Annotated in this window: 191 protein-coding genes, 1 tRNA gene, 2 pseudogenes and 2 riboswitches (1 of these 196 running past the window's edge); of the genes and pseudogenes, 120 read left to right on the forward strand and 74 right to left on the reverse strand. The window is 70.7% G+C overall.

Annotated elements, in window-relative coordinates; genetic code table 11:
• Window positions 1-253, reverse strand: partial view of a hypothetical protein gene (locus ACIQCZ_RS21755; protein WP_351078266.1) — the 5' portion only. Its footprint begins 146 nt before the window's first position; only the first 253 of its 399 coding nucleotides appear in the window; its start codon is at window positions 251-253; its stop codon lies off the left edge, out of view.
• Between the two features lie 187 nt (window positions 254-440).
• On the opposite strand from ACIQCZ_RS21755, the gene ACIQCZ_RS21760 reads away from it, so the two are divergent.
• The 6 genes from ACIQCZ_RS21760 to ACIQCZ_RS21785 all read left to right on the forward strand — a co-directional run bounded on the left by ACIQCZ_RS21760 (window position 441) and on the right by ACIQCZ_RS21785 (window position 7,734).
• Window positions 441-1,061 carry a heme-copper oxidase subunit III gene (locus ACIQCZ_RS21760; RefSeq protein ID WP_114244128.1) on the forward strand — a complete coding sequence of 207 codons (621 nt, stop codon included), beginning with the start codon at window positions 441-443 and terminating at the stop codon, window positions 1,059-1,061.
• 62 nt (window positions 1,062-1,123) lie between these two features.
• On the forward strand, window positions 1,124-1,933 hold the full coding sequence (locus ACIQCZ_RS21765; RefSeq protein ID WP_402284296.1) for a c-type cytochrome: 810 nt from the start codon (window positions 1,124-1,126) through the stop codon (window positions 1,931-1,933).
• A complete protein-coding gene (locus tag ACIQCZ_RS21770) occupies window positions 1,930-2,982 on the forward strand; it encodes a Rieske 2Fe-2S domain-containing protein (RefSeq protein ID WP_402284299.1) in 1,053 nt (350 codons plus the stop codon). Before ACIQCZ_RS21765 ends, ACIQCZ_RS21770 begins: the two co-directional genes overlap by 4 nt.
• Complete coding sequence (locus tag ACIQCZ_RS21775; RefSeq protein WP_402284301.1) at window positions 2,979-4,628, forward strand: cytochrome bc complex cytochrome b subunit; 1,650 nt, start codon at window positions 2,979-2,981, stop codon at window positions 4,626-4,628. The genes ACIQCZ_RS21770 and ACIQCZ_RS21775 overlap by 4 nt, the downstream gene beginning before the upstream one ends.
• 124 nt (window positions 4,629-4,752) lie before the next feature.
• Entirely contained in the window at window positions 4,753-5,817 is a 1,065-nt protein-coding gene (trpD, locus tag ACIQCZ_RS21780; protein ID WP_402284304.1) for an anthranilate phosphoribosyltransferase, read from the forward strand.
• Window positions 5,818-6,064: 247 nt separating this feature from the next.
• A riboswitch (SAM riboswitch) is annotated at window positions 6,065-6,182 on the forward strand.
• Between the two features lie 175 nt (window positions 6,183-6,357).
• Entirely contained in the window at window positions 6,358-7,734 is a 1,377-nt protein-coding gene (locus tag ACIQCZ_RS21785) for an aminotransferase class V-fold PLP-dependent enzyme (RefSeq protein WP_402284306.1), read from the forward strand.
• 82 nt (window positions 7,735-7,816) lie between these two features.
• Here ACIQCZ_RS21785 and ACIQCZ_RS21790 read toward each other — a convergent pair whose 3' ends face one another.
• Window positions 7,817-8,098: an Lrp/AsnC family transcriptional regulator gene (locus ACIQCZ_RS21790; protein WP_093543818.1), complete on the reverse strand. Its 282-nt coding sequence runs from the start codon at window positions 8,096-8,098 to the stop codon at window positions 7,817-7,819.
• Window positions 8,095-8,847 (reverse strand): rhomboid family intramembrane serine protease, encoded by a 753-nt coding sequence (locus ACIQCZ_RS21795; RefSeq protein ID WP_402284307.1) that lies wholly within the window; start codon window positions 8,845-8,847, stop codon window positions 8,095-8,097. Before ACIQCZ_RS21795 ends, ACIQCZ_RS21790 begins: the two co-directional genes overlap by 4 nt.
• 165 nt (window positions 8,848-9,012) lie before the next feature.
• Between ACIQCZ_RS21795 and ACIQCZ_RS21800 the strand changes: the two genes are divergently transcribed.
• From ACIQCZ_RS21800 to ACIQCZ_RS21820, 5 genes are all read left to right on the forward strand, one after another.
• Window positions 9,013-9,255, forward strand: coding sequence for a hypothetical protein (locus tag ACIQCZ_RS21800; protein WP_351078249.1), 243 nt, complete (start codon window positions 9,013-9,015; stop codon window positions 9,253-9,255).
• 37 nt (window positions 9,256-9,292) lie between these two features.
• A complete protein-coding gene (locus ACIQCZ_RS21805) occupies window positions 9,293-10,654 on the forward strand; it encodes an NYN domain-containing protein (RefSeq protein WP_402284310.1) in 1,362 nt (453 codons plus the stop codon).
• A gap of 283 nt (window positions 10,655-10,937) precedes the next feature.
• Window positions 10,938-11,966: an NlpC/P60 family protein gene (locus tag ACIQCZ_RS21810; RefSeq protein WP_402284313.1), complete on the forward strand. Its 1,029-nt coding sequence runs from the start codon at window positions 10,938-10,940 to the stop codon at window positions 11,964-11,966.
• Between the two features lie 237 nt (window positions 11,967-12,203).
• Window positions 12,204-13,235 (forward strand): NlpC/P60 family protein, encoded by a 1,032-nt coding sequence (locus tag ACIQCZ_RS21815; RefSeq protein ID WP_402284316.1) that lies wholly within the window; start codon window positions 12,204-12,206, stop codon window positions 13,233-13,235.
• A gap of 17 nt (window positions 13,236-13,252) precedes the next feature.
• A complete protein-coding gene (locus ACIQCZ_RS21820; RefSeq protein WP_402284317.1) occupies window positions 13,253-14,491 on the forward strand; it encodes a hypothetical protein in 1,239 nt (412 codons plus the stop codon).
• A gap of 242 nt (window positions 14,492-14,733) precedes the next feature.
• Here the strand turns inward: ACIQCZ_RS21820 and ACIQCZ_RS21825 are convergent, their stop codons facing one another.
• Entirely contained in the window at window positions 14,734-15,987 is a 1,254-nt protein-coding gene (locus ACIQCZ_RS21825; RefSeq protein WP_402284318.1) for a glycosyltransferase 87 family protein, read from the reverse strand.
• Between the two features lie 106 nt (window positions 15,988-16,093).
• Between ACIQCZ_RS21825 and ACIQCZ_RS21830 the strand changes: the two genes are divergently transcribed.
• Window positions 16,094-17,236 (forward strand): glycosyltransferase family 4 protein, encoded by a 1,143-nt coding sequence (locus ACIQCZ_RS21830; RefSeq protein WP_402284319.1) that lies wholly within the window; start codon window positions 16,094-16,096, stop codon window positions 17,234-17,236.
• A gap of 120 nt (window positions 17,237-17,356) precedes the next feature.
• Here the strand turns inward: ACIQCZ_RS21830 and ACIQCZ_RS21835 are convergent, their stop codons facing one another.
• Both ACIQCZ_RS21835 and ACIQCZ_RS21840 read right to left on the reverse strand, forming a co-directional pair.
• Window positions 17,357-17,824, reverse strand: coding sequence for a spore-associated protein A (locus tag ACIQCZ_RS21835; RefSeq protein ID WP_402284321.1), 468 nt, complete (start codon window positions 17,822-17,824; stop codon window positions 17,357-17,359).
• A 130-nt stretch (window positions 17,825-17,954) separates the two neighbouring features.
• Window positions 17,955-19,748, reverse strand: a complete 1,794-nt coding sequence (locus ACIQCZ_RS21840; RefSeq protein ID WP_402284322.1) for an AMP-dependent synthetase/ligase — start codon at window positions 19,746-19,748, stop codon at window positions 17,955-17,957.
• Between the two features lie 280 nt (window positions 19,749-20,028).
• On the opposite strand from ACIQCZ_RS21840, the gene ACIQCZ_RS21845 reads away from it, so the two are divergent.
• The 6 genes from ACIQCZ_RS21845 (at window position 20,029) to ACIQCZ_RS21870 (ending at window position 25,114) form a co-directional block, all read left to right on the forward strand.
• Entirely contained in the window at window positions 20,029-20,835 is an 807-nt protein-coding gene (locus ACIQCZ_RS21845) for a metallophosphoesterase (protein WP_402284324.1), read from the forward strand.
• Between the two features lie 107 nt (window positions 20,836-20,942).
• Window positions 20,943-21,392, forward strand: a complete 450-nt coding sequence (locus ACIQCZ_RS21850) for an SRPBCC family protein (RefSeq protein WP_376209775.1) — start codon at window positions 20,943-20,945, stop codon at window positions 21,390-21,392.
• A 4-nt stretch (window positions 21,393-21,396) separates the two neighbouring features.
• The gene (locus tag ACIQCZ_RS21855) at window positions 21,397-22,719 is read left to right on the forward strand and encodes an ArsA family ATPase (protein WP_402284327.1); all 1,323 of its coding nucleotides are present in this window, start codon (window positions 21,397-21,399) and stop codon (window positions 22,717-22,719) included.
• Between the two features lie 83 nt (window positions 22,720-22,802).
• Window positions 22,803-23,261, forward strand: coding sequence for a DUF5304 domain-containing protein (locus ACIQCZ_RS21860; protein ID WP_402284328.1), 459 nt, complete (start codon window positions 22,803-22,805; stop codon window positions 23,259-23,261).
• A gap of 74 nt (window positions 23,262-23,335) precedes the next feature.
• Window positions 23,336-24,277, forward strand: coding sequence for an ROK family glucokinase (locus tag ACIQCZ_RS21865; RefSeq protein ID WP_376209780.1), 942 nt, complete (start codon window positions 23,336-23,338; stop codon window positions 24,275-24,277).
• Between the two features lie 78 nt (window positions 24,278-24,355).
• A complete protein-coding gene (locus ACIQCZ_RS21870) occupies window positions 24,356-25,114 on the forward strand; it encodes an endonuclease/exonuclease/phosphatase family protein (protein ID WP_402284331.1) in 759 nt (252 codons plus the stop codon).
• 222 nt (window positions 25,115-25,336) lie between these two features.
• On the opposite strand, the gene ACIQCZ_RS21875 is transcribed toward ACIQCZ_RS21870, so the two are convergent.
• Both ACIQCZ_RS21875 and ACIQCZ_RS21880 read right to left on the reverse strand, forming a co-directional pair.
• Window positions 25,337-26,041, reverse strand: a complete 705-nt coding sequence (locus ACIQCZ_RS21875) for a hypothetical protein (protein WP_402284333.1) — start codon at window positions 26,039-26,041, stop codon at window positions 25,337-25,339.
• The gene (locus tag ACIQCZ_RS21880; protein WP_402284336.1) at window positions 26,034-26,813 is read right to left on the reverse strand and encodes an alpha/beta hydrolase; all 780 of its coding nucleotides are present in this window, start codon (window positions 26,811-26,813) and stop codon (window positions 26,034-26,036) included. Before ACIQCZ_RS21880 ends, ACIQCZ_RS21875 begins: the two co-directional genes overlap by 8 nt.
• A 194-nt stretch (window positions 26,814-27,007) precedes the next feature.
• On the opposite strand from ACIQCZ_RS21880, the gene ACIQCZ_RS21885 reads away from it, so the two are divergent.
• From ACIQCZ_RS21885 to ACIQCZ_RS21905, 5 genes are all read left to right on the forward strand, one after another.
• Window positions 27,008-27,751 (forward strand): lysophospholipid acyltransferase family protein, encoded by a 744-nt coding sequence (locus ACIQCZ_RS21885; protein WP_351078209.1) that lies wholly within the window; start codon window positions 27,008-27,010, stop codon window positions 27,749-27,751.
• Between the two features lie 51 nt (window positions 27,752-27,802).
• Window positions 27,803-29,026 carry a MacS family sensor histidine kinase gene (gene macS, locus ACIQCZ_RS21890; RefSeq protein WP_402284338.1) on the forward strand — a complete coding sequence of 408 codons (1,224 nt, stop codon included), beginning with the start codon at window positions 27,803-27,805 and terminating at the stop codon, window positions 29,024-29,026.
• Window positions 29,023-29,715, forward strand: a complete 693-nt coding sequence (locus tag ACIQCZ_RS21895) for a response regulator (RefSeq protein ID WP_402284340.1) — start codon at window positions 29,023-29,025, stop codon at window positions 29,713-29,715. Before macS ends, ACIQCZ_RS21895 begins: the two co-directional genes overlap by 4 nt.
• Before the next feature lie 142 nt (window positions 29,716-29,857).
• A complete protein-coding gene (locus tag ACIQCZ_RS21900) occupies window positions 29,858-30,886 on the forward strand; it encodes a 6-phosphofructokinase (RefSeq protein ID WP_402284341.1) in 1,029 nt (342 codons plus the stop codon).
• Between the two features lie 149 nt (window positions 30,887-31,035).
• A complete protein-coding gene (locus ACIQCZ_RS21905) occupies window positions 31,036-32,037 on the forward strand; it encodes a 2-hydroxyacid dehydrogenase (RefSeq protein ID WP_402284342.1) in 1,002 nt (333 codons plus the stop codon).
• A gap of 40 nt (window positions 32,038-32,077) precedes the next feature.
• Here ACIQCZ_RS21905 and ACIQCZ_RS21910 read toward each other — a convergent pair whose 3' ends face one another.
• Window positions 32,078-34,018: an anthranilate synthase family protein gene (locus tag ACIQCZ_RS21910; RefSeq protein WP_402284345.1), complete on the reverse strand. Its 1,941-nt coding sequence runs from the start codon at window positions 34,016-34,018 to the stop codon at window positions 32,078-32,080.
• Window positions 34,019-34,109: 91 nt separating this feature from the next.
• Window positions 34,110-34,196, reverse strand: a complete 87-nt coding sequence (locus ACIQCZ_RS21915; RefSeq protein WP_402284672.1) for a trp operon leader peptide — start codon at window positions 34,194-34,196, stop codon at window positions 34,110-34,112.
• 73 nt (window positions 34,197-34,269) lie between these two features.
• Here ACIQCZ_RS21915 and ACIQCZ_RS21920 point away from each other — a divergent pair, with 73 nt between their 5' ends.
• Window positions 34,270-35,616, forward strand: a complete 1,347-nt coding sequence (locus tag ACIQCZ_RS21920) for a class II 3-deoxy-7-phosphoheptulonate synthase (protein ID WP_376285928.1) — start codon at window positions 34,270-34,272, stop codon at window positions 35,614-35,616.
• 168 nt (window positions 35,617-35,784) lie between these two features.
• Window positions 35,785-36,093: a bacterioferritin-associated ferredoxin gene (locus tag ACIQCZ_RS21925; protein WP_402284347.1), complete on the forward strand. Its 309-nt coding sequence runs from the start codon at window positions 35,785-35,787 to the stop codon at window positions 36,091-36,093.
• Window positions 36,094-36,322: 229 nt separating this feature from the next.
• Here the strand turns inward: ACIQCZ_RS21925 and bfr are convergent, their stop codons facing one another.
• Entirely contained in the window at window positions 36,323-36,802 is a 480-nt protein-coding gene (gene bfr / locus ACIQCZ_RS21930) for a bacterioferritin (protein WP_093543851.1), read from the reverse strand.
• Between the two features lie 154 nt (window positions 36,803-36,956).
• On the opposite strand from bfr, the gene ACIQCZ_RS21935 reads away from it, so the two are divergent.
• Entirely contained in the window at window positions 36,957-37,589 is a 633-nt protein-coding gene (locus ACIQCZ_RS21935; protein WP_402284350.1) for a sulfite oxidase-like oxidoreductase, read from the forward strand.
• A 30-nt stretch (window positions 37,590-37,619) separates the two neighbouring features.
• Here ACIQCZ_RS21935 and ACIQCZ_RS21940 read toward each other — a convergent pair whose 3' ends face one another.
• From ACIQCZ_RS21940 to thiO, 6 genes are all read right to left on the reverse strand, one after another.
• A complete protein-coding gene (locus ACIQCZ_RS21940; protein ID WP_402284673.1) occupies window positions 37,620-38,042 on the reverse strand; it encodes a DUF4396 domain-containing protein in 423 nt (140 codons plus the stop codon).
• A 344-nt stretch (window positions 38,043-38,386) separates the two neighbouring features.
• Window positions 38,387-39,244, reverse strand: a complete 858-nt coding sequence (locus ACIQCZ_RS21945) for a deoxyribonuclease IV (RefSeq protein ID WP_351078181.1) — start codon at window positions 39,242-39,244, stop codon at window positions 38,387-38,389.
• Window positions 39,245-39,250: 6 nt separating this feature from the next.
• The gene (gene pknB / locus ACIQCZ_RS21950; RefSeq protein WP_402284353.1) at window positions 39,251-41,164 is read right to left on the reverse strand and encodes a Stk1 family PASTA domain-containing Ser/Thr kinase; all 1,914 of its coding nucleotides are present in this window, start codon (window positions 41,162-41,164) and stop codon (window positions 39,251-39,253) included.
• A 142-nt stretch (window positions 41,165-41,306) separates the two neighbouring features.
• Window positions 41,307-42,101 carry a thiazole synthase gene (locus ACIQCZ_RS21955; protein WP_376209808.1) on the reverse strand — a complete coding sequence of 265 codons (795 nt, stop codon included), beginning with the start codon at window positions 42,099-42,101 and terminating at the stop codon, window positions 41,307-41,309.
• A 2-nt stretch (window positions 42,102-42,103) separates the two neighbouring features.
• Window positions 42,104-42,364: a sulfur carrier protein ThiS gene (gene thiS / locus ACIQCZ_RS21960; protein WP_402284355.1), complete on the reverse strand. Its 261-nt coding sequence runs from the start codon at window positions 42,362-42,364 to the stop codon at window positions 42,104-42,106.
• Window positions 42,361-43,542: a glycine oxidase ThiO gene (gene thiO, locus ACIQCZ_RS21965; RefSeq protein ID WP_402284357.1), complete on the reverse strand. Its 1,182-nt coding sequence runs from the start codon at window positions 43,540-43,542 to the stop codon at window positions 42,361-42,363. Before thiO ends, thiS begins: the two co-directional genes overlap by 4 nt.
• Window positions 43,540-43,653, reverse strand: a riboswitch (TPP riboswitch). Its footprint overlaps the gene before it by 3 nt.
• 163 nt (window positions 43,654-43,816) lie before the next feature.
• On the opposite strand from thiO, the gene ACIQCZ_RS21970 reads away from it, so the two are divergent.
• The 6 genes from ACIQCZ_RS21970 to ACIQCZ_RS21995 all read left to right on the forward strand — a co-directional run bounded on the left by ACIQCZ_RS21970 (window position 43,817) and on the right by ACIQCZ_RS21995 (window position 48,614).
• Window positions 43,817-44,179: a hypothetical protein gene (locus tag ACIQCZ_RS21970; protein WP_402284358.1), complete on the forward strand. Its 363-nt coding sequence runs from the start codon at window positions 43,817-43,819 to the stop codon at window positions 44,177-44,179.
• Window positions 44,180-44,188: 9 nt separating this feature from the next.
• The gene (locus ACIQCZ_RS21975; protein WP_402284359.1) at window positions 44,189-45,442 is read left to right on the forward strand and encodes an NAD(P)/FAD-dependent oxidoreductase; all 1,254 of its coding nucleotides are present in this window, start codon (window positions 44,189-44,191) and stop codon (window positions 45,440-45,442) included.
• Between the two features lie 71 nt (window positions 45,443-45,513).
• Window positions 45,514-45,879 carry an Rv2175c family DNA-binding protein gene (locus tag ACIQCZ_RS21980; protein ID WP_351078164.1) on the forward strand — a complete coding sequence of 122 codons (366 nt, stop codon included), beginning with the start codon at window positions 45,514-45,516 and terminating at the stop codon, window positions 45,877-45,879.
• A gap of 93 nt (window positions 45,880-45,972) precedes the next feature.
• Window positions 45,973-46,626, forward strand: coding sequence for a thiamine phosphate synthase (gene thiE / locus ACIQCZ_RS21985; RefSeq protein WP_402284362.1), 654 nt, complete (start codon window positions 45,973-45,975; stop codon window positions 46,624-46,626).
• A gap of 99 nt (window positions 46,627-46,725) precedes the next feature.
• Window positions 46,726-47,643, forward strand: coding sequence for a methylenetetrahydrofolate reductase [NAD(P)H] (gene metF, locus ACIQCZ_RS21990; RefSeq protein ID WP_376280304.1), 918 nt, complete (start codon window positions 46,726-46,728; stop codon window positions 47,641-47,643).
• Window positions 47,644-47,693: 50 nt separating this feature from the next.
• Window positions 47,694-48,614 (forward strand): hypothetical protein, encoded by a 921-nt coding sequence (locus ACIQCZ_RS21995; RefSeq protein ID WP_402284365.1) that lies wholly within the window; start codon window positions 47,694-47,696, stop codon window positions 48,612-48,614.
• A 97-nt stretch (window positions 48,615-48,711) separates the two neighbouring features.
• On the opposite strand, the gene ACIQCZ_RS22000 is transcribed toward ACIQCZ_RS21995, so the two are convergent.
• The 5 genes from ACIQCZ_RS22000 to ACIQCZ_RS22020 all read right to left on the reverse strand — a co-directional run bounded on the left by ACIQCZ_RS22000 (window position 48,712) and on the right by ACIQCZ_RS22020 (window position 54,902).
• Window positions 48,712-50,229: a phytoene desaturase family protein gene (locus ACIQCZ_RS22000; protein WP_402284366.1), complete on the reverse strand. Its 1,518-nt coding sequence runs from the start codon at window positions 50,227-50,229 to the stop codon at window positions 48,712-48,714.
• Window positions 50,230-50,394: 165 nt separating this feature from the next.
• Entirely contained in the window at window positions 50,395-51,012 is a 618-nt protein-coding gene (locus ACIQCZ_RS22005; protein WP_402284367.1) for a DUF4126 domain-containing protein, read from the reverse strand.
• 401 nt (window positions 51,013-51,413) lie between these two features.
• The gene (locus ACIQCZ_RS22010; protein WP_376280292.1) at window positions 51,414-52,025 is read right to left on the reverse strand and encodes a TetR/AcrR family transcriptional regulator; all 612 of its coding nucleotides are present in this window, start codon (window positions 52,023-52,025) and stop codon (window positions 51,414-51,416) included.
• A gap of 29 nt (window positions 52,026-52,054) precedes the next feature.
• Window positions 52,055-54,142, reverse strand: a complete 2,088-nt coding sequence (locus ACIQCZ_RS22015; RefSeq protein ID WP_402284369.1) for a YhgE/Pip family protein — start codon at window positions 54,140-54,142, stop codon at window positions 52,055-52,057.
• Window positions 54,114-54,902: an ATP-binding cassette domain-containing protein gene (locus ACIQCZ_RS22020; RefSeq protein ID WP_402284372.1), complete on the reverse strand. Its 789-nt coding sequence runs from the start codon at window positions 54,900-54,902 to the stop codon at window positions 54,114-54,116. Before ACIQCZ_RS22020 ends, ACIQCZ_RS22015 begins: the two co-directional genes overlap by 29 nt.
• A 167-nt stretch (window positions 54,903-55,069) precedes the next feature.
• Here ACIQCZ_RS22020 and ACIQCZ_RS22025 point away from each other — a divergent pair, with 167 nt between their 5' ends.
• The 3 genes from ACIQCZ_RS22025 to ACIQCZ_RS22035 all read left to right on the forward strand — a co-directional run bounded on the left by ACIQCZ_RS22025 (window position 55,070) and on the right by ACIQCZ_RS22035 (window position 57,145).
• Window positions 55,070-55,597 (forward strand): SAV_6107 family HEPN domain-containing protein, encoded by a 528-nt coding sequence (locus ACIQCZ_RS22025; protein WP_402284375.1) that lies wholly within the window; start codon window positions 55,070-55,072, stop codon window positions 55,595-55,597.
• A 102-nt stretch (window positions 55,598-55,699) separates the two neighbouring features.
• Window positions 55,700-56,458, forward strand: coding sequence for a methyltransferase (locus tag ACIQCZ_RS22030; protein ID WP_351078139.1), 759 nt, complete (start codon window positions 55,700-55,702; stop codon window positions 56,456-56,458).
• A 294-nt stretch (window positions 56,459-56,752) separates the two neighbouring features.
• Window positions 56,753-57,145 (forward strand): DUF3040 domain-containing protein, encoded by a 393-nt coding sequence (locus ACIQCZ_RS22035; protein ID WP_351078137.1) that lies wholly within the window; start codon window positions 56,753-56,755, stop codon window positions 57,143-57,145.
• A 353-nt stretch (window positions 57,146-57,498) separates the two neighbouring features.
• Here the strand turns inward: ACIQCZ_RS22035 and ACIQCZ_RS22040 are convergent, their stop codons facing one another.
• The 4 genes from ACIQCZ_RS22040 to ACIQCZ_RS22055 form a co-directional block, all read right to left on the reverse strand.
• Window positions 57,499-59,922: a DUF3488 and DUF4129 domain-containing transglutaminase family protein gene (locus tag ACIQCZ_RS22040; RefSeq protein ID WP_402284379.1), complete on the reverse strand. Its 2,424-nt coding sequence runs from the start codon at window positions 59,920-59,922 to the stop codon at window positions 57,499-57,501.
• Entirely contained in the window at window positions 59,919-61,313 is a 1,395-nt protein-coding gene (locus ACIQCZ_RS22045; protein WP_402284382.1) for a DUF58 domain-containing protein, read from the reverse strand. The genes ACIQCZ_RS22040 and ACIQCZ_RS22045 overlap by 4 nt, the downstream gene beginning before the upstream one ends.
• Entirely contained in the window at window positions 61,313-62,362 is a 1,050-nt protein-coding gene (locus tag ACIQCZ_RS22050) for an AAA family ATPase (RefSeq protein WP_402284383.1), read from the reverse strand. The genes ACIQCZ_RS22045 and ACIQCZ_RS22050 overlap by 1 nt, the downstream gene beginning before the upstream one ends.
• A 265-nt stretch (window positions 62,363-62,627) precedes the next feature.
• Complete coding sequence (locus ACIQCZ_RS22055) at window positions 62,628-63,191, reverse strand: carbonic anhydrase (RefSeq protein ID WP_351078124.1); 564 nt, start codon at window positions 63,189-63,191, stop codon at window positions 62,628-62,630.
• 380 nt (window positions 63,192-63,571) lie between these two features.
• On the opposite strand from ACIQCZ_RS22055, the gene rsmH reads away from it, so the two are divergent.
• The 16 genes from rsmH to ACIQCZ_RS22135 all read left to right on the forward strand — a co-directional run bounded on the left by rsmH (window position 63,572) and on the right by ACIQCZ_RS22135 (window position 81,560).
• A complete protein-coding gene (gene rsmH / locus ACIQCZ_RS22060; RefSeq protein WP_402284386.1) occupies window positions 63,572-64,537 on the forward strand; it encodes a 16S rRNA (cytosine(1402)-N(4))-methyltransferase RsmH in 966 nt (321 codons plus the stop codon).
• Window positions 64,538-64,586: 49 nt separating this feature from the next.
• Window positions 64,587-65,153, forward strand: coding sequence for a septum formation initiator family protein (locus ACIQCZ_RS22065; protein WP_402284388.1), 567 nt, complete (start codon window positions 64,587-64,589; stop codon window positions 65,151-65,153).
• A 4-nt stretch (window positions 65,154-65,157) separates the two neighbouring features.
• A complete protein-coding gene (locus ACIQCZ_RS22070; RefSeq protein WP_402284389.1) occupies window positions 65,158-67,140 on the forward strand; it encodes a peptidoglycan D,D-transpeptidase FtsI family protein in 1,983 nt (660 codons plus the stop codon).
• 18 nt (window positions 67,141-67,158) lie between these two features.
• A complete protein-coding gene (locus ACIQCZ_RS22075; protein ID WP_402284392.1) occupies window positions 67,159-68,886 on the forward strand; it encodes a UDP-N-acetylmuramoyl-L-alanyl-D-glutamate--2,6-diaminopimelate ligase in 1,728 nt (575 codons plus the stop codon).
• A gap of 4 nt (window positions 68,887-68,890) precedes the next feature.
• A complete protein-coding gene (gene murF / locus ACIQCZ_RS22080) occupies window positions 68,891-70,297 on the forward strand; it encodes a UDP-N-acetylmuramoyl-tripeptide--D-alanyl-D-alanine ligase (RefSeq protein WP_402284394.1) in 1,407 nt (468 codons plus the stop codon).
• Window positions 70,294-71,364, forward strand: coding sequence for a phospho-N-acetylmuramoyl-pentapeptide-transferase (gene mraY, locus ACIQCZ_RS22085; protein ID WP_376209844.1), 1,071 nt, complete (start codon window positions 70,294-70,296; stop codon window positions 71,362-71,364). Before murF ends, mraY begins: the two co-directional genes overlap by 4 nt.
• Complete coding sequence (gene murD, locus ACIQCZ_RS22090; protein WP_402284674.1) at window positions 71,361-72,788, forward strand: UDP-N-acetylmuramoyl-L-alanine--D-glutamate ligase; 1,428 nt, start codon at window positions 71,361-71,363, stop codon at window positions 72,786-72,788. The genes mraY and murD overlap by 4 nt, the downstream gene beginning before the upstream one ends.
• 113 nt (window positions 72,789-72,901) lie before the next feature.
• Window positions 72,902-74,347: a putative lipid II flippase FtsW gene (gene ftsW / locus ACIQCZ_RS22095; RefSeq protein ID WP_402284397.1), complete on the forward strand. Its 1,446-nt coding sequence runs from the start codon at window positions 72,902-72,904 to the stop codon at window positions 74,345-74,347.
• Window positions 74,348-74,353: 6 nt separating this feature from the next.
• A complete protein-coding gene (gene murG / locus ACIQCZ_RS22100) occupies window positions 74,354-75,448 on the forward strand; it encodes an undecaprenyldiphospho-muramoylpentapeptide beta-N-acetylglucosaminyltransferase (protein ID WP_376209846.1) in 1,095 nt (364 codons plus the stop codon).
• Between the two features lie 53 nt (window positions 75,449-75,501).
• Window positions 75,502-76,296 (forward strand): cell division protein FtsQ/DivIB, encoded by a 795-nt coding sequence (locus ACIQCZ_RS22105; RefSeq protein ID WP_402284400.1) that lies wholly within the window; start codon window positions 75,502-75,504, stop codon window positions 76,294-76,296.
• A 277-nt stretch (window positions 76,297-76,573) separates the two neighbouring features.
• On the forward strand, window positions 76,574-77,788 hold the full coding sequence (ftsZ, locus tag ACIQCZ_RS22110; RefSeq protein WP_402284401.1) for a cell division protein FtsZ: 1,215 nt from the start codon (window positions 76,574-76,576) through the stop codon (window positions 77,786-77,788).
• A complete protein-coding gene (gene pgeF, locus ACIQCZ_RS22115; protein ID WP_376209851.1) occupies window positions 77,785-78,543 on the forward strand; it encodes a peptidoglycan editing factor PgeF in 759 nt (252 codons plus the stop codon). The genes ftsZ and pgeF overlap by 4 nt, the downstream gene beginning before the upstream one ends.
• Before the next feature lie 6 nt (window positions 78,544-78,549).
• Window positions 78,550-79,269 (forward strand): YggS family pyridoxal phosphate-dependent enzyme, encoded by a 720-nt coding sequence (locus ACIQCZ_RS22120; protein ID WP_402284404.1) that lies wholly within the window; start codon window positions 78,550-78,552, stop codon window positions 79,267-79,269.
• Window positions 79,270-79,395: 126 nt separating this feature from the next.
• On the forward strand, window positions 79,396-80,013 hold the full coding sequence (locus tag ACIQCZ_RS22125) for a cell division protein SepF (RefSeq protein WP_114244064.1): 618 nt from the start codon (window positions 79,396-79,398) through the stop codon (window positions 80,011-80,013).
• Between the two features lie 70 nt (window positions 80,014-80,083).
• Window positions 80,084-80,368: a YggT family protein gene (locus ACIQCZ_RS22130; RefSeq protein ID WP_072483208.1), complete on the forward strand. Its 285-nt coding sequence runs from the start codon at window positions 80,084-80,086 to the stop codon at window positions 80,366-80,368.
• A 49-nt stretch (window positions 80,369-80,417) separates the two neighbouring features.
• Window positions 80,418-81,560: a DivIVA domain-containing protein gene (locus tag ACIQCZ_RS22135; protein ID WP_093894941.1), complete on the forward strand. Its 1,143-nt coding sequence runs from the start codon at window positions 80,418-80,420 to the stop codon at window positions 81,558-81,560.
• Window positions 81,561-81,801: 241 nt separating this feature from the next.
• On the opposite strand, the gene ileS is transcribed toward ACIQCZ_RS22135, so the two are convergent.
• Window positions 81,802-84,951, reverse strand: coding sequence for an isoleucine--tRNA ligase (gene ileS, locus ACIQCZ_RS22140; protein ID WP_402284406.1), 3,150 nt, complete (start codon window positions 84,949-84,951; stop codon window positions 81,802-81,804).
• 539 nt (window positions 84,952-85,490) lie between these two features.
• Between ileS and ACIQCZ_RS22145 the strand changes: the two genes are divergently transcribed.
• From ACIQCZ_RS22145 to ACIQCZ_RS22160, 4 genes are read left to right on the forward strand one after another with little or no spacing between them, the layout of a single operon-like run.
• Window positions 85,491-86,315, forward strand: coding sequence for a TraR/DksA family transcriptional regulator (locus ACIQCZ_RS22145; RefSeq protein WP_402284408.1), 825 nt, complete (start codon window positions 85,491-85,493; stop codon window positions 86,313-86,315).
• Between the two features lie 59 nt (window positions 86,316-86,374).
• Window positions 86,375-86,965: a signal peptidase II gene (gene lspA / locus ACIQCZ_RS22150; protein ID WP_402284410.1), complete on the forward strand. Its 591-nt coding sequence runs from the start codon at window positions 86,375-86,377 to the stop codon at window positions 86,963-86,965.
• Between the two features lie 24 nt (window positions 86,966-86,989).
• Window positions 86,990-87,931, forward strand: coding sequence for an RluA family pseudouridine synthase (locus tag ACIQCZ_RS22155; RefSeq protein ID WP_402284412.1), 942 nt, complete (start codon window positions 86,990-86,992; stop codon window positions 87,929-87,931).
• Window positions 87,928-88,410, forward strand: a complete 483-nt coding sequence (locus tag ACIQCZ_RS22160) for a GNAT family N-acetyltransferase (protein WP_402284415.1) — start codon at window positions 87,928-87,930, stop codon at window positions 88,408-88,410. The genes ACIQCZ_RS22155 and ACIQCZ_RS22160 overlap by 4 nt, the downstream gene beginning before the upstream one ends.
• A gap of 110 nt (window positions 88,411-88,520) precedes the next feature.
• On the opposite strand, the gene ACIQCZ_RS22165 is transcribed toward ACIQCZ_RS22160, so the two are convergent.
• Entirely contained in the window at window positions 88,521-90,842 is a 2,322-nt protein-coding gene (locus ACIQCZ_RS22165) for a glycosyl hydrolase family 95 catalytic domain-containing protein (protein WP_402284417.1), read from the reverse strand.
• A 239-nt stretch (window positions 90,843-91,081) separates the two neighbouring features.
• Between ACIQCZ_RS22165 and ACIQCZ_RS22170 the strand changes: the two genes are divergently transcribed.
• Window positions 91,082-92,668 carry a Na+/H+ antiporter gene (locus tag ACIQCZ_RS22170; RefSeq protein WP_402284419.1) on the forward strand — a complete coding sequence of 529 codons (1,587 nt, stop codon included), beginning with the start codon at window positions 91,082-91,084 and terminating at the stop codon, window positions 92,666-92,668.
• Window positions 92,669-92,716: 48 nt separating this feature from the next.
• Here the strand turns inward: ACIQCZ_RS22170 and ACIQCZ_RS22175 are convergent, their stop codons facing one another.
• Entirely contained in the window at window positions 92,717-93,841 is a 1,125-nt protein-coding gene (locus ACIQCZ_RS22175) for a mechanosensitive ion channel family protein (RefSeq protein ID WP_402284675.1), read from the reverse strand.
• Between the two features lie 37 nt (window positions 93,842-93,878).
• On the opposite strand from ACIQCZ_RS22175, the gene ACIQCZ_RS22180 reads away from it, so the two are divergent.
• On the forward strand, window positions 93,879-94,457 hold the full coding sequence (locus tag ACIQCZ_RS22180; protein WP_402284676.1) for a dienelactone hydrolase family protein: 579 nt from the start codon (window positions 93,879-93,881) through the stop codon (window positions 94,455-94,457).
• A gap of 49 nt (window positions 94,458-94,506) precedes the next feature.
• Here ACIQCZ_RS22180 and ACIQCZ_RS22185 read toward each other — a convergent pair whose 3' ends face one another.
• The 5 genes from ACIQCZ_RS22185 to ACIQCZ_RS22205 form a co-directional block, all read right to left on the reverse strand.
• The gene (locus tag ACIQCZ_RS22185) at window positions 94,507-95,478 is read right to left on the reverse strand and encodes a zinc metalloprotease (RefSeq protein WP_402284420.1); all 972 of its coding nucleotides are present in this window, start codon (window positions 95,476-95,478) and stop codon (window positions 94,507-94,509) included.
• Window positions 95,479-95,793: 315 nt separating this feature from the next.
• Window positions 95,794-97,458 carry an alkaline phosphatase D family protein gene (locus ACIQCZ_RS22190; RefSeq protein WP_402284421.1) on the reverse strand — a complete coding sequence of 555 codons (1,665 nt, stop codon included), beginning with the start codon at window positions 97,456-97,458 and terminating at the stop codon, window positions 95,794-95,796.
• A 130-nt stretch (window positions 97,459-97,588) separates the two neighbouring features.
• Window positions 97,589-98,404, reverse strand: a complete 816-nt coding sequence (locus ACIQCZ_RS22195) for a DsbA family protein (protein ID WP_402284423.1) — start codon at window positions 98,402-98,404, stop codon at window positions 97,589-97,591.
• Window positions 98,405-98,453: 49 nt separating this feature from the next.
• Entirely contained in the window at window positions 98,454-99,176 is a 723-nt protein-coding gene (locus ACIQCZ_RS22200) for a hypothetical protein (protein WP_402284424.1), read from the reverse strand.
• Between the two features lie 70 nt (window positions 99,177-99,246).
• Entirely contained in the window at window positions 99,247-100,572 is a 1,326-nt protein-coding gene (locus ACIQCZ_RS22205) for a DUF2252 domain-containing protein (RefSeq protein ID WP_402284426.1), read from the reverse strand.
• 219 nt (window positions 100,573-100,791) lie between these two features.
• On the opposite strand from ACIQCZ_RS22205, the gene dnaE reads away from it, so the two are divergent.
• On the forward strand, window positions 100,792-104,331 hold the full coding sequence (gene dnaE, locus ACIQCZ_RS22210; RefSeq protein ID WP_391739986.1) for a DNA polymerase III subunit alpha: 3,540 nt from the start codon (window positions 100,792-100,794) through the stop codon (window positions 104,329-104,331).
• A 102-nt stretch (window positions 104,332-104,433) separates the two neighbouring features.
• Here the strand turns inward: dnaE and ACIQCZ_RS22215 are convergent, their stop codons facing one another.
• Window positions 104,434-104,613 carry a hypothetical protein gene (locus ACIQCZ_RS22215; RefSeq protein ID WP_402284428.1) on the reverse strand — a complete coding sequence of 60 codons (180 nt, stop codon included), beginning with the start codon at window positions 104,611-104,613 and terminating at the stop codon, window positions 104,434-104,436.
• A gap of 224 nt (window positions 104,614-104,837) precedes the next feature.
• Here ACIQCZ_RS22215 and ACIQCZ_RS22220 point away from each other — a divergent pair, with 224 nt between their 5' ends.
• The 4 genes from ACIQCZ_RS22220 to ACIQCZ_RS22235 all read left to right on the forward strand — a co-directional run bounded on the left by ACIQCZ_RS22220 (window position 104,838) and on the right by ACIQCZ_RS22235 (window position 108,962).
• Complete coding sequence (locus tag ACIQCZ_RS22220; protein ID WP_402284429.1) at window positions 104,838-106,112, forward strand: NYN domain-containing protein; 1,275 nt, start codon at window positions 104,838-104,840, stop codon at window positions 106,110-106,112.
• 157 nt (window positions 106,113-106,269) lie between these two features.
• Window positions 106,270-107,244, forward strand: a complete 975-nt coding sequence (locus ACIQCZ_RS22225; RefSeq protein ID WP_402284677.1) for an ABC transporter ATP-binding protein — start codon at window positions 106,270-106,272, stop codon at window positions 107,242-107,244.
• A 229-nt stretch (window positions 107,245-107,473) separates the two neighbouring features.
• Window positions 107,474-108,202, forward strand: a complete 729-nt coding sequence (locus ACIQCZ_RS22230; protein ID WP_391740105.1) for an ABC transporter permease — start codon at window positions 107,474-107,476, stop codon at window positions 108,200-108,202.
• 34 nt (window positions 108,203-108,236) lie between these two features.
• The gene (locus tag ACIQCZ_RS22235) at window positions 108,237-108,962 is read left to right on the forward strand and encodes an ABC transporter permease (RefSeq protein ID WP_402284431.1); all 726 of its coding nucleotides are present in this window, start codon (window positions 108,237-108,239) and stop codon (window positions 108,960-108,962) included.
• Between the two features lie 63 nt (window positions 108,963-109,025).
• Here the strand turns inward: ACIQCZ_RS22235 and ybaK are convergent, their stop codons facing one another.
• The 4 genes from ybaK to ACIQCZ_RS22255 form a co-directional block, all read right to left on the reverse strand.
• Complete coding sequence (gene ybaK, locus ACIQCZ_RS22240; RefSeq protein WP_402284433.1) at window positions 109,026-109,529, reverse strand: Cys-tRNA(Pro) deacylase; 504 nt, start codon at window positions 109,527-109,529, stop codon at window positions 109,026-109,028.
• A gap of 28 nt (window positions 109,530-109,557) precedes the next feature.
• Entirely contained in the window at window positions 109,558-110,301 is a 744-nt protein-coding gene (locus tag ACIQCZ_RS22245; RefSeq protein ID WP_402284435.1) for an LON peptidase substrate-binding domain-containing protein, read from the reverse strand.
• A gap of 5 nt (window positions 110,302-110,306) precedes the next feature.
• Complete coding sequence (locus ACIQCZ_RS22250; protein ID WP_402284436.1) at window positions 110,307-111,344, reverse strand: hypothetical protein; 1,038 nt, start codon at window positions 111,342-111,344, stop codon at window positions 110,307-110,309.
• Between the two features lie 331 nt (window positions 111,345-111,675).
• Complete coding sequence (locus ACIQCZ_RS22255; RefSeq protein ID WP_376218523.1) at window positions 111,676-113,277, reverse strand: oxidoreductase; 1,602 nt, start codon at window positions 113,275-113,277, stop codon at window positions 111,676-111,678.
• A 150-nt stretch (window positions 113,278-113,427) separates the two neighbouring features.
• Between ACIQCZ_RS22255 and hisD the strand changes: the two genes are divergently transcribed.
• From hisD to ACIQCZ_RS22305, 10 genes are all read left to right on the forward strand, one after another.
• The gene (gene hisD, locus ACIQCZ_RS22260; RefSeq protein ID WP_402284437.1) at window positions 113,428-114,750 is read left to right on the forward strand and encodes a histidinol dehydrogenase; all 1,323 of its coding nucleotides are present in this window, start codon (window positions 113,428-113,430) and stop codon (window positions 114,748-114,750) included.
• Window positions 114,747-115,895: a histidinol-phosphate transaminase gene (locus tag ACIQCZ_RS22265; protein WP_402284438.1), complete on the forward strand. Its 1,149-nt coding sequence runs from the start codon at window positions 114,747-114,749 to the stop codon at window positions 115,893-115,895. Before hisD ends, ACIQCZ_RS22265 begins: the two co-directional genes overlap by 4 nt.
• Window positions 115,892-116,494 carry an imidazoleglycerol-phosphate dehydratase HisB gene (gene hisB / locus ACIQCZ_RS22270; RefSeq protein WP_351086611.1) on the forward strand — a complete coding sequence of 201 codons (603 nt, stop codon included), beginning with the start codon at window positions 115,892-115,894 and terminating at the stop codon, window positions 116,492-116,494. Before ACIQCZ_RS22265 ends, hisB begins: the two co-directional genes overlap by 4 nt.
• Complete coding sequence (locus ACIQCZ_RS22275; protein ID WP_402284440.1) at window positions 116,491-116,658, forward strand: hypothetical protein; 168 nt, start codon at window positions 116,491-116,493, stop codon at window positions 116,656-116,658. The genes hisB and ACIQCZ_RS22275 overlap by 4 nt, the downstream gene beginning before the upstream one ends.
• A gap of 10 nt (window positions 116,659-116,668) precedes the next feature.
• On the forward strand, window positions 116,669-117,310 hold the full coding sequence (gene hisH / locus ACIQCZ_RS22280) for an imidazole glycerol phosphate synthase subunit HisH (protein ID WP_402284441.1): 642 nt from the start codon (window positions 116,669-116,671) through the stop codon (window positions 117,308-117,310).
• Window positions 117,310-118,035, forward strand: coding sequence for a bifunctional 1-(5-phosphoribosyl)-5-((5-phosphoribosylamino)methylideneamino)imidazole-4-carboxamide isomerase/phosphoribosylanthranilate isomerase PriA (priA, locus tag ACIQCZ_RS22285; RefSeq protein WP_376280845.1), 726 nt, complete (start codon window positions 117,310-117,312; stop codon window positions 118,033-118,035). The genes hisH and priA overlap by 1 nt, the downstream gene beginning before the upstream one ends.
• Entirely contained in the window at window positions 118,032-118,430 is a 399-nt protein-coding gene (locus ACIQCZ_RS22290) for a RidA family protein (protein ID WP_189540907.1), read from the forward strand. Before priA ends, ACIQCZ_RS22290 begins: the two co-directional genes overlap by 4 nt.
• On the forward strand, window positions 118,427-119,182 hold the full coding sequence (hisF, locus tag ACIQCZ_RS22295) for an imidazole glycerol phosphate synthase subunit HisF (protein WP_376280839.1): 756 nt from the start codon (window positions 118,427-118,429) through the stop codon (window positions 119,180-119,182). The genes ACIQCZ_RS22290 and hisF overlap by 4 nt, the downstream gene beginning before the upstream one ends.
• A 168-nt stretch (window positions 119,183-119,350) precedes the next feature.
• Window positions 119,351-119,938 carry an ArsR/SmtB family transcription factor gene (locus tag ACIQCZ_RS22300; protein ID WP_402284443.1) on the forward strand — a complete coding sequence of 196 codons (588 nt, stop codon included), beginning with the start codon at window positions 119,351-119,353 and terminating at the stop codon, window positions 119,936-119,938.
• Window positions 119,939-119,964: 26 nt separating this feature from the next.
• Entirely contained in the window at window positions 119,965-121,209 is a 1,245-nt protein-coding gene (locus ACIQCZ_RS22305) for an MFS transporter (protein ID WP_402284444.1), read from the forward strand.
• Between the two features lie 16 nt (window positions 121,210-121,225).
• Here ACIQCZ_RS22305 and ACIQCZ_RS22310 read toward each other — a convergent pair whose 3' ends face one another.
• Window positions 121,226-121,858: a TIGR03085 family metal-binding protein gene (locus ACIQCZ_RS22310; protein ID WP_402284446.1), complete on the reverse strand. Its 633-nt coding sequence runs from the start codon at window positions 121,856-121,858 to the stop codon at window positions 121,226-121,228.
• An 84-nt stretch (window positions 121,859-121,942) separates the two neighbouring features.
• On the opposite strand from ACIQCZ_RS22310, the gene hisI reads away from it, so the two are divergent.
• The 11 genes from hisI to lgt all read left to right on the forward strand — a co-directional run bounded on the left by hisI (window position 121,943) and on the right by lgt (window position 130,895).
• The gene (gene hisI, locus ACIQCZ_RS22315; protein WP_342286399.1) at window positions 121,943-122,326 is read left to right on the forward strand and encodes a phosphoribosyl-AMP cyclohydrolase; all 384 of its coding nucleotides are present in this window, start codon (window positions 121,943-121,945) and stop codon (window positions 122,324-122,326) included.
• Window positions 122,327-122,337: 11 nt separating this feature from the next.
• Window positions 122,338-123,828: an anthranilate synthase component I gene (locus ACIQCZ_RS22320; RefSeq protein ID WP_402284447.1), complete on the forward strand. Its 1,491-nt coding sequence runs from the start codon at window positions 122,338-122,340 to the stop codon at window positions 123,826-123,828.
• A gap of 17 nt (window positions 123,829-123,845) precedes the next feature.
• Window positions 123,846-124,502 carry a TIGR02234 family membrane protein gene (locus ACIQCZ_RS22325; RefSeq protein ID WP_402284448.1) on the forward strand — a complete coding sequence of 219 codons (657 nt, stop codon included), beginning with the start codon at window positions 123,846-123,848 and terminating at the stop codon, window positions 124,500-124,502.
• A gap of 128 nt (window positions 124,503-124,630) precedes the next feature.
• Window positions 124,631-124,879: an HGxxPAAW family protein gene (locus tag ACIQCZ_RS22330; RefSeq protein ID WP_376222526.1), complete on the forward strand. Its 249-nt coding sequence runs from the start codon at window positions 124,631-124,633 to the stop codon at window positions 124,877-124,879.
• Window positions 124,880-125,030: 151 nt separating this feature from the next.
• Window positions 125,031-125,495 (forward strand): DUF2752 domain-containing protein, encoded by a 465-nt coding sequence (locus tag ACIQCZ_RS22335; protein WP_402284450.1) that lies wholly within the window; start codon window positions 125,031-125,033, stop codon window positions 125,493-125,495.
• 115 nt (window positions 125,496-125,610) lie between these two features.
• Complete coding sequence (trpC, locus tag ACIQCZ_RS22340; protein ID WP_376286126.1) at window positions 125,611-126,420, forward strand: indole-3-glycerol phosphate synthase TrpC; 810 nt, start codon at window positions 125,611-125,613, stop codon at window positions 126,418-126,420.
• Between the two features lie 8 nt (window positions 126,421-126,428).
• The gene (gene trpM, locus ACIQCZ_RS22345; protein ID WP_402284453.1) at window positions 126,429-126,647 is read left to right on the forward strand and encodes a tryptophan biosynthesis modulator TrpM; all 219 of its coding nucleotides are present in this window, start codon (window positions 126,429-126,431) and stop codon (window positions 126,645-126,647) included.
• Window positions 126,648-126,783: 136 nt separating this feature from the next.
• The gene (trpB, locus tag ACIQCZ_RS22350) at window positions 126,784-128,064 is read left to right on the forward strand and encodes a tryptophan synthase subunit beta (RefSeq protein WP_365690212.1); all 1,281 of its coding nucleotides are present in this window, start codon (window positions 126,784-126,786) and stop codon (window positions 128,062-128,064) included.
• Complete coding sequence (trpA, locus tag ACIQCZ_RS22355) at window positions 128,061-128,873, forward strand: tryptophan synthase subunit alpha (RefSeq protein ID WP_402284455.1); 813 nt, start codon at window positions 128,061-128,063, stop codon at window positions 128,871-128,873. The genes trpB and trpA overlap by 4 nt, the downstream gene beginning before the upstream one ends.
• Window positions 128,874-128,947: 74 nt before the next feature.
• Window positions 128,948-129,769, forward strand: a complete 822-nt coding sequence (locus tag ACIQCZ_RS22360; protein ID WP_402284457.1) for a thioredoxin domain-containing protein — start codon at window positions 128,948-128,950, stop codon at window positions 129,767-129,769.
• Between the two features lie 100 nt (window positions 129,770-129,869).
• The gene (gene lgt / locus ACIQCZ_RS22365) at window positions 129,870-130,895 is read left to right on the forward strand and encodes a prolipoprotein diacylglyceryl transferase (RefSeq protein ID WP_402284458.1); all 1,026 of its coding nucleotides are present in this window, start codon (window positions 129,870-129,872) and stop codon (window positions 130,893-130,895) included.
• Between the two features lie 101 nt (window positions 130,896-130,996).
• On the opposite strand, the gene ACIQCZ_RS22370 is transcribed toward lgt, so the two are convergent.
• From ACIQCZ_RS22370 to ACIQCZ_RS22400, 7 genes and pseudogenes are all read right to left on the reverse strand, one after another.
• Window positions 130,997-131,809 (reverse strand): HpcH/HpaI aldolase/citrate lyase family protein, encoded by an 813-nt coding sequence (locus ACIQCZ_RS22370; protein ID WP_402284460.1) that lies wholly within the window; start codon window positions 131,807-131,809, stop codon window positions 130,997-130,999.
• Window positions 131,806-133,005 carry a CaiB/BaiF CoA transferase family protein gene (locus tag ACIQCZ_RS22375; protein ID WP_402284462.1) on the reverse strand — a complete coding sequence of 400 codons (1,200 nt, stop codon included), beginning with the start codon at window positions 133,003-133,005 and terminating at the stop codon, window positions 131,806-131,808. Before ACIQCZ_RS22375 ends, ACIQCZ_RS22370 begins: the two co-directional genes overlap by 4 nt.
• On the reverse strand, window positions 133,002-133,886 hold the full coding sequence (rbsK, locus tag ACIQCZ_RS22380) for a ribokinase (RefSeq protein ID WP_402284463.1): 885 nt from the start codon (window positions 133,884-133,886) through the stop codon (window positions 133,002-133,004). The genes ACIQCZ_RS22375 and rbsK overlap by 4 nt, the downstream gene beginning before the upstream one ends.
• Window positions 133,883-135,256, reverse strand: coding sequence for an ADP-ribosylglycohydrolase family protein (locus ACIQCZ_RS22385; protein ID WP_402284464.1), 1,374 nt, complete (start codon window positions 135,254-135,256; stop codon window positions 133,883-133,885). Before ACIQCZ_RS22385 ends, rbsK begins: the two co-directional genes overlap by 4 nt.
• A complete protein-coding gene (locus ACIQCZ_RS22390) occupies window positions 135,253-136,431 on the reverse strand; it encodes an ADP-ribosylglycohydrolase family protein (RefSeq protein ID WP_402284678.1) in 1,179 nt (392 codons plus the stop codon). The genes ACIQCZ_RS22385 and ACIQCZ_RS22390 overlap by 4 nt, the downstream gene beginning before the upstream one ends.
• The gene (locus ACIQCZ_RS22395; RefSeq protein WP_402284679.1) at window positions 136,382-137,560 is read right to left on the reverse strand and encodes an ADP-ribosylglycohydrolase family protein; all 1,179 of its coding nucleotides are present in this window, start codon (window positions 137,558-137,560) and stop codon (window positions 136,382-136,384) included. The genes ACIQCZ_RS22390 and ACIQCZ_RS22395 overlap by 50 nt, the downstream gene beginning before the upstream one ends.
• Window positions 137,561-138,025: 465 nt before the next feature.
• A pseudogene (locus tag ACIQCZ_RS22400) lies at window positions 138,026-138,916 on the reverse strand (ADP-ribosylglycohydrolase family protein); the annotation flags it as partial.
• Between the two features lie 262 nt (window positions 138,917-139,178).
• Here ACIQCZ_RS22400 and ACIQCZ_RS22405 point away from each other — a divergent pair.
• From ACIQCZ_RS22405 to ACIQCZ_RS22415, 3 genes are all read left to right on the forward strand, one after another.
• Complete coding sequence (locus ACIQCZ_RS22405; RefSeq protein ID WP_402284466.1) at window positions 139,179-139,913, forward strand: VIT1/CCC1 transporter family protein; 735 nt, start codon at window positions 139,179-139,181, stop codon at window positions 139,911-139,913.
• 443 nt (window positions 139,914-140,356) lie between these two features.
• Window positions 140,357-144,934: a glutamate synthase large subunit gene (gene gltB, locus ACIQCZ_RS22410; protein WP_402284467.1), complete on the forward strand. Its 4,578-nt coding sequence runs from the start codon at window positions 140,357-140,359 to the stop codon at window positions 144,932-144,934.
• Window positions 144,927-146,387 (forward strand): glutamate synthase subunit beta, encoded by a 1,461-nt coding sequence (locus ACIQCZ_RS22415; RefSeq protein WP_402284468.1) that lies wholly within the window; start codon window positions 144,927-144,929, stop codon window positions 146,385-146,387. Before gltB ends, ACIQCZ_RS22415 begins: the two co-directional genes overlap by 8 nt.
• A gap of 169 nt (window positions 146,388-146,556) precedes the next feature.
• On the opposite strand, the gene ACIQCZ_RS22420 is transcribed toward ACIQCZ_RS22415, so the two are convergent.
• A complete protein-coding gene (locus ACIQCZ_RS22420) occupies window positions 146,557-147,480 on the reverse strand; it encodes a rhomboid family intramembrane serine protease (protein WP_402284470.1) in 924 nt (307 codons plus the stop codon).
• 290 nt (window positions 147,481-147,770) lie between these two features.
• On the opposite strand from ACIQCZ_RS22420, the gene ACIQCZ_RS22425 reads away from it, so the two are divergent.
• From ACIQCZ_RS22425 to ACIQCZ_RS22435, 3 genes are all read left to right on the forward strand, one after another.
• Window positions 147,771-148,514, forward strand: coding sequence for a vWA domain-containing protein (locus ACIQCZ_RS22425; protein ID WP_402284471.1), 744 nt, complete (start codon window positions 147,771-147,773; stop codon window positions 148,512-148,514).
• Entirely contained in the window at window positions 148,511-149,074 is a 564-nt protein-coding gene (locus ACIQCZ_RS22430) for a HutD family protein (protein WP_402284473.1), read from the forward strand. Before ACIQCZ_RS22425 ends, ACIQCZ_RS22430 begins: the two co-directional genes overlap by 4 nt.
• A 61-nt stretch (window positions 149,075-149,135) precedes the next feature.
• Complete coding sequence (locus tag ACIQCZ_RS22435; RefSeq protein WP_402284474.1) at window positions 149,136-149,636, forward strand: pyridoxamine 5'-phosphate oxidase family protein; 501 nt, start codon at window positions 149,136-149,138, stop codon at window positions 149,634-149,636.
• Between the two features lie 12 nt (window positions 149,637-149,648).
• Here the strand turns inward: ACIQCZ_RS22435 and ACIQCZ_RS22440 are convergent, their stop codons facing one another.
• The 3 genes from ACIQCZ_RS22440 to ACIQCZ_RS22450 are packed head-to-tail and all read right to left on the reverse strand — an operon-like array spanning window position 149,649 to window position 152,670.
• The gene (locus ACIQCZ_RS22440) at window positions 149,649-150,653 is read right to left on the reverse strand and encodes an acyl-CoA dehydrogenase family protein (protein ID WP_402284476.1); all 1,005 of its coding nucleotides are present in this window, start codon (window positions 150,651-150,653) and stop codon (window positions 149,649-149,651) included.
• Window positions 150,653-151,798 (reverse strand): acyl-CoA dehydrogenase family protein, encoded by a 1,146-nt coding sequence (locus ACIQCZ_RS22445; RefSeq protein ID WP_402284477.1) that lies wholly within the window; start codon window positions 151,796-151,798, stop codon window positions 150,653-150,655. Before ACIQCZ_RS22445 ends, ACIQCZ_RS22440 begins: the two co-directional genes overlap by 1 nt.
• Window positions 151,798-152,670, reverse strand: coding sequence for an enoyl-CoA hydratase (locus ACIQCZ_RS22450; protein ID WP_402284478.1), 873 nt, complete (start codon window positions 152,668-152,670; stop codon window positions 151,798-151,800). Before ACIQCZ_RS22450 ends, ACIQCZ_RS22445 begins: the two co-directional genes overlap by 1 nt.
• Window positions 152,671-152,764: 94 nt before the next feature.
• On the opposite strand from ACIQCZ_RS22450, the gene ACIQCZ_RS22455 reads away from it, so the two are divergent.
• The 5 genes from ACIQCZ_RS22455 (at window position 152,765) to ACIQCZ_RS22475 (ending at window position 157,779) form a co-directional block, all read left to right on the forward strand.
• Window positions 152,765-153,547, forward strand: coding sequence for an SDR family oxidoreductase (locus ACIQCZ_RS22455; RefSeq protein WP_376221966.1), 783 nt, complete (start codon window positions 152,765-152,767; stop codon window positions 153,545-153,547).
• Between the two features lie 54 nt (window positions 153,548-153,601).
• A complete protein-coding gene (locus ACIQCZ_RS22460) occupies window positions 153,602-154,213 on the forward strand; it encodes a TetR/AcrR family transcriptional regulator (RefSeq protein ID WP_402284479.1) in 612 nt (203 codons plus the stop codon).
• A gap of 22 nt (window positions 154,214-154,235) precedes the next feature.
• Window positions 154,236-155,393, forward strand: coding sequence for an acetyl-CoA C-acetyltransferase (locus ACIQCZ_RS22465; protein ID WP_402284480.1), 1,158 nt, complete (start codon window positions 154,236-154,238; stop codon window positions 155,391-155,393).
• Between the two features lie 345 nt (window positions 155,394-155,738).
• Entirely contained in the window at window positions 155,739-155,942 is a 204-nt protein-coding gene (locus ACIQCZ_RS22470) for a cold-shock protein (protein WP_003969786.1), read from the forward strand.
• Between the two features lie 199 nt (window positions 155,943-156,141).
• The gene (locus ACIQCZ_RS22475) at window positions 156,142-157,779 is read left to right on the forward strand and encodes a DEAD/DEAH box helicase (protein WP_402284481.1); all 1,638 of its coding nucleotides are present in this window, start codon (window positions 156,142-156,144) and stop codon (window positions 157,777-157,779) included.
• Between the two features lie 264 nt (window positions 157,780-158,043).
• Here ACIQCZ_RS22475 and ACIQCZ_RS22480 read toward each other — a convergent pair whose 3' ends face one another.
• Entirely contained in the window at window positions 158,044-158,895 is an 852-nt protein-coding gene (locus tag ACIQCZ_RS22480) for an NAD(P)H-binding protein (RefSeq protein ID WP_402284482.1), read from the reverse strand.
• 276 nt (window positions 158,896-159,171) lie between these two features.
• Window positions 159,172-160,053, reverse strand: a complete 882-nt coding sequence (locus ACIQCZ_RS22485; protein WP_402284483.1) for an SDR family oxidoreductase — start codon at window positions 160,051-160,053, stop codon at window positions 159,172-159,174.
• An 86-nt stretch (window positions 160,054-160,139) separates the two neighbouring features.
• Between ACIQCZ_RS22485 and ACIQCZ_RS22490 the strand changes: the two genes are divergently transcribed.
• Both ACIQCZ_RS22490 and ACIQCZ_RS22495 read left to right on the forward strand, forming a co-directional pair.
• Window positions 160,140-160,718, forward strand: coding sequence for a TetR/AcrR family transcriptional regulator (locus ACIQCZ_RS22490; RefSeq protein ID WP_402284484.1), 579 nt, complete (start codon window positions 160,140-160,142; stop codon window positions 160,716-160,718).
• Window positions 160,719-161,187: 469 nt separating this feature from the next.
• The gene (locus ACIQCZ_RS22495; RefSeq protein ID WP_402284485.1) at window positions 161,188-162,441 is read left to right on the forward strand and encodes an NADH:flavin oxidoreductase; all 1,254 of its coding nucleotides are present in this window, start codon (window positions 161,188-161,190) and stop codon (window positions 162,439-162,441) included.
• Window positions 162,442-162,493: 52 nt separating this feature from the next.
• Here ACIQCZ_RS22495 and ACIQCZ_RS22500 read toward each other — a convergent pair whose 3' ends face one another.
• Window positions 162,494-163,375 carry a hypothetical protein gene (locus ACIQCZ_RS22500; protein WP_402284486.1) on the reverse strand — a complete coding sequence of 294 codons (882 nt, stop codon included), beginning with the start codon at window positions 163,373-163,375 and terminating at the stop codon, window positions 162,494-162,496.
• A gap of 270 nt (window positions 163,376-163,645) precedes the next feature.
• On the opposite strand from ACIQCZ_RS22500, the gene ACIQCZ_RS22505 reads away from it, so the two are divergent.
• Window positions 163,646-164,422 carry a S1 family peptidase gene (locus tag ACIQCZ_RS22505; protein ID WP_402284487.1) on the forward strand — a complete coding sequence of 259 codons (777 nt, stop codon included), beginning with the start codon at window positions 163,646-163,648 and terminating at the stop codon, window positions 164,420-164,422.
• Window positions 164,423-164,464: 42 nt separating this feature from the next.
• Here the strand turns inward: ACIQCZ_RS22505 and ACIQCZ_RS22510 are convergent, their stop codons facing one another.
• Window positions 164,465-166,279, reverse strand: coding sequence for a beta-galactosidase family protein (locus tag ACIQCZ_RS22510; protein WP_402284488.1), 1,815 nt, complete (start codon window positions 166,277-166,279; stop codon window positions 164,465-164,467).
• 208 nt (window positions 166,280-166,487) lie between these two features.
• On the opposite strand from ACIQCZ_RS22510, the gene ACIQCZ_RS22515 reads away from it, so the two are divergent.
• Window positions 166,488-167,384, forward strand: a complete 897-nt coding sequence (locus ACIQCZ_RS22515; protein ID WP_402284489.1) for a helix-turn-helix domain-containing protein — start codon at window positions 166,488-166,490, stop codon at window positions 167,382-167,384.
• 77 nt (window positions 167,385-167,461) lie between these two features.
• On the forward strand, window positions 167,462-167,791 hold the full coding sequence (locus ACIQCZ_RS22520) for a chorismate mutase (RefSeq protein ID WP_402284490.1): 330 nt from the start codon (window positions 167,462-167,464) through the stop codon (window positions 167,789-167,791).
• Between the two features lie 93 nt (window positions 167,792-167,884).
• On the opposite strand, the gene ACIQCZ_RS22525 is transcribed toward ACIQCZ_RS22520, so the two are convergent.
• Window positions 167,885-168,457: a TetR/AcrR family transcriptional regulator gene (locus tag ACIQCZ_RS22525; protein WP_402284491.1), complete on the reverse strand. Its 573-nt coding sequence runs from the start codon at window positions 168,455-168,457 to the stop codon at window positions 167,885-167,887.
• 31 nt (window positions 168,458-168,488) lie between these two features.
• The gene (locus ACIQCZ_RS22530; RefSeq protein ID WP_402284492.1) at window positions 168,489-169,325 is read right to left on the reverse strand and encodes an alpha/beta fold hydrolase; all 837 of its coding nucleotides are present in this window, start codon (window positions 169,323-169,325) and stop codon (window positions 168,489-168,491) included.
• 178 nt (window positions 169,326-169,503) lie between these two features.
• Here ACIQCZ_RS22530 and pepN point away from each other — a divergent pair, with 178 nt between their 5' ends.
• From pepN to ACIQCZ_RS22545, 3 genes are all read left to right on the forward strand, one after another.
• Window positions 169,504-172,008, forward strand: coding sequence for an aminopeptidase N (gene pepN / locus ACIQCZ_RS22535; protein WP_402284493.1), 2,505 nt, complete (start codon window positions 169,504-169,506; stop codon window positions 172,006-172,008).
• 255 nt (window positions 172,009-172,263) lie between these two features.
• Window positions 172,264-173,661, forward strand: a complete 1,398-nt coding sequence (locus ACIQCZ_RS22540) for a pyridoxal phosphate-dependent decarboxylase family protein (RefSeq protein WP_402284494.1) — start codon at window positions 172,264-172,266, stop codon at window positions 173,659-173,661.
• Window positions 173,658-175,079: a lysine N(6)-hydroxylase/L-ornithine N(5)-oxygenase family protein gene (locus ACIQCZ_RS22545; protein WP_402284495.1), complete on the forward strand. Its 1,422-nt coding sequence runs from the start codon at window positions 173,658-173,660 to the stop codon at window positions 175,077-175,079. The genes ACIQCZ_RS22540 and ACIQCZ_RS22545 overlap by 4 nt, the downstream gene beginning before the upstream one ends.
• A gap of 126 nt (window positions 175,080-175,205) precedes the next feature.
• On the opposite strand, the gene ACIQCZ_RS22550 is transcribed toward ACIQCZ_RS22545, so the two are convergent.
• On the reverse strand, window positions 175,206-177,017 hold the full coding sequence (locus tag ACIQCZ_RS22550) for a bifunctional metallophosphatase/5'-nucleotidase (RefSeq protein WP_402284496.1): 1,812 nt from the start codon (window positions 177,015-177,017) through the stop codon (window positions 175,206-175,208).
• A 127-nt stretch (window positions 177,018-177,144) separates the two neighbouring features.
• Here ACIQCZ_RS22550 and ACIQCZ_RS22555 point away from each other — a divergent pair, with 127 nt between their 5' ends.
• Both ACIQCZ_RS22555 and pyk read left to right on the forward strand, forming a co-directional pair.
• Window positions 177,145-177,855 carry an SIMPL domain-containing protein gene (locus ACIQCZ_RS22555; RefSeq protein ID WP_402284497.1) on the forward strand — a complete coding sequence of 237 codons (711 nt, stop codon included), beginning with the start codon at window positions 177,145-177,147 and terminating at the stop codon, window positions 177,853-177,855.
• Between the two features lie 125 nt (window positions 177,856-177,980).
• Window positions 177,981-179,414: a pyruvate kinase gene (gene pyk, locus ACIQCZ_RS22560; RefSeq protein WP_402284498.1), complete on the forward strand. Its 1,434-nt coding sequence runs from the start codon at window positions 177,981-177,983 to the stop codon at window positions 179,412-179,414.
• 16 nt (window positions 179,415-179,430) lie between these two features.
• Here pyk and ACIQCZ_RS22565 read toward each other — a convergent pair whose 3' ends face one another.
• Both ACIQCZ_RS22565 and ACIQCZ_RS22570 read right to left on the reverse strand, forming a co-directional pair.
• Window positions 179,431-180,195: a transcriptional regulator gene (locus tag ACIQCZ_RS22565; protein WP_402284499.1), complete on the reverse strand. Its 765-nt coding sequence runs from the start codon at window positions 180,193-180,195 to the stop codon at window positions 179,431-179,433.
• 109 nt (window positions 180,196-180,304) lie between these two features.
• Window positions 180,305-180,379: transfer RNA gene (locus ACIQCZ_RS22570), tRNA-Leu, on the reverse strand.
• A gap of 99 nt (window positions 180,380-180,478) precedes the next feature.
• Here ACIQCZ_RS22570 and ACIQCZ_RS22575 point away from each other — a divergent pair.
• The gene (locus ACIQCZ_RS22575) at window positions 180,479-181,138 is read left to right on the forward strand and encodes an ANTAR domain-containing response regulator (protein ID WP_376219509.1); all 660 of its coding nucleotides are present in this window, start codon (window positions 180,479-180,481) and stop codon (window positions 181,136-181,138) included.
• A 73-nt stretch (window positions 181,139-181,211) separates the two neighbouring features.
• Here the strand turns inward: ACIQCZ_RS22575 and ACIQCZ_RS22580 are convergent, their stop codons facing one another.
• The 7 genes from ACIQCZ_RS22580 to ACIQCZ_RS22610 all read right to left on the reverse strand — a co-directional run bounded on the left by ACIQCZ_RS22580 (window position 181,212) and on the right by ACIQCZ_RS22610 (window position 190,493).
• Window positions 181,212-181,928 (reverse strand): ABC transporter ATP-binding protein, encoded by a 717-nt coding sequence (locus ACIQCZ_RS22580; protein ID WP_402284500.1) that lies wholly within the window; start codon window positions 181,926-181,928, stop codon window positions 181,212-181,214.
• Window positions 181,925-182,869, reverse strand: a complete 945-nt coding sequence (locus tag ACIQCZ_RS22585) for an ABC transporter ATP-binding protein (protein WP_402284501.1) — start codon at window positions 182,867-182,869, stop codon at window positions 181,925-181,927. The genes ACIQCZ_RS22580 and ACIQCZ_RS22585 overlap by 4 nt, the downstream gene beginning before the upstream one ends.
• Window positions 182,866-184,665: a branched-chain amino acid ABC transporter permease gene (locus ACIQCZ_RS22590; protein WP_402284502.1), complete on the reverse strand. Its 1,800-nt coding sequence runs from the start codon at window positions 184,663-184,665 to the stop codon at window positions 182,866-182,868. Before ACIQCZ_RS22590 ends, ACIQCZ_RS22585 begins: the two co-directional genes overlap by 4 nt.
• 5 nt (window positions 184,666-184,670) lie before the next feature.
• The gene (locus ACIQCZ_RS22595) at window positions 184,671-185,600 is read right to left on the reverse strand and encodes a branched-chain amino acid ABC transporter permease (protein WP_351081541.1); all 930 of its coding nucleotides are present in this window, start codon (window positions 185,598-185,600) and stop codon (window positions 184,671-184,673) included.
• Window positions 185,601-185,702: 102 nt separating this feature from the next.
• Window positions 185,703-186,911, reverse strand: a complete 1,209-nt coding sequence (locus ACIQCZ_RS22600) for a branched-chain amino acid ABC transporter substrate-binding protein (RefSeq protein ID WP_402284680.1) — start codon at window positions 186,909-186,911, stop codon at window positions 185,703-185,705.
• 666 nt (window positions 186,912-187,577) lie between these two features.
• Window positions 187,578-188,048 (reverse strand): PaaI family thioesterase, encoded by a 471-nt coding sequence (locus ACIQCZ_RS22605; RefSeq protein ID WP_402284503.1) that lies wholly within the window; start codon window positions 188,046-188,048, stop codon window positions 187,578-187,580.
• Window positions 188,049-188,171: 123 nt separating this feature from the next.
• Entirely contained in the window at window positions 188,172-190,493 is a 2,322-nt protein-coding gene (locus ACIQCZ_RS22610) for an FdhF/YdeP family oxidoreductase (RefSeq protein ID WP_402284681.1), read from the reverse strand.
• A 158-nt stretch (window positions 190,494-190,651) separates the two neighbouring features.
• Here ACIQCZ_RS22610 and polA point away from each other — a divergent pair, with 158 nt between their 5' ends.
• Window positions 190,652-193,363 (forward strand): DNA polymerase I, encoded by a 2,712-nt coding sequence (gene polA / locus ACIQCZ_RS22615; protein WP_402284504.1) that lies wholly within the window; start codon window positions 190,652-190,654, stop codon window positions 193,361-193,363.
• Between the two features lie 37 nt (window positions 193,364-193,400).
• Here polA and ACIQCZ_RS22620 read toward each other — a convergent pair whose 3' ends face one another.
• Window positions 193,401-194,228 (reverse strand): DUF4184 family protein, encoded by an 828-nt coding sequence (locus tag ACIQCZ_RS22620; RefSeq protein WP_402284505.1) that lies wholly within the window; start codon window positions 194,226-194,228, stop codon window positions 193,401-193,403.
• A gap of 185 nt (window positions 194,229-194,413) precedes the next feature.
• Here ACIQCZ_RS22620 and ACIQCZ_RS22625 point away from each other — a divergent pair, with 185 nt between their 5' ends.
• From ACIQCZ_RS22625 to ACIQCZ_RS22635, 3 genes are all read left to right on the forward strand, one after another.
• The gene (locus ACIQCZ_RS22625; protein ID WP_402284506.1) at window positions 194,414-196,096 is read left to right on the forward strand and encodes a lytic transglycosylase domain-containing protein; all 1,683 of its coding nucleotides are present in this window, start codon (window positions 194,414-194,416) and stop codon (window positions 196,094-196,096) included.
• 141 nt (window positions 196,097-196,237) lie between these two features.
• On the forward strand, window positions 196,238-196,375 hold the full coding sequence (locus tag ACIQCZ_RS22630) for an SPW_0924 family protein (protein ID WP_351081551.1): 138 nt from the start codon (window positions 196,238-196,240) through the stop codon (window positions 196,373-196,375).
• A 40-nt stretch (window positions 196,376-196,415) separates the two neighbouring features.
• Window positions 196,416-197,426, forward strand: a complete 1,011-nt coding sequence (locus tag ACIQCZ_RS22635) for a DUF3068 domain-containing protein (RefSeq protein WP_402284507.1) — start codon at window positions 196,416-196,418, stop codon at window positions 197,424-197,426.
• Between the two features lie 33 nt (window positions 197,427-197,459).
• Here the strand turns inward: ACIQCZ_RS22635 and hrpB are convergent, their stop codons facing one another.
• Window positions 197,460-199,952, reverse strand: coding sequence for an ATP-dependent helicase HrpB (hrpB, locus tag ACIQCZ_RS22640; RefSeq protein ID WP_402284508.1), 2,493 nt, complete (start codon window positions 199,950-199,952; stop codon window positions 197,460-197,462).
• An 80-nt stretch (window positions 199,953-200,032) separates the two neighbouring features.
• Window positions 200,033-200,845, reverse strand: coding sequence for a class I SAM-dependent methyltransferase (locus ACIQCZ_RS22645; RefSeq protein WP_402284509.1), 813 nt, complete (start codon window positions 200,843-200,845; stop codon window positions 200,033-200,035).
• Between the two features lie 398 nt (window positions 200,846-201,243).
• On the opposite strand from ACIQCZ_RS22645, the gene rpsA reads away from it, so the two are divergent.
• Window positions 201,244-202,755, forward strand: coding sequence for a 30S ribosomal protein S1 (gene rpsA, locus ACIQCZ_RS22650; RefSeq protein ID WP_072483117.1), 1,512 nt, complete (start codon window positions 201,244-201,246; stop codon window positions 202,753-202,755).
• 105 nt (window positions 202,756-202,860) lie between these two features.
• Here rpsA and ACIQCZ_RS22655 read toward each other — a convergent pair whose 3' ends face one another.
• Window positions 202,861-203,823: a right-handed parallel beta-helix repeat-containing protein gene (locus ACIQCZ_RS22655; protein WP_402284510.1), complete on the reverse strand. Its 963-nt coding sequence runs from the start codon at window positions 203,821-203,823 to the stop codon at window positions 202,861-202,863.
• An 896-nt stretch (window positions 203,824-204,719) separates the two neighbouring features.
• Between ACIQCZ_RS22655 and ACIQCZ_RS22660 the strand changes: the two genes are divergently transcribed.
• The 3 genes from ACIQCZ_RS22660 to ACIQCZ_RS22670 all read left to right on the forward strand — a co-directional run bounded on the left by ACIQCZ_RS22660 (window position 204,720) and on the right by ACIQCZ_RS22670 (window position 206,809).
• On the forward strand, window positions 204,720-205,658 hold the full coding sequence (locus ACIQCZ_RS22660; protein WP_402284511.1) for a PAC2 family protein: 939 nt from the start codon (window positions 204,720-204,722) through the stop codon (window positions 205,656-205,658).
• Window positions 205,659-205,739: 81 nt separating this feature from the next.
• Entirely contained in the window at window positions 205,740-206,342 is a 603-nt protein-coding gene (coaE, locus tag ACIQCZ_RS22665) for a dephospho-CoA kinase (protein ID WP_402284512.1), read from the forward strand.
• Between the two features lie 98 nt (window positions 206,343-206,440).
• Window positions 206,441-206,809 carry a tetratricopeptide repeat protein gene (locus tag ACIQCZ_RS22670; protein ID WP_402284513.1) on the forward strand — a complete coding sequence of 123 codons (369 nt, stop codon included), beginning with the start codon at window positions 206,441-206,443 and terminating at the stop codon, window positions 206,807-206,809.
• Window positions 206,810-206,865: 56 nt separating this feature from the next.
• Here the strand turns inward: ACIQCZ_RS22670 and ACIQCZ_RS22675 are convergent, their stop codons facing one another.
• Window positions 206,866-207,144 carry a DUF6343 family protein gene (locus tag ACIQCZ_RS22675; protein WP_402284514.1) on the reverse strand — a complete coding sequence of 93 codons (279 nt, stop codon included), beginning with the start codon at window positions 207,142-207,144 and terminating at the stop codon, window positions 206,866-206,868.
• A gap of 84 nt (window positions 207,145-207,228) precedes the next feature.
• Between ACIQCZ_RS22675 and ACIQCZ_RS22680 the strand changes: the two genes are divergently transcribed.
• Both ACIQCZ_RS22680 and ACIQCZ_RS22685 read left to right on the forward strand, forming a co-directional pair.
• Window positions 207,229-208,347 carry an ADP-ribosylglycohydrolase family protein gene (locus ACIQCZ_RS22680; protein ID WP_402284515.1) on the forward strand — a complete coding sequence of 373 codons (1,119 nt, stop codon included), beginning with the start codon at window positions 207,229-207,231 and terminating at the stop codon, window positions 208,345-208,347.
• 304 nt (window positions 208,348-208,651) lie between these two features.
• A complete protein-coding gene (locus tag ACIQCZ_RS22685) occupies window positions 208,652-209,107 on the forward strand; it encodes a DoxX family protein (RefSeq protein WP_402284516.1) in 456 nt (151 codons plus the stop codon).
• 35 nt (window positions 209,108-209,142) lie between these two features.
• Here ACIQCZ_RS22685 and ACIQCZ_RS22690 read toward each other — a convergent pair whose 3' ends face one another.
• The gene (locus ACIQCZ_RS22690; RefSeq protein WP_402284517.1) at window positions 209,143-209,490 is read right to left on the reverse strand and encodes a hypothetical protein; all 348 of its coding nucleotides are present in this window, start codon (window positions 209,488-209,490) and stop codon (window positions 209,143-209,145) included.
• Window positions 209,491-209,750: 260 nt separating this feature from the next.
• Here ACIQCZ_RS22690 and ACIQCZ_RS22695 point away from each other — a divergent pair, with 260 nt between their 5' ends.
• The 3 genes from ACIQCZ_RS22695 to ACIQCZ_RS22705 all read left to right on the forward strand — a co-directional run bounded on the left by ACIQCZ_RS22695 (window position 209,751) and on the right by ACIQCZ_RS22705 (window position 215,231).
• On the forward strand, window positions 209,751-210,728 hold the full coding sequence (locus tag ACIQCZ_RS22695) for a slipin family protein (protein ID WP_402284518.1): 978 nt from the start codon (window positions 209,751-209,753) through the stop codon (window positions 210,726-210,728).
• A gap of 226 nt (window positions 210,729-210,954) precedes the next feature.
• Window positions 210,955-213,918: a DEAD/DEAH box helicase gene (locus tag ACIQCZ_RS22700; protein WP_402284519.1), complete on the forward strand. Its 2,964-nt coding sequence runs from the start codon at window positions 210,955-210,957 to the stop codon at window positions 213,916-213,918.
• Entirely contained in the window at window positions 213,915-215,231 is a 1,317-nt protein-coding gene (locus ACIQCZ_RS22705) for an SWIM zinc finger family protein (protein ID WP_402284520.1), read from the forward strand. The genes ACIQCZ_RS22700 and ACIQCZ_RS22705 overlap by 4 nt, the downstream gene beginning before the upstream one ends.
• Before the next feature lie 341 nt (window positions 215,232-215,572).
• Here the strand turns inward: ACIQCZ_RS22705 and ACIQCZ_RS22710 are convergent, their stop codons facing one another.
• A complete protein-coding gene (locus ACIQCZ_RS22710) occupies window positions 215,573-216,082 on the reverse strand; it encodes a DUF3574 domain-containing protein (protein WP_402284521.1) in 510 nt (169 codons plus the stop codon).
• Window positions 216,083-216,314: 232 nt separating this feature from the next.
• On the opposite strand from ACIQCZ_RS22710, the gene ACIQCZ_RS22715 reads away from it, so the two are divergent.
• Together ACIQCZ_RS22715 and ACIQCZ_RS22720 are read left to right on the forward strand one after the other, a co-directional pair.
• Window positions 216,315-216,764, forward strand: coding sequence for a hypothetical protein (locus ACIQCZ_RS22715; RefSeq protein WP_402284682.1), 450 nt, complete (start codon window positions 216,315-216,317; stop codon window positions 216,762-216,764).
• 290 nt (window positions 216,765-217,054) lie between these two features.
• A pseudogene (locus tag ACIQCZ_RS22720) lies at window positions 217,055-217,397 on the forward strand (hypothetical protein); the annotation flags it as partial.

Genomic DNA, 217,397 nt, shown 5'->3' on the forward strand with positions numbered 1-217,397 from the left:
GCGGGCAGTGGAAGATCTCGTCCTTGATCTGACGGCAGACGCCCATACCGCCCGCGGGCGCCGCCTCGCCGTCCAGCACGCAGACATCGATGCCGCCGTTGTCCAGTGCCTCAAGGACGGCGGGCAGGGTGGCGCACTCGAGGAACTCCACCGGTGGCACGTCGGCAGCCGGCCTGCGCCCGGCTGCCAGCCTCACCTGCTCACGGGTGTTGGCGTCGTCGCTGTAGACCAGGACCGTGGCGGTCGGCTGCATTGTTCCTCCGTGACATCTGTGTCTTCGGGGCTTTCCGGGCATGAACCGATGCGCGGATCGTACTCCGCCCGATGGCCTGTCAGCACCGCCCGGGACGGCGGATTCATGGGCTGTTCGGGGAGGGCACACCCTGTTGACACACCGAACGGCACCCCCCGGAGTGAGGGCGGGATAAGGGACCGACATAATGTCGGTCGTGGCGACAGCAACGACAGTAGAAACCGGGCACGCGCACCCGTCGGTCAATCGACCGAACCTCACCAGCGTCGGAACCATCATCTGGTTGAGTTCCGAGCTGATGTTCTTCGCGGCCCTCTTCGCGATGTACTTCACCCTGCGATCGGTGACGGGACCGGACCACTGGAAGGAAATGGCTTCGGCCCTGAACTTCCCGTTCTCCGCGACGAACACCACGATCCTGGTGCTCTCCTCACTCACCTGCCAGCTCGGCGTCTTCGCCGCGGAGCGGGGCGACGTGAAGAAGCTCCGTACCTGGTTCGTGATCACTTTCGTGATGGGTGCGATCTTCATCGGAGGCCAGGTCTTCGAGTACACCGAGCTGGTGAAGAAGGACGGCCTCTCGCTGTCCTCGGACCCGTACGGCTCGGTGTTCTACCTGACGACCGGCTTCCACGGGCTGCACGTGACAGGCGGGCTCATCGCCTTCCTGCTCGTTCTGGGCAGGACGTACGCAGCCAAGAGGTTCACCCACGAACAGGCGACCGCCGCCATCGTCGTGTCCTATTACTGGCACTTCGTCGATGTCGTGTGGATCGGCCTCTTCGCCACGATCTACATGATCAAGTAACCGGGCTCGAACCCGAACCACATCCAGCATCGACGCAGAAGATCCTGACACCGGGGTAATCCGTGAAAAAGCTCTCCGCACGACGACGCCATCCGTTGGCGGCGGTCGTCGTACTACTCCTCGCGCTGGCGGCCACTGGGGGGCTGTACGCCGCGTTTGCGCCCGCGAGTAAGGCGCAGGCCGACGACACCGCCCAGTCCCTTGCCATCGACGAGGGCAAGAAGCTGTACTCCGTCGGTTGCGCCAGCTGCCACGGAACCGGCGGTCAGGGCACCACCGACGGGCCGAGCCTGGTCGGCGTGGGCTCCGCCGCCGTGGACTTCCAGGTCGGTACGGGACGCATGCCGGCGCAGCAGCCGGGTGCCCAGGTACCGAAGAAGAAGGTCATCTACAGCCAGGCCGAGATCGACCAGCTCGCGGCGTACGTCGCGTCGCTCGGCGCCGGTCCGATCGTTCCGACCAAGAGCCAGGTCAGCCCTGAAGGCGCGGACATCGCCAAGGGTGGCGAACTGTTCCGCACCAACTGCGCGCAGTGCCACAACTTCACCGGCCAGGGTGGTGCGCTGACGAACGGCAAGTACGCGCCCAGCCTCGAAGGCGTGAGCCCGAAGCACCTCTACGAGGCCATGCAGACCGGCCCGCAGAGCATGCCGTCCTTCCCGGACACGACGATGCCCGAGCAGCAGAAGCGGGACATCATCGCGTACGTCCAGACCGTGAACGGCGCCCAGACCGAGAACCCGGGCGGTCTCACGCTGGGCGGCCTGGGGCCGGTCAGCGAGGGCCTGTTCGCCTGGATCTTCGGACTCGGCGCACTGATCGCAGTTGCCATTTGGGTCGCGGCCCACACCGCTAAGGCCAAGAAGTCATGAGTAGCCAAGAGATTCCAGACGAGAACCTGCCCGCTGAGCAGGGCACCGCGCACGTCGCGGTAGAGGTCGCGGACGACCCGTTCGCCGACCCGGGGCTGCCGGCCCACAAGCCGCGCATCCAGGACATCGACGAGCGGGCCGCGAAGCGCTCCGAGCGCGCCGTGGCATTCATGTTCACGCTGTCCATGCTGGCGACGATCGGCTTCATCGCCTCGTACGTCATCTTCCCGGTCGACAAGATCGTGTACATCTGGCCCTTCGGCCATGTGAGCGCGCTCAACTTCTCCCTGGGTCTGACCCTGGGCGTGGCCCTCTTCACGATCGGCGCGGGTGCCGTCCACTGGGCGCGCACCCTGATGTCCGACGTGGAGGTCGCCGACGACCGGCACGCCATCGAGGCCGAGCCGGAGGTCAAGGCGAAGGTTCTCGCCGACTTCGCGGCAGGTGCCGAGGAGTCCGCGTTCGGCCGGCGCAAGCTGATCCGCAACACCATGTTCGGTGCGCTGGCCCTGGTGCCGCTCTCCGGGGTGATGCTGCTGCGCGACCTCGGTCCGCTGCCGGAGAAGAAGCTCCGCAACACCCTGTGGGCCAAGGGCAAGCAGCTCATCAACATGAACACGATGGAGCCGCTGCGTCCCGAGGACGTCGCCGTCGGTTCGCTGACCTTCGCCATGCCCGAGGGCCTGTCGGAGGACGCGGAGGACTTCCAGAATCAGATCGCCAAGGCCGCGCTGATGATCATCCGCATCGAGCCGCAGAACATCAAGGACAAGCGCGAGCGCGAGTGGGCCCACGAGGGAATCGTGGCCTTCTCCAAGATCTGCACGCACGTCGGCTGCCCGATCAGCCTGTACGAGCAGCAGACGCACCACGTGCTCTGCCCGTGCCACCAGTCCACCTTCGACCTCTCCGACGGCGCCCGCGTCATCTTCGGTCCGGCCGGTCACGCCCTTCCGCAGCTGCGGATCGGTGTCAACAGCGAGGGCAACCTCGAGGCGCTCGGTGACTTCGAAGAGCCCGTCGGTCCTGCATTCTGGGAGCGCGGATGAGTACTGCGACCACCAACCCGTCCGGTGCCGCCGCACCGGGCAATCGCAAGGCGCCCGCCGGTGAGCGGGTGGCCGACTGGGCGGACGGCCGGCTCGGGATCTACTCCCTGGCCAAGGCCAACATGCGCAAGATCTTCCCGGACCACTGGTCCTTCATGCTCGGTGAGATCGCCCTCTACAGCTTCATCATCATCATCCTCACGGGTGTGTATCTGACGCTGTTCTTCCACCCGAGCATGAACGAGGTCGTGTACCACGGCTCGTACGAGCCGATGCAGGGCATCCGGATGTCCGAGGCCTACGCCTCGACGCTGGACATCAGCTTCGACGTCCGCGGTGGTCTGCTGGTCCGGCAGATCCACCACTGGGCCGCGCTGATCTTCCTGGCCGGCATGTTCGTGCACATGATGCGCGTCTTCTTCACGGGTGCGTTCCGCAAGCCGCGTGAGATCAACTGGCTGTTCGGCTTCCTGCTGTTCGTGCTGGGTATGTTCACCGGCTTCACCGGCTACTCGCTCCCGGACGACCTGCTGTCCGGTACGGGTGTCCGCTTCACCCAGGGCGCGATCCTGTCGATGCCGATCGTCGGCACGTACATCTCGATGTTCCTGTTCGGCGGAGAGTTCCCCGGTCACGACTTCGTCGCCCGGTTCTACTCGATCCACATCCTGCTGCTGCCGGGCATCATGCTCGGCCTGCTGGTGGCGCACCTGATCCTGGTCTTCTACCACAAGCACACGCAGTTCGCGGGTCCGGGCCGCACCAACAAGAACGTCGTCGGTATGCCGCTGCTGCCGGTGTACATGGCGAAGGCCGGTGGCTTCTTCTTCCTGGTCTTCGGCATCATCGCCGTCATCGCGGCCATCGCGTCGATCAACCCGATCTGGGCCATCGGCCCGTACCGCCCGGACCAGGTGTCCACCGGTGCCCAGCCCGACTGGTACATGGGCTTCGCCGAGGGTCTGATCCGAGTGATGCCCGGCTGGGAGATCAACCTCTGGGGTCACACGCTCGTCCTGGGTGTGTTCATCCCGCTGATGGCCTTCGGACTGGTGCTCGCGATCATCGCGGTCTACCCGTTCGTCGAGTCCTGGGTCACCGGGGACAAGCGCGAGCACCACATCCTGGACCGCCCGCGCAACGCTCCGACCCGGACGGCCTTCGGTGTCGCCTGGATCACCGAGTACGTCATCGTCTTCATCGGCGGTGGCAACGACCTGTGGGCCACGCACTTCCACCTGTCGCTGAACGCCATCTCCTGGTTCGTCCGGATCTTCATCTTCGTGGGCCCGGTCATCGCGTTCGTCGCCACCCGGCGGATCTGCCTCGGCCTCCAGCGCCGCGACAAGGAGAAGGTGCTGCACGGACGCGAGTCCGGCATCATCAAGCGCCTGCCGCACGGTGAGTTCGTCGAGATCCACGAGCCGCTCGGTCCCGAGCAGCTGCACACGCTCACCGCGCACGAGCAGTACAAGCCGGTCGAGATCGGCCCGACGGTCGACGAGAACGGTGTCGAGCGCAAGGTGTCCGCCCTGCAGAAGCTGCGGGCCAGGCTCAGCAAGGGCTACTACGGCGAGAACAACCAGATCGCCAAGCCCACCGTCGAGGAGTACAAGGAGATCACCAGCGGCCACGGTCACCACTGATCGCCTGAACTGATCGCCACAGCAGGAGCCCCGTCCATCCGATGGACGGGGCTCTTCGCTGTCCGCGGCGCTCGATAGGGTGGGCCTTACCCCTTTTTTCGGCTGTGGACCCCAGGAGCGGACCATGAACGTTGTGACCCCGGTCGGCGGCGACAGCGTGGCGGACCGTTCCTGGCCCGGCCTGCTGAGCCCCCTGCTGCGCGGCGAGAACCTGACCGCGGAGGACACCGCGTGGGCGATGGACCGCATCATGAGCGGCGAGGCGAGCGATGTGCAGATCGCCGGTTTCGCGGTGGCCCTGCGTGCCAAGGGCGAGACGGTCGACGAGGTGTCGGGCCTGGTGCGTGCGATGTACGAGCACGCCAACACCATCCACGTGCCCGGTCGCACGGTCGACATCGTCGGCACCGGCGGCGATCTCGCCAAGACGGTCAACATCTCCACGATGTCGGCGATCGTCATCGCGGGCACCGGTGCCAAGGTCGTCAAGCACGGCAACCGCGCCTCCTCCTCGGCGAGCGGTTCCTCCGACGTGCTGGAGAAGCTCGGCGTCAATCTGGAGCTCAGTGCGCAGCGGGTGGTCGAGGTGGCCGAGGAGGCGGGCATCACCTTCTGCTTCGCGGTGAAGTTCCACCCCGCCCTGCGGTACGCGGCCAAGGCCCGCAAGGAGCTCGGTGCCCAGACCACCTTCAACATCCTCGGACCGCTCACCAACCCGGCCAGGGTGCGCTCGCAGGCCATCGGCGTGGCCGATCTGCGGATGGCGCCGATCGTCGCGGGCGTCCTCGCGGAGCGCGGCAACTCCGCGCTGGTCTTCCGCGGTGACGACGGCCTGGACGAGCTGACGACGACCGCTACCTCGCGCGTCTGGGTGGTCCGGGACGGATCGGTGCGCGAGGAGGCGTTCGACCCGCGCGACGTCGGCCTTCAGTTGGTGCCGGCACAGGCGCTGCGCGGCGCCGACGCCTCGTACAACGCGGATGTGGCGCGCCGGGTGCTGGCCGGCGAGCACGGGCCCGTACGGGAGGCCGTGCTGCTCAACTCGGCGGCCGCACTGGTCGCCCTGGACCCGACGGACGGCACGCTGAACGAGCAGATCGCCGCCGGGATCGCGAAGGCCGCCGAGTCCATCGACTCCGGTGCGGCGCGGCGCGCGCTGGAGCGCTGGGTGGCGGTCAGCAACGCCTGAGAGCCTGTCGGGTGGCCTCCGACCGGGCGGCCACGCCCTGGCACGCACGCTTCCCGCGTCGTCGTCGGTCGCCGACGCTCCGCGTCGACTCCCTCCTCCGCCTCGGAATCGCACGCACCAGACCGCGCCCGCCATCCGATCCGAGGCCACCCGACAGGCTCTGAGAGCCTGTCGGGTGACGTGGGGCGCGGTCCGGATCCTGGACCGCGCCTTGCGCGTTCTTGTACGTATGGCAAGATGCTGCGCAGGTCATGAGTGACAGCGACTACGGCCCCGGCCCGCTGTCCGGCAACCCTCCGTCCGTGGCGGGGTGCCCCGGGTGAAGACCAGGCCGTAGGCAGCGAGGTCTGCGGCAAGCGCGGGCCCCTCGGCATCTGTGAATGCCAACCCCCGGGGTCCTGGTCCCTAGGGAGTCTCTTGTGAGCACGCGAATGCGATAGGGCTTCTCAGCCCTCCTCCGCACCCCCTTTTTCACTTTCCGCTGCGCTGCCGCGTATCCGTCGGCGCATGCAATTCGCCTGCCTCTTACGGGAGTTCGCCATGTCTGTCTTCACCGCTGCCGCCGACCAGTCGCTTTGTGCCCCTCTGCCGGTTCTGGGTAAGGATGTAACGGTTCCGCTGGTCACGGGTGGTGAAGTCACCTATGCGGCGCTCGACTACGCCGCCAGTGCCCCGGCTCTCCAGCGCGTCTGGGACGACGTCGCCGCGTACGCCCCGTACTACGGCAGCGTCCACCGTGGCGCCGGGTACCTCTCGCAGCTCTCCACGGACCTCTTCGAGAACAGCCGCGCGACCGTCGCCGAGTTCCTCGGCTGCCGCGCGGACGATCAGGTGATCTTCACCCGGTCGACCACCGACTCCCTCAACCTGCTGGCCGCCGTCGTCCCCGCCGACTGCCAGGTCTTCGTCTACGAGACCGAGCACCACGCCTCCCTGCTGCCGTGGCGCGACGCCCGGGTGACCTATCTGAACGCTCCGCGCACCCCGGCGCAGGCCGTCGAGACGCTGGAGCGCGCGCTCGCCGACCGTGACCCCTACGGCCCCGCGCTGGTCTGCGTGACCGGTGCTTCCAACGTCACCGGTGAGCTGTGGCCGGTCAAGGAACTGGCGGCTGCCGCGCACGCACACGGTGCCCGGATCGTGCTGGACGCCGCGCAGCTCGCCCCGCACCACCCCGTCGACATCGCCGAGCTGGACGTCGACTGGGTGGCCTTCTCCGGGCACAAGCTGTACGCGCCGTTCGGCTCGGGTGTGCTCGCGGGCCGGGCCGACTGGCTGCAGAACGCCGAGCCGTACCTGGCCGGCGGCGGTGCCTCCCGCAAGGTCGCCCGCCGTACCGACGGCGGGGTGGAGGTCGAGTGGCACTCCACCGCGGCCCGCCACGAGGCCGGTTCCCCCAATGTCATCGGCGTGTACTCCATCGCCTCCGCCTGCAAGGCGCTCACCGAGGCGGGCTTCGACCGCCTCGTCGCCCGGGAGCAGCACCTCGTCGCCGCGGTCCGGGCCGGTCTCGCCGACGTCCCCGAGGTCAAGGTGCTCTCGCTGTTCGGCGACGACGCCCCGCGGGTCGGCGTGATCTCGTTCGTGGTGGAGGGATGGAACAGCTCGCACTTCGCCGCCGCACTCTCCGCCGAGTACGGCATCGGGGTCCGCGACGGCCTGTTCTGCGCCCATCCGCTGGTCCGTACCCTGCTCGGCAGTGACCCGCAGGAGGTCGGCGAGTGCGGCGCGCCGGAGGCCGAGCCGGGTGAGCTCCCCCTGAACGCGATCCGGGTGAGCTTCGGCGCCGGTACGCCGGACGAGCACATCGAGCGCTTCGTCCGCGCGGTCGGGGAGCTGGTGAGCAAGGGGGCTCAGTGGAAGTACCGCACCGAGGGCGGCCGCTGCGTCCCGGACCGGGGAGCGGCGCAGCTCTGACGCGTGCGCAACGCTTCGGCGGGGGACGGGCGCTCGAACGGCCCTTCCCCCGCCGGAGCGTTACGCCGTAAGGAGGGTGTGTCTACGCGTCGAGGCCGATGGCGAAGGCGGCCTCCAGGTCATGCTGCGAGTACGTACGGAAGGCCACGTGCGTGTCGGTGGCCTCGACGCCGGGGATCTTGCTGATCCGCCCGGGGATGACGTCCGCCAGATCGTCGTGCTTGGCCACCCGGACCATGGCGATCAGGTCGTACGTACCGGTGACCGAGAAGACCTCGCTGACGCTGTCCAGCGCGGCGATGGCCTCGGCGATCTCGGGAATCCGGTCCACGCTGGTTTTGATGAGCACGATCGCGGTGATCACGGCTGGCTTTCTCCCTCGGTGGCCGTGGCTGGAGTCTTCACTCTATCCGTACGCCGATAACGTCCCCAGGCGTAGAGGAAGCCGAGGGCGAAGCCGACCACATGGGCCAGATAGGCCACCCCGGGCCCTCCGCTGCCCGCGCTCTGGACCGCCAGCCACTGCAGGACGAACCAGAAGATCAGCACGATCCAGGCGGGGAAACGCAGCGGCAGGAAGAAGAGGAACGGGAACAGGCTGGTGACCCGGGCCTTGGGGAACAGGTACAGGAAGGCCCCGAGCACCGCCGAGATCGCCCCCGACGCGCCGACGAGCGTCTGGTCGGACGTGGCGTGCGCGGCGGCGTAGGCGACCAGGGCGAGATAGCCGCACGCGAGGTAGAAGAGGGTGAACTCGATACGGCCCATGCGCTCCTCGGCCATCGCCCCGAACACGTACAGGAAGAGCATGTTGCCCAGCAGGTGCAGCCAGCTGCCGTGCACGAAGAGAGCGGTGAGCGGGGTGAGCAGAGCGTGCGCGGAGCCGTCCCACAGCTCGCTCGGGATCACGCCCCACCGTTCGAAGTACCCGGCCTGGGCGGCGAGCAGGGCGTCGGCGGTGGCGTAGGAGGAGTCGAAGCCGGAGAGCGGGCTGATCAGGAAGATCAGACAGCACAGGGCGATCAGGGCATAGGTCACCGCCGGTCCGCGCGAGGTGACCGTCCGTAGGAGTCCGCTGGTCAATCCGGAGCCCGCAGCCCGCCGATCGATCATGAACAGAGCATGACGCAAGCGGAGGGAACGGGACAGAGCGCCTCGCCGTGTCGGGGGGTCGCGGTGAGGCCGTAGGGTTACGGCAGGACATCCGCAGTTCGACGGCGCACCGCGAGATCCTTGAAGCAGGCGGCACGACGAGGCTCGACGAAAGAGGACGCAACGATGACGACGGTTCCGCAGATGACCGATGGGACCCGCTGGCGCTGCACGCTCTGCGGAAATCTCACGCGCTTCGACGTGACCCGCTCCTCCAAGGTCGTCGAATACGTCCATCTCGACCTGGCCGGGGAGTCCACCGTCGAGGAACGCGAGGTGGTCAGTGAGACCATCGAGTCGGTGCGCTGCCGTTGGTGCAACGCGGTGGACCAGATCGAACTGGTGGACAGGCCGGGTGCCGACTCCTGACGGAGCCGTGCGGACAGACGATTTGGGGTGACGGATGGTGGAGCAGCCCGCTAGCGGCGCAGAGTCGGCCGAGGCGGCCGGCGACGCCGTCGAGGCGCTCGACCGCCCGCTGCCCGAAGGCGTGCGACGACGGGTCGTCGCGCTGGTCTCGGACGCGTTCGGCGGACTGACGATCACCGAGCTCCCGGCTCAGCTGAGACAGTACGCCCGCTTCACCCCGACCCGGCGCGCCAAGTTCGCCGGCAATGCGATGGCGGCCGCCCTGGAGGGCGACGCGCTGTTCCGCCGGCGCATCGGCGAGCGGCTCAGGGAGGAGCAGCCGGAGCTGACCGCCGCGCTGGAGGCCGGTGCGCCGCCCGCCGCCGCCGACCCCGTCGATGTGGCCGCCGCCGCGTATGTGCTGCGCCCGGCCGGCTGGGTGAAGCTGGTCGCCGCCGCCGGCGAGGAGGCCCAGCGCGCCGACGCCGAGCGTGCCGACGAGGAGAGCCGTCGCGAACTGGAGCGGCTGCGCGAGGAACTCGCCCACGCCCGCTCCCAGACGAAGAACGAGACCGAGCGACTGCGTGTCGAGCTGGACGCGGCACGCAAGGAAGCCGAGTCCCTTCAGCGCAAGCTGCGCAGCGCCGTCAACGACGTCAAGCGCGGCGAGGCCGCGTTGCGCCGCAGCCGGGCCGAGACCGAGACCGTACGGTCCGAGGCGGCCGCCCAGGTCTCCGCGGCGGAGAGCGAGACCCGTCGGCTCAAGGCTCGGCTCGGTGAGGCCGAGGCGTCCGTAGAGGCGGGCCGCAGGGCCGCCAGGGAGGGCCGCTCGGTCGAGGACATGCGGCTGCGGCTGCTGCTGGACACCGTGCTGGACGCGGCCGGCGGGCTCCGTCGCGAACTCGCGCTGCCGCCCTCCTCGATCCGCCCCGCGGACAGTGTCGACGCGGTCGAGCCGGGCAGGATGTCACCCAAGGACATTGCCGCCAGGGCCCTTTCGGAGACCGATCCGGCTCTGCTCGACCAGCTGCTCGCGCTGCCGCAGGCCCATCTGATCGTGGACGGCTACAACGTCACCAAGACCGGCTATCCGCAGCTGCCGCTGGAGAAGCAGCGGCTGAGGCTGCTCGGCGGTCTCGCGGTGCTCGCGGCACAGACCGGCGCCGAGATGACCTGTGTCTTCGACGGGGCCGAACTGGCGGCCCCGGTCCTGCTCGCGCCGCCGCGAGGGGTCCGCGTGCTGTTCAGCAAACCCGGTGTCACCGCCGACGAACTCATCCGTCAACTGGCCCGCGCCGAACCGCCGGGCCGGCCCGTCGTGGTGGTCTCCACCGACCGTGAAGTGGCGGACGGAGTGGCGAAGGCGGGGGCCAGGCCCGTTGCGTCCGTCTTGCTCCTGAAGCGCCTTTCGCGCGTCTAGTGGTGCTTGTCGGAACTCGGTGGAAATCAGGGAACGCATCGTCAGGTCGCCGCTACGCCCTGTGTGATGTGAGTAAAGAAGTACTCCTGTGATGAGATTTTTCTTGTGAGGATTTGAACTGATCACAAGTTGGTCACTAGGGTCGGGCCTCGAACCTTCGCACGGTTGATCACCCATCCGGGGTGGCAGCGAAGGCGCCGCCGAGTCCGTGACATGCACGGAGCCGGGGACCGAGTCCCCCCACAGCCCGGTAGGCGGCTCGAGGAAGAAGGAGCTCGCCTTCGTGGGGTCCCACCGCCGTCCCAAGCAGCCGAGCCGCGCCCGTGTGACCGTGCTCACCGCGACCGCCGCCGCAGCCGTCGCCCTGACCTCCCAGGCAGCCCACGCCGACCCCAAGCCCTCCAAGAGCGAGGTCAAGGCGAAGATCGAGAAGCTCAACCACGAGGCCGGCGCGGCCAATGAGCAGTACTACGGCGCCAAGGAGAAGCAGCAGAAGCTGGAGAAGGAAGTCGGCGCGCTGCAGGACAAGGTGGCCCGCGGCCAGCAGGAGATCAACAACCTGCGCAACGGCCTCGGTTCGCTCGCCGCCGCCCAGTACCGCTCCGGTGGCATCGACCCGTCGGTGCAGCTCTTCCTCTCGTCCAACCCGGACACCTTCCTCGACGAGGCCTCGGCCCTCGACCAGTTGACGGCCAAGCAGACCGAGACCCTGGGGAAGATCCAGGAGAAGCAGCGGGTCCTCGCGCAGGAGCGCAAGGAGGCCCAGGACAAGCTCGGTGATCTCGCGGACGTACGCGAGACGCTCGGCGCGAAGAAGAAGAAGCTCCAGGACAAGCTGTCCGAGGCGCAGCGCCTGCTCAACACGCTGACCGAAGCCGAGCGCACGAAGATGCGCCAGGACGAGCAGCGTGCCAGCCGCGCCGCCAGCGACCGGGTCGAGCTGGGCAAGGAGGTCCCCGCCTCCGCCTGGGGTGCCGCCGCCCTGAACGCCGCCGCCACCCAGGAGGGCAAGCCGTACCAACGGGGCGGCGTCGGTCCCGGAGCCTACGACTGCTCCGGGCTGACCCAGTGGGCCTACGCCCAGGCCAACGTCAGTATCTCCCGGGTCACGTACACCCAGGTCAACGACGGTGTCCACATCGGGCGCAGCGCGCTGAAGCCCGGCGACCTGGTCTTCTTCAACAACACCGAGCACGTGGGCCTCTACGCGGGCAACAACACCGTCCTGCACGCCCCGTACCCGGGCACGTTCGTCCGCTACGAGTCGATGAACACCATCGGCAGCTTCCAGTTCGGCGTGCGCGTCGGCTGACGACGCCCGAACGGGCGAATTCCCGCGCCCCGCACAGACAGTGCGCCCCGACGGAGACCACAGGTCACCGCCGGGGCGCAGCTGTTTTCGACGCCCGTCCGCCCGGCGCGGTACCTGGTCGCTCCGTGACCGCCCGACTACTGTCTGCCTGCTGCGCGGCTCCCGGTCGTCGGTCCGCCCGCCCCGGGCGGCAGGGGCTGCGCACATCTGCGCACAGCGGAAGGGAGTACGGCGTCCGTGGTGTCCCATCGCCGTTCCACACAGCCCGGCCTCAGCCGGGGCGCCCGGATCACCGTTCTGTCGGCCGCGGCGGCCACCGCGGCCGCCACGCTCGGGGCGGCCACCGCGAACGCCGACCCGCAGGACGGTCCCGGGGCCGCCAGGGCCAGGGTCGACCGGCTGTACGGCGAGGCCGAGCGGGCCACCGAGCAGTACAACGCGGCCGGTGAGAACGCCGACCGGCTGCGCGGCGAGGTGAACCGGGCCCGGGACCGGGCGGCCCGGGGCCAGGAACGTCTCAACCGGATGCGGACGGCGCTCGGTTCGGTGGTGGGGGCGCAGTACCGCTCGGGCGGCCTGGACCCCTCGCTCGCCCTGCTGTTCTCCTCCGACCCGGACAGCTACCTCGACCGGGCCGCCACGCTGGAACGCCTGACCGAGCGTCAGGCGACCGAGCTGCGGGAACTGCAGCAGACCCGGCGCGGGCTCGTACAGACCCGCGCGGAGGCCGACCGGGCGCTGGCCGAACTGGAGCGCAACCGGGCTGCCGTCACCCGCCACAAACGCACCGTCGAACGCAAACTCGCCCAGGCCAGGCAGTTGTTGGACGCGCTGCCCCGTGCCGACCGGGCGGCCTTCGAACGCGCCTCTCGCTCCGGACGCGGCGACGTGTTCCCGGTGACGGCCGGTCTGCCGGCCGGCTCGGCGCGGGCCGCCGTCGCCGTCATGGCGGTCCGCCGGGCACTGGGCCGTCCGTACGTCTGGGGTGCCGACGGACCCGCCGGATTCGACTGTTCCGGGCTGATGCAGTGGGCGTACGCCCAGGCCGGGGTGAGCCTGCCGCGCACCTCGCAGGCCCAGCGGTACGCGGGACGCATGGTGCCGCTCTCCGAGGCCCGCCCCGGCGACCTGGTGGCCTACCGCGCGGACGCCGGCCACATCGGGATGTACGTCGGGAACGGCCAGGTGATCCACGCGCCGTACCCGGGTGCCCCGGTGCGCTACGACCCCGTCGGAATGATGCCCGTCTCCTCGGTCACCCGCGTCTGACCCGTACCCTCGACCGGGTGACGGACAGGCGGGGACGCATCGCGGGACGGCGCACGGCGGGAGCGCTGCTCGCCGGGCTGCTGCTCGCCTCCGCCTGCGCGGCCCCCGACGACGGGTCCGCCCCGGATTCCACCGCCCGAGGCGTCCGCGCCGTACTGGACCGCCGGGCCGCCGCCGTCCTGCACCACGACCCGGACGCCTATCTGTCCGCAGTGGACCCGAGCGCCACCGGACTGCGCACGGCCCAGCGGCGGGAGCTGGACAACCTCGCGGACGTACCGCTGGCCTCATGGACGTACCGGCTGACCGACGTGAGGGAGCAGAGCACCGACCGGGTCACGGCGGATGTCCGGCTGAGCTACCGGATCGCGGGGTACGACGCCGCCCCGGTCTCCGCGGACCGGGTGCTCGACCTGCGACGGGACGGGGCCGACGGCCGCTGGTACATCGCCGACGACCGGGCGGCGGACGGCGGCGGGCTGCTCTGGCAGCAGGGCGATGTCCAGGTGGTACGCGGAAGACACAGCCTTGTCCTCGGTGTCGGCCGCACGCAGGAGGAGCTGCGCCGTATCGCCCGGACCGCGGACCGTGCGGTGCCCGCCGTCTCCGGCGCGTGGCCGCGGCGATGGGCCGGGCGCGTGCTGGTGCTCGTACCGCACACCGTGGAGGACATGGCGGGTCTGCTGGGGGCACCGGCGGCGAACTACCGGGGCATCGCGGCCGTCACCACCGGGCGGACCGGCGGTCCGGACCGGGCCCCCGCGGACCGGGTGATCGTCAATCCGCAGGCGTACGGCATGCTCGGCACCCTCGGGCAGCGGATCGTCCTCACCCACGAGATCACCCATGTCGCCACCCGCGCCGACACCTCCGCCGCCACCCCGACCTGGCTCTCCGAGGGCTTCGCCGACTGGGTGGCCTACCGCACCGAGCACCGTACGGCCGTACAGGCCGCGCCCGAACTGGCCGCCGCCGTCCGGCGCGGCGATCTTCCCGCCGAGCTCCCCACGGACGAGGACTTCGGCTTCGCGGGCGACTCCGCGCGCCTGGCGCAGGCGTACGAGGGCGGCTGGCTGGCCTGCGAGCTGATCGCCGACCACTGGGGCGAGAAGAAGCTGCTCGCGTTCTACCGCGCCGTCGGAGGGCACCCGGGACGGGACGGGGCGGTGGAGCAGGCCATGCAGGAGGTGCTCGCCACGACCCCGCAGGACTTCACGGCACAGTGGCGGGAGTCCCTGCGCTCCCTGCTCGGCTGAGAGCCTGTCGGGCGACCTCTGCTCGGGAAGCCACGGCGTGGCACGCACTCCCCCAAGGCCTTGAGGGTCAGGGGGACCCCCTCCGGCGTTGCCGAAATGGCCTGGCAGCTCCTTCCCCGAGCTCTCAAGGAGCAGGGGAGACCCCGTCCGAGGCCGTCCCCGCTCCTTGGAATCGCACGCACCGCACCGCGTCCGCTCTGCGATCGAAGGTCACCCGACAGGCTCTGAGCGCGGCGCGGGATTCAGGAGCCGACGGGCTCCGCCTCCCGGCCGGTGTCCGGCCGGGCGGACGGTGCCTCGCGGCCCTCGCGCGCCGTCCCGGACACCACCGTCTGCCGCCACAGCCGCCTGCAGGCGACCAGCGTCGCCGCGACCAGCAGGCCGTTGCGCAGGAACATCAGCGTCAGGCCCGTCGTGTCACCGCCCACCACATGGACGAACCCGAACGGGAACTCCCACTGCGTGAGGCCCGTGGCGAGCAGCACCAGACCGGTCGGCAGCACTATCCGGCTGTCGCGGAAGACCAGGCAGACCGCCGCCAGTCCGACCAGCCACAGCATGTACTGAGGACTGATCACCCGGCTGGTGGTGGTGAACAGCAGCACCGCCGTGAACGCCGCGTCGGCCGGGGTGCTCGCCCGGAAGTCGCGGGCCCGCAGCCGCCACACCAGCAGCCAGCCGAAGGCGACGACGGACAGACCGAGGGCGAGCGCGCTCACCAGCGGCACATACGGCCCCAGGAACTCCAGCGAGCCGTAGTGCAGCTCCACCCGGCCCTGCCAGCCGAACCGCCGCCACACATGGAAGACCAGCGCCCCGAGCGACTCGACCTCGGTGCCCCGGTCGCGCTGGAAGCCGAGGAAGGCCAGCGCACCGGGCATCGCCAGGGTGCAGACCAGGAGCAGCCCGGCCGCCGTCACCGTCGCGGCCGTCCACGCCCGGCGTGTCCGGGGCCCACGTGGGGTACCGGCCAGGATCAGCACCGGCCACACCTTGAGCAGCGCACCGACGGCGGCCAGCGCTCCCAGCACCCTCGGCTGCCGTGCCCCCGCCAGCAGCGCCGCCACCGCCACCGCCGTCACCATCACGTCGTAACGGGCGTACGCGGTCGTGCCGAGCAGTGGAACCCCCGCCACCCACACCCAGGCGCCCACCGCCCGCCGTCCGGTCCGGCGGCCCGCGTACAGCAGCAGCCCCAGTACCAGCCCGTCGCACAGGAATGCGAGGACGAAGAAGGCCGAGGCGTACCCCAGGAAGGGCAGCAGGGCGGGGGAGAGGACGGCGAGCGCGGCGAGGGGCGGGTACTGCCAGGTGACGTCGGACCGGGGATACGTACCGCTCTTCAGGATCTCGGACCAGCCGTGGTAGATCACCGAGACATCGCTGGTCACGTCCGGGCCCGGCAGCGTGATCACCTCGGTGACGCAGAGCAGCAGCGCGACCCTGGTGAGGATCCACACCGCGAGTGCGGGCCGCGCGCCGGCCGATCCCGTCATGACCGCCTCGTCCGTTCGTCGATGGGTGCTCGTACGAGGGGTCATGATGCCCGTCATGTCGGTGCGCGTGCCGTTCCGACCCGAATGCCCGGTACTGTCGGACCGGATGGACAAGACCCTGATCGTGACCAACGATTTCCCGCCCCGCCCCGGTGGCATCCAGGCATTTCTGCACAATATGGCACTGCGCCTGGACCCCGGACAGATCGTCGTATATGCCTCCACCTGGAAGCGTGGCCCCGAAGGCGTCGCCGCCACCGCCGCCTTCGACGCGGAGCAGCCCTTCATCGTCGTCCGCGACCGCGCGACGATGCTGCTGCCGACCCCACGAGTCACCCGGCGCGCGGTGCAGCTGCTGCGCATGCACGGCTGCAGATCCGTCTGGTTCGGTGCCGCGGCCCCGCTCGGGCTGATGGCGCCGGCGCTGCGCAGGGCCGGTGCCCGCCGGCTGGTCGCCACCACACACGGACACGAGGCGGGCTGGGCCCAGTTGCCCGCGGCCCGGCAGCTGCTGGGCCGGATCGGCGAGACCACGGACACGATCACCTATCTGGGTGAGTACACCCGCTCCCGGATCGCCACCGCGCTCAGCCCTGAGGCGGCGGGCCGCATGGTCCAGGTGCCGCCCGGCGTCGACGAGAAGACCTTCCACCCGGATTCCGGCGGGGACCTGGTCAGGGCCCGGCTCGGACTCTCGGACCGGCCCGTCGTCGTCTGCGTGTCACGGCTCGTGCCGCGCAAGGGCCAGGACACGCTGATTCTCGCGATGCCCGCGATCCTGGCGCAGGTACCGGACGCGGTGCTCCTGATCGTCGGCGGCGGACCGTACGCCAAGGAGCTCGAGCGGCTGGCCGTCCGAACGGAGGTCGCCGACTCGGTGCGCTTCACCGGGCCGGTTCCGTGGGAGGAGCTGCCCGCCCACTGCGGTGCGGGCGATGTCTTCGCCATGCCGTGCCGCACCCGTCGCGGCGGCCTCGACGTGGAGGGCCTCGGCATCGTCTTCCTGGAGGCGTCCGCGACCGGTCTGCCGGTGGTGGCGGGCGATTCGGGCGGCGCGCCGGACGCCGTGCTCGACGGCGAGACGGGGTGGGTGGTGCGCGGCGGTTCCGTGGAGGAGTCGGCCGACCGGATCGTCACCCTGCTCCGCGATCCGGAACTGCGGCGGCGGATGGGGGAGCGGGGGCGGGCCTGGGTCGAGGAGAAGTGGCGCTGGGATTTGCTGGCCGAGCGGCTCAAGGCGCTGCTCTGAGACAGCCCCGGCCGGTTCCGTCCGGGGCCGCCCGAACCGGCCCCGTCCTGCGAGCGGCGGTGTGCCCGTACCGCGGCCGGACAGCGGTGTCGCTGTCCGGCCGGTGGAGGTGACGGTGGTTCAGCCGCAGTTGCCCCAGCTCATGCGCCCGCCGCTGGCGTTGGCGCCGGCCTGTCCGTCCGGACCGGTGTTGATCGAGCCCCAGTACTTCACGCACTTGCCCGCGGCGCTGCCCCGGATCGGGCCGGCGTAGCTGGTGTAGTTGCCCTGATCCACGTACGAGTTGCCGTTCTGGATGATGAGCTGGGCCGTCGTGAAGGTGGCCGAACCGGTGTACGAGGTCTTGACGGTCACGACGCAGTTCTTGCCGTTCCCGCTGCTGTACATCAGATAGACGGTGCCGGCGACCTCGCCGCTGCTGAACTTCACGGGAGCGGAGGCGACGACGGAGTAGCTGTGGCCGTCGGCACCGCAGACCGCGGTCGGGCTGGCCGCGGTGGCCGCGGCCTGGGCCGTGGCGGGCACCGCCACGAAGGCCGAGGCGGCCATGGCCATGACGAGGCCGGCCCGCTTGAAGGCGACGCGCATGAAAGTCCCCCCTGGACGGTGGATCAGTGGTGTGATCCAGACCCTCGCATTGGCTGATTAGCGACACAAGGTCGCGATTCAGCCATGGATATCGGCCTCGGTGGACGGCTCACGCTCGGGCGGTCGGCCGTCAGCCCCGGTAGATCGCCTCGATCTCGTCCGCGAAATCCTTCGCCACCACATTCCGCTTCAGCTTCAGCGACGGCGTGATGTGGCCCGCCTCCTCGGTGAACTGAGAGGCCAGGACACGGAACTTGCGCACCGACTCCGCCTTCGACACCGCCGCGTTCCCGTCGTCCACCGCCCGCTGCACCTCGGCCAGCAGCTCCGGATCCTCGCGCAGCGCCGCCGTCGAACCGGTCGGCTTGCCGTGCTCGGCGGCCCAGCGGGCCAGGAACTCCTCGTCCAGGGTGACCAGCGCGCCCACGAACGGCCGGCCGTCGCCGACCACCATGCACTCGGCGACCAGGGCGTGCCCGCGGATGCGGTCCTCGATCACCGCCGGAGCCACGTTCTTGCCGCCCGCCGTGACGATGATCTCCTTCTTGCGGCCGGTGATCGCGAGATAGCCGTCCTCGTCGAGCGTGCCGATGTCGCCCGTGTGGAACCAGCCGTCGGCCAGTGCCTCGGCCGTCGCCGTCTCGTTGTTCCAGTAGCCGGTGAACAGATGCTCGCCGTGCAGCAGCACCTCGCCGTCGTCGGCGATCCGGACGACCGAGCCGGGCAGCGGCTGACCGACCGTACCGATCTTCTGCCGGTCCCACGGGTTGAAGGCGGTGGCCGCGCAGGTCTCGGTGAGGCCGTAGCCCTCCAGGACGGTGAAGCCGATGCCGCGGTAGAAGTGGCCGAGCCGCTCGCCCAGCGGAGCGCCGCCGGAGATCGCGTACTCGCCGCGCCCGCCGAGCACGGCCCGCAGCTTGCCGTAGACCAGCCGGTCGAAGAGCTTGTGCTTGAACTTCAGGCCCAGGGAAGGACCCTGGGGGGTGCTCAGCGCGCGGCTGTAGGCGATCGCCGTGCTCGCCGCCCGGTCGAAGATCCTGCCCTTTCCGTCGGCCTGCGCCTTGGCACGTGCCGCGTTGTAGACCTTCTCGAAGACACGCGGCACACCGAGGATCAGCGTCGGGCGGAAGGAGGCCAGTTCATCGGTGAGGTTCTTGATGTCCGGTACGCAGCCGAGCTTGATCGGGGCCATCACCGAGGCCACCTCGACCAGCCGTCCGAAGACATGCGCGGCAGGCAGGAAGAGCAGCACCGAGCACTCGCCGGTACGGAAGAGGGGCTTCAGCCGCTCCACCACATTGCCGCACTCCGCGAAGAAGCTGCGGTGCGTGAGCACGCAGCCCTTCGGGCGGCCGGTGGTGCCCGAGGTGTAGACGATGGTGGCCGGGTCGTCCGCCTTGGCGCTCGCCATCCGCAGGTCCAGATCCGCGTCCGAGACGTCCTCGCCGATCGCCGACAGGCCGCGGACCGCGTCGTCGTCGATCCGCCAGATGCCCTTCAGGGCCGGCAGATCGGCCTGGACCGAGACCACGGAGGCCTGGTGCGCCTCGGACTCCACGATGCACAGGGCGGCACCGGAGTCACCGAGGATCCACTGGATCTGCTCGGGCGAACTCGTCTCGTACACCGGCACGGTGACCGCGCCGGCACTCCAGATCGCGAAGTCGAGCAGTACCCACTCGTAGCGCGTACGGGAGAGCAGGGCCACCCGGTCGCCCGCTTCGATCCCCGCAGCGATCAGACCCTTGGCGACGCCCCTGACCTCGGCCAGGAACTGTGCGGCGTCGACATCGGCCCACCTGCCCGCCACCTTGCGGCTCATCACCGCGACATCGGGATGCTGAGCGGCATTGCGGCGGATGAGATCCGTCAGGTTGCCGTCCGAAGGGACCTCGTACAGGGCCGGAAGGCTGAACTCGCGCAAGACTGCTGCTCCTCATCGGGCTCCGGTGCCACGGCTCTGTGCGACGCACCGGCTGCGGTCCAAGAATGGCAAGTGCTCAGTGGGGTGAGCACGACTGGACTGCCCGGACGTTACCCACCAGTACTCGGTTCCCGATAGGGGGTTCCGACCAGATGTCTTATGCGTCACATACAACCGTGATCCTTGGGCGCACAGTAGTCCACCGCCGTGACGAGCCGGCGGTCGTCGCAGGTCCGGCGGCCTCTATCCATGTGGACGGCACAGTCCTAGGGTGATCGCCATGCCAGCCGGACCGAACAGCGAAGGAACCGCGACCGCGCGGCGCACCCGCCTCCATGTGGTCAGTGACGTGCACGGCAACACCGAGGCCCTGGCCCGCGCCGGGGACGGCGCCGACGCCCTGATCTGCCTGGGTGACCTGGTGCTCTTCCTCGACTACGCCGACCACTCGCGCGGCATCTTCCCCGATCTCTTCGGCGTGGAGAACGCCGACCGGATCGTCGAGCTGCGTACCGCCCGCCGCTTCGAGGAGGCCCGCGCGTTCGGCCGCGGCCTGTGGGCGGGCAAGGACCGCAACGCCGCGATCGTCTCGGCGGTGCGCAAGCAGTACGCCGAGCTCTTCGCGGCCTTCCCCACCCCGACGTACGCCACCTACGGCAACGTCGACATCCCCGGTCTGTGGCCCGAGTACGCACGGCCGGGCACCACGGTCCTCGACGGCGACCGGATCGAGATCGGCGGCCGGGTGCTCGGCTTCGTCGGCGGCGGCCTGAAGACCCCGATGAACACCCCGTACGAGATCGGTGACGAGGAGTACGCGGCCAAGATCGAGGCGGTCGGCCCGGTCGACGTGCTGTGCACCCACATCCCGCCGGACGTGCCGGAGCTGACGTACGACACGGTGGCGCGCCGCTTCGAACGCGGCAGCCGGGCGCTGCTCGACGCCATCCGCAGGACCCGTCCCCGGTACGCACTGTTCGGCCATGTCCACCAGCCGCTGGTCCGTCGGATGCGCATCGGTGCCACCGAATGCGTGAACGTGGGCCACTTCGCGTCCACCGGCAGGCCGTGGGCCCTGGAGTGGTGACCGCACCGGCACCGGACCCTGGGCCGAGGCGGCGCGCACACGCGATAGCCTTCAGGCGGCAGACCTCTGCCGACGCACCGGTACACCGCACTGGAGGAGCCACGGCGATGGCTGAACACACCAGCTCGACGATCACGATCGAGGCGGCACCGGCCGACGTCATGGGAGTGATCGCCGACTTCGCCCGCTATCCGGAGTGGACCGGTGAGGTCAAGGAGGCCGAGGTCCTCGCCACCGACGACCGGGGCCGCGCCGAGCAGGTCCGTCTCGTCCTGGACGCCGGAGCCATCAAGGACGACCACACCCTCGCGTACACCTGGATCGGCGACTACGAGGTCAGCTGGACCCTCGTCAAGTCCCAGATGCTGCGCGCCATCGACGGCTCCTACGCACTCGCCCCGCTGGGCGACGGCGACCGCACCGAGGTCACCTACCGGCTGACCGTCGACGTCAAGATCCCGATGCTCGGCATGATCAAGCGCAAGGCGGAGAAGGTCATCATCGACCGGGCCCTGGCCGGCCTGAAGAAGCGCGTCGAGTCCGTACCGAAGGCCTGACCCGGTGCGTACGGTTCTCGTCACCGGCCCCGGCGGCGCCGGCCGTACCACCGTCGCGGCGGCGACCGCACTGGCCGCGGCCCGCCGAGGCCGCCGCACCCTGCTGCTCTCCACCGACGCCATACCCGGCTTCCCCGACGGCACGGAACCCACCGAGGTCACCGACGGCCTGTGGTCCGCCCGCATCGACTCCGGCGAGCACTTCCGCGGCGAACTCCTCGCCCTCCAGGACCAGGTGTCCGGGGTGCTCGACCTGCTCGGCGGGAACCGGCTGGACGGCGAGGAACTCACCGAACTCCCCGGCAGCGCCCAGCTCGCCCTCCTGCACACCCTGCGCCGCGCCGCCGAGGGCGACTGGTCGCACGAGGGCTACCAACTCCTCGTCGTCGACCTGCCGCCGCTGCGCGAGGCGCTCGCCGTGCTCGCCCTTCCCGAACAGCTGCGCCGCTATCTGCGCCGACTGCTGCCCCAGGAACGCCAGGCCGCACGCGCCCTGCGCCCGATGCTCGCCCAGCTCGCCGGCGTCCCCATGCCGGCACAGTGGCTGTACGAGGCCGCCGCCCGCAGGGACACCGAGCTGGCCGCCGTCCAGGCACTGATCGAGGACCGCAACACCACGCTCCGGCTGGTCGCCGAACCCGGCCCCGCCGCCGAGGACGCCCTGCGCACCGCCCGCACCGGACTCGCCCTGCACGGACTGCGCGTCGACACCCTCGTGGTGAACCGGGTCCTGCCCAGGCACTCCGGCGACCCCTGGTTCGCGGCACTGGCCGCGCAGCAGGAGAAGACCGTCGACCGCTGGTACGAGGAATGGGTGCCCGCGGCGGCCCTGTGCGAAGTGCCCCACCTCGGCCGCGATCCGCGGGGCCCGGACGACCTCACCCTCCTCGACACCGGGGCCGGCTGCACCGTCTTCGAGGAAGCGGGCACCGGAGGCGGTCTCTTCGAGGGCGACGGACTCGCCGCGGAGCTGGCGGACCGGAGCCCCGGCCGGGCCGACGACCCCTGGTGGATCGAGGACCCGAACGCCCCAGACGGCATCGACGAGCTGCGTACCCTGCTGCCCGGCGACCGGATCGTGGCCGTCCCCCCGGCCGGTGACGAATCCGTCCTGGTCTGGTGCCTGCCCCTGCCCGGCGCCGTGAAGACGGACCTCCAACTGGTGCGCCGCGGCAACGAACTGCTCCTCACCGTGGGCCCGTTCCACCGGATCGTCCCCCTGGAGTCCGGGCTGCGCCGCTGCACCGTCTCCGGCGCCGCCCTCACCGACGGGGTGCTCAGAGTCAGGTTCACGCCGGACCCCGGACTGTGGCCCCGCACGAGCTGAACGGCGCGACACGGTTCGGGTAACGTCGGTAGTACGTGGCCCGTGTGCCGGGCCGCAGCCGAACCACGTCGCAGGAGTCCGCCATGAGCGAAGCCACCGATCGTCCCGTCGACGACGACGCGTGGGCGAAGGCCTGCGCCGAGGACCTCGAAGCGGAGAAGGCCCGCCGCCGCACCCAGTACGGCCCGCCGCCCGGCTCCGCCGCCGAGGAACTGCGCAAGCTGGTCGACGCCGTGACCGACAAGGTCTCGTCCCTCGGGACGCCGCTCTTCGGTGCGACGGCCCAGGGCACCGTGCAGCAGATCATCAAGCAGGCGAAGTCCGCCGTCGAGCCGGTCATCGAACGCAATCCGGACGTCTTCGACCACATCGCCGCGGCCGGCAGCGAACTCCTCGCCGCCTACCGTTCCGCCGTGGAAGGCCAGGAACGCCGCTGGACCCGGGGTGCCGAGGGATCCGCGCCCCACGGCAAGAAGGCCGACAACCCCACCGACCCACGTGACGAGGGTCCCGCGGCGGGCGAACACATCGACCTGGACTGACCGGCACGGATGGGCCGGGTCCTCGGCTCGGGTACCGTTGGCCACAGCGGGGCTCGACCGGAACTGAGGGATTCATGGGACTCACCATCGGCGTCGATATCGGCGGCACGAAGATCGCAGCTGGAGTGGTCGACGAAGAGGGCCGGATCCTCTCGATGTTCAAGGTGCCGACCCCGCCGACGGCTGAAGGCATCGTGGACGCGATCGCGGCGGCCGTGTCCGGCGCGGGCGAGGGGCACCAGATCGACGCGGTCGGCATCGGCGCCGCCGGATACGTCGACGACAAGCGCGCCACCGTGCTGTTCGCTCCGAACATCAACTGGCGGCACGAGCCGCTGAAGGACAAGGTCGAACAGCGCGTCGGCCTGCCGGTCGTCGTCGAGAACGACGCCAACGCCGCCGCCTGGGGCGAATACCGCTTCGGCGCCGGACAGGGCCACGACGACGTCATCTGCATCACGCTCGGCACCGGTCTGGGCGGCGGCATCATCATCGGCAACAAGCTGCGCCGCGGACGCTTCGGTGTGGCCGCCGAGTTCGGCCACATCCGGGTCGTCCCGGACGGTCTGCTCTGCGGCTGCGGCAGCCAGGGCTGCTGGGAGCAGTACGCGTCCGGGCGCGCCCTGGTCCGCTACGCGAAGCAGCGTGCCAACGCCACCCCCGAGAACGCCACGATCCTGTTGTCGCTCGGCGACGGCACGGTGGACGGCATCGAGGGCAAGCACATCAGCACGGCCGCCCGGCAGGGCGACCCGGTGGCGATCGACTCGTTCCGCGAGCTGGCCCGCTGGGCCGGAGCCGGACTCGCCGACCTCGCCTCGCTCTTCGACCCGTCCGCGTTCATCGTCGGCGGCGGGGTGTCGGACGAGGGCGACCTCGTCCTCGACCCGATCCGCAAGTCGTTCCGGCGCTGGCTGATCGGCGGCGAGTGGCGCCCGCACGCCCAGGTGCTCGCGGCCCAACTGGGCGGCAAGGCAGGTCTGGTGGGTGCGGCGGACCTGGCCCGCCAGGGCTGAGCCACCGACAGCCGGACGGAGCCGGACGCCCGTCGCGCCCCATGGGGAGCGACGGGCGTCCGTCGTATCGTGAGACGCATGGTCCCGACGCCACTGCCCGACTCCCGTACCGAGCAGGATGGTTCGGCAGTCATCCGGGTGCTCAGCTACAACATCCGGTCGATGCGCGACGACTGCGAGGCGCTGGCCCGCGTCATCAGCGCCTGCGCCCCTGACCTCGTCCTCATCCAGGAAGCCCCGCGCTTCTTCCGCTGGCGCAAGCGCGCCGCCTGGCTCGCGGCCCGCACCGACCTGGTCGTGCTCAGCGGCGGCGGCACGGCGGCCGGGCCGCTGCTGCTCTGCTCGCTGCGGGCCGCCGTGGAGCGGACGGAGGACGTCCTGCTGCCGCTCACGCCCGGACTGCACCGCAGGGGCTTCGCCACCTCGGTGGTACGGATCGCGGGCACCCGGATCGGACTGCTGAGCTTCCATCTGAGCCTGCAGCGCGAGGAACGCCTGGCCCAGGCGGGGATGGTGCTGGAACGGCTGGACGCGATGGGCGTCGAGCACGCCCTCGCGGCCGGTGACCTCAATGACGCACCCGCCGGGGCCGCGTTCGGGCGGCTGGCCGGGCGGCTCCAGGACTGCTGGGCGGTTCGGCCGTGGGGCGCCGAGAACACCTTCCCGTCGGACCGGCCTCAGCGGCGCATCGACGCGGTCTTCGCGACGCACGGGATCGATGTGCTCGGCTGCGGCGTCCCCGCAGGGCTGCCCGGTGTCACCGAGGCGGATCTGCGGGCGGCCACGGACCATCTGCCGGTACTGGCGGCACTACGAGTGCCCGCGACCAGGCCCTGAGCAGCGCGGCCGGCCGCCGCGCGGCGCCTTCGGGCGGACCGTGGCTGCCCGGTGGGCCGTGCCTGGGGCAAGGCGGCATCCGAGGCTGCCCGGCGCCACCGAGGCGGATCCGCGGGCGGCCACGGACGGACCGTGCCTGTGGCAGGTGGCAGGTGGCAGGCGGCGGGTGGCAAGTCGGCACCCGCGGCTGCGCGAGGGCGTCGCCCCGGGGGCCGTCCGTCCTCAGACCACCGCTCCGCGTCCGGGGTCGTCGTCGTCCTCGTCGCCGTCGTCCATCCGTGCCACCAGGGTGACGAAGCCGCCCAGGAAGCCGCCGACGCAGACCGTCGTGAGCCACCAGGTCATCTCCCACCCCAGCAGCACCGCGACCAGCATCAGCACCGGACCGCCGACGACCGCGAGCCAGGCGAACTTCGCCGTGACATCGGCCTCCGGCAGCGGCGGCGGCTCCGGGGGGACGAAGTGCCCCTCGTCGCTGTCGTCGAGATCGCTGTCCTTCGGCTCCGCGACCTCGTAGTCGCGCGGACCGGCGACGCCGGGCGCGAACACGATCGAGCTGCCGAGCGGCTTCTCCGGCGGCCTCGGCGTCTTCTTGCCGATCCCCTTGTCCGGATCCAGGACACCCAACTGGTCGTCCTCCGGCAGCGCGAGGTCCTCGATCGACCTGAACGGCTTGGCGCCCGGCGGGTCCGGCGGCTCCTCGCCGTACCCCGCGACGATCGCCTGCCACGCGGCGTCCTCGTCGATCGACGGATCGGCGGGCCGGTCCCCGTCGGTGTCCGGCGGCACCGGCTGGGCAGCGGCGTCCTGCGCCCCCGTGCCGTCGCCGGGAACGGTCGTTCCCTCCGCGGGCAGGGCAGCACCCTCCGCGGGAAGGGGCTCGCGCTCCTCCCCGCCGCCCGCGCGCTCCGCGTCGTGCTCAGCCACCTGACGTGCTCCCCTTCATTCCGACGCTCGGAGCGAGGCGGCCGATGAACGAAAAGCTCTCGTCGAAGATCCGCTCCGCATCGTGGTCCAACGTCGCCACGTGGTAGCTCTGTTCCAGCAGGATCTCCTCGACATCCGTCGACGACACCCGGCTGAGGATCCGGGCCGAGTCGGCGGGCGGCACCACGTGGTCCTGCGGGCTGTGCAGCAGGACGATCGGCTGGGTGACCTGGGGCAGCTCGGCGTCGACCAGACGCAAGAAATTCCGCAGCGAATGCGCCGCGTGCAGCGGCACCCGGTCGTACCCCACCTCGTCGGAGCCCTTCAGGGCGATGTCGCTGGCCAGCCCCTTCGTCGTCCGCACCAGGTGGCGGGCGACCGGCAGCGCGTACGCCGACAGACCGTGCACCTTGTTGGCCGGATTGACGAGCACCAGGCCACTGATCGCGTCCCCGTGCTTCGCCGCCAGCCGCAGGGTCAGCGCGCCGCCCATGGACAGACCGAAGACGAAGACCTGGCCGCACCGCTCCAGCAGGGCGCGCAACTCCCGGTCCACCTCCGCGTACCAGTCCTGCCAGCCGGTGAGCTGCATGTCCTCCCAGCGGGTGCCGTGTCCGGGCAGCAGCGGCAGCGAGACGGTCAGCCCGCGCTCCGCCAGATGGTCGGCCCAGGGGCGCAACGACTGCGGGGAACCGGTAAATCCGTGACAGAGAAGGACGCCGACCTCTCCGCCCTCGTGGCGGAACGGCTCGGCTCCAGGCAGGACCGGCACCGGGGTCTCCTGTTCATGAGGCTCGAAGGGGAGCGAAAGGGGGAGTGCAGAAGGATTACTTCACCGTACGCGACCGGACTGACACCGACCAGGGTCGTCGCGGTCCCGGCGGCCGCCCCGGCCCCGTGCCGGGCGGGAACACGGGCGGCCGCACGGGTTAAGGTCAGTCGGACAGCACACAGGAGGCACCCGAGTTGATCTACGGCGCAATGAAGTTCTCCATCGGCGGGTCGCTGAAGCTCGCCTTCAGGCCATGGGTGGAGGGCCTGGAGAACATCCCCGCGCAAGGACCGGCGATCCTCGCGAGCAACCATCTCTCGTTCTCCGACTCGTTCTTCCTGCCGGCCGTCCTGGACCGCAAGGTCACCTTCATCGCCAAGTCCGAGTACTTCACCGCGCCCGGCGTGAAGGGCAAACTGACCGCCGCCTTCTTCAAGGGCGTCGGCCAGCTCCCGGTGGACCGCTCCGGCGCCCGCGGTGCCGGCGAGGCGGCCATCAAGGCGGGCATCGAGGTCATCGAGAGCGGCGGTCTCTTCGGTATCTACCCGGAGGGCACCCGCTCGCCCGACGGCCGTCTCTACCGCGGCAAGCCCGGCGGGCTCGCCCGGGTGGCGCTGGCCACCGGAGCGCCGGTCATCCCCGTCGCGATGATCGACACGGAGAAGATCCAGCCGCCCGGCCAGGTGATGCCCAAGCTGATGCGCCCGGGGATCAGGATCGGCAAACCGCTCGACTTCAGCCGCTACCACGGCATGGAGGGGGACCGCTTCATCCTCCGCTCGGTCACCGACGAGGTGATGTACGAGATCATGAAGCTCTCCGGCCAGGAGTACGTCGACATCTACGCGACGGCCGCCAAGCGGCAGATCGCGGACGAGGCGAAGCGCCGCGCGGAGGAGGCGAAGCGCGCGGGGAAAGAGTCCGGAACGCAGGGGTGAAGGAACGGTTCGGCGCGCCACCGCGTCGATTCCGTCCGGGGGGTGGGGGACGTGGCCAGGCGCGAGCGGGTCGTACGGATGTCGGTCGAGCAGCCGCTGTGGCGTGCGCTGACGGCGTACCGCATTCTGACGATGCTCTACGCGATCCTGCTCGCCGTCTTCGGACGGGACAGGTACGACCGGCCGTGGGTCGCCATCGCCTTCCTGGTGGCGATGGCGGCGTGGACGCTCGGCACCCTCCCGAAGGTCGCGGGCGCCGCCGCCTGCACCAAGCGTTTCCTCGGCGCCGACCTGACGCTCGCGCTCGTCGGCATCCTCGTCACCCCGCTCGCCGACTTCGAGGCCCAGCACGTCGACGGGCCGACACTGCCGTCCATCTGGACCGCGGGTTCCGTGCTGGCCTTCGCGATCAAGGGCGGCTGGCGCTGGGCGGCCGTCGCCTCCTCCTTCGTCGCCGTCGCCAACATCATCGAGCGCGGCGAGCCCAGCCGGGACACCTTCCACAACGTCCTGCTGGTCTGGGTCGCCTCCATCGCCATCGGCTACGTCGTCGAGGTGGCCAGGGCCAGTGAGCGCACCCTGGCCCGCGCCCTGGAGATCGAGGCCGCCACCCGCGAGCGGGAACGGCTGGCCCGGGACATCCACGACAGCGTGCTCCAGGTCCTCGCGATGGTGCAGCGCCGCGGCACCGCGCTGGGCGGCGAGGCCGCCGAACTGGGCCGGATGGCCGGGGAGCAGGAAGTCGCCCTGCGCACCCTGGTCTCCAGCGGTCTCCTGCCCGCCACCAGGGTCTCCGAGGACGCCGCCGAGGGCGCCGTCGTCCGCAGCGTCGAGGTCGACGACGAACCGCCCGGGCAGGCCGACTACGATCTGCGTTCCCTGCTCGCCCCGTACGCCGGCTCCCGGACCAGCTTCGCGGAGCCGGGAGCTCCGGTGCTGCTCGCCCCCGCCGCCGCGCGGGAGCTGGCGGCCGCTGTCGGTGCCGCCCTGGACAATGTCAGGGTCCACGCGGGAGAGAACGCCCAGGCCTGGATCCTGGTGGAGGACTGGCCGGACGAGGTGGTCGTGACGGTCCGGGACGACGGGCCCGGCATTCCGGAGGGCCGGCTCGCCCAGGCCGAGGGGGAGGGACGGATGGGGGTCGCCCTGTCGATCCGGGGAAGGCTGCGTGACCTGGGCGGCACGGCGGAGTTGATTTCGGTGCCCGGCCAGGGCACCGAGGTCGAGTTGAAGGTACCGAAGGTTTCACGGGGGAAGGCGGGATCAGCCGGATGAGCACGGAGAACACCCAGGGCGCCGAGGGGCGGACCATCAGGGTGATGGTGGTCGACGACCATCCGATGTGGCGCGACGCGGTCGCCCGCGATCTTTCCGAGTCGGGTTTCGAGGTGGTGGCGACCGCCGGTGACGGACCGCAGGCCGTACGCAGGGCGAAGGCCGCCATGCCCGATGTCCTCGTGCTCGACCTCAATCTGCCCGGCATGCCCGGCGTGCAGGTGTGCAAGGAGCTCGTCGGCTCCCACCCCGGCCTCCGGGTGCTGGTGCTCTCGGCGAGCGGTGAGCACGCCGACGTACTGGAAGCGGTCAAGTCGGGCGCCACCGGTTATCTGCTCAAGTCGGCCTGTACGCAGGAGCTGACCGACGCCGTGCGGTCCACGGCCGTCGGTGATCCCGTCTTCACGCCGGGCCTGGCCGGACTGGTCCTCGGCGAATACCGCAGGCTCGCCTCCGACCCCGCACCCGTCGCGTCGGACGAGCCCAAGGCCCCGCAGCTCACCGAGCGCGAGACCGAGGTGCTCCGGCTGGTGGCCAAGGGGCTCTCGTACAAGCAGATTGCCGAGCGCCTGGTCATCTCGCACCGCACCGTCCAGAACCACGTCCAGAACACCCTGGGCAAGCTCCAGTTGCACAACCGGGTGGAGCTCGTGCGATACGCGATCGAGCGCGGCCTGGACGACGCCTGAACGCGCCGGAGCGTGCAGTTCCGCACCTGTGAGACCAACCGCCCCTCAACGCAACTGATTTGACCTTCCGCCCCATCCCCGAGTGACCTGGATCACGATTAGCGTGACGGTCGGGGGGTCACTTCGGCGAAGGGATGCTGCCATGCGGGTCGGAGTACTGACCGGAGGCGGGGACTGCCCCGGGCTCAACGCGGTCATCCGCGCCATAGTCCGCAAGGGCGTGCAGGAGTACGGCTACGACTTCATCGGATTCCGGGACGGCTGGCGGGGCCCGCTGGAGGGCGCGACGGTGCCGCTCTCCATCCCCGCGGTGCGGGGCATCCTGCCGCGCGGCGGCACCGTCCTCGGTTCCTCGCGCACCAATCCGCTCGGCGTGGAGCACGGCGTACGCCGGATCAGGGACAACCTCGCCGAGTACGAGGTCGATGCGCTCGTCGCGATCGGCGGCGAGGACACCCTCGGTGTGGCGGCGACCCTGTCGGACGAGCACGGCATCAAATGCGTCGGCGTTCCCAAGACCATCGACAACGATCTCTCCGCCACCGACTACACCTTCGGCTTCGACACGGCGGTCGGCATCGCCACCGAGGCGATCGACCGGCTGCACACCACGGCCGAGTCCCATATGCGGGTTCTCGTAGTGGAGGTGATGGGCCGTCACGCGGGCTGGATCGCGCTGCACTCGGGTCTGGCCGGAGGTGCGAACGTCATCCTCATCCCGGAACAGCGCTTCGACATCGAGCAGGTCTGTGCGTGGGTGGTCTCCCGCTTCGGAGCGAGCTACGCACCGATAGTGGTGGTCGCCGAAGGAGCCGTGCCCCAGCAGGGCGAGATGATCCTCAAGGACGGATCGCATGATTCCTTCGGTCATGTCCGCCTCTCCGGCGTCGGCGAATGGCTGGCCAAGCAGATCGAGAGCCGCACCGGCAAGGAGGCCAGAACGACCGTCCTCGGTCACGTCCAGCGCGGCGGCACGCCGAGTGCCTTCGACCGCTGGCTGGCCACCCGCTTCGGCCTGCACGCCATCGACGCCGTGCGGGACGGCGACTTCGGCACGATGGTGGCCCTGAAGGGCACCGACATCGTGCGGGTGCCGATCGCGGAGGCGACGGCCCGGCTGAAGACGGTCGACCCGGCCCTCTACGCGGAGGCCGGTGTCTTCTTCGGCTGAGCGGCACGGGCCGGGCGGCGTGCCGGAGGAGGAGGGGGCGGCAACAGAGGTGTCCCCGGAGGGGGCCGGGCGGCGCGCCGGGGACATGGGCCGTATATTCGCGATGACCGGCCCATGTCCCCTGATCCATGCGATGTACGGGAGAAGTCGTGGAAATCCTGGCATTCGGTGTGCAGTCCGACGAGAAGCCGCTGATCGAGAAGGCCTTCGCCGGACAGCACGAGGTCCGATGCCTGGACGTCTTCCTCACCGGGGACACCGCACCGATCGCGGCGGGCTACGAGATCATTTCCACCAGCGTCAACGCGGATCTGGGCAGCGCCGTCCTGCAGACCCTCGCGGCGGGTGGCACGCAGATGATCGCCCAGCGCTCCACCGGCTTCAACAACATCGACCTCGATGTGGCCGAACGGCTCGCGCTGCGGGTCGCCCGGGTCTCGTACTACTCGCCGTACTCGGTCGCGGAATTCGCCTGGACCCTCGCGATGGCGGTCAACCGCCGGATCATCCGCGCCGCGAGCCGCACCCGTGACTTCGACTTCCGGCTCGACGGACTCCTCGGCCGGGACATGCACGGCCGCACGGCCGGAGTGATCGGTACGGGCAAGATCGGTGAGGCCTTCACCCGGATCGCCCACGGCTTCGGCATGAAGCTGCTCGGCTGGGACGCAGTCCGGAACCCGGCCTGTGTCGGCCTCGGCATGGAGTATGTCGACAAGGAGCGGCTCCTGGCCGAGTCCGACCTGATCAGCCTGCACGTCCCGTTGATGCCCACGACCCGTCACATCATCGACGAGGACGCCCTGGCGCACATGAGGGACGACGCGATCCTGATCAACTCCAGTCGTGGCGGACTCATCGACACGGCGGCACTGGTCGCCGAGCTCCGCTCGGGCCGCCTGCTGGGCGTAGGACTCGACGTGTACGAGGCGGAGGCCGGGCTCTTCTTCCTCGACAAGTCCCTGGAGGGCATCGACGACGACACCCTCGCCCGGCTCGTCACCTTCCCCAACGTCATCGTGACCTCGCACCAGGCGTACTACACCCAGGAGGCGGTGGCCCAGATCATCGACGCCACCGTCCAGAACGTCGCCGACTATCTGGCCGGCCGCCACAGCGACAACGTCCTCGTCCCCGTGCTCTCCCGGTGAGCCGGGACCCCGGAGCTCCGCCGGGGCCCCGGCCGGCCCTTCAACCGGCCACCGGCAGCCCCGCCAGCAGCCCGGCCACGATCGTCGCCCCGCGCAGCGTCAGCACCGACTCCGGGTGGAACTGCACCGAGGCGAAGCCCGGTCCGCGCAGCGCGTGCAGCTCCCCGGTCGCCGCGTCCAGACTCACTTCGATGCCGTGCGCCGCCAGTTCGGTGACCGCCCCGTCGTCGCAGCGCGCGGTGAAGCTGTTGTAGAAGCCGACCGTCTCCGGCCGTCCGAACAGATCGATCCGGGTCTGCGCACCCTGGTACGGCACGGCCTTGCGGACGATGTCCAGCCCCAGCTCCGCCGCGATCAGCTCATGGCCCAGACAGACCCCCAGCAGACCGTGCCGGTGGTCACGGACCAGCTCCGCGGCGAATCCGCGCAGCAGCCGCATCTTCGGATCGGCCGCGTCGCCCGGGTTGCCGGGGCCGGGGCCCAGCACGACCGGACCCTCGTGCGCCCGTACGCGTTCGCGCAGCCCAGGCTCGTCGTAGCGGTGCACCGACACCTCCAGACCCGAGGAGCGCAGCAGATGGGCCAGCATCGCGGTGAACGTGTCCTCCCCGTCGATCACCAGGGCGTGGCCGGACAGCTCGTGCATCCGCTCCTGCATCCGCAGCCAGAACGGCGCGAGGCCGTCCCGCCGGGCCTCCAGCGCCGCCTGCACCCGCGGGTCGCCGGCCAGCTGCGCACGCGCGGCCCCGTCCAGCGGCCGGCCCGGCCGCACCCCCAGCGCGGCCAGTACCCCGGCCGCCTTCGCGTGGGTCTCGGCGACCTCGCTGTCCGGATCGGAGTGACGCACGAGCGTCGCCCCGACGGGGACCCGCAACCGCCCGTCGGCCGCAATGTCGGCGGTACGGATCAGGATCGGCGAGTCCAGGGTCTGGGCGCCGCCCGGTCCCTCCCGCAGCAGCGCCAGGGCGCCCGCGTAGTAGCCGCGCCCGCCGGGCTCGTACCGTTCGATGACCCGGCAGGCGTTCTGCACGGGTGAGCCGGTGACCGTCGCCGCGAACATGGTCTCCTTCAGCACCTCCCGCACATCGAGCGAGGAGCGCCCGCGCAGCTCGTACTCCGTGTGGGCGAGATGGGCCATCTCCTTGAGCCGCGGCCCGACCACCACGCCGCCCATGTCGCCGACGGTGCACATCATCTTGAGTTCCTCGTCGACCACCATGGAGAGCTCGTCCCGCTCCTTGCGGTCGGAGAGGAAGGCCAGCAGACCACCGACGCTCGGGCCCTCGGCGGGATAGCGGTACGTACCGCTGATCGGGTTCATCACGACCGTCCCGCCGGACATCCGCACATGCACCTCGGGACTCGCGCCGACGAGCGTCCTCCCGCCCGTCGCCCGCCGCTCCGAGGCAAAGGGCCCGTCGGCACCGTCGTCGCCCGTGTGCACGACGAAGGTCCAGTACGCGCCCCGCTCACCGGCCAGCAGCCGCCGGAAGAGGGCCAGCGCGTCCGGCCGTCCGAAGCCGGGGATCTCGCCCCGGAAGGTCCGCCGGATGACGAAGTTCGCGCCCTCGCCCTGTCCGATCTCGTCCTCGACGACCCGCCGGACGATCCCCGCGTACTCCTCGTCGGAGACGTCGAAGGCCCCGCCCTCGACGCGTACGTCATGGGCCGGCAAATGGTCCAGCACCTCCGCGAGCGGCAGCTCGTACGCCTCCTCCGCGACCAGCACGGACAGCGGTGTCCCGTCGTCACGCACGTCGAAACCACGCTCGGCGATCTGCCGGAACGGCACCAGGGCGAGCGAGGGCAGCGGACCGACCGGGAGGTCGGCGAGCCGGTCCACCTCACGCACCCGGCCGATCAGCACCTCGACCGTGTCGTGGTCGTGACCGGGAGTACGCCTGCGCAGCAGCGCGAACGGTGGGGAGCCGGCACGAAGAAGCCTCTCGATGACGAGGTCCGTGCGGTGGGGCTGAGGCATCGTGGTGTTCCTTCCGGATGGAGGAACGGCTCCCGAAACGCAGAGAAGGCCGCCCCTCGGGCAGCCTTCGCGTGGTCTGTCGCGCGATCGATCAGTGGGCCGCCGGATGAGCGGTCCACCACCAGTTCTGGGTCGTCTGCGCGAACATGCTCCGAACCCTAACGGATGCCCGGGTCATCCGAGCGCGCGTCTCAACTATTGAGCGTACGGATGGACGCGTCGCCGGACCCCGTAATGTTGTCGATGTGACCGTGAACGCCAATACCTCCGTCGCCGGTGGCAACACCTGGCGAGACCTTCCCGCGGCGCAGCAGCCCGAGTACCCCGATGCCGAGGCTCTGCGCGATGTACTCGCGGACCTCGCGTCGTATCCGCCGCTCGTCTTCGCGGGCGAGTGCGACCAGCTGCGTGCCCGCATGGGAGCCGTCGCCAAGGGCGAGGCGTTCCTGCTGCAGGGCGGTGACTGCGCCGAGGCCTTCGACGCCGTGTCGGCCGAGCACATCCGGGCCAAGCTGAAGACGCTGCTCCAGATGAGTGCCGTTCTGACCTACGCGGCCTCCGTGCCCGTGGTCAAGGTGGGCCGGATCGCCGGCCAGTACTCCAAGCCGCGCTCCAAGTCGACCGAGACCCGCGACGGCGTCACCCTGCCGACCTACCGCGGCGACTCCGTCAACGGCTTCGCCTTCACCGAGGAAGCCCGCGTTCCGGACCCGGAGCGGCTGAAGCAGATGTACCACGCGTCCGCTTCCACGCTGAACCTGGTCCGCGCCTTCACCACCGGCGGTTACGCCGACCTGCGCCAGGTGCACGCCTGGAACCAGGACTTCGTGAAGTCGTCGCCGTCCGGCCAGCGCTACGAGGCGCTCGCCCGCGAGATCGACAACGCGCTGAACTTCATGAAGGCGTGCGGGACGGACCCGGCCGAGTTCAAGGCGGTCGAGTTCTACGCCTCGCACGAGGGTCTGCTGCTGGACTACGAGTCGGCGCTGACCCGCATCGACTCGCGCACCGGCCGGCTGTACGACACCTCGGGCCACATGGTCTGGATCGGCGAGCGCACCCGTCAGATGGACGGCGCGCACATCGAGTTCGCCTCGAAGATCCGCAACCCCATCGGGATCAAGCTCGGCCCGACGACCACCGTCGACGAGGCGCTCGGCTACATCGAGCGCCTCGACCCCGAGCGCGAGCCCGGCCGGCTGACCTTCATCGTCCGCATGGGCGCCGACAAGGTCCGCGACAAGCTTCCCGACCTGGTCGAGAAGGTCACCGCCTCCGGTGCCACCGTGGCCTGGGTGACCGACCCGATGCACGGCAACACCTTCGAGGCCGCCTCCGGCCACAAGACGCGTCGCTTCGACGACGTCCTGGACGAGGTCAAGGGCTTCTTCGAGGTGCACAAGGGCCTCGGTACGCACCCGGGCGGCATCCATGTCGAGCTCACCGGTGACGACGTCACCGAGTGCGTCGGTGGCGGACACGAGATCTTCGTGGACGATCTGCACCAGCGCTACGAGACGGCCTGCGACCCGCGGCTCAACCGCAGCCAGTCGCTCGACCTGGCGTTCCTGGTCGCCGAGATGTACCGGGACCAGTAGGCATCACCGCAGGTGGTGTGCGTACGACTGTGGGGCACGGATCGATGTGATCCGTGCCCCACAGGGCGTCCGGAGGTTTTCACGGGTTCTCGGCGCCGGGTAAGGTTAGGTTAGCCTCACCGATTACGGGGTGGCAGCAACGACCGATCCCGCCGGGAGGTGAACCGCGTGTACGTCTGCTCGTGCTTCGGCATCACGGAGAAGCAGGTCAAGGAGCATGCGGACGCCGGGGCGTGCACGCCCCGGCAGATAGCCTCCGCCTGCAAGGCGGGCACGGACTGCGGCGGCTGCGTCCGCGCCATCCAGGCGATGCTCGGCCGCGGCGCCTGCCCGCGCCGCGAACTGCTGGAGCGGAAGCGGACGCCCGGCGCGGCCGACGACTCCGCAGCGGACGCCGTCCCCGCGTCCGATCCGGAGACCGCTCCCGGCATCGCCCCGGGCGTGACCCCGGGAATCCGGCTCTTCGAAGCGGCCTGATCCTCGCGGGGCCCGGCCCGGTGAGAGCCCTGGGGCACGCGAGCCCGGCATGAACCGAACGAAAGACCCTAAGGGCTGTCCCGTGATCCCCGGCGGGCACGCGACAGCTACGGCACCTTGCAGCGTTGTCAGAACGTCCACATATATCCGGTATGCGGACGCCCCTCCGCCTTGCGATGCACGGCATCCGGCGCCGCGCGCTGCTCCACCGCGGATCACGGGACAGCCCTCAGCTGTCCGGCTGCTCGATCTGCTGCGCGATGTAGAGCGGTTCGCCGAGCTTCTCGACCAGCTCCAGCTGGGTGTCGAGGTAGTCGATGTGGTGCTCCTCGTCCTCCAGGATCGACTCAAAGATGTTTGCGGACGTGATGTCGCCCTTGCCGCGCATCAGCTCGATCCCGCGCTTGAGGCGGTCGATCGCCTCGACCTCGACCTGGCGGTCGGCCTGGAACATCTCGGTGACGGTCTGCCCCACCCTTACATGGAAAAGTCGCTGGTAGTTGGGCAGTCCATCGAGGAAGAGGATGCGGTCCGTGAGGATCTCGGCGTGCTTCATCTCGTCGAACGACTCGGAGCGGGTGTACTTCGCGAGCTTCGTCCAGCCGAAGTTGTCCTGCATCTTTGCATGCAGGAAGTACTGGTTGATGGCAGTCAATTCGGCGGTCAGCTGCTCGTTCAGGAACTCAAGGACCTCGGGGTCGCCCTGCATCGCAGAGGCTCCTTCCAACCGGTGAACGGGGCAAGTTGGCCGCATCCTCGCATCGCACCCGTTGATCGTCCAGTAAGTACATGCTTAGTACGAGTTGCGCGAATTGCCCCTGCCTTGGTCGGGACCACCCCTGCCTGTCTGTCACCATGGAGGCATGGGTCAGCCGGAAAGCCGGGAAAACCGCGCGTCAGAGCAGTCCGAGCTTCCGCCGGGACAGCGACTCCAGCGTGGTTGGCCGGTTACCCACTACGGGCCGGTTCCCAAGTTCAAGCCCGATCGCTGGGAGTTCCGGGTCTTCGGTGCCACGGCGGACGGCGAGAAGCACTGCTGGAACCATCAGGAGTTCTCGGAGCTGCCGTTCGCCTCGGTGGTCGCCGACCTGCACTGCGTCACCAAATTCAGCATGCTCGGCGCCGAATGGGGTGGGGTTCTCGCCCGTACGATCCTGGAACTCGCGCCCCCCGCGCCGAACGTCACTCATGTGATGGTCTGGGCCGAGTACGGGTTCAGCTCGAATCTGCGGCTCTCCGACTTCACCTCGGACCGAACACTTTTCGCCACCCATAAGGGCGGTGAGCTGCTCACCGCCGAGCACGGCTTTCCGCTCCGGCTCGTGGTGCCGCACCTCTATGCCTGGAAGGGGCCCAAGTGGGTCCGCGGCGTCGAGTACATGACCGCCGACCGCCGGGGCTTCTGGGAGGAGCGCGGCTACCACAACATCGGCGACCCGTGGCGCGAGCAGCGTTACTCGTATCAGGAGGAGCCCGGGGACGGCCCCGAGCTCTGACCCGGCGGTCGCCGGTCCGGTCGTTTGTCCTCAGTGGTGGTATTGGTGCACCACCGCGTGGCCCTTGCCCCGGCCGATCATCCACTTGTTGACCGGTGTGGTGACGACGAAGGCGATGCCGAGCGAGAGCACGAGCGCCCCCCAGAACAGCGCGTCGGCGAGGGTCGCATCCATGGCGCCCGGCCACAGCGCGATCACGCCGTTGTCGATCAGCTCCATCACCGCGATGGAGAGGGTGTCGGCGGCGAGGGCGACCCGGAGGGCCGTACGGAAATCGACGCCTGCCCTCCGGATGGAGCGCAGTGTCAGCGTGTAGCCGAAGAAGAAGGCCAGGACGATCGCGAGCACCATCGTCGCCATGTTGCCCCAGCCGAGCGCGGTGCCGATCACCATGCCGAGGACCTCGCCGATGGCGCATCCGGTGAGGCAGTGCAGGGTGGCGCGGGCGGCCATGGCCCAACCGACCTTGCCCGGGTGATGGCCGGTGTGGTCGGTCTCGGCGGCGTGGCTGATGTGGCCGGTGTGGTCGCTGTCGGTGGCGTGGCTGATGTGGTCGCTGTGACCTGGGTGGGTTGCGTGATTGCTGTGCTGCTCGTGCCCGCTCCGGTTCGCGTGCTCGCTGTGCTGGTCGAGCGCTTCTGGCCGACCGTGGTTCATGTGCGGGCCATGGTTCGTGTGTGATGCCCCGTGCTGCATGGCGACCCCCCGATGCCGAGTAGCGGTTCCTGGCGACAGAAGGAACCGTATACCCCCACGGGGTATTCCTCAATGGTGGGATCAGGAGGTGGGTGAGGCGCTCAGTCCCGGTCGCGGAGCCCCTTCAGCCGGGCCACGTCCGCCGCATGGCCTTCCTTGCCGCCCGGCGTCTCGATGATCAGCGGCACGCCCGCGGTCGCCGGATGCGAGAACAGCTCCCGGAACGGTTCCTCGCCGATGTGCCCGGCGCCGATGTTCTCGTGCCGGTCCTTGTGGGCGCCCACCACGTCCTTGGAGTCATTGGCGTGGATCAGTTTCAGCCGGCCCTCGCCGACCGTCTCCACCAGCAGGTCCAGGGTCTGCCGCATGCCTGCGGGGCCCGCCAGATCGTGGCCCGCCGCGTAGATGTGGCAGGTGTCGAGGCAGACACCGAGCCTGGGGTGGGCGTCGAGTGCGTCGAAGTACGGGCCGAAGTCCCAGGTCCGCGAGCAGAGCGAGAACCCCTGCCCGGCGGTCGACTCCAGCAGGAGGTACGGGTCGTCGTCGTGTGTCAGCTCGTCCAGGAGCGGCCGCAGGTGCGTGCGTACCTGGTCGAGGGCCTGCGCGCGCGGCCGGCCGCCGGTCGCCGAACCGGTGTGCACCACGACGCCCAGGGCGCCGATCTCACGGGCCCGGCGCAGCGAGTGGCGCAGCGATTCCACGGACTTCTCGACGGTGGCCTCGGTGTGCGAACCGAAGTTGATCAGATACGGGGCGTGGACGTAGGCGGGTATGGATCCGGCGGCGCACTCGGCGCGGAACTGCTCGTCCTGGGCCGGGTTGCCGACGGGCGTCGCCCAGCCGCGCGGGTTGGCGACGAAGACCTGGACGGCCTCCGCCCCCATCTCGCGGGCGTAGGAGAGGCCCACCTTGGCGAGGCCGCCGGCCACGGGGACATGGCCGCCGACGGGGTTGCGCATGTGGATCTAGAGTCCCTTGGTCTTGATGGTGATGGTGCTGCCCTCGGGGGCCTGCTTGCCGCCGTCGACGGACTGGCTCGCGATCGTGTCGCTGAAGGAGAGGAACGGACGGTCGACCTTGACCTCGAAGCCCGCGTCCTCCAGCTCGCTCCTGGCGTCGTCGAGATTCTTACCGGTGACGTCCGGGACGTCGATCATCCGCGGCCCCTTGGAGACCGTGAGTGTGATGGTGTCGCCCTCGGCGGCCCGGCTGCCCTCGGCAGGTGACTGATGCGCGATGTCGCCCGCGACCTCGGGGGAATTGACCCGGTCGGGCAGTACCTCGGCCTTCAGTCCCTCCTCGTCCAGCGCGGCGGTGGCGTCCTCGACGGACAACCCGGTGACATCGGGGACATCGACCGGAGCGCCCTTGCTGACCACCAGGGCGACGGCGGAGTCCGGGTGGCGCTCGGTGCCCGCCTCGGGGTCCGTACGGATCACCTCGCCCCGGTCCGTCTCCTCGCTGAACTCCTTGGTGACCATGCCGGGCACCAGACCGGCCTTCTCCAGCGCACGTTTGGCATCGGCCGCCGCGAGGCCCTGGACATCGGGCACCTCCACGATCTCGGGGCCGCGCGAGACGACCAGCGTCACCGCGTCGTTCCCCCGGATGCGGGCGCCGGAACCGGGGTCGCTGCTGATGACCTTGCCGCGCGGCACGGTGTCGCTGTAGTCCCGCTCGACGCCCTTGAGCTCCAGGCCCGCGTCCGAGAGCCGCTTCTGGGCGGCCTTCTCGGTCTGCCCGAGCAGCGAGGGGACCCGGGTGAACTGCCCGGAGTTGATGTACCAGACACCGGTGCCGACCCCCAGCACCAGCAGTACGGCGACGACCGCGGCTATGAGGGAGCGGCGCGGATCGAGTCGGCGCCGGGCCCCCGGTGCGGGCTGCGTCGATATCGGTGGCATTTCCAGCCGGCTGGTGTGGTGGGCGACGCCCTGGTCGGCCGGGAGCAGCCGGGGGATCACGCTCGTGCGGTCCTCGGCGGCGTCGTGCGTCTCGGCGAGGGCCTGCGGCGGTACGGCGTCGAGCTGGGCGTCGGTGAGTCCGGAGCGGGCCTCCCGGGTCTCGGCGAGCAATGCCACCGCGTCGAACGGGCGGACCTCGGGGTTGCGGGCGGTGGCGCTCGCCACCAGGTCGTCGAGCTCGACGGGCAGGCCCGCGACGGCGGCCGACGGGGCCGGGACGTCCGCGTTGAGGTGCTGGTAGATGACCTGGGCGGGGGTGTCACCGGCATGCGGCTTGGAGCCGGTCAGCATTTCGTACAGGACGACACCACAGGCGTACACATCGGTGCGGGTGTCCGCCGTGCCGTGCTCTATCTGCTCCGGGGCGAGGTAGGAGACGGTGCCCAGGACGGACCCGGTGGTGTTGGTGACGGCGCCCACGGCCCGGACGAGCCCGAAGTCGGCGACCTTGACCCGGCCGTCATCCCCTATGAGGACGTTCTCCGGCTTCATGTCGCGGTGCACGAAGCCCGCCCGGTGCGCGGCGCCGAGCGCGGCGAGAACCGGTTCCAGGATGTCCAGTGCGGCTCTCGGCTGAAGGGCGCCGCGATCGCGCAGTACGTCGCGCAGGGTGCAGCCCGCGACGTACTCCATCGCGAGGTAGACGTACTGCCCCTGGGCACCCTGGTCGAAGACCGCGACCACATTGGGGTGCGCCAGCCGGGCCACGGACTTGGCCTCACGGATGAAGCGCTCCACGAACGAGGCGTCGGTGGCGAGCGCCGGGTGCATCACCTTGAGGGCGAGCACCCGGTCGAGCCGGGTGTCCACGGCCCGGTAGACCGTGGCCATGCCGCCCACGGCGATGCGGGCATCGACGCGGTAACGGCCGTCGAGCAATTGCCCGACAAGAGGGTCCTGGAGGGTCGTATCCACGCATGCGAGTCTACGAGCAGCCACGGACACGACCCACGGGCCGGGGCACAGCCGGGGCAGTACTGCAGCCGAGCCGTGACAGGGACACGCACCCCGAGGCGTCCCGGCGGGCCACGGCCGGGCCGCGGTGGGCTCCGGCGGATCAGAACGCCGGACGTTCCGGGTCCAGCACCGCGCGTCCCTCCACCGGTGACGAAGCCTCGGCGAAGTGCCGGCGCGGGATCCGGCCCGCGCGGTACGCCAGCCTCCCGCCCTCCACCGCGTGCCGCATCGCCGCGGCCATCAGCTCGGGTTCCTGGGCCCGGGTCACCGCGGACGCCAGCATCACCGCCGCGCACCCCAGCTCCATCGCGAGCGCCGCGTCCGACGCCGTTCCGGCGCCCGCGTCGAGGATCACCGGCACCCGGGCCTGCTCGACGATCAGCTGGAAGTTGTGCGGGTTGCGGATGCCGAGGCCGGAGCCGATGGGGGAGCCGAGCGGCATGATCGCCGCGCACCCCACGTCCTGGAGCCTGCGGGCCAGCACCGGGTCGTCATTGGTGTAGGGCAGCACGGTGAAGCCGTCGTCCACCAGAGTCTCCGCGGCGTCCAGCAGCTCGATCGGATCGGGCAGCAGGGTCCGCTCGTCGGCCACCACCTCCAGCTTGATCCAGTCGGTGCCGAGCGCCTCGCGGGCCAGCCGGGCGGTCAGCACGGCCTCGCCCGCGGTGAAGCAGCCCGCCGTGTTCGGCAGCACGCGGATGGAGAGCCGCCGGAGCACGGAGAGCACCGAACCCTGCACGGTCGGATCGAGGCGGCGCATCGCGACGGTGGTCAGTTCGGTACCGGAGGCGGTCAGCGAGCGTTCCAGCACGTCGAGGCTGGGTGCCCCGCCGGTTCCCATGATCAGCCGGGAGCCGAAGGCGGTGTCGCCGAGGGTGAAGAGGTCGTCGGACACGGTCAGCCTCCCTGGACCGCGGTCAGGACCTCGACGCGGTCCCCGTCACCGAGTACGGCGGTGGACCATTGGCCGCGCGGGACGACGGTCTCGTTGACGGCGGCCGCGACGCCGGAGTGCGCGGTGGTCAGGGTGGCGACGAGGGCGTCCAGGGTGGTGCCCGCGGCGAGCGGGCGGACCTCGCCGTTCACGGACACGGACAGGGGTGCGAGGCCGGGCCGGGGCGTGGAAGCGGCCATGGAGAGGGGCGTGGGCTCGGTCATGCGGGCTGCTCCTGACGTACGGGGGCGGCGGGCGGGAAACGGGACGGGGTGAAGGGGCGGGCCGGCTCGGGCAGCTCGCCGTCGGCCAGGAGTGCCGCCATGACGTCACCGGTGATGGGCGTGAGCAGCACTCCGTTGCGGTGGTGGCCGGTGGCGAGGTGGAGGCCGGGCAGGGCGGTGGGGCCGAGCAGCGGCGCGTTGTCGGGGGAGGCGGGGCGCAGACCGGCGCGGGTCTCGGTGAGCGGCAGTTCGGTGATGCCCGGCACCAGTTCGTGGGCGTCCCGCAGCAGTTCGTAGACGCCGCCCGCGGTGACGGTGGTGTCCCAGCCCATCTCCTCGCTGGTGGCGCCGACGACCAGTTCGCCGTTCTCGCGCGGTACGAGATAGACATGGCTGCCGCGGACCACGGCCCGGACCGTCCGGGTGAGGAAGGGCGCGTACGCGGCGGGCACCGTCAGCCGCAGCACCTGCCCCTTCACCGGACGGACCGGCGGCACGACCTCGTCGGGCAGTCCCGGGAGCCTGCCGCTCAGGCTGCCCGCGGCGAGCACGACCTGGTCGGCGGTGAGTTCCGCACCCCCGGCGAGGACGGCTCCGGCGGCCCGGTCGCGGACCACCCTCAGGCGCTCCACCCATCCGCGGTGGAAGTCCACCCCGGCCCGCTCGCAGGCGGTCAGCAGAGCGGCGGCCAGCCGGCGGGGGTCGATCTGATGGTCGCCGTCGACCCGCAGACCGCCGCGGACGCCCGGCGCGAGCATCGGCTCCAGGCGGCGGCATTCGCGGCCGGTGAGCCACTCCGACTCCAGGCCGGAACGCTGCTGCAGGGCGTGCAGTTCCCGCAGATGGGCGCGGTCGTCGGAGTCCAGCGCGACGGCCAGCGTGCCGCAGGCGCGAAAGCCCGTCTCCCGCCCGCTCGCCGCCTCCAGTTCGGCCGCGAAGTCGGGATAGCGGGCGGCCGAGGCGACATTGAGGCCCAGCAGCATCTGTTCGCCGTAGTGGAGTTCGGTGACGGCGGCCAGCATGCCGGCCGCCACCCGGGCGGCCCCGCCGCCCGGTTCGGGGTCGACGACCGCGGTGCGCAGTCCGCGTTGCGCGGCCCGCCAGGCGGTCACCAGACCGATGATCCCGCCCCCGATGACGAGGACGTCGGATCCGTCCTTGTTCCGTGTAGAACGCATGGGCGTCCAGCCCCTCCCTTCGCCGGCATGACCCGGATCAGGTTCGTACGGTCGGAGGCCGCCGCAGCCTCCCTCTCAGCCCGGTGCGTCCGGGCTCCCGCGAGTGTTTTACGGTGGCCACCCTAACGGCCTCGCCCACGATCGGCAGCGGCGTCGCGGTGTCCGGGACATCCGCCTCGGATTCGAAGACCCCGGACGCCGCTCCTTCTCCCGCTGCCGATCGTGGGTGAGGCCGTGAACCCCGCCCGCCGGACCCAGTAAGGGAGCAGCCCCCGTGGCCCGTTCGCTCGACGGACTCGTCCTCTCGCCGGTCGCCGACCAGGCCCCGGGGCAGGTCGGTACCCGTACCCGTTTCACGTACCACGAGGAGAACGGCCGGATCTGGGCCGAGTACGCGGGCGGCGACGTGGTCCGCGGCCACCTTGTCGGTACACGCGTCGACGACACCCTCGACTTTCGCTACGTCCAGCTGAAACAGGATGGAACGACCTCCTCCGGCCACTGTGTCTCCACCGTCGTCGACCTCGCGGACGGCAGGGTCCGGCTGGACGAGCGGTGGGAATGGGAGTCCCGGGACGGCAGCGGTACGAGCACGGTGGAGGAACTCCCCTTTCCTGACGATGCGTCAGATGTTTAAGGTGTACGGGTGAGCGAGCAGCAGCAGTCGGAGCGGTGGGACCGGCGGGCGGGGCGACGTGTCGTCATCGTCGGCGCCGGCATGGCCGGAGTACAGACGGCGGTGGCCCTGCGGGAGCAGGGCTTCACCGGCCCCGTCACCCTGATCGGTGCCGAACCGCACCAGCCCTACGACCGGCCCCCGCTGTCCAAGGCGGTACTGCTGGGCGAGGCCGAGGGCTCGGCGTTCGACATCGACTTCGAGGCACTGGACATCGATCTGCGGCTGGGGTGCGAAGTCACCGGCGTGCGGCCCGGGGCGCACGAGCTGGACACACCGTCAGGGCCGGTTCCCTACGACGCCCTGGTGGTCGCGACCGGCGCCGAACCGATCGTCCTGCCCGGTACCGAAGGCGTTCCCGGTGTCCATCTGCTGCGTACCCTCGACGACGCGGCGCGACTGCGGCCCGTCCTCGACGAGCGGCACGGCGTCGTGGTCGTCGGCGCGGGCTGGATCGGCGCGGAGTTCGCCACCGCGGCCCGCGCCGCGGGCTGCGAGGTCACCGTCGTCGAGGCCGCCGACCGGCCGCTCGCCGGCGCGATGCCCGCCGAGGTCGCCGCCCCGATGGCCGCCTGGTACGCCGAGAGCGGCGCCGAACTCCTCACGGGGGCCCGGGTCGAGCGCATCGAACCCGGCCGCGTGATCCTCGCGGACGGCCGTGCGATCCCGGCCGGAGCGGTCGTCGTCGGCATCGGCGCACGGCCCTCCACCGCCTGGCTGGCCGGTTCCGGCATCGCCCTCGGCCCCGACGGATCGGTGACCGCCGACGATGCCCTGCGCACCTCGCTGCCCGATGTGTACGCGGTGGGCGACTGCGCCTCGTTCCCCTCCGCCCGATACGGCGAACGCCTGCTCGTCCACCACTGGGACAACGCCCTCCAGGGGCCGCGCACCGCCGCCGCCAACATCATCGCGGCAGGGGCCGAGGGCGGTCCGGCGCCACAGACGTACGACCCCGTGCCGTACTTCTGGTCCGAGCAGTTCGGCCGGTTCGTGCAGTACGCGGGCCACTGTGCGGCGGCCGACACCCTGCTGTGGCGCGGCGATCCGGCGGACCCCTCCTGGTCGGTGTGCTGGCTGCGCGACGGCGTCCTGGTCGCGGTCCTCGCCGTCGGCCGCCCCCGCGACCTGGCGCAGGGGCGCAGGCTCATCGAGGCGGGGGCGCGGCTCGATCCGGCACGGGTCGCGGACCCCTCCGTACCGCTGAAGTCGGCGACCCCCTGACGGCGTACCCCGCACCCCCGTACGGTCGGCCCGGCTACCGACTGTCGGTCCGGGATGGCACGCTTGTCCCCGTGACCGAGATTGACGCAAAGATCGATGCTCTCGTCCCTGCCTGGCTCCACCTCCCCGACATCGCGGAAATGCTCGATGTCGAGGTGACGCGCGTGCGGCAGCTGGTCAAGGAGGGCCAGCTCATCGCCGTGCGACGTGGTGAGAACCGGGCGCTGCAGGTGCCTGCCGCCTTCATCGCGGGCAACAAGGTCGTCAAGGGCCTCTCCGGCACCCTGACGCTGCTGCGGGACGACGGCTTCACCGACGAAGAGATGCTGGAATGGCTCTTCACCCCCGACCCGACCCTGCCCGGCACCCCCGCCCAGGCACTGAGCGAGAATCGAGGCACGGAGGTGAAGCGTCGCGCCCAGGCGCTCGCCGTCTGACCGCCGGCCGTCAGGTGGGGTGCGGGCCCGCGGGCCCGCACCCCGCACCGTTGTGACAACCGCTCCACGACGCTCTCCAGGGGGAACCGCACCATGTCCACGCCTCGCGCGCTGCTGTCCGACGCCCGGCTGTATCTGTGCACGGACGCCCGCAAGCGGCAGGGCGACCTCCCCGCCTTCCTGGACGCCGTCCTCTCCAGCGGGGTGGACATCGTCCAGCTGCGCGACAAGGGCATGGAAGCGGCCGAGGAGCTCGAACACCTGGCCGTCCTCGCCGAGGCCTGCAGGCGCCACGGCAAGCTCCTCGCGGTGAACGACCGGGCCGATGTCGCCCATGCCATCGGCTCCGACGTGCTGCATCTCGGCCAGGGCGACCTACCGGTGCCCGCCGCCCGCGCCGTCATCGGCGAGGACGTGGTGATCGGCCGCTCCACCCACGCGGAGTCCGAGGTCGACGCGGCCGTCGCCGAGCCCGGTGTGGACTACTTCTGCACCGGCCCCTGCTGGCCCACGCCGACCAAGCCCGGCCGGCCCGCCCCCGGTCTGGACCTGGTGCGCTACGCCGCCTCGCTCGGCACGCGGCGCCCGTGGTTCGCCATCGGCGGGATCGACGCGGGCAATCTCGACGAGGTGCTGGACGCCGGAGCCCGCCGGGTGGTCGTCGTGCGGGCGATCACCGAGGCCGACGACCCCGCCGCCGCGACCGCGGAGCTCGCCGGGCGAATCCGGGCACGCGCTGGGGCCTGATCCGGCCAGATGTCCGAGGAGTGGACAAACAACCAGTCAATTCGGACAATTAACGCTGGTCTGGTCCTGTGGTCGTCGCACGCTGGTTAACCTGCCCGTATGGCCCTTGGCACATCTTCCACCAGGACGGATCACGCGCGTACGGTGCGTGAGCTCCTTGCGACCGGTAAGACCTCGTATTCGTTCGAGTTCTGGGCGCCGAAGACCGAGAAGGGCGAGCGGAATCTCTGGAACGCGCTCCGCCGTGTGGAGGCGGTGGGGCCGAGCTTCGTCTCCGTGACCTATGGTGCCGGCGGCTCCACCCGGGCCGGAACGGTCAAGGCCACCCAGCAGATCGCCGCCGACTCCACCCTCACCCCGGTCGCGCACCTCACGGCGGTCAACCACTCCGTCGCCGAGCTGCGCAACATGATCGGGCAGTACGCCGATGCCGGAATCCGGAACATCCTCGCCGTGCGCGGGGACCCGCCGGGCGACCCGATGGGAGAGTGGGTCGAGCACCCGCAGGGCGTGCGGTACGCGGCCGATCTCGTCCGGCTCATCAAGGAATCCGGCGATTTCTGTGTCGGCGTCGCGGCATTTCCCGAGATGCATCCCCGCTCGACCGACTGGGACACCGACATCAGGCATTTCGTGGACAAGTGCCGCGCCGGTGCCGACTATGCCATCACCCAGATGTTCTTCAATCCGGAGGACTATTTGCGGATGCGTGACCGCGTGGTCGCTGCGGGTTGCGAAACTCCGATCATCCCCGAGGTCATGCCGCTGACCAGCGTCAAGCAACTGGACCGGTTCGCGCAGCTCAGCAATGCGTCTTTCCCTTCCTCTCTGAAAGAACGCATCCTCGCCGCCAAGGACGATCCTGCCGCTGTACGCTCCATTGGTATCGACTTCGCAACGCGGTTCTGCGCGAGGCTGCGCTCCGAGGGTGTGCCCGGACTGCACTTCATCACGCTCAACAACTCGACGGCGACGCTCGAAATCTACGAGAATCTCGGACTGCACAAGCAGTCGTGACCGGCCGTACCCGCCACGACCCGGGGCGGCGGCCGTAGGAGGGGGCGGGCATGGGCTGGACGGTCCTCTACATCGCGTTCGGAATAGTCGCGCTGTGGCTGCTCGGCGAAGTGCTCCTGCAGTACAAGGCACGTCTGCGCTGGCGTCTGCTCGCCTTCGCGGGCTTCGCCTGTGTCGTCGTCGGTGTACTGATGCCGTCCGTGTTCGTCATCGTCATCGGCACCATCGCGTTCGCGACCGGCCAGACCTACGTCACGCTGTCCTTCCGGCGGGGCTTCTCCACCGGCTGGGCGATAGGAGGCAGCCCCGGCGCGAGCCGCCGCCGCCGGGGTGGCGGCTCGCGGGCGCGCCGCGAGCCCACCCTTGAGGTGTCGGACCTGGAGATGGAGTACGACGGTCAGACCCCGGGCGCGGGTGCCGCGGCACCGGCGGCCACGGTCTACGAGCCGGAACCACTGCCGGACGACACCGGACAGTACGGCGTCTACGGCGATCACCGGCAGTCGCAGCAGCCGCACCAGGGCCCGCAGCCCGAGCAGCAGCCGCAGTACGCCGCCTATGAGCCCTATGCCGACCACTCCACGTACGCGGCGCACGGCCAGGACCCGTACGCCGGTCACGACTCCTTCGGCGGGCAGGACTCCCTGGCCGGCCAGTACGACTACGGCACCGACCGGCAGCAGTACGCCGCGTATTCCGATCCGTACATCGGGACCGGTACCACCGGCGGCTCCACGCAGTACGCCCCGTACGACAGCCACGGCAATGGCTTCGACGGCTACGGGGCCCAGCAGCATGCCGCCGACCCGTACGCCCAGGATTACTCCACCGAGACCCCGCCCGGCGGTGTCTGGGTACCGCAGCAGCGCGAGGGCGAGCAGTACCCGGCCGCGCCCGCGCAGCAGCCCGCCCCGTACCCGAACGGCTACGCCAACGGCAACGGCTACGACGAACAGCAGTACCGCTACTGACGACGGCCCGGCCAGGGGCTGCGGGGGAGACCGGGGGCGGGGCCGGACCCGGAGGCGCCCCGAGCCCCCGGCGCGCCGAGGGCGGGCTCTTCCTGCCTCACTGGGAGCCCCGGAAGCCGTCCCCCTCCACGATCAGCCCGGCGACCAGCGCCCCCGACATCCCGGCGTGGGCGAGCCCGCCGCCCGGATGCGACCAGCCGCCCGCGGCGTAGAGCCCCGGCATCCGGGTGCGATTTCCCGGATGCAGATAAGCGCCCTCCGCCCCCGCCAGGGCGGGCGCGGGCACCGAACCGCCCTCGGCACCGGTCTCCGCCGCGGTCTGGGCCGGGGTCCGTACCTCGGCGTGGAGCAACCGCTCCCGTATACCGGGCACGACCGCGCCGGCCGCCTCGATCAGCGCGTCGGCACACCGCTCGCGCAACGCCGCGTCCGTCCAGTCCACCGCCCCGTGCGGAGCGACCGTCGCCATCAGAGTCACCGCCTCGTGTGCGTCGTCGGGGCGGGTCGTCGGGTCGTCGGGGCGCAGCACCGTCACCGTGGGGCTGTCGGCGATCCTGCCGCCGAACACCGCCTCGCGCTCCGCCCCGCCGTCGGCCGGGTGCACCAGCGTCCGGTGCACGGCATCCGCGGGCCGGGCGCCGCGCAGCGACAGCAGGACCAGGAACCGGCCCGGCAGCACCCCCTGCCCCGGCCGCGGCTGCACCGCCACGTCGCCGTCCTGCCACGGCTCCTGACCGGGCACCAGCCCCGGATGCGGACGGGCCCCCAGCACCACATGGGCGGCCTCGGCGACCGTCCCGTCCGTCAGCTCGACACCCGCCGCCCGGCCGTCCTTCTCGACGACCCGGGCCACCTCGCCGCCGAAGACGAACTCCACCTTCCGGGCCAGGCACCGCTCGTACACCGCCTGCGCCAGGGCCCGGATCCCGCCGGAGACGTACCAACTGCCGAAGGTCTCCTCCATGTACGGCAGCAGGGCTGCCGCCGCCGGTGCGCGCAGCGGGTCCAGCCCGTACGACAGGGCGTATCCGTCGAGGAGGGCCGCGAGCCGGGGGTCCGAGAGCTCCCACGCCCCGATCTCCGTCATCGTGCCCGCCTGCCGCGCCGGACGCAGCAGCCTGCGCTGCCGGAGCGCCGGATAGGGGTCACGTCCGAGCACCTGCCAGTCGGCGCGCAACGGCTCTTCGAGCAGCGGGCGCCTCGACCGGTCCCAGGCGTCCCGCGCCCGGTCGAGGAACTCGCCCCAGGTCGTGCCCGCACCGCTCCCGAGCGCGGCGTCCAGGGCGGCGACCACTCCGGCCCGTGAGGCATTCGGCAGGGACACCGCCGTGCCGTCCGCGAAGACGTGACGGCTCGCCGGATCGACCTGGGTCATGCCGACGCACCGCTCCAGCGGCTCCTTGCCCGTCTTCACGAACAAGTCGCGGTAGACCGCGGGCAGATGCAGCAGAGTGGGGCCGGTGTCGAAGGCGAAACCCTCATGGGCATACCGGCCGACGGAGCCGCCGAAGGTCTCCGACCGCTCGTACACCGTCACCCGGTGGCCTGCCACGGCCAGCCGGGCAGCCGCCGCCATTGCGCCCATCCCGGCGCCGATCACCGCAATACGTGCCATGTCAGTGACCTTAACTGCCGCCTGTGACACTTACGGCCCGGTGCACGACGGCGAGCGGGCTCCCGGCGCCGTGCGGCTGCGCCTCCGGCGTCGTCGGTCGACGACGCTCCGCGTCGCCTCCCTCCTCCGCCTCGGATCCGAAGCCGCTTGACGCCGATCAGGCCGTTACTCCAGCGGCCAGTGCGAACCTGCTCCGGCCAGGCGTTTCTCCTCGCGGCGCCGGCTCCTGCGGCGCAGGAAACGGCGGATCCGGGAGGCCAGGAAGAGCAGTGTCACGATGCCGAGCAGCAGCAGCGTCCCGGCGATGGCGGCGGCCACCAGCGGATGGAATATCGCGAAGGTGACGATCCCCGCGACGCCCAGGTCTTCGGCCGTGCTCACCGCGATGTTGCTGAACGGCTCGGGGGAGCTGTTGACCGCCATCCTGGTGCCCGCCTTCACCAGATGACTCATCAGCGCGGTGGAACCGCCGATGGCACCGGCCGCGAGCTCCGGCAGCGAACCGCTCTCCCCGGCCAGCAGGGCGGCCACGACGGCACCGGCGACCGGCCTGACAACGGTGTGCACCGAGTCCCAGACCGAGTCCACGTACGGGATCTTGTCCGCCACCACCTCGCAGAGGAAGAGGACAGCGGCCACCACGAGGACATCGGTGCGCTGCAGCGACGCGGGCACCTCGTCGGAGAGGCCGGTCGCGCCGAAGACACCGAGCAGCAGGACCACCGCATAGGCGTTGATCCCGCTCGCCCAGCCGCTTGTGAACACCAGGGGGAGTACGGACACGGGGGCGATCGTAACCAGATGGCGCGCGGGCGGGGGTGGGGTTCGGCGCGCAGCCCTGAGTATCCGTACCTAGGCGCTGAGATGAGTAGGTACGCGGATGGGCTCCCACCTGCGTTGACGGGAGAGTGGAGCACACGGAGAGGGCACGGCCCGGCACCGCCGGCACGGGGCGGCGGAACGGGCGCGGTACCCCCTCCGGAACGGGGGAGCATGACGGAGGGCCCGGGGACCACGGGGGAGAACAGGGGTCACGGGGGAAGGTTCTCCGACGGCACGGAAGGCGCCGGTCCGGCGCAGGCTCGGGGGATCGAGTCTCGTCGGACCGGCGCCTTCGTGCGTCGGTGCGCCGGGTTGCCGCGGGGACGCCCGGGGTGTGGGGCCGGCCGGCCCCACACCGGGGGTCAGCGCCCGCTGACCCTCCCGTGCAGCAGCAGCGACAGTGCCGAGTGCACATCGTCGATCGACCGCTCCGGCTGGAACGCCTGCCAGTCCAGGGCCGCCACGAGCACCATCCCGACCAGGGCAGCGGCCGTCAGCGGAATGTCGATCTCCTCGCTGAGCTCACCGTTGTCCACGCCCTCGCGCAGCACCCCCTCGACCACGGCGACGGCCTCCTGACGCACCACCAGGAGGGTCGACTGCCAGGCCCGGTTGGTGCGCCACAGCTCCGCGACGTAGAGCTGGGTGAAGGACGGATAGCGGTCGATGAAGGCCAGACCGGCCCTGATCATCGCGTCCAGGGCCTCGACCCGGGTGCCGCCGCGCGCCCCGGTCCCCTCGGCCGCGGAGCGCAGCGATGCCGTGAGCAGCCCGACGCCATGGCGCAGCAGCTCCTCGAAGAGCTCGGTCTTGCTCTTGAAGTTGTAGTAGACCGTGCCCTTGGCGACCCCGGCGCGCTCGGCGATCTCGTCCACCGTGGTCGCCGAGAAGCCCTTTTCGGCGATGAGCGTGACGGCCGCCTCGTAGAGCCTCTGCCGGGTGGCCTGACGGCGTGTGGTGCTACTGCTTTCCATGCCCCCGATTCTCACAGGTCCGGGCGCGCTCACAGGCTCAGCTCCGGGTGAAGCCGGTCCAGGGTCCACACCTGCTTGCGGCGCGCGGAGAGCGCGGTGAGGGCCAGTGCCCCCGCCGTGAAGGCCAGCAGCACCGCACAGCCCTGCCAGACCGGTCCGAGACCGCCGCCCGTGATCAGCCGCCGCAGCCCGTCGACGATGTAACTCATCGGCAGATAGGGGTGGATCGCGTTGAAGAATCCGGGGCTGGTCTGGACGGGATACGTACCCCCGGCCGAGGTCAGCTGGAGCATCAGCACCGCGAGCACGAGGATGCGTCCCGCGGCCCCGAAGCGGGCGTTGAGCCACTGGATGATCGCGGCGAAGCAGCAGGTGACCAGTGCCAGGAAGCCGATCGTCCCGGCGGCCCTGGTCATCTGCAGCCCGAGTCCCCAGTGCAGCACGGACATCAGAGCGGCCACCTGGAGCAGACCGAGCGCGGCCACCGGCAGCCAGCCCGCGAAGGCGATCCGCCAGGCGGAGGCCCCGGCGGCGAGAGCCCGCCGGTTGAGCGGCTGGATGAGCATGTACGCCACCATCGCGCCGACCCAGAGGGAGAGCGGAATGAAGTAGGGGGCGAAGCCGGTGCCGTAGTTGGGCGCCGCGTGCAGCGACTTGGAGGCCAGCTGCACCGGGTCGGCCATGACTTCGGTACGCGCGTCGCGGTCCTTCTTGTCGTAGTCGGGGATCTTGCCGACGCCGTCGTTGAGCCCCTGGGCAAGGCTCGTCGAACCGTCGCCGAGCCGGATCAGCCCGCTGTCCAGGTCGTTCGCGCCCTTCTTGAGGTTGCTCACGCCGGTGTCCAGATCGGCGGAACCCGTCCTGGCCGTGGCCAGGCCGGTGTGCAGTTCGTTCGCCCCCTTGGCGACCTTGTGGGCGCCGGTGTTGAGCGCGTTGACCTTCTCCACGGCGGACTTCAGGTCCTTGTCGAGATGCGGCGCCGCCTTGGCCAGGCCGTCGGCCTGCTGCTGCAGCGTGGTCAGCTGGGTGCGCAGCTTCCTCAGATCGCCGTTCTGGTTGGTGACCAGCGCGTTCACGTCGTCGGCGACCTTCGACACATCGGCCGCCGCGGTCTTCGCGCGCTTCAGCGGTGGGCAGACGGTGGGGTCGGCGGGCGACTGTTCCGTGCAACTGGTGCGGTACACCTCGGCCAGGTCGTCGGAGGCCGTGCGGGCGGTGGTGGCCGCGGTGGGCGCCGCCTCCACCAGCACGTCGAGGTTGTCCCGTACGGTCTGCGCGGAATCGGCGACCAGCCGGGCGGTGTCGCCGATCGACTTGCCGTTGTCCTTCAGGAACGGGCGTACGTCGCCCGCCACCCCGTTGACCTTGTCGGCCAGCAGTTGGGTGCCGTCGGCGACCTGCCGGGAGCCGGTCTCCAGGTCGCCCGCGCCCTTGTTCAGCCTGACGATGCCACCGGCCAGGTTGCTGCTGCCGTCCTTGGCGTTCTTCAGCCCGTCGGCGAGATCCTCCGATCCCTTCTTCGCCTTGCCGATGCCGCCCTTGAGGTCCTCGGCCCCCTTGGCGGCCTCCGCCGTCGCGTCGTGGAGGTCGGAGAAGTTGATGAAGATCCGGTCGAGGAAGCCGCGCGAGGCGTTGGTCGAAGCGGCGGTGCGCACCTCGGAGAACACCGACCGGGAGATCTGCCCGACGATGTAGTTGTTGGCGTCGTTGGTCCGCACCTGGAGTGCGCCGGTCTCGGGGGAGTCGCCCGAACTCGACGCGATCCGCTTGCTGAAGTCCGACGGCATGGTGAGCGAGAGGTAGTACGTGCCGTTCTCGACGCCCTTGTGCGCCTCGGCGGAACTCACCTCGTGCCACTCGAAGGTCTCGGAATCGAGGAGCTTGCCGGTGATCTCGTCGCCGGCCGCGACGTGCTTCCCGTCCGCGGTGACGCCTTTGTCGTTGTTGACCAGCGCGACCGGGATCCTGTCGAGGCGGCCGTACGGGTCCCAGAAGGAGCACAGGTACAGGGCGCCGTAGAGCAGCGGCAGCAGCAGGAGCGCGATCAGCGCGGCGACCGGCAGCTTCCCCCTGCCGAAACGCTTCAGCTCAAGCGCGGCCAGTCTCGGCGAACGCATCGGCCGGTCCCTCCTCGGTCGTGGTGTCCTCGGCCGGGGCGTCCTGGGTGTCCGCCGGCGCGGCCGTGGTGTCGGTACGTACGGTGACGGCGCCCTCGGGCGCCTGGCTGCACACCGCGAGCACGGTGGTCCCGCTGTCGGCGATGGACCGCAACAGCTCCCAGGCCTCCGCGCGTTCGGCGTCGGACAGCTTGAGGTCGGTGTCGTCGACCGCGAGCAGCCCGGGCCCGCCGATCAGCGCGAGGGCGATGGACAGCCGCAGTGCCTCCAGCCGTTCCAGATCCCTTACGGAGGTCCGTTCGGCCTTGGGCAGGGTGGCGGTGTCGAGTCCGGCAGCGGCCAGGGCCGCGTCGATCCGTCCCCGCGCGGCGGCGACGCGCTCGGCGCGCGGGCGCAGCAGAGCGCGCAGCGAACCGTCGAAGCGGTGTTGCAGCAGGGCCCGCTCGCGCAGGTGCTCGGCGACGGTGAAGGCCGGGTCGAGCTCGTTGACCCCGGGCACCTGGCCCAGCGCGGCGAGGCGGCGTACGGCGGCCATCTTGCGGGGCAGGCGCAGCCCGCCGATCTCCGCGTGGCCCTCGGTGGGGCGCATCCGGCCGGTGAGAGCGAGCAGCAGGCAGGTGCGGCCGGAGCCGGACGGGCCTTCGATCGCCACCAATGAGCCGGGGGCGGCCTCGATGTCCACGCCGCGGAAGGCCCAGCCGCGCGGCCCCTCGAGCCCGAAATCCTCCGCGGTGACGGCTGCCCCGTGCGGGCTGTCCACAGACTCCCCCTCGTTTTGAACTGACCGGTCAGTGCAAAAAGGTAGCCCGAACTCTCTGTCGAAGCAAAAGGGCAGGTCAGGGGTGGGTCGAGGTCGATTGTCAGTGGTGCCCCTCACGATGGATACATACGGCCACGAAGCCGTTACACGAGACAGGAGGTTTCGTCATGGCCCATTCGTCCGCAGCAGCGGCACCCCGGCGCCGCGCGGCCGGCCCTGCCCCCTCACTGACCGGTCCGGCACACGACGTCCATCCCGTTCCGCGCCGCGCCGCGGCGCCGCCGGCCGCCCTCGATCTGCTCGCCCAGGCCCGCACCGGTCTCGACGAGGCCGCCGTTCTCGATGTGCCGAACGAGCGGTACGCCACCGCCCACCTCGCCGCGCTGCGCATCGCCGCGGCCGTGCTCGCCGCGCGGGGCCGTCCCGAAACCTCCCGGCGGCGCCGGGAGCGGATCCGCAGCGCCTGGGAAGTCCTCCCGGAAATAGCCCCGGAGCTGACCGAATGGAGCGCGCTGTTCGCCTCCGGGGCCCGCCGCAGGGCCCGAGCGGAAGCCGGTATACCGGGCGCGGCCAGCCGGCGGGACGCCGACGACCTGCTGCGGGACGTGGCGATGTTCCTGCGCCTGGTCGAGCGGTTGCTGGTCCTTCAGCCGGTGCTCCCGCAGGCCCGGAAGGAGCGGCCCGACGCGCGATGACGGTGACGGCGGTGCGAGGCAATAGGGTGGACAGCACCTGTACCACCTGCACTGTTCACGCTCCGCCGTCAGCGGCGGCACCGTGCCGAGGAGTCATCTGCCGTGTCGGACCAGCTGCGCCCCCGCGCCTCCCTCCGTACCGCCGTGGTCTGGGAGGTCCTGAAGGACGCCCTCGACCACCAGGTCAAGGCGACCGGCAGGGACGCCCTGGATGTTCTGGACACCGGCGGCGGCACCGGCAACTTCGCGGTGCCGGTCGCTCGTCTCGGCCACCGGGTCACCGTCGTCGACCCCAGCCCCAATGCGCTCTTCGCCCTGGAGCGCCGCGCCGCCGAGGCCGGGGTCGCCGACCGGGTCCGCGGTGTCCAGGGCGACATTCACGGCCTGTTCGACGTGGTGGAGCGCGGTGGCTACGACGCGGTGCTGTGCCACGGGGTCCTGGAGTACGTGGACGACCCCGCCGAGGGCGTACGCAACGCCGTCGAGGCGCTCCGCCCGTCCGGTGCGCTCAGCCTGCTCGCCGCCGGGCTCGGCGGCGCCGTCCTGGCGCGGGCGCTGGCGGGGCACTTCACCGAGGCCAGGCGTGCGCTCAGCGACCCGGCGGGCCGCTGGGGCGACGGGGACCCGGTACCCCGGCGCTACACCGCGGAGCAGCTCACCGAGCTGGTCTCCGCGGCGGATGTCGAGGTCGGCGCCGTCCACGGCGTACGGGTCTTCGCCGACCTCGTCCCGGGCGTCCTGGTGGACACCGAGCCCGGTGCCATGGAGGCCCTGCTCAAGCTGGAGGCGGCCGCCGCCGAACTGCCCGCCTTCCACTCGGTCGCGACGCAGTTGCACGTTCTGGGCACGAAGCGCGCCTGAGCGCGAGGCCGCCGACCGCGGTGGCTCGGCCTCAGCGTGGCTGATCAGGGACGCAACCGCAGATGGAGTACGTCTCGGGACCCCCGATCGGGGGCTTCGCCACGTATGATCGGGGGACACCATCCGGCATGACGGATCGGAGGTTGGGGAATCAACGCCTCAGCAGCTGAGCCGTTGTGGCGGCCCGGACTGGCTGATTGGAAAAGAGGGCGGGTTTCACGGGGGCGAATCCCTGCCTATCCTGGAAGGGCCGCATACCGGCCGCCCCCCGCGGCCGACGACGAGGAGGACTCCGTGCCGCTCTCGGAGCACGAGCAGCGAATGCTCGAGCAAATGGAGCGAGCGCTGTACGCCGAAGATCCCAAGTTCGCGACAGCGCTCGAGGGAAGCGGGCTGCGTACGTACACCCGGCGACGGGTCTACCAGGCGGTCGCAGGCTTTCTGGTGGGTATCGCGCTCCTCATGGCCGGAATGGTCGCCCAGCAGATCTGGATCAGCGTGGTGGGGTTCCTCGTCATGCTCGGCTGTGCGGTTCTTGCGGTCACCGGTTGGCGCAAAGCCCCGAAGCCGGGCGAGCAGCAGGCCGCCGGAGGCAGCGGCGGACGTCGCCAGCCCAGGCAACGCCGGACCGTCATGAATCGGATCGAGCAGCGGTGGCAGCGTCGCCGTGACGAACAGGGGCAGTAGAGCCTCGGACATTCTCGGATGAGGGGCGGCCGCGACAGCGCGGCCGCCCCTCAGACGTGTCCGCCGCAGCATCCGGCCAGTCTTCGGCCCCCGCCCGGAGCGGTGCCGGCCCGGCGATCGTCGGCGTGCCCTCGCCCGGCCGGGCCCGGCCGGGAAGGCTTCGAGCCGGCCCACCGCTCAGGGACACGGGACCGGGGCCTCTCGTCCGGACAGGGCCGGATCACCGAGCGGGGCGACGAAAGGAATGTGACGAAAGGAACCGGACGGGCCCGGGGACACCTGCTCACCCGTGCTCACGCGGCCGTACGGCGACCGAGGGCCAGGGGGGCGCGGACCGCAGCCCACGCCCCCCGTCACCCCTGTTGGCGGGACGGTCGCCGCAGCCAGTCCGTCCACGGGCCGCGGCGCAAGCGCGCCGCGGCCTTGCCGGTCAACTCCGCCCAGCGTTCCGACGCCGCCCAGATCACTCGAATGGCCGAGCGCGGTGCCGCTACTGCGCGGATTCGGGCGTACCGGCCGGCCGATGCACGCAGACCGGCCCGTACCGCCTCCACATCCGCGGCGAGCCCTGTGCCCGACCGGGGCTCCCGGGCGTAGAGCGCCTGCTCCACCGCCCCCGCCACCCGGTGCACCGCGGCGGCCTCGTCCGGTTCGAGCCGGCCCAGGCGCACCACCCGGGCCGCCGTTCCACGGGGCGTCCGGGAATCTTCCGGCTCGATGCCGTGGTCCCACGCCGTGTCGATGATCTCCCGCCAGGCCGCCAGCGTTCTGGCCGTCGCATCCGCCCGCGTACGCCCGGCGGAGAAGCTCAGCCGACGCCTGCGCACCCGAAGCCGCCAGAGCAGCGGCAGCAACGGCAGCACCACGATCACCAGGGCGACCAGGGACAGACCGAGAACGGTGCCCAGAGGCGTTCCGGAATCAGTCGGTGTCACCGCTCCCGGCGCCGCCGGGCCGCCGCACTCGCCCTGCTTGCGCAGCTGGGCCGGGCAGCTGTCCGAGACGGACGGGGCGGCCGTCGGGGCGGCCGAGGCGCCTCTCTCGGGCCGAACCGGGTCCGCGGCGTCACCGGCCGGGGTATCCGACTGGGTGTAGGCCGGGACGGTGCCCCGCGTCGGGGTCGGCTCGAAACGGGTCCACCCGACGCCCTCGAAGTACAGCTCCGGCCAGGCATGCGCATCGCGCAGTCCGACCGAGACCGAGCCGTCCGGCTGCGCGGTGCCGGGAGTGAAACCCACCGCGACCCGGGCCGGAATGCCCAGCGTCCGCGCCATCGCGGCCATCGTGAACGAGAAGTGGACGCAAAAGCCGCGCTTCTCCTTCAGGAACCGTCCTATCGCCGCGCTCCCGGTGCCCGAGGTCACCGAGGTGTCGTAGCTGAAGCCGCCCTCCGAGGCGAAGTAGTCCTGCAGCTTCACCGCCCGCTCGTAGTCGTTGGCGGCACCCTTCGTCACCTCGTCCGCGGTTTCCCTGACCACCTTCGGCAGGGTGTCGGGAACACGGGTGTACTCGCGTCGCAGATCGGCCGGCGGGGCGTCCGCCGCGGCGAGCTGATCGGAGGTCGGCTGGACCACCAGACTGGTGACCCGGTACTGCGCGCCGCGGGTCGTCTCCCCGCCGTCACCGACAAGCGTCCGCCCCCTCGGCTCGTACCGCCAGCGTCCGTCGACTCGGACCTCGGACGCGGGGTAGGGGAGCGGCAGATAGGTCTGCTGGTAGGAGCGGGACGCGGAGATGGTCGAGTTGATCTCCGTGACCGGGACGTCCGGGCCCAGGCCCTCCGGGGTCGGCAGCCGCTTGGGCACGTCCTCCAGACGGCGTGTGGAGGGCCGCCACTCGTTCCCGTTGAACTGGTCCAGGGCCAGGATCCGCAGATAGAAGCCCTGCGGGTCACCGGAGTCGGTGCGATAGGACATCACCTGCCGGTTCTCCGGCTGGTTCAGATTGTTCTGCAGCGAGACCAGCGGGTTCACCGCGGAGATGGTGCCGCCGCCCCCGCCCTTGCCGTTCCCGCCCCCCGTACCGGCCAGCAGCCCGCCGTCCAGCGCGGGCAGCGCCGCCGGCACGACCAGCGAGACCCCCAGCGCCAACGCGCCGATGCGGCGGCCGGTGCGGACCGGGGCCGTCGGGCGGCCGTCGGAGATCGCCGCACGGACCGCCGAACCCCTCGGGGATCCGGACGCGCCACTGAAGACCCGTCCCCACTGGGAGAGCCGGTCCCGGCCCTCGGCCAGCAGAAGCAGCAGATAGCCACTGGCCGCGAGGAGGAACCAGAGCCAGTCCGCGCCTCCCTCGGACAGTCCCGCCGCGACCGAGTACAGCGCGAGGAGCGGCAGACCCGCCGGGGCGGCGCTGCGGAACGTCACCGCGAGGGCGTCCACGACCAGGCCGACCAGCAGCACACCGCCGATCAGTATCAGCCGGATGCCGTCCGTCACGGGCGCCGGAGCGGCGTACCGTCCGACGTCCTCGGCGCCCGACGTCAACAGGTCCGCGAGCCGCTGGACGGCCTCCGGACCCGGCAGGACACCGACGATCGCCTGTCCCCTGGCGAACACCACCGTCAGCAGGACCAGGGTGATCAGTGTCTGCGCCGCGACGATCAGCATCCGGGGCATGGGCACCCGGCGGGCGAGCACCCCCGCCCCGCTCTGCACCGCCAGCAGGAACGCGGCCTGAAGAATCCACCCGGCCGGCTCGACCAGCGGCAGCATCGAACCCGCCGTCATCAGCGTCGCCGCGAAGGCGCACAGCGTCAGCCGACCACGACCGCTCATGACCATCCCCCGGAGAAACCTGTCGTGCCATCTGTGCCGCCACCGACGGCGGTTGACTGCGCGGTCACGCCCGGCTGCCCCGCTGCCTGCTGCCAGTACCGGGCGAGACCGGTCCCGGGCGCCACCGCCACCGCTGTCCAGCCCGATTCGCGCAGCAGCCGCAGCCGCCGCTCGAACTCCGTGTCCGGCCCCGTGGCCGGGGCGGCGCCCTGCGTCCAGGCCGCGTCGTCCAGTACGAACGCGACGGCGCCACCACTGCGCTGCCGCATCCGGGCGGCCACGGCCGCCTGCTCCTCGTCCAGATCACCGAAGAACGCGATCAGGAGCCCTTCGTTGCCGCCGCGCAGCACGTCGTACGCGCGCGACAGGCCGCCCCCGTCGGAATGATCGACCACCGCCAGGGTGTCCATCATCAGCCCCGCGGAGTCGGCGGATTCCTGCGTTGATCCGGCGAAACCCTCCATGCCCTCGCCCGGAACGGCGTTCCCGTCGTCGGTCAGCAGCCGGACCGCGAAGCCGCGCTCCAGCATGTGCACCAGCGCGGACGCCGCCCCGGAGACCGCCCACTCGAAGGCGGAGTCGGGCCCCGTCCCCCGGTAGGCGATCCGCCGGGTGTCCAGCAGCACCGTGCACCTGGCCCGCTGCGGCTGCTCCTCGCGGCGCACCATCAGCTCGCCGTAGCGCGCGGTGGAGCGCCAGTGGACCCGGCGCAGATCGTCGCCGTGCCGGTAGCCGCGCGGAATCACGTCGTCGTCACCGGCCAGCGCCAGCGAACGCTGCCGCCCCTCGCCGTACCCCGCTGCCTCGCCCGCCAGCCGTACCGGCGGCAGCGGCTCGGTCCGCGGAATGACGACGAGGGTGTCGTACGCACTGAACGAACGGGTCAGCTCGCACATCCCGAACGGGTCGCTCAGCCGCAGCTGCAACGGGCCCAGCGGGTAGCGCCCGCGCAGGTCCGACCGCACCCGGTAGGACACCTCGCGACGGCCGCCCGCCTCGACCCGGTCCAGCACGAACCGGGGACGCGGCCCGAGCACATAGGGCACCCGGTCCTGCAGCATCAGCAGCCCGGTCGGCAGCCGCGACACGTTCTCCATCCGCAGGTGGACCCGCGCCTCCGTGCCCGCCGGCACCCGCGACGGCGAGAGCCGCCGGGTGCCGGCCACCCGGTAGCGGGTGCGGACGAGCACCACCACACAGACCAGCGGCAGCGCGGCGAGCAGCAGCCCGACCCGCAGCAGATCCGCCTGGCCCAGTACATAGGCGCACACCGCCGCGGCGACACCGGCCGCGAGGAAGGACCGCCCACGCGTGGTCAGCCCGCTCAGCGCGGCCCGCAGACCGCCCCTGTCATCGCCGTCGTCCATGGCGGCCGGCCCCCCGGCCGCCATCACGCCCGCCGTGCGCCGGGCTGCTGCCGGCCGTAGGCCGGACGGTCCGGCCGGTGCTGGGGCCGGACCTGCGCGACGCCGCCACCGGCGGTCGGTACCGGTGTCTGCTGGAGGATCTCCAGCACGACCTGCTCGGCGGTACGGCGGTTCAGCTGGGCCTGCGCCGTCGGCAGCAGCCGGTGCGCGAGCACCGCGACCGCCAGGGCCTGCACATCGTCCGGCAGGCAGTAGTCCCGGCCGCTCAGCGCCGCGGAGGCCTTCGCCGCGCGCAGCAGATGCAGGGTGGCTCGCGGCGAGGCGCCGAGCCTGAGATCGGGATGGCCGCGGGTGGCCCCGACGAGCTCCACCGCGTACCGCCGCACGGCGTCGGCCACATGGACCGTCCGTACCGCGTCGATCAGCTTCACCACGTCATGGGCGTGGGCCACCGGCTGCAGATCGTCGAGCGGCGAGAACCCGCCGTGCACATCGAGCATCTGCAGCTCGGCCTCCGCGCTCGGATAGCCGATCGACACCCGCGCCATGAACCGGTCGCGCTGGGCCTCGGGCAGCGGATACGTGCCCTCCATCTCGACCGGGTTCTGGGTGGCGACCACCATGAACGGATCGGGCAGCTCGTACGTGTGCCCGTCGATGGTGACCTGGCGCTCCTCCATCGACTCCAGCAGCGCCGACTGGGTCTTCGGCGAGGCCCGGTTGATCTCGTCACCGATCACGATCTGGGCGAAGATCGCGCCCGGCTTGAACTCGAAGTCGCGCCTCTGCTGGTCGAAGACGGACACACCGGTGATGTCCGAGGGCAGCAGGTCCGGCGTGAACTGAATGCGTCGCACCGAGCAGTCGATGGACCGCGCCAGTGCCTTGGCCAGCATCGTCTTGCCGACGCCGGGGACGTCCTCGATGAGGAGATGTCCCTCCGCCAGCAGTACGGTCAGCGAAAGCCGTACGACCTCGGGCTTGCCCTCGATCACACTCTCCATCGACCTGCGTACCCGCTCCGCGGTCGTGGTCAGATCTGTGAGGCTCGCTCGATCGTCATAGGTCGTCACCCGGCCCTCCTCGGCCCTGCCCCACGCTCACCAGGAGCAGGGGATACCCCATTCACGGACCGGCGCGCGTGCGGCGGCCCGGCCCACCCCGAAACACGGACACCCCTCCGGAAACGTCCGGCGAGATGTCACATGCGCATTCTTGTTGCCGTTACCGCTTCGTGTCACTCGCCTGTGGACAAGTGGGGGCGGTATGTCGGGTTCGGTGGGGTTATCGGTTCCGACGGTGCCGTCCCGGGAGACCGGACGAGCACCGTCCGGGCGGTCAGGGGGTGGGAAGGATCTCGCGCAGCAGGCCGCTGGTCACATCGAAGACGAAGCCGCGGACGTCGTCGGTGTGCAGCAGGAACGGCGAGGTGCGCACGCGCTGCATCGACTGCCGTACGTCCTGATCGGCGTCCTTGTACGCCTCGACCGCCCAGACCGGACGCTGGCCGACTTCCTTCTCCAGATCCTGGCGGAATTCCTCGGTGATCGATTCCAGGCCGCAGTTCGTGTGGTGGATCAGTATGACGCTGCGGGTGCCCAGGGCCCGCTGGCTGATGGTCAGCGAACGGATGACGTCATCGGTGACCACGCCGCCCGCGTTGCGGATGGTGTGGCAGTCGCCGAGCGACAGACCGAGGGCGTCGTGCAGGTCGAGCCGGGCGTCCATGCAGGCGACCACGGCGACGCGCAGCACCGGCTTGGCGTCCATGCCCGGGTCCTCGAACGCGGCGGCGTACCGGGTGTTCGCCTCGACGAGACGGTCGGTGACCGTTCCTCCGGAACGGGCCCGGTCGGCAGCGGGTGCGGAAGGCTCGGCGGGGGACTGTGCGGAAGTCGACATGGCTATGACGTTAGTCCTCACCAGCGGCCCCGTCGTGCTGTGGGAAGGGACAAAGAACGTCGACGCGGCTTGTTGTGAGGTAACCCACAGGCCTCGCCGTCGTTGGTTCGACCGGGTGAACGGGGGCCGGGACGACGCGCTGCCCGGCTGATTGATCGGGAATCGATCGAATGGCAGGGTGGACTAAAGTGACGGGAAGTTACCGACACCCTGCACATTCCGAAGATTTCCCCCGTGTGTGCGGCGTACGTACGGTCCGGCCCTCTCCCGCTCGCCGGTCGACCGACGCCCCTTCCCCGGCGCCGGCCGACCTCCCCTTCTGAGCGGGCGGGGACCAGGCCGTACGTGGCGCCACACGGGACCTGAGCCTGAGAGGGCACATGAGCCAGACCCGACACGTCCCGGTGATGCTCCAGCGGTGCCTGGACCTGTTGGCCCCTGCTCTGGAGGTGCCGGGTCCGCCGCAACCCGTGGTCGTCGACTGCACCCTCGGGCTCGGCGGACACAGCGAGGCACTGCTTTCGGCCTTCCCCTCCGCGCGGCTGATCGCGCTGGACCGGGACAAGGAGGCGCTGCGGCTGTCCGGCGAGCGGCTCGCCCCGTACGGCGACCGGGCCACCCTGGTGCACGCGGTCTACGACGAGCTGCCGGAGGTGCTCGCCAGGCTCGGCATCCCGAAGGTCCAGGGCGTCCTGTTCGACCTCGGCGTCTCCTCCATGCAGCTGGACGAGGCCGACCGCGGATTCGCGTACGCCCAGGATGCCCCGCTGGACATGCGCATGGACCAGACGACGGGCATCGGCGCCGCCGAGGTGCTCAACACCTATCCGGCCGGTGAACTGGTACGGATCCTGCGGGCGTACGGCGAGGAGAAGCAGGCCAAGCGGATCGTCTCCGCGATCGTGCGCGAGCGCGAGAAGGAGCCGTTCAGCAACAGCGCCCGGCTCGTCGAGCTGATCCGTGACGCGTTGCCCCAGGCAGCCAAGCGCACGGGGGGCAACCCCGCCAAGCGCACCTTCCAGGCGCTGCGCATCGAGGTCAACGGCGAGCTCACCGTTCTGGAGCGGGCCATTCCGGCCGCCGTGCAGAGTCTCGCGGTCGGCGGGCGCATCGCCGTTCTCTCCTACCACTCGCTGGAGGACCGGCTGGTCAAGCAGGTCTTCGCGGCGGGTGCCGCCACCACGGCGCCGCCCGGACTGCCGGTCGTGCCCGAGCGCTACCAGCCCCGGCTGAAGCTGCTGACCCGTGGCGCGGAGCTGCCCACGGAGGAGGAGGTCGCCGAGAACCGGCGTGCCGCCCCCGCCCGGCTGCGAGGCGCCCAGCGGATCCGCGAGGAGGAACGATGAGTGCCCGGCGACCGGGGACCCGGACACCGGTGACGCCCGGAGCGGCGCGGTGAGCAAACCGGCCGGGCAGTTGAGAGGGCGGGCGGCGCGGCTCGCCCGGCTGATGCCGTCCGGGCCCAGCACCGCGGCCCGTACCCCCTTCGTCCTGCTGGTCGTCCTGCTTCTCGGCGGCGGGCTCATCACGCTCCTGATGCTCAATTCGGCCCTCAACGAGGGATCGTTCAGGCTGAGTGAGCTGAAGAGGAGGACCACCCAGCTCACCGACGAGCAGCAGGCCCTCCAGAACGACGTCGACGACTACTCCGAGCCGGACGCCCTGGAGCGCCGCGCCCGACAACTGGGCATGGTGCCCGGCGGCAGCCCCGCCTTCCTCGGCCCGGACGGCAAGGTCCGAGGCGTACCCGCCGAGGCCAGTGCCGAGCCGACCCCCGCGGCACCGCCGCGCAAGCCCCGTACGCCCCGGGCAACCCCCGCGACCTCGCCGTCCCCCGGCTCGCCCTCCCCCTCGGCACCGGCCACCCCTTCCGGCACCGCCGTGACGCCCGGCCCGTCCGCGGCCCCGCCCGCCGGGTCGCGCACCCCGGCAGACCAGCCCTCGACGAGCCCAGGCAGGTGACGCAGTGCCTCCCAAGGAACCACCGCGCCGCCGGGTCCCCGGCCCCGCGCGTCCCCGCGGCGCCGCCGGCGGCCAGGGACGCCCCCGGCAGGCAGGCCGCCGCCCGTCGTCCCCGGCCCCCCGCGCCCGGACGTCCCGCAACCGCCCCGCGGCCCCGCTCCGTCTCGGCAGCCCGCGCCCCCGGCTCCGTCTGGTCAGCCTCGCCCTGACGCTCGTCATGCTGACGTTCGTCGTCCGGCTCCTCCAGGTCCAGGCCGTCGACGCCAACGCGTACGCGGCCAAGGCCAAGGTGAACCGCTACCTCAGCTACACGATCTCCGCCGAGCGCGGTCAGATCACCGACCGCAGCGGTATCGCACTGGCCACCAGCGTCGATGCGTACGACATCACCGCCGACCCGTCGATGTTCACGCCCGAGTTCAGCAAGGCCCCCGACGCACCCCAGCAGGCGGCGGCCCTCCTCGCCCCGATCCTCGGCGCCGATGCCGCCGAACTGACCGCCAAGCTGTCCAAGAAGGGCCGTTACACCGTGCTGGCCCGCCGCCGGACCCCGCAGGTCTGGAATCAGATCAAGGACCTCAAGTCCGTCTTCGCCGAGAAGGCCGCGAAGGACAAGGCGGCCGGCGGCCCCGGAGCCAATGTGCTGGCCGGGATCTTCCAGGAGTCGACCACCAAGCGGGTCTACCCCAACGGCGGGCTCGCCGCCGGGATACTGGGTTACGTCAACGCGGACGGCAAGGGTGCGGGCGGCCTCGAATCGCAGCTGGACAAGGAGCTCGCGGGCGAGGACGGCAAGATCAAGTACGCCCAGTCCGGCGGTCGGCGGGTGCCCACCGCGGGTACCCAGGAGGTCCCGGCCGTCGCCGGGTCCGACATCGAGCTGACCATCGACCGCGACATCCAGTGGGCCGCCCAGCAGGCCATCACCGACCAGGTGAAGAAGTCCAAGGCGGACCGCGGCTACGTGGTCGTGCAGAACACCAGGACCGGCGAGGTCCTCGCCATGGCCAACGCACCGGGCTTCGACCCCAACGACCTCTCCCAGGCCGACGCGGCCTCGCTGGGCAACGCGGCGCTCCAGGACGTGTACGAGCCCGGCTCCACCAGCAAGGTCATGTCCATGGCCGCCGTGCTGGAGGAGGGGGTCGCGACCCCCGGCACCCATGTCACCGTCCCCAACCGGCTGCACCGCGGCGACCGGCTCTTCAAGGACGACATCGACCACCCCGTCTGGTACCTGACGCTCAACGGCGTACTCGCCAAGTCCAGCAACATCGGCACCATCCTGGCCACCGGAGAACTCGGCAGGAGCCAGGCCGAGGCCAACAAGGTCCTCTACTCCTACCTGCGCAAATTCGGGATCGGCTCGCCGACCGGTCTCGACTACCCGGGCGAGACCCCCGGCATCCTCGCCAAGCCCGAGGACTGGTCGACCTCGCAGCAGTACACGATCCCGTTCGGCCAGGGGCTCTCCCTCAACGCCATGCAGGCCGCTTCCATCTATTCGACGATCGCCAACGGCGGAGTCCGTGTCGCGCCCACGCTGGTACGCGGCACCAAGGGCCCCGACGGCCACTTCAAGGCCGCCCCGGCTCCCGAGAGGACCCGGGTGGTCAGCGAGAAGACCGCCAAGTCGCTCGCCGCCATGCTGGAATCGGTGGTCGGTGACGAGGAGGGCACCGGAACGAAGGCCAAGATCCCCGGCTACCGCGTGGCGGGCAAGACCGGTACGGCCAACCGCGTCGACCCGGTCCGCGGCGGCTACCACGGCTACACCGCGTCCTTCGCGGGCTTCGCACCCGCGGACAACCCCCAGATCACGGTCTACTGCGCGATCCAGAACCCGACGGAGGGAAGCTACTTCGGCGGTCAGATCTGTGGACCGATCTACAAACAGGTCATGGAGTTCGCTCTGAAGACCCTCCAGACCCCACCGTCCGGCAGCGAGTCAGCACGACTGCCGGTGTCCTTCAAGCCCGGCGAGTGAACACGGGGAAACCGACCAGTGACAACCATCACCCCAGATCCCGGGAACCGGAACGGGAACCACCAGAACCTCGGCCCCTCACTTCGCGAGAGGCCGGGTGCGCCCGGTACGCTCACCGCCGTGCCCCACGCTGATCAGTTCCAAACCACCCAGAAGGACGCCCCTGTGAACTACCCGGGAGCGCCCCGCCCGGATCGGCTCAGGCCGACACCCCTCGGCGAGCTGGCGGCCCGGCTGGGAGTCGAACCGCCGGGAACCGGCGAGGTCACCGGCATCACCCACGATTCGCGGGCGGTCCGCCCAGGTGATGTGTACGCGGCCCTGCCGGGCGCCCGGTTCCACGGCGCCGACTTCGCCGCCCAGGCGGCTGGCCTCGGAGCGGCGGCGGTCCTCACCGACCCGGCCGGCGCCGAGCGCGCCGCCGCCACCGGACTGCCGGTGCTGGTCACCGAGGACCCGCGCGGCCGGATGGGCGAACTCGCCGCCGAGATCTACGGACGACCCGGTGCCGACCTCCTCCAGGTCGGCATCACCGGAACCTCCGGAAAGACCACCACCGCGTACCTCATCGAGGGCGGCTTCCGCGGCGCCGGGCGCGCCACGGGCCTGATCGGCACCGTGGAGACGCGGATCGGCGACGAGCGCATCAAGTCCGAGCGCACCACCCCCGAAGCCACCGATCTGCAGGCCCTGTTCGCCGTCATGCGCGAACGCGGGGTCGACTCGGTGACGATGGAGGTCTCCAGCCACGCCCTGGTGCTCGGCCGGGTCGACGGCTGCGTCTTCGACGTCGCGGTCTTCAACAACCTCAGCCCGGAGCACATGGAGTTCCACTCCGGGATGGAGGACTACTTCCAGGCCAAGGCGCAGCTCTTCACCCCGCGGCGCAGCCGGCGGGGTGTGGTCAACTTCGACGACGAGTACGGCCGCAGGCTGATCACCGAGGCCTCCGTCCCGGTCGTCACCTTCTCCGCCGAGGGCCACCCGGACGCCGACTGGCGTGCCGAGAACGTCGAAGTGGGGCCGCTGGGCTCCACCTTCACCGTCGTCGGCCCCGAGGGCGACCGGATCGCGGCCAGGGCGCCGCTGCCCGGCCCGTTCAACGTCGCCAACACCCTCGCCGCGATCGTCACGCTCGCCGTCGCGGGCCTGGACCCGCAGACCGCTGCCGACGGCGTCGCCGCCGTGCCGGGTGTCCCGGGCCGGCTGGAACGCGTCGACGCCGGACAGCCGTACCTCGCGGTCGTCGACTACGCGCACAAGACCGACGCCGTCCAGTCCGTCCTGCGCTCCCTGCGCAAGGTCACCAAGGGCAGGCTGCACATCGTCCTCGGCTGCGGCGGCGACCGCGACGTCACCAAACGCGGCCCGATGGGCGCCGCCGCGGCCCGCCTCGCCGACACCGCCGTACTGACCTCCGACAACCCCCGTTCCGAGGACCCCCTCGCAATCCTCGCCGCAATGCTCGCGGGCGCCGCCGAGGTGCCCGTCCACGAGCGCGGCGACGTCCTGGTCGACGCCGACCGGGCCGCCGCCATCGCCGCCGTGGTCGCCCGCGCCGAGCCCGGTGACACGGTGCTGATCGCCGGCAAGGGCCACGAGCAGGGCCAGGACGTCCACGGCGTGGTCCGCCCCTTCGACGACCGCGTGGTCCTGCGCGCGGCCATCGAGCGTTCCCTGGGGCACGGCGGCACCGAGAGCGCCGCCCACCGCGCCCACACCCACGAGAACAACAGTCAGGGATGACCAAGTGATCGCCCTTTCCCTCGCCGAGATCGCCGAAATCGTCGGCGGGCAGTCGCACGACATACCCGATCCGGCAGCAACCGTCAGCGGGCCCGTCGTCATCGACTCCCGAGAGGTGAAGCAAGGCAGCCTGTTCGTCGCCTTCGTCGGCGAGCGGGTCGACGGCCACGACTACGCGCAGCGCGCCGTCGAGGCGGGCGCGGCAGCCGTGCTGGCCGCCCGCCCCGTCGGTGTTCCGGCGATCGTCGTCGACGACGTCGTGGCCGCACTCGGCGCGCTCGCCCGCGCCGTCGTGGGCCGCCTCGGCACCACCGTCGTCGCCCTCACCGGTTCCGCCGGCAAGACCTCCACCAAGGACCTCATCGCCCAACTCCTCGAACGCAAGGGGCCCACCGTCTATCCGGCGGGCAACCTCAACAACGAGATCGGCCTGCCGCTCACCGCGCTGCGTGCCACGGAGGACACCCGCCACCTCGTCCTCGAAATGGGCGCACGCTACATCGGCGACATCCGCTATCTCACCGGTCTCGTCCCGCCCCGCGTCGGCCTCGTCCTCAACGTCGGCACCGCCCACATCGGCGAGTTCGGCGGCCGGGAACAGATCGCCCAGGCCAAGGGCGAGATGGTCGAGTCGCTGCCCGAGGACGGCCGCGCCGTGCTCAACGCCGACGATCCGCTCGTGCGCGCCATGTCCTCCCGTACGAAAGCCCCGGTGCTGTTCTTCGGTGAAGCCGCGGATGCGGACGTACGGGGCGAGAATGTCCGTCTCACCGACGACGGCCGCCCCGCTTTTAAGCTCCACACACCCACCGGGTGCAGCGACGTGACCATGCGCCTGTACGGTGAGCATCACGTGTCGAACGCGCTCGCCGCGGCCGCCGTCGCCCATGAGTTGGGCCTGTCCGCAGACGAGATCGCCGAAGGGCTCTCCGAGGCGGGCACCCTCTCCCGCTGGCGCATGGAGGTCACCGAGCGTCCGGACGGCGTGACGTTCGTCAATGACGCCTACAACGCGAACCCCGAATCCATGAGAGCAGCGCTGCGCGCGCTGGTCGCCATGGGGAAGGGCCGGCGTACGTGGGCGGTGCTCGGCCCCATGGCCGAGCTCGGCGACGCCTCGCTCGCCGAGCACGACGCGGTCGGACGGCTCGCCGTCCGGCTCAACGTCAGCAAGCTCGTCGCGGTCGGGGGCAGAGAGGCCTCCTGGCTGCAACTGGGCGCATACAACGAGGGTTCGTGGGGTGAGGAGTCGGTGCACGTGTCCGACGCACAGGCTGCCGTCGACCTGCTGCGCAGTGAACTGCGCCCGGGAGACGTCGTGCTGGTGAAGGCGTCCCGGTCGGTCGGCCTGGAGCAGGTCGTCATGACGCTGCTGGAGAACACGTCCGAGGGCGAGGTCGCCGGCCGATGAGGCAGATCCTCTTCGCGGGGGCCATCGGGCTCTTCCTGACCCTGGTCGGAACTCCGCTGCTGATCAAGCTGCTGGCCCGCAAGGGATACGGACAGTTCATCCGGGACGACGGCCCGCGCACCCACGGGTCCAAGAAGGGCACGCCCACCATGGGTGGCATCGCCTTCATCCTGGCGACGCTCATCGCGTACCTCGCGGCGAAGCTGATCACCGGGGAGGAGATGCGCTTCTCCGGTGTGCTGGTGCTCTTCCTGATGACCGGCATGGGTCTCGTCGGCTTCCTCGACGACTACATCAAGATCGTCAAGCAGCGTTCGCTGGGTCTGCGGGCCAAGGCGAAGATGGCGGGCCAGCTGATCGTCGGTATCGCCTTCGCGGTGCTCTCGCTGCAGTTCGCCGACTCCCGCGGCAACACTCCGGCCTCCGACAGGCTGTCGTTCGTCGCGGACTTCGGCTGGTCGATCGGCCCCGTGCTGTTCGTCGTCTGGGCGCTGTTCATGATTCTCGCCATGTCCAACGGCGTGAACCTGACGGACGGTCTGGACGGCCTGGCCACCGGTGCGTCGGTGATGGTCTTCGGCGCGTACACCTTCATCGGGCTGTGGCAGTTCCAGGAGTCCTGCGCCAACGCGGACACCCTGACCAATCCCAACGCCTGTTTCCAGGTACGCGACCCACTCGACCTCGCGGTCGTCGCCTCGGCGCTGATGGGTGCCTGCTTCGGCTTCCTGTGGTGGAACACCTCACCCGCCAAGATCTTCATGGGTGACACCGGTTCGCTCGCCCTCGGCGGCGCCCTCGCCGGTCTGGCGATCTGCTCCCGTACCGAGTTCCTGATGGCCATCCTCGGCGGCCTCTTCGTGATGATCACCATGTCCGTGGTCATCCAGGTCGGTTCCTTCAAGATGACCGGCAAGCGGGTCTTCCGAATGGCGCCGCTCCAACACCACTTCGAACTCAAGGGGTGGTCCGAAGTCCTTGTCGTGGTCCGCTTCTGGATCATCCAGGGCATGTGCGTGATCGTCGGACTCGGTCTCTTCTACGCGGGATGGGCAGCCGAGAAGTGAGCAACCAGGACTGGCAGGGCAAGCACGTCACCGTCGCGGGACTCGGGGTGTCCGGAATCCCGGCGGCCAAGGTGCTGCACGGCCTCGGGGCCGTCGTCACGGTGGTCAACGACGGGGACGACGAACGGTCCCGTACGCAGGCCGCGGAGCTGGAGGCGCAGGGCATCACCGTGCGCCTCGGCGACGGAGCGACCCTGCCCGAGTCCACCGAGCTCATCGTCACCACCCCCGGCTGGAAGCCCGACAAGCCGCTCTTCGCAGCAGCCGCCGAGGCGGGCGTCCCGGTCTGGGGCGACGTCGAACTCGCCTGGCGGCTGCGCGGTCTGGGCGGCAGGGAACCGGCACCCTGGCTCGCGGTCACCGGCACCAACGGCAAGACCACGACCGTACGGATGCTCGCCTCGATCCTGGAGGCGGCAGGGCTGCGCACCGCCGCCGTCGGCAACATCGGCGTCTCCCTCCTGGACGCCGTGCTCGGCGACGAGAAGTACGACGTACTCGCCGTCGAGCTGTCCAGCTTCCAGCTGCACTGGGCGCCTTCGCTGCGCGCCCACTCGGCGGCGGTCCTCAACCTGGCGCCCGACCATCTCGACTGGCACGGCTCCATGGAGGCGTACGTCGCGGACAAGGGCCGGATCTACGAGGGCAACCGCATCGCCTGCGTCTACAACGCGGCCGAGAAGGCGACCGAGGACCTGGTGCGCGAGGCCGATGTCGAGGAGGGCTGCCGCGCCATCGGTTTCACTCTGGCCACACCCGGTCCGTCCCAACTGGGCGTCGTCGACGGCATCCTCGTCGACCGCGCCTTCGTGGCGAACCGACAGAAGCAGGCCCAGGAGCTCGCCGAGGTCTCCGACGTCCACCCGCCGGCCCCGCACAACATCGCCAACGCCCTGGCGGCCGCGGCCCTGGCCCGCGCCTTCGGCGTCGAGCCGGCGGCCGTACGGGACGGACTGCGGGCCTTCCGCCCCGACCCGCACCGCATCGAGCACGTCGCGGATGTCGACGGGGTCGCGTACATCGACGACTCCAAGGCCACCAACACCCACGCCGCCGTGGCCTCCCTCGCCGCCTACGACCCGATCGTCTGGATCGCCGGCGGCCTCGCCAAGGGCGCCGCCTTCGACGAACTGGTGGCGGGGGCGGCCGGGCGACTGCGGGGCGTCGTACTGATCGGCCGCGACCGGGCGCTGATCCGCGAAGCCCTCGCGCGACACGCCCCCGAGGTCCCGGTGGTCGACCTCGACCGGACCGACACTGGGGCGATGTCCGAGGCGGTCCGCGAGGCGGCACGGCTCGCCCGGCCGGGGGACACCGTACTGATGGCCCCGGCCTGCGCCTCGATGGACATGTTCGTCAATTACAACAAGCGGGGCGAGGCGTTCGCGGACGCGGTCCGCGCGTTCGCCGCCGAGAGCGCCTGACGGGCCCGGCCTCCGCGCCGTACCGACCCGGACGACCGGGCGCGGGCGGCCGCGCCAGGGGCCGCGGCCCTCGGCGGCGGCCCCGGGCACGAGCAGTGGAGGGGACAGCGACAATGCCGGCCGAAGAGAGCTCCGCCGCGCCCCGTAGGGCCTGCTCACGGGGCGCGGCGACCAGCCGGGCGCTCGTCCCGCCCCTCCTCGCGGGCGCGGGCCCCGGCGCACCGCTCGCTCACGCCCTGCGGGTCAGATCGGTCGCCGGCTCCCGGCGCCCCTCGGCGCCCCGTCCCAAGGGGCGCTCCACGGGCACCCCCCGTGCCCCGCGCGGCGGTGGCGTGCGGCGGATGTACGAGCAGGCACGCCGGGCCTGGGACCGCCCTCTGACCGCGTACTACCTGATCCTGGGCGCCGGCCTGCTGATCACCGTGCTCGGCCTGGTGATGGTCTACTCCGCCTCGATGATCAAGGCCCTGGAGCTGCACAAGCCCGGCACCTACTTCTTCCGCAAGCAGTTCCTCGCCGCCGTCATCGGAGCGGGACTGATGGCGCTCGCTGCCCGGATGCCCGCCAAACTGCACCGGGCCTTCGCCTATCCGCTGCTCATGGGATCCGTCTTCCTGATGGCGCTGGTCCAGGTGCCGGGGATAGGGATGTCGATCAACGGCAACCGGAACTGGCTCTATCTGGGCGGGCCGTTCCAGCTCCAGCCCAGTGAGTTCGGCAAGCTCGCCCTGGTCCTGTGGGGCGCGGACCTGCTCGCCCGTAAACAGGACAAACGGCTGCTGACGCAGTGGAAGCACATGCTCGTTCCGCTCGTTCCCGTCGCCTTCATGCTCCTCGGGCTGATCATGCTCGGCGGTGACATGGGCACTGCGATCATTCTCACTGCGATCCTGTTCGGGCTGCTCTGGCTGGCGGGGGCACCCACCAGGCTCTTCGCCGGAGTGCTCGCGTTCGCCGGAATGATCGCATTCGTGCTGATCAAGACCAGTCCGAACCGGATGTCCAGGCTCGCCTGCATCGGCGCCAGCGAACCCGGTCCGGGGGATTCCTGCTGGCAGGCCGTGCACGGGATCTATGCTCTGGCGTCCGGCGGACTGTTCGGTTCCGGGCTCGGTGCGAGTGTGGAAAAATGGGGTCAACTGCCTGAACCGCACACCGACTTCATCTTCGCCATCACGGGCGAGGAACTGGGGTTGGCGGGGACGCTGTCGGTGCTCGCACTCTTCGCGGCTCTAGGCTATGCGGGTATCCGCGTGGCCGGACGCACGGAGGACCCCTTCGTGAGGTATGCCGCGGGAGGCGTGACCACCTGGATCACGGCGCAGGCCGTGATCAACATCGGTGCGGTGCTCGGCCTGCTGCCGATCGCCGGTGTCCCGCTCCCGCTGTTCTCCTACGGAGGGTCGGCCCTGCTGCCGACCATGTTCGCTGTCGGGCTGCTGATCGCGTTCGCGCGGGAGGATCCCGCCGCGAAGGCGGCCCTGGCCATGCGGAGGCCCGGGGTGAGATGGAAGACGATGAGACGGCGCGTCAAGAAGCGTCCGTCCGGAGAGCGGTGAATTTCGGTGCATGTCGTACTCGCCGGTGGGGGGACCGCCGGCCACATCGAGCCCGCGCTTGCCCTCGCGGACGCCCTGCGCAGGCAGGACCCGACCGTGGGAATCACTGCCCTCGGCACGGAGCGCGGACTCGAGACCAGGCTCGTACCCGAGCGGGGGTACGAACTCGCCCTGATCCCGGCCGTACCGCTGCCGCGCAAGCCCACCCCGGAACTGATCACCGTCCCGGGACGGCTGCGCGGCACCATCAAGGCGGCCGAGCAGGTCCTGGAACGCACCAAGGCGGACTGCGTCGTGGGCTTCGGCGGCTATGTCGCCCTGCCCGGCTACCTCGCCGCCAAGCGGGTCGGTGTGCCGATCGTCGTCCACGAGGCCAATGCCCGGCCGGGCCTGGCCAACAAGATCGGCTCCCGGTACGCCCACGGGGTCGCCGTTTCCACCCCCGACAGCAAGCTGCGCGGTGCCCGCTACATCGGCATCCCGCTGCGCCGGACCATCGCCACCCTGGACCGGGCCCGGGTCCGCCCCGAGGCGCGTGCCGCCTTCGGGCTCGACCCCAATCTGCCGACGCTGCTGGTCTCCGGCGGCTCGCAGGGCGCCCGTCACCTCAACGAGGTGGTCCAGCGGGTCGCCCCGCTGCTGCAGCGCTCCGGGATCCAGATCCTGCACGTGGTCGGTCCGAAGAACGAATTGCCGCGTGTCGACAACATGCCCGGGATGCCGCCCTACATCCCGGTACCGTACGTGGACCGGATGGATCTCGCGTACGCGGCGGCCGACATGATGCTCTGCCGCGCGGGCGCGATGACCGTCGCCGAGCTCTCCGCCGTCGGGCTCCCCGCCGCCTACGTCCCGCTGCCCATCGGCAACGGTGAGCAGCGGCTCAACGCCCAGCCGGTGGTCAACGCCGGCGGCGGTCTGCTGGTGGACGACGCGGCGCTCACCCCCGAGTGGGTGCAGGGGAACGTCCTTCCCGTGCTGGCGGATCCGCACCGGCTGTACGAGATGTCCCGAGCCGCCGCCGAGTTCGGCCGCCGGGACGCCGACGACCTGCTCGTCGGCATGGTGTACGAGGCGATTGCCGCGCGCCGAGGCGCGTGAGGCGGTGGACGGGTCCGGGGGCGGCGCCCCCGGACCCGGCATAAGGAGCGAGCGTGGCCGGACCGACAACCGCCCAGCGCGGTGCAGCGCAGCAGGAGGACTCCTCGGCCCGCCCGTCGCGCCCGCGCCCGCAGGGGCGCAGAGGGCCCGGCCGCAGACAGTCGATCGTGATCGGCGTGCTGGTGCTGCTGCTCGGCTCCGGCGTCGTCTGGGCGCTCTACGGCTCCTCCTGGCTCCGTGCCGAACAGGTCGGGATCAGCGGGGTCGACGTGCTGACCCCGGCCGAGGTGGAGGCCGCCGCGGCGGTGCCGATCGGTGCTCCGCTGATCTCCGTGGACACCGATGCCGTCGCCGACCGGTTGCGCCGGAAGTTGCCTCGCATCGACTCGGTGGATGTCGTGCGGTCATGGCCGCATGGAATCCGGCTTAAGGTGACCGAACGGCAACCGGTCCTTTTGATGAAAAAGGGCAAAAAGTTCATTGAAGTGGATGCGAAAGGTGTTCGTTTCGCAACAGTGGACAAATCGCCCGGCCATGTGCCGCTGCTGGAATTGACGCCTGAGCGGTCCGCGAGCCTGCGTCGCTTCGGCAGCGCCCGGTTGGTGCGGGAGGCGGTCCGGGTCGCGGGCGGTCTTCCGGACGCCGTCGCCAGGGACACCGAGGTCGTACGGGTCACCTCGTACGATTCGATCTCCCTGGGGCTCACCCGGGGGCGGACGGTGGTCTGGGGCAGTGGTGAGGACGGGTCGGTGAAGGCGAGAGTCCTCATCGCTCTGATGAAAGCCGCCCCCAAAGCGGGACACTTCGACGTGAGTGCACCCACCGCCCCCGCGGTGTCGGGCAGTTGACGCACATTTGGCCTGGCCAGCACCCTGGTTGGTCAGCGCTACGGGTGATCACATAGGGTGAAAAGAAAAACGGGAGGTTCGGCGTGTTCGTTGAACGCGCGCCACTTGTCGACTTAGTGTCCTGTTCGGAAGAGTCCATGAAGCAGACACACTGGTAACCCTAAACTTCAACGTTAGGGTTTGGGTCGGCGTTTCGGACCGCCCCAATCGGCATCCGTCGTCGCGGCGGGACTACCGCGAAGCGACGACACGTAACTCGAGGCGAGAGGCCTTCGACGTGGCAGCACCGCAGAACTACCTCGCAGTCATCAAGGTCATCGGTGTCGGCGGCGGTGGTGTCAATGCCATCAACCGAATGATCGAGGTCGGTCTCAAGGGCGTCGAGTTCATCGCGATCAACACTGATGCGCAAGCCCTGTTGATGAGCGACGCCGACGTCAAGCTCGACGTCGGCCGCGAACTCACCCGCGGCCTCGGCGCCGGGGCCAACCCGGCCGTCGGTCGCAAGGCGGCAGAGGACCACCGTGAGGAGATCGAGGAGGTCCTCAAGGGGGCCGACATGGTCTTCGTCACCGCCGGAGAGGGCGGCGGCACCGGCACCGGCGGCGCACCCGTCGTCGCCAACATCGCGCGCTCGCTCGGCGCCCTGACGATCGGCGTGGTCACCCGCCCGTTCACCTTCGAGGGCCGGCGACGCGCGAACCAGGCGGAGGACGGCATCGCCGAGCTCCGCGAAGAGGTCGACACCCTCATCGTCATTCCCAACGACCGGCTGCTGTCCATCTCGGACCGCCAGGTCAGCGTGCTCGACGCGTTCAAGTCGGCCGACCAGGTGCTGCTCTCGGGTGTCCAGGGCATCACCGACCTGATCACGACGCCTGGTCTGATCAACCTCGACTTCGCCGACGTCAAGTCGGTCATGTCCGAGGCCGGTTCGGCACTCATGGGCATCGGTTCGGCCCGCGGCGACGACCGCGCGGTGGCCGCCGCGGAGATGGCGATCTCCTCGCCGCTCCTGGAGGCGTCCATCGACGGCGCCCGCGGTGTCCTGCTCTCCATCTCCGGCGGCAGCGATCTCGGTCTCTTCGAGATCAACGAGGCCGCCCAGCTGGTGAGCGAGGCGGCGCACCCCGAGGCGAACATCATCTTCGGTGCGGTCATCGACGACGCGCTGGGCGACGAGGTCCGCGTCACGGTGATCGCGGCGGGCTTCGACGGCGGGCAGCCGCCGGCCCGGCGCGAGAACGTCCTGGGCGCGAACACCGCCAAGCGCGAAGAGCCGGCCGCGCCGGTCCGGACCGCCGAGCCCGTGCGCCAGACCGGCGGACTGGGTTCCGTGCCGCCGCGCGAAGAGCCTCCGGTCCAGGCCGAGCCCGTATCGGCGGTCGGCGAGAGCCACCTGCCGCCGATCACTCCGCCGCACATCCCGCCGGCCCGTCCCTACCAGGACTCCCAGGCCGAAGAGCTGGATGTTCCGGACTTCTTGAAGTGATAGGTCCGCATCACGCAGGTCCCGCAGCACCTTCAGTGTCCTCAGCGGATCGCGCGCACTTCGCCTTCACCGACAGGTGGGGCGGGGTGAGCGCCGCTCCGTACGAGGAGCTCAACCTCGGCGGCGCGGTCGGAGACGACCCCGCCGCCGTTCTGGCCAATCGGGAACGCGCCGCACGGGCCCTCGGCCTGGACCCGGCGCAGGTCGTCTGGATGAACCAGGTGCACGGTCGGGACGTCGCGGTGGTCGACGGCCCGTGGGGAGACGCCGCGGAGATCCCCGAGGTGGACGCGGTGGTGACCGCACGGCGCGGGCTGCCGCTGGCCGTGCTCACCGCCGACTGCACCCCCGTACTGCTGGCCGACCCGGTCGCCGGGATCGCGGCGGCGGCGCACGCCGGCCGTCCCGGTCTGGTCGCGGGCGTGGTCCCCGCCGTGGTCGAGGCCATGGTCGGACTCGGTGCCGAGACCCACCGGATCATCGCCCGCACCGGACCGGCTGTCTGCGGACGGTGCTACGAAGTCCCGTCGGGGATGCGTGCCGAGGTCGCCGAGAGCGTCCCGGCCGCCTGGTCCGAGACCAGCTGGGGCACCCCCGCCGTGGATGTCACCGCCGGGGTCCTGGCCCAGCTCGAAGCCCTCGGGGTCGAGAACCGGCAGGCGTCGCCGGTCTGCACCCTCGAATCGGGCGATCACTTCTCGTACCGCCGCGACCGCACCACCGGGCGGCTCGCCGGATATGTCTGGTTGGACTGATAGGTCATGACGGACCGTAGGACTCAACTCGCCGAAAATCTGGCACAGGTGGAGGAACGCATTGCTTCCGCCTGTATCGCCGCGGGCCGCAAGCGGGAGGAAGTGACCCTCATCGTGGTCACCAAGACCTACCCCGCGAGCGATGTGCGGATTCTGCATGAACTCGGTGTGCGTCATGTCGCGGAGAATCGTGACCAGGACGCGGCGCCCAAGGCAGCCGAATGTGCGGATCTGTCGCTCATCTGGCACTTTGTTGGTCAATTGCAGACGAATAAGGTTCGTTCTGTGGCCAGTTATGCCGATGTCGTGCAGTCGGTGGATCGGGCCAAGTTGGTCACGGCGCTGTCCGCGGCGGCCGTGCGCGAGGAGCGCGAACTCGGCTGCCTCATCCAGGTCGCGCTCGACGCGGAGAGCGGTGAACGGGGTGACCGCGGCGGTGTCGCGCCGGACGGGATCGAGGAGTTGGCCGCTGCGGTCGACTCCGCCCCCGGGCTGCGGCTCGACGGTCTGATGACCGTCGCGCCGCTCGCCGGCCCGTACGCGGGACGGCAACGCGCCGCCTTCGACCGGCTGATGGAATTCTCATCCCGCCTGCGCGGGAACCATCCGGCTGCGAACATGGTCTCTGCGGGGATGAGTGCGGACCTCGAGGACGCGATTGCGGCCGGAGCGACACATGTGCGCGTCGGTACGGCGGTGCTCGGAGTCCGACCGAGGCTCGGGTAACGTCGCCAAGCAGGTCGGACCACAGCAGAAAATATGGTCATTCCCGCCTATGGCGGGCAGGCCTCAGTGGATCGCGGGGCACTTGGTGACAGACGCCGATCCACCACAGAGCGGAGGACTCAGAGCATGGCCGGCGCGATGCGCAAGATGGCGGTCTACCTCGGCCTCGTGGAGGACGATGGGTACGACGGTCCGGGGTTCGACCCCGACGACGAATTCGAACCCGAGCCGGAGCCCGAGCGGGACCGGCGGCGGCACCAGCCCGCGCATCAGGTGGAGCGGGACCGGGAACGGGACGAACCGGTACGAGTGGTACAGCCTCCCGCGCAACGGGAGCCGGTTCAGATCCCGGCGGAAAGGGAGCGACCCGCCCGAATCGCACCCGTGGCATCCATCACACCTGAACGCCCGAACATGGAGAAGAACGCACCGGTGATCATGCCCAAGGTTGTGTCCGAGCGGGAGCCCTACCGCATCACCACGCTGCACCCCCGGACCTACAACGAGGCCCGTACCATCGGGGAACACTTCCGTGAGGGCACTCCGGTGATCATGAATCTCACGGAGATGGACGATACGGACGCGAAGCGACTTGTCGACTTTGCCGCAGGACTCGTCTTCGGTCTCCATGGCAGCATTGAGCGCGTGACGCAGAAGGTGTTCCTGCTGTCGCCTGCTAACGTCGATGTCACGGCGGAGGACAAGGCCCGCATTGCTGAGGGCGGATTCTTCAACCAGAGCTGAGAACACGACACCAGGAACGACCCGGCCGTAAGGCCGGAGCTACGAGAGCCAGGGGAGAGGGAAGCGCGAAATGGGCGTCGCATTGCAGGTTGTCTATATCGCGTTGATGTGTTTCCTCATCGTGCTGATCTTCCGGCTGGTCATGGACTACGTCTTCCAGTTCGCACGTTCATGGCAGCCCGGCAAGCCGATGGTGGTCATACTTGAGGCCACCTACACTGTCACGGATCCACCGCTCAAGCTTCTGCGGCGGTTCATCCCGCCGCTGCGTCTCGGGGGCGTGGCACTCGACCTGTCCTTCTTCGTTCTGATGATCATCGTCTACATCCTGATCAGCATCGTGATCAGGCTGTGAGCGATACGGTCTTGCCGACTGCCGACGACTACGTAGAGGTGAAGAAGAGATGCCGCTGACCCCCGAGGACGTGCGGAACAAGCAGTTCACGACCGTCCGCCTCCGAGAAGGCTATGACGAGGACGAGGTCGATGCCTTCCTCGACGAGGTCGAGTCCGAGCTGACGCGCCTGCTCCGTGAGAACGAGGACCTGCGCGCGAAGCTGGCCGCCGCCACGCGTGCCGCCGCGCAGAACCAGCAGCAGGGAATGCGCAAGCCGGAGCCGCAGGACCGGCCCGGGGCACCTGTGCCCGCCGCCATATCGGGTCCGCCGGTCCAGCAGCAGCCCCCGCAGATGGGTCCCCCCCAGCTGCCCGGTGGTGCTCCGCAGCTGCCCGCCGGTCCCAGCGGTCACGGTCCTGGTCCTCAGGGCCAGCACGGCCCCGGCCCGCAGGGCCCGCACGGCCCCGGTCCGATGCAGGGCGGTCCCATGGGTGGCCCGATGGGCGGTCCCATGGGCGGTCACGCCCCCCAGCAGCAGATGCAGCAGATGCAGCAGCCGCCGCAGATGCAGCAGCCCGGTCAGGGCCCCGGCGGCGACAGCGCCGCCCGTGTCCTGTCGCTCGCGCAGCAGACCGCCGACCAGGCGATCGCGGAGGCCCGTTCCGAGGCCAACAAGATCGTCGGCGAGGCGCGCAGCCGCGCCGAGGGACTGGAGCGGGACGCGCGTGCCAAGGCGGACGCGCTGGAGCGGGACGCGCAGGAGAAGCACCGCGTGGCGATGGGCTCGCTCGAGTCGGCCCGCGCGACGCTGGAGCGCAAGGTCGAGGACCTGCGTGGCTTCGAGCGCGAGTACCGGACCCGGCTGAAGTCCTACCTGGAGAGCCAGCTGCGTCAGCTGGAGACCCAGGCCGACGACTCGCTGGCCCCGCCGCGGACCCCGGCGACCGCTTCGCTGCCGCCGTCGCCCTCGCTGGCCCCGGCCGGTGCGGGCGCCATGGGTCACACCATGGGCGGCAACCACGGCGGTCACGGCAACCCGCCGATGGGCGGCAACCCGTCCATGGGTGGTGGGCCCTCGTACGGCGGCCAGCAGCAGATGTCGCCGGCGATGACCCAGCCGATGGCGCCGGTGCGGCCGCAGGCGCCGCAGCCGATGCAGCAGGCCCCGTCGCCGATGCGTGGGTTCCTGATCGACGAGGACGACAACTGAGCCCGGTGCGCGCGATGAGCGCGTAGCCGTCGGCAGGCTGAGGGCCGGGCCCCGGGGTTTCCCCGGGGCCCGGCCCTTTTCCCGTGGACGGGGCGTGGGCGGTGCGCGGGTGGGCCCCGCTCCCTTGCTACCCCTTCCCGTAGCGCTTCCCCTTCCCGCAGCCCAGGGCCGGGCCGCGTCGGGAACACGCAGAGGGCCCGCCCGGAACAGGTGTTCCGGGCGGGCCCTCGATGCGTCCGGGCTACTGCTCCGTCTTGCGGAGACGGAAGGTCAGGGACAGACCCTCGTCCTCGAACGGCCGGCCGTACTCCTGGTCCGCCTCGCCCTGTGCGTAGTCCAGGGCCAGGACCTCGTCCGCGATCAGGGCCGCGTGCTCGGTCAGGGCCTCCACGGTGGCGGGGGAGGCCGACGTCCAGCGGACGGCGATGCGGTCCGCGACGTCCAGACCGCTGTTCTTACGGGCCTCCTGGATGAGGCGGATCGCGTCACGGGCCAGGCCCGCGCGGCGCAGCTCCGGGGTGATCTCCAGGTCCAGGGCGACCGTCGCGCCCGAGTCGGACGCCACCGACCAGCCCTCGCGCGGGGTCTCGGTGATGATCACCTCGTCGGGGGCGAGGCTCACCGTCTCGCCGTCCACCTCGACCGATGCCGTGCCCTCGCGCAGGGCCAGCGACAGGGCCGCCGCGTCGGCGTTCGCGACCGCCTTGGCCACCGCCTGGACGCCCTTGCCGAACCGCTTGCCGAGCGCGCGGAAGTTGGCCTTCGCGGTCGTGTCGACCAACGAGCCTCCGACTTCGGAGAGCGAGGCCAGCGAGGAGACGTTCAGCTCCTCCGTGATCTGCGTGTGCAGTTCGGGGGAGAGGGACTCGAAGCCCGACGCCGCGACCAGGGCCCGGGACAGCGGCTGGCGGGTCTTGACGCCCGACTCGGCACGGGTGGCCCGGCCCAGCTCGACCAGGCGGCGCACCAGCGCCATTTGGGTGGAGAGGGTCGGGTCGATGGCCGCGAAGTCCGCCTTGGGCCAGGCGGAGAGATGGACCGACTCCGGGGCGTCCGGGGTGACCGGAACGACCAGGTCCTGCCAGACCCGCTCGGTGATGAACGGGGTGAGCGGGGCCATCAGCCGGGTCACCGTCTCGACGACCTCGTGCAGGGTGCGCAGCGCCGCCTTGTCGCCCTGCCAGAAGCGGCGGCGCGAGCGGCGTACGTACCAGTTGGACAGATCGTCGACGAACGCGGACAGGAGCTTGCCGGCGCGCTGGGTGTCGTAACCTTCCAGAGCCTGCGTGACCTGGTCCACCAGTGCGTTCAGCTCGCTCAGCAGCCAGCGGTCCAGGACCGTGCGGTCCGCCGGGGCCGGGTCGGCGGCGGAGGGCGCCCAGTTGGACGTACGGGCGTACAGGGCCTGGAAGGCGACCGTGTTCCAGTACGTCAGGAGGGTCTTGCGGACGACTTCCTGGATCGTGTTGTGGCCGACGCGGCGCGCCGCCCACGGGGAGCCGCCCGCCGCCATGAACCAGCGCACCGCGTCCGCGCCGTGCTGGTCCATGAGGGGGATCGGCTGGAGGATGTTCCCGAGGTGCTTGGACATCTTGCGGCCGTCCTCGGCGAGGATGTGGCCCAGACAGACCACGTTCTCGTAGGACGACTTGTCGAAGACCAGCGTGCCGACCGCCATCAGCGTGTAGAACCAGCCGCGGGTCTGGTCGATGGCCTCCGAGATGAACTGCGCCGGGTAGCGGCTCTCGAAGATCTCCTTGTTCTTGTACGGGTAGCCCCACTGCGCGAAGGGCATCGAGCCCGAGTCGTACCAGGCGTCGATGACCTCGGGGACGCGGTACGCCTCCAGCTGGCAGTTCTCGTGCGAGCAGGTGAACGTGATCTCGTCGATGAACGGGCGGTGCGGGTCGAGGCCGGAGAGGTCGGTGCCGGCCAGCTCGCTCAGCTCGGTGCGTGAGCCGACGCAGGTGAGGTGGCTGTCCTCGCAGCGCCAGATGGGCAGCGGGGTGCCCCAGTAGCGGTTGCGGGACAGCGCCCAGTCGACGTTGTTGTTCAGCCAGTCGCCGAAGCGGCCGTGCTTGACCGAGTCCGGGAACCAGTTGGTCTTCTCGTTCTCTTCGAGCAGCCGGTCCTTGATGGCGGTCGTACGGATGTACCAGGACGGCTGCGCGTAGTAGAGCAGCGCGGTGTGGCAGCGCCAGCAGTGCGGGTAGCTGTGCTCGTACGGGACGTGCCGGAAGAGCTTGCCGCGGGTGTCCAGGTCCTCGGTCAGCGCCTCGTCGGCCTTCTTGAAGAAGACGCCGCCGACCAGCGGCAGGTCCTCTTCGAAGGTGCCGTCGGGGCGGACCGGGTTCACGACCGGGAGGCCGTACGCCTTGCAGACGACGAGGTCGTCGGCGCCGAACGCGGGGGACTGGTGGACCAGACCCGTGCCGTCCTCCGTCGTCACGTACTCGGCGTTGACGACGTAGTGGGCCTCGGCGGGGAAGTCGACCAGGGTGAACGGGCGCTCGTACGTCCAGCGCTCCATCTCGCGGCCGGTGAAGGTCTGGCCGGTGGTCTCCCAGCCCTCGCCCAGCGCCTTCTCGACGAGCGGCTGCGCGACGACGAGCTTCTCCTTGCCGTCGGTCGCGACGACATAGGTGACATCGGGGTGCGCGGCGACTGCGGTGTTGGAGACCAGGGTCCAGGGAGTGGTCGTCCAGACGAGGAGGGAGGCGTCGCCGGCCAGGGGGCCGGAGGTGAGGGGGAAGCGTACGAAGACCGAAGGGTCGACGACCGTCTCGTACCCCTGGGCCAGCTCGTGGTCGGAGAGGCCCGTGCCGCAGCGGGGGCACCAGGGGGCGACGCGGTGGTCCTGGACCAGCAGGCCCTTGTTGAAGATCTCCTTCAGCGACCACCACACCGACTCGACGTACTCGGGGTCCATCGTGCGGTACGCGTCGTCGAGGTCGACCCAGTAGCCCATCCGGGTCGTGAGCTCGGTGAACGCGTCGGTGTGGCGGGTCACGGACTCGCGGCACCGGGCGTTGAACTCGGCGATGCCGTACGCCTCGATGTCCTTCTTGCCGTTGAAGCCCAGCTCCTTCTCGACCGCGAGCTCGACCGGCAGTCCGTGGCAGTCCCAGCCGGCCTTGCGGCCGACGTGGTAGCCCTGCATGGTGCGGAAGCGGGGGAAGACGTCCTTGAAGACGCGGGCCTCGATGTGATGGGCGCCGGGCATGCCGTTGGCGGTCGGCGGGCCCTCGTAGAAGACCCACTCGGGGCGGCCCTCGGACTGTTCGAGGCTCTTGGCGAAGACCTTGCTCTCGCGCCAGAAATCGAGCACGGCGTGCTCCAGCGCGGGCAGGTCGACCTGGGCGGGCACCTGGTGATACTGCGGCGATGTCATGGGCGGACTTCCTCCGGCGGACGTTTTCCACTTCCGTCGGAGGGACGAGGGCCTCATCGGCTCCCGCGGTACCACCCTCCTTGGCCCCGGGCGTGTGCCCGTGGCCCCCTCATTGGGGTCGCGATGCCGGTTCTACTCGCCCTGAGGCTTTCTTCCGACGGCTCCGGGTGATCTTCACGACGCGCTCGCCCCCGGGCTTCCACCGTCCCCGGGTCGCTCCTGGCTGCGTACGACGCTACTCGTCCCATCCACGCCTCTCGCTGAGGCCAGTGTACGGGCCCGTCCGGGCGACGGCCGACCGGTTAACCCGTGGGTCGCGGCGTGACCCGAATGGGCAGACACGGGCTCGTGGGGTCCCGGCGGGGGCCAGGGAGACGGATTACCCGGCGGGGAGCTGGGCACAACGGATTCAGACGCGTCGGTATCCGGACACGGGGAGGGGCGATTCGGCGGCGTGCCCCGTTGCCGCAGGGCTGGGGTCGATTTATCGTCCCAGCACGATTCGCGTGCAAGATCACAATATGTGAAGGGGCCGGACCATGGTGGCGAAGAAGAGCGCCGCGAAGAAGCCGGCGTCAGCGAGATCCACGGGTGCGACGGCCGGGAGGACGAGCGGAGAGGCTGCCGAGAAGGCCGCGGTGAAGAAGACTGCGGACAAGAAGACCGCCGCGAAGAAGACCGCGGACAAGAAGACCGCCGCGAAGAAGACCGCGGCCCGGAAGAGGGCGGCGCCCGCCCGGCACGTGGATGCCCGGCACGCGGCCTCGGCCGAGAAGGCGCCTGCGAAGAGGAGCGGGGCCAAGAAGGCTTCGAAGAAGGCCGCTGCGGCGGCCACGGTGGCGGCCGAGGCCGCCGAGCAGACGGGAGCCCAGACGGTGGTAGCGAAGAAGAGCGCGGCCCGGACCCGCGCGCCCGGCAAGGGCTCCGGGCCCGTGCCCCCGGCCCTTGGAATCGCCACGGCGGACCCGGGCGAGCTGGCGGTCCGGCCGGGTGAGGACCCCTGGACGCCGGAAGAGGTCGAAGCGGCACGGTCCGTGCTGAGCAGCGAGATCGATCGCCTGCGCAGTGAGCTGGAGGCGGCGAGCGCGGCGCTCGCCGGGCTGATGCGCGACTCCGGCGACGGGGCGGGTGACGACGAGGCGGACACCGGCACCAAGAACATCACCCGCGAGCACGAGATGTCGCTCGCCGCCAACGCCCAGGAGATGCTGGACCAGACCGAGCGGGCGCTGGCCCGGCTCGACGCCGGGACGTACGGGCTGTGCGAGGTCTGCGGCAACCCGATCGGCAAGGCACGGATGCAGGCGTTCCCCCGCGCCACGCTCTGCGTCGAGGACAAACAGAAACAGGAGCGACGCGGTTGATCCGTGGTGCTGTGTCGTACCCTCGTGCTCAGTCAGGAACCTAGGGTTGAGGGACTCACGTGGCAGAGGCGGAGCGCATCATCGGTACGCCGGACATCCCCGATGCTGAGGGGACCGAAGGGGACGAGGCCGGGGGCCGGGTCGAGGAGGCTGCCCCGAGCAGGGGCAAGCGGAAGATCGCGGTGCTCTTCGTCATGGCCGCCTTCGCCTTCCTGCTCGACCTGATCAGCAAGATGGTCGTGGTCGCGAAGCTGGAGCATCACCCTTCGATCGAGGTCCTCGGCAACTGGCTGAGGTTCGAGGTGATTCGCAACTCGGGCGCCGCGTTCAGTTTCGGCGAGGCGTTCACGGTCATCTTCACCGTCATCGCTGCCACCGTGATCGTCGTGATCGCCCGGATCGCCCGCAAGCTCTACAGCCTGCCGTGGGCCATAGCGCTCGGGCTGCTGCTCGGCGGAGCGCTCGGCAACCTCACCGACCGCCTCTTCCGCGCCCCCGGCATCTTCGAGGGCGCGGTGGTGGACTTCATCTCCGTCGAACACTTCGCCGTCTTCAACCTCGCGGACTCCGCGATCGTCTGCGGCGGCATCCTGATCGTGCTCCTCTCCTTCAGGGGCCTGGACCCCGACGGGACCGTGCACAAGGACTAGCGGGCGCAAGGCATACTCGATCAGGTGAGTACGTATCCCGAGGTCCGCACCCTGCCCGTACCCGACGGTCTGGAGGGCGAGCGCATCGACGCCGCCATTTCCCGGATGTTCGGTTTCTCCCGCACCAAGGCCGCCGAGCTGGCCGCTGCCGGGAAGGTGCAGGTGGACGGTTCGGTGGTCGGGAAGTCCGAGCGGGTGCGGGGCGGTGCCTGGCTGGAAGTGGAGATGCCGCAGGCACCCGCTCCGGTGCAGATCGTCGCCGAGCCCGTCGAGGGCATGGAGATCGTGCACGACGACGACGACATCGTCGTGATCGTGAAGCCGGTCGGGGTCGCCGCCCACCCGAGCCCCGGCTGGACCGGCACGACCGTCATCGGTGGTCTCGCCGCGGCCGGGTACCGGATCTCCACGTCCGGGGCGGCCGAGCGCCAGGGCATCGTCCACCGTCTCGACGTGGGCACCTCCGGCCTGATGGTCGTGGCCAAGTCCGAGCGTGCCTACACCCTGCTGAAGGCACAGTTCCGCGACCGGGTCGTCGAGAAGAAGTACCACGCGCTGGTGCAGGGGCACCCGGACCCGATGAGCGGCACCATCGACGCCCCCATCGGGCGCCACCCCAACCTCGACTACAAGTGGGCCGTCACCGCCGACGGCAAGCCCTCCGTGACGCACTACGACCTCATCGAGGCCTACCGCGCCGCCAGCCTTCTGGACATCAAGCTGGAGACGGGCCGCACCCATCAGATCCGGGTGCACATGTCCGCCCACCGCCACCCCTGCGTCGGCGACCTGACCTACGGCGCCGACCCGACGATGGCCAAGCGCCTCGGCCTGACGAGGCAGTGGCTGCACGCCGTCCGACTGGGCTTCGAGCACCCCGCCGACGGCAGCTGGGTGGAGTTCTCCAGCAGCTACCCCGACGACCTCCAGCATGCCCTGGACAAGATCACCGCGGAGAGCGAGTGAGCGGCACGCCTGCCCCGTACATCACCCGTACGGTCATCGACGAGCGGGACCGCGCCGCCTGTTTCCAGGTCCGCAAGGACGTCTTCGTCGGCGAGCAGAACGTGCTTGAGGAGATCGAGTACGACGCCTACGACGCGGACGCGGTGCATGTGATCGCCGTCGCGGCGGACGGTTCGGCGCTCGGTACCGGGCGGCTGCTGCACGGCCCGGCCGCGGTGGCCAGGACCGGCACGGACCTCGCCGTCGGCTCGCTCGGCCGGCTGGCGGTGATCAGGCGGGCGCGCGGCCTCGGCGTCGGCGTGGCGCTGGTGAGGGCCATCGAGGACGCGGCCCGTGAGCTGGGCCTGGCCGCCGTCGACCTGCACGCCCAGACCCATGCGCTCGGCTTCTACGAGCGGCTCGGGTACGCGGCGTACGGTCCCGAATTCCCGGACGCGGGGATCCCGCACCGGGCGATGCGACGCTCTCTGCAGGACTGAGGGCTGCCCCCGGTCACGCCGGGTTCGATCCGAACGAAAGGCCCCCGGCGCAAGATCCCGGCGCGGGGTGCCGCTCCGGTCGTACGGACGCGGCGGCACCCCGGCGGTCGTCAGGGGCGCTCCGGCAGGCCCCAGCGCGTCCACGTCCCGTTCGACGGCACGTCGCGCGGTTTCGTCCCGGACGGGCGCGCGCCGTGCGGAGTCACCACCGCCGTGCCTCCGCGCGGCAGGCTCAGGGCGATCCGTCCCGGTCCGGTCTCCCGCCAGTGCAGCGGTCGCCCGTGTGCGTCGCGTACGTCTATCCGGCCCGTGATCGAGTGGTCCAGGGTCAGCGGGGCGCCCGCTTCGCTGTGCACCCGTACCCAGCGCGTGGCACCTCCGGAGCGGTCCGCGTCCACGAGGAACGCGCCCTGGGTGCGCAGTGAGGCGATCGACGCGTCCGCCCAGCGGTCCGAGACGGAGGGGAAGACCTTCACGACTCCCTCGTGGCCCTGCACCACCATGTCGAGCATCGACTGGGCTGCGGACAGCGGACTCTCCAGGGCGAGGTTCTTGCCCTCCCTGTACATGGTGTTGACCGTCATCTGACAGTCCGCGACCACCTTCAGATCGGTGAAGAAGGTCAGGAAGTCGAGAGCCTTCTCCGGCTCGTCCATCACCGAGTACATGGACGAGGCGGTCGCGTAGCTGTAACCGTGCCACAGCTGCTGCATGGAGACCCAGTGGTCCATGGAGCGCCGCATCACATCGCGGTCCCCGGCCCGGTCCCAGTTCCGCTCGCGCAGCGGGTGCAGCCAGAGCAGATGCGAGTGGTGGCGGTGCGAGTCGGCGAGCGGGACGTCCTTGCCGATCATGACGCCGGCCACCGGGTCCTCGGCGTACGGGGTGAGCCTGCGGTCGATGTCCTGCCAGCGCTTCAGCCGGGGGTCGTCGTTGCGCAGCAGCTTCGCGGAGGCGATGAGGGTGCGCACGCCCCAGCGGACGAGTGAGAGGTCGTAGGTGCAGTCCGCGGCGTTGGCGTACTCGGGGGAGCGGGTCTCCAGCAGATGCAGCCTGCCGTCGGGGCCCTCGTGCAGGAAGTGCGCGTAGAAGTTGATGGCCTTCGCCAGGATCGGGTACACCACGTCGCGCAGGACGGACAGGTCCATCGAGTGCCGGTAGGACTGCCAGACGTTGTGCAGGGCCCAGGTGAGGTTGCCGAAGTTGTCGGAGACGTGGTCCGAGCCCGGGGCGCCGACGTCGTACGTGTCCCCCGCGCGCAGCTGCCAGTCGGAGGGGTGGCCCAGCGCATAGCTCTCGCCGTCGCGGTGGTCGACGGGGACGGAGGCCGGGAGGTTGTGCTCGAAGCGGCGGAAGGTGCCCGTCACCGAGTCGAGTTCGGGATGGTTGGAGCCGTGGACGGGTGCCATGCCGATCTGGACGTTGAGGTTCCACCAGACCGCGGTCCAGTTGTTGCCGACCTCGGGGAACCACGGGCCCCATTCGGAGATCGTCGGGCCCTCGGCCCTGGTGGACGCGGCGAGCTTGTAGAGCTGGATGAGGTAGAAGCTCTGCAGCCGCTTGTCCGGCACGGACAGGAAGCTGCGCCGGTAGTACGCGTGCCACCAGCCGCGGTGTCGCTCCACCAGTCGGTCGAGGTCGGTGGCGAGGGTGCGGTCCACGGCCCGGAGCGCGGCCGTCGTCGCCTCCGACACCCGGCCGGGAAAGCGGTACACCAGGTGTGCGGCGAGCAGTCGGCCGGTGCCCTCGCGGCGTTCGCGCCAGGCGGTGGTCCAGCCGCCGCCCGCGAGCAGCGGCTGCTCGACGAAGCCGTCGCCGACGCGTGGGTCCGGGTTGGGCGTGTAGTCCTCCGGCTTGCCGCTGTTGCGGGTGGTGGCGGCCTGCAGCCACTGGAAGGACCAGGCGGCGGACTCCTCACCGGGGGAGGGCCGGGTGGAGATCAGCAGGGCGCCGGTGTCGTTGTGGACGAGGGCGGAGAAGGTCAGTGAGCCGCGGCTGGTGGTGACCGTGCCGCGCAGCTCGGCGTCGTACGGATCCAGGGTCCAGTCGACGCCGGTGATCTCCCCGGCGAGGGTCAGGGTGAAGTACCCGATGGGGAGGCGGGAGAAGCCTATGCCGCCGCGCCACTGGCCCCGCTGGTCCTGCACCTGGCTGTGACTGAGCATCAGCTTCAGCGTGTCGGCGGTCTTTCCCGCGTACAGCTGGGCGCCGAGGTAGCCGTTGGCGAGGAAGGGGGCCTGCTGCCAGCCGGTGGGGAGGGTGCGCCAGGTCATGGCGGCGTCGCGGACGGTCCTCTCGTGGACGTCCGCCTCCGGGCGGCCCGCCGGGGAGGGAGCGGACGCGGCCCATGCGGTGGGTGAGCCGGCGAGCCAGAGCGCGGATGCTCCGGCAGCGGCGGCGCCGACGAAATGCCTTCGGGAGAACGCGGTCACGTGGTTTCTCCTGCCAGTCATGTATGTGGTGAGGGTTCTTGTCCCTGAATCACGCACGCCGCATACTGCCCGCCCTGAAGAGGGAGCGGAAGGGGGTGACCGCATAAACATCGGAGGAATGGTTGACCGATGGTGGGTGTGAAGGGGGTGTTGTCCGGATTGCGGGCCTTGCGTGGCAGGCTTGAAGTCCATGTCGGCCGATCACGGTGGCCGGCACACCGCGCTCCGGAAGGCACCTCGTGGACCAAATGGCACTGCTCCTCATGCTATTGCTCGGAGCTGTGGTCACGGTGCCGCTGGGGCAGCGCCTGGGGCTGCCCGCGCCGGTGCTGATGACGCTCGCCGGCGTCGGCATGGCGTTCCTCAGCTTCGTACCCAATGTGGACATCCCGCCCGAGATCATTCTTCCCGCGCTGCTGCCGCCGCTGCTCTACGCCTCCGTGCAGCGCACGTCCTGGCGGCAGTTCGCCGCCAATAAACGACCGATCTTTCTGCTGGCCGTGGCGCTGGTCTTCATCACGACCGCCGCCGTCGCCGCGGTGGCCAACGCGATCGTTCCCGGGCTGCCCATCGCCGCCGCAGTGGCGCTCGGAGCGCTCGTCGCCCCGCCCGACCCCGTCGCGGCGACGGCCGTCGCGGGCTCGGTCGGGCTGCCGCGCAGGCTCGTCTCCATCCTGGAGGGCGAGGGACTGTTCAACGACGTGACCGCGATCGTGCTCTACCACGTGGCGATCGCCGCCGCGGTGAGCGGCACGTTCTCGCTGCCGGAGGCCTTCGGGCTGCTCATACTCTCCGCGGTCGTCGCCGTGGTCGTGGGCCTCGCGCTCGGCTGGATCACCATCAAGCTCATGGGCCTGCTCGGCGACGCCACGCTCCAGGTCGGCCTCACCCTGCTGGTGCCGTTCGTGAGCTACGTGCTCGCGGAGGAGCTGATGGGATCGGGTGTCCTCGCCGTCCTCACCACCGCGCTCTTCCTCGCCGAGCACACCGCCGACGCCGATGACGTCCTCGGTCGGCTCACCGGCCGCAGCTTCTGGGAGATCGTCGACACCCTCGTCACCGGAGTCGCCTTCGGACTGATCGGCCTCGAACTGCACAACGTCTTCGGGACGTCCGACGGCCGCGAGCTCCAGATGCTCGGCTGGGGTCTGGCCGTCGTCGCGGTCGTCGTCGGTGTACGGCTGCTGTATCTGCTGCCGGCGACCTGGCTCGCCAAGCGGCTGCACACCCGGCGCGATGTCAGCGAGGAGATCCCCACCAGTTGGCGGGAGACCGTCGTCATGTGGTGGTCCGGGATGCGCGGCGTCGCCTCGGTCGCGCTGGCGCTCGCGATCCCGCTGCAGACGGACGACGGGAAGCCGTTCCCGGGACGCGACGAGATCGTGTTCATCGCCTTCGCCGTGATCATGGCCACGCTCGTCGTCCAGGGACTCAGCCTGCCGTGGCTGGTCCGCAAGCTCCGGGTCCGGGCGGACACGGACGCCGAGGAGGCGCTGGAGAAGGACCTCGCGATCCGCGCCGCGAAGGCCGCGAAGCAACGGCTCAAGGAGATCCAGGAGGTCGAGGACTTCCCGGAGGAAGTCGCGGAGCGGCTGCAGCGGTTGGCGTACGACGTGGGGGCGCGGATCAGTCCCGACATGGTCGACGAGGAGCGCCGCGAGGCGTACGCGAAGCGTGCCGAGCGGTTCAAGGCGGTCAACCGCATCCAGCGCGAGATGATGTCGGCCGCCCGCCACGCGGTGCTGTCGGCCCGCAACGAGTCGGGTACGGATCCGGAGGTCGTCGACCGGGTGCTGCGACAGCTGGACGTACGCAGCCTGCGGTGAGGCGGCGGGCCGGCCCGTACGCCGGCGCCCGCGGGGACCCGGGCCGGATCAGCCGCGTCCCGTGCGGGGCGACTTGTCGCGGTCGGCCGGTTTCTCGTCCGTCGGGTGGGACGGGCGCGGCCACGCGTCCTCGGGCGGAAGCGTGGCGGGCGCCGTCGCGATCCGCGGCAGCGCGTAGGGATGGTGGTCGCGCAGCCAGCCGATGAGCTGCTCCCGGACCGCGCAGCGCACCGTCCAGATGTCGTCCGCGTCCTTCGCCGTGACCACCGCGCGGACCTGGATCGTCGACGGTGTGGTGTCCGTGACCGCCAGGGACCAGTTGCGTCCGTCCCAGGCGGCGCACTCACCCAGGATGTCCCGCAGTTGCTCGCGCATCGCGGCGACCGGGGCCGAGTGGTCGAGATGGAAGAAGACCGAGCCGGTCATCTGGGCACCGCCGCGCGACCAGTTCTCGAACGGCTTGCTGGTGAAGTACGAGACCGGCATCGTGATCCGCCGCTCGTCCCAGGTCCGTACCGCGAGAAAGGTCAGCGTGATCTCCTCGATCGTGCCCCACTCGCCGTCCACCACCACCGTGTCACCGATGCGCACCATGTCGCCGAACGCGATCTGCAGCCCCGCGAAGAGGTTGCCGAGCGTCGACTGGGCCGCGATGCCCGCGACGATGCCGAGGACACCGGCCGAGGCCAGCATCGAGGTGCCGAACGTCCGCATCGCCGGGAACGTCAGCAGCATCGCGCCGGCCGCGACGGTCGCCACGATCGCCGTGACCACCCGCTGGATCAGTGTCACCTGCGTACGGACCCGCCGCACCCGCGCCGGGTCGCGGGTGCTCGCCGCGTACCGGGCATAGACGGAATCGACCACGGCCACCGCGATCCGCACCACCAGCCAGGCCGAAGCGCCGATCAGCACCAGCGTCAGCACCTGGCCGATCCCCGCCCGATGGTCGTCGACCGGTTCGAGCCGGGTGTGGGTGTACGTACCCCTCAGCAGCGCCGTGCACAGAGTCAGCTGGAGCGGGATCCGGCAGCGCCGCAGCAGACCCCACAGCGGTGTCTCCCGGTGGCGGTCGTCGGACCGTCTGAGCAGCAGATCGACCAGCCAGCCGACCAGCAGCGTGATCACGACCGCGCCACCGATCACGATCAGCGGACGCAGCACGCTCTCCATCCCGTCGCTCTCCATGCTCTCGACCGTAGCTGGCACCATGGGCCTCATGAACATCATGCTTTTCCACTCGACGTACGGTCTGCGCCCCGCGGTGCACGCTGCCGCCGACCGGTTGCGCGCCGCCGGGCACGAGGTGCACGTGCCCGATCTCTTCGAGGGGCACACCTTCGAAACCGTCGAGGAGGGCCTGGCCTTCAAGGAAGAGGTGGGCAAGGACGAACTGCTCAGGAGGGCCGTGCTGGCCGCCGCGCCCTACTCCGACCGGGGCCTGGTGTACGCCGGGTTCTCCTTCGGCGCGGCCACCGCGCAGACCCTGGCGCTCGGCGACGAGAAGGCGCGCGGTCTGCTGCTGTTCCACGGCACCTCGGACATCGCGGAGAACGCCTCGGTGGACGAGCTGCCCGTACAGCTGCATGTCGCGGACCCCGACCCGTTCGAGACGCACGACTGGCTGAACTCCTGGTATCTGCAGATGCAGCGGACCGGTGCCGATGTCGAGATCTACCGCTACCCGGGGGCGGGGCATCTCTTCACGGATCCCGAACTGTCCGACTTCGACCGGGCGTCGGCCGAGCTGGCCTGGAAGGTCTCGCTCGGTTTCCTCGCCACGCTGTGACCGCGCGAAGGGCCCCGCACGCCGCGGGGCCCTTCGTACGGACGGTGGATCAGCCCCGGTAGGCGGTCCAGCTGTCGCTCATCCGCTGCACCTGGCCCGGTGTGAACTGGTACATGCACGAGTCGTACGTGTAGTCCATGAAGTTGTGGATCGGGTCGACACCGGCCTTGCTGGTGCAGGTGTCGCGTCCGGTCGGGCAGGCGTACGCCGCGCTCGCCTCGGCCGGGGTGTCGGCGACGTAGTCGCCGTTGCCGTTACAACCGCCCTGGAAGGTGTGGTACAGCCCCATCCAGTGGCCGACCTCGTGGGTGGCGGTGTCGCCTTCGTTGTAGTTGGTGGCCGACCCGCCGGGCAGCGAGGCGTCCAGGATGACGACGCCGTCCATGCTCGGGCTGGACGTGTACGAGCTGGGGAAGGTGGCCCAGCCCAGCAGGCCGCCGCCGAGGTTGGCGGTGTAGATGTTGAGCGCGTTCTTGCCGCCCTTGCGCAGCGTCGACTTCATCGACTTCTCGGCGGAGGAGCCCGAGGAGAGGTTGTACCAGGAGGCGTTGTCCGTGTAGTCGGTGCCGGCCAGCGAGAACTGGAAGCCGGAGTTGGTGTTGCCGGTGCCCTGGCCGCTGTAGGCCGCGTTCAGCACATTCATCTGGCCGTTGATGTCGCTCGCGGTGAGCTTGCCGGTGGTGCCGGAGTGGATGACGTGGAAGTAGACCGGGATGGTCGCTCCGGCGGCGAGCGTGGAGCCGCTCACCCGGCGGTCCGCGAGTCTCTCCTTCATCTGCGTGTCGATGGCCTTGGCCTGGGCCGCGGTCAGCTCATTGGGGTCCGCGACGTGCTTGGTGCCCGAGGGGCGGGCCGCGCGTGCGGTGGCGCCGGCGCTCGTCCCGCTCGCGCACTTCTCGGCGGACGCGACGGACGCGGAGGAGGCCGACGTCTTTGCGGCGGCGGTTCCGACGGTGGCGGAGAGTGGTGCTATGGCCAGGGTTCCGGCCAGTACGGCGGTGCCGATCGCACGGTTACGCATACGCGGCGATATACGGGCAAGAGTGCGCACAGGGGCTCCTCGCGGATGTGTGGGGGAGGGATTTCCTCACCCGCCGCCGGGAGATTACGTGCGCATGTCAGATCTTGAAGAGAATTGATCAAGCCCAATCAATCACAGGACAAACCGGGAAAGCTTGGAGAAATAATTCTGTGCGTTCCAGAGTTTGAGACGCCGACGTAACATCCCGCGTCACCCCGGCGGGCGGTGTGTCCCCATTGGGGTCGGGAGACACGCCACCCGCCGTAGTGACGTAATACGCCGTCAACATGGCGTGGAGTGGCCGAAAATGAACCCTCAGCGCACCGGCTGGTTCACCCGCTCGACCTTCTGGGTTCCGCTGAGCGTCCGGTAGGAACGTGTCCAGGCGGCGGTCGCGTCCCGCTTCGTCCTGTCGGAGACCGCGTAGTAGTCCATCTGCGAGCGCTCGGCGGTGACGTCGAGGACGCCGTAGCCGTGCGAGTCCATGTCCACCCACTTCACATGGCGGTTGGCCGCCTTGACCGCCGCGCTCGCGACCACCGAGACGGTCCCCGGTGCGACATGCAGGATGTCGTCCAGGTTGTCCGAGGTCACCGATGTCACCACGAACTCGGTGGCGGCCGAGGCCGAGAGCGGATACGTCGCCGCCTTCACCGGTACGTCATTGGCCCACGCCATGTGGATGTCGCCGGTCAGGAAGACCGTGTTGGTGATCGACCGGTCCCGCAGATGCGTGATCAGTTCCTTGCGGTCGTCCGTGTAGCCGTCCCACTGGTCGACGTTGACGGCGAGCCCCTCCTTGGGCAGCCCCAGCAACTCGGCCAGCGGCCCCAGCAGATGCGCGGGTACGGAACCGAACGCGACCGGCGAGATCATCACCGATGTGCCGACCAGCTTCCAGGTGGCCTCCGAGCCGGCCAGGCCCGACTTCAGCCAGTCCAGCTGGGCCCGGCCGGTGATCGTGCGATCCGGGTCGTCGACCGAGCCGTTGCCGATCGTCGACTGCTGGGAGCGGAAGCTGCGCAGATCGAGGAGGTGGAGATCGGCCAGGTTGCCGAAGCGCAGCCGCCGGTAGACGGTGCCCTCGGTGGAGGCGCGGACCGGCATCCACTCGAAGTACGCCTGCTTGGCGCCCGCGACCCGGTCGGCCCAGGCGCCCTCCGTGCCCGGCGTGTGGTTCTCGGCCCCGCCCGACCAGGCGTCGTTGGCGAACTCGTGGTCGTCCCAGATCGCGATCACCGGGTGGGCGGCGTGCAGCGCCTGGAGGTCGGTGTCCGTCTTGTAGTTGCCGTGCCGGGTGCGGTAGTCGGCGAGGGTGAGGATCTCGTGCCTCGGCTCGTGCGGCCGTACGACGTACTTCGCGGCCGGGTAACTGCCTGAGGCGTACTCGTAGATGTAGTCGCCGAGGTGCAGCACCGCGTCGAGATCGGCGCGGGCGGCGAGATGCCGGTACGGGGAGAAGAACCCGGCCTCCCAGTTGGCGCACGAGACCACCCCGAAGCGCACACCGGGCGTGGCCGCCCCGGCCGCGGGCGCGGTGCGGGTGCGGCCCGTCGGCGACCAGGTCCGCACGCCGTCGTCGCCCGCCGAGAAGCGGAACCAGTACGCGGTGGCCGGGGCCAGCCCTCGCACATCGGCCTTGACGGTGTGGTCGGACGCGGCACGGGCGACGGTGGCACCCTGCGCGACGACCCGGGCGAACTCCTTGTCCTCGGCGACCTCCCAGCGCACCGCGGTATCGGCGCCACGGCCGGAGCCGGGCACGGCATCGGGGGTCGGGGTGATCCGGGTCCACAGGAGTATGCCGTCGGGCAGGGGGTCGCCGGAGGCGACACCGTGCAGGAAGGCGGGCCCGTCCGCGGCGCGCGCGGTGGTGGCGGCACCCAGCACGGGGGCCATGACGGCGCCGGCGGCAGCGGCCTTGACGACCGTGCGGCGGCTGGGGGCGGAGAGCGGCGAAGAATCGTGTCGACTGGTCACGCAGCAGAACCCTACTGACCGGTATGGCGAACGGGCAGGCGAATGAAGGAAGTTCGCCTGCCCGTCGGAGAGCCGCAGCCGGAGGTTCGCCGCTCGGACGGGGCCCGTCCGGCCCCGGCCGCCGCAGGCCCTACCCCTTCAGCGCCTTGTCGATCGCGGTGTTGAAGTCGGCAACCGTCATCGGCGCGTTCTCACTCTTGCCGTCGGTGAGCGTCTTGCCGTCCATCTTCAGCGTCGGGGTGCCCTTCACGCCGCTCTTGTCGAACGCCGCGGACATCTTCATCGCCCAGCTGTCGTACGTACCGTCCTCGACGTCCTTCTGGAAGTCCTTGTTGCCCTTCAGCGCGTCCACCGTGTCGGCGATCTTGATCAGATAGGAGTCGTCCTTGAACTTGTCGTCGGTCTCCTCCGGGTGGTACTTCGCGGAGTAGAGCGCGTACTTGTAGTCGAGGAAGGCCTCCGGGCTGACGTTGAGCGCCGCGCCGAGCGCGCTCAGCGCGTTCTTCGAACCCTCGCCGTTGCTCATGTCGTCGATGAACGTGGCGCCCACGTACTTGATCTTGTACTTCCCGGCGTCGACGTCCTTGTGCACCGTCTCGCCGACGGTCTGCTCGAACGTGCCGCAGATCGGGCAGCGCGAGTCCTCGTACAGCTCCAGGGTCTTCTTGGCGGTCGACTTGCCGATGACGACGGTCGTGCCGTTCTCGCCCGAGGTGTTCTTGGGCGCCGTCACGTTCTTGGCGTCCTTGGCCGCCTCCCAGTGGGACGGCTTGTTCAGCTGCATGACACCCCAGCTGGCGGCGCCGACGACGGCCAGTGCGCCGACGATCGAGACGCCGACGATGATCTGCTTGCGGGCCTTGTCCTTCTTGGCCTGGCGCTCGCGCTCGGCGCGCAGACGCTCGCGGGCCGCCGCCTTGTTGGCCTGGCTGTTGCGCTTGCTCATGTTCGTTTCTCCATGGGTGTGGGTGGTGCGTGGTCGGGGACGTGCGTGCTCAGGCGATGGCGCAGGCCGAGCGCGGCGGTCCCCTCCGTCCCACGGAGTGCACGAGCAGACGGGCGGGGGCGAGCGGGTGCGGGTCGCGTCCGGCGGGGCGCGCCTCGCGTCGCAGGGAGCGGCGGGCGGTACCCACCACGGCGACCGCGATCAACAGCGGCCGGAACGCCAGGACCGCCGCCGCGCGCAGCAGGCCGGCGAGCGCCGACTCGCCGCGCCGCAGCCAGGCCGCGGCGAGCAGCCCGACCGTCACATGAGCGGCGAGCAGCAGCCACGGCACCGCGGGCCCCGGCGAGGCCAGCAGCGCGGCCGTCGTGTGTCCGGCGTCGGTCACCGAGGCGAGCGGGGTGCCGACGTCACCGACCCGGGCCGCACCGGCGCCGATGTCACCACCGCCGCACAGCACATCGACGCCGACCGAGCGCAGCGGACCCGCGATCGGGCCGCCCGCCGCGCCGTAACAGAGGTGCTGGCCGGTGGTGAAGACGGTGTCGGCGGCCAGCTCCAGCGGTATCAGCAGCCCGGCGATCGACCCGAAGCCGCGCTCCCGGCCGGCCAGCGCGTACGCCACGGCGAAGACCGCACCGGCCAGCAGCGCGACGGCGTTCAGCGGCAGCGCGACCCGGGAGAGCAGCACATGGGACGCGGAGGAGAGCGTCACGACGAGCGCCGTGAAAAGCGCCGCGCGAACGACTCTGAGCTGCGTCCCGGATATGTCCATCGTCGAGGAGTGTCGCATGCGAACCTGTAGGCGTTCCCCGAAGGGGCGCGATCGGTTGCGTGCGAGGGTCCTAAAGCCCCGGAATCCGGCCGTTGCGGAAGAGATCGACGAAGATCTGGTGGTCGGCGCGGGCCCTGGCGCCGTAGCCGTGGGCGAAGTCCACCAGGAGGTCGGCGAAGCCCTCCTCGTCCGCCGCGATCGCCGCGTCGATCGCCCGCTCCGTGGAGAACGGCACCAGCGAGTGGCCGCTCTCGTCGTCCGCCGCGGAGTGCATCGTCGCCGTCGCCCGGCCGAGGTCGGCGACGACCGCGGCGATCTCCTCCGGCTCGTCGATGTCGGACCAGTCCAGGTCGACCGCGTACGGGGACACCTCGGCGACCAGCTGTCCGGCCCCGTCCAGCTCGGTCCAGCCCAGCCACGGGTCGGCGTGCGCCTGCAGGGCGCGCTGCGAGATGACCGTGCGGTGACCCTCGTGCTGGAAGTAGTCGCGCACGGCCGCGTCGGTGATGTGCCGGGAGACGGCCGGGGTCTGCGCCTGCTTGAGATAGATCACCACATCGTTCTCCAGGGCGTCGCTGTTGCCCTCCAGGAGGATGTTGTAGGAGGGCAGCCCGGCCGAACCGATGCCGATGCCGCGACGGCCGACGACATCCTTCACCCGGTAGGAGTCGGGGCGGGTCAGGCTCGATTCCGGCAGTGTCTCCAGATAGCCGTCGAAGGCGGCCAGCACCTTGTAACGCGTCGCCGCGTCCAGATCGATCGAGCCGCCGCCCGCCGCGAACCGGCGCTCGAAGTCCCTGATCTCCGTCATCGAGTCCAGCAGCGAGAACCGGGTCAGCGACCGGGCGTCGCGCAGCGCGTCCAGCAGCGGGCCCTCGGCCGTGTCCAGGGTGAAGGGTGGTACCTCGTCGCTCTTGGCACCCGTCGCCAGCGCGTGGATCCGCTCGCGGTAGGCCGCCGCGTAGATCCGGACCAGCTCGGTGATCTGGTCGTCGCCCAGCGCCTTGGCGTAGCCGATCAGCGCGACGGAGGCGGCGAACCGCTTGAGGTCCCAGGTGAACGGGCCTACGTACGCCTCGTCGAAGTCGTTCACATTGAAGACCAGCCGGCCGTTGGCGTCCATGTACGTGCCGAAGTTCTCCGCGTGGAGATCGCCGTGGATCCACACCCGGCCGGTCCGCTCGTCCAGATACGGGCCGCCGTGCCGCTCCCGCTCCAGGTCGTCGTAGAACAGGCACGCCGTGCCCCGGTAGAAGGCGAACGCCGAGCCCGCCATCTTGCGGAACTTGACCCGGAAGGCAGCCGGATCGGCGGCCAGCAGATCCCCGAACGCCGTGTCGAAGACCTCAAGAATCTGCTCCCCGCGCTGCGCCGCGCCGGTCTGCGCTTCCGACATCTGTAGGTGCCTCCTGGTACCTGACGTGCATGAACAAAGGGGACGGGCTTCTCAGCCCCTCCAACGCGCGACCGCACCCGGGAGTGCCCGTCGATCACGGGCTCGGAGACGTAGACTTCCACGCTGTCCCCCCGGTCGGTCCACGCCCCACCCGTCGCCCGGCCACCACCCCTCGACGAGGCGCTTCGCGCCGCACCTGCCCATCGGAGGCCCGACGCCGTGACCAAGCCGCCCTTCACGCACCTTCACGTCCACACCCAGTACTCGCTGCTGGACGGTGCCGCGCGGCTCAAGGACATGTTCAACGCGTGCAATGAAATGGGCATGTCGCATATTGCGATGACGGACCACGGCAATCTGCACGGTGCGTACGACTTCTTCCATTCGGCGCAGAAGGCGGGGGTGACGCCGATCATCGGGATCGAGGCGTATGTCGCGCCGGAGTCGCGCAAGCACAAGCGGAAGATCCAGTGGGGGCAGCCGCACCAGAAGCGTGACGACGTCTCGGGTTCGGGCGGTTACACCCACAAGACGATCTGGGCGGCGAACTCGACGGGGCTGCACAACCTCTTCCGGCTGTCGTCGGACGCGTACGCGGAGGGCTGGCTGCAGAAGTGGCCGCGTATGGACAAGGAGACCATCGCCCAGTGGTCCGAGGGGCTGATCGCCTCGACCGGCTGTCCCTCGGGCGAGGTGCAGACACGACTGCGGCTCGGTCAGTTCGACGAGGCGGTCCAGGCGGCCTCGGACTACAAGGACATCTTCGGTGAGGGCAAGTACTTCCTGGAGCTGATGGACCACGGCATCGAGATCGAGCGACGGGTCCGTGACGGGCTCCTCGAAATCGGCAAGAAGCTGAACATCCCGCCGCTGGTGACCAACGACTCGCACTACACCTACGCCCACGAGGCGGCCGCGCACGACGCGCTGCTCTGCATCCAGACCGGCAAGAACCTCTCCGACCCGGACCGCTTCCGCTTCGACGGCACCGGCTACTACCTCAAGACCACCGACGAGATGTACGCCGTCGACTCCTCCGACGCCTGGCAGGAGGGCTGCGCCAACACGCTGCTGGTCGCGCAGCAGATCGACACCGCCGGGATGTTCGAGAAGCGCGACCTGATGCCGAAGTTCGACATCCCGGACGGCTACACGGAGATCACCTGGTTCCAGGAGGAGGTCCGGGTCGGCATGAACCGGCGCTTCCCGGGCGGGGTTCCCGAGGACCGGCAGAAGCAGGCCGAGTACGAGATGGACGTCATCATCCAGATGGGGTTCCCGGGGTACTTCCTGGTGGTCGCGGACTTCATCATGTGGGCGAAGAACAACGGCATCGCGGTCGGCCCCGGCCGAGGCTCGGCGGCCGGTTCGATCGTCGCGTACGCGATGGGGATCACCGACCTCGACCCCATCGAGCACGGGCTGATCTTCGAGCGGTTCCTCAACCCCGAGCGCGTCTCCATGCCCGATGTCGACATCGACTTCGACGAGCGTCGGCGCGTCGAAGTGATCAGGTACGTGACGGAGAAGTACGGCGCCGACAAGGTCGCCATGATCGGCACGTACGGCAAGATCAAGGCCAAGAACGCCATCAAGGACTCCGCCCGTGTCCTCGGTTACCCGTACGCGATGGGGGACCGGCTCACCAAGGCCATGCCCGCCGACGTCCTCGGCAAGGGCATCGACCTCAACGGCATCACCGACCCCAAGCACCCGCGCTACAGCGAGGCGGGCGAGATCCGGGGGATGTACGAGAACGAGCCGGACGTGAAGAAGGTCATCGACACGGCGAAGGGTGTCGAGGGCCTGGTGAGGCAGATGGGTGTGCACGCCGCGGGCGTGATCATGTCCAGCGAGCCGATCGTCGACCATGCCCCGGTCTGGGTGCGGCACACCGACGGCGTCACCATCACGCAGTGGGACTACCCGCAGTGCGAGTCGCTCGGCCTGCTGAAGATGGACTTCCTCGGCCTGCGCAACCTCACCATCATGGACGACGCCGTCAAGATGGTGGAGTCCAACAAGGGCGTCAAGCTGGACCTGCTCAGCCTCCCGCTGGACGACCCGAAGACGTACGAACTGCTCTGCCGCGGCGACACGCTCGGCGTGTTCCAGTTCGACGGCGGCCCGATGCGTTCGCTGCTGCGCCAGATGCAGCCCGACAACTTCGAGGACATCTCCGCCGTCTCGGCCCTGTACCGGCCGGGCCCGATGGGCATGAACTCGCACACGAACTACGCCGAGCGCAAGAACGCCCGGCAGGAGATCACGCCGATCCACCCGGAGCTGGAGGAGCCGCTCAAGGAGACGCTCGGTCTGACCTACGGCCTGATCGTCTACCAGGAGCAGGTGCAGAAGGCCGCCCAGATCATCGCGGGCTACTCGCTCGGCGAGGCCGACATCCTGCGCCGCGTGATGGGCAAGAAGAAGCCCGAGGAACTGGCGAAGAACTTCGTCCTCTTCCAGGAGGGCGCCAAGAAGAACGGCTACTCGGACGCGGCGATCCAGGCGCTCTGGGACGTCCTGGTGCCGTTCGCCGGATACGCGTTCAACAAGGCCCACTCCTCCGCGTACGGCCTGGTCACCTACTGGACCGCGTATCTGAAGGCGAACTACCCGGCCGAGTACATGGCGGCTCTGCTGACCTCGGTCAAGGACGACAAGGACAAGTCGGCGGTCTATCTCAACGAGTGCCGTCGCATGGGCATCAAGGTGCTGCCGCCCAATGTCAACGAGTCCCTGTCGAACTTCGCCGCACAGGGCGACGACGTGATCCTCTTCGGCCTCACGGCCGTCCGCAACGTGGGCCAGAACGTCGTCGACTCGATCATCCGGTGCCGCAAGGCGAAGGGGAAATACAGCAGCTTCCCCGACTTCCTGGACAAGGTCGAGGCGGTCGTCTGCAACAAGCGCACCGTCGAATCGCTGATCAAGGCCGGCGCCTTCGACGAGATGGGTCACACCCGCAAGGGGCTGGTCGCCCACCACGAGCCGATGATCGACAACGTGGTGCAGGTCAAGCGCAAGGAGGCCGAGGGGCAGTTCGACCTCTTCGGCGGGATGGGCGAGGAGGAGAGCGACGAGCCGGGCTTCGGGCTCGACGTGGAGTTCTCCGACATCGAGTGGGAGAAGTCCTACCTGCTGGCGCAGGAGCGCGAGATGCTCGGCCTGTACGTCTCCGACCATCCGCTCTTCGGCCTGGAGCACGTGCTGTCCGACAAGGCCGACTCCTCGATCTCCCAGCTGACCGGCGGGGAACACGCCGACGGTGCGATCGTCACCGTGGGCGGCATCATCTCGGGTCTCCAGCGGAAGATGACCAAGCAGGGCAATGCCTGGGCCATCGCCACGGTCGAGGACCTGGCCGGTTCCATCGAGTGCATGTTCTTCCCCGCCACGTACCAACTGGTCTCCACCCAGCTCGTCGAGGACACCGTCGTCTTCGTCAAGGGACGCCTCGACAAGCGCGAGGACGTGCCCCGCCTCGTCGCCATGGAGATGCAGGTCCCCGACATCTCGTCGGCCGGCACCAACGCCCCCGTGGTCCTGACCATCCCCACGGTCAAGATCACCCCGCCCATGGTCAGCCGCCTCGGCGAGGTCCTCAGCAACCACCGGGGGGACACCGAGGTGCGGATCAGGCTCCAGGGCCCCCGCAAGACCACGGTGCTCCGGCTCGACCGGCACCGGGTGAAGCCCGATCCGGCGCTCTTCGGTGACCTGAAGGTGCTGCTCGGTCCGTCCTGCCTGGCCGGCTGAGCCGGTTCACCGCCGACATACAGAAGGGGCGCCCCGCGAAAGCGGGAGCGCCCCTCTCGGCACCCGGCCGCTGTCCCGGACCGGGGCCGGCGATGCGCCCGGTCAGTTGTGGCCGAAGCGCCGCTGGTGCTTACGGGCCACATCAGCAGGGCTGCCCTGGGCCTGCGACTGAGGTTGTATCTGCGACTCGTACGCGGTCGACTTGTTCTCTTCCGCACCGCGCTCCGGGTCGGTCGCACGGTTCTGCCGGCTGCCCTGCTTGCGGTTCTTGTTCTTGGCCATGGTGTTCCTCCTGTGGGGACTCTCGGGGCCAGGACCGCGTTCAGATTCACATATGGGTGTAAAGCATGCATGTTGGATCATTACCGTGCGTAGTGATCGGGTATCATGCGCCGTTTTCCGGATCCGCCACGCCGATGATCGAGTTCCGGCCGTCAACCTCTGCGTGGTCGGGCAGACTCGAAGGAAACCCTTGGCAAAGACCACACCCGAACTTCCGGAAGAGGGTGGAACGCGTGGACCGTTGCGTCGTCCTGGTGGACGCCGGCTACTTGCTGGGCGCGGCCGCGAGCCTGCTGGCCGGAGAGCCCGCCCGTTCCCGCATCACCGTCGACCACGCGGCCCTCATCCGGGGCCTGCGCGAGCTGGCCGAGGCCGACACGCAGCAGCCGCTGCTGCGGATCTACTGGTTCGACGGCGCCCCCGACCGGGTACCGCAGCCCGAGCATCGCAGGCTGCGTGTGATGCCCCGGGTGACCGTCCGGCTCGGCGCTCTCACCCGCAGCGACGGGCGCTGGGCGCAGAAGGGCGTCGACGCCGCGATGCACGCCGAACTCACCGAACTGGCCAGGAACCGGGCCTGCTCCGACGTGGTGCTGGTGACCGGCGACGGTGATCTGCTGCCCGGCCTGATGTCCGCCAAGGAACACGGCGTCGCCGTCCATCTGTGGGCCGTCCAGGCCGCCGACGGCGACTACAACCAGTCCGAGGACCTGGTCGCCGAGGCCGACGAACGCAGGGTGCTCGACCGGGCCTGGATCACCCAGGCCGTACAGGCCAAGGACATCGGCGGCGTCTGCGCCCCGCCGCCCGCGCCCCGCCCGGAGATCGCCGCGATCCTCTCCGCACCACTGCCCGAGGCGGCCCTCGCCGCCTCCGCCGAGCGGGCCTCGGAGGCCCAGGCGGCGGACGCCGCCGACAGCGCCGCCCCACCGCCCGAGGAGAGCCCCGCCGCCGACCGTCCGGGCCCCGGCGGAAGGGGTGTCCCCACCCCCAAGGACCTGGCAGGCACCCTGCGCGGCCCCGGTACCCAGCAGTCCCCGCAGCCCTCGCCCGCCAACGCGACCCTGCGCTGGTCCTCCGACAAGGGCTGGATGGAGCGCGGCGGACCGCTGGGCGAACCCGCCGAAACCGCGTCCCTCCCGACGCTGGCTCAGGTCACCAGCGCCGAGCAGCGCTGGGCGGACCGCGAGGAGGACATCACCACCGTCGGCGGCGACCCCTTCGAGGTGGGTCAGGTCTTCGCCCGCCGCTGGATGGAGCGGCTGCCGGACAACACCCATCTGCAGAAGCTGTCGACCTTGTATCCGCGCATCCCGCACCGCATCGACGGCGAACTGCTGCGGTACGCGGCACGGTTCGGCCTGCTCGCCCACAAGGACGACCAGATCGACGAGCACGACCGCTATGCGATCCGCGCGGGGTTCTGGCGGGAGATCGATGTACGGGCCGCGGCGGTACACGCCCCGTCGGCGGAACGGACGAGTCCGTCCGGCGACTGACGGGGCGGCGGGCCCGCCGGCCGGGCATCCCCGTCCGGCGAAATGCGGCGTCGATGCCCGACCGGCGCGGCCCCGAGCGCGATCCGGGGCATCCGACCCCGTACTCTCGTACCTCGTGAGTACGGGCACAGCACAGGCGCAGACGGCGACGGGAACCGTGTGCGCGGTGCGGGATCTGGTCAAGACCTATCCCGCCGCCCGCAGCCGCCGCGGGGCACCCGCCACCCCCGAGGTGCGCGCCACCGACGGGATCAGCCTGGAAGTGCGGCGCGGCGAGATCTTCGGACTCCTCGGACCCAACGGCGCGGGGAAGTCCACCCTGGTACGACAGCTCACCGGGCTGATGCGGCCCGACTCCGGCAGCGTCGACGTGCTGGGACACGATCTCGTCCGCCACCCCGAACGGGCCTCCCGGCTGATCGGGTACCTCGGGCAGGAGTCCACCGCCCTCGATGAACTGACCGTGTCGCTCGCCGCCGAGACCACCGGACGCCTGCGCGGCCTCGCGGTACGGGAGGCCCGCGCCGAACGCGACGCCGTACTCGACGAACTCGGCCTCGCCGAGATCGCGGGGCGCCCCCTGAAGAAGCTTTCCGGCGGGCAGCGGCGGCTGGCCTGCTTCGCCGCCGCGCTGGTCGGCGAGCGGTCGGTGCTGGTGCTGGACGAGCCGACGACCGGGATGGACCCCGTCGCGCGGCGCGCCGTCTGGGCGGCCGTGGACCGCCGCCGGGCCGAGCGCGGCACCACGGTGCTGCTCGTCACCCACAACGTCATCGAGGCCGAGACGGTCCTCGACCGGGTCGCCGTGATCGAACGCGGCAGGGTCATCGCCTGCGACACGCCGACCGGACTCAAGGAACGCGTCGCCGGCGACGTCCGGGTCGAGCTGGTGTGGCGCGAACGCGCGCCCCTGGAGGTGCCCGAGGTGGCCGCGCTGCGTGGCTCGGCCCAGGAGTCCGGGCGGCGCTGGGTGCTGCGGCTCGGCCCCGACGAGGCACGGGCGGCGGTCGCCGCGGTGACCGGCGGCGCGGCCTTCGCCGCACTCGACGACTTCACGCTGGCGACACCCAGTCTGGAGGACGTCTATCTCGCGCTCGGCGGGGACGCGACCATGGGGCTGGTGAAGTCATGAGCGGGACGCGCGGGGCGGCCGGGTGCGGGTGCCTGGCCGGGACGGGATCGGCGGCCGGGTGCGTGTGCACGGCCGGGCAGGGAGTGAAGAGGAGCAGCGCCAGGTGACGAGCATCGTTCCCGCGCAGGCGGTGACCGGACCCGTCCGGACCGCCGAGGACGGCCGTGCCGTCGGCGACGGTCCCGGACACGACGGGGCGGCCCCCGCGCCGCTCGCGCCGCGGGCCCGGCTGTTCCCGTCGCTCGCGGCCGTCTACCGTGCCCAGCTCTCCAGGGCCAGGGTCGCCCGCATTCCGCTGCTCTTCGTCGCGACCTTCCAGTCCGTGGGGATCATGGTGCTGATGCGCGGGGTCGTCGACGGCGGCTCCGAGGCGCGGGCCGTCGTCGCGGGATCCAGCGTCCTCGTGGTGGCCTTCGTCGCGCTCAACCTGCTCGCCCAGTACTTCGGGCAGCTCCGGGCGGGCGGTGGGCTCGACCACTACGCCACGTTGCCCGTGCCGCCCGCCGCGGTGGTGCTCGGTGCGGCCGGGGCGTACGCCTCCTTCACCGTGCCCGGCACGATCGTCACGGCCGTGGCGGGGAGCGTGCTGTTCGGGCTGCCGCTGACGCATCTGTGGGTGCTCGTCGCCGTCATCCCGCTCTCCGGGGCGGCGCTCTCCGGGCTCGGCGCGGCGTTGGGGCTGCTCGCGCCCCGGCAGGAGCTGGCCACGCTGCTCGGGCAGCTGGGGATGTCGGCGGCGCTGCTGCTCGGTGTCCTGCCGGCCGACCGGCTGCCCGCGCCGATCGGCTGGGCCCGTGATCTGCTGCCCTCGACCTACGGTGTGGAGGCGCTCTCCCGGTCCTTCGACGTCCACCCGGACTGGGCGGTCGTCGCACTGGATCTCGCGGTCTGCGCCGCCGTCGGTGTCCTGTCGCTGGCCGCGGCCACCTGGGCGTACCGCAGGGCAGCGGTCCGGTGAGGCGCGGCACAGGTACGCCTGGCACGATGGCACGGTGACCGCACCTCTGACACCGCCCCACCAGCCCTCGTCCAACGACCCCTGGCAGATCCCGCCGAAATGGGGTGGGTCCGGCGGCCCCGGCCCCGGCGTCCTGGCGGAGTCCGAGGGGGAGAACGACCGCCGGTCGGATCTGCGGCGGGCCGCTGCCGTCACCCTGCTCGTGACCGTCTCGGGTGTCGTGCTCGGACTCCTCTGGGCGTGGCTCGCCTCGAAGGTCCCGCTGATCTCCGACGGCTCGGCCGTCTACCTGAGTGACAGCGAGGGCGAGGAGGCGATCGGTGCCGACGGCACGTTCGTGCTCCTCGCGCTGGCATTCGGTGCGGTCTCCGCGGCGCTGGTCTTCTGGTTCCAGCGGCGTGGCGGGATCGCCCTGGTGGTGGGGCTGGCGCTGGGCGGACTGCTCGGTTCGCTGGTCGCCTGGCGGCTGGGCGTATGGCTCGGGCCGAACCAGGACGTGGTCGCGCACGCGCGGGCGGTCGGCAAGGGCGTGGTCTTCGACGCACCCCTTCGGTTGCGGGCGAAGGGGGCCGCGCTGCTCGTGTGGTCGCTGGGGGCGATGGCGGTTCATCTCGGGTTGACGGCGCTGTTCGGGCCGCGGGACCCGGAACCGGAGTGGGGCGCGTTTCCGGAGTGGTCCGCGGGTGGGCCCGTGCCGGGTGCGGGGCCCGCGGCGGGGCCCGCCGCTCCGGGCGCGGGCGTGCCGCCGGACGGGTCCTAGTGCCGGGAGGGGCACTGGCCGGTACGGGGGTGGCTTGCCGCGGGACCCGTCCCCACCCGCCCCCTACTCCCGGCCGATCTCCGCGAACAACGCTCCCGTGAGCGAGGCCAGATCCGTGGGGGCCAGCTCGACCTCCAGGCCGCGGCGGCCCGCCGAGACGCAGATGGTCGGGTGGGACCGCGCCGAGGCGTCCAGCACCGTACGCAGCCGCTTGCGCTGACCCAGGGGCGAGATGCCGCCCCGCACGTAGCCGGTGGTGCGTTCCGCCGCTGCCGGGTCGGCCATCGTGGCCCGCTTGCCGCCGACCGCCGAGGCCAGTGCCTTGAGGTCCAGGGAACCGGCCACCGGGACGACCGCGACGGTGAGGGTGCCGTCGACATCCGCGACCAGGGTCTTGAAGACCCGGTCGGGGGAGACGCCCAGTGCCTCGGCGGCCTCCTCGCCGTAGGAGGCCGAGGCCGGGTCGTGCTCGTAGGCGTGGACGGTGAACGCCGTGCCTGCCGCGGTCAGTGCGACCGTCGCCGGGGTGCCGCCGGGCTGTTGCTGCTTCTTCGGCTTCTTCGCCACGGGGAGGGGTCCTCGGGTCGGTCGTCGGTCAGTTGGGGTGGGTCGGGGCGCGGGTCAGGTCCACCGCCGGCAGGGACGGCAGATGCCGGATGACGGCGGTCTCGGAGCGCAGCAGCGTCAGTTCTTCGCGCAGCCGGGTCGCGGTGTCGGGTGCCTGGAGCAGCCGCTGCTTCGACGGAATGTCGAGCACGGCCGCCGCCGCGACCAGGTAGGAGACGACGGAGGGGTCGTCGGGAAGGTCCGCTCCCGTCGTCAGCGACCGTTCGCTCGCCCCGGCCAGCCGCTTCTGGTAGGCGCGGAAGGCCCGCAGGACACCCTCCGCGAGCGCGCCGGCCTCCTCGCCGGGCTCCTCGTCCAGCTCTTCGAGCTCGGCCGTCAGATACGGGCCGCTCGCGTCGACGGAGAGCAGCTTGACCCGGGTGGTGCCGGTCGCGAGGACCTCGAAGCTGCCGTCCGGCCGTTCCCGGATCTTCGCCGCGTCGGCGATGCAGCCGACCCGGTGGAAGGTCTGGACCGGATCCGGGCCGAAGCCGTCGGCGGGAGCGCGCTCGGCGCGGGTGCGCGTCGCGGCCGGCATTCCGGTGGCCGTCGGTGCAGTCTCACGGCCGTCGCGGATCGCGACCACGGCGAAGCGGCGGGGCTCGTCGTCGGCGGTCTTCAGCAGCTCGCGCATCATGGCGCGATAACGCTCCTCGAAGACGTTCAGCGGCAGCACGAGGCCAGGGAACAGCACCGCGTTCAGCGGGAACAGAGGCAGGCGAGCGGTGGTCACAACGGTCAAGCGTAATGGCCGTGTGGCCCGCTGTGGCCGGCCCGGCCCGACGAAGGCGTCGCACAGGCCGCCCGGCGCCGCGCGTCGTCCCTCGCCTCCAGGAACCGGCCCAGCGGGTCGTCGGAGACCGACGACCACGGGAACGAGGCCGCATGCGGTCCGATCTGCCGGAACTGTTCCAGTGCTTCTGCCCAGCGGCCCCGGGCGATCAGCACGAACGCCAGCAGATTGCGGGTCTCGGCCGGCCAGGGATCGCCCGGTGCGAACGAGGCGGACAGGGTGATCGCCAGGTCCGCCGCGGCGTCGATCCGTTCCTCCTGCACCGAGCTGGTCCGTAGGGTCGGTCCCTCGACCAGCACGGCGAATGCGGCCCGCAGCGGCAGCGCCTGGACCAGCGAGCCGGGCAGCGAGTCCTCGGCGGCCCGCTCGGCGAAGTCGAAGCACTCGCGGTGCGAGCCGTACCAGGCGGGGGAGAGGTACCGCAGGGCCGCGACATGGCAGCCGTAGTGGTGCGAGGAGCGCTGGATCGCCTGTTCCCACAGCGCCTCGAAGGTGGTGTGCGTGGCGTGGGTGCCGCGCGCATGGTCGAGCGCGAGCCGCCAGGGCACCGGATCGCGCGGATCGGCGTCGGCCGCCGCGGTGATCAGCGGTCCCAGCTCGCGCAGCTGCTCGGCCCGCACCGGTGACTCCCAGGCCCGGCGGACCGCCAGTTCGGCTTTGACGAGCAGCGCGTCCGGGTCGTGCGGCGCGGCGGCGAGCCAGTCGGTCAGCCAGGCGTCGCGGCTGCGGGCGAAGGTGACGAGCCGGCCGAGGTAGCGGTCCCGGTTCTCCCACTCGGCGCCGTCCCGGGTGGTGGCGAGGAGTTTCGCGGCCGGTTCGTACTCGCCGAGGGCGGCGGCGACGAGCGCCGGGGAGAGCCGCTCGTCGGGGGCGTCGAGCAGCACCGCGTCGTCCGGCGGCAGCCCGGCGAACCCCCGGGGGGAGCGCCGGATCGTGCGCGCGGTACGGAGCAGAACGCGAAGGAAAGGCATGGTGCAGACCATTGAAAAGCGCTGGTCGGGGCGGCGCCAGAGGGGCACTGTGAAGAGTTGGTGCCGAGTGAATGGGTTGTACCGGGCTTGGTCAATAAAAAGTAAAGGAAAGTGCGGAATCTGGCTTGTTCTTGACGCCCCGGCATGGGCGGCCCGCACACGGGCCCGGCCCGATCCGGCCGAGAGGCCCTGGGCGCCCGGCCGTCGTGACGGTGCCCGCGCAAGGGCGACGGTCGCTCGGACCGTCGCCCTGCGCTCGTCGATCCGCCCCTTCGTGGCCGGATTCCGCCCAGAGCCTGTCGGGTGACCTCCGACCGGGCGGGCGAGGTCACCCGACAGGCTCTCAGCCGCGGCGCAGCAGCCGTGAAGCGCCGGCCGCGACCGTCGTGGCCAGTATCCAGCCCAGCACGACGAGCACCGCCGCCGCCCACTGCCAGCCGCCCTCCATCCGCCAGTAACCGTCCTGGCCGAGGTTGATCACCGGCACCAGCAGATCGAGGGCGTACAGCGCCGGGTTCCACTCCGGATGCTCATCCTGTTTGATCGCCGCCGGGACGTGCCGGGAGAAGGCCAGCGTGCCCGCCGCCCACAGCACCGCCATCCACACCGCGGCCCGCCCCGGCCGGTAGCCGTACGCCACCGTCCAGTCCTGCAGGAAGCCCCAGAGCTTCGCGGCGGGCGGCAGCGTCTCGCGCCGCCGCCGCTGCTTGGCCAGCAGCACCTCGCGGGCGTCCGCGTCCTCCCCGCAGCTGCGCAGCACCGTCGCGAGGCGTTCGTACGGCTCCGGTACGTACTCCGGGGTCGCCGCCGCCACCCACTCCAGGCGCCGGGAGAGCGGGAAGTGCCCGTACGGGACGAGGCTCTCGTACACGAAACCGCCCATCGCCAGCCCGCCGGGCCCCGGCCAGCTCGTCGACACGTCGATCAGCGTGACGACCCTCGCGCCGTTCAGGACGACCCGGCCCTCCTCCGGCCGCTCCGCGTTGAAGCGCAGCTCCGGAGTGACGATCCGGCGCAGCGACAGCTCCTCGTGCCGGGCCAGTACGAACCGCGCCTTGTGCAGATCGACCGCATCGCCGAACCGGCCGTCGTCCAGCCGCACCCCGCCGCGGCACTCGAAGAACTGCGAACGCGTACCGCGCGCCGGGGTCGGGGCCATGACGATCCCGTACGGGGGAGTGGTGCCCTGGTTCCCGGTGTCGATGCTCACCCACGCCTCGCTCATGTACAGCGTGCGCTCCACCGTCAGCTGCGGGGCGTTCAGCGCGCGCCGCCCCTCCCTGCCGCGCAGCCGGCTGCCGCGCAGGCTCAGCGAACCGCCGACCTTCGCCCCGCGCAGACTCAGCTCGCCGCGCGCCTCGACCAGCTCCGCCTGCAGGTCCTGGGCGACCGCCAGCCCGTCGGCGGCCAGGGCGCGCCCGTTGCGGTCGGGGCCGATCTCGATCTGGTTGATCAGCAGATCGGTGCCGATCTGGGCGTCGGTGAGCCGGATGCCGTGAGCGACGCGGCAGCGCGGCAGATGCAGATCTCCCTCGGTGCGCAGCCGCGCCGCCTCCAGCCGCGGCATCGCGCAGCCGACGATCCGCAACGTCGTGAAGTGGCATTCGGGCAGCACCACCTCGCTCTCGAAGCGGCAGCCGGTCAGCTCGACGTACGGCGCGACGCGCCCGCCCGCCAGATCCAGTGTTCCCGTGATCCGGACACCCCGGAGCTTCAGCGCCGCGACCCGGCCGGGCCGCGGCGGAGGACCGGACAGCAGCAGCCGGGCGACGACGCGCCCGTCCACACTGCGTTCCGGTCCCCAGACACGCGGGGCGAACGGATCGTCCTGCGCCGGGTCGCGGGCGCGCAGATCGTAGGTGCTGCCGTTCCTGAAGGCCTGCCACATGCCCAGCTCGGCCGCGCTGAGACCGTCCGGGAAATCGCCGTCGTACGGTTCGGTCACGGGTGCCCCTTCCGCTCGGAGCCGTTCTTCTCTCTGGTGTTCCCTCTGGGTGACGAAGTGAACGCTATTGGTCAGGAGTGACCCCCGAGGCACGTATCAGCCAGTGATACGGGCGACCGGACGCCGTAGGCGGTCTGCGAGAATTGCGGTGTGATCTCTCGAATCGATCTGCGCGGCAACGCCCTCCCCGAGGGTGGAGCCCTGCGCGACCTGCTGCCCCGTGCCGAGTTCGACGTGGAAGCCGCCCTGGAGACGGTGCGGCCCATCTGCGAGGACGTACGCCATCGTGGCTCGGCGGCAGTGATCGAGTGGGGGGAGAAGCTCGACGGCGTACGGATCGAATCGGTCCGCGTTCCGGCCGCGGCGCTCACCGAGGCGCTGGAGCGGCTCGATCCCGCCGTACGGGCCGCGCTGGAGGAGTCGATCCGCCGCGCCCGCATCGTCCACGGCGAGCAGCGCCGCACCACGCACACCACCCAGGTCGTCCCCGGCGGCACCGTCACCGAGAAGTGGGTGCCGGTCGAGCGCGTCGGGCTGTACGTGCCGGGCGGGCGCTCCGTCTACCCGTCGTCCGTCGTCATGAACGTCGTTCCGGCCCAGGAGGCGGGCGTCGAGGGCATCGCCGTGGCCTCGCCGCCGCAGAAGGACTTCGGCGGTCTGCCGCACCCCACCATCCTCGCCGCCTGCGCCCTGCTCGGCGTCGACGAGGTGTACGCGGCCGGTGGCGCCCAGGCCGTCGCGATGTTCGCGTACGGAACGGCCGAATGTCCTCCGGTGAACCTCGTCACCGGCCCCGGCAACATCTACGTCGCCGCCGCCAAGCGTCTCCTCAAGGGCCGGATCGGCATCGACGCCGAGGCGGGCCCCACCGAGATCGCGATCCTCGCCGACTCCACCGCCGACCCGGTGCACGTCGCCGCCGACCTGATCAGTCAGGCCGAGCACGACCCGATGGCCGCCGCCGTCCTGGTCACCGACTCCGAGGAACTGGCCGCCGCCACCGAGGCCGAGCTGAAGCCCCAGGTCGCCGCGAGCAAGCACGTCGCCGACCGGATCGAGCCCGCACTGGCCGGCCGCCAGTCCGCGATCGTCCTGGTCGACGACCTGGAGGACGGCCTCAAGGTCGTCGACGCGTACGCCGCCGAGCACCTGGAGATCCAGACCGCCGACGCCGCCGCGCTCGCCGACCGGGTGCGCAACGCCGGGGCGGTCTTCGTCGGCCCGTGGGCCCCCGTCTCGCTCGGCGACTACTGCGCCGGCTCCAACCACGTCCTGCCCACCGGCGGCTGCGCCTGTCACTCCTCGGGCCTGTCGGTGCAGTCCTTCCTGCGCGGCATCCACATCGTCGACTACACGCGTGACGCGCTCGCCGAGGTCACCCACCATGTCGTGACCCTCGCCGAGGCGGAGGACCTCCCCGCCCACGGCGCCGCGCTCAAGGCCAGGTTCGGCGGAGAGGTTCCGCAGCAGTGACGCACAGCAACACCCCTCGCACGACCACGCGCATCGACGATCTCCCGATCCGCGACGAGCTGCGTGGCAAGTCCCCGTACGGGGCGCCGCAGCTCGACGTACCCGTGCGACTGAACACCAACGAGAACCCGTACCCGCTGCCCGAGGAGCTCGTCGAGCGGATCGCCGAGCGCGTCCGCGAGGCCGCCCGCGACCTCAACCGCTACCCCGACCGGGACGCCGTCGAGCTCCGCACGGAGCTGGCCCGCTACCTCAGCCGCACCGCCGGGTACGAGGTCGCTCTCGCCAACGTCTGGGCGGCCAACGGCTCCAACGAGGTGCTCCAGCAGCTGCTGCAGACCTTCGGCGGCCCCGGCCGCACCGCGATCGGCTTCGAGCCCTCGTACTCCATGCACGCCCTCATCGCCCGGGGCACCGGCACCGGCTGGATCTCCGGACCGCGCAACGAGGACTTCACCATCGACGTCGACGCGGCCCGGAAGGTCATCGCCGAGCACCGGCCCGATGTCGTCTTCATCACCTCGCCCAACAACCCCACCGGCACCGCCGTCGACGCCGAGACCGTGCTCGCGCTGTACGACGCGGCCCAGGCGGCCGGGCCATCGATGGTCGTCGTCGACGAGGCGTACGGCGAGTTCAGCCACCACGCCTCGCTGCTCCCGCTGATCGAGGGCCGGCCGACCATGGTGCTCTCGCGGACCATGTCGAAGGCGTTCGGCGCCGCCGGGCTGCGCCTCGGCTACCTCGCCGCCGATCCGGCCGTCGTCGACGCGGTCCAGCTGGTGCGGCTGCCGTACCACCTGTCCTCGGTCACCCAGGCCACCGCGCTCGCCGCCCTGGAGCACACCGATACGCTGCTCGGATACGTCGCCCAGCTCAAGAGCGAGCGCGACCGGATCGTCACGGAGCTGCGCGCGCTCGGCTACGACGTCACCGACTCGGACGCCAACTTCGTCCAGTTCGGCCGCTTCGCCGACAGCCACGCCGCCTGGCAGCGGATCCTCGACCAGGGCGTCCTGGTCCGGGACAACGGCGTACCGGGATGGCTGCGGGTCTCCGCGGGCACCCCGGCAGAGAACGACGCGTTCCTCGATGCGGCACGCACGCTTGTAAATGAGATCGCCAAGAAGGAGCACGACGCATGACTCGCGCGGCCCGCGTAGGAAGAGTCGAACGCACCACCAAGGAAACCTCGGTGCTCGTCGAGATGAACCTCGACGGCACCGGCAAGGTGGATGTGTCGACCGGGGTCGGTTTCTACGACCACATGCTCGACCAGCTCGGCCGGCACGGGCTCTTCGACCTCACGGTCAAGACCGACGGCGACCTGCATATCGACTCGCACCACACCATCGAGGACACCGCCCTCGCGCTCGGAGCCGCGTTCAAGCAGGCCCTCGGCGACAAGGTCGGCATCTACCGCTTCGGCAACTGCACCGTCCCGCTGGACGAGTCGCTCGCCCAGGTGACCGTCGACCTCTCCGGCCGCCCGTACCTGGTGCACACCGAGCCCGAGAACATGGCGCCCATGATCGGCGCGTACGACACGACGATGACCCGGCACATCCTGGAGTCCTTCGTCGCCCAGGCGCAGATCGCCCTGCACGTCCACGTGCCGTACGGGCGCAACGCCCACCACATCGTGGAGTGCCAGTTCAAGGCGCTCGCCCGCGCGCTGCGCTACGCCAGCGAGCACGATCCGCGTGCCGCCGGGATACTCCCCTCCACGAAGGGCGCGCTGTGACCGGCCTCAACACCATCCTGATCGTCGTCGGCCTCTTCCTGGCCGGCGGCGTCTACTCCTTCGCGAAGCAGGGCATGCCCAAGGGCGTCATCGTCCTGCTCTCCATCGCCTCCGTGATGTGCCTGGTGGCAGGCATTCTGCGGATCCAGGGACTCTGGGACTGAGGAACGAGCTGTGAGCGACAACAAGAAGGTCGTCGTCTTCGACTACGGCTTCGGCAACGTCCGCTCCGCCGAGCGGGCCCTCGCCCACGTCGGCGCGGACGTCGAGATCACCCGCGACTACGAGAAGGCGATGAACGCCGACGGGCTGCTGGTGCCCGGCGTCGGCGCGTTCTCCGCCTGCATGGACGGGCTGAAGAAGGCCCGCGGCGAATGGATCATCGGCCGCAGGCTCTCCGGCGGCCGCCCCGTCATGGGCATCTGCGTCGGTATGCAGATCCTCTTCGAGCGGGGCATCGAACACGGCGTGGAGACGGAGGGGCTGGACGAATGGCCCGGCACCGTCGCCCCGCTGAAGGCCCCGATCGTCCCGCACATGGGCTGGAACACCGTGCGGTCCCCCGAGGACTCCCAGCTCTTCGCGGGTCTCGACCCGGAGGCCCGGTTCTACTTCGTGCACTCCTACGCCGTGCACGACTGGAGCCTGGAGGTCACCAACGCCAAGATCCGTGCGCCCCGGGTCACCTGGGCCACCCACGGCGAGCCGTTCGTCGCCGCCGTGGAGAACGGCGCCCTGTGGGCCACCCAGTTCCACCCCGAGAAGTCCGGCGATGCCGGCGCCCAGCTGCTGACCAACTGGATCGAGACGCTGTAATGCCGAAGCTTGAACTGCTCCCCGCCGTCGACGTCCGCGACGGCCAGGCCGTCCGCCTCGTCCACGGCGAGTCCGGCTCCGAGACCTCCTACGGTTCCCCGCTGGAGGCCGCCCTCGCCTGGCAGCGTGCCGGGGCCGAGTGGCTGCACCTCGTCGACCTGGATGCCGCCTTCGGCACCGGGGACAACCGTGCGCTGATCGCCGAGGTGGCCGGCGCCATGGACATCAAGGTCGAGCTCTCCGGCGGCATCCGCGACGACGCCTCGCTCGCCGCCGCCCTCGCCACCGGCTGCCGCCGGGTCAACCTCGGCACCGCCGCCCTGGAGGCCCCGGAGTGGGTCGCCAAGGTCATCGCCGAGCACGGTGACAAGATCGCCGTCGGCCTCGACGTCCGCGGCACGACGCTGCGCGGCCGCGGCTGGACCCGCGACGGCGGCGACCTCTACGAGACACTCGCCCGCCTCGACTCCGAGGGCTGCGCCCGCTACGTCGTCACCGACATCGCCAAGGACGGCACGCTCCAGGGGCCCAACCTGGAACTCCTGAAGAACGTCTGCGCCGCCACCGACAAGCCCGTCGTCGCCTCCGGCGGCGTCTCCTCGCTGGACGACCTGCGGGCCATCTCCTCGCTCGTCCCGGACGGCGTCGAGGGCGCGATCGTCGGCAAGGCGCTGTACGCCAAGGCGTTCACCCTCGAAGAAGCACTGCAGGTGGTCTCCGGATGAGCGACTCCGTCAACCGCATCTCCTCCGGCGCCCCCTGGGAGGAGAAGTTCGGTTACTCCCGCGCGGTCGAGCTGCCGAACGGCCTCGTCCTGGTGGCCGGCTGCACGTCGGTGGAGAACGGGCAGATCTCCGCGGGCGGCCCGTACGAGCAGACCGTCACCTCCTTCAAGGTCGCCTTCGACGCGCTGAAGCAGCTCGGTCTGGGCCGTGAGGACGTCGTCCGCACCCGGATGTACGTCACGCACGCCCGGGACGTGGACGAGGTCGGCCGTGCCCACAAGGAGCTCTTCGACGACGTCCGCCCCGCCGCCTCGATGATCATCGTGTCCGGTCTGGTGGACCCGAGCCTGGTCGTCGAGGTCGAGGTCGAGGCGTACCGGGGAGGTGCGCGGTGAGCCTCGCGGTGCGCGTCATCCCGTGCCTGGACGTCGACAACGGCCGGGTCGTCAAGGGCGTCAACTTCCAGAACCTGCGCGACGCGGGCGATCCCGTCGAGATGGCGAAGCTGTACGACGCCGAGGGCGCCGACGAGCTGACCTTCCTCGACATCACCGCGTCCAGCGGTGACCGGGAGACCACCTACGACGTGGTGCGCCGCACCGCCGAGCAGGTCTTCATCCCGCTCACGGTCGGCGGCGGCGTCCGGACCGCCGACGACGTCGACAAGTTGCTGCGGGCCGGTGCGGACAAGGTCGGCGTCAACACCGCGGCCATCGCCCGCCCGGACCTGATCCGGGAGATCGCCGAGCGCTTCGGCCGCCAGGTCCTGGTGCTCTCCGTGGACGCCCGGCGCACACCGACGGGCACCTTCGAGGTCACCACGCACGGTGGCCGCAGGGGCACCGGCATCGACGCCGTCGAATGGGCGCACCGGGCCGCCGAGCTGGGCGCGGGCGAGATCCTGCTCAACTCGATGGACGCCGACGGCACCAAGGACGGCTACGACACCGAGATGATCGCGGCGGTCCGGGAGCACGTGACCGTCCCCGTCATCGCCTCCGGCGGCGCGGGCCGGCTCGCGGACTTCGCGCCGGCCATCGCGGCGGGGGCCGACGCGGTACTCGCCGCGTCCGTCTTCCACTTCGGCGATCTGCGGATCTCCGAGGTCAAGGGCGCTCTCAGGGAGGCCGGACACCCGGTCCGCTGACCGCAGTACCCCATCGATCGCCGGACGGGCCGTTGTGGCCCGTCCGGCGATCGGCGTTTCCAGGACCGTCCTGTCCCGCCGTGGCGGCGGAGAGCGCGCCGAAATTCCACAACTTTTATTGCGCAACAAAGATTGCGCAAGTTTCCTTTCCTATCTACTGTGGAGGGCATGGCAAGCAAGGAATCGCGCCGGATCTCGGATCTGGAGACCCTGAAGGCGTTCGGGCACCCCCTGCGGATGAAGCTCTACCGGGCGCTCTACATCTCTCGTAAGGCCACCGCCTCCCAGCTCGCCGAGCAGGTCGACGAGGCCGTCTCGCTGGTCAGCTACCACCTGCGCAAACTCGCCGACCACGGCCTGATCGAGGAGGCCGAGCAGCAGGGCAGGGACGGCCGGGAGCGCTGGTGGCAGCCCGCCTCCAAGGGACTGTCCTTCCACGAGGAGGACTTCAGCGACGCACCCGAGAAGGCCGCCACGCACGCCGCGGTCGGCCGGCTCTCCTTCGACCAGCGCAGCGAGCTGTACCGCCGCTACCTCGACTCGGCCCAGAGCTGGCCGCAGGAGTGGCGCGGCGCCGCCTCCGGCTCCGAGTACCTGGCCCGGCTCACCGCCGAGGAGCTCACCGCGCTCAGCCGTGAGCTGCACGAACTCATCGACCGGTACGAACAACTCGGCCGTGCCCGCGACGAGGCCGGGGACACGGAAGGCCGCGAGAACGTCGCCGTGCACCTGTACACATTCCCGTTCCGCACCTGACTCGCCGTCCCGGGAGGACGACTTCCATGACCGTCACGGGCACGACCACGCACGCCCCCGAACGTCCCGCCCACCGCGACGGCAACGTCCTGCGCTGGCTCGGTGCCTACACCGCTTCGATGATCGGCGACAGCGTCTACTACATGGCACTCGCCTGGGCCGCCGCCCGCAGCGGCAGCGCCACCCAGGCCGGGCTCGTCCTCGCCGTCGGCTCCATACCCAGGGCCCTGCTGATGCTCGGCGGGGGAGTGCTCGCCGACCGGATCGGGCCGCGCCGCGTCGTCATCGGCAGCGACGCCGCCCGGTGCCTGGTCGTGCTGGGCCTGGCGGGCACGCTGCTGCTCACCTCGCCCGCCGTGTGGATGCTGATCGCCGTCGCGCTCGTCTTCGGTGTGGTCGACGCCCTCTTCCTGCCCGCCGTCGGCGCCCTGCCACCCCGGATCACCGCCGCCGGACAGCTCGCCCGCGTCCAGGGGCTGCGCGGACTCGCCTCCCGGGCCGCCAACGTCGTCGGAGCGCCGCTCGGCGGGGTCGCGGTGGCCGGCGGCGGCCCGACCCTCGCGTTCGCCGCGGCCGGCGTGCTCTTCGCGTTGTCCCTGCCGCTGCTCCTGTCCCTGCGGGTCGGCCCACTGCCCGCCCGGGAGGCCCCCGAACCGTCCGGCACCGCCTGGCACGAACTGGTGGACGGGCTGCGCCACATCCGCCGTCACCCGGTGCTCGGACCGCTGATGCTCGTCGTCGCCCTCAGCGAACTGGGCTTCGCGGGGCCGCTCAACCTCGGACTGATCCTGCTCGCCCGCGAGCGCGGCTGGGGCGCCTCCGGCATGGGCTGGATCGTCGCCGCGTTCGGGATCGGCGCCGGTGCGTCGGCCCTGGTGCTCGCGGTGCGCGGCCGGGTACCGCGGGCCGGGCTCGTGATGTGCCTGATGGTGCTGATCGGCGCGGTCGCCATAGCGGCCCTGGCCTACACGCCCTCGCTGGGCCCCGCCGTCGCCGTCGCCGTCGGCATCGGGCTCTTCGCGGGCCTCGGCGGCTCCCTGTGCGGCGCCCTGATCCAGACGGTCACCGAACCCGCCTATCTGGGCCGGGTCACCTCGGTGTCGACGCTCTTCACCCACGCGATCGCACCGCTCAGCTACCCGGTCACGGGAGCCGCTGTCGCCGCCCGGGGGACGGGCCCGGTCTTCGTCGCCAGTGCCGCGGTGTGCGCGGCGGGCGCGGTGGTCGCTCTGACCTTCACCCGGTTGCGCCGCGCGGAACTCCCGGGCTGACCCGTCCCCGTACGCGCTACATGCCCAGCTCGGCCGTGTGCAGCCGGGCCACCGCCTCCGTGTCGCCGTCCAGCCCCACCGTCGCCGCGTCCTGCCGGCCGAACACGAAGAGCAGCAGCTCGCCCGGCTCGCCGGTGACCGTCACGACCGGGGTGCCCTTGTGCGCCACCGCCGTCTGGCCGTCCGGGCGGCGCAGCACCAGCCCCACCGGGGACTTGCGGCCCAGCAGCCGGGCCGTCCGCTCCGCGCGGGCCCACAGCACATCGGCGAAGACCGGGTCCAGCTCCCGCCGCGACCAGTCCGGCTGTGCCCGGCGCACATCCTCCGCGTGGACGTAGAACTCGACGGTGTTGGCGGCCTCGTCGATCTGCTTCAGACCGAACGGGGACATCCGCGGCGGACCGGTACGGATCAGCTGGATCAGCTCCTCGTACGGCTTCGCCGTGTACTCCGCCTGCACCCGTTCGAGGCGGTTCTTGAGCACGCCCAGCAGGGCGCCTCCCGCCGCGTCCGGCCGGCGCTCGCGGACCACCACATGGGCGGCGAGGTCCCTGGTCGTCCAGCCCCGGCACAGAGTCGGAGCTTCCGGTCCCGCCGCCTCCAACAGGTCGGCGAGCAGAAGTCGTTCGCGCTTCGCATGGGTCGACATGCTCGCCAGCGTACGGCCGTCGGACGCGGTCCGCCCAGTGGACGCCGCACCGAACCGCTCCCGCGACCACGGCACAATGGGCGCATGACCAGCGCGCCCACGCCCAGCACCCCGCCGCCGTCCGGCAACCTCGACCCGGCCATCGCCGCCCGCCTCAAGCGCGGCGCCGACGGGCTCGTGCCGGCCATCGCCCAGCAGTACGACACCGGCGAGGTGCTGATGCTCGGCTGGATGGACGACGAGGCACTGCACCGCACCCTCACCACCGGCCGCTGCACCTACTGGTCCCGCAGCCGTCAGGAGTACTGGGTCAAGGGCGACACCTCGGGCCACGTCCAGCAGGTCAAGTCCGTCGCCCTCGACTGCGACGCCGACACCGTCCTCGTCAGGGTCGACCAGACGGGTGCCGCCTGCCACACCGGCGACCGCACCTGCTTCGACGCCGACGTCCTCCCGCTCGCCCAGTAGGGTCGGCCGCCATGGATCTCGATACCTTCCGCAAGCTGGCCGTCGAACGGCGCGTCATCCCTGTCAGCCGCCGGCTCCTCGCGGACGGCGACACCCCCGTCGGCCTCTACCGCAAACTCGCGGGCGAGCGCACCGGCACCTTCCTCCTGGAATCCGCGGAGAACGGCCGCAGCTGGTCGCGCTACTCCTTCATCGGGGTACGCAGCGCCGCGACCCTCACCGCGCGCGACGGGCAGGCCCACTGGCTGGGCACCCCGCCCGTCGGGGTCCCCGTCGACGGTGACCCGCTGCAGGCCCTGCGCGCCACCATCGAGACCCTGCACACCCCGCACGACCTGGTCGTCGACGACGGGCTGCCCCCGTTCACCGGCGGCATGGTCGGCTATCTGGGCTACGACATCGTGCGCCGCCTGGAGAAGATCGGCGACAGCGCAAAGGACGACCTGCACCTCCCCGAGCTGACGATGCTCCTCACCTCGGACCTGGCCGTGCTCGACCACTGGGACGGCAGCGTCCTCCTGATCGCCAACGCGATCAACCACAACGATCTCGCGACCGGCGTCGACGAGGCGTACGCGGACGCCGTCGCCCGTCTCGACGCCATGGAGCGGGACCTCTCGCGCCCTGTCGAGAACAGCCCCGCCGCCCTGCCGCCGTCCGAGCTCCCCCCGTACACCGCGCTGTGGGGCGGCCCGGCGTACCAGGACGCCGTCGAGGACGTGAAGGAGCGCATCAGGGCCGGCGAGGCCTTCCAGGTCGTTCCCTCCCAGCGCTTCGAAACCCCCTGCACGGCAAGCGCGTTGGACGTCTACCGGGTGCTGCGCGCCACCAACCCGTCGCCGTACATGTACCTCTTCCGCTTCGACGGCTTCGACGTCGCGGGCTCCAGCCCGGAAGCCCTCGTCAAGGTCGAGGACGGACGTGCGATGGTCCACCCGATCGCCGGAACCAGACACCGCGGCGCCACCCCGCAGGAGGACCAGGCCCTCGCCGACGAACTCCTCGCCGACCCGAAGGAGCGCGCCGAGCACCTGATGCTCGTCGACCTCGGCCGCAACGACCTCGGGCGGGTCTGCGAACCCGGCAGCGTCGAGGTGGTCGACTTCATGTCGATCGAGCGGTACTCGCACGTGATGCACATCGTCTCCACCGTCACCGGCCGGGTCGCCGAGGGCCGCACCGCCTTCGACGTCCTCACCGCCTGCTTCCCCGCGGGCACCCTCTCCGGCGCCCCCAAGCCCCGCGCGATGCAGATCATCGAGGAGCTCGAACCGACCCGCCGCGGACTGTACGGAGGCTGCGTCGGCTACCTCGACTTCGCCGGGGACTCCGACACCGCCATCGCGATCCGGACCGCCCTGCTCCGCGACGGCACGGCGTACGTCCAGGCCGGAGCGGGGGTCGTCGCCGACTCCGACCCGGTCGCCGAGGACACCGAGTGCCGCAACAAGGCCGCCGCGGTGCTCCGCGCGGTGCATACGGCCAACCGGCTCCACGGCTGACGAGGCGGTAGGGGATAGTGGGGTATGTGAGTGCTGTTCCCGTACCCCAGCCCCGTGCCCGAGCGGCCACCGCCGACGCCACGGGAAGCCGCCGCAGCCTGGCCGCCGGACTGCTCCTCGGCGCGGCCGGTGCCACCGTCGTCCTGCTCGCCTCCGGCCAGACCTGGGCCGAGGGCCGGGCGGCCGTCGGCGGCGGCTCCCTGCCGCTGGCCGCCGACGGTCAGGACGTCACCGGCCTCCCGGCGGCCCTGGCCATCGTCGGCCTGGCCGCCCTCGTCGCCGTCTTCGCCGTCCGCAGCAGCGGGCGGCTGATCGTCGCCGGGCTCCTCGCCCTCAGCGGCCTCGGCGCCGGACTGAGCGCCTGTCTCGGCGCCTCCGACAGCTCGGCGCTCGACGAGAAGGCCGCGCAGACCACCGGCGACACCGCGGCGACCATCGGCGCCCTCAGCCACACCGCGTGGCCCTACGTCACCGCGGCCGGCGGCCTGCTGATCCTCCTCGCCGGACTGCTCGCCCTGCGGTACGGGAAGCTCTGGCCCACCATGTCGGGACGGTACGAACGGGACGGCACCCCCCGCCCCCGCAAGGCCGCCCGCACCGCCTTGGACCCGGACCGGCCCGAGGACCTGTGGAAGGCCCTGGACCGCGGTGAGGACCCGACGCGCGAGGCATGACCCCCGAGCTCACGCCGTACCCGCGCGTACGGGACAATGAAGCCGAGCTTTCTGCACAGCGGCACCAACAGCGGCACCAGCTTTGCGTACAGCGATACCAACAGCGCATCACCAACAAGGAGCAACTCATGGCGGGCAGCAGCCACGGACACACCCCGGCCGCCTGGACCGGTGTCATCATCTCCTTCATCGGCTTCTGCGTCGCGGGCGTCTTCCTGGTCGCGGCCAACCCGATCGGCTTCTGGGCCGGTATCGCCGTCGTCTTCCTCGGCGGGATCGTCGGCATGGCGATGAAGGCGGCGGGCCTCGGCATGCCGAAGGAGTCCGAGGAGATGGCCCAGGCGAGGGCTCGCGCCGCGCAGGCCCAGATCTCCTGACACACGCAGTACCCGTACGCATGCGAGGCGCAGCCCGGTCCGGGCTGCGCCTCTCCGCGTCAGCGGGGACAATCACCGAGTGGACGCATCGCCTACCCCAGCCGCAGCGCCGTCGGCGCCGGGACCCCGGCCCGCCCCCGGCCCCCCGTCGATGTCCGGACAGCCGCCGGTGAACGGCCAGCCGTTCCCGCCCGTCTTCCCACCGGCCCCGGTGCCCGCCTCACGGATCCGGCGGCTCGCCGTCCCGGCGGGGGTCATGGCCGCGGTCATCGGCGCCTTCGGGTACGTCGGCGCCGTCGACCCCAATCAGCCGGGCCACTACCCGGTCTGCCCGCTGCTGCGGTTCACCGGCCTGTACTGCCCGGGGTGCGGCGGGCTGCGCAGTGCCCACGCGGTCGCTCACGGCGACATCGCCGCCGCCCTCGGCTCCAACGCGCTCGCCGTCGTCGGCTACGGGGTCTTCGCGGTCCTCTGGGTGGTCTGGACGGCCCGCGCCGCCCGGGGAAGGCCCATGAGCATCGCCGCGAAACCCGTCGTCTGGTGGGGGATCGGGGCCGTGCTGCTGATCTTCTCAGTCGTCCGGAATCTTCCGTTCGGAACGGCGCTGGCGCCTTGAATGCCCAGGTAGTGGGACATTCGCCGACTGGATTCGGGCCCTTCGCCCTCCTGCGGATAGCATTGACATGGCTGATCCTGTTCCCTCATCACCGTCCCGGAAGGGGGCCGCTCGCGTGAGTGTGCTCGACGAGATCATCGACGGCGTACGCGCCGACCTCGCAGAGCGGCAGGCGCGTGTCAGCCTCGACGAGCTGAAGGAGCGCGCGGCGCGTGCTCCCGCGGCCAAGGACGGAGCCGCAGCCCTGCGTGGCGAGGGCGTGACCGTCATCTGCGAGGTCAAGCGCTCCAGCCCCTCCAAGGGGGCTCTCGCCGCCATCGCCGACCCGGCCGCGCTCGCCGCGGACTACGAGGCGGGCGGCGCGTCCGTCATCTCGGTCCTCACGGAGGAGCGCCGCTTCGGCGGTTCGCTCGCCGACCTGGAGGCCGTCCGCGCCAAGGTCGACATCCCGGTCCTGCGCAAGGACTTCATCGTCACCTCCTACCAGCTCTGGGAGGCCCGCGCCCACGGTGCCGACCTCGCCCTGCTGATCGTCGCCGCCCTCGACCAGGAGGCCCTGGTCTCCCTGATCGAGCGCGCCGAGTCCATCGGTCTGACGCCGCTGGTCGAGGTGCACGACGAGGAGGAGGCGGAGCGCGCCGTGGACGCCGGTGCGAAGGTCATCGGTGTCAACGCCCGCAATCTGAAGGACCTCAAGGTCGACCGCTCCACCTTCGAGCGCGTCGCCCCCGAGATCCCCGACCACATCGTCAAGGTCGCCGAGTCCGGCGTCCGCGGTCCGCACGACCTGATCGCGTACGCCAACGCGGGCGCCGACGCCGTGCTCGTGGGCGAGTCCCTGGTCACCGGCCGCGACCCGAGGGCCGCCGTCGCCGACCTGGTCGCCGCGGGCGCCCACCCGGCGCTCCGCCACGGACGGGGCTGACCCGCACCATGTCCGCCGACCGTCCCGTGCTCCGCACCCGGCCACGCCTGCGCCTGGCCGCGGTGACGGCTGCCCGGGACCCGCACGCGCCGCTGGCGCGCGGCTGCCGCCCCCGCGGCTGCCGCGCCCCCGCGCGCCGGGTGCACGGCCGGCGCGTGCGGTACGTGATCGGCGACGAGCCCGGCCAGGTCAACGGCATGCGATGGCGCACGGGGTCCGCGCTGTAGCGAGCCCCGGCCGACGTACCCGCACCACTCCTGTCGTACGTACGACCGCACCGCCCGACCGTTTCCGGTCGCGGTGGCGCTCCGCTCACGGCGCATACGGTGAACCCACCCATTGCGATGTCGAGGAGCACGTCGGATGTCATCTGACTTCTTCATCCCGGACCCGGAGGGTCTGATCCCCAGCGCCGAAGGCTACTTCGGAGCGTTCGGCGGCAAGTTCATCCCGGAGGCGCTCGTCGCCGCCGTGGACGAGGTCGCCGTCGAGTACGACAAGGCGAAGGCCGACCCGGCCTTCGCCGCCGAGCTCAACGAGCTCATGATCAACTACACCGGCCGCCCCAGCGCGCTGACCGAGGTGCCGCGCTTCGCCGAGCACGCGGGCGGTGCCCGGATCTTCCTCAAGCGCGAGGACCTGAACCACACCGGCTCGCACAAGATCAACAACGTGCTGGGCCAGGCGCTGCTCACCAGGCGCATGGGCAAGACCCGGGTCATCGCCGAGACCGGTGCCGGACAGCACGGTGTCGCCACCGCGACCGCCTGTGCGCTCTTCGGCCTCGAATGCACCATCTACATGGGTGAGATCGACACCGAGCGGCAGGCGCTGAACGTGGCGCGCATGCGGATGCTGGGCGCCGAGGTCATCGCCGTGAAGTCCGGCTCCAGGACGCTGAAGGACGCCATCAACGAGGCGTTCCGCGACTGGGTCGCCAATGTGGACCACACGCACTACCTCTTCGGCACCGTCGCGGGACCGCACCCCTTCCCTGCCATGGTCCGCGACTTCCACCGCGTCATCGGCGTCGAGGCCCGCCGCCAGATCCTGGAGCGGACCGGCCGGCTGCCGGACGCCGCCATCGCCTGCGTCGGCGGCGGCTCCAACGCCATCGGACTCTTCCACGCCTTCATCCCGGACGCCCATGTCCGCTTGATCGGCTGCGAGCCCGCCGGGCACGGGGTGGAGACCGGCGAGCACGCGGCCACCCTGACGGCGGGCGAGCCCGGCATCCTGCACGGCTCGCGCAGCTACGTCCTCCAGGACGACGAGGGCCAGATCACCGAGCCGTACTCCATCTCGGCCGGTCTCGACTACCCGGGCATCGGCCCGGAGCACGCGTACCTCAAGGACATCGGCCGCGGCGAGTACCGTGCGGTCACCGACGACGCCGCCATGCAGTCGCTGCGCCTCCTCTCCCGTACCGAGGGGATCATCCCGGCCATCGAGAGCGCCCACGCGCTGGCCGGGGCCCTGGAGGTCGGGAAGGAGCTCGGCAAGGACGGACTGCTCGTGGTCAATCTGTCCGGCCGCGGAGACAAGGACATGGACACGGCGGCCCGCTACTTCGGGCTGTACGACGGGGCCGACGGGGTCGTCGAGGCCGATGTGGCCGACGGGGAAGAGGAGGTCACCAAGTGAGCGGCAATGTGAAGCTGTTGAGTTCCTCCCTCGCGCGGGCCAAGGCGGAGAACAGGGCCGCGCTCATCGCGTACCTGCCGGCCGGGTTCCCGACCGTCGACGGCGCGATCGCCGCCGTGAAGGCGGTCGTGGCGGGCGGCGCGGACATCGTCGAGGTGGGGCTGCCGCACAGCGACCCGGTGCTCGACGGATCGGTCATCCAGACCGCCGACGACATCGCCCTGCGGGGCGGCGTGAAGATCGCCGACGTGATGCGCACGGTCCGCGAGGCGTACGAGGCGACCGGCGTCCCGATCCTCGTCATGACGTACTGGAACCCGATCGACCGGTACGGCGTCGAGCGCTTCACCGCCGAACTCGCCGAGGCGGGCGGCGCCGGATGCATCCTGCCCGACCTGCCGGTCCAGGAGTCCGAGCTGTGGCGCGAGCACGCCGACAAGCACGGTCTCGCGACCGTCTTCGTCGTCGCGCCGAGCAGCAGGGACGAGCGCCTCGCCACCATCACCGCGGCCGGCTCCGGCTTCGTCTACGCGGCCTCGCTGATGGGGGTCACCGGCACCCGGGAGTCGGTCGGCGAGCAGGCCCAGGAGCTGGTCGGGCGCACCCGGGCCACCACGTCCCTCCCGGTCTGCGTCGGCCTCGGCGTCTCCAATGCCCGGCAGGCCGCCGAGGTCGCCGGTTTCGCCGACGGAGTGATCGTCGGCTCCGCCTTCGTCAAGAGCATGCTGGACGCTCCCGACGAGGAGAGCGGCCTGGCCGCGGTCCGCTCCCTGGCGGGCGAACTGGCCGAAGGCGTTCGAAAGCGCTGAATCGGGTGTAATCCGAACGGGTGGACCTGGACCGGGGAGGCACGCGCGTGCCTCCCCGGTTCGTTGCTGCGGGTGTGAGCGAGAAGAACGAACAGGGAAAAAGGGCCGCGCGAGACCGGCTCGTCCAGCAGCGTGAGCGCGAGAAGGCGCACGAGCGCCGCAGGCGGGCGCTGATCGTCGGCGGCGCCGTGGTGGGTGTGCTGGCGCTGGCCGCCGTCGTCGGCGTGATCGCCGCGAACACGGGCGGCAAGAAGAGCAGCACGGCGGGCCCCGTCGTCGCACCGTCCGGTGCGACCGGCAAGGACGGCCTGGCCATCCAGGTCGGCGCGGACAATGCCCCGTCCACGCTCACCATCTGGGAGGACTTCCGCTGCCCGGTCTGCGCCCAGTTCGAGAACGCGTTCCGGGACACCGCCCACCAACTGGAGAGCACTGGACAGGTCAAGATCGAGTACCACCTCGCCACGCTCATCGACGGCAATCTCGGCGGCAGCGGCTCGCTGCGGGCGGCCAACGCGGCGGCCTGCGCGCAGGGCGCGGGAAAGTTCTCCGCCTACCACGACGTCCTCTACCGCAACCAGCCGCCGGAGACCGAAGACGCCTTCGGTGACAACGCCAAGCTGATCGAGCTCTCCAAGAAGGTCCCGGGGCTCGACACCCCCGCCTTCCGCAGCTGTGTGGAGGACGGCAAGCACGACAGCTGGGTCCAGAAGTCCAACACGGCGTTCCAGAAGGGCGGATTCCAGGGCACGCCGGCCGCGCTGCTCAACGGAGAGACGATCTTCCCGAAGAAGGGTGACGAACCGATCACCTCGGCGAACCTGAAGAAGTGGGTCGCCGAGGCCAACAAGGGCAAGAAGCCGGGCACGGTCACACCGGCGCCGTCGCACTCCTGAGCGTTGGTCCGGCAGGGGGAATCCATGACCTGCCTGTTACCCATACGTTGTCGGGTGGGTTGCCGTAGGCCCCACCCGGCAAGGTAGCGTCGACCCTGCCATGGACCTTGCCTACATTCCCAGTCCGTCGACCGGCGTGATCGATCTCGGCCCGATCCCGCTGCGCGGCTACGCGTTCTGCATCATCATCGGTGTCTTCGTCGCCGTCTGGTTCGGCAACAAGCGCTGGATCGCCCGGGGCGGCAGAGCCGGCACCGTCGCCGACATCGCCGTATGGGCGGTGCCCTTCGGCCTCGTCGGCGGGCGGCTCTATCACGTCATCACCGACTACCAGCTGTACTTCAGCGACGGTGAGAACTGGGTCGACGCCTTCAAGATCTGGCAGGGCGGCCTCGGCATCTGGGGCGCGATCGCGCTCGGCGCCGTCGGTGCCTGGATCGGCTGCCGCCGCCGTGGGATCCCGCTGCCGGCCTGGGCCGACGCGCTCGCCCCCGGTATCGCCCTGGCCCAGGCCTGCGGCCGCTGGGGCAACTGGTTCAACCAGGAGCTGTACGGCAAGCCGACCGATGTGCCGTGGGCGCTGAAGATCAGCGAGGGCCCCAACAGGGTCGCGGGTACGTACCACCCGACGTTCCTGTACGAGTCGCTGTGGTGCATCGGTGTCGCCCTGCTGGTGATCTGGGCGGACCGCCGCTTCAGGCTCGGTCACGGCCGGGCGTTCGCGCTGTACGTCGCCGCGTACTGCGCGGGACGCGGCTGGATCGAGTACATGCGGGTCGACGAGGCCCACCACATCCTGGGCGTACGCCTCAATGTGTGGACCGCGGGGATCGTGTTCCTGCTGGCGGTGGTGTACATGGTGATCTCGGCGAAGGTGCGTCCGGGGCGCGAGGAGGTCGTGGAGCCGGGCGCGGTGGACGCCGAGGACGGCGAAGCCACGAAGGACGGCGAAGGCGCCGATGCCGTGAAGGACGGCGACGCCCCGGGTGACGCGGACAAAACCGTCGCGTCCGACGCGGACACGGGTCCTGGGACGAATACCGCCGAGCGTGCCGACGACTCCGATGACAGTGCCGCGAAGACGCCGGAGAAGAACGGCGCCGCGGAGGCGGCGAAGAACGGCTGACCCGTACGTTCGTCATGTGTGGGGCCCCGAACCGCCTGGTTCGGGGCCCCACACATGTCCTCGTCGCCGGACGGGCGGGCTCGCGGTGGCCCCCGCGGCCGTCATCCCGGCCGCACGGCCAGCGCCAGCGTGCGGCGGGCCGAGGCCACCACCGCCGCGTCGACGAACCGGCCGTCCGGCAGGGCCAGCGCGCCCTCGTCCGTCGCGGCCGCCTCCACGATCTCGGCCGCCGCCTCGACCTCCCGCGGCGTCGGGCGGAACGCGCGCTCGATGACCGGGAGCTGGCGGGGGTGGATCGCCGCCCGCCCCAGGAAGCCCAGCGCCCGGCCGCGCGCGCAGGACGCCCCCAGGCCGTCCAGGTCCCGCACGTCCGTGAACACCGACTGGGCGGGTGGCACGAGTCCCGCCGCACGGGCGGCGACGACGACCCGGCTGCGCGACCAGTCGAGCCCGGCATCGTCCCGTACCCCCAGATCGGCCCGGAGGTCGGCCTCGCCCAGGGCGATGGCGCGCACCTGGGGATGGGCGGAGGCGACCGTGTAGGCGTGCTCGATGCCGAGCGCCGATTCCAGCAGCGGACAGAGTGCGACCCCCGGCGCCACGGCCGCGATGTGGTGGACGGAGGCGGCGTGCGTGATCTTCGGCAGCCGGAATTCGGCGAGCCCCGGCAGTCCGGCCAGGGCGACGACATCCGCCTCGGTGTGGACCCGGACATGGATCGGCACGGCGGTGTCCGCCACCGGCTCGGACAGCAGCTCGGCGGTGGCCGACCGCGCGTACTCCTTGCGGTCCGGTGCGACCGCGTCCTCCAGATCGACGATCACCACGTCCGCGCCCGCGTCGCGTGCCTTGCGCACCACTTCGGGCCGGTCCCCGGGCACGTACAGGAAGGTGAGGGGGACCGTCGCCGTCACAGGACGCGCTCCGCCCGCAGCGCCGCGATCTCCTGGCCCGACAGACCCAGGGCGGTGAGGATCTCGTCGGTGTCCGCACCGTGCGGCCGGCCCGCCCAGCGGATCGCGCCCGGTGTCGCCGAGAGGCGGAACAGGACGTTCTGCATCCGCAGCGGTCCCAGCTCCGGGTCGTCCACCTCGGTGACGGAGTCCAGGGCCCGGTACTGCGGGTCCTCCATCACGTCCTGGATGCCGTGGACGGGTGCGATGGCCGCCTCCGCCTTCTCGAACGCGCAGACGGCCTCCTCGCGGGTGTGCCGGGCGACCCAGTCGCCGACCGCCTCGTCGAGTTCGTCGGAGTGCTCGGCGCGGGTGCTGCCGGAGCCGAACCAGGGCTCGTCGATCAGTTCGGGCCGGCCCACCAGACGCATGACCCGTTCGGCGACCGACTGCGCGGAGGTGGAGACGGCGACCCAGTGCCCGTCCGAGGTGCGGTAGGTGTTGCGCGGGGCATTGTTCCGGGAGCGGTTGCCGGTGCGCGGCTGTACGTAGCCGAGCTGGTCGTACCAGACCGGCTGCGGGCCGAGCACGGTCAGGATCGGCTCGATGATCGCCATGTCGACGACCTGCCCCTCCCCGGTCCTGTCGCGTCCGGCGAGCGCGGCCATCACGGCGTACGCGGTGGCCAGCGCCGCGATCGAGTCGGCGAGCCCGAACGGCGGCAGCGTGGGCGGTCCGTCCGGTTCCCCGGTGATCGCGGCGAACCCGCTCATCGCCTCGGCCAGGGTGCCGAAGCCGGGACGGTGCGCATACGGACCGAACTGACCGAAGCCGGTGACCCGGGCCAGCACCAGCCGCGGATTGACGGCGTGCAGCTCCGCCCAGCCGAGACCCCAGCGCTCCAGGGTGCCGGGCCGGAAGTTCTCGATGATCACATCGGTCCCGGCGGCCAGCCGGAGCAGGATGTCGCGCCCGCCGGGGCTGGACAGGTCGAGGGTCAGATTGCGCTTGTTGCGGCCGAGGAGTTTCCACCACAGGCCGACGCCGTCCTTCGCGGGCCCGTGCCCGCGCGACGGATCGGGCTTGCGCGGATGCTCGACCTTGATCACCTCGGCGCCGAAGTCACCGAGCATGGTGGCGGAGAGAGGGCCCGCGAAGAGCGTGGCGAGGTCGATGACCCGCAGCCCGGTCAGCGGCGCCTGCGCGGTCGTGTTCATGCGGCGTCGATCTCACTGCGGTACGGCATGGAGGTCGAGGCGCCCGGCCGCTGTACGCACAGCGCGGCGGCGGCCGATGCCCAGGCCAGCGACTCGGGTACGGGCCGTCGCTCGCCGAGCGCCACGGCGAGCGTCCCGACGAAGGTGTCCCCGGCCCCGGTGGAGTCGACCGCGGTGACCTCGGGGGCGGGGAAGAGAACGGGCTCGCCGCCCCGGGCCGCGTACAGGCAGCCCTTCGAGCCGAGTGTGACCACCACCGCGGGGACCTGGCCGAGCAGCAGCTGCGCCGCCGCATGGGGGTCGGTGGCGCCGGTGAGCGCGGCCGCCTCGTGCTCGTTGGGGATCAGCAGGTCGACACAGTCGAGGAGTTCGGCGGGCAGGGACTGTACGGGGGACGGGGTGAGGATGGTCCGTACGCCCTGGGCGTGGGCCACGCGCGCACCCTCCAGCACGGCGGACAGCGGCAGCTCCAGCTGGAGCAGCAGCAGATCGGCCCCGGCGATGGCGGCCATCTCGCCGGGGCCGAGAGCGGTGACGGTGCCGTTGGCGCCGGGGATCACCACGATGGAGTTGGAACCCAGGTCGTCGACGACGATGTGCGCGGTGCCGCTGGGGCCCTCGGCCGTGTGCAGCAGATCGGTGCCGACGCCCGCGTGCTCCAGGCTGGAGCGCAGCACGGCGCCGTACTCGTCGTCGCCGACCGCGCCGATCATCGTCACGCCGCCGCCCGCGCGGGCGGCGGCGACGGCCTGGTTGGCGCCCTTGCCGCCGGGAACGGTACGGAACTCCCGTCCGGTGACGGTCTCTCCTCGCTCCGGAGCCCGTGCGACATACGCGACGAGATCCATATTGGTGCTGCCGAGCACCGCGATGCCGGTCATGGGCGGAGTGCCTCCTCGAGGGTGAGCCGGTGGGTCTGTTCGGCGAGGGCGTCGAAGCCGATGGAGTCGAATCCGGCGACCGACGTGGCGAGACGGTTCTTCAGCGGGGCGGTCCAGCGGTCGGGCAGCGCGCCGGGGCTCCCGGCCAGCAGTCCGGCCAGTGAACCGGCGGTCGCGCCGTTGGAGTCGGTGTCCCAGCCGCCCGACACCGCACGGCAGACGGAGTCGGAGTAGTCGCCGTCGGCGTGGGTGAGGGCCGCGGCCAGCAGAGCGGCGTTGGGCAGCACATGGACCCAGTGGTACGCGCCGTACTCGGCGTGCAGCCGGTCGGCCACCGCGTCGAAGCCGCTCTCGCCACGGGCCGCCGCGATGCCGAAGCGCACCGCGTGCGCGAACCGCGAACGCGGCGGCACGACGCGCAGCCCGGCGGCCAGACAGCCGTGCACGTCGTGCGCGCCGCCGGCCGCTTCGGCGAGTGCGGCGGCGGCGAACATCGCCCCGTACACCCCGTTGGCGGTGTGGGTGAGGACCGCGTCCCGGTGGGCCTGCTCCGCCGCGGCCGACGGGTCGCCCGGATGCGTCCAGCCGTGCACATCGGCCCGGATCTGCGCACCGATCCACTCCCGGAACGGATTGCGGTACCGGGCGGTGAGCGGGGGAACGATCCCGTCCAGCAGATTGCGGTACGCGACCCGCTCGGCGGTGAACGTGCGGCCGGCCGGGAGTTCGTCGAGCCACAGCCGGGCGAGATCACAGGTGGTGAAGGACGGACCGTACCGCTGGAGCAGCAACAGGGTGAGCAGGGGGTGGTCGAGGTCGTCGTCCTCCGGCATGCCGTCGATGTTCTCGGCCAGGGAGGTGGACGCGGAGCGACGGTTCCAGGGGTAGGTGGCGGCCAGCTCGGCGGGCAGCCCCTTGGCGGTGAACCACGTGGTCAGCGGCCAGTTGCCGGTGGCGCGGGCCAGTGCGCGGATACCGGCGAGCGGCAGTTTCTCGACGGGTTTGCCGAGCAGACAGCCGGCGGCCCGGCCCAGCCAGGCGGCGTGCAGCCGCTCGTGGCTCACCGGCGTCGGGTCCGTGCGGGGGGCCGGCCAGTTCGGACAGGCGGCCCGGACCGCGGCCAGGTCGGTCGGTTCGTCCGCCTCCAACGGCGATTCCAGCAGGGCGAGTTCGTCGAGCAGCCGCTCGGCGAGCGCGCGCAGCTCCGGTGCCGGAGGGGTCGACGCGCCGGCCCGTTCCGGCGCGGGGGCGCCGCCCGCCTCGTACCACCGGCGGGCGACCTCCCTTGCGTCCCGCCCGTCCTCGGCGGCCTGGCGCAGCTCGTGCCCGACCAGGTCCTCGGGCTGCACCCACGTCACCCGGAGGGTCATGGCGTACCCGCCAGCGCGGCGAACGCCGACTCGTGGTTGCGGCGCCGGACCGTGTCCCGTACGAACACCTCGCGGGCGACGCCCGCCAGGGCCCGCGCGGGGGCGTGCAGATCGAGCCGGCTGGCCTCGGCGACCGTTCTCACCCAGTCGGCGGGGATCGACGGTTCGCCGTGGAGCGCGCCCGCGACGGCACCGCTCATGGTGGCGATCGAGTCGCAGTCCCGGCCGTAGTTCACCGAGCCGAGGACCGCGTGCCGGTAGTCGCCGTCCGCGACGAGCAGCATGCCGAGCGCGATGGGGAGTTCCTCGATGGCGTGCAGCCGGGACGGCCGACGGGCGCCGAGGGAGGGGGCGCGGTAGTCGGGGCCCACGGTGTCGAAGGGCGCGACGGCGGCGCGCAGCGGAGCGAGCGCGGTCTCGAAGTCGCGGTGACGGACGGCCACTTCGCACACCGCCTCGATGGCGGACCGGGTGCCGTCCTTGGCGAGCGACAGACAGGTCTCGACGACACCGGCGGGCGTCGCGTCCGGGGCGCACGCGGCGGCGACGGCCGCGGCGAAGACTCCGGCCGCCTCCCTGCCGTAGGAGGACTGATGGGCGCCGGCGACATCCAGCGCCTCGGCGTACGCGGCCTCCGGGTGGGCGGCGTTGACCAGGCCGACCGGTGCCATGTACATCGCCGCACCGCAGTTGACGATGTTTCCGGAACCCGCCTCGCGCGGATCGACATGGCCGTAGTGCAGCCGCGCGACGATCCACTTCTCGGCGAGGAAGATCCGCTGGAGCGGCAGTGCGTCGGCCTCCAGCTCCGGAATCCAGCGGGGGGTGGAGATCAGCTCCGGCACGAGGTGGTCGGCGACCGCGTACGCGTCGAGGTGGTCGCGCACGGCGTCGTACACCCGTACCAGCGCATGGGTCATCAAGGTGTCGTCGGTGACGTGTCCGTCGCCCTTGTGGTACGGGGCGATGGGGCGGGCCGTACGCCAGTCGTCGCCGTCCCACGGGCCGACGATGCCGCTGATCCGCCCGCCGTGGCGGGCCACGATCTGCTCGGGGGGCCGGCCCTCGACCGGACCGCCGAGAGCGTCGCCGACCGCGGCGCCGACGAGCGCTCCCGTGATCCGTTCATCGAGTGTGAGTGCCGTGGTTCTCGCCCCGGACCGTACGGGCGTCATGGATGTCATGCCCGAATTGTCCACCCATGGGCTTCGGTTCCGTGGCTGCCAGCAGCCCGGCGAGTTCGATCAGATCGGTCCCCGCGAGACGGGGCAGCGCACACCCCGCCAAGGTGCGGCAGGCGTCGCGCCAGCCGTCCGGGACGGCGTCGATGCCGCAGAGCGCGCCGGTCAGCGCGCCGGCCAGCGCGGGCGCGGAGTCGGCCACCCGTGACAGGCACGCCGCCGCGGGAACGGCCTGGGCGATCCGGCCGCGGGCCGCGGTGGCCAGGGCGAGCGCGACCGGGACGGTCTCGGCGGCGGCGATCCCGTAGCTGTAGACGTGGTCGACGATCTGATGCTCCAGCACCGGTACCAGGGCGAACGCGCCCGCCGCCTCGCCGACGAAGTCACGGGCGATCCGGACGGCATGGGCGGCGTTGCGGGCGATCTCCGTGCCGTCGGGGAGCTGCGCGAGCGCGGCGTTCACCGCCCTGTCCACATCCGCGCCGCCCAGCGCCTCGGCGATCGCTGCCGCCATCGCGCGGGCGCCGTGCACCCCGTCGCCGTCCTGCGTGTAGCGGGCGTCGAACTCGGCGAGGTCGGCGGCGGCCGCCGGGTCGGCGGGGTGGGCGACGGCGAGCACGGCGGCCCGTACGCAGGCCGCGTCGTCGAAGTAGTGCGGGTTGTCGTGACCGGTGGCGGGCGGGCGCAACCCGGCGGCGAGATTCCCGAGTCCGGCCCGTACCGAGATCCGGGCGCGCAGCGGGAGCACCGCCGATTCGACCTCGGGGGCGCGGGCGGCAGCCGCGGCGACCTCGGCCGCCAGCGCGTTCCAGGCGACGTCGACGGCGGCCCGCATCCGGTGTTCGGGGGACAGCCCGTGCAGCGGACCCGCTGTCGAGGCGAGCACGGTCCCGGCGGCGAACGCCGCCCATTCGGCGTCGTCGGACGGCCCGAGCCGCAGGGGTTCGGGCGGCTGGTTGAGGGCGATGGGGACGGGCAGCGTGGTCGTGGCGTTCTGCTCGGCGAAGGTGTCGAGCTCCCGGGTGAGACGCCGGGTCCATTCGGGCATCCGGGCGGCCCGGTGCCGTGCGGCGGGCCACCCGGCGGCGTCCCCGGCGGCGAGCCCGAGCAACAGACCCTCGATCCGGGCCCGATGGCCGGGGGAGGGGCGGGTGCGGAACCGGGCGGACGCGGAAGCAGGGGCGCGCGGGGCGCCGCGGTGGATGTCGTGCGGGGCGTCCCGGTCCGCTTCGTCCGCGGTGGCGGGTGCGACGGGGGCGTTGTGCGCCGGTCCGGCCGCGGACGCGCGAGGTGTGCCGCTCGCGTCCGCACGCGGGTGGTCCCGTGCCGGGCCGTCCTGGCCGACGGCGGACGCGGTGTGCTCGGCGGCGTGCGCCCGTCCGCCCTCGGGCGTACGGGCTTCACCCCGCCCGTCCCCGTACGTGTCGTCCGTGTCGTCCGGGGTGAGCAACTCCGCGATGTCCAGGACGTGATAGCCCCGCATCGACGGCAGGCAGCTGCCCCGGACCGGGCCGATCGCCTCCCCCCAGTGCCGCGGAATCGCCGACGCCCCGTGGAGGGCGCCGGCCAGGGCCCCCGCCACCGCGGCCGTCGTGTCCGCGTCGCGGCCCATGTTGACCGCGGTCAGCACCGCCGTGCGGAAGTCGCCGCGCGCCGCCGCGAACGCTCCGAAGGCCAGGCCGACCGCCTCGGGGGCCAGGTCCGTCCACGGATAGCCGCCGACGACCACCGCGGAGCGCACCGCGCGTTCCCCGGTGAGCCGGTCGGGGTACGTGCGCTGCGCGGCGGCCACGGCGCGCCGCAGCGAACGCGCCGTCCAGGAGTCCATGGGGACGACGGACAGCGCGGCGGCGATCACCGACGCGACCCCGGCGCCCGCCATCGCGGCGGCCACCCCGGCCGCCACCGCCTGGCCGCCGTAGATGCCCTCCCCGTCATGGCTGACCCGCCCGTCGACCGCGACCAGGCGTGCCGCCTCGTCCGGACGGCCCGCCGCGAAGACACCGAACGGCGCCGCCCGCATCGCCAGGCCGTCGCTCCAGGCGTGCCGGTGCTGGGCGGAGATCGGGGCGGCCAGACCCCGGCGCAGATTCTCCAGCGTGCCCCGCTCGCTGAACCCGGCACCGCGGAAGGGCCCTTCGTCCAGGTCGGCGATCCACAGGTGCCACGCCCGCTCCACATGGGTGACCGTCAGCGCCGAACCGTGCCGCGCGAGGAGCAGCCCGGAGAAGATCGCGTACTCCGTGTCGTCCGTGCCCGCGGGGTCGTCGCTCACGAAGCCCTCGATCCGGCCCCAGCGACGGCGGATCTCGGACGGCCGCAGGTTCTCCGCCGGTGCGCCCAGCGCATCACCGACCGCGAGGCCGAGCAGTGCGCCCCGGGCCCGGTCGCCCAGGTCCTCCCCGAGTGCGCCGCCGCGTACCGCCGCTCGGGCGTCATGCGTCCGAGGTTCCGCCGGATTTTCTGCAATCGACTCCATCGCGTCGACCCTTCGCTCGCACCGGGCCCGTTCTCGTGCCTCCTCGATATGTGCCACGCGGAGCCTCGGCAGAGGCCGAAATCGCGACAAAAGGGCCAGTCGGATGATGGCTCGGAAGTGGCAAGGCAGGCCGTACTTACCTGGTCAGAGGGCAGGTAAGTACGGCCTGCCTTGCTGGCGGGGGCTCATTTTCGTGCGTACTTTCGATGGTGCTGAGCGGGGGCGGAGCGCGTGGAACCCGCTGCCGGAGAAGGGGAGAGCTGTGTCCATCATCGAGACCGACGCCGTACTGCACGAGGCGCACCGCGACAACCACACCCACCGTGATGTGAACGGCGGCTGGCTGCGCCCGGCGGTGTTCGGTGCCATGGACGGGCTCGTCTCCAACCTCGCGCTGATGACCGGCGTCGCGGGTGGCGCCGTCTCCCAGCAGACGATCGTGATCACGGGTCTGGCGGGCCTGGCCGCCGGAGCCTTCTCCATGGCGGCCGGCGAATACACCTCCGTCGCCTCGCAGCGTGAGCTCGTCGAGGCCGAACTCGACGTCGAGCGGCGCGAGTTGCGCAAGCATCCCAAGGACGAGGAGCGGGAGCTCGCCGCGCTCTACGAGTCCCGCGGCGTCGAGCCCGGTCTCGCCCGCGAGGTCGCGCGCCAGCTGTCGCGCGATCCGGAGCAGGCCCTGGAGATCCACGCCCGCGAGGAGCTCGGCATCGATCCGGGCGATCTGCCCTCGCCGCTCGTCGCCGCGGTGTCGTCGTTCGGCGCGTTCGCGCTGGGGGCCCTGTTGCCCGTGCTGCCGTATCTGCTCGGCGCGAGCGCGTTGTGGCCGGCCGTGCTGCTGGCCCTGGTCGGACTGTTCGCCTGCGGTGCGGTGGTGGCCAGGGTGACGGCGCGCAGCTGGCTGTACAGCGGGCTGCGGCAGCTGGCGCTCGGCGGGGCCGCCGCGGCGATCACCTACGGTCTGGGCACGCTGTTCGGTGTGGCCGTCGGAGGCTGACCGCGTGGACGGGGGCATGACATGGAGCCCGTCCGGCCGGAGGTGTCGTCCTCGCGTGCCGGGCGGGCTTCGTTCCGTGACGTGTCCGCCATCGGTGTGACGTACGTCTTGGGGTCCGCCTCTGGGCGGACCGGTTCCGCCCGACGTAAAATGAGTCTCTATGCAGCGCTACACATAAGTAGCCGTTACCCGGCGGTTTCATTTCCTTCGCCGCCGGGCATGAGCCGTAGACACCGCGGGCAACGACGCCTGCTCTCTGCGGTCCCCCCGGGCGCCGATCCTCCGACTGCGACCCACCCCCACCGCCTCAGGCGGTGTCCGGATGTTGGAACGGACTATCCGCTTCTTGAGAAGCGCCCCATCATGTAACCTGCACGAAATTTCGCAGAGGGCCAACGTCGTCCCTCGGCACTGCACATGCCACGACGACGACGGGAGAGCCCATGCGTACCGACGCCTGGTCGCCCATGGACGGTCGCCCCGCCCGGCAGGGGCTGTACGACCCCCGTAACGAGCACGACGCCTGCGGTGTCGGGTTCGTGGCCACCCTGACCGGTGTGGCCAGCCATGAGCTGGTCGAGCAGGCGCTGACCGTACTGCGCAATCTCGAACACCGCGGTGCCACCGGATCCGAGCCCGACTCCGGTGACGGAGCCGGAATCCTCCTCCAGGTGCCGGACGCCTTCCTCCGCGACGAGGTCGCCTTCGACCTCCCCGAGGCCGGTGCCTACGGTGTCGGAATCGCCTTCCTGCCCGCGGACGACTCCACCGAGGCCGTCCGGAAGCTGGAGAAGATCTCCGCCGAGGAGGGCCTCAGGGTCCTCGGCTGGCGTCAGGTCCCGGTCACCCCGGACATCCTCGGCAAGGGCGCCCGCGCCACCATGCCGGAATTCCGTCAGCTCTTCGTCACGGACGGCGAGAGCACCGGCATCGCGCTCGACCGCAAGGCCTTCGTGCTGCGCAAGCGCGCCGAGCGGGAGGCCGGGGTGTACTTCCCCTCGCTCTCCGCCCGCACGATCGTCTACAAGGGCATGCTCACCACGGGGCAGCTGGAACCGTTCTTCCCGGACCTCTCCGACCGCCGCTTCGCCACCGCCGTGGCACTGGTGCACTCACGTTTCTCCACGAACACCTTCCCGAGCTGGCCGCTCGCCCACCCGTACCGCTTCGTCGCGCACAACGGCGAGATCAACACGGTCAAGGGCAACCGCAACTGGATGAAGGCCCGCGAGTCCCAGCTCGCCACCAGCCTCTTCGGGGCTGCGCAGCTGGACCGGATCTTCCCCGTCTGCACCCCGGACGCCTCCGACTCCGCCTCCTTCGACGAGGTCCTGGAGCTGCTCCACCTCGGCGGCCGGTCGCTGCCGCACTCGGTGCTGATGATGGTCCCCGAGGCGTGGGAGAGCCCCGAATCCCAGAAGGCCATGGATCCGGCCCGCCGCGCCTTCTACCAGTACCACTCCACGATGATGGAGCCCTGGGACGGCCCGGCCTGCGTCACCTTCACGGACGGTACCCAGGTCGGTGCGGTGCTGGACCGCAACGGTCTGCGCCCGGGCCGCTACTGGGTCACCGACGACGGTCTCGTCGTGCTCTCCTCCGAGGTCGGTGTCCTGGACATCGACCCCGCGAAGGTGGTCCGCAAGGGACGCCTCCAGCCCGGCAGGATGTTCCTCGTGGACACGGCCGAGGGCCGCATCATCGAGGACGACGAGATCAAGGCGGCCCTCGCCGCCGAGCAGCCGTACCAGGACTGGCTGGAGGCCGGCGAGATCGAGCTGGAGGACCTCCCCGAGCGGGAGCACATCGTGCACACGCACGCCTCCGTCACCCGCCGCCAGCAGACCTTCGGCTACACCGAGGAAGAGCTGCGCGTCATCCTCGCGCCGATGGCCCGCACCGCCGGCGAACCGCTCGGCTCCATGGGTACGGACTCGCCGATCGCCGCCCTGTCCGAGCGCCCCCGGCTGCTCTTCGACTACTTCACCCAGCTGTTCGCGCAGGTCACCAACCCCCCGCTGGACGCCATCCGCGAGGAGCTCGTCACCTCGCTGCGCTCCACGCTCGGCCCGCAGGGCAATCTGCTGAAGCCGATCGCCGCGTCCTGCCGCAGTGTCACGCTGCCGTTCCCGGTGATCGACAACGACGAGCTGGCCAAGCTGATACACATCAACGCCGACGGCGACATGCCGGGGATGAAGGCCGCCACGCTCTCCGGTCTCTACCGGGTCGGTGGCGGCGGCGAGGCCCTCGCCGCGCGGATCGAGCAGATCTGCGCCGAGGTCGACGCCGCCATAGAGGACGGCGCCCGCCTGATCGTCCTGTCCGACCGGCACTCCGACGCCGAGCACGCGCCGATCCCCTCGCTGCTGCTCACCTCCGCCGTCCACCACCACCTCATCCGCACCAAGCAGCGCACCCAGGTCGGTCTGCTGGTCGAGGCCGGGGACGTCCGCGAGGTCCACCACGTCGCGCTGCTCATCGGTTACGGTGCCGCCGCGGTCAACCCGTACCTGGCGATGGAGTCCGTCGAGGACCTGGTCCGCGCCGGTACGTTCATCGAGGGCATCGAGCCCGAGAAGGCCATCCGGAACCTGATCCACGCGCTCGGCAAGGGCGTCCTGAAGGTCATGTCCAAGATGGGCATCTCGACGGTCGCCTCCTATCGCGGCGCCCAGGTCTTCGAGGCCGTCGGCCTGAACGAGGACTTCGTCGCGAAGTACTTCAACGGCACCGCAACCAAGATCGGCGGCGCCGGACTCGATGTCATCGCCGAGGAGGTCGCCGCCCGGCACGCCAAGGGCTACCCCGCCTCCGGCATCTCCGCCTCGCACCGTGCGCTGGAGATCGGCGGCGAGTACCAGTGGCGCCGCGAGGGCGAGCCGCACCTGTTCGACCCGGAGACGGTCTTCCGTCTCCAGCACGCCACGCGCACCAAGCGCTACGACATCTTCAAGAAGTACACGGACCGGGTGAACGAGCAGTCCGAGCGCCTGATGACGCTGCGTGGTCTGTTCCGCCTCAAGAGCGACCGTGAGGCGATCCCGGTCGACGAGGTCGAGCCCGTCTCCGACATCGTCAAGCGCTTCTCCACCGGCGCCATGTCGTACGGCTCGATCTCCCGCGAGGCGCACGAGACCCTCGCCATCGCCATGAACCGGCTGGGCGGCAAGTCCAACACCGGTGAGGGCGGCGAGGACGCGGACCGGCTCCACGACCCGGCGCGCCGCTCGTCGATCAAGCAGGTCGCCTCCGGTCGCTTCGGCGTGACCAGCGAGTACCTGGTCAACGCGGACGACATCCAGATCAAGATGGCGCAGGGTGCCAAGCCCGGCGAGGGCGGCCAGCTGCCCGGCCACAAGGTCTACCCGTGGGTCGCGAAGACCCGGCACTCCACCCCGGGTGTCGGCCTGATCTCCCCGCCGCCGCACCACGACATCTACTCCATCGAGGACCTGGCTCAGCTGATCCACGACCTCAAGAACGCCAACCCGGCGGCCCGCATCCACGTGAAGCTGGTCTCCGAGGTCGGCGTCGGCACGGTTGCCGCGGGTGTCTCCAAGGCGCACGCGGATGTCGTCCTGATCTCCGGCCACGACGGCGGAACGGGCGCCTCCCCGCTCACCTCGCTGAAGCACGCGGGCGGTCCCTGGGAGCTGGGCCTCGCCGAGACCCAGCAGACCCTGCTGCTCAACGGTCTGCGCGACCGGATCGTCGTGCAGACCGACGGCCAGCTGAAGACCGGCCGCGACGTCGTGATCGCCGCGCTGCTGGGCGCCGAGGAGTTCGGTTTCGCGACCGCGCCGCTCGTCGTCTCCGGCTGCGTCATGATGCGCGTCTGTCACCTGGACACCTGCCCGGTCGGCATCGCCACCCAGAACCCGGTCCTGCGGAGCCGGTTCTCCGGCAAGGCCGAGTACGTCGTCAACTTCTTCGAGTTCATCGCCCAGGAGGCCCGTGAGCTCCTCGCCGAGCTGGGCTTCCGTACGATCGAGGAGGCCGTCGGCCACGCCGAGCTGCTCGACACCGACCGCGCGATCACCCACTGGAAGGCACAGGGCCTCGACCTGGAGCCCCTGTTCCACGTCCCGGAGCTGCCCGAGGGCGCGGTCCGTCACCAGCGGATCGAGCAGGACCACGGTCTCGCCAAGGCACTCGACAACGAGCTGATCAGGCTCGCCGCCGACGCCCTGAACGCGGAGAACGCCGAGGCCGCCCAGCCGGTCCGGGCCCAGATCGCGATCCGGAACATCAACCGGACCGTCGGCACCATGCTCGGCCACGAGGTGACGAAGAAGTTCGGCGGCGCCGGTCTGCCGCAGGACACCATCGACATCACGTTCACCGGCTCCGCCGGCCAGTCCTTCGGCGCGTTCGTGCCGAGCGGAGTGACCCTGCGCCTGGAGGGCGACGCCAACGACTACGTCGGCAAGGGCCTGTCCGGTGGCCGCGTCGTCGTCCGCCCGGACCGCGGCGCCGACCACCTCGCCGAGTACTCCACCATCGCGGGCAACACGATCGCCTACGGCGCCACCGGCGGCGAGCTGTTCCTGCGCGGCCGGACCGGTGAGCGCTTCTGCGTCCGCAACTCCGGCGCGACGGTCGTCTCGGAAGGCGTGGGCGACCACGGCTGCGAGTACATGACCGGCGGCCGCGCCGTCGTGCTCGGGGAGACCGGACGCAACTTCGCCGCGGGCATGTCGGGCGGCGTCGCGTACGTCATCGACCTGGACCGCGACAACGTCAACTCCGGCAACCTCGGCGCGATCGAGGCCCTCTCCGACACCGACGAGCAGTGGCTGCACGACGTGGTGCGCCGCCATCAGGAGGAGACCGGGTCCACGGTCGCCGAGAAGCTGCTCGCCGAGTGGGACAGCGCCGACGGCGGCGCCTCCCGCTTCAGCAAGATCATCCCGTCCACGTACAAGGCAGTGCTCGCCGCCAAGGACGCCGCTGAGCTCGCCGGTCTCTCCGAACAGGAGACCACCGAGAAGATGATGGAGGCGGCGACCAATGGCTGACCCCAAGGGCTTCCTGACCACCGGGCGCGCGGTCGCCGAGACCCGCCCCGTGGGCGAGCGTGTCAAGGACTGGAACGAGGTCTACGTTCCGGGCTCGCTGCTCCCGATCATCAGCAAGCAGGCCGGCCGCTGCATGGACTGCGGCATCCCGTTCTGCCACAACGGCTGTCCGCTCGGAAACCTCATCCCCGAGTGGAACGACTACGCCTACCGCGAGGACTGGACGGCCGCGTCCGAGCGCCTGCACGCCACGAACAACTTCCCGGAGTTCACCGGGCGGCTCTGCCCGGCCCCGTGCGAGTCGGCGTGCGTGCTCGGCATCAACCAGCCGGCCGTCACCATCAAGAACGTCGAAGTCTCCATCATCGACAAGGCGTGGGACAGCGGCGACGTCACCCCGCAGCCGCCCGAGCGGCTCTCCGGCAAGACCGTCGCCGTCATCGGCTCGGGCCCGGCGGGCCTCGCCGCCGCCCAGCAGCTGACCCGGGCCGGTCACACGGTCGCCGTCTACGAGCGCGCGGACCGCATCGGAGGTCTTCTCCGTTACGGCATCCCCGAGTTCAAGATGGAGAAGTCGCACATCAACCGCCGCATCGAGCAGATGCGCGCGGAAGGCACCAAGTTCCGCACGGAGACGGAGATCGGCAGGGACATCGACGCCGCCAAGCTCCGCCGCCGCTACGACGCGGTCGTCATCGCCGCCGGTGCCACCGTCTCCCGCGATCTGCCCGTCCCGGGCCGTGAGCTGAACGGCGTGCACTTCGCCATGGAGTACCTGCCGCTCGCCAACAAGGTGCAGGAGGGCGACCTGACGGTCTCCCCGATCACCGCCGAGGGCAAGCACGTCGTCGTCATCGGCGGCGGCGACACCGGCGCCGACTGCGTCGGCACCGCCCACCGCCAGGGCGCGCTCTCCGTCACCCAGCTGGAGATCCTGCCCCGGCCGGGCGAGGACCGTAACGCCAACCAGCCCTGGCCGACCTTCCCGATGCTCTACAAGGTCACCTCCGCGCACGAGGAGGGCGGCGAGCGCGTGTACTCCGTGTCCACCACCCACTTCGAGGGCGACGAGGACGGCAATGTCCAGGCGCTGCACCTGGTCGAGGTGGAGTTCAAGGACGGCAGGCTGGAACAGAAGCCCGGCACCGAGCGGAAGATCCCCGCACAGCTGGTCACCCTGGCCATGGGCTTCACCGGCACCGACCAGTCCAACGGTCTGGTCCAGCAGTTCGGCCTGGAGCTCGACGAGCGCGGCAATGTCGCGCGCGACGCGGACTACGCCACCAACGTCGGCGGCGTGTTCGTCGCCGGTGACGCGGGCCGCGGCCAGTCCCTCATCGTGTGGGCCATCGCCGAGGGCCGCTCCGCGGCACGCGGTGTGGACCGCTTCCTGACCGGAGCCAGCGCCCTGCCGGCCCCGATCCGCCCGACGGACCGTGCCCTGGCGGTCTGAATCACGGCACACAAAGACGTCCCGTACAAAGGCGTACGGAACTGAACGCGGCGCCTGCCCGTCCCCGACCGGACGACCTCGGCAGGCGCCGTGGCGCGTTCCGGGACGGGCGGACCGCTCAGAGTCTGCCGGGCGACCCCTGATCGGGCGGACGTCCCCCGACAGGCTCTCAGCCCGTCAGCGCGGAGGTCTTCAGCACCACCAGCAGCACCAGCACGGCGAGGAGCACCGCACCCGCGGCCGCCTGAATCGTCGTCCGCCGCTTCGCCGGGGCGTACGCGTACGCGAGCGTGACGATGCCGCCCGTCAGGAGCCCGCCCAAGTGGCCCTGCCACGAGGTGAATCCGGCCGAGATCAGCATCCAGATCAGGAAGCCGGCCATGAACCGGTTCACCGCCTGCATGTCGCGGCCCAGGCGCCGGTTGATGACGTAGAAGGCCGCACCGAGACCGAAGACCGCACCCGAGGCACCCACGGTGGCGTCGAACGGGGCGATCAGATACACCAGGACCGAACCGCCCAGCGCGGACAGCAGATACAGCGTGAGGTAACGGGCCCGGCCCAGCTGCTCCTCGACGACCCGGCCCAGATTCCACAGCGCGTACATGTTGAAGAGGATGTGCAGCACCCCGAACGGCAGCGAACCGAAGGACGATCCGTCCGGCGGGAGATGCAGGAAGGCCCCGGTCAGCAGCCGGTACCACTCGCCGTCCACCACACCGGTCACGTCGAAGCCGGGGAAGTCCCCGGCCTCGTAGACGTACCGGCCTCCGTCCGGGCCGTTCAGTCCGGCACCGAGCATCGCGAACCGGTCGACGATCCCCGGGCGGACCAGCTCACCCAGGTACGCCAGGATGTTGAGGCCCATCAGTACGTACGTGACGAGCGGCACCGCCGTCCGGGACACCACGCCGCCGAACACCGTGCGTGCCTGCCGGACCGAACGCTGTCCTTCCTTCACGCACTCCACGCAGTGGTGGCCGACGGCGGCCTCCCGCATGCAGTCGGGGCAGATGAAGCGTTCGCAGCGGGTGCAGCTCACATACGTCTCGTACGACGGATGGCGATAACAGGTGGTGACCGCGGCCTCCACGGCAGGCTCCTTCACGGTGGGCGGACACGAGCGGCCGGTGGGGACGGCGGCGATCAAGATAGCGAACACCGCGGCCCCGGGCACATCCGGGTGCCTTACGGCCTCGCCCAGCGTCGCGGTGTCCGGGAGTTCCGCCTCCGGCGTTGTCGTCAGTCGCCGACGCTCCGGTCGACTCCCTCCTCCGCCTCGGATTCGAAGGCCCCGGACGCCGCCGCTCCTTCTCCCACTGCCCATCCTGGGCGAGGCCGCTACGCTCGAGGTCCCGAGACGTCGAGGAACGGAGCATCCGCATGGTCGGCTCGTCCGCCGCAACAGGTCCGGCCATCAGCCTCCGCAAGATCGAGGAGACCGCTCCCGCGCTGGTCGACCTCTACAAGAGCGCGTCGGTGTCGCTGACGAAGAGCGGCATGAGCGGTGAGCGGGCCGCGGTCTACCTGGTGCTCGACCACTCCGGCTCCATGAGGGAGTACTACAAGGACGGCAGCGTCCAGGCCCTGGCGGACCGGGTGCTGGGCCTCTCGGCCCATCTGGACGACGACGGCCGCGTACCCGTCGTCTTCTTCTCCACGGACATCGACGCCGTCACCGACGTGGCCCTGGACAACCACCACGGCCGGATCGACGCGATCGTGGCGGGCCTCGGGCACATGGGGAAGACCAGCTACCACCTGGCCATGGACGCCGTGATCGACCACTACCTCGACAGCGGCTCGACCGCCCCGGCGCTCGTCGTCTTCCAGACCGACGGCGGCCCGGTCAGCAAGCACGCGGCGGAGCGATACCTCTGCAAGGCGGCCAAGCTTCCGCTGTTCTGGCAGTTCATCGGCTTCGGCAACAAGCGCAGTACGCAGTTCGACTTCCTGCGCAGACTCGACGATCTGGCCGTGCCCGCCAAGCGCCCCGTCGACAACGCCGGCTTCTTCCACGCCGGCTCCGACCCGCGCCGGGTCCCGGACGCCGAGCTCTACGACCGGCTGGTCGCCGAATTCCCGCAGTGGCTGGCCGCGGCCCGCGCCCAGGGGATCGTCGGATGACGGTCCGGGTACTGCGGGCGGCCGACCGTACGGCGACGCCCTGGAAGAACGGCGGGGGAGTCACCCGGGAGATCGCCGCGTCCCCCGAGGGCGCGCCGCTGGACGCCTTCGACTGGCGGGTCAGCCTCGCCGATGTGTCCAGGGACGGACCGTTCTCCTCCTTCCCCGGCGTCGACCGCACGCTGACCGTGGTCGAGGGCGCGGGGATGGACCTCATGGTGGGCGGCGAGCACCACATCGTCGACGAGCCGTACTGGCCGCACGACTTCCCCGGTGATCCCGGGACGGACGGCCGGCTGCTCGGCGGCCCGGTCGTGAACGTCAATGTCATGTACCGCCGGGGGCGTACGGCGGCGGAGGTCGCGGTGGTACGCGGCACCCTGAGGCTGTCGGCGCCGGAGGGCGGGGCGGTTGTGGCCCTCGCGCTGGAGGACGGTGCGGTGCTCGACGGCCAGGACATCGGACTCGGCCGTTACGACGCGTTGTTGGTACGGGGCGACTCGTCGGGGGTGCTCCGGACCCACGGGTGGGCACTGCTGGTGACCCTGTCGCACGGATGAGCCGGTGCGGGCCAGGAAATACAGGACAGGAGATGTCGGGTTTCCAGGGTTTCATGGCCGCATGACATCGAGTTCCTGGCAAGCGTTCCACTCGGCGGAACCGGCCTTCGCCGACACCGTCCGGGCCCGTTTCGGGCAGTACAAGCACCACGTCCTGGCGACCCTGCGGAAGGACGGATCGCCGCGGGTGACCGGCCTGGAGGTGGAATTCGGTTTCGGTGAGCTGTGGCTCGGCATGATGCCGAACTCGCGCAAGGCGCTCGACGTGCTGCGCGACCCACGGTTCGCGGTGCAGGCCAATCCCGGACCGGACGCCGAGATGGCGGACGGCGACGTCCGCGTCTCCGGACTGGCCGTGGAGGTGACCGACCCCGCGTTCCTGGCCCGTTTCGTCGAGGAGATGAAGCCGCCGGAGCCGTTCCACCTCTTCCGTGCGCAACTCCAGGAGGTGGTCCGTACGTCCCTGGATTCCGAGGAGTTGGTGGTGCAGGTGTGGCGGCCCGGCAAGCCGTTGCGCACGATCCGCCGGGCCGCGGACGACAGCGCCCCGTACGAGAGCTGACCCCTCTCGTCCTCACCCGCCGGACGGGTCTGACCGCGCCAGCACCCGCGCGCGGCAGGCCCCCGGTGTCCCCCACGCGTCCCGCAGCGGTCGTGCCCTGCGCAGCCACAGCGACAGATCCAGCTCCTCGGTGTACCCCACCGCGCCGTGCAACTGCAGCGCCGTCCGCGCCGCCGCGTATCCCGCCTCGCCCGCCGTCACCTTGGCCGCCGCCACCTCCGCACCGGCGTTCGGTGCCCCCTCGGCGAGCGCGAGCGCCGCCCCGTACAGCAGCGGGCGGGCGAACTCCAGCCCGATCAGTGTGTCGGCGAGCCGGTGCTTGACCGCCTGGAAGGACCCGATGGCCGTGCCGAACTGGGTGCGCTGCTTCACGTATCCGACCGTGGCCCGCAGCAGCGCCTCGCCGGTGCCGAGCGCCTGGGCGGCCGTCGCGAACGCCGCCCATCGGGCGGCCCTCGCCGCCGCCTTCGCCACCCGGGGGCCGGATGCCAGCAACTCCCCACCCGGCTCGGGACGCCACAGCCGACGGGCCGGGTCGGACGACACGCCGAGCGCCCCGGACCCGGGTGCGAGCCGCAGCTCGTCGCCGGTCACCGTGAACACGGCGTCGACGGCATCCGCGTCCAGCGCGTACGGCCCGTGGCCGTCCATCCGTAGCGTCGCCGATGCGGCACCGGACGCCAGCCGCGGCAGCCACTCCTTGGCCACCGCGCCGCCCACGCCTTCCAGCAGCACCCCGGCCGCGACGGTCTCCACGACCGGCCCCGGTACCGCATGCCGCCCCAACTCGGTGAATGCCACGGCGAGTTCGACCGGCAACGGCCCGACCCCCTCGTACGCCTCCGGAATCGCCAGGGCGAACACCCCCGCCTGCGCCAGCCGCTCCCACAGGGCCCGGCCCGGCCCGTGCTCCCCGGCGGCCCACGCGCGTATCGCCGCGGGGGTGTCCGAGGCGGTCAGCATCGCGTCCAGCGAACGGGCGAACTCCCGCTGCTCGTCGTCGAGGAGGAAACGCATCAGCGCCGTCCCTTCGGCAGGCCGAGCAGCCGCTCGGCGATGATGTCGCGCTGGATCTCGTTCGTACCGGCGTAGATGGGGCCGGCGAGGGAGAAGACGTACCCCTCGGCCCACTCCCCGTCGGCGAGTTCGCCGTCCGCGCCCAGCAGGTCGAGCGCGGTCTCGTGCAACGCGATGTCGTACTCGGACCAGAACACCTTGTTCAGGCTGGACTCCGCGCCGATGGTCGCACCGGCCGCGAAGCGCGACGCGTTCGCGCCGGTGAAGAGCTGATACGCGCGTGCCCCGATCACCGCGTCCGCCACCCGGTTCCGCAGCGCCGTGTCCGACGGGTCGCCGTGGCTGCGCCACAACGCGGCCAGCCGGTCGGCCGAGGCCAGGAAGCGGCCGGGGGAACGGAGCGTCAGCCCGCGCTCGTTGCCCGTTGTCGACATGGCGATGCGCCAGCCCTGCCCGGGTTCCCCGATGACGTCCGCGTCCGGTACGAACACCTCGTCCAGGAACAGCTCGGCGAAGGCGGGCTTGCCGTCGAGCCGCCCGATCGGCCGGACGGACACCCCCGGCGCCGACAGGTCGAACATCAGATACGTCAGCCCGTGATGCGGCTTCGCGGCCCGCGGATCCGTGCGGAAGATGCCGAACGCCCGGTCCGCGAACGCGGCCCGCGAGGACCAGGTCTTCTGCCCCGAGAGGAGCCAGCCGCCCTCCGTGCGCACCGCCCGTGAGCGCAGCGACGCCAGGTCCGAGCCCGACTCGGGCTCGGACCAGGCCTGGGCCCAGATCACCTCGCCGCTCGCCATCGACGGCAGGACCCGGGCCCGCTGCCCGTCCGTGGCGTGGTCGAAGAGCGTCGGAGCGAGGAGGTTGATGCCGTTCTGCGATACCCGGCCGGGTCCGCCCGCCGCGTAGTACTCCTCCTCGAAGACCAGCCACCGGAAGATGTCGGCACCCCGCCCGCCGTACTCGGGCGGCCAGGAGACGACCGACCAGCGGTCCGCGTGGAGTTGTGCCTCCCACTCCCGGTGCGCGGCGAAGCCCTCGGCGGTCTCCAGGGACGGCAGCGGCTCCACGGGGACATTGGCCCGCAGCCACTGACGCGCCTCGGCCCGGAACTCCTCCTCCTCGGCCGTGTACGACAGGTCCATCACGTGTCCGCCTTCTTCATCGAGGCGATGTCCATGCCGCCCAGCGGGTCCGCCGCCGTCTCCGCGTTGTGCGCGTGGGCGAGGTGGTGCAGTCCGAAGACCGAGTCCAGGCCGGTGTGCAGCCCCTGAAGGTCCTCGGCCTGGTTGACCGCGCGCTTGGTCAGGGCCAGTCCCAGCCGTGGCATCTGCGCTATCCGCAGCGCCAGTTCATGGGTGCGGTCGGCGAGTTCGCCGCGCTCCACCACCTTGTTCACCATGCCGACCTCGTACGCCCTGCGGGCGCTCATCCGGTCGCCGGTGTACAGGAACTCCTTCGCTATCCGGGGCGGCATCACCCATGGGTGCGCGAAGTACTCGACACCGGGGATGCCCATCCGGACCACCGGATCGGCGAAGAAGGCGTCCTCGCTCGCCACGATCAGGTCGCAGATCCAGGCGAGCATCAGCCCGCCGGCCACACACGCCCCCTGCACCGAGGCGACGACCGGCTTCGGCAGCTCGCGCCAGCGCCTGCACATGCCGAGATAGACCTCCGACTCACGGGCGAAACGGCTCTCCGCCCCGGCCTTGTCGGAGTGGTCCCACCACAGACCGGCCCTGCGCTCGAAGGGCAGATGCGCGTCGCGGCCGGGCGTGCCGATGTCGTGGCCCGCCGAGAAGTGCTCCCCGGCGCCGGCCAGCACGACCACCTTGACCTCCGAGTCCTCGGCGGCCCGGTAGAACGCGGCGTCCAGGGCGTAGGTCATCGCCGAGTTCTGCGCGTTGCGGTAGCGCGGGCGGTTCAGCGTGATGTACGCGACCGGACCCCGGCGCTCGTACAGCACGGGATCGGCCTGGGACCGGTCGGCGGATGTGTCGTGGGCAGCGGGCATCGGCTCCATCCTTCCCTAACAAGTGTTTGGTAGGTTAACGTACCGGCGCGACCACCGTCGAGGATCCGCGGGCCGGGATCGAGGAGGCACAGGCATGAGCGCACCGCAGTACGTACCCGGGCACGGGCTGCTGGCCGGCCGCGGAGCCGTCGTCACCGCGGCCGCGGGCGCCGGGATCGGCGGCGCCACCGCCCGCAAGTTCCTCGAAGAGGGCGCCCGCGTCGTCATCGGCGACGCGCACGCCCGGCGGCTGAAGGAGACCGAGCAGGCGTTCGCCGAGGAGTTCGGCGCCGACCGCGTCGCCGCACTGCCCTGTGACGTCACCGACGAGACCCAGGTCCAGGCGCTCTTCGCGCTCGCCGAAGAGACCCACGGCGGCCTCGACATCGTCGTCAACAACGCGGGCCTGGGCGGCACCGCCGAGCTGACCGAGATGACCGACGAGCAGTGGACCAAGGTCCTCGACGTCACCCTGAACGGCACCTTCCGCTGCACCCGGGCCGCCCTGCGCTCGCTCAAGGCGGCCGGCCGCGGCGGCATCGTCGTCAACAACGCCTCCGTCGTCGGCTGGCGCGCCCAGAGCGGCCAGGCCCATTACGCCGCCGCCAAGGCGGGTGTCATGGCCCTCACCCGGTGCGCCGCCGTCGAGGCCGCCGAGTACGGGGTGCGCGTCAACGCCGTCGCCCCCAGCCTCGCCATGCACCCGCACCTGGTGAAGGTCACCTCCGCGGAACTCCTCGACGAACTGACCGCGAAAGAGGCCTTCGGCCGCTACGCCGAGCCGTGGGAGATCGCCAACGTCATCGTCTTCCTCGCCAGCGGCTACTCCTCGTACATGACGGGCGAAGTCGTCTCCGTCAGCAGCCGGCATGCCTGAACGGAGGCTCCCCGCGGCGTCCGCGGGGCCGTCCGGCGGGCGGAGAATGGTCGGGTGCCTACCAAGAAGAAGCCCCAGGTGACCCCCTCGCCCGAGCGCCGCCGCGAACTGCTCGACACCGCCGCCGAAGTGTTCGCCGCGCAGGGATACAACGCCACCACCGTCCGCAGGATCGCGGACGCGGCCGGGATGCTCGCGGGCAGTCTCTACTACCACTTCGATTCCAAGGAGTCGATGATCGACGAGATCCTCTCGACCTTCCTCACCGAACTCTGGGAGGGGTACGACGCGGTGCTCGCCGCCGGACTCGGACCCCGGGAGACCATCGAGGCCCTCGTCACCGAGTCCTTCCGGGAGATCGACCGGCACCGCGCCGCCGTCGCCATCTACCAGAAGGAGTCCAAGCACCTGGCCACCCAGCCGCGCTTCCAGTACCTCGCCGACTCCCAGCAGAAGTTCGAGAAGGCCTGGCTCGGCACGCTGGAACGCGGCGTCACCGACCAGACCTTCCGCGCCGACCTCGACATCCGCCTCACCTACCGCTTCGTCCGCGACACCGTCTGGGTCGCGGCGTCCTGGTACCGGCCCGGCGGACAGCACAGCCCCGAGGAGATCGCCCGCCAGTACCTCTCGATGGTCCTGGACGGCATCGCCCTGGACACCTGAACCCACTCAAGGAGCAGCAGTCATGGCCGAGGCATACATAGTCGAAGCGGTACGCACCCCGGTCGGCCGGCGCAAAGGGGGGCTCGGCGCGGTCCACCCCGCCGACCTCGGCGCCCACGTCATCAAGGCCCTCGTCGAACGGACGGGGATCGACCCGGCGGCCGTCGAGGACGTGGTCTTCGGCTGCCTCGACACCGTCGGACCGCAGGCCGGTGACATCGCCCGCACCTGCTGGCTGGCGGCCGGACTGCCCGAGGAGGTCCCCGGCGTCACCGTCGACCGCCAGTGCGGCTCCTCCCAGCAGGCCGTGCACTTCGCCGCCCAGGGCGTCCTCTCCGGCACCCAGGACCTGGTCGTCGCGGGCGGGACCCAGAACATGACGCAGATCCCGATCGCCTTCGCCTCCCGTCAGGCCGCTGAGCCCCTCGGCCTGACGGACGGCCCGTACGCCGGCAGCGAGGGCTGGCGCGCCCGCTACGGCGACGCGCCGGTCAACCAGTTCCACGGCGCCCAGCTGATCGCCGAGAAATGGGGCATCAGCCGTCGGGACATGGAGGAGTTCGCCCTGCGCTCCCATCGGCGCGCCATCCGCGCCATCGACGAGGGCCGCTTCGCACGCGAGACCGTCGCCTACGGTGACGTCACCACCGACGAGGGGCCGCGCCGCGACACCACCCTGGAGAAGATGGCGGGGCTGAAACCGGTCCTGGAGGGCGGCACGATCACCGCCGCCTGTTCCTCGCAGGTCTCCGACGGGGCCGCCGCCATGCTCATCGCCTCCGAGCGCGCCGTGGCCGAGCACGGCCTCACCCCGCGCGCCCGGATCCATCACCTCTCGGTGCGCGCCGAGGACCCGATCCGCATGCTGTCGGCGCCGATCCCGGCCACCGCGTACGCGCTCAAGAAGACCGGAATGACCATCGACGACATCGACCTGGTCGAAATCAACGAGGCATTCGCACCGGTCGTCCTGGCCTGGCTGAAAGAAACCGGAGCCGACCCGGACAAGGTCAATGTCAACGGCGGCGCCATCGCCCTGGGTCACCCGCTCGGTGCAACCGGTACGAAATTGATGACGACACTGCTGCACGAACTCGAGCGCACCGGAGGCCGCTACGGCCTGCAGACCATGTGCGAGGGCGGCGGTCAGGCGAACGTGACGATCATCGAACGGCTCTGAACACCTGCTCGGCCGCGACGCGGCCCGGTACGGGTGACGAGCGGCCACGACACGGCTCGCAGAACGATTCCGACGGCGTTTTGAGTGCGCCCCGGGCCAGTTACCCCAAGGGCCCGGCCGGGAATCCGCCGACCGGCGCGCGGCGCGTTCCCACCGAGGGTCGGCGGGACGTGCTACGGTTGCCGTGTTGCAGTTTTGGTACCCATGAACTTTATGTGCGCCTGACGGGAATGCTTCCTCAGGCGCATTATTGTTTTCCGGCTTTCTCCGGATGGGGCTCAATGCGGCGACTTGGAATTCGTAAAGTGCGGATTTCCGGCACTGCACCTCTTTTAGGAGAATGACATGGCTACTGGAACCGTGAAGTGGTTCAACTCGGAAAAGGGCTTCGGCTTCATCGAGCAGGACGGCGGCGGCGCCGACGTCTTCGCCCACTACTCCAACATCGCCACCTCGGGCTTCCGTGAGCTCCAGGAGGGCCAGAAGGTCTCCTTCGACGTCACGCAGGGCCAGAAGGGCCCGCAGGCGGAGAACATCGTCCCGGCCTAATCGCCAGGACGCGTACCTCGCAGCCGGGGCCCGCACCGTGAAGGTGCGGGTCCCGGCTTGTGCTGTCCCCGGGACATGGCGCAGAAGAGCGCCGTCCCGCAGAGGTCCCCGAGCAGTCCCAAGCAGTTCTCAAGCAGTCCCAAGCAGTTCCCAGGAATCCCCAGGACTCCTCAGGAATCCCCCAGGAGGGCAATTCCGTATGACCCGCTCCGAACGCCAGGACCGACCCGCCCGCAACCGCCCGTCGAGGGGGCGCGGCACGGCCCCGGCAAAGGCAAACGCCAAGGGTTCCGGCAAGGGATCCGGCAAGGCGTCGCCCCGTCGCAGGGCCACGCCGCCGCAGGGCGAATTCGCCCTGCCGGAAACCATGACCCCCGCACTGCCCGCCGTCGAGGCGTTCGCCGAGCTGGACATGCCCGCAGCCCTGCTGAAGACCCTTGCCGCGCAGGGCGTCACCGACCCGTTCCCGATCCAGGGCGCCACCCTGCCGAACTCGCTCGCCGGCCGGGACATCCTCGGCCGCGGCCGTACCGGCTCCGGCAAGACCCTCGCCTTCGGCCTCGCGCTGCTGGCCCGAACCGGCGGACGGCGCGCCGAGCCGCGCGCCCCGCTCGCGCTGGTCCTCGTCCCGACCCGCGAGCTCGCCCAGCAGGTCACCGACGCGCTGACGCCGTACGCGACGGCGGTGAACCTGCGCCTGGCCACCGTCGTCGGCGGCATGTCGATCAGCAAGCAGTCCGGCACGCTGCGCCGGGGCGCCGAGGTGCTCGTCGCCACGCCGGGCCGGCTGAAGGACCTCATCGAGCGCGGCGACTGCCGCCTCGACCAGGTCGCCGTCACCGTCCTCGACGAGGCCGACCAGATGGCGGACATGGGCTTCATGCCGCAGGTCGTCGCCCTCCTCAAGCAGGTCGAGCCGGACGGCCAGCGGATGCTGTTCTCCGCGACGCTCGACAAGAACATCGACCGGCTGGTCAAGATGTTCCTGACGGACCCCGTCGTGCATTCGGTCGACCCGTCCGCGGGCGCCGTCACGACCATGGAGCACCATGTGCTGCACGTGGCCGACGAGACCGACAAGAAGGCCGTCGCCACCCGGATCGCCGCCCGTGACGGCCGGGTCATCATGTTCGTGGACACCAAGCGCGCCGCCGACCGCTTCGCCAAGCGGCTGCTGGCCAGTGGTGTACGGGCTGCCGCCCTGCACGGCGGGCGCTCGCAGCCGCAGCGCAACCGGACGCTGGACCAGTTCAAGACCGGCCAGGTCACCGCGCTCGTCGCGACGAACGTGGCGGCGCGCGGCATCCATGTGGACGACCTCGACCTGGTCGTGAACGTGGACCCGCCGACCGACCACAAGGACTACCTCCACCGCGGCGGGCGCACGGCGCGTGCCGGGGAGTCCGGCAGCGTCGTCACCCTGGTGCTGCCCGAGGAGAAGCGGGAGATGACCCGGCTGATGGCCGACGCGGGCATCGCCCCGCGGACCACCCGGATCACGTCCAGCGACGAGGAACTCACCCGGATCACCGGGGCCCGTGAGCCCTCCGGCATCGCGGTCGTCATCGAGGTCCCGCAGCCGACCCCGCCGAAGCAGCGCACGAGGCCGGGCGGGGCCGCGGCGGGTGGCCCCGGCCTCCGCTCGGGCAGCCGCGGCCGTGGTCGCCGCGGTGGTGCCGGACAGGGCGGTGGCGAGGGCCGCGCGGCGGGTGGTTCCGCGCGAGGCGCCGGTACGGGCGCCTCGGGCGGTTCGGCACGCGGTGCGGCCGCCGGTGGCGGCCGTGGCGGCGGTGCCGGGCGCGGTGGTGCGGCGGGGCGTGGCCGCAGGGCCGCCTGACAACAGGGGCGACAGGTGGTGCAGTGGTGACCGGATTCGTTCGGTCACCACTGCGCCCTCTCGCCCGACCGTGCGGCTGGGGGCGCCGACCCAGTCCTCCCGGAACCCGGACGGTCCCGGGAGGCTCCGGCAGCCCCGACGACGCGGCGAGGCGCCGCAGTTGTCGTCGTGCGCCCGCCAGGGGTTACGGGACAGCCCTTGGGGGCGGGGGAAACCGGAGTGCCGAGCAGACCGGGCCCCGTACGGCTGGTCGGCACGACCAGCTCAGCGGAAGTCGTCGGCGTGGTCGACGGCCCACTGGGCGTAGGTGTGTGCCGGAGCGCCGGTGATCTTTTCGGCGATGACGGAGGTCACGGCCGCGACGCCGTCGGCGGCGGCCCACTGACTCACGATCGCCTCGGCCACGACCGGATGCATTGTTCTGGCGACTTCCGCGCGAGCGTGCTCGTCGGAGACGTGTTCAACCCGGATTTGACGGCCGATGGCCTCACCGATGTGCTCGACCTGGCGTTGCAGGGTCAGGGACTCGGCCCCGTAGATGGTGTAGGCCTGGTGCGAGTGGCCCGCTTCGGTCAGGGCGGTCACCGCCGGCGCCGCGATGTCCTTCTCGTGCACCGGTGCCGACTGTGCGAGCGGATAGGGAAGGCGGACGACGTTGTCGGTGCGGATCGATTCGGCCCACCAGGTGCGGGTGTTGGTCGCGAACGTCCCCGGCCTGAGGAACGTCCAGTCCATGCCGGACCGTTGGAGGGCCTGCTCGATCGTGCGGTTCAGGCGGGCGACCGGGTGGTCGGCGTCGGGGTCCAGGACGACCGACACCGACGAGAGCAGAACCACCTGCCGGATCCCCGCAGCCGCGGCCGCCGCGGCGACCTTCTCGATGTCGTAGGGCTTCTGGGGGTCGAGCATTCCGTACAGGAACATCTTGTCGGCACCGTCGAACGCTGCGGGCAGCGTCTCGGGACGCTCCAGGTCGGCGACGACTGCTTCGCACCCAGGCGTCAAGCCGGCGGTTGGGGTCCTGCTGACTGCTCTGACCTGCTCACCGGCGGCCAGCAGGCCATCGGCCACATGACGACCGACGTTACCGCGAGCGCCGAAGACAACTGCCACCATGATGGAACCTCCTGCTTGTTGTGGACATGAATTGCCGCATGGGCGCGGGTGGTGCGAGATGTGTCGCTGCCACGCGGGTGGCGGACCGGCGCCGGCGAGCCTGGTTGTTGGCGATGGTGTGGGGAACGAGTCGGAAGCCGGAGCGCGTTGACCGCGGGATGCGCGGGTACGAGATGTCGCTGCGGCGAGACGGTCGGTCGCGAGTGACGTAGGTGAGGGTTCTGCGCTGTCGACGTGAGCGCCGGCAGCGGGTCCGCCCGGATCGTCGGTCGCCGATCAGGGCTGGATGTTCTCCAGGTCCTCCAGAAGGCCGGGGTGCTTCGGCTCCCATCCGAGCGCCTGCCGGGTGCGGGTGCTGGACGAGGGCTGGTCGGCCTTGAAGATCGGGCCGAGCGGGCCGTAGGTCTCCTCCGGCACCGACTCGACCGGCAGGCCCAGCCGTCGGCCGATGACGGCCGCGATGTCCCGTACCTTGTCCCCCTCGTCGGCCACGGCGTGCCAGGCGGTACCGGCCTCCGCCCGCTCCAGGGCGAGCCGGAGGAGAACGGCCGCGTCGAGCGCGTGGACGGCGGGCCAGCGCTGTGTGCCGTCGCCGGGGTAGCCGGAGATCCTGCTCCGGCGTGCGATGCTGGTCAGCAGCTCGGCGAACCCGCCCATGCCTTCGTTGTGAACCGTGCGCGGCATGCGTACGGACGTGCTCCGGACCCCGCGCGAGGCCAGGCCCAGGACCGCCGTGACGGTGCGACTGCGGCCGCCGACCGGCCCGTCGGTCGGCACCGGGTCGGCCTCGGTGGAGGCACGGCCCGGCACCCAGGGCGTACCCGAGACGGTGACCAAGGGGCGGTCGCTGCCGACGAGCTCCTCGCCGAGGGCGGTGAGGGCGGCGGTCTCCTCGGCGACGTTCTGGGCGAGGGCCTCGGGGCTGCTGAAGTCGTTGCCGAAGGCCAGATGGATCACCCCGTCGGCCTGGGCGGCGCCGGAGCGCAGGACGTCCAGATCGGCGAGGCCTCCCCGCAGCGGCTCGGCGCCGGCTGCCTCGGCGGCCTGTGCGGAGGCGCCGGAGCGGGCGAGCGCGAGGACGGTGTGGCCGTTGCCGAGGAGTTCGGCGACGGCGGCGGAACCGATCAGACCGGTGCCGCCGGTGACGAAGACGCGCATGGAAACCCTCCCAGAAGTGATGGGACTCTTGTCCCATCACTCTAGCAGGGTGATGGGACAAGAGTCCCATCACGTATGCTGAGCCCATGGGCCGATGGGAACCAGGTGCGCGTGAACGCCTCGTCGTGGCTGCGGTCGACCTGTTCACGGAGCAGGGGTATGACGCCACGACGGTCGCGCAGATCGCCGAGCGTGCCGGGGTCACCAAGAGCACCTTCTTCCGGCACTTCCCCGACAAGCGCGAGCTGCTGGTCGCCGGGCAGGAGACGCTGAGCCGGCTGCTGACCGAGGGGATCGCCGACGCGCCCGGTGACGCCAGCCCGCTCGAGGCGGTCGCTGCCGGTCTCGAGCGCGCCTCGACCGCGATGGGCCCCGGGAGTCGCGAGCTCGCCCCCCGTCTGAAGGCGGCCGTCGCCGCCAGCGCCGAGCTTCAAGAGCGTGACACCCTCAAGACCGTCAGTCTCGCGGCCGCGATGACAACCGCTCTGGTCGCCCGCGGCGTACCCGATCCGACTGCGGCTCTCGCGGGCGAGCTGGGCGTCCTCGCTTTCAAGCGGGGGTACGCCGAATGGGCCGAGGACGACCGTGGCGCCGAGGGCGAGCTCGCCGGGTACACCCTGGCGGCCCTGGACGAACTGCGTGCGGCGAGCGCATCGCTGGGCTGACCGTACGAGCATCGTCCAGCGCCGGTGCGGTGGACGAGAAGCAGACCTCACAGCTCTTGGCTCGCCGGCCTGATCTTGGCTGCGGGCCGCCATGTGCACCCGGCATGGCCGGTTTCTTTGGGGCCGGGCGGAGTTCCCGGACGAGGCGGTGGCCTTCGTTGCCCGGCGGATGAAGATGCCGGTGGCGGACTTCGGTCCGTATGAGTGGTGCTCGACCGGCTCGTTCCTTCCGGCTGTCTGCCGGCTCATGGCCGCAGATCATGCCGCGACGCCGCTGGTCGGATCAGCCCACCCAGCAAAGATCCACACCGTTTGCGGCTCATGACACGTTCGTCGACGGCACCCGGTGTGCGGTCGGCGGCGGTGCGCGAGGGGGAGACACTCATGGGTGAATCGGCTACCTTTCCGCCAAACATTTGTTAGGTGGGAGGCTGCGGCCTGCCCCGCATCGCCGACAGGGAGATGTGCGATGACCGTCCCCGGCTCCGCCCCCACCCCACCCGACCCCTTCGCTCCCGCACGGCTGGGCCCCCTCACCCTCCGCAACCGCGTCATCAAGTCCGCCACCTTCGAAGGCGTGACCCCCAAGGGCCTGGTCACCGACGAGCTGATCGCCTACCATCGCCGACCCGCTGCGGGCGGCGTGGGCATGACCACCGTCGCGTACTGCGCCGTCTCGCCCGAGGGGCGCACCGGGCGCCACCAGATCTGGATGCGCCCCGAAGCCGTGCCGGGACTGCGCAGGCTGACCGATGCGGTGCACCGTGAGGGCGCCGCCGTCAGCGCTCAGATCGGTCACGCGGGCCCGGTCGCCGACGCCCGTTCCAACCGGCTCCCGGCCCTGGCGCCCGGCCGGTTCCTGAGCCCGCTCGGCATGCGGATGACCCGGGCGGCCACCGCCGAGGACATCGCCCGCGTCATCCGTGCTCATGCCGCCGCTGCCCGGATCGCCGTCGAGTCCGGATTCGACGCGGTCGAGATGCACTTCGGCCACAACTACCTGGCCAGTTCGTTCCTCAGCCGCCGCCTCAACCACCGCGACGACGCCTACGGGGGCAGCCTGGCCAACCGTGCCAGGGTCGCCCTCGGTATCGCCCGCGCCGTTCGCGACGAGGTCGGCGACACGATCGCCGTCACCGCCAAACTCAACATGGACGACGGGGTGCCCGGCGGCTTCTGGCTCGACGAGAGCCTCCAGGTCGCCCGCCGGCTCCAGGAGGAAGGAACGGTCGACGCCCTCGAACTGACCGCCGGCAGTTCTCTGCTCAACCCGATGTATCTGTTCCGCGGCGAGGCGCCGCTCTCCGAGTTCGCCGCCGTCTTCCCCCGGCCGATGCGTCTGGGAATACGCCTCGCCGGCGGCCGATTCCTGCACGCGTACCCCTACGAGGAGGCGTTCCTGCTGCCCTCGGCCCGCCAGTTCAGGGCCGCGCTGAGCCTTCCGTTGATCCTGCTCGGCGGCATCACCCGCCGGGCGACCGTCGAACAGGCCATGGCGGAGGGCTTCGAGTACGTGGCCATGGCCCGCGCGCTCCTGCGCGAACCGGACCTGGTGAACCGCATGGTCGAGGACCGCGACGTACGGTCCCTGTGCATCCACTGCAACAAGTGCATGCCGACCATCTACACCGGCACCCACTGCCCACTCGTCGGACCCCTTGCCGGACCGTCCGCGCCACCCCTCACGGGGGACGGGGCACGGTCTGTTCCGGACGCTTCGTGAGCGTCGCGTCCGCCGCGTGCCGCACCGGTTTTGCCGTTCGCGCGGTGGTGGTTCAGGTGTCGCAGTCCAGAACCGTCCGGCACAGCCCGCACCGGGCCCGCACCCGGCCGCGTACCGGAACGCGGATGCGCTGGTGGCAGGCCGGGCAGCCGAACGAGACCCGCAGTCCCTGCGGGCCGTGCTCGAAGGCGTACGGGGTGTTGGAGCCCCGGGCCGACTCCGCGCCCGGATGGTCCCGGGCGTACCGCCGGTCCTTGGCGTAACGGTGACGGCCCGCCCAGCCGGCGGCGGTGAGGGGCGGCTGCCGGATGTCGCGGAGGGCCTGGGCGCGACCTTCCGTGTAGGCCGTGTACGCCTGCGGGCTCGTGAACCACGCAGAGGGGTCCTCGTCGAAGGCGAACGCCCGCTTGGCGAGGACGTATCCGAACTCCTCCGGGGTGAGATAGCCGAGCTTCTGGCTGGAGACCGCGTCCTCGCGGAAGGCGTCCAGCAGCAGCCAGCCCGCGCCCAGGTAGGTCGTCACGGTGTCGGTGAGGATCTCGTTGGCGGGCGTTCCGGGGAACTCCAGGCCGAGGCGGTGCAGCAGCACGTGCGTGACCTCGTGCGAGAGCGCGGCGCCGATGTCCCTGCGGTGGGTGCGGAAGCGGTCGTTGAGCTCGATGAAGTACTCGGGACCCGCGGCGAGTTCGATGCCGGCGGCGTGTTCCATCGTGCGGAAGCCGACGATCATCCGGGCGTCCGGCAGATGCAGATGGCGGACCACGGACCGCGCCACCCGCTGGGCGCCGAGGTACAGATCGTCCTGGTCGGAGAAGGCGACATCGGCAGGGGCGAGGCTCGTGGCGTAACCGCGTACGCCGTCGTACGACAACCTCCGGTACAGGGCCGTGATCGCCGACCGGACGGTGTCGAGATGCGGGAATCCGTGAACCACCGGACTCGCTCCGCCCCGGCCTCGGTCCCTGCTGTTGTCCGTCACGCTCCCACCCCCGCCCGTGACGCTCGGCCGGTCCCCACTGTAGCCGCACCGGAATAGGTGACCTTGGCCGAAAAGTGAATCTTGTGAGAGCCGTGACTATTTCCCGATAATCCGAATCGTGTCTTTGTCGGGAGCATGACCAACGGATGTCTCCGTCCGTGGCCGGGCGCCGTGCGAGGACATATGCACCCCCCACAAGAACCCCCCACGAAAGAAGGCAGTCCGTTGAAGCAGCTTCTGCGCGCCGTGAAGAGATGCTCCGTCATAGCCGCCGTGGTCCTGGCAGCCGTCAGTCTCCAGCCCGCCGGAGCCTCTGCGGCCCCCGCCCCGGTCGTCGGCGGAACCCGCGCCGCCCAGGGCGAGTTCCCGTTCATGGTCCGGCTCTCGATGGGCTGCGGCGGCGCTCTCTACGCCAAGGACATCGTCCTCACCGCCGCGCACTGCGTGGGCGGCTCGGGCAACAACACGTCCATCACCGCCACCGCCGGGGTCGTCGACCTGCAGTCGTCCAGCGCCATCAAGGTCAAGTCCACCAAGGTCCTCCAGGCCCCCGGCTACAACGGTGCGGGCAAGGACTGGGCGCTGATCAAGCTCGCCAAGCCCATCGACCTGCCCACCCTGAAGATCGCCACCGACACCACGTACAACAACGGCACCTTCACCATCGCGGGCTGGGGAGCGGCCGTTGAGGGCGGCGCCCAGCAGCGCTATCTCCTCAAGGCCACCGTGCCGTTCGTCTCCGACGCCCAGTGCCAGGCCGCGTACGGCAGTGACCTCATCCCCGGCGAGGAGATCTGCGCCGGCCTGATCGACACGGGCGGCGTGGACACCTGCCAGGGCGACTCCGGCGGCCCCATGTTCCGCAAGGACAACGCCGGAGCCTGGATCCAGGTGGGCATCGTCAGCTGGGGCCAGGGCTGCGCGGAGCCCGGCTACCCCGGCGTGTACAGCGAGGTCTCGACGTTCGCCGCCGGCATCGCGTCCGCGGCGGCGACGCTCTGACCCCGGCCCCGGGCCGGGCGCCCGCCGCGGCCGGCGCCTGACTCACACCCGGACATCCCCGGGGGTGCCCGCCCGGACGGGCACCCCCGGACCCAGCTCGGCATACGGCGCACCCGCGCCCTCCAGCTCCAGCACCCACACCTCGTTGGCGCCCTCCCGCAGCACCGGACCCGGGACGTACAGCGTCCGCTGCGGGCCGGCGGACCAGTAGCGCCCCAGGCAGAAGCCGTTCACCCAGACGAACCCGCGGGTCCACCGCGGCAGTTCGAGCCCCGCATGGCCGATGCCGTCCACCTCCGTGACCTCGAACGTCCCCCGGAAGAGCCCGGTGTGCCCGGCTTCCCCGCTGCCGTCGACGCTCCCGAAAGCAAGCCCGGCCAGCGCGTCCGGCTCCTCGAACGCCTCCAGCCGCAGCGCCCGTGCCCGTACACCGTGCAGGAACTGCCGTTCGTGCAGCACCCCGCCCGTGATCCCCTTGGGCTCACCGAGCCGCGGCCCGTAGTTGACGCGCCCCAGCGACTCCACCCACAGCTCGACCTCGGCGGGCCCGGCCACCGGCTCGTCCAGGGTGCCGTTCTCATCGCTCAGCACCCCCTCCCGGACACCGTTCACGTACACCACGGCCCGGTCCCGGAGCCCCGTGACGCCCAGGGTGTACGGACGGCGCGGACCGGGCACCGCGACCCGGTAGCGCACCAGGCCCCGGTCGACACCCAGCTCCTCGAAGGTCGGCGGAACACCGGACGGCGCCGACTCCTCGTCGCCCAGCGCCTCCAGCACGGCGGCCAGCGTCGCGTGGTCCGTCAGCCGCGCCCGCACCGGGACGGCCGGCGGGGCGGGCTCGGGCGGAAGCTCCGGAAGCGGCCCGTCCACGTACTCGGCGAGCACCTTGCGGAACAGCCAGAACTTCTCCGTGGGGCGGCCGTACTCGTCGATCGGCGCGTCGTAGTCGTACGAAGTCACCGTCGGCAGGAAATCCTGGTCCTGCAGCGGACCGGACCGATTGGCCCCCGCCCATCCGGCGAAGTTCGTCCCGCCGTGCGCCATGTAGATGTTCACCGAGGCCCCGCACTCCAGGATCTCCCGCAGCGCGTCGGCGGCCTGTGCCGGATCCCGTACGACCGGTTCGGCGCCCCAGTGCTCGAACCACCCGCACCAGAACTCCATGCACATCAACGGGCCCTTGGGCTGATGGCGGCGCAGCACCTCGAACGCCTCCCGCGCGCCCGATCCGAAGTTCGCCGTGGCGAGCAGCCCCGGCACGGAACCGCCCGTGAGCATGTGGTCCTCCGGCCCGTCGGAAGTGAACAGCGGCACGGTCACCCCGCGCTCCCGCAGCATCCCGGCCACCCGCCGCAGATACACCCGGTCGGTGCCGTAACTCCCGTACTCGTTCTCCGCCTGGACCATGATCACGGGGCCGCCGCGCCCGATCTGCCGCTGCACCACCTGCGGCAGCAGCGCGGTGAACCACCGCTCCACGGCACCCAGATACGCCTCGTCACGGGTCCGCGCCCGCCGGCCGAACCGACCCGTCACCCAGGCCGGCAGACCGCCGTTCTCCCACTCGGCACAGATGTACGGTCCCGGGCGCACGATCGCCCACAGCCCGGCCCGCTGCGCCGCGTCCAGGAACCGGCCCAGCGCCGCCACGTCCCGGAACCGGCCGGGCCGCGGCTCATGGAGATTCCACGGCACGTACGTCTCGACACAGTTGAGTCCCATGGCGCGCAGCATCGACAGCCGGTGGTCCCACTGTGCCTCGTGGACCCGGAAATAGTGCAGGGCGCCCGACAGCAGCCGTACGGGCTTCCCGTCGAGCCGGAAGTGGTCGTCCCCCACGGTGAAATCAGCCATCGTGCTCGTACTCTCCTGTGCGTGCGGTCCACCGGGCCGCGCGCCCCCGGCGGACCGCACGACGGCGCGCACCACGGAGCGGGCGGACCCGGGAGGAATGTTGCAACCCAGCTTCGCCCCCTGGCGTGCGGCCGGTCCATGGACAAAGATCACTGCTGTTTGGACACAATTGTTCGGACCCATGGATGAAAGGGAGGAAGGGAGGCCGATGTACCACACCTGGATGCGCTTCTTCACTCCCAGCCCGCTCCACCACCGGCTGGGCCTCGTCTGTCTGGGCGTGGGACTGCAGCACGGCGCCCTGCCGACGGTCGGCCCGCGCACCCTGGACCACCATGTGGCCGTCGTCATCAACTCCGGCAGCGGCTGGTTCAGCGGCTCCGACGGCCGCCGCGTGCCCGTCGTCGCGCCCAGCCTGATCTGGCTGACCCCCGGCACCCCGCACCACTACGGAGCCGACCCCGGCACCGGCTGGGACGAGAGCTTCGTGGACTTCACCGGCCCCGCCACCGCCACGTACACCGAACTCGGCTACATCGAGCCCGACCGGCCGCTCGTCCCGCTCGCCGACACGGCGGGCCCGCGTGCCGCGGTGGGGCGGATGGTGCGGGCGGCGCGGCGCGGCAATCCGCTGCTGGAGGTCGAGACCGGCGCCGCCGTCCATGAACTCCTCGTCGCCCTGCGCCGGGCCCGCGCCGATGTCAGTCACGACGGCGACCCGGTCCTGCAGGCCCTCGCCCGCGACGCGTTCCAGCCGCTGTCGGTCGCCGAGCACGCGGCCCGGCACGGCATGACCCCCGCCGAGCTGCGCACGGCGGTGCGCAGGAGCGCGGGGTGCAGCCCCAAGGACTACCTCCTGGGCATCCGGCTCGGCCGCGCCAAGGAACTCCTCGCCGCCACGGACCTGCCGGTCGCCGCGGTCGCCCGACGCGTGGGGTACGACGATCCGGCGTACTTCTCCCGCCTGTTCGCCCGCCGGGTCGGCGCCGCCCCGGTCCGCTTCCGTGAACAGCAGGGCCGCAGCGTCCCGGGCGGCTGGAGCGACCGGGTCCCGGACCCGGGGCACCCACCGACGATCGCCCCCGCGGGGGGCCCGGCCGTCTGAGCCCGGCCGGGCTCACGGCCCCCCGCGGGACCGGGAGCCCGCTCTCCGCCGTGCGCCAGGCCGTAAGCTCGCTGACCATGACCACGAGGGACATCGACGAGTCCGTGCGCGCGGAACTGAACCGGCTGCGCGAGAGCATCGACAACATTGACGCCGCTGTCGTCCATATGCTCGCCGAGCGCTTCAAGTGCACCCAGCAGGTCGGCCACCTCAAGGCCGCCCACCAGCTGCCCCCGGCCGATCCGGCCCGCGAGAGCCGGCAGATCGCCCGGCTCAGGCAGCTGGCGGAGAGCGCGCATCTGGATCCGGCCTTCGCGGAGAAGCTGCTGAACTTCATCGTGGCGGAGGTCATCCGCCATCACGAGCGGATCGCGGAGGAGTCGGCGACGAACGGGGAGGCGTCGTGAGCGCCGTGGGGCGGCTCCGGGGCATCCGCACGCCGGCCTCGGACGACGCGGCCTCGCGAGGTGTTCGGCCGGCGGTCCCTCAGCACGGGCCGATCAGCGAGGTGAGCGAAGGCCTTTGATCATCATGTGGATCAGCAGGTCGTAGCTCTCGTCCAGTTTCTCCGGCAGTCCGAAGGCGCCCTCGGTCTCCAGAACCGCGAAGCCGTGGACGGCCGCTCGCAGGCAGCGGGCCGCGTGGATCGCCGCGGAGTCGGCCATTCCATAGGCGCGGAAGGTGGCGAGCATGATGTTGATCAGTCGCGCCCCGGCCTCGGCCGTGTGCGGCTCGGGTGTCTGGACGAGTGCCGAGTACCGGTGCGGGTGGTGCAGCGCGTAGTGCCGCCAGGCCACCATGAGCGCGCGGATCGCCTCGTCGGCCGAGCGCCCCAGCACGGCCTCGCCGACCTGGTCCGCGATCTCGTTCATGATGCGCGCCGACATGAGGTCGCGCAGTTCGGCCAGGTTGCGCACGTGCTTGTAGAGGGACGGGGTGGCGACACCCGCCCGGCCGGCCACCGCCGACAGGGTCAGCGCGGCGGGGCCCTTCTCGTCGATGGCCAGCAGCGCGACATCGACGACGGCATCCTTGGTGAGCGCTGCCCTGGTGCTGTGGCCGGAAAGGTTCACCGGCTCGCGGCAAACCTTTCCGGCCACGGCACTAGCCACGCGCGCCCGTCTTGAGGAAGGCCAGGACGGCCGCGACGACCTCGTCCGGGAACTGGACGTGCGCGTAGTGACCGGCTCCCTCGATCATCACGAGCCGGCCGAGCCCCGCGGGCATCTCGGCCACGATGCCCTCGCCCTCGGCCCCGGGGTCGGCCCAGTCGGGGTCGAGCGTGCCCTCGATGACCAGGACGGGGCACCGGACGGCGCCGAGAAACGCACCGGCGTCCGTGGGTGCGGACATCCCCATCCTGCTGACGACGGCCATCCGGCCCGGCCTGCGCAGGTCGGTCTCCAGAGCGGCGACATGGTCGGCGTAGCCGGTGGGCTTGACGCCCGGGTAGGCGTGGTCGAGGTAACGCTTCCACAGCCCGACGCTGCGCAGCAGGCCGGCGCCCATCAGCAGGCCCATGCCTTTGCGGTAGCGGGCGTGGGACAGCAGGGCGCGCGGGCTGATCTTCTGCGCGCGGGTGAACGGGCTGATCTCCACGACGGCGCTGACCAGTTCGGGCTCCTGGGCCGCCGCGATGGTGGCGGCGCCGCCCGCGAAGGAGTGGCCCACGATCACGGCGGGGCCGCCCAGGTGCCGGATCACCGCGAGAAGGTCGGCCGCCGCGTCGGTGCGCGTGTAGGACGCCCAGCCGGTGCTGGACTCGCCGTGACCGCGCTGGTCCACACAGGCGACCCGCCAGCCGGCCGCCACGAACCGGGCGGCCGTGTCCCGGTAGGCCGCTCTGTTGTCGCCCATGCCGTGGGCGAGCACGATCAGCGGGCCCTCGCCGGTCACGTCGTACGCCAGCTGTCCGCCGTCGATCGTCAAGAACTCCGTCATGTCCACCCTCCGAGCTAATTAACGTAGCCACCAAGCTAATGACATTAGCCTTTCACGTCAAACGACGCCACGACACCACCCGGAGCCCCGAGCGGACCCCGCAGGGCCCCGGCCGTCGCCCATCCGACTTCGGAGAACCCGCCTGCGCCCGGCCCACCCCGTACGGCAGCATGGACGCATGTCCGTACTGACGCGCGACGAAGCGCAGACCCGAGCCCAGTTCCTCGACGTACACCGGTACACGATCGACCTCGATCTGACCCGTGGGGAGGAGACCTTCGACTCCCGCACCGTGATCCAGTTCACCGCGACCGCGGCCGGGGACACCTTCGTAGAACTCAAGCCGGCCACCCTGCGCTCGATCAGCCTCGACGGACAGCCCCTCGACCCCGCCGACCTCGTCGAGAACCGCTTCCCGCTCACCGCACTCACCGCCGGTGCGCACGAACTGCGCATCGACGCCGCCATGCGCTACTCCCGCACCGGCGAAGGCATGCACCGCTTCACCGACCCGACCGACAGCGAAACGTACGTCTACACCCAACTGTTCATGGAGGACGTCCAGCGCGTCTTCGCCGCGTTCGACCAGCCCGACCTCAAATCCGTCTTCGAACTCACCGTCACCGCACCCGAAGGCTGGACCGTCCTCGGCAACGGCATCTCCGAGCACCGGGGCGACGGCCGCTGGACCCTCGCCGCCACCCCGCCGATCTCCACCTACCTCGTCGCCGTCGCCGCAGGCCCCTGGCACTCCGTGACCACCGAACACGCCGGACTGCCCTTCGGCATCCACTGCCGCCGCTCGCTCGCCCCGTACCTCGACGCGGACGCCGACGAGATCCTCGACATCACCCGCGCCTGCTTCGACCGCTTCCACGAGAAGTTCGACGAGCCCTACCCCTTCGACTCCTACGACCAGGCCTTCGTCCCCGAGTTCAACGCGGGCGCCATGGAGAACCCCGGACTCGTCACCTTCCGCGACGAGTTCGTCTACCGCTCCGCCGTCACCGACACCGAGCGCCAGACCCGCGGCATGGTCATCGCCCACGAAATGGCCCACATGTGGTTCGGCGACCTCGTCACCCTCGCCTGGTGGGACGACATCTGGCTCAACGAGTCCTTCGCCGAGTACATGGGCTACCAGACGCTCGCCGAAGCCACCCGCTACACCGACACCTGGGTCGACTTCGGCGTCGCCCGCAAGGGCTGGGGCTACGACGCCGACCAGCGCCCCTCCACCCACCCCGTCGCCCCCGACCCGGCCGCCGTCCCCGACACCGCGTCCGCGATGCTCAACTTCGACGGCATCTCCTACGCCAAGGGCGCCTCCGCACTGCGCCAACTCGTCGCCTGGCTCGGAGAGAAGGACTTCCTGGCCGGCATCAACACCCACTTCGCCCGCCACAAGTTCGCCAACGCCACCCTCGCCGACTTCATCGACAACCTCGCATCGGCGACCGACCGCGACGTCCACGCCTGGGCCGACGCCTGGCTGCGCACCACCGGAGTCGACACCCTCACCCCCCAGGTCGAGGAGTCCGCCGGCACCTGGTCCCTCACCATCGACCACGCCGGCAGCCGCCCCCACCGCATCGCCGTCGGCGCGTACGACCACGCCCCCGACGCCCACTCCGGCCCCGACCGCCTCATCCTGCGCGACCGGTTCGAGATCGACGTCCCGCAGAACGGCACGGCCAAGGACCTGCCCGGCCGCCGCCCCGCCCTCGTCGTCCTCAACGACGGCGACCTCAGCTACGCCAAGGTCCGCCTCGACGCCACGTCCTGGGACACCGCCGTACGCGACCTGTCCGGCATCCCCGACGCACTGACCCGCGCCGTCGTCTGGAACGCCGCCCGCGACATGGTCCGCGACGGCGAACTAGCCCCCACCGCCTATCTCGACGCCGCCCGTGCACACCTCCCGCACGAGACCGACCTCGCCCTCGCCCAAGGCGTACTCGCCTTCGCCGGCGCCCACATCGCCGACCGCTACCTCAGCCCCGAAAAGCGCCCCGCCGCCCTCGCCACCCTCACCGCCCTGTGCCGCGACCTCATCCGCCGCACCGAGGACGGCCACAACCCCGGCCTGCGCCTCATCGCCGTACGCCACCTCATCGACGCCGCCACCCAGCCCGACACCATCCAGGACTGGCTCGGCAACGGCACCGTACCCGGCGGACCCGAACTCGACCCCGAACTGCGCTGGCGCATCCTCACCCGCCTCGCCGTCCTCGGCGCCACCGACGAAACCGCCATCGCCGCGGAACTCGAACAGGACCCCAGCGCCACCGGACAGGAAGGCGCCGCCCGCTGCCGGGCCGCCCTCCCCACCCCCGAGGCCAAAGCCACCGCCTGGGACGCCCTGTTCAACGACGACACCCTCTCCAACTACCTCTTCACCGCCACCGCCCAGGGCTTCTGGCAGCCCGAACAGGCCCACCTCGTACACGACTACGTCCCCCGCTACTACCCCGAGGCCACCCGGCTCGCCGCCCGCCGCGGCCCCGCCATCGCCGACGCCGCAGGCCGCTACGCCTTCCCCGCGTACGCCGTCGACGCCGACAGCCTCCACCTCGGCGAACAGGCACTGAACGACAACACCCTCATCCCGGCACTGCGCCGCAAGCTCATCGACCAGATCGACGACCTGCGCCGCGCCCTCGCCGTACGCGACGCCCACTGACCCCCTCCCGCAGATCCGCACCACCCCGACCCCGGGGCCGCACCACCCGTGCCCGGCGCCACCTCCACCACACAGGAGGCGCCGGGCACACCCGTATCCGGCGCCACACCCATACCACCGAAACCCCCGACAACAGCCCCCCGCTCCCTCCACATCCCCCTTTCGAGTTCAGATCACCGAGCTCCGCGGCCGCGCACCAGAAAACCCGGACAAGCTGACACGTCCACCCATGCGCATCCGAAGGGCCCCGCCGCCATGCCCACCCCACCCCTCGCCGGCTCCACCACCGGCCCCGCCGCCCTGCGCCCCCTCATCGACACCGTCCTCACCGCACTCCACGACGGCGCCCACCGACGCGACGGCCCCCTCCCCGCAGGCGGACCCGACGCCGTCACCCCCAGGATGCGCACCGCCACCCACCCCGCCATCCCCGACCACGGCACCGGCGCCCACGACGCCCTGCGCACCCTCGTCGCCGCCCTCGCCGAAGGCGCCGCAGACCCCGCACACCCCCTCTGCACAGCCCACCTCCACACCCCGCCGCTCGCCCTCGCCGCCGCCGCGGACCTCGCGGCCTCCGCCCTCAACCCCTCCATGGACTCCTGGGACCAGGCCCCCGCCGCCTCCGCCCTCGAAGCCGACATCACCGCCGCACTCGCCACCGAGATCTACCCCCACCACCCCACACCCGACGCACTCATCACCACCGGCGGCACCGAAGCCAACCAACTCGCCCTGCTCCTCGCCCGCGAACGCAACGGCCCCGTACAAACCATCCGCGCCGCCAACGCCCACCACAGCATCACCCGCGCCGCCTGGCTCCTCGGACTCCCCGAACCCGTCGTCATCCCCGCCCCCGCCGGCGTCATGGACCTCGCCGCACTCCACGAAGCCCTCACCGAACACCACCGCCCCCTGCTCGTCACCGCCACCGCGGGCACCACCGACACCGGCCGGATCGACCCCCTCGCCGACATCGCCGACCTCTGCACCACCCACGGCGCCGAACTCCACATCGACGCCGCGTACGGCGGACCCCTCCTCTTCAGCCCCACCCACCGCGACAAGGTCCACGGCCTCGACCGCGCCCACAGCGTCACCCTCGACCTGCACAAACTCGGCTGGCAACCCGCATCCGCAGGCATCCTCGCCGTCCCCGACCGCACCCACCTCGACACACTCCACCACCACGCCCCCTACCTCAACGCCGACGACGACACCGAAGCCGGCCTCCCCGACCTCCTCGGCCGCTCCCTGCGCACCACCCGCCGCCCCGACGCCCTGAAGATCGCCGTCACCCTCCAAGCCCTCGGCCGCACCGGACTCGCCGACCTCATCGACCGCACCATCACCGCCGCCCACCACCTCGCCGACCTCATCACCCAAACCCCCACCCTCGACCTCTACGACCGCCCCACCATCAGCACCGTCCTCTTCCGCCCCACCGACGCCGACGACAACACCGTCGCCACCATCCGCCGCACCCTCCTCACCCGAGGCCACGCCGTCCTCGGCCGCGCCCGCACCGACGACCGCCTCTGGCTCAAAGCCACCCTCCTCAACCCCCACACCACCCCCGACGACCTCCGCACACTCCTCGACCTCGTCGACCGGCTCACCCACGACCTCGCGGAAGGCAACACCCCCCGATGACCGACCTGCCCACCCCCGAGAACGGCCGCCCCCACGACCTCGTCGGCATCGGCATCGGCCCCTTCAACCTCTCCCTCGCCGCCCTCGCCCACGGCATCCCCGGCACCCCCCACCCCCTCACCACCGCCTTCTACGAACAACGCCCCGCCTTCCACTGGCACCCCGGCCTCCTCATCGACGGAGCCAGCCTCCAAGTCCCCTTCCTCGCCGACCTCGTCACCCTCGCCGACCCCGCAAGCCCCTGGACCTTCCTCAACTACCTGCGCAGCCGCGACCGGCTCTTCCCCTTCTACTTCGCCGAGCGCTTCCACATCCAACGCGCCGAATACGACGCCTACTGCCGCTGGGTCACCGACCAGCTCCCCGGCCTCCACTTCAGCCACCAGATCGACGCCGTCCGCTGGAACAACGAACGCGGCCTCTTCGAAATCGACTTCACCCAACTCGACAACGACGGCGAAGCCGAAGCACTCGGCCGCGCCCACACCCGCCACATCGCGCTCGGAATCGGCACCGAGCCCTACGTCCCCGAACCCCTCAGACCCCTCACCGAAGCCGAATCCGTCCCCGTCATCCACTCCGCCGACTACCTCCGGCACCGGGACGGACTCCTCGACGCCGAACACATCACCGTCATCGGATCAGGACAGTCCGGCGCCGAGATCTTCCTCGACCTCCTGCGCGCCCGCCCCACAGGGCACGAAAAGCTCCACTGGCTCGCCCGCACCCAGGCCTTCGCCCCCATGGAGTACTCCAAACTCGGCCTGGAACACTTCACCCCCGACTACAGCCGCTACTTCCACGCGCTCCCCGAATCCGTACGCGACGAACTCGTCCCCCACCAATGGCAGCTCCACAAAGGCATCGACGCCGACACCATCGCCGCCATCCACGACGAGCTCTACCGCCGCACCCTCCACGGCGGCTGGCCCGACACCACCCTCACCCCCGGAGTCTCCGTACGCACCGCAGGACGCGTCGCCAACACCCGCATCGAACTCCACCTCGAACACACCCAGCAGAACACCCGCTCCCGCCTCACCACCGACGCCGTCGTCCTCGCCACCGGCTACCGCGAACGCCCACTCGACCGCATCCTCAGCCCCCTCGACCCCTACATGCGCCGCGACGCCTCCGCACGCCCCCGCATCGACGACAGCTTCCGCCTCGTCCTCGACCCCACCGTCACCGGCAACGTCTACGTACAGAACGCCGAACGCCACACCCACGGCGTCGGAGCCCCCGACCTCGGACTCGCCGCCTGGCGCAGCGCCACCATCCTCAACAACCTCACCGGCACCAACGCCTACCCCCTCCCCGAACGCACCGCCTTCACCACCTTCGGTCTCACACCCCGGGCCTCACACATCCCCACACCCCACAACCCCGACCTCATCCCCCTCGCCCACGGCAACTGAAACCGGCCACAGCACCGGACAGCAAGCGGCCGCCCCCTCCCGAAGGAGAGGACGGCCGCCGACCACAGAGCGAGCACCCAGGGCCACTCGTCCGGATCACGCCGTGCCCGAACCGAACGAAGAACCCTAGAACACCGGCGCACCCTCCCGCGTCAGCCGCCAGTCCACCGAAGCGAACTGCGCCACGTCCACCGAACCCTTCGCCTGCACCCAGGCGATGATCGTGTTACGGATCTCCTCCGAATTCGCCCACAACTGCTTGGCACCCGCCACGTGCGGGAAGTTGCCACCACCACTCGCCCGATAGTTGTTCACCGCCAGCACGAACTGAGCCGCCGGATCGATCGGCTTCCCCTCGAACGACAGATTCACGATCCGAGAACCGTTCGGCTTCGCGATGTCGATGTCATACGTCAGCCCCGACACCGCGTCGTAGTTGTAGTCCGGAGTGTTGTCCGCGTTCGTCAGCTTCGCCGTGTCCACCGGAGCACCGGCCGCCGTCTGCACGTAGTACCGGGCCGAGAACTCCAGATAGTCCTTGATCTGTGCCCCGGTCAGCAGCCGCGCCTCAAGGGTGTTCTCGAACGGATACAGCCCCGCCGCGTCCTTGATGGTCACATTCCCGGCCGGGATCCGCGCCGTACGCGAGAAACAGGACGCCTGCGAGAGGACAGGAAGCGCCGCGTACGCACCGCCGGCCAGCGCCGCCTTCACCGTCTCCGCCTGGACGACGTTGATCAGATCGATGATCGGCTCGTCCTTCCAGGCCGCCTCCGCCGTCGTCATCGCCGCCGTGGACGTGCCGATGACCTGATTGACGTACGCCACGACCTTCCTGTGCTCGTCCATGAGCAGCTTCGTGATCTTCGGGTCCTCGGCCACGGTGTTGGAGTTCAGCACCTGCGAACCCGCCTTCTCCACCACCCAACGACCCTTCTCCCACACCAGATCGAAGTCGAACAGCGTCAGCCGCTGCCCCCACTTCAACGGCTCGGAGAGCACCACCTTCTTGCCGGTCTGCTTGTTCTCCACGAAGTACTCGGGGATCTCCAGATGCGCGTGCCCGACCAGAATCGCATCGATACCCGGCACCTGCTCCGCCACCAGAGCGGCCGCGTTCTCGACGTACGGGACCTGATCACCGTACGACGACGTACCGCTGGTGCCCGAGTGCGCCGAGACGATCACGACATCCGCACCCATGGAACGCAGCCGCGGCACGAACTTCGCCGCCTGCTCCTCCAGGCCGGGGAACACCATCTTCCCGCTGACGTTCGCCTTGTCCCAGATGGCGATGCCCGGGTTGGTCAGACCCAGAATCGCGACCTTCACATCCGGACCGTGCGGAGTACGCATCTTCTTGATCACATAAGGGGCGAACGCCGGCCGCAGCGTCTTCGCGTCCAGCGCGTTCGCACCCAGCAACGGGAAGTCGCACTGCTCCTCGAACTTCCGCAGCACCGGAATGCCGTAGTTGAACTCGTGGTTGCCGAGCGCCGCGGCGTCATATCCGATCGCGTTCATCGCCTGCGCCATCGGATGCACCGGACCGCGCTTGGCCGTGATCGGGTCGATCTTGGCGTAGTAGTACGACAACTGGGTGCCCTGGATCGTGTCGCCCGCATCGATCATCAGGGTGTTGTGGCGGCCCTTCTCGCGACGCACCTGGTCCACCAGAGTGGAGATCTTCGCCAGGCCGACGTCATTGTGCGCCTTGTCGTCGAACTCCTGGTCGGTGAAGTAGTCCCAGTTGAAGACATTTCCGTGCAAATCGGTCGTGCCCATCACGGTGAACGAGTACCGCTTCGACGGACGCCCATGCCCAAGACCCTGATCACGATCGAGGGCCGCGGCAGGCACGGCAGAGCCTCCGGCAATCGCCACACCGGCACCGGCGACCGCCGATGTGCCCAGGAACGTCCTACGGTTCAGCGGCATTTCTACTCCCACATCTCAGTTCTCGCGCTACACAACGCGCGTAGATAATGACCCAGGAGCCACACCCGGCAACACCCCCTGCGGGTTTCGATCTGATGACCACCCGCTGTCCTGCCCGGATGCAGCAGTGGACACATGGCCGACACCCCACCGCCCTACGGCACCCCCCAGCACCCCCCGCGTCGCCGCCCGCGGAGAGGCCCGAATCGAAGTCGAGCCCGAAACCGCCCACATCAGCATCACCGTCACCGCCCGCGGAAAGGACCGCCGCACCGCCCTCGAAGACCTCACCCGCCGCAACGGCCACGTCCTCGAACTCGCCCGGTCCTACGGACCCGCCGTCGAAAAACTCGAAACCGGCACCCTCTCCATCACCCCCGAACTCACCGAACACGGCCACGACGAAAAAATCCGCGCCCACCACGGACGCGTCCACGTCACCATCGTCCTCAACGACTTCACCGCACTGGGCGAATTCACCACCCGCATCGCCGACCTCGACATGACCCGCATCAACAGCCCCTGGTGGAGCCTGCGCCCCGACTCACCCGCCCACGCGAACGCCCGCCGCCAAGCCGTGCACGAAACCGTCCAACGCGCCCGCGAATACGCCGACGCCCTCGGCGCCCGGCTCACCGCCCTGGTCGAACTCGCCGACCTCGGCGCGGAGAACACCGCCCCGGCGATCCCCATGCCCACCGCACCCGGAAGCACCCACGGACGCGCCGCCTACAACGGAGCGACAACCGAACCGACCGCCCCCGACCTCGAACCACAACGCCAAACCGTCCACGCCCAGGTGAACGCCCGCTTCACCATGTCACCTCCACAACTATGAGACGAATGCTCATCCGAGCACCCCGGTGCACAATTCAACACTTGTCAATAACCCTTCACCCAAAGGTCGTTGGGTAGTCACGCGCAGCCAAATCACTACCCGTAGGTAAGGTCTAGGGTCGAACCATGCGCCGAGCAAAAATCGTTTGTACCCTGGGACCCGCCACCGACACATACGAGCAGATCAAGGCACTGGTCGAAGCGGGAATGAACATCGCCCGCCTCAATCTCAGCCACGGCACCTACGCCGAACACGAAGAGCGATACCGCCACGTACGCAAGGCCTCCGACGAAACCGGACGCAGCGTCGGCATCCTCGCCGACCTTCAAGGCCCGAAGATCCGCCTCGGACGCTTCCGTGAAGGCCCCGTACTCCTTGAACGCGGCGACACCTTCACCATCACCGTCGAACCCATGGAAGGCGACCGCCACACCTGCGGCACCACCTACGACGGCCTCGCCACCGACGTCACCACCGGCGAACGCATCCTCGTCGACGACGGCCGCGTCACCCTCGAAGTCACCGAAGTCGACGGCCCCCGGGTCCACACCACCGTCATCGAAGGCGGCATGGTCTCCGACCACAAGGGCCTCAACCTCCCCGGCGTCGCCGTCTCCGTCCCCGCCCTCTCCGAGAAGGACGTCGAAGACCTCCGCTGGGCCCTGCGCACCGGCGCCGACGTCATCGCCCTGTCCTTCGTGCGCAGCGGCCGCGACATCGACGACGTCCACCGCATCATGGACGAGGAGGGCCGCCGCCTCCCCGTCATCGCCAAGGTCGAGAAACCCCAGGCCGTCGAGAACATCGACGACATCGTCGCCGCCTTCGACGGCATCATGGTCGCCCGCGGCGACCTCGGCGTCGAAATGCCCCTGGAACAGGTGCCGATCGTCCAGAAGCGCGCGATCAAACTCGCCAAGCGCAACGCCAAGCCGGTCATCGTCGCCACGCAGATGCTCGACTCGATGATCGACAACTCCCGCCCCACCCGCGCCGAGGCCTCCGACGTCGCCAACGCGGTCATCGACGGCACGGACGCGGTGATGCTCTCCGGCGAGACCAGCGTGGGCAAGTACCCCGTCGAGACGGTCCGTACGATGTCCCGCATCGTCGAGGCCGCCGAGGAGGACATCCTCGCCAAGGGCCTCCCGCCCCTGAACGACCGCAACAAGCCCCGCACCCAGGGCGGCGCGGTGGCCCGCGCGGCGGCCGAGATGGGCGACTTCCTGGGCGCCAAGTTCCTGGTCGCCTTCACTCAGAGCGGCGACACGGTCAGGCGCCTCTCCCGCTACCGCTCACCCATCCCGCTCCTGGCCTTCACCCCGGACCCGGCCACCCGCTCCCAGTTGAACCTCACCTGGGGCGTCGAGACCTTCCTCGGCCCGCACGTGGAATCGACGGACGCGATGGTGGCCCAGGTCGACGAGGAGCTGCTGAGGATCGGCCGCTGCCGGAAGGGCGACACCGTGGTCATCACGGCCGGCTCCCCGCCGGGGGTCCCGGGCTCGACGAACCTGGTCCGGGTGCACCACATCGGCGAGGACGACAGCCTGAAGTAGGCCGGCCCTCAGTACTTCAGTACTTCGGCCCGACGTGGGCGTCCATGAGCGCGACGGACGCCCGTCGGGCGACGGACAGGTTCCTCGAATTGGCCATCCTCCACTCGACTCCGACGAGGTCGAGGGCAGTGGTGAAGAGCCCCATGATGTCGGCGGACAGGTTGGTGAAGAAGTAGCGGGGGTACTCATAGCGCCGCAGTTCTCCATTGACGCGACGCGTGGTCCAGTTGGTGATCCGGCATCCGTCCGAGTGGATGAGGCCGCGAACGAACTCCCATGGGTAGTCGTCGACGATCTTCTTCTGCCACGCTTCGAGAGCGATCTTGCGCTCGTGCTTCTTGCCGGGGCCGTGCTGTGGGAAGAAGCATGGCCAGTGCTTGCTGTGGCAGGTGACGTACTGGCAGCCCTGGCGCTGGACGCGGAACACCTTGTTGCCCGGACGAATGATCTGCACGGCATCGGCACAGGCGTCGATGAGGCCGGGCCAGGCATCGGCGCAGGCGATACGGAGGAAGTACACGCCCCTTCTGGCGGAGCTGATGCAGCCGTCCCCGAGATAGAGGCCCAGCAAGTAGGCGTACGCGGCGGGGTTTTCGGGATCTCGCGGCAGGTCGCAGCATCTCGGACAGCCCGAAGCGTGGTTCCGGCCGAGGGGTTCTATTCGTGTTCGCCACGAACGGATGGCGGCACGAGAGATGCCGGTCTGCTTGCTGACGGAGTTCTGGCTGAAGCCTTGGGCAAGGAGTGCCAGAGCGCGTTTCCGCGTATCAAGGTCGTACACGTGGCCGAGTTTGGCCGGGCCGTGAAGCCGGGCCCCGGATTCCGCGAGGCGATCACACGATCAAGTGAAGCCTTACCGTTTCCTTGCGGCCTTGGAATCGAAGGAAAAGTACCCCGAGTCGGACTCGAACCGACACTGTATGGGTTTTGAATCCATTGTCTCTAACCAATTGGACTACCGGGGCTCGCTGAATCGTAGGTTTCCCTTGACCCGCTGCCTGTCCACCTTACCGCAGCTAGGTAGGCTCTTGGCAGCAGCACCCCTGCATTGATCAAGGAGCCCCGTGACCACGCCCGAGTCGCCCCAGCCCGCCGACGACGACAAGTCGCACGTTCCGCCGCTGACGACCCGCGTCGTCATCGCCGAGGACGAGGCGCTGATCCGTCTCGATCTCAAAGAGATGCTGGAGGAAGAGGGCTACGCGGTCGTCGGCGAGGCGGGCGACGGGCAGAAGGCCGTGGAGCTCGCCCGGGAGCACCGGCCGGACCTGGTCATCCTCGACGTGAAGATGCCGATCCTGGACGGGATCTCCGCGGCGGAGAAGATTGCCGAGGAGTCCATCGCGCCGGTCCTGATGCTCACCGCGTTCTCTCAGCGCGATCTTGTGGAGCGGGCGCGGGACGCCGGGGCGATGGCGTACCTCGTGAAGCCGTTCAGCAAGAGCGACGTGGTGCCGGCCATCGAGATGGCGGTGTCGCGGTTCGCGGAGCTGAAGGCGCTGGAGACGGAGGTCGCCGATCTCGCGCAGCGGCTGGAGACGCGGAAGCTGGTGGACCGGGCGAAGAGCATTCTGCAGACGGATTACGGGCTGTCGGAGCCGGCCGCGTTCCGGTGGATCCAGAAGACGTCGATGGACCGTCGGTTGTCGATGCAGCAGCTCGCCGAGGCGTTGATCGAGGATGCCGAGGAGAAGAAGCGGGCGGCGAAGGACGGCGACCAGTAGGCGCGCGCATACGGGAGAGGCCCGCACCCCGGATCGATCGGGGTGCGGGCCTTACTCGTGTGGTCGGGCGGGGTCAGTCCTCGCCGAGGTAGGCCTTGCGGACGGACTCGTCGTGGAGGAGGTCCGCGCCGGTGCCGGAGAGGACGATCCTGCCGACTTCCATGACGTGGCCCCGGTCGGCGAGGGAGAGCGCGGCCTGGGCGTTCTGCTCGACGAGCAGGATGGTGGTGCCCTGGGCCTTGAGTTCGACGATGGTCTCCATGATCTTCTGCATCATGATCGGGGAGAGGCCCATGGAGGGCTCGTCGAGCATCAGGAGCTTGGGCTGGCACATGAGGGCCCTGCCCATGGCGAGCATCTGCTGTTCGCCGCCCGAGAGGGTTCCGGCGGCCTGTTTGCGGCGTTCCCCGAGGATGGGGAAGAGGTCGTAGGCGCGCTGGATGTCCTTCTCGATGCCGGCCTTGTCGTTGCGTAGGTAGGCGCCGAGCTGGAGGTTCTCGGTGATCGTCAGCCGGGGGAAGATGTGGCGTCCCTCGGGGGAGTGGGCGAGGCCCACGGAGACGATCTTGTGGGCGGGGATGTTGTCGAGGGGTTTGCCGTCGAAGACGATGCTGCCGCCGACGGGCTTGAGGAGCCCGGAGAGGGTGCGCAGGGTGGTGGTCTTGCCTGCACCGTTGGTGCCGATGAGGGTGACGACCTGGCCGGCTTCGACGGTGAAGGAGATGCCCTTGACGGCTTCGATCTTGCCGTAGGCGACGCGGAGATCCTTGACCTCCAGCAGTGCGGTCATCGGGCGTCCTCCTCCTCGGTGCCGGTGGTGCCGGTGGTGCCGGTGGTGCCGGTTGTGCCGGTGGTGCTGTTGGTGTCGGTGTTGTCGGCCGTCTTCGTGGCGCCCGCTTCGGCGGCTTCGACCTCGGCGACTTCTTCGGCGCCGGGGGCGCCTTCGAAGGGGGTGCCGAGGTAGGCGGCGACGACGCGTTCGTCGCTCTGGACGACGTCGGGGGTGCCTTCGACGAGCTTCTCGCCCTGGACGAGGACGGCGACGCGGTCGCAGAGGTTGAAGATGAAGCGCATGTCGTGCTCGATGACGAGGACGGCGATGCCCTGGTCGCGAATGGCGAAGATGAGTTCTTCGGTGACGCGGGTTTCCTGGGGGTTCATGCCGGCGGTGGGCTCGTCCAGGAGGAGGAGTCCGGGGTCGCTGGCCAGTGCGCGGGCGATTTCCAGCTTGCGCTGGTCTCCGTAGGGGAGGTTGCGTGCGAGGTGGTCGGCCTTGTCCTGAAGGCCGATGAACTGCAGGAGTTCCATGGCGCGTTCGCGGCTGGCCTGTTCGGCTCTGGTGAATCCGGGCAGCCGCAGGAGGGCGGACCAGAGGCCTTCCTTGGTCCTGGTGTGGCGTCCGACGAGGACGTTCTCCAGGACGGTCATGTTGGCGAAGAGCCGGATGTTCTGGAAGGTGCGGGCGATGCCTGCCTGGGTGACGAGGTGGGGCTTGGGCGGCAGGACGGTGCCCTTGTAGCTGACCTGGCCCTCGGTGGGGACGTACAGGCCGGTGAGGCAGTTGAAGAAGGTGGTCTTGCCGGCGCCGTTGGGGCCGATCAGGCCGACGATCTCGCCCGCGTTGACGGTGAGGTCGACGTTGCGTACGGCGGTGAGACCGCCGAAGCGCATGGTGACCCCGCCGGCATCGAGGACGGTGGCGGTTTTCGTGGTGGTGGTCATGGTGGTCACGCCCCCGCCTTGGCGATGCCGGCGCCGGTCTCTTCGGACTGCCGTGGTTCCGGTACGTCGGGCTGGTCGGACTCGTGGAATTCGAGTCGCTTCCTGCGGTCGGCGACCAGGCCTTCGGGGCGCAGGCGCATCAGGAGGATGAGTGCGACGCCGAAGAGGAAGAGCTGGTAGTCCTGCATGAACTGCAGCTTGGCCGGGATGAGGTAGAGGAGTGCGGCGCCGACGAGGGGGCCGCTGAGGGTTCCCATGCCGCCGAGGATGACCGCGGCGAGCAGGAACGCGGAGTTCGGCGGTACGGAGCCGGCGAACTGGTATTGCTCGGGTGTCACCGTGTAGTTGACGTGTGCCTGGACGGTTCCGGCGAGTCCGGCGAGGGTGGCGCCGAGGGCGAAGGCGAGCAGCTTGAGCCGGAAGGCGTTGATGCCCATGGCGGTGGCGGCGGTCTCGTCCTCGCGGATGGCGACCCAGGCGCGGCCGATGCGGGATTCTCCGGAGCGGCGGAAGACGAGGACGACGACGGCGGTGAAGACGAGCATCAGCAGGTAGTAGTTGGCGGACCTGCCGAGGGTGAAGCCGAGGATGTCGTGTTTGAGTCCGAAGTCGAATCCGAAGAATTTGAGGTCGGGGATGCTGGGGATGCCTTGGGAGCCGTTGGTGAGGTCGGGTCCGCTGTTGCCGTTGAGGTTGTTCACGGTGAGGCGGAAGATTTCACCGAAGCCGAGGGTGACGATGGCCAGGTAGTCGCCGCGCAGTCGCAGGGTGGGGGCGCCGATGAGGACGCCGAAGACGAGTGAGGCTCCGGCGCCGGTGAGTACGGCGGCCCAGAAGGGGAATTCGACGCCGATGGCCGACATGGTGGAGCCGGAGACCAGGGCGGCGGCGTAGGCGCCGACGCCGAGGAAGGCGACGTATCCGAGGTCGAGGAGTCCGGCGAGGCCGACGACGACGTTGAGGCCGAGTGCCACGGTTGCGAAGATGAGGATGTTGGCGCCGATGAGCGCGTATTCCTCCTTCTGCTGGGTGAACGGGAAGCAGACGGCTGCGACGAGGGCGGCGGCGAGGGTGACGTTGCGGTGCTTCGTGGTCAGCGCGGTGATGCGGGAGACGAGTCCGGCGCGGTGGAGCGCGGTGAACGCGAAGCCGACGGTGATGAGGAAGCCGATGAACAGTTCGGCGTACCTGGTGTCGACGCCGTAGCTGAAGACGTAGAGCAGTGCGCCGAAGGCGACGGCGATGATGAGGATCTCGGCCCAGGCGGGGAGCGGTTCGGCGCGGCCGGCGGCCGGGGCGCCGAGGCTGTTGCGGAAGCGCTGCCAGGCGGTGGGCTTCGTTGCGGTGGTGGGGTGGGGCAGGTCGTCGGGGAGGCCGAGTGCGGCGACGGCGGCGGTGAGTGCGCCGATGCCGCTGACCCAGGCGCCGGGTTCCAGGTTGACGACGCCGCCGAGGTCGTAGGCGATGGCGCCGATGGTGTAGCCGGTGGTGCCGAACGTGCCGAGTGCCAGGAGGCGGACGGGGCTGTTGGTGCCGCCGGGGGTGAGCCATCCGAGGCCTCGGATGCCGTATCCGGAGAGCGCGAAGAGCAGGGTGAGTGCGGCGCTGATGAGGGTGAGGACCTGGAGGCCGCCGGGGTAGCCGGTGACGGTGAGGTCGCCGGGGAATTCGCTGGTCCAGGTCCAGGCGAGGAAGGTGCCGGCGAGCGCGAGGGCGGCGCCTGCGAGGGTGCCGATGCGGGCCGCGGCTGCGGGGACGGGGAGGAGGGCGGCGGGTCCGGGCGTGGTGGTCTGGTTGGTGGTCATCCGTATCACGCCCGATCCGCGACGCGTTCGCCGAGCAGGCCCTGGGGGCGGAGCAGCAGGACGATGATGAGGAGGACGAAGGCCCATACGTCCTTCCAGGCGCCGCCGCCGAAGAGTTCCATGCCGGGGACGTTGCTCATGTAGCCGGTGGCGAGGGATTCGGCGACGCCGAGTACGACTCCGCCGAGCATGGCGCCGTAGATGTTGCCGATGCCGCCGAGGACGGCTGCGGTGAAGGCTTTGAGGCCCATGATGAAGCCCATTTTGAAGCCGATCTGGCCGTTCTTGAGCCCGTAGGCGACGGCGGCGACGGCGGCGAACGCGGCACCGATGGCGAAGGCCATGACGATGATGCGGTCGGTGTTGATGCCCATGAGCTTGGCGGTGTCGGGGTCCTGGCTGGTGGCTTGCATGCCGCGGCCGGAGCGGGTCTTGGAGACGAAGAGTCCGAGGGCGAGCATGCAGATGGGTGCGGTGATGAGGACGAAGAGGTCACCGCGTTGGATGTGGGCGCCGAAGATGTCGATCGCTTCGCCCTTGAACTGGGGGAAGGAGCGGTCCTTCTTGGCGTCGGGGTACCACTTCCAGATGGCCTGCTGGAGTGCGAGGGAGAGTCCGATCGCGGTGATCAGTGGGGCCAGTCTGGGTGCGTTGCGCAGGGGCCGGTAGGCGAAGCGTTCGGCGGCGGCGCTGACGGCGACGGAGCATATGACGCCGCCGATGATCATGAGTGGGATGATCGCGAGGAGGGAGACACCGGCCGGCATCCAGAGGTACACGGTGAGAGCTCCGAAGCCTCCGATCATGAAGATCTCGCCGTGGGCGAAGTTGATGAGCTGGATGATTCCGTAGACCATCGTGTAGCCGATCGCGATGAGACCGTACATCGCGCCGAGGATGAGTCCATTGGCCAGCTGTTGCGGCAGTTCGTTCACCGCAGGGCCTCCGTGGAGTGGTTCGGATATGGCACCGCGCGGGAGCGCTGGTGGCGCTCCCGCGCGGTCTGGTGTGTCAGCGAGGTGTGACCGGGAGCTTGGTCAGGGCTTGTAGGCCTCGCTGAGCTTGGACGTCCACTTGCCGCCGTCGACCTGGTAGGCGGTCATCATGGTGTTGGTGGTGTCGCCGAATTCGTCGAAGGAGACGGGGCCGGTGACGCCGTCGAACTTGACCTTGCTCATGGCGTCGAGGACCTTGGCGCGGAGGTCGTCGGGGACCTTGCCGTTGTTGTCGGCGACGGCGATCTTGACGGCCTCGATGATCGACCAGGTGGCGTCGTAGGTGCCGCCGCCGTAGGCCTCGTAGGCGTCCTTGTATCCGGCCGTCTTGTAGTCCGCGATGAACTTCTTGGCGGAGTCGAGTTCTTCGACGGGCTTGCCGACGGAGGTGGCGATGTCGCCCTGGGCCTTCTTGTTGAGCTTGATGAAGTCGGCGCTGTACATGCCGTCGCCGCCCATGAGGGGGATCTGGACGCTGTCCTTGAGCTGCTGGCTCAGGGGTGCGCCGGCGGGGTACTCGCCGCCGTAGTAGACGGCCTTGGCGCCGGACTTCTTGACCTTGGTGACGACGGCGTTGAAGTCGCGGTCGTCGGGGTTGACGTGGTCGGTGCCGACGATCTTGCCGCCGAGGGTGGTGAAGGTGTTCTTGAAGGAGGCGGCGAGACCGGCGCCGTAGGGCTTCTGGTCGTCGATGAGGTAGACCTGCTTGATCTTCGCGTTGTTGAAGAGGTACTTCGCGGCGAAGGCGCCCTGGATCTGGTCCGTGGTGGCGGTGCGGAAGTAGGTCTTGAAGGGGCGCTTCTTGTCGCCGGTCTTCCAGTTCTCGCCCTGGGTGAGTTCGGTGCCGGTGTTGGCGGGGGAGATCTGGGTGAGGCCGGCGTCGTTGAGCGGCTTCTGCATCGACTGGGAGACGCCGGAGTTCAGCGGGCCGACGACGCCGACGACGGTGTCGTCGTCGATGAACTTCTGGGCGTTCTGCTGGCCGACGGAGGGCTGTGCCTGGTCGTCGAGCGGCTTGACCTCGAACTTGATGCCGGGGACGGTCTTTTCCTTGTTGGCCGTCTTGGCGGCGAGGTCCGCGGAGTTCTTGATGCCGAGGCCGAGGGCGGACAGGTCGCCGGTGATGGGCGCGTCGACGCCGATGACGACGGTCTGGGTGTCGCCGCTGCTGCTGTTCTTGCTGTCGTCGCGCGACCCGCAGGCGGTGAGTGTCAGTGCTCCGGTAGTGAGCACTGTGGTGAGGATGAGCAAAGAACGGTGTCGCACGAAAGGTCCTTTCCCTGGCGCGGCCTCCTCTGCTTGAGGTGCCGTGTCGTTCGCCGGGCCGTACTGGTTGGTACAGGGCCGTGCTGCAGACGCGCCCGGCGGCGCGGTGACTGGCCGTGACTCTAGGCGCAGGTGTGGTGGTCCGGGATGGGTCCGCCGCAGGATGTGACTGTCTTGTTATGCCCTTGAGGAAGGCTTGAGGTGGCTGTGCGGACATGTACGGCTTTTTACCGGTCGGCGAAGTGACCGCATTCTGAGAACGCGCAGCTCTGCTAAGGGGCTTGAGCAGATCTTGCTGCTGTCGCGCGATGGGGGCCGGAGGGGGGTCCGTGAGGGCGCGACGAGCCGCCCGGCGGCGGGGGGCCGGGGTCGGGGTGCTGCGCGAAGGCGTGTGTACATTGCACGCTTGTTACGCAGTGTTACATCTGGCGTGGTGTGGTCGACGCGGTGTTGTCTGTGCGGAATGTGCTGAGGCGTGGCTGGAGTGCCGAGTTGGCCACACAACGATCCGTGGGGTCAAGGGAGTTGGCTGATTCGGTTGCTCAACTGTGCTTCTTGTGGCGGTGGTTGTAGTCGGAAATGGTGCTGCCCGGCCGGATTGCGTTCCGGCCGGGCAGTGGTGTCGGTGGCGGTGCGGAGTGTTTCGGCGTGTCAGGCGGCCTCGGCCTGCGGTGCGTCGCGGAGCATGCAGGTGAGGCGGGCGGTGCAGACCCGCTTGTCGTGCTCGTCGGTGATGACGATCTCGTAGGTGGCCGTGGAGCGGCCGCGGTGTACGGGGGTGGCGACGCCCGTGACGAGGCCGCTGCGTACCCCTCGGTGATGGGTGCAGTTCAGGTCGACGCCGACGGCGAGCTTGGTGGCGCCGCCGTGGAGCATGGAGCCGATCGAGCCGAGGGTCTCGGCGAGGACGGCGGAGGCGCCGCCGTGGAGCAGCCCGTACGGCTGGGTGTTGCCCTCGACGGGCATGGTCCCGACGACGCGGTCCGCGGAGGCCTCGACGATCGTGACTCCCATGCGCTCGCCGAGGTGGCCGGCGGAGAAGAGGGCGGGCAGGTCGACGCCGATCGCGGCGTACTCGTCGATGATCTCCTGGGGGAACTTGGGTGTGGTGTGCTCGCCCATGGGTCCGGCTCCGATCGTCCGATTCATAGCTTTATTGCTGTGTGCATCGTTCTTATCAGACGACTGAGCGAACGCTTAGTGGGTTGTGGGTGCGGATTCCCCTGGACTTCCGCCCCTGCCGTTCTACCGCCGGCCGTTCTGCTCCCGGCCGTTCTCCCCGTGGGCGTTCCGGCCCTGGACGTTCTCGAAGCGGACGACCACGGACTTGCTGGCAGGGGTGTTGCTGGTGTCGGCCGTCGAGCCGAGGGGGACCAGCACGTTGGTCTCCGGGTAGTAGGCGGCAGCGCAGCCCCGGGCGGTCGGGTAGTGCACGATGCGGAAGCCGGGGGCGCGGCGTTCCACACCGTCCTTCCACTCGCTGACGAGGTCGGCGTACGCGCCGTCGGCGAGGCCGAGGGCGCGGGCGTCGTCGGGGTTGACCAGGACGACGCGGCGACCGCCCTTGATGCCGCGGTAGCGGTCGTCGAGGCCGTAGATCGTGGTGTTGTACTGGTCGTGCGAGCGCAGGGTCTGCAACAGCAGCCTGCCTTCGGGGAGTTCGGGGTACTCCACGGGTGCGGCGGTGAAGTTGGCCCTGCCGGTCGCGGTGGGGAAGCGGCGCTCGTCGCGCGGGGCGTGCGGGAGGGTGAAGCCGCCGGGCGCGGCGACGCGGGCGTTGAAGTTCTCGAAGCCGGGGACGACGCGGGAGATGCGGTCGCGGATCGTCGCGTAGTCCTTCTCGAACTCCTCCCAGGGGGTGGCCGATCCGGGGCCGAGGACGGCGCGGGCGAGGCGGGCGACGATGGCGGGCTCGGAGAGCAGGTGGGGGCTCGCCGGGGCGAGGTTGCCGCGCGAGGCGTGGACCATGCTCATGGAGTCCTCGACCGTGACGAACTGCTTGCCGCTCGCCTGGACGTCCTTGTCGGTACGGCCCAGCGTGGGCAGGATCAGCGCGCGGGTGCCGGTCACGGCGTGCGAGCGGTTGAGCTTGGTGGAGACATGGACGGTGAGGCGGGCGCGGCGCATCGCGGCCTCGGTGACCTCCGTGTCGGGGGTGGCCGCGACGAAGTTGCCGCCCATGGCGAAGAAGACCTTGGCGTCGCCGTCGCGCAGTGCCTGGATGGAGCGGACGACGTCGTAGCCGTGGTGGCGCGGTGAGGTGATCGAGAATTCCTTGTCGAGTGCGTCGAGGAATTCGGGCGAGGGCCGTTCGAAGATGCCCATGGTGCGGTCGCCCTGGACGTTGGAGTGGCCGCGGACGGGGCAGACCCCGGCGCCGGGGCGGCCGATGTTGCCGCGCAGCAGCAGGAAGTTGACGACTTCGCGGATGGTCGGCACGGAGTGCTTGTGCTGGGTGAGGCCCATGGCCCAGCACACGATGGTGCGCTTCGACGCCAGGACCATGGCGAGCGCCTCCTCGACGGCGCCGCGGTCGAGGCCGGTGGCGGCGAGGGTCTGTTCCCAGTCGGCTTCGCGGGCCGCGGCGGCGAACTCCTCGTAGCCGTGGGTGTGCTCCGCCACGAAGGCTTCGTCGACTGCGTCCTCGGTCTGAAGGATCAGTTTGTTGAGGAGCCGGAAGAGGGCCTGGTCGCCGCCGATGCGGATCTGCAGGAAGAGGTCGTTGAGCGCGGCGCCCCTGATCATGCCGAGCGGGGTCTGCGGGTTCTTGAACCGCTCCAGACCGGCCTCGGGCAGCGGATTCACCGAAATGATCTTCGCGCCCGCGGATTTGGCCTTCTCCAGGGCGGAGAGCATCCGGGGATGGTTGGTGCCGGGATTCTGCCCGGCGACGATGATCAGGTCCGCCTGGTGGAGGTCCTCCAGCGAGACGCTGCCCTTGCCGATGCCGATGGTCTCCGTCAGCGCCGAGCCGGAGGACTCGTGGCACATGTTGGAGCAGTCGGGGAGGTTGTTGGTGCCGAATTCGCGGGCGAACAGCTGGAGCAGGAACGCGGCCTCGTTGCTGGTGCGCCCCGAGGTGTAGAAGAGTGCCTCGTCGGGGGAGCCGAGCGCGCCCAGCTCCTCGGCGATGATGCCGAAGGCGCGCTCCCAGGTCACCGCCTCGTACCGTTCGGCGCCCTCGGGGAGGTACATCGGCTGGGTGATCCGGCCCTGCTGGCCCAGCCAGTACCCGCTGCGCGAGGCGAGGTCGGCGACGGGGTGCGCGGCGAAGAAATCGGGGGTGACCCGGCGCAGTGTCGCCTCCTCGGCGACAGCCTTGGCGCCGTTCTCGCAGAACTCCGCGGTGTGCCGCTCGTCGCCCTCGGGCCAGGCGCAGCCGGGGCAGTCGAAGCCGTTCTTCTGGTTGACCTTGAGGAGGGTCTGTGCGGTGCGCCGCACGCCCATCTGCTGCCGGGCGATCAGCAGGCTGTGGGCCACGGCCGGCAGTCCGGCGGCGGCGTGCTGCGCCGGCTCGATCCGCGGTGCGTCCTGGACCGGGTCGCCTGCGGGCGGCTTCGTGGCCATGGTGAGCTCCCCTTCGGGCCGACTGCGGACCTGCGCGGTGCGCGTACGCATCGACGCGGTATGTGTTCGTCCTGCGATTTTGTCACGTGGCACCGACAGAGGCGCCGGGGTGTCACGTCCGGTCGGGATTGTCAGTGGTCCGTGGCAGGATCGGGGGCGTGGCTGAGACAGCATCGAAGAAGACGGCAGACAACCGACCGCGCCTGCTCCTGATGGACGGGCACTCCCTGGCATACCGGGCGTTCTTTGCGCTGCCTGCGGAGAATTTCACGACAGGGTCGGGGCAGCCGACGAACGCGGTGTACGGCTTCGCGTCGATGCTGGCGAACACGCTGCGTGATGAGGCGCCGACGCATTTCGCGGTGGCGTTCGACGTCTCCCGCAAGACCTGGCGCTCCGAGGAGTTCCCCGAGTACAAGGCGAACCGCTCGAAGACCCCGGACGAGTTCAAGGGGCAGGTGGAGCTGATCGGCGAGCTGCTCGACGCGATGCACGCCGACCGTTTCGCGGTCGAGGGTTTCGAGGCGGACGATGTCATCGCGACGCTGGCGACCCAGGCCGAGGCGGCCGGTTTCGAGGTGCTGATCGTCACCGGTGACCGCGACTCGTTCCAGCTGATCACGGAGAACGTCACCGTGCTGTACCCGACCAAGGGGGTCTCGGAGCTGACGCGCTTCACCCCGGCGAAGGTCGAGGAGAAGTACGGGCTCACGCCGCAGCAGTACCCGGACTTCGCGGCGCTGCGCGGTGACCCGTCGGACAACCTTCCCGGCATCCCCGGCGTCGGCGAGAAGACCGCCGCGAAGTGGATCAACCAGTTCGGTTCGTTCGGCGAACTGGTGGAGCGCGCCGAGGAGGTCAAGGGCAAGGCGGGCCAGAATTTCCGGGACCACCTGGACGCGGTGCGGATGAACCGCAGGCTGACCGAGATGGTCCGCGACGTGGAGCTCCCGAAGACCCCGCAGGACCTGGAGCGCGCGCCGTACGACCGCACCGCGGTGACGGGTGTGCTGGACGTCCTGGAGATCCGTAACCCGAGTCTGCGCGAGCGGCTGCTGGCCGTCGACCCGGGCGCGGCCGAGGACGAGGCCCCGCAGCCCGCCGCGGGCATCGAGCTGGACGGCGCGGTGCTGGGCGCGGGCGAGCTGGCGCCCTGGCTCGCCGAGCACGGCGGGCAGCCGCTCGGCGTGGCCACCGTCGACACATGGGCGGTGGGCGCCGGCACGGTCACCGAGGTCGCGCTCGCCGCGGCCGACGGTGCGGCGGCCTGGTTCGACCCGGCGGAGCTCGACGAGGGCGACGAGCAGGCGTTCGCCGCCTGGATCGCCGACGCGCGTCGGCCGAAGGTCATGCACAACGCGAAGAGCGCCATGCGGGTCTTCCCGGAGCACGGCTGGCAGGTCGAGGGTGTCACGATGGACACCGCCCTGGCCGCCTATCTGGTCAAGCCCGGTCGTCGTTCCTTCGCGCTGGACGCGTTGGCGGTGGAGTATCTCGGCCGGGAGCTGGCCCCCGCGGCGGCGGCCGACGGGCAGCTGGCCTTCGGCGCCGACGACCGGGCCGAGGCCGACGCCCTGATGACGCAGGCCCGCGCGGTCCTGGATCTGGGCGAGGCGTTCACCACCCGGCTGGCAGAGGTCGGTGCGACCGACCTGCTGCACGGCATGGAGCTGCCGACGTCCGCTCTGCTGGCCCGTCTGGAACGGCACGGCATCGCCGCCGACCGGGCGCATCTGGAAGGCATGGAGCAGCAGTTCGCCGGTGCGGTGCAGCAGGCGGTGAAGGAGGCGCATGCCGCGGTCGGCCGCGAGTTCAACCTCGGCTCGCCCAAGCAGCTCCAGGAAGTGCTCTTCGGCGAGCTGGGCCTGCCCCGCACGAAGAAGACGAAGACCGGATACACGACGGACGCCGACGCCCTGGCCTGGCTCGCCGCGCAGACCGAGCACGAGCTGCCGGTCATCATGCTGCGCCACCGCGAGCAGGCGAAGCTGCGGGTCACCGTCGAGGGCCTGATCAAGACGATCGCGGCCGACGGCCGTATCCACACCACGTTCAACCAGACGGTGGCGGCGACCGGTCGGCTCTCCTCCACCGACCCCAACCTGCAGAACATCCCGGTCCGTACGGACGAGGGCCGGGCCATTCGCCGGGGCTTCGTGGTCGGCGAGGGCTTCGAGACGCTGATGACGGCCGACTACAGCCAGATCGAGCTGCGGGTGATGGCCCACCTCTCCGAGGACGAGGGCCTGATCGAGGCGTTCACCTCCGGCGAGGACCTGCACACGACGGTCGCCTCGCAGGTCTTCGGCGTCGACAAGTCCGCCGTCGACCCGGAGATGCGCCGCAAGATCAAGGCCATGAGCTACGGACTCGCGTACGGGCTCTCCGCGTTCGGCCTGTCCCAGCAGCTGAACATCGAGGCGGGCGAGGCACGCGGGCTGATGGACACCTACTTCGAGCGGTTCGGCGGAGTGCGTGACTACCTGCACCGCGTGGTGGAGGAGGCCAGGGCCACCGGCTACACGGAGACGGTCTTCGGCCGCCGCCGCTACCTCCCCGACCTCAACAGCGACAACCGCCAGCGCCGCGAGATGGCGGAGCGGATGGCGCTCAACGCCCCGATCCAGGGCACGGCGGCCGACATCGTCAAGGTCGCCATGCTCCAGGTCGACCGGGCGCTGACCGAGCGGAAGCTGAAGTCCCGCATGCTGCTCCAGGTCCATGACGAAATCGTCCTGGAGATCGCCGAGGGCGAGCGGGCGCAGGTGGAGGAGATCCTCCGCCACGAGATGTCCACGGCCGTGCAGTTGCGTGCCCCGCTGGACGTCTCGGTCGGCGTCGGCACGGACTGGGAGTCCGCCGCGCACTGACGCGGCGCAACGCCGGGCGGGCCGGGCCCCGGAGGAATCAGGCCCGTCCGGCGACGACCGGGGGAGCGGACGCGCGCGTACGCCGCAGCCGCATCCACACCCCGTACAGCACCAGGCCCACCGCCAGCCCCGCCCCCGCGCCGAAGCAGGCGGTCGGGACGATGTCCAGCGGGGTGTCGATGTGCTTGAAATGCGCATACCAGCGTGCGCACCGGTGCACGACGCCGAGCAGTACGCAGACGCCGAGCAGCACGCCCACCGCCCACCGCTCGCGACGGGCCGGCACCGGCACGGACGGCGGGACGGGGCGCGCCCCCGCCCGCCGCAGTCCCGAAGCCGTGAACCACGCGAGCACAGCCAGTGCGACCGCCGAACTGCCGTACTGCACCAGCTGGAACACCGGAAATCCGCCGACGTTCCCGCCGAGCACCGGGATCAGCCGCACACCCCACCGGTCGTGATGCGTGAAGGCGTCCCAGACGACATGGGTGGCGGCCCCGACGACCGCCGACAGCACGAACCACCCGCCGTCCCGGACGCGCCATGTCCTTCGCCGCCCCCGCACGAAGGCATGCACCCGTCCCTGCCAGGCCTGCGGCACCAGTGCCACCAGCGGTTCTCGCAGCAGCAGCCACAGTGCTACCGACGCCGCCGTGATCAGCACATCGACCGTGCACACGCCTCCTGCCGAGTGGGTGACCCGGCCGAACTCCATGGCGCCCGGGATCGCGGTGTCCGCGTAGTACGTCATGTCGGGGGCGAACGAACCGGCGACGAGGGCGGAGGCGATCAGCGGGCCCCGCGCCGTTCCGTTCTGCCGCATCCCCGGCAGCACCGCGGCGGCATGGCTGAGTGTGAACGGCATGGCGGCCAGTATGCGTGAGCCTCCGGCCTCCGCCCGGCCACGGCCGTACAACTTGCTGTGGGGAAAGTGAAAAAGAGGTAAGAACCGGTCAGGGCGCAGTGTCCCGGCGGCACAAGTTGCCGTAGGGTCGCCTGAGTCCTGGCGCTGGGGAGCGCGGACAGCCGTCGACGGGGAGGGACCAGGGTATGGCAGCGCAATTCGGTCGCCGACTTCGCAAGGGGGCGACCACCACCGCTGTGGCCGCCGTCGCCGTGGCGGCGCTCTCCGCCTCAGGAGCCCCCGGTACACCGCTGGTCGGCGACAGCGGCGACCCGCAGCCCACCGGAACAGCGCCTTCGCCCGACAGCGGCGCGGCCACCGGTAATTCGCCGTATTACACGGACCTGCCCCCGCTGAACACGCCCGACAAACCGGGGACCAGCACGAACCTCCCCGTCACCGGCAGAGCGGAATCGGGCATACCGGCTTCGATCCTGGCCGCGTACAAGAAGGCCGAGCAGACCATCGCCGGCAGCGACGCCGCCTGCCGGCTGCCGTGGCAACTGCTCGCCGCGATCGGCAAGGTCGAGTCCGGCCATGCGCGCGGCGGCCGGGTCGACGCGAACGGCACCACGTTCTCCCCGATCCTCGGCCCGGTCCTCGACGGCCGTGGCTTCGCCATGATCAAGGACACCGACAACGGGGCGTACGACGGGGACTCGACCCACGACCGTGCCGTCGGCCCGATGCAGTTCATCCCGTCCACCTGGGCGACCTGGGGCCAGGACGGCAACGGCGACGGCCGCAAGGACCCCAACAACATCTACGACGCGGCCCTCGCCGCCGGACGCTATCTCTGTGCCGGTTCCCGGGATCTGTCCGTCGCCGCGGATCTCGACCGGGCGGTCCTGAGCTACAACCACTCGGACGCCTACCTCCGTACGGTCCGCTCCTGGTTCGAGTACTACAAGCGCGGCACCCACGAGATCCCCGACGGCACCGGCACGGTCCCGCCCGGCCTCGGCGGCGGTACGGACCCGAGCCCGAACCCCAACACCCCCGGTGCCTCACCGTCCCCGACCCCGCCTCCGAGCTCGAAGCCGAAGCCGCCGAAGCCGGGCGGCTCCACTCCGACCAGTCCGAAGCCCACCCCGCCCACGCCCCCGCCGTCCCGGACCGTCGCACGTCTGGAGAACGCCGGCACCGGCGCGCTCACCGCGACCGCGGGCGACGCGTTCGCCGAGCGGATCAAGGTGCGGGCCGAGGACAAGCTCGGCGGTTCGCTCGCCAAGGCGTCCGTGACCTTCACCATCGCTGGTGACACAGACGCCACCTTCACCGGCGGGAAGACCGCCGTCACCCTCCTCACCGGAGCCGACGGCACCGTCACCGCCCCGGTGCTGAAGGCGGGCGAGAAGACGGGGCGGTTCACGGTGCGGGCCGTCGCCACCGGCCGTTCGCTGCCCGCCGTCACCTACTCCGCGACCGTCACCGCCCGACGGGCCGACGCGATCGCCAGGACCGACGACAAGGAACTGACCGCCGCGCCCGGCACCGAGTTCGCCGACACCGTCGAGGTCAAGGCCACCTACAAGGACGCGGTCGCCGCCGGGGTCGCCGTCACCGCCACCATGATCACCGACGCCGAGCAGCCGGCCGAGAACGACAAGGGCCCGTACTTCAAGGACGCGGACGGCAAGACCGTCCGTACCCTCACGGACCTCACGACCGACGCCGACGGCATCCTGAAGCTCCCGAAGATCTACGCGGACGACGCCGAGGGCACGTACAAGCTGCGCCTCACCACCGAGGGCGGTGCCACGATCGTCATCGAGCTCGGCATCGAGGCCCCGACGGCATCCCAGGCCCCGGAGCCCCCCGCCGTCTGACCCGCCCGGCCGCATGCCACGACAGCCCCTCCGCCACCACGGCAGAGGGGCTGTCCTACGTGTTCTCATCTCGCGCCCGCATTGCTACGGTGCCTCAACCCTGACGATCCATCAGATCCGTGCTCCCCGGGAGGATCCGGCATGCGTGCCTTCGTCGCCGCCGCCATCGGGCTGGCCGCAGCCCTCGCGCTCGTCCTCACCATCAGCGCGATCGGCGCCCCGCCCGGAGAGACCTCGCCCAAACCTCTGCTGACCACCGTCCCGGGCCCCAAGAACTAGCCACCGGAAGAAGCAACAGAAGCTGAGGGAGGGCACCACCATGCGCCGCCGAGCCAGCCTCGTACTCCTGGCCTTCGCCGTCTTCTTCGCCGCCATGTCGCCCCTGCTGCGCTGGTACGCCTTCCCGAGGCTCGCGAAGATCCCGCCCAGCCAGTACCAGGAGACGGTGCTGGAGGCGAAGCCCGCCACCCTCCTCGACTACAACGACAACATGAAGGTCAAACGGGTCCCCAAGGTCACCATCGTGCAGACCCTCAAGGGCAATGTGGAGGAGTCCGAGAAGATCGAACGCAGCGCCGGACGCGACGTCGTCGTCTGGGACGCCCTCAGTTATGTGGTCGGTCCGGACGGCAAGATGGTCTCCGAGATCCCCGAGCGCTACATCTTCGACGCGCACAGCCAGGCCCCCGTCCACGCCACCGGGGAATCGGTCGACGGTGATCCGGTCAGGCGCGAGGGCATCGAGTTCAAGTGGCCCTTCCTCACTCAGAAGCGCGACTACGAGTACTTCGACGCCCAGGCCCGCACCAGCTCGCCGATCCACTACAAGGGCACCCGCACCTTCCACGGCATGGACGTCTACTACTTCGAGCAGACCATTGCGTGGACCAAGGTCCCGATGCCGAAGAAGATGCCCATCAAGGGCGTCACCCCGGAACAGATCGCGAAGACGGGCATGACCCGCTGGTACACGACCAAGCGCATGTTCTGGGTGGACCCGGTCACCGGGGCGCCCGTCAACGGCGAGGAGGTCCACAAGGAGGAGCTGCGCAACGCCAAGGCGATGGGCCTGCCCCAGGACACCGTCACCGTGTTCGCCGGGCACGTGAAGATGCGCGAGGACTACGTCGATTCGATCGTCGCCCTGGTCAAGTCCCAGCGTGTGCTGGTCCTGCTGCTCACCTCGTACCTGCCCTGGGGCTTCCTCGCCCTCGGCGCCGGACTGCTCGCACTCGCCCTGTGGCTGGAGGCCCGCTCCCGGCGCCCGGACGGCGAACTGCCCGACGGGGCACCGGCGCCCGCCCCGGACCCGCGACCTGCTCCCGCCTGAGCCGCGCCCCGCAGGGCCCGGCGGCCGCGCCGCCTACCGCCGGGCCCTCTTCGTGAACCGGGTCGCCTCCACCGTCGTGGGGTCCTGCGGCCACGGATGCTTCGGATAGCGGCCGCGCAGTTCCGCCCGCACGGCCCGGTAGCCGTCCCGCCAGAACGACGCCAGATCCGCGGTGACGGCCGCGGGGCGGCCGGCGGGGGACAGCAGATGGACCAGCACCGGCACCCCGGCCACCGTCGGGGTCTCCTGCAGGCCGAACAGCTCCTGGAGCTTCACCGCGAGTACGGGCTGCGCCCCGCCGTACTCGACCCTGATACGGGAGCCGCTCGGCACCTCGATCCGCTCCGGAGCCAGCTCGTCCAGCCGCGCCGCCTCACCGGTCGCCCACGGCAGCAGCCGCCGCAACGCCTGCCCCGCGTCGATCCGCGCGAGATCCGAGCGCCGCCGCGCCCGAGACAACTCGGGCTCCAGCCACTCCTCGGTACCCTCCAGCAGCGCACCGTCCGACACGTCCGGCCAGGGCGCGCCCAACGTCCGGTGCAGAAAGGCGAGCCGCTCCCGCAACTGCTCGGTCTCACGCGTTCGGCGCAGCAGCCCGAGCCCTTCGCGCCGCAGACCCTCGACCAGCGCCTCGCGCACCAGCTCGGGCGCCGGCTCCTTCAACGGGCGCACCGACAGCTCGACGGCACCCAGCCGCTCCACCCTGCGGGCGACCACATCGCCGTCGGCCCAGCGGACCTCCTCGCCCGTGCACCACAGATGTCCGGCGGCCGTCCGCGCCGTGTCCTCGTCGATGACGGCGGCGAGGCGCACCCGCGCGGACGCCGAATGCGCCGGCCGGTCGGCGACCGCGACCGCCAGCCACGGCGCGCCGCGCAGCCCCGAGCCGTCCCGCACCTGCGCACCCGTACCCGACGCCATCAGGAACGCCCCCTCGCCCCGGGCCCGCGCCACCCGCTCCGGGAACGCCAGGGCGGCCACCAGACCGACGGCTCCGTCGTCCGGGCCCGAACCCCCGCCCGCGTCCTGGACCGAGGAGGAGAGCCGCCGGACCTCCTGCCGCCAGCGCGCCGCATACCCGTCCCCGCCGCGCCGGGCGGTCCGCAGCGCGGCCGCCAGATCGTCCCCGTACTCCCGCGGCGGCTCCTCGCTCAGCAGCGCCACCACCTCGGCCGCCCGCCGCCCGCCCACCTCGACGGCGCCGTCCAGCAGCGCCCGCGCCAGCCGCGGATGCAGACCCAGCCGGGACATCCGTACGCCCCGGTCGGTGACCCGGCCGTCCGCGTCCACCGCGCCGACCGCCCTCAGCACCTCGCGCGCCGCGCCCATCGCGCCCGCGGGCGGCGGATCGAGCAGTGCCAGCCCCGACGCGTCCGGATCGCCCCAGCACGCCGCCTGCAACGCGAAAGCCGCCAGATCCGCGACTTCGATCTCCGGGGACGGGAACCGCGCGAGCCGCCCGTCCTCCGCCTGCTCCCAGCACCGGTACACCGCCCCCGGCGCCTCACGCCCGGCCCGGCCCGCCCGCTGCCTCCCCGCCGCCTGCGACGCCCGCACCGTCGTCAGCGCGCTCAGCCCCCGCGCGTGATCGGTGCGCGGCTCCCTGGCCAGCCCCGAGTCGACGACGATCCGCACCCCGGGCACCGTCAGGGACGACTCCGCCACCGAGGTCGCCAGCACCACCCGCCGGCTCCCGGACGACCCGGCCAGCACAGCGTCCTGCACCGCGGCCGGAGCCCGCCCGTGCACCTGGAGCACCTCGGCCCCCACCCCCGCAAGCTGCCCCGCCACCCGCCCGATCTCGCCGACACCGGGCAGGAAGCACAGCACATCGCCGTCCCGCTCGGCGAGTGCCCGGCGCACCGTGGCCGCGACATGCGTCAGCAGCGCCGGATCGACCCTCATCCCGTGCGGCGGCCTCACCGGGGTGGCGGGCGGTGCCCAGACCACCTCCACCGGATGCGAGACACCCCGTGCCTCCACCACGGGGGCATCACCCAGCAGCCGCGCCCAGCCCGCGGCGTCCGTCGTCGCCGACGCGGCCACCAGCCGCAGGTCGGGCCGGATCGCCGCCCGCACGTCGAGAAGGAACGCGGCGACCGTGTCCGCGTCCAGGTGCCGCTCATGGCACTCGTCGATGATCACCGCGTCGACCCCGGCCAGCTCCTGGTCGCGCTGCAGCCGCTGAAGCAGCACCCCGGTGGTCACCACCTCCACCACGGTGTCGCGCCCCACCACCCGCTCTCCGCGGACCGTGAACCCCACCCGCCCGCCGGCCCGCTCCCCGATGAGCCACGCCATCCGCCGCGCCGCCGCCCGCGCCGCGATCCGCCGCGGCTCGGCGACCACCACCCGGCGCACCGGCCCGCCGCCGGTCAGACCGGCCAGGACCAGCGGTACGAGGGTCGTCTTGCCGGTGCCGGGCGGCGCGCAGAGCACCGCGACACCGCGGTCGTCGAGCGCCCGCTCCAGGGCGGGCACAGCCGTGCGTACGGGCAACTGGTCCAGGGCGTCGGTACGGATCACGCCCCCAGTCTCGTACGAGGAACCGGGGCTCCCTCACCCCGGGACCGGGCCCAGGACCCCCGTGGCCCAGGATCTCCGTGTCAGTCCCGTTCGCAGACGAAGATCGCCGTGCCCGGGATCAGGTTCCCGCGCAGCGGGGACCAGCCGCCCCACTCCTGGTGGTTCCAGGCGGGCCATTCCGGCTCGACCAGATCGACCAGGCGGAAACCGCCGGCCACCACGTCCCGCACCCGGTCGCCCAGCGTCCGGTGGTGCTCGACGTACACGGCGTTGCCCTGTTCGTCCTGCTCGACGTAGGGGGTGCGGTCGAAGTACGACGCCGCGACCGAGAGCCCCTCGGGTCCGGGCTCGTCCGGGAACGCCCAGCGGATCGGATGCGTCACCGAGAAGACCCAGCGGCCCCCGGGGCGCAGCACCCGGTGCACCTCGCGGAACACCTGCACCGGGGAGGCGACGAAGGGCACAGCGCCGTATGCGGAGCACGCCACGTCGAAGGAGCCGTCCCGGAAGGGCAGCACGCCGGCGTCCGCCTCCACCAGGGGGAGCCCACCGCCGATCCGCAGCGCGTGCTGCAGCTGCCGGTGCGAGAGGTCGAGGGCCACCGGACGGGCTCCCCTGGCGGCGAGCCAGCGCGAGCACTGCGCCGCGCCCGCGCCGATCTCCAGGACGTCCAGGCCCCTCAGCGACTCGGCGGGGCCGAGCAGACCGGCCTCGGCCTCGTCGAGCCCCTCCGGCCCCCAGATGAAACGGTCGTCGCCGAGGAAGGCGCCGTGGTCGCTCTGGTACTCGTCGGCGTTCCGGTCCCACCAGCCGCGACTGGCCCGGGTGCTCTCGGTTTCCGAGGCGTCGCGGCGAGTCGCTTCGGGTTCGGCCGCGTAGATCTCTTGGCTCATCGTGCCCGTCGTTGTAGTTTGCCTTCACCCCGCCGCACGCGGTATGTACCCAGGGGCAGCTGTCCGTACGGCTCCGTACCCACGGATTATCTCCTGGGGCCGATGTGGCCTCGGGGAACACGAATTGTGCCGGATATGGGCTGTTGCGCCCCGGGTGTGCGCCTTCGCGCATTGACCGTGCCCGGCTGCCCCCGTATGCTACAAGTTGCGCTGCGAGCCTGCGCGCCTCAGACCTAGCAGGCCGCGCTCGCGTCTGTTGCATGTCCCCTCGGTTCACGAGGTGCCTCCCGTTCGGCGGGTGCGGTGCTTCCCGGGCTGTCCGGCTTCAGCGGAGGCGATACGGGCTCCCGGCGTAGCAGTACCTACGACTCTCTGTCCGTACCGGAGCCCTTTCCCACATGACGAGCAGCACCGAGACCACCGCCACCACCCCGCAGGTAGCGGTCAACGACATCGGTAACGAGGAAGCCTTCCTCGCCGCGATCGACGAGACGATCAAGTACTTCAACGACGGCGACATCGTCGACGGCGTCATCGTGAAGGTCGACCGGGACGAGGTCCTGCTCGACATCGGTTACAAGACCGAAGGCGTCATCCCGTCCCGCGAGCTTTCGATCAAGCACGACGTCGACCCCAACGAGGTCGTCAAGGTCGGCGACGAGATCGAGGCCCTGGTTCTCCAGAAGGAGGACAAGGAAGGCCGCCTCATCCTGTCCAAGAAGCGCGCTCAGTACGAGCGTGCCTGGGGCACGATCGAGAAGATCAAGGAAGAGGACGGCATCGTCACCGGTACCGTCATCGAGGTCGTCAAGGGTGGTCTCATCCTCGACATCGGCCTCCGTGGCTTCCTGCCGGCCTCCCTCGTCGAGATGCGCCGCGTCCGCGACCTCCAGCCCTACGTGGGCAAGGAGCTCGAGGCCAAGATCATCGAGCTGGACAAGAACCGCAACAACGTGGTCCTGTCCCGCCGTGCCTGGCTGGAGCAGACCCAGAGCGAGGTTCGCCAGACGTTCCTCACGACCCTGCAGAAGGGCCAGGTCCGCTCCGGCGTCGTCTCCTCGATCGTCAACTTCGGTGCGTTCGTGGACCTCGGCGGCGTCGACGGTCTCGTGCACGTCTCCGAGCTGTCCTGGAAGCACATCGACCACCCCTCCGAGGTTGTCGAGGTCGGCCAGGAGGTCACCGTCGAGGTTCTCGACGTCGACATGGACCGCGAGCGCGTCTCGCTGTCGCTCAAGGCGACGCAGGAAGACCCGTGGCAGCAGTTCGCCCGTACGCACCAGATCGGGCAGGTCGTTCCCGGTAAGGTCACCAAGCTCGTTCCGTTCGGTGCGTTCGTGCGCGTCGACGAGGGCATCGAGGGTCTGGTCCACATCTCCGAGCTGGCCGAGCGCCACGTGGAGATCCCGGAGCAGGTCGTCCAGGTCAACGACGAGATCTTCGTCAAGGTCATCGACATCGACCTGGAGCGTCGCCGCATCAGCCTCTCGCTGAAGCAGGCCAACGAGTCCTTCGGTGCCGACCCGGCGTCGGTCGAGTTCGACCCGACCCTGTACGGCATGGCCGCGTCCTACGACGACCAGGGCAACTACATCTACCCCGAGGGCTTCGACCCCGAGACCAACGACTGGCTCGAGGGCTACGAGACCCAGCGCGAGGCGTGGGAGACGCAGTACGCCGAGGCGCAGCAGCGCTTCGAGCAGCACCAGGCCCAGGTCATCAAGTCCCGCGAGGCCGACGAGGCCGCTGCTGCCGAGGGCGCTGCCGCCCCGGCCGGTGGCGCCCCGGCTGCCTCCGGCGGCAGCGGTGGCGGCTCGTACTCCTCGGAGTCCGCGGACAACTCCGGCGCCCTGGCGTCGGACGAGGCCCTGGCTGCCCTGCGCGAGAAGCTGGCGGGCGGCCAGAGCTGACGCTCTGCCCCTCCGGCCGGTGATTGATCGCCGTAGCTGAAAGGTGAGGCCCGTTCCCCTCGGGGAGCGGGCCTCACTCGTGTCCGTGGCCGTCCGCGCGAGTCGTTACGGCGTGACGGTGATGTTGGTCAAGCCCTTGCCGCCGGTCACCGTGTTGCTGCTGTAGACGGTGGTCGGGCAGCTCGTGCTGTAGTTGGTGACGTTGAACGCGATCTGCTTGTCGCCCTTGGCGCCGGACAGGTCCGAGGTGTTGTTGCGGAAGACGGTGCCGCAGCCCCAGCCGCCCTGCTGGGTGTGGGTCTCGTAGCCGTTGTTGGTCGTACGGGTCCCCTTGTTGCCTTCGACCAGGACGTTGTTGCCCTTCACGTCGACCCAGGAGTCGTCGTAGTTGGCGCCGGTCAGCCCGCTGCCGTCGAAGGTGTTGCCGATGATCCTCGCTCCGGTGGTGCCTTCCTTGATGTCGACGTTCTCGCCGCCGACCCCCGGCCCGATCGTGTTGTTGAGGATCTGGACCTGGTCGCTCTTGTCGGAGAGGTCGCCCGCCGTGCCGACGTAGACGCCCTCGCCCATGCCGCGGCCGTCGTGCCCGGTGTCGTGGATCCGTGAGTTCTTGATGACGCCGTTCTTGCTGGACTTGCGGAAATGGACGCCCTCCATGTCCAGGTCGTGCACGGTCACCGAGTCGATCACGACTCCGGTGGCGGTGTCGGCCATGATGCCCTTCTGGCCGCCGGTGATCGTGATGCCTTGGACGGTCCAGTAGGAGGCGCCGTTGAGGTGCAGTCCGTAGCCGCCGCCGGCGGTGAGGACGGCTCCGGCGGAACCGGTGAGGGTGATCCGGGCGGAGGCGGTGCCGGGGACGGTCGCCTTGAAGTTGCCGGTGTACGTGCCATCGGCGAGCCGGATCGTGTCGCCGGGGGACGCGGCGGCGAGGGCGGACTTCAGCTGGGCCGTGGTGCTCACATTGATGACGGCCGCCGCGTCCGCGTCGGTGGCGGAGGCGAGGGCGAGACCGCCGGTGGCGAGCGCGGCGGCCAGCAGGGCGGGGAGCGACGTACGGATGCGCATGGGGGTGCCTTCCGTCGAAGGAGTTCAAGACGTTCTCGTACATGAATGTGGGGCGAGTGTCTGAACGTGCTGCCCAGTGACGGTAGGGATGGGGTGTGGGCGTGTCAAGGTATGGACCATTGTTCGTGGGGCATCGGACGGGGCGAAGAGGGGAAAACAGCGCAATGCACAAATAACTGATGGTTCGTAACAGGTTCTGGTCGGGATCTCGGCAACCTCAACGGCCGAAGGCGAGCGGGGGCGTGACGCATGCTTCGCGTAACTCGCCCGGGATGCCAAGTGCGAGTCATCGTGCGCTTGCTTCCGTGCGACACCGGCTTCATCGGTGCCGCAGGCGCGATGTTCGCGACGACAAAGCCCTCGGCCTCGCCCCCCCCCACCGCTCGGGCGGCCGACAGTGAACCCGCCCTTCCGCTGTTGCGAACGCGGCGTTCCCATCGCGGTGTTCACCGATGTGAATGTCAACTTCCCTGTCTTCGAAGCGAAGACAGGGGCGGGGGCACCGGTGCGCCACCGTGCCGCCGGGCACGTCCCCTTCGCGAGTGACCACCTCGGCCCCACGGGCGCCTGGCGGCACGGCACGTTCACCTCTGCGCGGAAGAGGTGACGGCGCTCCACGCCCGTGTTCTCACAAAGGTTCCGGCATGAACCGCCGGGTGACGGGGCACGGTCCGGGAATGCCCGTGCCCTGTCGGACGTTCTGCTCTAGTGCTGTGGCCGGAAAGGTTTGCCGGGAGGCTCGCGGCGTCCGGTGCGGTGCGTCGCAAGGCGGAGGATCGCCCTCGTGCCGGCCGCACTCGGGTGATGCGACAACGCGGCGAGATGCCGTACCGGGCGCCGCGAGCCGGTGAACCTTTCCGGCCACAGCACTAGGAACACGAGGAGGAGCGGTAACCGTGCCTGATCCGCAGAGTTTGTACGAATGGGAGCCGAAGGGGCTGGCCGTCGTCGACATGGCGCTCGCCCAGGAGTCGGCCGGCCTGGTCATGCTCTACCACTTCGACGGATACATCGACGCGGGTGAGACGGGCGAGCAGATCGTCGACGGACTGCTCGAAACGCTGCCGCACCAGGTCGTCGCCAGCTTCGACCACGACCGGCTCGTCGACTACCGCGCGCGGCGCCCGCTGCTGACCTTCCGGCGCGACCGCTGGGCGGCCTACGAGACCCCGACGCTCGACGTCCGGGTCGTCCAGGACGCCACCGGCGCGCCCTTCCTGCTGCTTTCCGGGCCCGAGCCCGATGTGGAGTGGGAGCGCTTCGCCGCCGCCGTCGAGCAGATCGTCGAGCGCCTCGGTGTCCGCCTGGCGGTGAATTTCCACGGCATCCCGATGGGCGTCCCGCACACCCGTCCCGTCGGCGTGACCCCGCACGGCAACCGCACGGACCTCGTGCCCGGCCACCGCAGCCCGTTCGACGAGGCGCAGGTGCCCGGCTCGGCCGAGTCCCTGGTGGAGTACCGGCTGATGGAGGCCGGGCACGACGTCCTGGGCGTCGCCGCCCACGTGCCGCACTACGTCGCCCGCTCCGCCTATCCGGACGCGGCGCTCACCGCCCTGGAGTCGATCACGGCCGCCACCGGCCTGGTCCTGCCGGCCGTCGCCCACGCGCTGCGCACGGAGGCCCACCGGACCCAGACCGAGATCGACCGGCAGATCGACCAGGGTGACGAGGAGCTCGTCGCGCTCGTCGAGGGCCTTGAGCACCAGTACGACGCGGTCGCGGGCTCCGAGACCCGGGGCAATCTGGTCGCGGAGCCGGTCGAACTGCCGTCCGCCGACGAGATCGGCCGCGAATTCGAGCGGTTCCTCGCGGAGCGTGAGGGAGACGCCTGACCGGCCGACGGTTCCTCGTGGAGCGTGGGCAGGACATCGGACCGGCCGCCCCGGTCCGCCCTTCGTACTAGGCTTCCCGGCATGCTGAAAGTGGGCCTGACCGGTGGGATCGGCGCCGGCAAGAGTGAAGTGTCGCGGCTGCTCGTCGGATACGGAGCGGTGCTGATCGACGCGGATCGGATCGCCCGGGAGGTCGTCGAGCCGGGGACGCCCGGACTCGCCGCCGTCGTCGACGCGTTCGGCGAAGGCATCCTGACCGCCGACGGCACCCTGGACCGGCCGAAGCTCGGCTCGATCGTCTTCTCCGACGCCGACCGGCTCGCCACCCTCAACGCGATCGTCCACCCGCTGGTCGGCGCCCGCTCCGCCGAACTGGAGCGGGCCGCGGGCCCCGACTCGGTCGTCGTCCACGACGTCCCCCTCCTCGCCGAGAACGGCCTCGCGCCGCTCTACGACCTGGTCGTCGTCGTGGACGCCGGGCCGCAGACCCAGCTCGACCGGCTCGTACGGCTGCGCGGCATGACCGAGCCCGAGGCTCGCGCCCGGATGGCGGCACAGGTCACCCGGGAGGAGCGGCGAGCCGTGGCCGATCTGATCATCGACAACGACGGGTCGCTGGAAGCGCTGGAGCCGCAGGTCCGCAAGGTCTGGTCGGAGCTGACACAACGGGCCGCGGCCGGCTGATCCCCGAGCCGGTCCGGTCCGTGTCGGACCGCTCTCCACCGGAATAGTGGAAGCCGGTCGGACGTTGGGGATCCGATACTGAAGGGAAGGATGCGATCGTGCCCGAGAGGACCCCGGAAACAGATGTCATCGACTTCCGCGCGGCCGAACACCTGCTGGCGGCCCGCGACCCCCGGGGCGCGGTGAAGCTCCTGGACTCGGTGATCGCGGTCCATCCGGAGAACACCGCGGCCCGTCTGCTGCGGGCCCGAGCCTTCTTCGCCGCCGCCCAACTGCGTCCTGCCGAACTCGAATTCGAACTCGTCCTGGAGCGCGAGCCGGACAACGCCTTCGCGCACTTCGCGCTCGCCCGCACCTTCGAGCGCTCCGGCCGCTCCGACCGGGCCGCGCGGCACTTCCGGCTGGCCGCCGCGCTCGATCCGAACCCCGAGTATCTGAAGGCGGCCCGCTTCCGTACGGAGGACTGACCCCTCCGCGCCGACCGGCCGAGGCCCGCCGGGTACGCGTCCGTGCCCGGCATCCTTCAGTGCCCGTACCGGCCGTGCCCGCCGTGATCGGGTTCGTAGGGCGGGATGTTGCGTCCCGGCTGATAGTGCGGTCCCTGGTGGATGTGGTGGACGATCACCGCGATGTCCACCAGGACGAGCAGGAGCAGCAGCCCGCAGGCGGCGGCCCAGCCCGGCCGGCCGGTCAGCGTGAAGGCCGCCAGGCCGAAGACGGCCCAGACCAGCCCCCATAGACTCAGGCAGAGCCGCAGCCGCAGAGGACTGCGGGCAGTCATCGGTTCATTGCCGGTACGCATGGCGATCGCCTCTCCTACCCAGAATGGACCCGCGATGGCCTTTTCGGGGATGCCGACGTCGGATTTCGATCGAGGGGATCGTGCGTGAACAGCACATCGTGGGGGGACCGCAACGGCCGCAGGGCGAGGGTCCGTGGCTGTCTGCTGGGCGGGGCGATCGGGGACGCCCTGGGAAATCCGGTGGAGTTCCTTTCGCTCGCCGGTATCCGCCGCGCGCACGGTGAACAGGGTGTGCAGGGGCTTCTCGCGGACGACGAAGGGGTCGTCGGACGTGTCACGGACGATACGCAGATGACCCTGTTCACGGCCGAGGGGCTGATCAGGGCCCATTCCCGGGCGATGTCGAAGGGGATGGGCGGCGCCGAGATCGGCGTCGTGCGGAACGCCTATCTGCGCTGGCTCGACACCCAGTACCACCCGGCTCCGCCGGCCCGCGGCGGCGACAACCCGGTGCGGACCGGCTGGCTGAGGCAGGAGGCCTGGCTCTACGCGCGACGGGCTCCCGGGAATGCCTGTCTGACCGGGCTCGCGGCCGGCCATGTGCCGGAACCCACGGAAACGCTCGGTACGCCCGGTCCCGTGAACACGGGGTCCAAGGGCTGCGGCACGGTGATGCGGTCCGCCCCCTTCGGGCTGGTCGGTGGGGACGCCCGGAGGGGCTTCCGGCTCGCCCACTGGTGCGCGCAGATCACGCACGGTCACCCGACCGGTGCGTACGCGGCAGGGGCGTTCGCCGCGATCGTCACCCATCTTCTGGAGGGGGACTCGATGGCGGGCGCGGTCCTGCGGGCCATGGAGCTGTTGGGCCGTCATCCGGGACACGAGGAGACGACGGCGGCTCTGCGCGCGGCCGTCGACCTGGCCGCCGAGGGCGAACCGACCGCCGAGAAGGTGGAGACGCTGGGCGCGGGCTGGGTCGCGGAGGAGGCGCTCGCGATCGCCGTGTACTGCGCCCTGGTGCTGCCGACCGCCGACCAGGTGGCCCAGTCGCTGCTGCTCTCGGTCAACCACTCGGGCGACAGCGACTCCACGGGCGCGATCTGCGGCAATCTGCTCGGAGCCCGTCACGGGGACGTGCACCTTCCGCCGTCCTGGCTGGTGGCGACCGAAGGACGAGCGGTGATCACCGAGGTGGCCGACGATCTGTGCCTGGAGTTCGAGCACGCGGTCGCGTGGCCGGCGGACCGCTATCCGGCGTACTGACGAGTGCCCCGCGTCCCGCGCGCCGACGGTCCGCCGACGTGGCGGACGGGCTGAGCGGGCGGGCGCGGTACGTCGGCGCGAACGGTGCTGACGCCCCGTCCGTTCGTCGCCCCGTCAGCATCCTCAGGGTGGAGGCGGCTGCCGTCGACCGCAGTCCCGAGGATGCGAGGGCGGGGGGCGCGACCGTGCCGAAGCGGCCGCGGAGCGCGGTACGTCCGAGGGCCGGGAAGCGATGAGTTCCGGACCGCGGACGGGTCTACCTCTTCGTAAGCGACACACTGCGAAGCTTCCCGAGGAGACCCGGATGACCGAGTCCACAGCGGCCCACCACAACCCTGCTGCCACCCTTGGCGCCCCCGCCGACACCCGGGCCGGGGGCCGGGGCGGCGGGGCCGCGGCACTGACCGTCGCACGCGTCGTACTCGCCCTGTTCTTCGGCTTCAGCGCGTTCGCCAAGCTGATCGCCCATGAGACGGCGATCGAGTCCTTCGACCGGATGGGCTGGAACCAGGCGGCGATGTACATCATCGGAGGGCTGGAGATGGCGGGAGCCGTCGCCCTGTTGATCCCGGTTCTGGCCGGAGTGGCGGCCATGGCCTTCTGCGGACTGATGGCGGGCGCCTCCATCGTCCAGCTGACACTCCTCGACCGGGTGAACGCGATCATGCCGGCCCTGCTCATCGTGCTGCTCGTGCTGATCGCCAGGGAGCGCCGGGACCGTACGGCGGATCTGTTCGCGCTCATCCGGAGACACGCATAGCGCGTGGCCCGCGTCCGGGCTCCGTGCGCCGTGGGTCAGTGGACCGTGCTGAAGCTGCGCCACGGCAGGGCGCCGGTCCCGTTGACGTCGGTGAATGTGGTCGCGAGGTATGTCGTACCCGGCCCGGTGCAGTTGGGCGTGCGGTACAGGATGATGTCGATCAGGGTGCCGTTGATCACTTCCCTGGCGCCCGAGGGAGCGAGCCGGTGGCAGCCCTTCACCGAGGGGCTGTTCACCGTGATCACGGCGTCCCGCTCGGTGGTGTAGGTGACCGGCCCGACCGCGGTCCGGCCGAGGCCGGAACAGCCTGCGACGGTGAGGGTCAGGAGCGCGGTCGCGGCTGCGATGCCGAGGCGGCGGCGCCGGTGGTCGATCACGGGCATGGCAGGTCCTCGTCTGTCTCGTCCGGCTCGTCCGTCAGCCCGCCGCGGACCACGCACCGCGTACGCCGCGTGAGAACGTGCTGACGCTGGTCACCCTGCCCGCTCCCGGGACCCCCGGCATCCGGTGCACGGCCGGGCGGGCGACAGCCGGGGCCGGAGGCTCCCAGACGATGTTCATATCGGTTGATAGTGGGCATACCGTGGTAATAGCAACTGATTGATTCCTGTATTCAGGTGTTCCCGGCGTTCAGGGGGCCGTCATGGTCCAGGAGCTTGTAATCGCGGCAGTGGCGGGGGCTTCGGCAGGTGCGCTGTACCTGATGGCCGCAGCCAAGATCGTCAAGCAGTACGAGCGGGGCGTCGTGCTGAGGCTCGGCAGGCTCCGTGAGGGCGTGCGAGGGCCCGGCTTCACCATGGTCCTCCCCGGTGTCGAGCGGCTGCGCAAGGTCAATATGCAGATCGTGACGATGCCGGTGCCCGCGCAGGACGGGATCACGCGGGACAACGTGACGGTGCGGGTGGACGCGGTCATCTACTTCAAGGTGGTCGACGCGGCGAGTGCGGTGATCCAGGTGGAGGACTACCGGTTCGCGGTCTCGCAGATGGCGCAGACCTCACTGCGGTCGATCATCGGCAAGAGCGATCTGGACGACCTGCTGTCCAACCGCGAGAAGCTGAATCAGGGCCTTGAACTGATGATCGACAGTCCGGCGGTCGGCTGGGGCGTGCAGATCGACCGGGTGGAGATCAAGGACGTCTCGCTGCCGGAGACGATGAAGCGCTCCATGGCCCGGCAGGCGGAGGCCGACCGTGAGCGGCGGGCCCGTGTCATCAACGCGGACGCCGAGCTCCAGGCGTCGAAGAAACTCGCCGAGGCGGCGAAGGAGATGTCCTCCCAGCCGGCCGCGCTCCAGTTGCGCCTGCTGCAGACGGTGGTGGCGGTCGCTGCCGAGAAGAACTCCACGCTGGTGCTGCCGTTCCCGGTGGAGTTGCTCCGCTTCCTGGAGAGGGCGCAGCAGCCCGCGCAGCAGCCGGCGACGCAGCCGCAGCAGGCCGTGCAGCCGCCCGTGCAGCCGCAGCGTCCGGTCCAGACGCAGCCGCGTCCGCGGCCCCAGCCCCGTCGGCCTCAGCCGTCTCCGTCGACGACTCCGGCGCCCTCGCCGGCGTCCATGCCCGGCGTGACCCCGGCCGCCACGCCCGCGCCGCCCTCCCGCTCCAAGCCGCTCGCCAGGCACTGACCGACGAGGCGCGCCGAGCCCTCGAAGGGCGTCGGCGTTTCCCGTCGGGAAGGTCCGTTCTCCGGGCCGACCCGGTCCGCTCCCTGGACCGGCAGGCCTCTCTCATATCGCCTCTGACGTGCTGGAACGCAGGTGCCCCACTGGTTGTCAGACCCCCCGCCTAGACTCGCAGGAGTCATGAGGATCCAGACGATCAAGAGGATCAGGGCCGGAGGGGAGGGGACCGATGACCACGGCACAACAGCAGTCGGACGCGTCGGCCGTCCGCCTCCTGAGCTGCGCGGCCGTCTTCCTTCCCGCGTCGCTGCCGAGAGACGGACGCGTCGCCTTCTGGGATCCCGACGGCGGCCCGCTCCCGGAGCCCGGTGACTTCTCCGGGAACGCCGCGGATCCCGAGGGATCCGTACCCGACGCGGTCGCGCGGGAGATCACCGTCGTCCGCGGACACGGCCGGGAGAACGCCATCCGCCGGTGTGCGGTGCCCGCCGTCCTGATGGCCGTGACCGATGCCCTGCCACTGCTGGTCCGCGCCCGGCATCAGCGGTCCGCCCACCCCGCCAGCCGCGCCTGGGGCGCCGCCGCGCTCCAGGCGCTCAACCTGGTGGCGCGCGGCAGGCTGCTCCCCGGCCTGACGGGCGAGGACCACGACGCCTGGCGGGCCGGACCGCGCGACGCCGAGGACATCGCCCACCTCCGGGCGATCGCCGCCGCCCTGCCCGCCGAGGGGTACGCGGTCCCGCTGCCGGGCCGCACACCGCTCCAGGTCCCGGAGCCGGAGTGGCTGATCGGGGCGTTCCTCGACGCGGTCGCCGACACCCTGCCCCGTACACCCGCGGCGGCGTACGCGATGGGGGCGCCCTTCGCGGCCCGTGCGGCCCAGCATCTGCCACAGGCCCGGGACTGGGCCGTCGAGGTCGCGGCCGGGCTCGACGCGGGCGTACGGATCTCGCTGCGCCTCGACCTCTCGGCCTACGAACTCTTCGACACGGCCGATACGTACGACAGCCCCGACGAGTCCGACGACACCGACACCGGAGCCGACACAGGCCGGGCGGCCGCGGACGCCCGTCGCGGCGCGGCGCGGCACGCCGCCGCGGCCGTCACCCAGGTGCACAGCCTGGCCGACCCGACCTATGTCGTCGACGCCGCCGCGCTGTGGAACGGCGGGGCGGGAGAGCCGTTCGGCCCGCGCGCCAGGATCGATGCCGTGCTCGCGTTGCGCCGCGCCGCCCGTGTCTGGGCACCGCTGGAGCGATTGCTCGACCAGCCGGTGCCCGATGTCCTCGCACTCGAAGAGGACGAGCTGTACGAGCTGCTGAGCGATGCCGGAGCCCGGCTGGCGGCGGCCGGGGTCGACGTCCACTGGCCCAGGGAGCTGGCCCGTTCCCTCACCGCCGCAGCCGTCGTGCGGTCCGCTCCGGGCTCGGCCACCGACGGCACCTCGTTCTTCGACGCCGAGCAGCTCTTCTCCTTCAACTGGCAGCTCTCACTGGGCGACGAGCAGCTCACCGAGGCGGAGATGGATGTGCTCGCGGAGGCCCACCGGCCGGTGGTGCGACTGCGGGACCAGTGGGTCGTCGTCGACCCCGCGCTCGTACGCAAGGCACGCAAGCGGGAGCTGGGCCTGCTCGATCCGGTGGACGCCCTCGCCGTCGCGCTGACCGGCAGCGCCGAGGTCGACGGCGAACAGGTCGACGCGGTGCCCGTCGGGGCACTGGCCGCGCTCCGGGCCCGCATCACCGCCGACGACACCACCATCGCCCCGCCGCCCGGACTCGACGCCACGCTCCGCGACTACCAGCTGCGCGGCCTCGCCTGGCTGGACCGGATGACCTCACTCGGTCTCGGCGGCTGCCTCGCCGACGACATGGGCCTGGGCAAGACGATCACCCTCATCGCGCTCCATCTGCACCGCGCCCACCCCGCGCCCACCCTGGTGATCTGCCCCGCCTCCCTCCTGGGCAACTGGCACCGGGAGATCAACCGCTTCGCCCCCGGCGTCCCGGTGCGCCGCTTCCACGGCGCCGACCGCACCCTCGCCGAACCCGACGGCGGCTTCGTCCTCACCACGTACGGCACGATGCGTTCGAGCGCGGCGCAACTCGCCGACCACACCTGGGGGCTGATCGTCGCCGACGAGGCCCAGCACGTGAAGAACCCGCATTCCTCCACGGCGAAGGCGCTGCGCACCATCCCGGCCCCGGCCAGAATCGCTCTCACCGGCACCCCCGTGGAGAACAACCTCTCCGAACTGTGGGCCCTGCTGGACTGGACCACCCCCGGACTGCTGGGCCCTCTCAAGGCGTTCCGGGCCCGCCACGCCCGCATCGTCGAGAGCACCGGGACGGCTGCCGGCCTCGCCAACGACGAAGCGGTCGAACGGCTCTCCCGGCTGGTCCGGCCCTTCCTCCTGCGCCGCAAGAAGTCCGACCCGGGTATCGCCCCCGAACTGCCGCCGAAGACAGAGACCGACCACCCCGTCTTCCTGACGCGCGAGCAGGCCACCCTCTACGAGGCGGCGGTCCGCGAGACGATGGCGTTCATCGAAGCCTCGGAAGGCATCGCCCGACGCGGTCTGATCATGAAGCTGCTGGCCTCGCTGAAGCAGATCTGCAACCACCCCGCGCAGTACCTGAAGGAGGAGCCGACCCGGCTCGACGGCCGTTCGGGAAAGCTCGCCCTGCTCGACGAACTCCTGGACACGATCCTCGCCGAGGACGGCTCGGTCCTCATCTTCACCCAGTACGTGACGATGGCCCGGCTGCTCTCCGCCCACCTCGCCTCGCGCGCCATACCCTCCCAGCTCCTGCACGGCGGCACGCCGGTGACCGAACGTGAACGGATGGTGGACCGATTCCAGTCCGGCGAGGTCCCGGTCTTCCTGCTCTCCCTCAAAGCGGCGGGCACCGGACTGAATCTCACCAGAGCCGCCCACGTCATCCACTACGACCGCTGGTGGAACCCGGCCGTCGAGGAACAGGCCACGGACCGGGCGTACCGCATCGGCCAGACGCAACCCGTGCAGGTGCACCGGCTGATCGCGGAAGGCACGGTCGAGGACCGGATCGACGAGCTGTTGCGGTCCAAGCGGGTCCTGGCCGACGCGGTCCTCGGCACCGGGGAGACCGCGCTGACCGAGCTCAGCGACCGTGACCTGGCCGATCTCGTCTCGCTCCGGAGGCCGTCATGAGCCCCCGCCCCCGGTCCCTCGCGCACGACCGTTCCCAGTCCCGGCCGGTCGCCCGGCAACGCCCCGGCCCCGACGATCTGCGGCGCACCTTCGAGGCCGTGCCGCCCCGTACCTCCGGCGGCGACGAACCCTTCGCGGACAGCTGGTGGGGCCGCGCCTGGGTGGCCGCCCTGGAGTCCCTGTCGATGGACGAGGGACGGCTCTCCCGCGGTCGTACGTACGCCGACAGCGGCAAGGTCGCCGCGATCACGGTCACCCCCGGACGGGTCGTCGCCTACGTCCACGGCAGCCGCCCCCGCCCCTACCGCGCCGAACTGCGTCTGCGGCCGCTCGCCGACGCCGACTGGGAGACATTCCTGGACGCGGTCGCCGCCCGTCCCGGTCACCTCGCTGCGTTGCTCGGCAAGGAGATGCCGCACTCGCTCGTCGACACGGCGGCCGAGGCCGGTGTCGCACTGCTGCCCGCCGCGGGCGACCTCGACCCCGGATGTTCCTGCCCCGACCACGGCTGGCCCTGCAAACACGTGGCGGCCCTCTGCTACCAGATGGCCAGACTCCTGGACACCGATCCGTTCGTCCTTCTGCTGCTGCGCGGCCGGGGCGAGCGCGAGCTCCTCGAAGACCTGGGCCGTCGCAACGCCGCACACTCCGCCCGGGAACGTCCCTCGGCCCCCGCCATCCCCTCCGTGCCGGCTCACGAGGCCCTCGCCGACCGGTATGTCCCGCCGCTCCCCGCCCCGCTCCCACCCCTGCCGCATCCCGGGCAGCCGCCCTCGTACCCGAGTCTGCCCGGCGCCCGTGACCCGCTCGCCCTGGACCACCTGGCCACGGAGGCGGCCGTCCGTGCGCACACGCTCCTCGTCAGCGGCCTCGACCCGCTCGCCGGCCTCAGCCCCTGGCAGGACGCGGTACGCCTGGCCGCGTCCCGACCCACCGCAGGCCTGACCGCGACCACTCGCGCCCTCTACCGCGAGCTGGCGTACGCCACCGGCCGCACACCCACCGATCTGGCCCGAGCCGTCGCGGCCTGGCGGCAGGGCGGCGCCGAGGGGCTGGCCGTCCTCGAAACCCCCTGGGATCCTCCGGCCGGCCCCTTCGACCGGGCCCGGCCCGCACTCGCAGCCGCCGACTTCCCCCGCTTCCATCCCTGGCGCAACCACCTCACCCACCCCGGTGGCACTCTGCAGCTCCGCTTCGGACACGACGGCCGGTGGTACGGCTACGAGTCCGAGCCGGGCGAGGACGACTGGTGGCCCCGCGCCGCCCCGGACACCGATCCGGTGGGCGCGCTCATGGAATTGAGCGGAGGCTGACCCCGGCCCCGGCCCGTCCTCGGCCGCGGTACCGTGCCCGACTGCTCCGACTGCTCCGACTGCTTCGGCGGCCGGCCTCGGCGGGGGAGTACGGCATCGACGACTTCGCGGGCGTTGTCCCGTACTCGGTCCGGGAGGTCCGGGAGGCTCGGCGCTCCGGCGGCTGAGGGCGGCCGGTATCGGGGGTGGCGGTGTCGGCACGGCGGCAGCGGCGCCGGTGATCCTCCCGGTGACCGCCGCGGGGTGCACGGACCGGCGCCGGCTCGATCGGCCGCACGGGCGTGAGGCTCGTACGGCCGCGACCCGGTGGCCGGGTGACGGAGCCAGGTCGGCGGGCGATGTCAGAAGTCGGCGGTCGCGTGTTCCTCGATCCGGGCCACCGAGTCCTGGGCGTAAGCCTTCTCGTAGGCGTTCCGGATCCGCTCGATCTGGGCGTCGCGCAGGCGTGCTTCGGACGCCGGGTAGAGCAGGGTCAGTTCGTAACTGCGCTCCCGTTCGATCACGCCGTGGGAATCCCGCCACTGCCCCCGGCCGTCCTGGATGGTCACCCCGTTCGGGAAGCGCGGTGTGACCTCCTCGTCGATGAAGGCCAAGAATTGACGATCCGTCACACGTGCTCCGCCGTCGGAGCGTTCGGTGCCGAAGAACAGCCGGGTCTCGACGTAGGCCTTCCCCCGCGCGGCGATGGCCGCCGTCGGCTTCGAGGCGGTGGGGGCTTCGTCGCCGAGCGTGGCGTACGCGACAGGGGTGCCCATGGCCAGCACGGCCAGGGCGGCGGTGGTGCTGAGCGCGCTGGGCCGCTTGGGGCCGGTGAGGCCCTTCGCGCGGATGAGGAGGGGGAGACGAGGCACGGCAGGAACCTTTCTGCGGAGTCCGGGAGGGCGGAGGGCGGGAGCGCGGGGTTCACGTCGGAACGTGGCGTGGACACATCGACGCCTGGACGTGCGGGGCCACTGTGGCAAGCAGTCCCCGCCGAGCGGCGGCAGGACATGGGCATCCACCGGAAACCACCCGTATGGGCCGGTCGACGGGCTCGCCGAAATCCCGCTGCGGCTCGCGGCGCGGGCTGCCGGAATCGCCCGCGTGACCGAGCGGATCACCCGGATCGATCCGGACCAGCTGCACCCCACGCGCGGCTGTCACCACATCACCGTGGTGGAAGCGGGCCGGACCGCGTACCTGGCCGGGCAGTGCCCGCTCGACCGCTCCGGCACACGGGTGGGTCCGGGAGGCCTCGACGCCCGGATCGATCAAGTGGTGGCCAACTCCCTCGCCGATCTCGCCGCCGTGGGAGCGTTGCCGGGCCCGGTGAGAACCGATCGGAGGCCGGCAGGTCCCAGCGACTCGCTGCTGATCACGCTCGCGCAGATGGTCGCTTCTGGGAATTGCGGAGCGGTTCACCGAGGGGCATGTGTGGGCTGCGAGGCGGGCGAGGCCCCGGGCGACGGGATTTTCGCGGGCCGGGCGGTAGTCGGTGCGCGGCCACAGATGCATCAGACCGGTGTCGCTGGCGGCGGTGGCGGCCTTGCGTAGCGGACCGGCGAGGTGGTGGAGGGCTGGGTAACCGAGCGGGGCGAGGGCGCCGCAGGTGTCGGTGAAGCGGTTGCGCAGAGCGCGGGCGGCCCCCCCCGGGGCATCACCGCCGTCCACGTGTGGACGTTCACCGGCTGGACCCACGAAGGCTGCAGAATTTTTCGCGGATCGCGACAACCTCGGGTGGGGCCGCACGTCTGGTGGGGTGAAAGGCGGTTTCCGGGACGGGATCTTCAGTCCCGGCGCTGCCCGACCTTCAGCGTTGTCTCTACTCTTTGGAGTCGTTTCCTATGCGGCACATCCGCGCCAAGAAGTCGAACCGTTCCCTGCGCACCTGGGTGCTGGGGTCGGCTGCCGGTCTCGCCCTGGTGATGGGCGGCGGCATCGCCGCTCAGGCTGCCAGCGCCGGCCACACGCACCCGGCCAAGTCGGGCACGTCGGCCACGGCCGACCCGATTCCGGTCCCGGGTGACGCGAACGGCAAGCCCTACCCGAAGCCCGTGCCTTCCACCTCGGGGAAGCAGGCCTCCGCCGACACCGACCCGATTCCGGTCCCGGGTGACGCGAACGGCAAGCCCTACCCGAAGCCCGTGCCTTCCACCTCGGGGAAGCAGGCCTCCGCCGACACCGACC

It is taken from the genome of Streptomyces sp. NPDC093149 (assembly GCF_044754145.1).
Taxonomy (GTDB): domain Bacteria; phylum Actinomycetota; class Actinomycetes; order Streptomycetales; family Streptomycetaceae; genus Streptomyces.

Excerpts from the sequence above, each read along its gene's own strand:
- ACIQCZ_RS21760 (WP_114244128.1), top strand. The coding sequence starts at position 441 with ATGTCGGTCGTGGCGACAGCAACGACAGTAGAAACCGGGCACGCGCAC.
- ACIQCZ_RS21770 (WP_402284299.1), top strand. The coding sequence starts at position 1,930 with ATGAGTAGCCAAGAGATTCCAGACGAGAACCTGCCCGCTGAGCAGGGC.
- ACIQCZ_RS21775 (WP_402284301.1), top strand. The coding sequence starts at position 2,979 with ATGAGTACTGCGACCACCAACCCGTCCGGTGCCGCCGCACCGGGCAAT.
- trpD (WP_402284304.1), top strand. The coding sequence starts at position 4,753 with ATGAACGTTGTGACCCCGGTCGGCGGCGACAGCGTGGCGGACCGTTCC.
- ACIQCZ_RS21785 (WP_402284306.1), top strand. The coding sequence starts at position 6,358 with ATGTCTGTCTTCACCGCTGCCGCCGACCAGTCGCTTTGTGCCCCTCTG.
- ACIQCZ_RS21795 (WP_402284307.1), bottom strand. The coding sequence starts at position 8,847 with ATGATCGATCGGCGGGCTGCGGGCTCCGGATTGACCAGCGGACTCCTA.
- ACIQCZ_RS21800 (WP_351078249.1), top strand. The coding sequence starts at position 9,013 with ATGACGACGGTTCCGCAGATGACCGATGGGACCCGCTGGCGCTGCACG.
- ACIQCZ_RS21825 (WP_402284318.1), bottom strand. The coding sequence starts at position 15,987 with ATGACGGGATCGGCCGGCGCGCGGCCCGCACTCGCGGTGTGGATCCTC.
- ACIQCZ_RS21830 (WP_402284319.1), top strand. The coding sequence starts at position 16,094 with ATGGACAAGACCCTGATCGTGACCAACGATTTCCCGCCCCGCCCCGGT.
- ACIQCZ_RS21835 (WP_402284321.1), bottom strand. The coding sequence starts at position 17,824 with ATGCGCGTCGCCTTCAAGCGGGCCGGCCTCGTCATGGCCATGGCCGCC.
- ACIQCZ_RS21845 (WP_402284324.1), top strand. The coding sequence starts at position 20,029 with ATGCCAGCCGGACCGAACAGCGAAGGAACCGCGACCGCGCGGCGCACC.
- ACIQCZ_RS21850 (WP_376209775.1), top strand. The coding sequence starts at position 20,943 with ATGGCTGAACACACCAGCTCGACGATCACGATCGAGGCGGCACCGGCC.
- ACIQCZ_RS21860 (WP_402284328.1), top strand. The coding sequence starts at position 22,803 with ATGAGCGAAGCCACCGATCGTCCCGTCGACGACGACGCGTGGGCGAAG.
- ACIQCZ_RS21865 (WP_376209780.1), top strand. The coding sequence starts at position 23,336 with ATGGGACTCACCATCGGCGTCGATATCGGCGGCACGAAGATCGCAGCT.
- ACIQCZ_RS21870 (WP_402284331.1), top strand. The coding sequence starts at position 24,356 with ATGGTCCCGACGCCACTGCCCGACTCCCGTACCGAGCAGGATGGTTCG.
- ACIQCZ_RS21895 (WP_402284340.1), top strand. The coding sequence starts at position 29,023 with ATGAGCACGGAGAACACCCAGGGCGCCGAGGGGCGGACCATCAGGGTG.
- ACIQCZ_RS21900 (WP_402284341.1), top strand. The coding sequence starts at position 29,858 with ATGCGGGTCGGAGTACTGACCGGAGGCGGGGACTGCCCCGGGCTCAAC.
- ACIQCZ_RS21910 (WP_402284345.1), bottom strand. The coding sequence starts at position 34,018 with ATGCCTCAGCCCCACCGCACGGACCTCGTCATCGAGAGGCTTCTTCGT.
- ACIQCZ_RS21915 (WP_402284672.1), bottom strand. The coding sequence starts at position 34,196 with ATGACCCGGGCATCCGTTAGGGTTCGGAGCATGTTCGCGCAGACGACC.
- bfr (WP_093543851.1), bottom strand. The coding sequence starts at position 36,802 with ATGCAGGGCGACCCCGAGGTCCTTGAGTTCCTGAACGAGCAGCTGACC.
- ACIQCZ_RS21935 (WP_402284350.1), top strand. The coding sequence starts at position 36,957 with ATGGGTCAGCCGGAAAGCCGGGAAAACCGCGCGTCAGAGCAGTCCGAG.
- ACIQCZ_RS21940 (WP_402284673.1), bottom strand. The coding sequence starts at position 38,042 with ATGGCCGCCCGCGCCACCCTGCACTGCCTCACCGGATGCGCCATCGGC.
- ACIQCZ_RS21945 (WP_351078181.1), bottom strand. The coding sequence starts at position 39,244 with ATGCGCAACCCCGTCGGCGGCCATGTCCCCGTGGCCGGCGGCCTCGCC.
- thiS (WP_402284355.1), bottom strand. The coding sequence starts at position 42,364 with ATGACCGAGCCCACGCCCCTCTCCATGGCCGCTTCCACGCCCCGGCCC.
- thiO (WP_402284357.1), bottom strand. The coding sequence starts at position 43,542 with ATGCGTTCTACACGGAACAAGGACGGATCCGACGTCCTCGTCATCGGG.
- thiE (WP_402284362.1), top strand. The coding sequence starts at position 45,973 with ATGTCCACGCCTCGCGCGCTGCTGTCCGACGCCCGGCTGTATCTGTGC.
- metF (WP_376280304.1), top strand. The coding sequence starts at position 46,726 with ATGGCCCTTGGCACATCTTCCACCAGGACGGATCACGCGCGTACGGTG.
- ACIQCZ_RS21995 (WP_402284365.1), top strand. The coding sequence starts at position 47,694 with ATGGGCTGGACGGTCCTCTACATCGCGTTCGGAATAGTCGCGCTGTGG.
- ACIQCZ_RS22000 (WP_402284366.1), bottom strand. The coding sequence starts at position 50,229 with ATGGCACGTATTGCGGTGATCGGCGCCGGGATGGGCGCAATGGCGGCG.
- ACIQCZ_RS22010 (WP_376280292.1), bottom strand. The coding sequence starts at position 52,025 with ATGGAAAGCAGTAGCACCACACGCCGTCAGGCCACCCGGCAGAGGCTC.
- ACIQCZ_RS22015 (WP_402284369.1), bottom strand. The coding sequence starts at position 54,142 with ATGCGTTCGCCGAGACTGGCCGCGCTTGAGCTGAAGCGTTTCGGCAGG.
- ACIQCZ_RS22025 (WP_402284375.1), top strand. The coding sequence starts at position 55,070 with ATGGCCCATTCGTCCGCAGCAGCGGCACCCCGGCGCCGCGCGGCCGGC.
- ACIQCZ_RS22040 (WP_402284379.1), bottom strand. The coding sequence starts at position 59,922 with ATGAGCGGTCGTGGTCGGCTGACGCTGTGCGCCTTCGCGGCGACGCTG.
- ACIQCZ_RS22045 (WP_402284382.1), bottom strand. The coding sequence starts at position 61,313 with ATGGCGGCCGGGGGGCCGGCCGCCATGGACGACGGCGATGACAGGGGC.
- ACIQCZ_RS22055 (WP_351078124.1), bottom strand. The coding sequence starts at position 63,191 with ATGTCGACTTCCGCACAGTCCCCCGCCGAGCCTTCCGCACCCGCTGCC.
- rsmH (WP_402284386.1), top strand. The coding sequence starts at position 63,572 with ATGAGCCAGACCCGACACGTCCCGGTGATGCTCCAGCGGTGCCTGGAC.
- mraY (WP_376209844.1), top strand. The coding sequence starts at position 70,294 with ATGAGGCAGATCCTCTTCGCGGGGGCCATCGGGCTCTTCCTGACCCTG.
- ftsW (WP_402284397.1), top strand. The coding sequence starts at position 72,902 with ATGCCGGCCGAAGAGAGCTCCGCCGCGCCCCGTAGGGCCTGCTCACGG.
- ACIQCZ_RS22120 (WP_402284404.1), top strand. The coding sequence starts at position 78,550 with ATGACGGACCGTAGGACTCAACTCGCCGAAAATCTGGCACAGGTGGAG.
- ACIQCZ_RS22125 (WP_114244064.1), top strand. The coding sequence starts at position 79,396 with ATGGCCGGCGCGATGCGCAAGATGGCGGTCTACCTCGGCCTCGTGGAG.
- ACIQCZ_RS22130 (WP_072483208.1), top strand. The coding sequence starts at position 80,084 with ATGGGCGTCGCATTGCAGGTTGTCTATATCGCGTTGATGTGTTTCCTC.
- ACIQCZ_RS22135 (WP_093894941.1), top strand. The coding sequence starts at position 80,418 with ATGCCGCTGACCCCCGAGGACGTGCGGAACAAGCAGTTCACGACCGTC.
- ileS (WP_402284406.1), bottom strand. The coding sequence starts at position 84,951 with ATGACATCGCCGCAGTATCACCAGGTGCCCGCCCAGGTCGACCTGCCC.
- ACIQCZ_RS22145 (WP_402284408.1), top strand. The coding sequence starts at position 85,491 with ATGGTGGCGAAGAAGAGCGCCGCGAAGAAGCCGGCGTCAGCGAGATCC.
- ACIQCZ_RS22175 (WP_402284675.1), bottom strand. The coding sequence starts at position 93,841 with ATGGAGAGCGTGCTGCGTCCGCTGATCGTGATCGGTGGCGCGGTCGTG.
- ACIQCZ_RS22180 (WP_402284676.1), top strand. The coding sequence starts at position 93,879 with ATGGGCCTCATGAACATCATGCTTTTCCACTCGACGTACGGTCTGCGC.
- ACIQCZ_RS22185 (WP_402284420.1), bottom strand. The coding sequence starts at position 95,478 with ATGCGTAACCGTGCGATCGGCACCGCCGTACTGGCCGGAACCCTGGCC.
- ACIQCZ_RS22195 (WP_402284423.1), bottom strand. The coding sequence starts at position 98,404 with ATGAGCAAGCGCAACAGCCAGGCCAACAAGGCGGCGGCCCGCGAGCGT.
- ACIQCZ_RS22200 (WP_402284424.1), bottom strand. The coding sequence starts at position 99,176 with ATGGACATATCCGGGACGCAGCTCAGAGTCGTTCGCGCGGCGCTTTTC.
- ACIQCZ_RS22205 (WP_402284426.1), bottom strand. The coding sequence starts at position 100,572 with ATGTCGGAAGCGCAGACCGGCGCGGCGCAGCGCGGGGAGCAGATTCTT.
- ACIQCZ_RS22215 (WP_402284428.1), bottom strand. The coding sequence starts at position 104,613 with ATGGCCAAGAACAAGAACCGCAAGCAGGGCAGCCGGCAGAACCGTGCG.
- ACIQCZ_RS22250 (WP_402284436.1), bottom strand. The coding sequence starts at position 111,344 with ATGGTCTGCACCATGCCTTTCCTTCGCGTTCTGCTCCGTACCGCGCGC.
- hisB (WP_351086611.1), top strand. The coding sequence starts at position 115,892 with ATGACTCGCGCGGCCCGCGTAGGAAGAGTCGAACGCACCACCAAGGAA.
- priA (WP_376280845.1), top strand. The coding sequence starts at position 117,310 with ATGCCGAAGCTTGAACTGCTCCCCGCCGTCGACGTCCGCGACGGCCAG.
- ACIQCZ_RS22290 (WP_189540907.1), top strand. The coding sequence starts at position 118,032 with ATGAGCGACTCCGTCAACCGCATCTCCTCCGGCGCCCCCTGGGAGGAG.
- ACIQCZ_RS22300 (WP_402284443.1), top strand. The coding sequence starts at position 119,351 with ATGGCAAGCAAGGAATCGCGCCGGATCTCGGATCTGGAGACCCTGAAG.
- ACIQCZ_RS22305 (WP_402284444.1), top strand. The coding sequence starts at position 119,965 with ATGACCGTCACGGGCACGACCACGCACGCCCCCGAACGTCCCGCCCAC.
- ACIQCZ_RS22310 (WP_402284446.1), bottom strand. The coding sequence starts at position 121,858 with ATGTCGACCCATGCGAAGCGCGAACGACTTCTGCTCGCCGACCTGTTG.
- hisI (WP_342286399.1), top strand. The coding sequence starts at position 121,943 with ATGACCAGCGCGCCCACGCCCAGCACCCCGCCGCCGTCCGGCAACCTC.
- ACIQCZ_RS22320 (WP_402284447.1), top strand. The coding sequence starts at position 122,338 with ATGGATCTCGATACCTTCCGCAAGCTGGCCGTCGAACGGCGCGTCATC.
- ACIQCZ_RS22330 (WP_376222526.1), top strand. The coding sequence starts at position 124,631 with ATGGCGGGCAGCAGCCACGGACACACCCCGGCCGCCTGGACCGGTGTC.
- ACIQCZ_RS22335 (WP_402284450.1), top strand. The coding sequence starts at position 125,031 with ATGTCCGGACAGCCGCCGGTGAACGGCCAGCCGTTCCCGCCCGTCTTC.
- trpM (WP_402284453.1), top strand. The coding sequence starts at position 126,429 with ATGTCCGCCGACCGTCCCGTGCTCCGCACCCGGCCACGCCTGCGCCTG.
- trpB (WP_365690212.1), top strand. The coding sequence starts at position 126,784 with ATGTCATCTGACTTCTTCATCCCGGACCCGGAGGGTCTGATCCCCAGC.
- lgt (WP_402284458.1), top strand. The coding sequence starts at position 129,870 with ATGGACCTTGCCTACATTCCCAGTCCGTCGACCGGCGTGATCGATCTC.
- ACIQCZ_RS22375 (WP_402284462.1), bottom strand. The coding sequence starts at position 133,005 with ATGAACACGACCGCGCAGGCGCCGCTGACCGGGCTGCGGGTCATCGAC.
- rbsK (WP_402284463.1), bottom strand. The coding sequence starts at position 133,886 with ATGACCGGCATCGCGGTGCTCGGCAGCACCAATATGGATCTCGTCGCG.
- ACIQCZ_RS22385 (WP_402284464.1), bottom strand. The coding sequence starts at position 135,256 with ATGACCCTCCGGGTGACGTGGGTGCAGCCCGAGGACCTGGTCGGGCAC.
- ACIQCZ_RS22390 (WP_402284678.1), bottom strand. The coding sequence starts at position 136,431 with ATGACGCCCGTACGGTCCGGGGCGAGAACCACGGCACTCACACTCGAT.
- gltB (WP_402284467.1), top strand. The coding sequence starts at position 140,357 with ATGCGTACCGACGCCTGGTCGCCCATGGACGGTCGCCCCGCCCGGCAG.
- ACIQCZ_RS22415 (WP_402284468.1), top strand. The coding sequence starts at position 144,927 with ATGGCTGACCCCAAGGGCTTCCTGACCACCGGGCGCGCGGTCGCCGAG.
- ACIQCZ_RS22425 (WP_402284471.1), top strand. The coding sequence starts at position 147,771 with ATGGTCGGCTCGTCCGCCGCAACAGGTCCGGCCATCAGCCTCCGCAAG.
- ACIQCZ_RS22430 (WP_402284473.1), top strand. The coding sequence starts at position 148,511 with ATGACGGTCCGGGTACTGCGGGCGGCCGACCGTACGGCGACGCCCTGG.
- ACIQCZ_RS22435 (WP_402284474.1), top strand. The coding sequence starts at position 149,136 with ATGACATCGAGTTCCTGGCAAGCGTTCCACTCGGCGGAACCGGCCTTC.
- ACIQCZ_RS22440 (WP_402284476.1), bottom strand. The coding sequence starts at position 150,653 with ATGCGTTTCCTCCTCGACGACGAGCAGCGGGAGTTCGCCCGTTCGCTG.
- ACIQCZ_RS22445 (WP_402284477.1), bottom strand. The coding sequence starts at position 151,798 with ATGGACCTGTCGTACACGGCCGAGGAGGAGGAGTTCCGGGCCGAGGCG.
- ACIQCZ_RS22450 (WP_402284478.1), bottom strand. The coding sequence starts at position 152,670 with ATGCCCGCTGCCCACGACACATCCGCCGACCGGTCCCAGGCCGATCCC.
- ACIQCZ_RS22455 (WP_376221966.1), top strand. The coding sequence starts at position 152,765 with ATGAGCGCACCGCAGTACGTACCCGGGCACGGGCTGCTGGCCGGCCGC.
- ACIQCZ_RS22465 (WP_402284480.1), top strand. The coding sequence starts at position 154,236 with ATGGCCGAGGCATACATAGTCGAAGCGGTACGCACCCCGGTCGGCCGG.
- ACIQCZ_RS22470 (WP_003969786.1), top strand. The coding sequence starts at position 155,739 with ATGGCTACTGGAACCGTGAAGTGGTTCAACTCGGAAAAGGGCTTCGGC.
- ACIQCZ_RS22475 (WP_402284481.1), top strand. The coding sequence starts at position 156,142 with ATGACCCGCTCCGAACGCCAGGACCGACCCGCCCGCAACCGCCCGTCG.
- ACIQCZ_RS22480 (WP_402284482.1), bottom strand. The coding sequence starts at position 158,895 with ATGGTGGCAGTTGTCTTCGGCGCTCGCGGTAACGTCGGTCGTCATGTG.
- ACIQCZ_RS22485 (WP_402284483.1), bottom strand. The coding sequence starts at position 160,053 with ATGCGCGTCTTCGTCACCGGCGGCACCGGTCTGATCGGTTCCGCCGCC.
- ACIQCZ_RS22490 (WP_402284484.1), top strand. The coding sequence starts at position 160,140 with ATGGGCCGATGGGAACCAGGTGCGCGTGAACGCCTCGTCGTGGCTGCG.
- ACIQCZ_RS22495 (WP_402284485.1), top strand. The coding sequence starts at position 161,188 with ATGACCGTCCCCGGCTCCGCCCCCACCCCACCCGACCCCTTCGCTCCC.
- ACIQCZ_RS22510 (WP_402284488.1), bottom strand. The coding sequence starts at position 166,279 with ATGGCTGATTTCACCGTGGGGGACGACCACTTCCGGCTCGACGGGAAG.
- ACIQCZ_RS22515 (WP_402284489.1), top strand. The coding sequence starts at position 166,488 with ATGTACCACACCTGGATGCGCTTCTTCACTCCCAGCCCGCTCCACCAC.
- ACIQCZ_RS22520 (WP_402284490.1), top strand. The coding sequence starts at position 167,462 with ATGACCACGAGGGACATCGACGAGTCCGTGCGCGCGGAACTGAACCGG.
- ACIQCZ_RS22530 (WP_402284492.1), bottom strand. The coding sequence starts at position 169,325 with ATGACGGAGTTCTTGACGATCGACGGCGGACAGCTGGCGTACGACGTG.
- pepN (WP_402284493.1), top strand. The coding sequence starts at position 169,504 with ATGTCCGTACTGACGCGCGACGAAGCGCAGACCCGAGCCCAGTTCCTC.
- ACIQCZ_RS22540 (WP_402284494.1), top strand. The coding sequence starts at position 172,264 with ATGCCCACCCCACCCCTCGCCGGCTCCACCACCGGCCCCGCCGCCCTG.
- ACIQCZ_RS22545 (WP_402284495.1), top strand. The coding sequence starts at position 173,658 with ATGACCGACCTGCCCACCCCCGAGAACGGCCGCCCCCACGACCTCGTC.
- ACIQCZ_RS22550 (WP_402284496.1), bottom strand. The coding sequence starts at position 177,017 with ATGCCGCTGAACCGTAGGACGTTCCTGGGCACATCGGCGGTCGCCGGT.
- pyk (WP_402284498.1), top strand. The coding sequence starts at position 177,981 with ATGCGCCGAGCAAAAATCGTTTGTACCCTGGGACCCGCCACCGACACA.
- ACIQCZ_RS22580 (WP_402284500.1), bottom strand. The coding sequence starts at position 181,928 with ATGACCGCACTGCTGGAGGTCAAGGATCTCCGCGTCGCCTACGGCAAG.
- ACIQCZ_RS22590 (WP_402284502.1), bottom strand. The coding sequence starts at position 184,665 with ATGACCACCAACCAGACCACCACGCCCGGACCCGCCGCCCTCCTCCCC.
- ACIQCZ_RS22605 (WP_402284503.1), bottom strand. The coding sequence starts at position 188,048 with ATGGGCGAGCACACCACACCCAAGTTCCCCCAGGAGATCATCGACGAG.
- ACIQCZ_RS22610 (WP_402284681.1), bottom strand. The coding sequence starts at position 190,493 with ATGGCCACGAAGCCGCCCGCAGGCGACCCGGTCCAGGACGCACCGCGG.
- ACIQCZ_RS22620 (WP_402284505.1), bottom strand. The coding sequence starts at position 194,228 with ATGCCGTTCACACTCAGCCATGCCGCCGCGGTGCTGCCGGGGATGCGG.
- ACIQCZ_RS22625 (WP_402284506.1), top strand. The coding sequence starts at position 194,414 with ATGGCAGCGCAATTCGGTCGCCGACTTCGCAAGGGGGCGACCACCACC.
- ACIQCZ_RS22630 (WP_351081551.1), top strand. The coding sequence starts at position 196,238 with ATGCGTGCCTTCGTCGCCGCCGCCATCGGGCTGGCCGCAGCCCTCGCG.
- ACIQCZ_RS22635 (WP_402284507.1), top strand. The coding sequence starts at position 196,416 with ATGCGCCGCCGAGCCAGCCTCGTACTCCTGGCCTTCGCCGTCTTCTTC.
- ACIQCZ_RS22645 (WP_402284509.1), bottom strand. The coding sequence starts at position 200,845 with ATGAGCCAAGAGATCTACGCGGCCGAACCCGAAGCGACTCGCCGCGAC.
- rpsA (WP_072483117.1), top strand. The coding sequence starts at position 201,244 with ATGACGAGCAGCACCGAGACCACCGCCACCACCCCGCAGGTAGCGGTC.
- ACIQCZ_RS22655 (WP_402284510.1), bottom strand. The coding sequence starts at position 203,823 with ATGCGCATCCGTACGTCGCTCCCCGCCCTGCTGGCCGCCGCGCTCGCC.
- coaE (WP_402284512.1), top strand. The coding sequence starts at position 205,740 with ATGCTGAAAGTGGGCCTGACCGGTGGGATCGGCGCCGGCAAGAGTGAA.
- ACIQCZ_RS22675 (WP_402284514.1), bottom strand. The coding sequence starts at position 207,144 with ATGCGTACCGGCAATGAACCGATGACTGCCCGCAGTCCTCTGCGGCTG.
- ACIQCZ_RS22685 (WP_402284516.1), top strand. The coding sequence starts at position 208,652 with ATGACCGAGTCCACAGCGGCCCACCACAACCCTGCTGCCACCCTTGGC.
- ACIQCZ_RS22690 (WP_402284517.1), bottom strand. The coding sequence starts at position 209,490 with ATGCCCGTGATCGACCACCGGCGCCGCCGCCTCGGCATCGCAGCCGCG.
- ACIQCZ_RS22695 (WP_402284518.1), top strand. The coding sequence starts at position 209,751 with ATGGTCCAGGAGCTTGTAATCGCGGCAGTGGCGGGGGCTTCGGCAGGT.
- ACIQCZ_RS22700 (WP_402284519.1), top strand. The coding sequence starts at position 210,955 with ATGACCACGGCACAACAGCAGTCGGACGCGTCGGCCGTCCGCCTCCTG.
- ACIQCZ_RS22705 (WP_402284520.1), top strand. The coding sequence starts at position 213,915 with ATGAGCCCCCGCCCCCGGTCCCTCGCGCACGACCGTTCCCAGTCCCGG.